Annotated in this window: 141 protein-coding genes, 4 tRNA genes and 1 riboswitch (1 of these 146 only partly in view); of the genes, 84 read left to right on the forward strand and 61 right to left on the reverse strand. The window is 66.0% G+C overall.

Going from position 1 to position 165,626, the window contains the following annotated elements; genetic code table 11:
- Together LK542_RS05465 and LK542_RS05470 are read right to left on the reverse strand one after the other, a co-directional pair.
- On the reverse strand, positions 1 to 709 hold the 5' portion of the coding sequence (locus tag LK542_RS05465; RefSeq protein WP_227811112.1) for an XrtA-associated tyrosine autokinase. It extends 242 nt beyond the left edge of the window; 709 of the gene's 951 nt are visible here — the first part of the coding sequence; the start codon lies at positions 707 to 709; the stop codon falls past the left edge of the window.
- Between the two features lie 18 nt (positions 710 to 727).
- The gene (locus LK542_RS05470) at positions 728 to 2,260 is read right to left on the reverse strand and encodes an XrtA system polysaccharide chain length determinant (RefSeq protein WP_227811113.1); all 1,533 of its coding nucleotides are present in this window, start codon (positions 2,258 to 2,260) and stop codon (positions 728 to 730) included.
- 465 nt (positions 2,261 to 2,725) lie between these two features.
- Here LK542_RS05470 and LK542_RS05475 point away from each other — a divergent pair, with 465 nt between their 5' ends.
- The 7 genes from LK542_RS05475 (at position 2,726) to LK542_RS05505 (ending at position 8,006) form a co-directional block, all read left to right on the forward strand.
- On the forward strand, positions 2,726 to 3,421 hold the full coding sequence (locus LK542_RS05475; protein ID WP_227811114.1) for a serine protease: 696 nt from the start codon (positions 2,726 to 2,728) through the stop codon (positions 3,419 to 3,421).
- Between the two features lie 136 nt (positions 3,422 to 3,557).
- A complete protein-coding gene (locus tag LK542_RS05480; RefSeq protein ID WP_227801639.1) occupies positions 3,558 to 4,172 on the forward strand; it encodes an XrtA/PEP-CTERM system exopolysaccharide export protein in 615 nt (204 codons plus the stop codon).
- A gap of 183 nt (positions 4,173 to 4,355) precedes the next feature.
- Positions 4,356 to 4,922 carry a hypothetical protein gene (locus LK542_RS05485; RefSeq protein ID WP_227811115.1) on the forward strand — a complete coding sequence of 189 codons (567 nt, stop codon included), beginning with the start codon at positions 4,356 to 4,358 and terminating at the stop codon, positions 4,920 to 4,922.
- 14 nt (positions 4,923 to 4,936) lie between these two features.
- Positions 4,937 to 5,203 carry an HPr-rel-A system PqqD family peptide chaperone gene (locus LK542_RS05490; protein WP_227811116.1) on the forward strand — a complete coding sequence of 89 codons (267 nt, stop codon included), beginning with the start codon at positions 4,937 to 4,939 and terminating at the stop codon, positions 5,201 to 5,203.
- Positions 5,197 to 6,108 (forward strand): HprK-related kinase A, encoded by a 912-nt coding sequence (locus LK542_RS05495; protein ID WP_227811117.1) that lies wholly within the window; start codon positions 5,197 to 5,199, stop codon positions 6,106 to 6,108. Before LK542_RS05490 ends, LK542_RS05495 begins: the two co-directional genes overlap by 7 nt.
- The gene (locus LK542_RS05500) at positions 6,105 to 7,205 is read left to right on the forward strand and encodes a nucleotidyltransferase family protein (protein ID WP_227811118.1); all 1,101 of its coding nucleotides are present in this window, start codon (positions 6,105 to 6,107) and stop codon (positions 7,203 to 7,205) included. Before LK542_RS05495 ends, LK542_RS05500 begins: the two co-directional genes overlap by 4 nt.
- 78 nt (positions 7,206 to 7,283) lie before the next feature.
- On the forward strand, positions 7,284 to 8,006 hold the full coding sequence (locus LK542_RS05505) for a GAF domain-containing protein (RefSeq protein WP_227801600.1): 723 nt from the start codon (positions 7,284 to 7,286) through the stop codon (positions 8,004 to 8,006).
- Between the two features lie 92 nt (positions 8,007 to 8,098).
- On the opposite strand, the gene LK542_RS05510 is transcribed toward LK542_RS05505, so the two are convergent.
- Positions 8,099 to 8,980: a PEP-CTERM sorting domain-containing protein gene (locus tag LK542_RS05510; protein ID WP_227811119.1), complete on the reverse strand. Its 882-nt coding sequence runs from the start codon at positions 8,978 to 8,980 to the stop codon at positions 8,099 to 8,101.
- Positions 8,981 to 9,414: 434 nt separating this feature from the next.
- Between LK542_RS05510 and LK542_RS05515 the strand changes: the two genes are divergently transcribed.
- The gene (locus LK542_RS05515; RefSeq protein ID WP_227801602.1) at positions 9,415 to 10,245 is read left to right on the forward strand and encodes a ThiF family adenylyltransferase; all 831 of its coding nucleotides are present in this window, start codon (positions 9,415 to 9,417) and stop codon (positions 10,243 to 10,245) included.
- Here LK542_RS05515 and LK542_RS05520 read toward each other — a convergent pair.
- The 7 genes from LK542_RS05520 to LK542_RS05550 all read right to left on the reverse strand — a co-directional run bounded on the left by LK542_RS05520 (position 10,225) and on the right by LK542_RS05550 (position 23,615).
- Positions 10,225 to 11,082 (reverse strand): PEP-CTERM/exosortase system-associated acyltransferase, encoded by an 858-nt coding sequence (locus LK542_RS05520; RefSeq protein ID WP_227801603.1) that lies wholly within the window; start codon positions 11,080 to 11,082, stop codon positions 10,225 to 10,227. The genes LK542_RS05515 and LK542_RS05520 overlap by 21 nt on opposite strands.
- A 31-nt stretch (positions 11,083 to 11,113) precedes the next feature.
- Positions 11,114 to 11,989: a PEP-CTERM/exosortase system-associated acyltransferase gene (locus LK542_RS05525; protein ID WP_227801605.1), complete on the reverse strand. Its 876-nt coding sequence runs from the start codon at positions 11,987 to 11,989 to the stop codon at positions 11,114 to 11,116.
- A 60-nt stretch (positions 11,990 to 12,049) separates the two neighbouring features.
- A complete protein-coding gene (gene prsT, locus LK542_RS05530; RefSeq protein ID WP_227811120.1) occupies positions 12,050 to 14,830 on the reverse strand; it encodes an XrtA/PEP-CTERM system TPR-repeat protein PrsT in 2,781 nt (926 codons plus the stop codon).
- A gap of 272 nt (positions 14,831 to 15,102) precedes the next feature.
- Positions 15,103 to 15,405 carry a hypothetical protein gene (locus LK542_RS05535; RefSeq protein ID WP_227801607.1) on the reverse strand — a complete coding sequence of 101 codons (303 nt, stop codon included), beginning with the start codon at positions 15,403 to 15,405 and terminating at the stop codon, positions 15,103 to 15,105.
- A gap of 135 nt (positions 15,406 to 15,540) precedes the next feature.
- On the reverse strand, positions 15,541 to 18,828 hold the full coding sequence (gene icmF, locus LK542_RS05540; protein ID WP_227811121.1) for a fused isobutyryl-CoA mutase/GTPase IcmF: 3,288 nt from the start codon (positions 18,826 to 18,828) through the stop codon (positions 15,541 to 15,543).
- A 121-nt stretch (positions 18,829 to 18,949) separates the two neighbouring features.
- Positions 18,950 to 22,531, reverse strand: coding sequence for an indolepyruvate ferredoxin oxidoreductase family protein (locus LK542_RS05545; protein ID WP_227811122.1), 3,582 nt, complete (start codon positions 22,529 to 22,531; stop codon positions 18,950 to 18,952).
- Between the two features lie 148 nt (positions 22,532 to 22,679).
- Positions 22,680 to 23,615 (reverse strand): LysR substrate-binding domain-containing protein, encoded by a 936-nt coding sequence (locus tag LK542_RS05550; protein WP_227801611.1) that lies wholly within the window; start codon positions 23,613 to 23,615, stop codon positions 22,680 to 22,682.
- Positions 23,616 to 23,724: 109 nt separating this feature from the next.
- Between LK542_RS05550 and LK542_RS05555 the strand changes: the two genes are divergently transcribed.
- Positions 23,725 to 24,945, forward strand: coding sequence for an HD-GYP domain-containing protein (locus LK542_RS05555; protein ID WP_227811123.1), 1,221 nt, complete (start codon positions 23,725 to 23,727; stop codon positions 24,943 to 24,945).
- A gap of 4 nt (positions 24,946 to 24,949) precedes the next feature.
- On the opposite strand, the gene LK542_RS05560 is transcribed toward LK542_RS05555, so the two are convergent.
- Positions 24,950 to 25,690: an SDR family oxidoreductase gene (locus LK542_RS05560; protein WP_227801614.1), complete on the reverse strand. Its 741-nt coding sequence runs from the start codon at positions 25,688 to 25,690 to the stop codon at positions 24,950 to 24,952.
- Between the two features lie 51 nt (positions 25,691 to 25,741).
- Between LK542_RS05560 and LK542_RS05565 the strand changes: the two genes are divergently transcribed.
- Positions 25,742 to 26,341, forward strand: a complete 600-nt coding sequence (locus LK542_RS05565) for a 2-hydroxychromene-2-carboxylate isomerase (protein WP_227811124.1) — start codon at positions 25,742 to 25,744, stop codon at positions 26,339 to 26,341.
- Here LK542_RS05565 and LK542_RS05570 read toward each other — a convergent pair.
- Positions 26,338 to 27,372 carry a GGDEF domain-containing protein gene (locus LK542_RS05570; RefSeq protein WP_227801617.1) on the reverse strand — a complete coding sequence of 345 codons (1,035 nt, stop codon included), beginning with the start codon at positions 27,370 to 27,372 and terminating at the stop codon, positions 26,338 to 26,340. The two genes, LK542_RS05565 and LK542_RS05570, sit on opposite strands and share 4 nt — an antisense overlap.
- A 354-nt stretch (positions 27,373 to 27,726) precedes the next feature.
- Between LK542_RS05570 and LK542_RS05575 the strand changes: the two genes are divergently transcribed.
- The 13 genes from LK542_RS05575 (at position 27,727) to LK542_RS05635 (ending at position 39,016) form a co-directional block, all read left to right on the forward strand.
- On the forward strand, positions 27,727 to 27,915 hold the full coding sequence (locus tag LK542_RS05575) for a Flp family type IVb pilin (protein ID WP_227801618.1): 189 nt from the start codon (positions 27,727 to 27,729) through the stop codon (positions 27,913 to 27,915).
- Between the two features lie 152 nt (positions 27,916 to 28,067).
- Positions 28,068 to 28,250 (forward strand): Flp family type IVb pilin, encoded by a 183-nt coding sequence (locus tag LK542_RS05580; RefSeq protein ID WP_227801620.1) that lies wholly within the window; start codon positions 28,068 to 28,070, stop codon positions 28,248 to 28,250.
- A gap of 60 nt (positions 28,251 to 28,310) precedes the next feature.
- Entirely contained in the window at positions 28,311 to 28,829 is a 519-nt protein-coding gene (locus LK542_RS05585; RefSeq protein ID WP_227811125.1) for a prepilin peptidase, read from the forward strand.
- A gap of 113 nt (positions 28,830 to 28,942) precedes the next feature.
- A complete protein-coding gene (locus LK542_RS05590) occupies positions 28,943 to 30,325 on the forward strand; it encodes an ATP-binding protein (protein WP_227811126.1) in 1,383 nt (460 codons plus the stop codon).
- The gene (gene cpaB, locus LK542_RS05595) at positions 30,322 to 31,182 is read left to right on the forward strand and encodes a Flp pilus assembly protein CpaB (protein WP_227801624.1); all 861 of its coding nucleotides are present in this window, start codon (positions 30,322 to 30,324) and stop codon (positions 31,180 to 31,182) included. Before LK542_RS05590 ends, cpaB begins: the two co-directional genes overlap by 4 nt.
- 25 nt (positions 31,183 to 31,207) lie before the next feature.
- Entirely contained in the window at positions 31,208 to 32,662 is a 1,455-nt protein-coding gene (locus LK542_RS05600; RefSeq protein WP_227811127.1) for a type II and III secretion system protein family protein, read from the forward strand.
- Positions 32,663 to 32,671: 9 nt separating this feature from the next.
- On the forward strand, positions 32,672 to 32,959 hold the full coding sequence (locus LK542_RS05605; RefSeq protein ID WP_227811128.1) for a hypothetical protein: 288 nt from the start codon (positions 32,672 to 32,674) through the stop codon (positions 32,957 to 32,959).
- A gap of 48 nt (positions 32,960 to 33,007) precedes the next feature.
- On the forward strand, positions 33,008 to 34,183 hold the full coding sequence (locus tag LK542_RS05610; RefSeq protein ID WP_227803297.1) for an AAA family ATPase: 1,176 nt from the start codon (positions 33,008 to 33,010) through the stop codon (positions 34,181 to 34,183).
- Between the two features lie 45 nt (positions 34,184 to 34,228).
- Positions 34,229 to 35,572, forward strand: coding sequence for a CpaF family protein (locus LK542_RS05615; RefSeq protein ID WP_227811129.1), 1,344 nt, complete (start codon positions 34,229 to 34,231; stop codon positions 35,570 to 35,572).
- 13 nt (positions 35,573 to 35,585) lie between these two features.
- A complete protein-coding gene (locus tag LK542_RS05620) occupies positions 35,586 to 36,563 on the forward strand; it encodes a type II secretion system F family protein (RefSeq protein ID WP_227811130.1) in 978 nt (325 codons plus the stop codon).
- A gap of 7 nt (positions 36,564 to 36,570) precedes the next feature.
- A complete protein-coding gene (locus tag LK542_RS05625; RefSeq protein WP_227803294.1) occupies positions 36,571 to 37,509 on the forward strand; it encodes a type II secretion system F family protein in 939 nt (312 codons plus the stop codon).
- Positions 37,510 to 37,526: 17 nt separating this feature from the next.
- Complete coding sequence (locus LK542_RS05630; protein WP_227811131.1) at positions 37,527 to 38,609, forward strand: LytR C-terminal domain-containing protein; 1,083 nt, start codon at positions 37,527 to 37,529, stop codon at positions 38,607 to 38,609.
- 92 nt (positions 38,610 to 38,701) lie between these two features.
- A complete protein-coding gene (locus LK542_RS05635; protein WP_227803292.1) occupies positions 38,702 to 39,016 on the forward strand; it encodes a BON domain-containing protein in 315 nt (104 codons plus the stop codon).
- Between the two features lie 57 nt (positions 39,017 to 39,073).
- Here LK542_RS05635 and LK542_RS05640 read toward each other — a convergent pair whose 3' ends face one another.
- From LK542_RS05640 to LK542_RS05650, 3 genes are all read right to left on the reverse strand, one after another.
- Complete coding sequence (locus tag LK542_RS05640) at positions 39,074 to 39,841, reverse strand: GIN domain-containing protein (RefSeq protein ID WP_227811132.1); 768 nt, start codon at positions 39,839 to 39,841, stop codon at positions 39,074 to 39,076.
- A 151-nt stretch (positions 39,842 to 39,992) separates the two neighbouring features.
- On the reverse strand, positions 39,993 to 40,829 hold the full coding sequence (locus tag LK542_RS05645; protein WP_227811133.1) for a family 16 glycosylhydrolase: 837 nt from the start codon (positions 40,827 to 40,829) through the stop codon (positions 39,993 to 39,995).
- Positions 40,830 to 40,843: 14 nt separating this feature from the next.
- Complete coding sequence (locus tag LK542_RS05650) at positions 40,844 to 41,767, reverse strand: polysaccharide deacetylase family protein (RefSeq protein ID WP_227811134.1); 924 nt, start codon at positions 41,765 to 41,767, stop codon at positions 40,844 to 40,846.
- 629 nt (positions 41,768 to 42,396) lie between these two features.
- On the opposite strand from LK542_RS05650, the gene LK542_RS05655 reads away from it, so the two are divergent.
- The 5 genes from LK542_RS05655 (at position 42,397) to LK542_RS05675 (ending at position 50,368) form a co-directional block, all read left to right on the forward strand.
- Positions 42,397 to 45,372, forward strand: a complete 2,976-nt coding sequence (locus tag LK542_RS05655; RefSeq protein ID WP_227811135.1) for a TonB-dependent receptor — start codon at positions 42,397 to 42,399, stop codon at positions 45,370 to 45,372.
- Between the two features lie 127 nt (positions 45,373 to 45,499).
- Positions 45,500 to 47,071, forward strand: a complete 1,572-nt coding sequence (locus LK542_RS05660; protein ID WP_227811136.1) for an FAD-dependent oxidoreductase — start codon at positions 45,500 to 45,502, stop codon at positions 47,069 to 47,071.
- 71 nt (positions 47,072 to 47,142) lie between these two features.
- On the forward strand, positions 47,143 to 47,856 hold the full coding sequence (locus LK542_RS05665; protein WP_227803286.1) for a SapC family protein: 714 nt from the start codon (positions 47,143 to 47,145) through the stop codon (positions 47,854 to 47,856).
- Positions 47,828 to 48,853 carry a cupin-like domain-containing protein gene (locus LK542_RS05670; RefSeq protein ID WP_227811137.1) on the forward strand — a complete coding sequence of 342 codons (1,026 nt, stop codon included), beginning with the start codon at positions 47,828 to 47,830 and terminating at the stop codon, positions 48,851 to 48,853. The genes LK542_RS05665 and LK542_RS05670 overlap by 29 nt, the downstream gene beginning before the upstream one ends.
- Before the next feature lie 9 nt (positions 48,854 to 48,862).
- The gene (locus tag LK542_RS05675) at positions 48,863 to 50,368 is read left to right on the forward strand and encodes a tryptophan halogenase family protein (RefSeq protein WP_227811138.1); all 1,506 of its coding nucleotides are present in this window, start codon (positions 48,863 to 48,865) and stop codon (positions 50,366 to 50,368) included.
- Here the strand turns inward: LK542_RS05675 and LK542_RS05680 are convergent.
- On the reverse strand, positions 50,347 to 50,958 hold the full coding sequence (locus tag LK542_RS05680) for a TetR/AcrR family transcriptional regulator (protein WP_227811139.1): 612 nt from the start codon (positions 50,956 to 50,958) through the stop codon (positions 50,347 to 50,349). The two genes, LK542_RS05675 and LK542_RS05680, sit on opposite strands and share 22 nt — an antisense overlap.
- Before the next feature lie 82 nt (positions 50,959 to 51,040).
- On the opposite strand from LK542_RS05680, the gene LK542_RS05685 reads away from it, so the two are divergent.
- On the forward strand, positions 51,041 to 52,111 hold the full coding sequence (locus tag LK542_RS05685) for an MBL fold metallo-hydrolase (protein WP_227811140.1): 1,071 nt from the start codon (positions 51,041 to 51,043) through the stop codon (positions 52,109 to 52,111).
- A gap of 46 nt (positions 52,112 to 52,157) precedes the next feature.
- Here LK542_RS05685 and LK542_RS05690 read toward each other — a convergent pair whose 3' ends face one another.
- The 9 genes from LK542_RS05690 to LK542_RS05730 all read right to left on the reverse strand — a co-directional run bounded on the left by LK542_RS05690 (position 52,158) and on the right by LK542_RS05730 (position 63,633).
- Positions 52,158 to 53,462, reverse strand: a complete 1,305-nt coding sequence (locus LK542_RS05690) for a sugar MFS transporter (RefSeq protein WP_227811141.1) — start codon at positions 53,460 to 53,462, stop codon at positions 52,158 to 52,160.
- A gap of 15 nt (positions 53,463 to 53,477) precedes the next feature.
- Positions 53,478 to 54,431 carry a glucokinase gene (locus LK542_RS05695; RefSeq protein ID WP_227811142.1) on the reverse strand — a complete coding sequence of 318 codons (954 nt, stop codon included), beginning with the start codon at positions 54,429 to 54,431 and terminating at the stop codon, positions 53,478 to 53,480.
- Positions 54,428 to 56,938 (reverse strand): glycoside hydrolase family 3 protein, encoded by a 2,511-nt coding sequence (locus LK542_RS05700; RefSeq protein ID WP_227811143.1) that lies wholly within the window; start codon positions 56,936 to 56,938, stop codon positions 54,428 to 54,430. Before LK542_RS05700 ends, LK542_RS05695 begins: the two co-directional genes overlap by 4 nt.
- 35 nt (positions 56,939 to 56,973) lie before the next feature.
- Positions 56,974 to 58,341, reverse strand: a complete 1,368-nt coding sequence (locus tag LK542_RS05705) for a GH1 family beta-glucosidase (protein WP_227811144.1) — start codon at positions 58,339 to 58,341, stop codon at positions 56,974 to 56,976.
- Between the two features lie 87 nt (positions 58,342 to 58,428).
- Positions 58,429 to 59,460 carry a substrate-binding domain-containing protein gene (locus LK542_RS05710; RefSeq protein ID WP_227811145.1) on the reverse strand — a complete coding sequence of 344 codons (1,032 nt, stop codon included), beginning with the start codon at positions 59,458 to 59,460 and terminating at the stop codon, positions 58,429 to 58,431.
- 74 nt (positions 59,461 to 59,534) lie between these two features.
- A complete protein-coding gene (locus LK542_RS05715) occupies positions 59,535 to 60,599 on the reverse strand; it encodes an ABC transporter ATP-binding protein (RefSeq protein ID WP_227811146.1) in 1,065 nt (354 codons plus the stop codon).
- A 10-nt stretch (positions 60,600 to 60,609) separates the two neighbouring features.
- Complete coding sequence (locus LK542_RS05720) at positions 60,610 to 61,500, reverse strand: carbohydrate ABC transporter permease (RefSeq protein ID WP_374040118.1); 891 nt, start codon at positions 61,498 to 61,500, stop codon at positions 60,610 to 60,612.
- Positions 61,497 to 62,372 (reverse strand): carbohydrate ABC transporter permease, encoded by an 876-nt coding sequence (locus tag LK542_RS05725; RefSeq protein ID WP_227811147.1) that lies wholly within the window; start codon positions 62,370 to 62,372, stop codon positions 61,497 to 61,499. The genes LK542_RS05720 and LK542_RS05725 overlap by 4 nt, the downstream gene beginning before the upstream one ends.
- A 1-nt stretch (position 62,373) precedes the next feature.
- On the reverse strand, positions 62,374 to 63,633 hold the full coding sequence (locus LK542_RS05730; protein ID WP_227811148.1) for an ABC transporter substrate-binding protein: 1,260 nt from the start codon (positions 63,631 to 63,633) through the stop codon (positions 62,374 to 62,376).
- Positions 63,634 to 63,886: 253 nt separating this feature from the next.
- Here LK542_RS05730 and LK542_RS05735 point away from each other — a divergent pair, with 253 nt between their 5' ends.
- Together LK542_RS05735 and LK542_RS05740 are read left to right on the forward strand one after the other, a co-directional pair.
- Entirely contained in the window at positions 63,887 to 65,095 is a 1,209-nt protein-coding gene (locus tag LK542_RS05735; protein ID WP_227811149.1) for a cation:proton antiporter, read from the forward strand.
- 171 nt (positions 65,096 to 65,266) lie between these two features.
- Positions 65,267 to 65,815, forward strand: a complete 549-nt coding sequence (locus tag LK542_RS05740) for a glycoside hydrolase family 104 protein (RefSeq protein ID WP_227811150.1) — start codon at positions 65,267 to 65,269, stop codon at positions 65,813 to 65,815.
- Positions 65,816 to 65,870: 55 nt separating this feature from the next.
- Here LK542_RS05740 and LK542_RS05745 read toward each other — a convergent pair.
- From LK542_RS05745 to petA, 6 genes are all read right to left on the reverse strand, one after another.
- Positions 65,871 to 65,946, reverse strand: a tRNA-Thr gene (locus tag LK542_RS05745).
- A 25-nt stretch (positions 65,947 to 65,971) separates the two neighbouring features.
- Positions 65,972 to 66,451, reverse strand: coding sequence for a ClpXP protease specificity-enhancing factor (locus LK542_RS05750; protein WP_227811151.1), 480 nt, complete (start codon positions 66,449 to 66,451; stop codon positions 65,972 to 65,974).
- A 128-nt stretch (positions 66,452 to 66,579) separates the two neighbouring features.
- Entirely contained in the window at positions 66,580 to 67,191 is a 612-nt protein-coding gene (locus LK542_RS05755; RefSeq protein ID WP_036252914.1) for a glutathione S-transferase N-terminal domain-containing protein, read from the reverse strand.
- 99 nt (positions 67,192 to 67,290) lie between these two features.
- Complete coding sequence (locus LK542_RS05760; RefSeq protein ID WP_227803270.1) at positions 67,291 to 68,052, reverse strand: cytochrome c1; 762 nt, start codon at positions 68,050 to 68,052, stop codon at positions 67,291 to 67,293.
- A 28-nt stretch (positions 68,053 to 68,080) separates the two neighbouring features.
- Positions 68,081 to 69,496: a cytochrome b N-terminal domain-containing protein gene (locus LK542_RS05765; RefSeq protein WP_227803269.1), complete on the reverse strand. Its 1,416-nt coding sequence runs from the start codon at positions 69,494 to 69,496 to the stop codon at positions 68,081 to 68,083.
- Between the two features lies 1 nt (position 69,497).
- Entirely contained in the window at positions 69,498 to 70,112 is a 615-nt protein-coding gene (gene petA, locus LK542_RS05770; protein WP_227803268.1) for a ubiquinol-cytochrome c reductase iron-sulfur subunit, read from the reverse strand.
- A gap of 226 nt (positions 70,113 to 70,338) precedes the next feature.
- On the opposite strand from petA, the gene mscL reads away from it, so the two are divergent.
- From mscL to LK542_RS05790, 4 genes are read left to right on the forward strand one after another with little or no spacing between them, the layout of a single operon-like run.
- The gene (gene mscL / locus LK542_RS05775; RefSeq protein ID WP_307728917.1) at positions 70,339 to 70,749 is read left to right on the forward strand and encodes a large conductance mechanosensitive channel protein MscL; all 411 of its coding nucleotides are present in this window, start codon (positions 70,339 to 70,341) and stop codon (positions 70,747 to 70,749) included.
- A 3-nt stretch (positions 70,750 to 70,752) separates the two neighbouring features.
- Positions 70,753 to 71,958, forward strand: coding sequence for a Do family serine endopeptidase (locus tag LK542_RS05780; RefSeq protein WP_227811152.1), 1,206 nt, complete (start codon positions 70,753 to 70,755; stop codon positions 71,956 to 71,958).
- 21 nt (positions 71,959 to 71,979) lie between these two features.
- Positions 71,980 to 72,681, forward strand: a complete 702-nt coding sequence (locus tag LK542_RS05785; RefSeq protein ID WP_227811153.1) for a DUF2461 domain-containing protein — start codon at positions 71,980 to 71,982, stop codon at positions 72,679 to 72,681.
- 10 nt (positions 72,682 to 72,691) lie between these two features.
- Positions 72,692 to 73,066, forward strand: a complete 375-nt coding sequence (locus LK542_RS05790; RefSeq protein ID WP_227803265.1) for a cupin domain-containing protein — start codon at positions 72,692 to 72,694, stop codon at positions 73,064 to 73,066.
- A gap of 139 nt (positions 73,067 to 73,205) precedes the next feature.
- Here LK542_RS05790 and LK542_RS05795 read toward each other — a convergent pair whose 3' ends face one another.
- The 5 genes from LK542_RS05795 to LK542_RS05815 form a co-directional block, all read right to left on the reverse strand.
- The gene (locus LK542_RS05795; protein WP_227811154.1) at positions 73,206 to 74,237 is read right to left on the reverse strand and encodes an NAD(P)H-dependent glycerol-3-phosphate dehydrogenase; all 1,032 of its coding nucleotides are present in this window, start codon (positions 74,235 to 74,237) and stop codon (positions 73,206 to 73,208) included.
- A 26-nt stretch (positions 74,238 to 74,263) separates the two neighbouring features.
- A complete protein-coding gene (locus LK542_RS05800; protein WP_227803263.1) occupies positions 74,264 to 74,704 on the reverse strand; it encodes an SH3 domain-containing protein in 441 nt (146 codons plus the stop codon).
- Positions 74,705 to 74,785: 81 nt separating this feature from the next.
- Entirely contained in the window at positions 74,786 to 75,244 is a 459-nt protein-coding gene (gene secB / locus LK542_RS05805) for a protein-export chaperone SecB (protein WP_227811155.1), read from the reverse strand.
- Positions 75,245 to 75,378: 134 nt separating this feature from the next.
- Positions 75,379 to 75,642 carry a glutaredoxin 3 gene (grxC, locus tag LK542_RS05810; RefSeq protein WP_227803261.1) on the reverse strand — a complete coding sequence of 88 codons (264 nt, stop codon included), beginning with the start codon at positions 75,640 to 75,642 and terminating at the stop codon, positions 75,379 to 75,381.
- A gap of 20 nt (positions 75,643 to 75,662) precedes the next feature.
- Positions 75,663 to 76,064, reverse strand: coding sequence for a rhodanese-like domain-containing protein (locus tag LK542_RS05815; RefSeq protein ID WP_227803260.1), 402 nt, complete (start codon positions 76,062 to 76,064; stop codon positions 75,663 to 75,665).
- Positions 76,065 to 76,159: 95 nt separating this feature from the next.
- Between LK542_RS05815 and gpmA the strand changes: the two genes are divergently transcribed.
- The 23 genes from gpmA (at position 76,160) to LK542_RS05930 (ending at position 98,508) form a co-directional block, all read left to right on the forward strand.
- Positions 76,160 to 76,906, forward strand: coding sequence for a 2,3-diphosphoglycerate-dependent phosphoglycerate mutase (gene gpmA, locus LK542_RS05820; protein ID WP_227811156.1), 747 nt, complete (start codon positions 76,160 to 76,162; stop codon positions 76,904 to 76,906).
- A gap of 9 nt (positions 76,907 to 76,915) precedes the next feature.
- Complete coding sequence (locus LK542_RS05825) at positions 76,916 to 78,337, forward strand: murein hydrolase activator EnvC (RefSeq protein ID WP_227811207.1); 1,422 nt, start codon at positions 76,916 to 76,918, stop codon at positions 78,335 to 78,337.
- Between the two features lie 11 nt (positions 78,338 to 78,348).
- Positions 78,349 to 79,821 (forward strand): S41 family peptidase, encoded by a 1,473-nt coding sequence (locus LK542_RS05830; protein WP_227811157.1) that lies wholly within the window; start codon positions 78,349 to 78,351, stop codon positions 79,819 to 79,821.
- A gap of 122 nt (positions 79,822 to 79,943) precedes the next feature.
- Positions 79,944 to 80,744, forward strand: a complete 801-nt coding sequence (locus tag LK542_RS05835; RefSeq protein ID WP_227811158.1) for a molybdopterin-synthase adenylyltransferase MoeB — start codon at positions 79,944 to 79,946, stop codon at positions 80,742 to 80,744.
- Between the two features lie 103 nt (positions 80,745 to 80,847).
- The gene (gspG, locus tag LK542_RS05840) at positions 80,848 to 81,291 is read left to right on the forward strand and encodes a type II secretion system major pseudopilin GspG (RefSeq protein ID WP_227811159.1); all 444 of its coding nucleotides are present in this window, start codon (positions 80,848 to 80,850) and stop codon (positions 81,289 to 81,291) included.
- A 5-nt stretch (positions 81,292 to 81,296) separates the two neighbouring features.
- Positions 81,297 to 81,776, forward strand: coding sequence for a type II secretion system minor pseudopilin GspH (gspH, locus tag LK542_RS05845; protein ID WP_227811160.1), 480 nt, complete (start codon positions 81,297 to 81,299; stop codon positions 81,774 to 81,776).
- A 10-nt stretch (positions 81,777 to 81,786) separates the two neighbouring features.
- Positions 81,787 to 82,167 carry a type II secretion system minor pseudopilin GspI gene (gene gspI / locus LK542_RS05850; RefSeq protein WP_227811161.1) on the forward strand — a complete coding sequence of 127 codons (381 nt, stop codon included), beginning with the start codon at positions 81,787 to 81,789 and terminating at the stop codon, positions 82,165 to 82,167.
- A complete protein-coding gene (locus LK542_RS05855; RefSeq protein WP_374040119.1) occupies positions 82,164 to 82,799 on the forward strand; it encodes a type II secretion system protein J in 636 nt (211 codons plus the stop codon). The genes gspI and LK542_RS05855 overlap by 4 nt, the downstream gene beginning before the upstream one ends.
- A complete protein-coding gene (gspK, locus tag LK542_RS05860) occupies positions 82,799 to 83,812 on the forward strand; it encodes a type II secretion system minor pseudopilin GspK (protein ID WP_227811162.1) in 1,014 nt (337 codons plus the stop codon). Before LK542_RS05855 ends, gspK begins: the two co-directional genes overlap by 1 nt.
- Before the next feature lie 16 nt (positions 83,813 to 83,828).
- Positions 83,829 to 85,079, forward strand: a complete 1,251-nt coding sequence (gspL, locus tag LK542_RS05865) for a type II secretion system protein GspL (protein WP_227811163.1) — start codon at positions 83,829 to 83,831, stop codon at positions 85,077 to 85,079.
- Positions 85,076 to 85,606: a type II secretion system protein GspM gene (gene gspM, locus LK542_RS05870; protein ID WP_227803249.1), complete on the forward strand. Its 531-nt coding sequence runs from the start codon at positions 85,076 to 85,078 to the stop codon at positions 85,604 to 85,606. The genes gspL and gspM overlap by 4 nt, the downstream gene beginning before the upstream one ends.
- A complete protein-coding gene (gene gspN / locus LK542_RS05875; protein WP_227803248.1) occupies positions 85,603 to 86,376 on the forward strand; it encodes a type II secretion system protein N in 774 nt (257 codons plus the stop codon). Before gspM ends, gspN begins: the two co-directional genes overlap by 4 nt.
- Positions 86,376 to 88,703, forward strand: coding sequence for a type II secretion system secretin GspD (gene gspD / locus LK542_RS05880; RefSeq protein WP_227811164.1), 2,328 nt, complete (start codon positions 86,376 to 86,378; stop codon positions 88,701 to 88,703). Before gspN ends, gspD begins: the two co-directional genes overlap by 1 nt.
- 7 nt (positions 88,704 to 88,710) lie before the next feature.
- Positions 88,711 to 90,132, forward strand: a complete 1,422-nt coding sequence (gspE, locus tag LK542_RS05885; protein WP_227811165.1) for a type II secretion system ATPase GspE — start codon at positions 88,711 to 88,713, stop codon at positions 90,130 to 90,132.
- Positions 90,133 to 90,141: 9 nt separating this feature from the next.
- Positions 90,142 to 91,362, forward strand: coding sequence for a type II secretion system inner membrane protein GspF (gene gspF, locus LK542_RS05890; protein WP_227803245.1), 1,221 nt, complete (start codon positions 90,142 to 90,144; stop codon positions 91,360 to 91,362).
- 21 nt (positions 91,363 to 91,383) lie between these two features.
- Positions 91,384 to 92,127, forward strand: a complete 744-nt coding sequence (locus LK542_RS05895) for a hypothetical protein (RefSeq protein ID WP_227811166.1) — start codon at positions 91,384 to 91,386, stop codon at positions 92,125 to 92,127.
- Positions 92,128 to 92,238: 111 nt separating this feature from the next.
- Positions 92,239 to 93,528: an amidohydrolase family protein gene (locus LK542_RS05900; RefSeq protein WP_307728921.1), complete on the forward strand. Its 1,290-nt coding sequence runs from the start codon at positions 92,239 to 92,241 to the stop codon at positions 93,526 to 93,528.
- Between the two features lie 330 nt (positions 93,529 to 93,858).
- A complete protein-coding gene (locus LK542_RS05905; protein ID WP_373889587.1) occupies positions 93,859 to 94,104 on the forward strand; it encodes a XapX domain-containing protein in 246 nt (81 codons plus the stop codon).
- Positions 94,105 to 94,143: 39 nt separating this feature from the next.
- A complete protein-coding gene (locus tag LK542_RS05910; protein ID WP_227811167.1) occupies positions 94,144 to 94,836 on the forward strand; it encodes a hydrolase in 693 nt (230 codons plus the stop codon).
- A gap of 61 nt (positions 94,837 to 94,897) precedes the next feature.
- The gene (locus LK542_RS05915) at positions 94,898 to 96,775 is read left to right on the forward strand and encodes an amidohydrolase (RefSeq protein WP_227811168.1); all 1,878 of its coding nucleotides are present in this window, start codon (positions 94,898 to 94,900) and stop codon (positions 96,773 to 96,775) included.
- Positions 96,776 to 96,777: 2 nt separating this feature from the next.
- Positions 96,778 to 97,458 (forward strand): YoaK family protein, encoded by a 681-nt coding sequence (locus LK542_RS05920; RefSeq protein ID WP_227811169.1) that lies wholly within the window; start codon positions 96,778 to 96,780, stop codon positions 97,456 to 97,458.
- A gap of 8 nt (positions 97,459 to 97,466) precedes the next feature.
- On the forward strand, positions 97,467 to 98,015 hold the full coding sequence (locus LK542_RS05925) for a TMEM175 family protein (RefSeq protein ID WP_227803304.1): 549 nt from the start codon (positions 97,467 to 97,469) through the stop codon (positions 98,013 to 98,015).
- Between the two features lie 52 nt (positions 98,016 to 98,067).
- Positions 98,068 to 98,508 carry an FKBP-type peptidyl-prolyl cis-trans isomerase gene (locus LK542_RS05930; RefSeq protein WP_227803240.1) on the forward strand — a complete coding sequence of 147 codons (441 nt, stop codon included), beginning with the start codon at positions 98,068 to 98,070 and terminating at the stop codon, positions 98,506 to 98,508.
- A gap of 7 nt (positions 98,509 to 98,515) precedes the next feature.
- Here the strand turns inward: LK542_RS05930 and LK542_RS05935 are convergent, their stop codons facing one another.
- The 11 genes from LK542_RS05935 to LK542_RS05985 form a co-directional block, all read right to left on the reverse strand.
- Entirely contained in the window at positions 98,516 to 99,250 is a 735-nt protein-coding gene (locus LK542_RS05935; protein ID WP_227803239.1) for a helix-turn-helix transcriptional regulator, read from the reverse strand.
- A gap of 137 nt (positions 99,251 to 99,387) precedes the next feature.
- Positions 99,388 to 99,591: a hypothetical protein gene (locus LK542_RS05940; RefSeq protein ID WP_227803238.1), complete on the reverse strand. Its 204-nt coding sequence runs from the start codon at positions 99,589 to 99,591 to the stop codon at positions 99,388 to 99,390.
- 23 nt (positions 99,592 to 99,614) lie between these two features.
- The gene (hslU, locus tag LK542_RS05945) at positions 99,615 to 100,949 is read right to left on the reverse strand and encodes an ATP-dependent protease ATPase subunit HslU (RefSeq protein WP_227803303.1); all 1,335 of its coding nucleotides are present in this window, start codon (positions 100,947 to 100,949) and stop codon (positions 99,615 to 99,617) included.
- Positions 100,950 to 100,963: 14 nt separating this feature from the next.
- Positions 100,964 to 101,500 carry an ATP-dependent protease subunit HslV gene (gene hslV / locus LK542_RS05950; RefSeq protein WP_227803237.1) on the reverse strand — a complete coding sequence of 179 codons (537 nt, stop codon included), beginning with the start codon at positions 101,498 to 101,500 and terminating at the stop codon, positions 100,964 to 100,966.
- 102 nt (positions 101,501 to 101,602) lie between these two features.
- Positions 101,603 to 102,886: an STAS domain-containing protein gene (locus LK542_RS05955; protein WP_227811170.1), complete on the reverse strand. Its 1,284-nt coding sequence runs from the start codon at positions 102,884 to 102,886 to the stop codon at positions 101,603 to 101,605.
- 213 nt (positions 102,887 to 103,099) lie between these two features.
- Positions 103,100 to 103,552, reverse strand: a complete 453-nt coding sequence (dksA, locus tag LK542_RS05960) for an RNA polymerase-binding protein DksA (RefSeq protein WP_227803235.1) — start codon at positions 103,550 to 103,552, stop codon at positions 103,100 to 103,102.
- A 225-nt stretch (positions 103,553 to 103,777) separates the two neighbouring features.
- Positions 103,778 to 104,845, reverse strand: a complete 1,068-nt coding sequence (locus LK542_RS05965; protein WP_227811171.1) for a GTP-binding protein — start codon at positions 104,843 to 104,845, stop codon at positions 103,778 to 103,780.
- Between the two features lie 138 nt (positions 104,846 to 104,983).
- On the reverse strand, positions 104,984 to 105,919 hold the full coding sequence (gene xerC / locus LK542_RS05970; RefSeq protein WP_227811172.1) for a tyrosine recombinase XerC: 936 nt from the start codon (positions 105,917 to 105,919) through the stop codon (positions 104,984 to 104,986).
- Between the two features lie 4 nt (positions 105,920 to 105,923).
- Positions 105,924 to 106,589 carry a DUF484 family protein gene (locus tag LK542_RS05975; RefSeq protein ID WP_227803232.1) on the reverse strand — a complete coding sequence of 222 codons (666 nt, stop codon included), beginning with the start codon at positions 106,587 to 106,589 and terminating at the stop codon, positions 105,924 to 105,926.
- A 109-nt stretch (positions 106,590 to 106,698) separates the two neighbouring features.
- Positions 106,699 to 107,979, reverse strand: coding sequence for a porin (locus LK542_RS05980; protein WP_227811173.1), 1,281 nt, complete (start codon positions 107,977 to 107,979; stop codon positions 106,699 to 106,701).
- Between the two features lie 220 nt (positions 107,980 to 108,199).
- Positions 108,200 to 109,252 carry a porin gene (locus LK542_RS05985; protein ID WP_227803230.1) on the reverse strand — a complete coding sequence of 351 codons (1,053 nt, stop codon included), beginning with the start codon at positions 109,250 to 109,252 and terminating at the stop codon, positions 108,200 to 108,202.
- Between the two features lie 472 nt (positions 109,253 to 109,724).
- On the opposite strand from LK542_RS05985, the gene LK542_RS05990 reads away from it, so the two are divergent.
- The gene (locus LK542_RS05990) at positions 109,725 to 111,308 is read left to right on the forward strand and encodes a hypothetical protein (RefSeq protein ID WP_227811174.1); all 1,584 of its coding nucleotides are present in this window, start codon (positions 109,725 to 109,727) and stop codon (positions 111,306 to 111,308) included.
- 4 nt (positions 111,309 to 111,312) lie between these two features.
- Here LK542_RS05990 and LK542_RS05995 read toward each other — a convergent pair whose 3' ends face one another.
- Positions 111,313 to 111,753: a hypothetical protein gene (locus LK542_RS05995; protein ID WP_227811175.1), complete on the reverse strand. Its 441-nt coding sequence runs from the start codon at positions 111,751 to 111,753 to the stop codon at positions 111,313 to 111,315.
- Between the two features lie 6 nt (positions 111,754 to 111,759).
- Positions 111,760 to 112,674 carry a LysR family transcriptional regulator gene (locus LK542_RS06000; protein WP_227811176.1) on the reverse strand — a complete coding sequence of 305 codons (915 nt, stop codon included), beginning with the start codon at positions 112,672 to 112,674 and terminating at the stop codon, positions 111,760 to 111,762.
- Between the two features lie 72 nt (positions 112,675 to 112,746).
- Here LK542_RS06000 and LK542_RS06005 point away from each other — a divergent pair, with 72 nt between their 5' ends.
- Together LK542_RS06005 and LK542_RS06010 are read left to right on the forward strand one after the other, a co-directional pair.
- Complete coding sequence (locus tag LK542_RS06005) at positions 112,747 to 113,118, forward strand: cupin domain-containing protein (RefSeq protein WP_227811177.1); 372 nt, start codon at positions 112,747 to 112,749, stop codon at positions 113,116 to 113,118.
- 271 nt (positions 113,119 to 113,389) lie between these two features.
- The gene (locus LK542_RS06010; protein WP_227811178.1) at positions 113,390 to 114,241 is read left to right on the forward strand and encodes an oxygenase MpaB family protein; all 852 of its coding nucleotides are present in this window, start codon (positions 113,390 to 113,392) and stop codon (positions 114,239 to 114,241) included.
- Here LK542_RS06010 and lpxD read toward each other — a convergent pair.
- The 4 genes from lpxD to LK542_RS06030 all read right to left on the reverse strand — a co-directional run bounded on the left by lpxD (position 114,238) and on the right by LK542_RS06030 (position 118,008).
- Entirely contained in the window at positions 114,238 to 115,296 is a 1,059-nt protein-coding gene (lpxD, locus tag LK542_RS06015) for a UDP-3-O-(3-hydroxymyristoyl)glucosamine N-acyltransferase (RefSeq protein WP_227811179.1), read from the reverse strand. The two genes, LK542_RS06010 and lpxD, sit on opposite strands and share 4 nt — an antisense overlap.
- A gap of 101 nt (positions 115,297 to 115,397) precedes the next feature.
- The gene (dapF, locus tag LK542_RS06020) at positions 115,398 to 116,249 is read right to left on the reverse strand and encodes a diaminopimelate epimerase (protein ID WP_227811180.1); all 852 of its coding nucleotides are present in this window, start codon (positions 116,247 to 116,249) and stop codon (positions 115,398 to 115,400) included.
- 47 nt (positions 116,250 to 116,296) lie between these two features.
- A complete protein-coding gene (locus tag LK542_RS06025) occupies positions 116,297 to 117,160 on the reverse strand; it encodes a lipid A biosynthesis acyltransferase (RefSeq protein WP_227811181.1) in 864 nt (287 codons plus the stop codon).
- Complete coding sequence (locus LK542_RS06030) at positions 117,157 to 118,008, reverse strand: lysophospholipid acyltransferase family protein (RefSeq protein ID WP_227811182.1); 852 nt, start codon at positions 118,006 to 118,008, stop codon at positions 117,157 to 117,159. Before LK542_RS06030 ends, LK542_RS06025 begins: the two co-directional genes overlap by 4 nt.
- Positions 118,009 to 118,197: 189 nt before the next feature.
- Here LK542_RS06030 and metK point away from each other — a divergent pair, with 189 nt between their 5' ends.
- From metK to metF, 4 genes are all read left to right on the forward strand, one after another.
- Positions 118,198 to 119,364, forward strand: a complete 1,167-nt coding sequence (metK, locus tag LK542_RS06035) for a methionine adenosyltransferase (RefSeq protein ID WP_227803219.1) — start codon at positions 118,198 to 118,200, stop codon at positions 119,362 to 119,364.
- 176 nt (positions 119,365 to 119,540) lie between these two features.
- A riboswitch (S-adenosyl-L-homocysteine riboswitch) is annotated at positions 119,541 to 119,613 on the forward strand.
- Positions 119,614 to 119,641: 28 nt separating this feature from the next.
- Complete coding sequence (gene ahcY / locus LK542_RS06040; RefSeq protein WP_227811183.1) at positions 119,642 to 121,057, forward strand: adenosylhomocysteinase; 1,416 nt, start codon at positions 119,642 to 119,644, stop codon at positions 121,055 to 121,057.
- 118 nt (positions 121,058 to 121,175) lie between these two features.
- Positions 121,176 to 121,532 (forward strand): phage holin family protein, encoded by a 357-nt coding sequence (locus tag LK542_RS06045; protein ID WP_227803217.1) that lies wholly within the window; start codon positions 121,176 to 121,178, stop codon positions 121,530 to 121,532.
- Positions 121,519 to 122,349 (forward strand): methylenetetrahydrofolate reductase [NAD(P)H], encoded by an 831-nt coding sequence (gene metF / locus LK542_RS06050; protein ID WP_227811184.1) that lies wholly within the window; start codon positions 121,519 to 121,521, stop codon positions 122,347 to 122,349. The genes LK542_RS06045 and metF overlap by 14 nt, the downstream gene beginning before the upstream one ends.
- 104 nt (positions 122,350 to 122,453) lie before the next feature.
- Here metF and LK542_RS06055 read toward each other — a convergent pair whose 3' ends face one another.
- The gene (locus tag LK542_RS06055) at positions 122,454 to 122,990 is read right to left on the reverse strand and encodes a 5-formyltetrahydrofolate cyclo-ligase (protein WP_227811185.1); all 537 of its coding nucleotides are present in this window, start codon (positions 122,988 to 122,990) and stop codon (positions 122,454 to 122,456) included.
- 95 nt (positions 122,991 to 123,085) lie between these two features.
- Between LK542_RS06055 and LK542_RS06060 the strand changes: the two genes are divergently transcribed.
- From LK542_RS06060 to LK542_RS06085, 6 genes are all read left to right on the forward strand, one after another.
- Positions 123,086 to 125,122, forward strand: a complete 2,037-nt coding sequence (locus LK542_RS06060; protein WP_227811186.1) for a lytic transglycosylase domain-containing protein — start codon at positions 123,086 to 123,088, stop codon at positions 125,120 to 125,122.
- A gap of 30 nt (positions 125,123 to 125,152) precedes the next feature.
- Complete coding sequence (locus LK542_RS06065) at positions 125,153 to 126,115, forward strand: complex I NDUFA9 subunit family protein (protein ID WP_227811187.1); 963 nt, start codon at positions 125,153 to 125,155, stop codon at positions 126,113 to 126,115.
- An 18-nt stretch (positions 126,116 to 126,133) separates the two neighbouring features.
- Entirely contained in the window at positions 126,134 to 126,853 is a 720-nt protein-coding gene (locus LK542_RS06070; protein WP_227803213.1) for a glutathione S-transferase family protein, read from the forward strand.
- A gap of 14 nt (positions 126,854 to 126,867) precedes the next feature.
- Entirely contained in the window at positions 126,868 to 128,100 is a 1,233-nt protein-coding gene (locus LK542_RS06075) for a multifunctional CCA addition/repair protein (RefSeq protein ID WP_227811209.1), read from the forward strand.
- A 135-nt stretch (positions 128,101 to 128,235) separates the two neighbouring features.
- On the forward strand, positions 128,236 to 129,783 hold the full coding sequence (locus LK542_RS06080; protein ID WP_227803212.1) for a diguanylate cyclase: 1,548 nt from the start codon (positions 128,236 to 128,238) through the stop codon (positions 129,781 to 129,783).
- A gap of 52 nt (positions 129,784 to 129,835) precedes the next feature.
- On the forward strand, positions 129,836 to 130,483 hold the full coding sequence (locus tag LK542_RS06085; protein WP_227803211.1) for a GNAT family N-acetyltransferase: 648 nt from the start codon (positions 129,836 to 129,838) through the stop codon (positions 130,481 to 130,483).
- A 186-nt stretch (positions 130,484 to 130,669) separates the two neighbouring features.
- Here LK542_RS06085 and LK542_RS06090 read toward each other — a convergent pair whose 3' ends face one another.
- Positions 130,670 to 131,185 (reverse strand): Lrp/AsnC family transcriptional regulator, encoded by a 516-nt coding sequence (locus LK542_RS06090; protein ID WP_227803210.1) that lies wholly within the window; start codon positions 131,183 to 131,185, stop codon positions 130,670 to 130,672.
- Between the two features lie 192 nt (positions 131,186 to 131,377).
- On the opposite strand from LK542_RS06090, the gene LK542_RS06095 reads away from it, so the two are divergent.
- The 5 genes from LK542_RS06095 (at position 131,378) to LK542_RS06115 (ending at position 153,902) form a co-directional block, all read left to right on the forward strand.
- The gene (locus LK542_RS06095; protein ID WP_227811188.1) at positions 131,378 to 134,941 is read left to right on the forward strand and encodes an indolepyruvate ferredoxin oxidoreductase family protein; all 3,564 of its coding nucleotides are present in this window, start codon (positions 131,378 to 131,380) and stop codon (positions 134,939 to 134,941) included.
- 122 nt (positions 134,942 to 135,063) lie between these two features.
- Positions 135,064 to 136,671 carry a S41 family peptidase gene (locus LK542_RS06100; protein WP_227811189.1) on the forward strand — a complete coding sequence of 536 codons (1,608 nt, stop codon included), beginning with the start codon at positions 135,064 to 135,066 and terminating at the stop codon, positions 136,669 to 136,671.
- A gap of 104 nt (positions 136,672 to 136,775) precedes the next feature.
- Entirely contained in the window at positions 136,776 to 138,536 is a 1,761-nt protein-coding gene (locus LK542_RS06105) for a M14 family metallopeptidase (RefSeq protein WP_227811190.1), read from the forward strand.
- A 330-nt stretch (positions 138,537 to 138,866) separates the two neighbouring features.
- Positions 138,867 to 140,471, forward strand: coding sequence for a hypothetical protein (locus LK542_RS24795; RefSeq protein ID WP_229521195.1), 1,605 nt, complete (start codon positions 138,867 to 138,869; stop codon positions 140,469 to 140,471).
- 150 nt (positions 140,472 to 140,621) lie between these two features.
- On the forward strand, positions 140,622 to 153,902 hold the full coding sequence (locus LK542_RS06115) for a hypothetical protein (protein WP_227811191.1): 13,281 nt from the start codon (positions 140,622 to 140,624) through the stop codon (positions 153,900 to 153,902).
- Between the two features lie 78 nt (positions 153,903 to 153,980).
- On the opposite strand, the gene LK542_RS06120 is transcribed toward LK542_RS06115, so the two are convergent.
- The 6 genes from LK542_RS06120 to LK542_RS06145 all read right to left on the reverse strand — a co-directional run bounded on the left by LK542_RS06120 (position 153,981) and on the right by LK542_RS06145 (position 159,007).
- Entirely contained in the window at positions 153,981 to 154,943 is a 963-nt protein-coding gene (locus LK542_RS06120; RefSeq protein WP_227811192.1) for a GlcNAc-transferase family protein, read from the reverse strand.
- A complete protein-coding gene (locus tag LK542_RS06125) occupies positions 154,943 to 156,157 on the reverse strand; it encodes a helix-turn-helix transcriptional regulator (RefSeq protein ID WP_227811193.1) in 1,215 nt (404 codons plus the stop codon). Before LK542_RS06125 ends, LK542_RS06120 begins: the two co-directional genes overlap by 1 nt.
- 124 nt (positions 156,158 to 156,281) lie before the next feature.
- Positions 156,282 to 156,791, reverse strand: coding sequence for a histidine phosphatase family protein (locus tag LK542_RS06130; RefSeq protein WP_227811194.1), 510 nt, complete (start codon positions 156,789 to 156,791; stop codon positions 156,282 to 156,284).
- A gap of 98 nt (positions 156,792 to 156,889) precedes the next feature.
- On the reverse strand, positions 156,890 to 157,813 hold the full coding sequence (gene ttcA / locus LK542_RS06135) for a tRNA 2-thiocytidine(32) synthetase TtcA (protein ID WP_227803201.1): 924 nt from the start codon (positions 157,811 to 157,813) through the stop codon (positions 156,890 to 156,892).
- Positions 157,810 to 158,208: a dihydroneopterin aldolase gene (locus LK542_RS06140; protein WP_227803200.1), complete on the reverse strand. Its 399-nt coding sequence runs from the start codon at positions 158,206 to 158,208 to the stop codon at positions 157,810 to 157,812. Before LK542_RS06140 ends, ttcA begins: the two co-directional genes overlap by 4 nt.
- Positions 158,209 to 158,218: 10 nt before the next feature.
- Complete coding sequence (locus tag LK542_RS06145) at positions 158,219 to 159,007, reverse strand: SDR family oxidoreductase (RefSeq protein WP_227811195.1); 789 nt, start codon at positions 159,005 to 159,007, stop codon at positions 158,219 to 158,221.
- Positions 159,008 to 159,053: 46 nt separating this feature from the next.
- On the opposite strand from LK542_RS06145, the gene LK542_RS06150 reads away from it, so the two are divergent.
- The 8 genes from LK542_RS06150 to LK542_RS06185 all read left to right on the forward strand — a co-directional run.
- A complete protein-coding gene (locus tag LK542_RS06150; RefSeq protein WP_227811196.1) occupies positions 159,054 to 160,202 on the forward strand; it encodes a class I SAM-dependent methyltransferase in 1,149 nt (382 codons plus the stop codon).
- A 90-nt stretch (positions 160,203 to 160,292) separates the two neighbouring features.
- The gene (locus LK542_RS06155) at positions 160,293 to 161,282 is read left to right on the forward strand and encodes a J domain-containing protein (protein WP_227811197.1); all 990 of its coding nucleotides are present in this window, start codon (positions 160,293 to 160,295) and stop codon (positions 161,280 to 161,282) included.
- A gap of 150 nt (positions 161,283 to 161,432) precedes the next feature.
- Positions 161,433 to 163,085 carry a response regulator gene (locus tag LK542_RS06160; RefSeq protein WP_227811198.1) on the forward strand — a complete coding sequence of 551 codons (1,653 nt, stop codon included), beginning with the start codon at positions 161,433 to 161,435 and terminating at the stop codon, positions 163,083 to 163,085.
- Between the two features lie 36 nt (positions 163,086 to 163,121).
- Positions 163,122 to 164,657, forward strand: coding sequence for an HDOD domain-containing protein (locus LK542_RS06165; protein WP_374040120.1), 1,536 nt, complete (start codon positions 163,122 to 163,124; stop codon positions 164,655 to 164,657).
- Between the two features lie 264 nt (positions 164,658 to 164,921).
- A tRNA-Tyr gene (locus tag LK542_RS06170) sits at positions 164,922 to 165,006 on the forward strand.
- 34 nt (positions 165,007 to 165,040) lie between these two features.
- Positions 165,041 to 165,114 (forward strand) — tRNA-Gly (locus LK542_RS06175).
- Between the two features lie 35 nt (positions 165,115 to 165,149).
- A tRNA-Thr gene (locus tag LK542_RS06180) sits at positions 165,150 to 165,224 on the forward strand.
- Positions 165,225 to 165,310: 86 nt separating this feature from the next.
- Positions 165,311 to 165,626 (forward strand): GTP-binding protein (locus LK542_RS06185; protein WP_227811199.1); only part of this gene is annotated, 316 nt, incomplete at its 3' end.

Raw genomic sequence — 165,626 nt, forward strand, 5'->3', positions numbered from 1 at the left:
TGGCGATCTCGTTGACCAGGTTGGCCATAGTCGAGCTGGCCAGCAGTTCGGTGGCGCGCGGCGTGCTGGTGCCGGCCGCCAGGATGCTCAGGGTGTCGACATTGGTGCGCAGCAGGACGTCGGAGACGTCGAGCTTGTCGTCCACCAGCAAGTCCATCAGGCCGCGCTCGGCCGGCAGGCCAAGGGTGCGCAGCACCGAAGGACGCGCCACGTCGGCATCCACCAGCAGCACGGTGTGGTCGAGTTCCATCGCGATGCTCATCGCCAGGTTGATCGCGCAATAGGTCTTGCCTTCGCCCGGCAGCGAGCTGGTCAGCATGATCAGGTTACCCGGATTGCCCTTGGCCGCCTGCTCCTCGAAAGCGCGCTTGAGCAGCGGACGCTTGATGATGCGGAAGTCTTCGAGCAGGCTGGTGCGGCCGCCGGCGGCGGTGACCATGCCCATCTCGCGCATCTTCGCCAGATCGAGCTCGACCTTGCGGGTGTTGTGGCGCACGGGCGCCGCGCGGGGGGCGTCGAGCGCCGGCAGGACCGGTGCCGCCGGGGCCGTATCCACGGCAGCGCTCGCCACGGGGGGCAGGGCCGGTGGGGTGCTCGGCGCAGGCTCCAGGATCTCGATGCCGCTGTCCAGTGCCGGCGCAGCCGTCGGGACCGGCGCCTGGCCGCGCTCGAGGTCGATGCGGCGCGCCGCTTTTTCGATAATGCTCACGTCTGCTCCTTGTATTCGTTACAGGCCGGTCGGGCGCACCAGGATGGCGGCGACGCCGGCGCCATACAGGCCGAACAGCACCAGCATCGCGGTGCCGAGTGCATACAGGCGGCGCTTGCGGCGGATGGTCTGTGCGCCCGTCCAGTTCATGCTGATCGAACCGAGGATCGGCAGGCCGGTGGCGTCGCGCAGGGTGGCCTGGCTGAGGAAGGTCGGGCGCAGCTGGCTCATCAGGAAAGCGGCAGCCAGGCCGGCGCCGAGGGCGAACACGAACACCAGCGAGAACAGGCGCAGACGGTTCGGGCCGGTTGGCGTGGTGGGCACAGTCGGCGGATCGATCACGCGGAAGCTCAGCACGTCGGTGACCGAGGACAGGTCGCCGGACAGCTTGGCCGACTCGCGGCGTTCGACCAGTTTCTGGTAGTTCTCGCGGTTGACTTGATAGTCGCGGTTGAGCTGGGCAAGCTGGGCCTCGACCTCCGGCGCCTGGCTGCTGCGCGAGCGCAGCTGGGCCACACGGTTCGAGAACTCGGCGACGCGCGCCTGCAGCGAGGCGACACGCGCCTCGGCGTCCGCCAGCGATACGTTCAGCTGCTGGTACATCGGGCTGTAGCCGGCGCCCGGGTCAGCGCTCGGCTTGCGGTTCTTCGCCTCATCCTTCTTGCGTGCGATCAACTGGTCGAGCAGGCGCGCATTGGCGACGATGTCGGGGTGGGCTTCGGTGTACTGGGTGCGCAGGCTGTCCAGGGTCTTGGTGACGGCGGCGATGCGCTCGTCCAGTTCCGGATTGGCAAGCGGCGCCACGGTCTCGCCCGGCGCAGTTTCGCCCGCGACGCGGCGGCGCAAGGCATTACGCGCCTGCTCGGCCTCGGCCAGCTCCAGGCGCGCACTGTTGAGCGCCTCGCTGGCAGCCACCATGCGTGCGCCGTAGTCGCCGCCGCCTTCCGACGGCAGCATGCCGACGTTGCGAATCTTGAATTCCTTCAGGCTGTTCTCGGCCGCGGCCAACTTTTCCTCATAGTTGCGGATCTGGTCATCGATGAACTGGACCGCCTTGTCGGAATCCTGTTTCTTGCCGGTCGAACCGCCTTCGACGAAGATCTGCAGGAAGGCCTGTACCACGTCCTTGCCCAGTTTCGGGTCAGGTCCGGTATAGGTAATGGTGTAGATGTCGTCGCGCTCGGTGCCGCCGAGCCTGATCCTCGACATCAGCTCATCGACCAGCTTGTCGTGCTGCTTGCTGTCGGTGGCCTTGACATCGAGGTCGACCATGCGCATGACTTTTTCGACGTTCGGGCGGCTGAACAGGGTGCCGCGCATGAACATCACCTGCTGCTCGACGGCAGGCAGTGTGGTCATGCCCGACAGCAGCGGCTTGAGGATGCTCTGGGTGTCCACGTAGACGCGGGCCGAGGCCTCGTACTGGTTAGGCAGTTTCAGTACCACTGCCCAGCCGACGACGGCAACGACCCAGGTAATGAAGACCGCATGCCAGCGGTATTTCCCAATTGCTTTCAGGAAGGTAAGGATTGCGGCTGTGATATCTGCCATGTCATGAATCTCGCCTTAACGACTTGCGCGCGCGCAGGTCTACCAATCAATAAACAAACTGCATGATCGCTTGTTGACTGAGCAATTGCAATTGCGGGCCGGAAAAATGTACAGATCAGGCGACGAAAAAGCCGTCACATGCAACACAAATTCCCAAGATCAACGATTTTGGCGCACAATTTGCTTCAATTATCAGGAATTCGTTCCAATATGGCAACGTTACAGCTGATAAAATGTTTTCTACAGTCAAGCTAAGCGTGCCGGGCAACGTGCCCGCATGCGGCCCTTAATAACAACAATTGCTCTGTATCAAATGCCTATTTTAATGTCGAGAATGCAAAAGTGGCCACACAATTGATTTCTATTAGGAAGTGTTTGCGGCGCTGCAGCAGCACGCTTCTACTGAGTTTCGCAGGGCTTGGCGCGGCGGCTCTGCCGGCTTCGGCCGCATCTGCGGCGGACGCATTGCCGGCGACCGTGGCCCGGATCAAGCCATCGGTAGTCGGTATCGGCACCCAGCTCAAGACGCGCCAGCCGGCGGTTATCTTTACGGGTACCGGCTTCGTCGTCGGAGATGGATTAAGCATCATCACCAACGCGCACGTGATTCCCGAGCGTATGGACTCGGCACGTATGGAAGAGCTCGGTATCGTTGTGGGGAATGGTGTGGAAACGATCGGCTTCCGGGCTGCGCGCCTGGTCGGCCTGGACCGCGAGCACGACCTCGCCCATCTGCGCTTGTCCGGCGCGGCGCTGCCGGCGATGGTGCTGGACGGCGACGATACCGTGTCCGAAGGTCAGTTGCTGGCGTTTACCGGCTATCCGCTGGGCATGCGCCTCGGCCTGCATGCGGCCACCCACCGCGCCACATTGGCGGCGATCACGCCGGCGGTGCGGCCTTCGCTCAATTCGCGCCAACTCGATGCGCGCGCTATTTCCCAGCTCCAGCGCAATCCTTTCGGGATCTTTCAGCTGGACGGCACTGCGTATCCTGGGAACAGCGGCAGTCCCCTCTATGATCCGGACAAGGGCGCAGTAGTCGGCGTCATCAACATGGTGTACCTGAAAGGTCTAAAGGAAAGCGCGGTGTCGGACCCGAGCGGGATCACCTATGCGATTCCGGTGCGTTATGTACGCGAACTGTTGCAAAGAAGCCCTTAGTATTTCAGGCGTGCACGAGGTTGCCTAAGTGCTATGGTATAAAATAGGGCTCGACATAAAGAGCGCCCGCCAGCGGCCCCGGAACGGATGGCTGCGGCCCACGCAAACCAGGGGATTTCTTGACGTGAGCACGAAAATGACGCACCAGATCAAGCGCGCAGCCCAGGCTGTTGCCATTACTTGCCTGTTGGTAGTGGGCGGCTGCACCAGTACGCCAACAGTCGTGGACAACACGCCGGCCATCAACCCGGAATACCTGATCGGCCCGGGTGACAATATCAACATCATCGTCTGGCGCAATCCGGAAGTCTCGATGTCGGTGCCGGTGCGTCCGGACGGCAAGATCACCACGCCGCTGGTGGAAGACCTGCCGGCGGCGGGCAAGACCTCGACCCAGCTGGCGCGCGACATCGAAGGCGCGCTTGCCAAGTTCATCCAGCAGCCGGTGGTGACCGTGGTCGTGACCAATTTCGTCGGCAACTACAACGACCAGATCCGCGTGATCGGCCAGGCGACCCGTCCCCAAGCGCTGCCATATCGCAAAGACATGTCGCTGATGGATGTCCTGATCGCCGTCGGCGGCGTCACTGAATTCGCCGCAGGCAACCGCGCCACGATCATCCGCACGATCGACGGCAAGCAGCAGAAAATGCAAGTCCGTCTCGATGACCTGATCAAGGACGGCGATATCTCGGCCAACATGACGATGCGTCCCGGCGACATTCTGGTCGTGCCCGAAAGCTTTTTCTGATAACTGTCGAAACTTTTTACACAGTAGCTGCGCGAGTCGTTAGACTGCCGGAATAGGCTTGCTGCTGATCGCCGTAGGTCCCTGTTTTTGAAAGGCTTTTCAAACAGCGATAGCGGGAAGGCATATTTCTTGCTTAAGTGAAATGCAGCTATCCCTGCGTAACCAACCAAGAGGATCGAACCCGTGTCGACCGAAGACCAACAAACGCGTGCTTCCGAGGCGCCGACCCTGACTTCGCGTGGCAGCGCGCGGCGCCGCTTGACCAAGGCCGGCCTGGGCGCGGCCAGCGTCTTGTGGTCCGTGGACAGCCGGGCCACTATGAAAACCATGGTGTGCGTCTCGCCTTCCGGTGCGCTTTCCGGCGGCCTCAACAGCAATTACGCCAAGTCGCCGCCCAAGTGCGTCGGCAAGTCGCCAGGTTTCTGGAAGAATCACACCGGCGCCTGGCCCTGCTCGATCGGCAAGGATTTCGATGACGTATTCGGCTGCAGCTCGAAGTACGCCAAGACCTACGCGACCAAGACCCTGTACGAAATCGTGCGCGGCTGCGACTTCGACAAGTACAACTTCGGCATGCAACTGGTCGCTACTTACCTGAACGTGCTGTCGGGTCGCATCGGCTTCCTGTCGGTACCGACCCTGCAGCAGATGTGGAACCAGATCCAGAACCAGGGCTACTACCAGCCGGCCAAGGGCGTGTTCTGGAGCGCCGAGCAGACCAAGCGCTACCTGGAAGCCACGCACGATTGAGACGGCCCTGGCCGATGTGGCGTGTCATTCCGGGACAGTCCCTGCGCTGGCGCGAGTGGGACGACGAAGCGGTCCTGTTCAATGAGCTGTCCGGCGCCACCCATCACCTGGGAACGGCGGCGCTGTGCGTGCTGGAGGTCCTGCGCGATGGACCCGCGGGCCAGGATGCGCTGGCCGACAGCCTGCGCGCCGCCTTCGATGTCGACGAGACTGAACTGCCCGACCAGCTGGCCGAACTGCTCGACAGCCTGGTGCGCCTCGACCTGGTCGAAGCATGCTGAGCCTTTCCTCGCTGTCGCCAGGCGAGCTGCGCCGGCGCTTTGACGGCCCCGGCCTGGTGTTGCGCACCGGCCCGTTTCGCAGCCGCATCCGCACCGACATCCACGCGCTGGTCGACACCATCTCCCTCTTGTATGCCGACTATCCGGTCGACGAGGAGGGCTTCGCCGACTTTCAGCTGCATTTCGCGTCTACCCACGGCTGGCGCCGCTGGCTGCGGCCCCAGGTGCGCTTCGACCAGGACGGCCTGCGGCCCTTCAAGCCGCTGCCCCTTAGCCAGGCCCATCCAATGTTCGAATGGGTGATGAACTGGTGCGTGTCGAACAAGGCGCACAGCTACCTGGTCATCCACGCCGCCGTGCTCGAGCGCAACGGACGCGCCTTCATCCTCCCGGCGCCGCCCGGCTCCGGCAAGAGTACCCTGTGCGCTGCGCTGGTGTGCCGCGGCTGGCGCCTGTTGTCCGACGAACTGACCCTGGTACGCCCGCATGACCTGGCCCTGGTGCCGCTGCCGCGCCCGGTCAGCCTGAAGAATGCCTCGATCGGCGTGATCCAGGCCTGGGATCCGCAAGCCGTGTTCGGTCCAGCGGTGCCGGAAACCAGCAAGGGCACCATCGCCCACATGCGCGCGCCGCGGGCCAGCGTCGCCGCGGCGGAGACGACGGCGCAGGCCAGCCATATCGTGTTTCCGCGCTACGAGGCCGGCGCGCCGGTCCGGATCGAGGGGGTAGCGAAGGCGCGGCTGTTCACCCGGGTGGCGGACAATGCCTTCAACTACACGGTGCTGGGCGCGACCGGCTTCGACGCGCTGGCGCGCCTGGTCGACGCCTGCGCCGGCTTCGATTTCTGCTACAGCGAGCTGGACGAGGCGATCGCCTTGTTCGAGCGCCTGGCGGGGGAGTCATGAGCGCTCTGCCGGTGCTGGTCGAGGTGCTGCGCGCGCCGCAACGGGTGCGCAGCCTGGATGCCGGCGGCTGGGACCTGCTGCTGCGCCAGGCCGGGCACGGCGACCTGGTCGCGACCCTGGGCCTGCTGCTCGAGGACGCCGGCCTGGCACAGGCGGTGCCGGCGGCGGCGCGCGAACACTTCGCCTGGGGCCGGGTGCTGCTGGAGCGCCACCGGCGTGCGCTGCGTTTCGAGGTCGACCGGATCGGACACGCCCTCGACGGCCTCGCCTTGCCGCTGCTGCTGCTCAAGGGGAGCGCCTATGTCATGGCCGGCTTGCCGCCCGCAGCAGGGCGCATGTTTTCCGACGTCGACATCCTGGTGCCGAAGGAGCGCCTGGCCGAGGTAGAAGCGGCGCTCCTGATGCACGGCTGGGCCGGCACCCACCAGGATGCCTACGACCAGCGCTACTACCGCGAATGGATGCATGAACTGCCGCCGATGGAGCATATCCGGCGCGGCAATACCATCGACGTGCACCATGCGATCCTGCCGGAGACGGCGCGGGTGCGCCCGGATCCGGCGCTGCTGCGCGCGGCCGCGCTGCCGATCCCGGGCCGCCCGGGACTGCACACGCTGGCCCCGCACGACATGCTGCTGCACAGCGCCACCCACCTGTTCTCGGAAGGCGAGTGGCACCACGGCCTGCGCGACCTGCTCGACCTGCACCGGCTGCTGCTGCATTTCGGCGCCGCGCCCGGCTTCTGGGATGGCCTGGTGGCGCGCGCCGTGCAGCTGCAGCTGGCGCGCCCGCTGTTCTACGCGCTGCGCTATTGCGGCCGCCTGCTCGGCACCCCGGTGCCGGCCGGGGTGCTGGCCGATGCGGCTGCGGCCGGCCGCCCCACGGCGCCGCTGCTGGCCCTGATGGACGCGCTGTTCCTGCGCGCCCTGTTGCCGCCCCATCCCAGCTGCGCCGACCGTTTGAGCCCGCTTGCCCTGGGCGTGCTCTACCTGCGCGGCAACTGGCTGCGCATGCCACCGCTGATGCTGGCGCGCCACCTGTTCCACAAGGCCGTCCTGTCACCGCGCACGCAGGATGAGCCGGCGCAGGCGATCTGACTTGTTGCAAGGATTGAATTAACCTATCATCAACAGGCGGCTTCTGCCGGCAGCGCGTTGACCCTGGAAAGGCGATCCATGAACAATGATGCGAAGCACCTGTTGCGCTTGCAGGATGTGCAGGACTTGCTGGCCAGCGGCTCCCTCGACGACAACCTCGTCAGCCATGCCGAGCTGGCGCGGCGCCTGGTCGGCGCGACCAGCTGCTCGGTCATGCTGCTCAGCAGCGACGCGCCGGACGACCTGCGCATGCGGGTCTGCGCCAGCGCCGGCGACATGCCGCCGGATGCCGCCGACGCCCTGGTCGGCAGCGGCGAGGGGATCTGCGGCCGGGTACTGGCCAGCGGCCGCGCGCTGCTGGTGGAAGACATCGCCCGCTCCGAATTCGCCAGCCTGGCCCGGCGCCGGCGCGCCGCGGTGCCGGCCCTGATGTCGGCGCCGGTGCGCATCGACGGGCGCATCGTGGGCGTACTGAACGTCACCGGGGTTGCCTTCAGCGAGACCGAACTCCAGCTGCTCGAGGTGACCGCGCTGTTCATCGGCAAATCGGTGCAGACCATCCAGCTGCAGGGCCTGCTGGCCTCGCGCTTTGCCCAGATGGCGCTGGTGCGCGAAGCGCAGCAAAGCGGCGCCGACGCCACCGCCTACCAGAATCCGGAAGACGTGGCGCGTATCCTGGCGCGTTCCTTCTATAAAGAGATGACCCGCGCCGGCTTTGCCGCGCCGCAGATCGTCAGTGCCGCGACCGAGCTGATCGGCCAGCTGGGCGGCGCCATCCAGGAATCCGGGCGCACCGCCTGAATCATGATGCGACAAAGGGCGGAACCCATGCGGGTTCCGCCCTTTGTCTTTGCTTTGGCATCCCGCCGCGAGGCGGGAATGCTGCAGCTGAATTACTTGGCTGCCTTGCGGCGGCGCAGGCCAGCCAGACCGGCGAAGCCCAGGCCCAGCAGAGCCAGCGAACCTGGTTCCGGAACCTTGTTGGCGCGGATCGGGTCGTTGATCAGGCCGGTGAAGCAGGTGTTGTTGGCCACTTCTGCCGGCGAGCAGGTGCCCGAACCAAAGTTCGCGCCGTTGGTGCTCAGGGTGAACTTGCCGTCCAGGTCGTGACCGAACTGGCCGTTGGTATCCCATTGGGCTGCAGCGGTGCCGCCCACGACGTCGCCGAAGAACTGGCCTTCGCCGGCTGCCGGCAGGGTTGCCGAGGTAGCGGTCTGGGTCAGGGTAGCCAGGCGTTCGTCGGCGTTCGGGTTGGTGCCGCCTTCGACGTCAACCAGCTGCTTGCCGGTGCCGAACACGACTTCCAGGTATTTTTCCATGCCGGCGAACAGCGAGAAGCTGTCGAAACCGGTACGCTGGCTCGGCGAAGCGTTGTAGTTCGAGGTCAGTTCCAGCAGGTTGACGTTCGAACGGTAGATGTCCAGGTGGATCTGGCCGTCAGCTGCACCACCGGTCGCGCCGATGTTGTAAATGCTGAACTTGCCGGTGGTCGAATCGAACACGATGTTCTGGTCGGAGATACCGTAGATCATGTAGTACAGGTAGGAACCATCCGATGCGCCTGCGTACCACTGCTGGCCGCCGGTACCGCTGATCGAGGTGATGTTACCGACGCCCCAGGTGCTTTCGTTGCTGCCGGCGCTACGGTTCGATTCGGTGGTCAGGCCGGTCAGTTTGATGTTCAGGTTGCCGGTCAGTGCGTCCAGCGGAGTTGCCGATGCCGAGATTGCAGCGAAACCCAGGGCCAGCGACGTAATCAGGTGTTTCAGTTTCATTCTAATCTCCAGAGTGTTGGTGTATTGCTTCGGGGAGCGACAATGGATATTAAGCAAGGGGTGTGCCAGCCATCAAAAATCATCGGTAAGTACTTGATTCTTAAGGATATCTACCGGATCAGCTAAATATGCATGTCCCCACGTGAAGCGCGCTGTAAAGTAAACCGACAGGCTCAAGAGGGTTAGTTAACAAAAGGAAACGATATAGTAAAAAAAGATTGCCTTGGAAGAAATATTCGGCCCTGCTTCCGGTCTTTTGTTTATTTGCTGTGCATATTCCGCGGCCGCCTCGCATGCCGTTGTAAGTAATGCCGACAGAACGGCCGGGAGCGCCGGAAAAGCTGGCTGCTGTGCCCGAAAAATGGCAAGATGCCTAGCGTTAATAGCAAACCGGCGGCGCGCGTAGCACCCCGGCATTCTCTACAGGGGCTTCCATGACCAATGCTTTCGACTACGATACTTTTACCACCCGTAACAATGGCTATGTCTCGAGCGAGACCCAGGCAAAGATCCGCAGCACGCGCCTTCTGATTGCCGGTTGCGGCCTGGGTGCATCGACCGCCATCTGCGCGGCGCGCATGGGTTTTTCCGAGTTCATCCTGATCGATGGCGATACCGTCGACGCGCATAACCTGAACCGCCAGTTCTATGACTTCGACGATATCGGCAGCCCGAAGGTACAGGCGCTGAAGAAGCACATCCTGCGCATCAATCCGGAAGCGAAAGTGGAAGCGGTGCAGGCCAACCTCGACGCCACCAACGCCCAGCAGCTGGTCGGCAGCGTCGACATCATCTTCGACACCATCGACTTCCTCGACCTGGAAGCCATCCTGGCCCTGCATACCAATGCGCGCGAGCAGAAGAAGGCGGTGTTCACCGCGCTGTCGATTGGCTTCGGCGCCGGCGTGCTGTATTTCCCGGCCGGCACCAGCGCTTCGCTGGCCGACGTCATCGCGCACGACGTCCAGCACGCCCAGGGCGAGGGCGATGCCAGCTATGCGAACGTGTTCGGCAAGATCATGGGCCGCATCGGCGCCCACCTCGACCGCCAGGTGGTGGAGCAGGTGGCCAAGGCCCTGACCATCATGGAAGACGGCCGTCCCTGCCCGGCATCGCAGATCGCGGTGGGCAGCTTCACGGTAGCGGCGCTGGCGGTGGCGATGATGCACGACATGCTGGCGGGAATGGATGTGCCGGCCTCGCCGAACATGGTGGTGCACAGCTTCCGCAACCACACCACCAAGCTAGTTAATATCGCTGCCTAATTCCGCTTTGCGCACCACGTGCACGCGCGTCGGGTGCGCGTGTTCGACCACGGGCGGCTTCTCGCTGAACCAGGCCGCCAGCGTGGGATTGGTCATGACCAGCTTGCGGCGCAGGTCGTGCAGGTCGAGCACATAAGGCGTGACCGAGCCGTAATAATTCGCTTCGGGGCCGATGGCCATGAAGCGGAATCCCATCTTCTTCAGCGCATGGGCGAGCGAACGCTCCATTGCCGCGAACCAGTAGCGGATGCCGGCTTCCTCGCTGTGGCGGAACATTTCGCGGTACATCCCCAGGAGTAACATCGGCGAGGTGCGGTCGCGCCGGTCGACCGCCGGATCGAATTCGATGGCCGGCTCGTTGCTTGGCATGAAACCCGGTACCCCCAGCACGCTGTCGGCGCGACGCCGCCGGTGGCTTTTCTTGACGACCAGGCGCGAGATCTCGGCCGCCTGCTCGCGGTCCGGCATCTCGAAATCGGTAAACACCTCGCAGTGCAGCTCGAAAGGATAGGGTTTCGGCTCCTGCGGCTGGACCAGGCGCACGGCGCCGACCAGCTTTTCGTCCATCGTATAGGCGGCAAAATGGGTCGAGGAATCGTCGTAGTCGTCGAGTTCCATGCCGTCGACATACTGGTCGGGCTGGAGGAAGGCGCATTCCAGGCAGTACACCTGGTGCCGCAACCGGAAAATATCGCCCGGGACGTTGTTGGCGCTATGGCCGGGCCGGAAGGCGCGGAAAATCTTGCGATTGTCGTGGTCGATTGTTTCTTGATGTGCCCCGAATTCAACACGGGACAGGAAGGCGTCTGGATCGACGCGGGCTTTTCCGTTGTCCATCTTTTGGTAATCGTCCAGTCTTGGACCCTAGTTATTTTTTCTTGGCTCGTTCCTCCCAGAAATTTCCGATCAAGGTTTTCACCAGGATCCATAGGGGGATCGGTTCATCGTTGAACCACGCTGCCAGGAATTTGTTTTCCCTCTTCAAGCGCTCGTTCAGGTCATTCAAGTCGACCATGTGAGGGGTGACCGGGCCGTAATAATCGACCTGCGGACCAATCGGCACAAACTTGAACCCCATTTTTTCCAGCGAGCGCGCCAGTGACCTTTCCATCGCCGCATACCAGTAACGAATGCCGTTCTGGCGGCTATGGCGGTACATCTCTCGGTACATTCCGAGCAATAATAGCGGACTATTGCCACGCTTGTCGCGCCGCACGGTTGACTTCGGCTTAATCGTCTTCGTGCTGCCTTTTTCCATGAAATCCTGCGAAATACCCTCCATCGAGTCGCCACGGCGCCGGCGGTGCGTCTTCTTGACGACCAGGCGCGAGATCTCGGCTGCATTTTCGCGTGGCGGATAGGAAAATTCCGGAAACGGGCTGCAATGCGTCTCGAAGGGGTAGGGCTGGCCATCATGTGGCTGGACCAGTCGCACCGTGCCGACAATGTCCTGGTTCAGCGTGTACGCCGCGAAGTGGGTCGAGCAGTCGTCGTACTCGTCAGTTTCCTGGCCGTTATCGAAATCGCCCGCTTCGAGGTAATGCCGTTCCAGGCAATAGACCTCGTAGCGGAGCTTGTAGATCTCCTTGAGCACATAGGATTCCATATTCCCTTTCATGACCCTCTGAAAAGAAAAGTAGGGAATCAGGATGTCACGCTTGCCGACCAGATGGTCGACGAGGCGGCTGACAAAGCCGCTCCGGACTGGTTCGCACTCTTCTTGTTCTTGGGTAATGGAAGTCATGGTCAGGCTTCAGGATTGAGACGGAACGGGAGGGCGGCGGCCTTGGCCGCCGCCCCGGGCTTACAGTTGGCGCATCAGGGTCTTGGCGTCGTCCATCGATGCGAACGGCTTGCCGGATGCGAGAGTCTTTTCGAGTTCCTTGCGGGCGCCGGCCTTGTCGCCGGCCTTGGCCAGGCCGGCCGCCAGGTGGTAGCGCAGGTCCGGTGCGTCCGGCACCGCGGCGACCGCCTTGCGCAGCAGGTCGACACCGCGCGCCGTATCGCCTTTTTCAACCAGGATCCAGCCCAGCGTATCCATGATTGCCGGGTTCTGGCCTGCCAGCTTGTAGGCCTGTTCGGCGGTCGGCAGGGCGCGCGCATCCTTTTCCTGCTGATAGGCATAGGCCAGGTTGTTGAGCGCGGCGGCGTTCGACGGATTGGCCTTCAGTACGCTCTCGAGGCTGGCGATCGCCTGCTTGTACTCGCGCTTGGCCAGGTAGCTGTCGGCCACCACCAGCCCGACAATCTGGTCCTTCGGATTGGCGGCGTGGTATTTCACCAGGCGGGCCTGGGCTTCGCCCTCCTTGCCGCTGCGCTTGAGCATTTCGCTGATCTTGATCAGGTCGGCCGGCGCCTTGCTCAAGGCGTAGGCCTTTTCATAGGCCGCCAGGGCCGGGGCCAGCTTCTGCTGTGCCAACAGCAGGTCGCCTTCCAGCTGGAAACCAAGTGCGGCCTTCGGCTCATCCTTCTGGACCTGGCGGGCGACCGCCAGCGCCTCTTCCGGTTTGTTGTTACGCATGGCCAGTTCCACCTGGGCCACGCGTGCCTGCATGAACTTCGGCTCCAGCGACAGCGCGCGCTTGAGGTTGTCGGAAGCCGCCGTATCGTTTTTCATCAGCATGTTCACCGCAGCCAGGCGCATCTGCGCCGCCGGCGACTTCGGCGTGGCTGCCGCCAGCTTGCTGAAGGTCTCGAGCGCTGCCGGATAGTCCTTGGTCGCGATCTGCGCCTGGCCCAGCAGGTCCAGCAGTTCCGGATTGGACGGCTCTACTGCTAGCATCTTACGTGCCAGCGCCAGCGCCTTGTCGGCCTGCTTGTTGCGCAGGTAGTGGGCGCCAAGGTTGACTGCCGGCGCGATCGCCTGCGGATTTTCCGACTGCGCCTTCTCGAGCCAGGTGCCGGCTTCCGCGCTACGGCCCTGCTGCAGTTCCATTGCGGCCAGGGCGCTCAGCGCATCGATGTTCTTCTTGTCCTTGACCAGCATGGCTTCGAAGCGCTTGCGGGCGCCGGCCGGGTTGTTCTCGGCGATGTCGAGGCGCGCCAGGTTGGACACGGCCGGGAAATAGGTCGGGTTCAGCGCTACCGCTTTTTCAAAGGCGGCGCGGGCGCTCTTCATGTCCTGCTTGCCCAGGTAGACGCCGCCCTTCATGTTGTGGACCAGCGGGTTGTCCGGCTGGGCCTTTTCCAGCGCCTGCACGGCCGCCAGGGCCTTGTCGTACTGGCCGCGGCGCAGCTCGGCCTGGACCAGGGCGACGCCGGCATCGGTGGATTTCGGGTCGAGGGTGGCGGCGCGTTCCAGCTCTCCAATCGCCTTGTCCCAGTCGCCCTGGCCCAGCTTGGACAGGCCGAGCGAAGTACGGATGCTGGCCGCGCCCGGGGCCAGCGCGCTGGCCTGCTCCAGGTAGGCCGAGGCCTTGGCGAAATCGCGCGACTGCAGGTAGGACTGGCCGGTCAGCGCCAGCAGCTGGGCATCCTGGCCGCCTTCCTTCAAGGCTGGCGAGAGCACCGCGGCGGCTTCGGTCGGCTGGTTCGATTTCAGCAGGACCTGGGCCAGCAGCTTGCGGGCGTAGACATTGTTCGAATTCGATTCCAGGTATTTGCGCAGGTGCTGTTCGGCCAGCTGGTTGCCGCCCAGGTTCAGCTCGACGGCGCCGGACAGCAGAATGCTTGGCATGTGCTCGGGGGCGACTTTCAGGATCTTTTGCAGGGAATCTTTTGCTTCGGCATTCTTGCCGCCCGTGTAGTCGAGCAGGGCCTGGGCATAGGTGATGTTCAGGTCGCTGCCAATCTCCTTGCGGGCAGCGTCGAGGTCGGCCTTGGCCGCGGCCAGGTCGTTGGTGCCGATGTGGACATAGGCTTTCTCGACGTAGGCGCTGCGATGCACCGGGTTGATCTCCAGCACCTTGTCATATGCGGCCAGGGCTTCCTTGGACTTGCCGGTGCTGCGCAGCAGGTTGCCCTTCATCATCCAGGCTTCGGCATTGCGCGCGTCGCGGGTGGTGGCTTCGTCGACCAGGCGCTCGGTAGTCTGCAGGTCATTGTTCATCACCGCCAGGCGCGCCATGCCGATCAGGGCGTCGCCCGAATTCGGGTTGACGGCCAGGGCGGCGTCATAGGCTTCCTTGGCCTTGTCGCGCTCGCCCAGCCCGAGGTGGGCGTCGCCGCGGCGGGCCAGCAGCTCGGCCGAGCCCTTGGCCTTCTCCGGCGTCACTTCGTCGAGGATGTCCTTGTATTTGCCCTGGAAGAAGAGAATGCGCGCCAGTTGCGGCAGGGTCTTCTCGGGCGCAGCACCCAGGCTGGCCGCCTTGCGGAATTCTTTTTCTGCCGACGCCATGTCGCCGGTTTCCAGCGACAGGTTGCCGAGGCGCAGGCGCGCTTCGACGTTTTCCGGGCTCTGCGCCACTGCGTTCTTAAGCTGGATCAGCGCCGCCTTGCGGTCGCCTTTCTGGACATAATTCTGTGCTTCCGTCAGCAGCTCTTCCGTCGTCTGCGTACGGCTGCAGCCGACCATGCCTGCGCTCAGCAGGATGGCGCCAGAAACGACGGCAACGGCAAGTTGTTTCTTGGAGAGAGTACCCGGCATTGTGTTTCCCTTTGATGAAGGCGCTTGCGTAAACATTGGATTGGGGGCAAGCGAAGTTTCCCGACTGTTAATAATACCCCAAGGAATACGCCAGAAACGCCGTCAACTCATCCGTACGCGCAAATAGCCTTCGTCTGTTGCTATTGTGCGAGCTTGAGCGGGGATGACTGTTGATTTGCAGAAAGATAGCAGCAGTTCGCTGCGATTTGCAGCCCCACGCGAGGGGGTAAGGCCCTACACGAAGGGCCTTACGGCTCTAGCCGAGGAGGGCTTCAGGGCTTGCGCAGGCGACTCAGCAGGGCTTCGACATTCTCGCCCACCGGCAGGCCGTGGCGGCGCAACAACTGTACGTGCAGGACCAGGTTTTCGAGCACCAGCTTGGCCGATACGGCGAGCAGCGTCATCAGGCGGTCTTCGGTGGAGAAGTTCTCCATCGCGCCGGCCATTTCGCACAGGTGATTCGCCACCAGCTCGCGCAGTTCGTCTTCGGGAAAGGGGAGATCGGCGAAATCGATCGGGTCTTCCTGTTCGACTTCGCGCATCAGGGCTGCGAGCTGCTCGGGCTGGATCGGCATGCGTGGACTCCGCTGTTGGTGGCAAGTCCATTCTAGGCCAGCGGCGCGGTCGGCGGCCACGGAATTGGACAAAACGACAGCGGCAGCGTGGTGGCGCTGGCCACGACGCTGCCGCGGGAGGATGCCGCTAGAAACTTACATATTGCGGCGGTACTGGCCGCCAACCTCGAACAGCGCGGTCGTGATCTGGCCCAGCGAGCAGACGCGCACCGCGTCCATCAGCCTGGCAAACACGTTCTCGTTGTCGATCGCGGCCTGCTGCAGCGCGGCCAGGGCGGCCGGGGCCTTGTCTGCGTTACGCGTATGGAAGGCTTCCAGGCGGGTCAGCTGCGACTGCTTCTCGTCGTCCGTGGAACGGGCCAGTTCGATGGTCGCAGGGGCGCCCGCGCCGTTCGGATTGCGGAAGGTGTTCACGCCGATGATCGGCAGGGTGCCGTCGTGCTTCTGGTGCTCGTAGAGCATCGACTCTTCCTGGATCTTGCCGCGCTGGTAGCCGGTCTCCATCGCGCCGAGCACGCCGCCGCGTTCGGCGATGCGCTCGAATTCCTGCATCACCTGTTCTTCGACCAGGTCGGTCAGTTCGTCGATGATGAAGGCGCCCTGGTTCGGGTTCTCGTTCTTCGCCAGGCCCCATTCGCGGTTGATGATCAGCTGGATCGCCAAAGCGCGGCGCACCGATTCGTCGGTCGGCGTGGTGATCGCTTCGTCGTAGGCGTTGGTGTGCAGCGAGTTGCAGTTGTCGTAGATCGCGATCAGCGCCTGCAGCGTGGTGCGGATGTCGTTGAAGTCGATCTCCTGCGCGTGCAGCGAGCGGCCCGAGGTCTGGATGTGGTACTTCAGCTTCTGGCTGCGCTCGTTGGCGCCGTACTTGTCGCGCATCGCCACTGCCCAGATGCGGCGCGCCACGCGGCCCAGCACCGTGTATTCCGGGTCCATCCCGTTCGAGAAGAAGAAGGACAGGTTCGGGGCGAAGTCGTCGATGTGCATGCCGCGCGCCAGGTAGGCTTCGACAAAGGTGAAACCGTTCGACAGCGTGAAGGCGAGCTGCGAGATCGGGTTCGCGCCCGCTTCGGCGATGTGGTAGCCCGAGATCGACACCGAGTAGAAGTTGCGCACCTGGTGATGGACAAAGTATTCCTGGATGTCGCCCATCACCTTGAGCGAGAACTCGGTCGAGAAGATGCAGGTGTTCTGGCCCTGGTCTTCCTTCAGGATGTCGGCCTGCACGGTGCCGCGCACGTTCATCAGGACCCAATCCTTGATCTTGGCCGCTTCGTCGTCGGTCGGCTGGCGATGGTTGTCCGCCACGAACTTGTCGATCTGCTGGTCGATGGCAGTGTTCATGAACATCGCCAGGATGGTCGGGGCCGGGCCATTGATGGTCATCGAGACGGACGTACTCGGGCTGCACAGGTCGAAGCCGTCGTACAGCACCTTCATGTCGTCGAGCGTTGCGATCGACACGCCGGAGTTGCCGACCTTGCCGTAGATGTCCGGACGCAGGGCCGGGTCGGCGCCGTACAGGGTCACCGAATCGAAGGCGGTGGACAGGCGCTTGGCGTCCATGCCGGTCGACACCAGCTTGAACCGGCGGTTGGTGCGGAAAGCATCGCCTTCGCCCGCGAACATGCGGGTTGGGTCTTCGCCTTCGCGCTTGAAGGCGAACACGCCGGCCGTGTAAGGGAAGGAGCCCGGCACGTTTTCCAGCATCAGGAAGCGCAGGACTTCGCCATGGTCTTCGAACTTCGGCAGGGCGACCTTGCGGATCGGGTTGCCCGACAGGGTCTTCTGGACCAGGCGGGTACGGATTTCCTTGTCGCGGATCTTCACCACGTAATCGTCGCCGGCATAGGCGGCCTGCATGTCCGGCCACATGGCCAGCAGCTTCTTGGCGCCGCCTTCCATGGCGTTGTCACGCTCGGTAATCAGGTCGTCCAGCACCACGTCGCGATTGGCGGCGGCCAGCATGCGCTTGGTTTCGCTCAGCTGCTGGCGCTCGCGCGCCAGTTGTACCTGCTTCTTGACGTTGCGGTGGTAGCCGCGCACGGTGTCGGCGATCTCGGCGAGGTAGCGCGCGCGTGCGGGCGGCACGATCACGTTCTTGCCGCTCGAGTACTTCTGGGTCGGCGGCGCCAGCTTGCTCGCTTCCACCTTCAGGCCCAGTTCCGCCAGCTTCGGCAGCAGGCCGTGGTAGAGGGCGGTCACGCCGTCGTCGTTGAAGCGCGAGGCCTGGGTGCCGAACACCGGCATCTCGTCCGGCTGGCGGCTCCACAGTTCGCGGTTGCGCTGGTACTGCTTGGCGACGTCGCGCAGTGCGTCCTGGGCGCCCTTGCGGTCGAATTTGTTGATCGCGATGAAGTCGGCGAAGTCCAGCATGTCGATCTTCTCGAGCTGGGAAGCGGCGCCGAATTCCGGGGTCATCACGTACATCGAGGTGTCGACGTGCGGCACGATGGCGGCGTCGCCCTGGCCGATGCCCGAGGTCTCGACGATGACGAGGTCGAAGCCCGCCACCTTGCAGGCGGCGATCACATCCGGCAGCGCCTGCGAGATCTCAGACCCGGCTTCGCGGGTCGCGAGCGAGCGCATGAACACGCGCGCCTGCCCGTTCCAGGGATTGATCGCGTTCATGCGGATGCGGTCGCCCAGCAGGGCGCCGCCCGACTTGCGGCGTGACGGGTCGATCGAGATGACGGCGATGTTGAGGCGGTCGCCCTGGTCCAGGCGAATGCGGCGGATCAGTTCATCGGTCAGCGAGGACTTGCCGGCGCCGCCGGTGCCGGTGATGCCCAGCACGGGCGCCTTGATGGTGTCGGCCGCTCCCACGATCTGCTTGCGCAGGCCGGCGTCCGCCTTGCCGTTTTCCAGTGCAGTGATCAGCTGGGCCAGCGGGCGGTGACGCTCGGCGATGTCGCCCTGTTTCAGCGCCTCGATCGAGCTCGGGGCGTAGGACGAAAGGTCGACGTCGCAGCTTTCCAGCATCGAGCGGATCATGCCGACCAGGCCCATGCGCTGGCCGTCTTCCGGGCTGAAGATGCGGGTGACGCCGTAGGCGTGCAGTTCTTCGATCTCGCTCGGGACGATGACACCGCCGCCGCCGCCGAACACCTTGATGTGGGCGCCGCCGCGCTGGCGCAGCAGGTCGATCATGTACTTGAAGTATTCGACGTGGCCGCCCTGGTAGCTCGAGATGGCGATGCCCTGCACGTCTTCGCTGAGTGCCGCAGTGACGACTTCGTCGACCGAGCGGTTGTGGCCGAGGTGGATCACTTCGGCGCCGTTCGACTGCAGGATGCGGCGCATGATGTTGATCGAGGCGTCATGGCCGTCGAACAGGGAGGCGGCGGTGACGAAGCGCACCTTGTTGGCCAGCTTCGGCTGCTCCGGCAGGTCGAGTTTCGCGGCGGGAGTGATGTCGTTCATGGGTGTGGGTCCTTGGGAATCGGGAGGACAGGAGTAGCTTGCTACGGTATATGACGTTAACGTTAACGTCAAGCCGAGTACGGGATGTGCCGGGGTGGGTCATAACCCACCCCGGCAGGAATTACGCGGCGCGGCGCTTGATGTTTCCGGACAGCAGCTCAGCCTTGCGTGCTCGGAATTCAGCCACGGCCTTTTCCTTCACGTGGCCGAAGCCGCGGATCTGTTCCGGCAGCGACGCCAGCTCGACCGCGTCGGCATGGTTGGCCGCATCCAGCCTGGAGATCAGGCTTTCCACCATCTCGCGGTACTCCGTGATCAGGGCGCGCTCCATCTTGCGCTCGGCGGTCTTGCCGAAGATGTCGAAGGCGCCGCCGCGCAGACCTTTCATCCTGGCCAGCAGCCTGAAGGCGCCGAACATCCAGGAGCCGTACTGCGCCTTGACCATGTGTCCCTTGGCGTCCTTCTTTGCGAACAGCGGCGGCGCCAGGTTGAATTTCAGGGAGAAGTCGCCTTCGAACTGGGTCTTGAGCTGCTCGACGAAGCGGCCGTCGGTGTACAGGCGCGCCACTTCGTATTCGTCCTTGTAGGCCATCAGCTTGGCGTAGTTCTTCGCCACGGCCATCGACAGCTTGTTGCCCAGGCCTTTGCGCGATTCGGCAGCGCGCACGCGCGAGACCAGGTCTTCATACACGGCCGCATAGGCGGCGTCCTGGTAGCCGGTCAGGTGCTCGACGCGCTTCCTGATCACGCTGTCCAGGCTTTGCGGCATCTGCACGACCACGGTTTGCGCCGGGATGGCCTGCTTCTCGACGCGCTGGAAGTCCACGGCGGCGCGGCGGCCCCACAGGAAGCTCATCTTGTTGGAGGCAACGGCCACGCCATTGAGTTCGATCGCGCGCAGCAGGGCGGCTTCCGACAGCGGGATGCGGCCCTTCTGCCAGGCGTAACCCATCAGGAACAGGTTGGTGGCGATCGAGTCGCCCATCAGCGCGGTCGCCAGCTTGGTCGCATCGACGAAGTCGACACCGGACTCGCCGCCCACCGCTTCCAGGATCAGGGAGCGCACATCGCCAGACGGGAATTCCCAGTCGCGCTGCTGGGCAAAGGTGCCGGTCGGCTGCTCGTGCAGGTTGACGATGGCGAGCGTGCGGCCCGGACGCATCTTGGAGACCGCGTCGGCGGCGCCGGTGGTGAGGATGTCGCAGCCGAGGATCAGGTCCGCTTCGCCGGTGGCGATGCGCTGGGCGCGCAGGCGATCAGGCGTCGCGGCGATCTTCACGTGCGAGGTGACGGAACCGTTCTTCTGGCTCATGCCGGTCATGTCCAGCACCGACGCACCCTTGCCTTCGAGGTGGGCGGCCATGCCCATCAGCGCGCCGACGGTGATCACGCCGGTGCCGCCGATACCGTTGATCAGGATGTTGTAGGGATGCTCGACGCTCGGCAGGCTCGGTTCCGGAAGCAGGCCCCAGCCGTCATCCGCGCCGTTCTTCGACACGCCCGACTTGCTCTTCTTCAGCGCGCCGCCTTCGACGGTGACGAAACTCGGGCAGAAGCCCTTCGCGCAGGAGTAGTCCTTGTTGCAGGAAGACTGGTCGATCTGGCGCTTGCGGCCGAATTCCGTCTCCTTCGGCAGGATCGAGACGCAGTTCGACTGGATCCCGCAGTCGCCGCAGCCTTCGCACACGGCTTCGTTGATCACCATGCGCTGGTTCGGGTCCGGGAATTCCTTTTCGGCACGGGCTCCGTGCGCCCCTGCCTTGCGGCGGCGGCGCTTTTCGGCGGCGCAGGTCTGGTCATAGATGATGACGGTGACGCCCGGCAGTTCGCGCAGCTCGCGCTGGATGTCGTCCATGTGCTTGCGGTCGTGCAGGGTGACGATCGCCGGCAGGTTCGAGCGGTCCGCGTAGCGCGACAGGTCTTCGGTCACCAGCGCGATGCGCTTGACGCCTTCGGCCGCCATCTGCTGGGCGATCATCGGCACCGAGGTCTGGCCGTCGACCGGCTGGCCGCCGGTCATCGCGACCGCATCGTTGTACAGGATCTTGTAGGTGATGTTGACCTTGGCCGAGACGGCCGCGCGGATCGCCAGGTAGCCCGAGTGGAAGTAGGTGCCGTCGCCCAGGTTCTGGAACACGTGCGGCACTTGCGAGAACGCGGCCTGGCCGATCCAGGGCGCGCCTTCGCCGCCCATGTGGGTGGTCAGCTTGTTCATCTCCGGGTAGATCGAGGTCGCCATCACGTGGCAGCCGATGCCGGCCAGCGCGAAGGAACCGTCCGGCACCTTGGTCGAGGTGTTGTGCGGGCAGCCGGAGCAATAGAAGGCGGGGCGGAAGGGCGTGGTGATCGCCTTCTGCAGGACCGCGTCCTTCGCTTCCAGGAAGGCCAGGCGTGCGCGGATCAGGTCGCGGGTGCTATCGTCGGTGATGAGGCGCGCGATGCGGCCCGCGATCACGCGCGCCACTTGCGCCACCGAGAAGTCTGCCTTCGGGGGCAGCAGCCAGTCGCCGCGCGGGGCGACCCATTCGCCCTTGTCGTCGAACTTGCCGACGATGTGCGGGCGCACGTCGTCGCGCCAGTTGTACAGCTGTTCCTTGAGCTGGTACTCGACCACCTGGCGCTTTTCTTCGACCACCAGGATTTCTTCCAGGCCTTGTGCGAATTCGCGCACGCCTTCCGGTTCCAGCGGCCAGATCATCGCGACCTTGTACAGGCGCAGGCCGACCTTCGCCGCCATGGCTTCGTCGATGCCCAGTTCTTCCAGCGCTTCCAGCACGTCGAGGTAGGACTTGCCGGAGGCGATGATGCCCAGCTTCGCGTCCGGGCTGTCGATGGTGGTGCGATTCAGCTTGTTTTCACGCGCATAGGCCAGGGCCGCGTAGATCTTATAGTCCTGCATCAGCGCTTCCTGGGCGCGCGCCTGCTGGCCCAGCGGCACCGAGGACAGCTTGGTATTCAGCCCGCCTTCCGGCATCGCGAAGTCCTTCGGGTACTTCACTTCGACGCGGAAGGGATTGGCGTCCACCGAGGCGCTCGACTCGACGGTATCGGCCAGGGCCTTGAAGGCCACCGCGCAGCCCGAGTAGCGCGACATGGCCCAGCCATGCACGCCCAGGTCCAGGTATTCCTGGACGTTGCAGGGGTAGAGCACCGGGATCATGCAGGCCGAGAAGATATGGTCGGACTGGTGCGGCAGGGTCGAGGAATAGGCGCCGTGGTCGTCGCCGGCCACCAGCAGCACGCCACCGTGTTGCGCGGTGCCGGCGTGGTTCATGTGCTTGAAGACGTCGCCGCAGCGGTCCACGCCCGGGCCTTTCCCGTACCACATGGCGAACACGCCGTCGTATTTGGCCGGGCCGATCAGGTCCACGGTCTGGGTGCCCCAGACGGCGGTGGCGGCCAGGTCTTCGTTCACGCCCGGGACGAACTGCACGTGGTTCGCTTCCAGGTGGCCCTTCGCCTTCCACAGGGTCTCGTCCAGGCCGCCCAGCGGCGAGCCGCGGTAGCCGGATACGAAGCCGGCCGTGCTCAGGCCGGCGGCAGCGTCGCGCTCGCGCTGGATCATCGGCAGGCGCACCAGGGCCTGGATACCGGACAGGAAGATGTTGCCGGTGCGTGCGGTGTATTTGTCGTCGAGGGTGACAGTGTTCAGGCGGGACGAATAGTCCGGCGTCGCCGCTTGTGGCGTGACGGTATCAGGCATGGGGTGTCTCCATTGTGTGGTTCGGTGCTGCACCTGGCGCCGGGTAGGCGGGGGCATTTTGACCGCGTGGAGTGTAGGGACTTCGCCCGCCCAGGGCCAATAGGGAATGCGGATGGGGGTATAAGAAAATCTGATGACCGTTATGCGCTCAAGCGGAGATCAGGCGGGCGCCGGGCCAAGCGCCGCGTGCACACAGGTCTTCGGTCACTTCGCGCACCAGCTTCGCGATCGCCGCGGAAGCATTCGTCAGCGGGATGTTACGCGAGGCGCACAGGGTCACGTGGCGGGTCAGCGCCGGCTCGGCGACCGGCCAGGCCGTCATCGCGCCGCGCTCGATGTCGGCCAGCAGCGGTGCGACCGGGAGCAGGGTGGCGCCCAGGTCGGCCAGCAGGGCCGAGCGCAGGATTGCCAGCGAATTGATCTCGAGGATGGTGCCGGGCGCCAGGCCCGCGCTGGCCGCCGCCCCTTCGACCAGGGGACGCACGCCGTGCTGACGCGCCGGCAGGATCAGGGTACTGGCCAGCGCCTGTTCCAGCGTGAGGCTGTCCGCACCCGGTGCGAAGCCGGAGCCGCTGCGGCAGATGAACATCAGGTCTTCCTGCACCAGCGGGGTAGCGGTGAAGTGACCGGCCGGGACCTCGTCGAACAGCACGGCCAGGTTCAGGCGCCCGGATTTCAGCTGCTCGGTGAGGCTGCCCGTGATCTCTTCGGTCAGCTGCAGCGTGATTTCCGGGTAGCGGGTGCGGGTGGCGGTGAGCAGCGGCAGCGCCAGCGCCCCCGATATGCTGTGCGGCAGGCCGAGCGAGACGCTGCCCGAGGGCCGTGTGGTCGACTGCACCACCGCCGAGCGCGCATCGGCCACCTGCTTCAGGATCGCCTGCGCATGCTCGTAGAAAATCTTGCCGGCGTCGGTGCTGAGCACGCCGTGCGCCGAACGGTGCAGCAGCTGCGCGCCCAGCTCTTCCTCCAGCTGGCGCAGCTGCTGCGTCAATGCCGGCTGCGCCACGTGCAGGACCAGCGCGGCGCGCGACAGCGAGCCGTGGTCGACGATGGCGACAAAATACCGGAGTTGACGAAATTCCATCTTTTGGAGGTGTATCTGGTAAGCAACAAAAGATGAGTACGTGTAACAAAATTGTTATACTGCATCTTGGCCGACGGGCGCCGACATTATTACAGAGCAGAGTAGCGACATGTTGAAAAAGGTGGATGCATCACAGTTGAAGATCGGGATGTATATCCACGACCTCGATTGCAGCTGGATGGATCATCCGTTCGTGCGTGCGCGCTTCCTGCTGACGACCGACGAAGAGATTCACAAGATCCGCACCGCCAAGATCCGCGCCGTGGTCATCGACTGCAGCAAGGGCATGGACGTGGACGACGCGCCGACCCTGGCGCAGGCCGAAGCCGCCACCGAGGCGGAAGTGACGGCGATCGCGGCCAAGCCGATCGTGATCACCCGCGTCTCGCTGGGCGAAGAGCTAGCGCGTGCCGCCAACATCCGCAAGCAGGCCGCCGGCCTGGTGCGCACCGTGATGGCCGACGCGCGCCTGGGCAAGGCGGTCGAGCTGGAGAAGGTGGGACCGGTGGTCGAGAGCGTGACCGAATCGATCCTGCGCAATTCCGGCGCCCTGCTGGGCCTCCTGCGCATCAAGAACAAGGACGACTACACCTTCCTGCATTCGGTCAGCGTGTGCGCGCTGCTGGTGGCCTTCTGCCGCTCGCGCAACATGGACGAGGACACGATCTACCAGGCCGGCCTGGGCGGCCTGCTGCACGACACCGGCAAGGCGCTGGTGCCGGACGCCATCCTGAACAAGCAGGGGCGCCTGACCGACGAAGAATTCGACATCATCAAGCGCCATCCGAAGGACGGCTACGACATCCTGGTCAAGACCCCCGAGATCGGCCCGATCCCGCTCGACATCACGCTGCACCACCACGAGCGGCGCGACGGCAGCGGCTATCCGGACAAGCAGGGCGAGAGCACGATCAGCGAACTGGCGCAGATGGCGGCGATCGTCGACGTCTACGACGCCATCACCTCGGACCGCTGCTACCACAAGGGCATGCCGGCGGCCGAAGCGCTACGCAAGATCTACGAGTGGAGCAAGTTCCACTTCAATCCGACCCTGGCCCAGGAATTCATGCGCTGCGTCGGCATCTACCCGGTCGGCACTCTGGTGCTGCTCGAATCCGGCCGCCTGGGCGTGGTGGTCGAGCCGCACGAGACCAGCCTGCTCACGCCGAAGGTCAACGTCTTCTTCAGCACCAAGAACCAGACCTACATCAAGCCGCAGACCCTGGACCTGTCCAAGGCGCTCGGCTTTGGCGGCGGCGACAAGATCCTGCGCCACGAGTCGGCCGAGAAGTGGAACGTCAACCCGCTGCAGTTCATGCACATCGCCTGATTGTCTAGAGACCGCCGGCGCAGCGCAGCGTCGTGCCGGTCACGTAGGAAGCCGCGGGCGACAGCATCCACATGACGGCTTCGGCGATCTCGTCGGGCGTGGCCAGGCGTCCCATGGGAATGGCCGGCGCCACCCGTGCCGGCCGGCCAGGCTCTCCCGCCGCTGCATGGATGCCGGTCAGCGTCGATCCCGGCGCCACCGCGCATACCCGGATGCCCTCCGGCGCCAGCTCGCGCGCCAGCCCCAGTGTGAACGTCTCGACAGCCGCCTTGCTGGCGGCGTAATGCACGTATTCGCGCGGGCTGCCGGTGGCAGCTGCGACCGAGGACAGGTTCACGATCACGCCGCGCGCACCGCTCCTGCGGAAGGCGTCGATGGCGGCGCGGCAGCAGTGCATGGTGCCGTACACATTGGTGCGAAACACCGCCTCGATGGTAGCCGGGTCGGTCTCCGTGAAGCGCGCGATGCGGCCGGTGATGCCGGCATTGTTGACGAGGGCCGTCACCGGGCCCAGTTCCTCCTCGGCGCGGGCGAACAGCTGCGCGACCTCCGCTTCCAGCGCGACGTCGGCCTGGATCGCGGCCGCCCGTCCGCCACTGCCGCGGATTGCCGCGACCAGCGCCTCGGCCGCCGCTTCGTCGCTGCGGTAGTTGACCGCCACCGCATACCCGCCCGCCGCCGCCTGCCTGGCGATGGCGGCGCCGATGCCGCGCCCGGCGCCCGTCACGATCACGACCTTCTCCATACGATCCTCCTGTCATACTGCGTCACACTATACCCAAGGAGCGGGGCCAGCATGCATCCACCCATCGATTTCTGGTTCGAGTTCGGCAGCAACTACAGCTATCTCTCGGTCATGCGCATCGAGGCCCTTGCGAGTCGGGCGCAGGTGGCGCTGCGCTGGAAGCCCTTTTTGCTCGGGCCGATCTTCCGCGAACTGGGCTGGCAAAACTCGCCTTTCAACGAGCAGAAAGAAAAGGGCGAGTACGTGTGGCGCGACATGGCGCGGCGCGCGGCGAAATACGGCGTCCCCTTCACCCGGCCATCGAATTTCCCGCGCCGCGCCCTGCTGCCGCTGCGGGTCGCGCTGTTCGGCGCCGAACAGCCCTGGATGGGGGAGTACTGCCGCCGCATCATGCTGCGCAACTGGTCGCAGGATGCCGAGATCGACAACGATGAAACGGTGCTGGCGGCCCTGGGCGGGCTGGTGCTTGATCCGGCCGCCGTCCTGCATGCGGCGCAGGGAGAGGACAACAAGGCGGCCCTGCGCGCGCAGACCGAGGAGGCGCGCCGCCTGGGAATCTTCGGAGCGCCCAGCTTCATGGTGCAGGGCGAACTGTTCTGGGGCGACGACCGCCTGGAAGACGCGCTGGAATACGCGCAGTCCCTCGCTTAGAAGAACTCGGCGGTGTCGTTGGTGGCGATGGTCTGGAGCAGGCCGTTCGCCACCAGTTCCTCGTAATGGCAGGCGCGGTTGCGGCCATTGGCCTTGGCAAAATACAGCGCCTGGTCGGCATGGCCCAAGGTCACCACCGGCGAATCGGCGGCGCTGATGCTGGTGAAGCCGACGCTCACCGTGACCTGTCCGACCTGCGGGAACACGTGGCTTTCCACATTGGTGCGGAAGCGGTCGATGATCTTGCGCGCATTCTCCAGCGTGGTCGAGCGCAGCAGCACCACGAATTCCTCGCCGCCGAAGCGGAACACCCGGTCCTGCGAGCGGAACGAGGTCTGCAGCAGGTTGGCGACCAGGATCAGCACTTCGTCGCCGTACAGGTGGCCGAAGCGGTCGTTCACCGTCTTGAAATGGTCGACGTCGACCACCGCCAGCCACTGCTTTTCCTCGGCCACGTGCTGGCGCCGCTCGAGCCGTCCCGGCAGCAGGGTCTCGGCGTCGGCGCCATGCAGCATGCGCGCCAGCTGGTCGTCGAAGGTCTTGCGGTTGAGCAGGCCCGTGAGCGAGTCGCGCTCGCTGTAGTCCAGCAAATTCTGGAAGTTGCGGTAGACGCTGACGATGCCGCTGATCGTGTGCACCGAGTCGGCCGTGAAGCCATGCTCGTGGGTGATCTCGAGGCAGGTGTCGGCCTTGTCGCCGAACCAGATCGGCAGCCATAGTCGGCGCAGGCCGTCCGGGCCCATGCCTTGTGCACGCGAATCGTGGTTTTCCAGGCAGTGCGCCAGTTCCGGAAAGGACGTGATCGGCTCGCCGGGGCCGGCGCCGTCCTGCTCTTCCGGACAGGCCACGCCGCCGGCACGAATGCAGGCGCGCGAACGCACGAACTTCTGGCCCGCGACCGTGGCAATGGCCAGCACCCGGGTCTGGACCGCACCAGCCAGCTCCTGCACCGCCGAAATCACGGAGATGTCGAGCATCGTGTGATCGCGGTGGCCAGTCATGTCCACCATGTGTCGCAGCAGGGAATCCATGTCGTCTACAGGAACAGTGTCAGGAAATGCACAGCGTGTCGGTGCCGCACAGGTGCGGGCGGAGTGGCGGCCAAGGAAACAGGATAAGGCTTTTTTGTATTCCAGGCAACTATTCTTAACAAGATTTATCGATGTTTGCGCGTCGTTCGGCAGAAGCTTGGCGAAGACAAAGACGTCATGCCCATCAGCCGTTCTTTTTAATTTCCACATGGAAAACTTGCCCAACGTCAACTTGCCACGCGGCACCATTCGTTACAGTGAACTCACTGACTGACGCAGCAAAGGCAGCACAAGACGGGGCCCCGTCCGTCAGTGAGTCTTCAACCTGTTTATCAACTATTACAAGGAGTTGTCATGAGCACGATTACCTCCGCCGCCAAGGCCTTTCTCGCCGACGAAGGCGGCGTGACGGCCATCGAGTACGGCCTGATCGCTGCACTGGTCGGGGTCGCCATCGCCGCTGCGGCGACCGCGATGAGTACGGACCTCAAGGCCCTGTTCACCTACGTCGGTACCAAGCTTGCGGAGCGGCCCGCTCCATGATGGGCGCCGCTGCCCTGGCGCCAGCCGGGACCAGGGCAGCGGCCCTGCCGGGAATGCCGTGAAGTGTGTTGTGCAGTACGTCGTGTAGTACGTCGTGAAGCAAGTCCAGTAGTTCCAGCAGTACGTCTTTCAACCACCATAAGGAGTTTTTCATGAACACCATTACCTCTGCCATCAAAGCTTTTGTCGCTGATGAAGGCGGTGTGACGGCCATCGAATACGGCCTGATCGCTGCACTGGTCGGCGTCGCGATTGCAGGCGCAGCCACTGCGATGAGCACCGAGCTCAAAGGTATCTTCAACTACATCGGCACCGAGCTCAAGAAACGTCCTTGATCGTTGCGCAAGCCCCCGGAGCCGTCCGGCCCCGGGGGCTTTTTTTTTGGGGAGCGAACCATGCTTGTCGCACCTTATCTCGATACGCTGCTGTTGCTGCTGGTCGCCGCTGCGGCGATCAATGACCTGGTCAGCCGGCGCATCCCGAATCTGCTTCTACTGGCCGGCCTGGTCGGCGCACTGGTCCTGCACGCGATCTCGCCGGATCCTGCCGGCGCCCTGCTGGCCTGTCTCGGCGGCGCCCTGCTGGGTTTGCTGTTGTTCCTGCCCTTCTACCTGCTGCGCAGCATGGCCGCCGGCGACGTCAAGATGATGGCCACGGTGGGCGCATTCACGGGCCCGGCCGTCGCCTTCCACATTGCAATCATCGCCTGGTGCGCCGGCGGCGTCATGGCCCTCGCCATCATCGTTTTCCGGGGGCGGCTGCGGCTGGCGCTGGCGAACCTGGGGGGCATCGTGCGGCGCGCCGTCTGGCGCTTGCCTAGAGGCGACGCGGCGGCGGAAAGCGTCGGGTCGATGCCGTATGGCGTGGCGATCGCGGCCGGCACGATCTACGTTTTGCTGAGCAGCCAGGCTTGACATTTTCTCCATGTCTTCTTCCTTGCTGACCGTCAAATGGCGCAAGGAAGCTGATGGCTAGAATCAATTTAACAAGTGTAAGAAATATCCGCACCCCCGCAGGAGGTTTCCCTATGGAAGTGTTATCAGCGTGCTCGCCGCCGGCCGTCCCCGAAGGACGGCTTGCGAACGGCGGCGGGCCCGACAGCGAGCCGGGGCCCATCCTGCCGCGCCAGCCGCGCACCGTGCGCGACACCGGCCTCGAACCCCGTTTCGTCATCGCCCTGGTGGTCAAGACTTTGCACGCAAGCGGCAAGACCCCGCTCTCGCTGCTGACCGGCCGCCTGCGCCTGTCGATCAGCGTAGTGCGCGAAGTGCTGCAGCAGCTGGTCGCGGAGCAGCAGGCCGAAGTGGCCTGGTGCGGCGATTCCGACATCGACGTGCATTACCAGCTGACCGCCTTCGGCCAGCGCGCCGCCGCCGAGTACCTGGCCGAATCGCGCTACGTCGGTCCGGCGCCGGTGGCGCTGACAATCTACCGCACGATGGTCGAACGCCAGTCGCTGCGCCATCCGGATGCCCCGCGCGTCACGCCCGCCGGCCTGAAGGCCGTGCTGGCGGAGGACGGGATCGAACCCGCGGTGCGCGAGCTGATCGGCGCGGCGCTGCATTCGAACCGTCCGCTGATGCTGTATGGCCCGTCCGGCAGCGGCAAGACCACCCTGGCCCACCGCTTCGCGCGGCTGCGCCCGGACCCGGTCGCGGTTCCCTATGCGGTGCTGGTCAATCACGAGATCGTGCAGGTGTATGACCCGACCCTGCATGCGGCGCCGCTGCAGCCGCGCCTGGCGGAAGAGCGGCGCAGCTGCGACGCGCGCTGGGCCCTGTGCCAGCGTCCGCTGGTGCACGTCGGCGCCGAGCTGGCGCGCGACATGCTCGAGCTGCGCAGCGACGCCCCCAGCGGCGTGCTGTGCGCACCGCCGCACCTGCTGGCCAACAACGGCCTGCTGGTGCTCGACGACCTCGGCCGCCAGCGCGTGCCGGCCGCGGAGGTGGTGCAGCGCTGGCTGGGAGCGCTCGAGCGCGGCGTCGACCATGTCGCGGTTCCCGGCGGCGCCAGCCACGCGCTGCCGTTCGACGTCGCGCTGGTGCTGGCCACCAGCCTGGCGCCCGAATCGGTCCTCGACGAATCCTGCCTGCGCCGCATCGGCTACCGGATCGCGCTCGGTCCGTTGTCGGAAGCGGCCTACCGCGCCCTGGTGTGGCGCCAGTGCCGGCTGCGCGGCATCGAGCCCGACGAACACACGATCGACTACCTGATCAACGAACTGCACCGCCGCACCCGGCGTCCACTGCTCGCAGCCTGGCCTCATGAGCTGCTGTCGCGGATCGCCGATTTCGCCGGCTTTGCCGGCCGCGAGCCGCGTTTCGACGCGGACAGCGTGGCCCAGGCCTGGAGCAGCCTGTTCGGCCCCAGGGCGGCACTGGAGCCAAGCAACCTGGGAGAGATGCGATGAAAAACAAGCGTGCCGTGATCGTGATGACTCTCGCGATCCTGTTCGGACTGGCAGCCGTGGTGATGGCCTCGAAATGGCTGCTGACGCAACCCGCGGCCACTGCCAGCAAGATCGTGGTGGCGGCTTCCGACATCAGCCTCGGGCAGCGCCTGACGCCCGAGATGCTCAAGCTGGTCGAGTGGCCGGCCCACAGCGTGCCGAAAGGCGCGTTCGACGATCCGCAGAAGCTGAGCGGCCGGGTGATCAAGACCAGCATCCTGATGGGCGACCCCGTGAGCGAAGCCAAGCTGGCGCCGGCCGGCACCCTGGGCGGGCTGTCGGCCCTGATCACCGAAGGCAAGCGGGCCATCACGGTCCGCGTCAACGATGTGATCGGCGTGGCCGGCTTCGCACTGCCGGGCAACTACGTGGACATCATCGTCAGCACCGAGACCGAGCCGCCGCCCCAGGCCCAGGGCCAGGCCGCCGGCCCGCGCCAGCAGAGCATCTCGAAGATCGTGCTGGAACGGATCCTGGTGCTGGCCGTGGCGCAGGAAGTCAACCGCGACGATTCCAAGCCGAAGGTGGTGAACGCCGTCACGCTCGAGGTCACGCCCGAGCAGGCCGAGCAGCTCGACCTGGCCCGCAGCGTCGGCACCCTGTCGCTGGCGCTGCGCAACCAGGTCGACCCGGCCGCGGCGCAGACCGCCGGCGCCACCAAGCAGAACCTGCTGCCGGCCGCCACGCCGCTGCGGCCGGTGGCGATGCCGGTGCCGGCTCCGCGGCCGCGCCTGCAGACCCCGCGTCCGGCGCCGGCGCCGCAACGCGAGTGCGTCAAGGTCATCAATGGCCTGCACGCTTCCCAGGAATGCTTCTGACCCCTCTTGAACCGGGATGGACGCCATGAACAGTCGCTTCAATTTCGCACAGCTCGCCGCTGGCCTGGCGCTGGCCGCCAGTACGCCCGCCCACGCCGCCCCTGCCGCTCCCGCCGCCATGACGCTCAACCTGGGTAAATCGACCATGCTGCGCCTGCCCGAGAAGGTCGCCCACCGCAGCGTCGGCAATCCCGACATCGTGCAGGCGATGCTCGTGGCGCCGGACACGCTCTACATCGCCGGCATCGACGTCGGCAGCACCAACATGATCGTGCAGGGCAGGAGCGGCTTGTGCAGCGTGATCGACATCGTCGTCGCGATGGATCCGGCCGGCCTCCAGGCCACCCTGGCCGCCGTCATGCCCGACGAGAAGAACATCCGAGTGTCCGCCGCCGCCGATTCGCTGGTGCTGAGCGGTAGCGTCAGCGACAGCGCGGTGATTGCCCGCGCCGTGGAACTGGCCGGCGCCTACGTGCAGCGCCCGCTGCGCCAGCTGACGGCGGCCGGAGGCAAGGACAACGAGGGGGTGCTCGCTCCCGGCGGCAATGCCGGCGGCGGGGCTTCCGCCGCCACTGCCCGCGTGATCAACCTGCTGAGCGTGAGCGCGCCGCAGCAGGTGCAGCTCGAAGTCAAGATCGCCGAGGTGTCCAAGACCCTGCTCGAGCGCTTGGAGGCGAAGACCCGCTTCAGCTTCGGCGGCGGCAGCTGGACCACCACGCTGGTGTCGAACTTCCTGAGCGGCCGCACGCTGCCGGGCGAGGAGACGCTGTCGACCAGGGGCGGGCGGCTGGTGGGCGACGCCAACAAGCAGGACAGCGTGGTGCGCGTGCTGGCCGAGCCGAACGTGCTGGCGATCAGCGGCCAGGAAGGCACCTTCCTGGCGGGCGGCAAGTTCTACATCCCGGTGGCCCAGGACGACAGGAAGATCACGCTCGAGGAAAAGGAATTTGGCGTCGGCCTGCGCTTCACCCCGACCGTGCTGGCGGGCGGGCGCATCAACCTGAAAGTGGCGCCCGAGGTGTCGGAGCTGTCGCGCGAAGGGATCGGCATCTCGGCCGGCGGCCTCACCGGCAGCGCCATCCTGCCGGTCGTGACCACGCGCCGCGCCAGCACCACCGTGCAGCTGTACGACGGCCAGAGCTTCGCCATCGGGGGACTGGTCAGGAACAACCTGGTGGCCAACCTGGAAGGCCTGCCGATGCTGGGCGAAGTGCCGATCCTGGGCGCGCTGTTCCGCAGCACCGACTACCAGCAGGACCGCACCGAACTGGTGTTCGTGATCACGGCGCGCCTGGTCAAGCCGATCCCGGGCGCCGGCTACTCGCTGCCGACCGACAAGATGGGTGTCCCCACGCGGGCCGAGATGCTGCTCGGCGGCCGGCTCGAAGGGACGGCGCCCGCCGCCACCACAGCGGCGGCGTCCACCCCGCAGCCGGCGGCGCCTGTCGCGCAGACTAGCGCCGGCTTCGAACTCAAATAGGAGACTACCGTGAAGACGATCCGCTTGATGTCGCTGGCGCTCACGCTGGCCTCCCTTGGCGCCGGGCTGCAGGGCTGCGCGCAGACGACGCCGCAGTGGGACCGGCAGTTCGGCACGGCCACCCGCGACAACCTGGCCGCCCAGGTGCTCGACCCCGCCGCCGCGGCCAACAGGAATCCGGCCACCGGCATCGACGGCCGCGCGGCGAAGGGTGCGCACGACCGCTACCAGCAGAGTTTCGCACAGCCGGAAAGCGCGCCGCCGGCACTCATCATCAGCTCCAGCAGCGCGCGCTGAACGCGCCGCTGTCCTTCCGAACCGTCGGAGTTCCCACGAGGCTCGCCCATGAAAGCGCTACTCATCAGCCGTGACAGCCAGCTCTACGCGGAAATCGCGTCGCAGGGCGCTGCGCGCGTCCCGCCGCTGAACCTTGGCGCCGTCCGCGCCAGCCTGCGCGAAGCGCTCGACCGGCCGGAATCCGACAGTCCGCAACTGGTCATCGTCGACGCCACCGACACCGGTCCTTCCGAGGTGGCGCTGCTCGAGCGCCTCGGGCGCCAGTATCCCGAAGCCCACCTGATGCTGCTGACCGACCAGCACCAGCCGGATCTCCTGATCCACGCCATGCGCGCCGGGGTGCGCGAAGTGCTGCAGCTGCCGCTGGTGCACCGGGCCTTCCACGAGTCGATGGACCGGATCTCGGCCGCGGCCGGGGTGTCGGGCATGCGCGACGGGAAGATCCTGGCCTTCATCGCCTGCAAGGGCGGCAGCGGGGCCACCTTCATCTCGACCAACTTCGGCTATGCGCTGGCGACGCTGGCCGCCAAGAAGGTCCTCTTGATCGACCTGCACGGGCAGTTCGGCGACGCGGCGCTGTACGTGTCCGACCAGAAGCCGACCATGACCCTGTCGGACGTCTGCGCCCAGATCTCGCGCGTGGACGGCCCCTTTCTCGAATCCTGCCTGGTGCACGTCACCCCGGGTTTCGGGGTGCTGGCGGCGGCCGACGACGCCGGCCACGCCAGGGAGGCCAAGCCGGAGCACATCGACACCATCCTGCGTGTCGCGCGCCAGCACTACGACTACGTGCTGCTCGACGTCGGCCGCCAGATCGACGCGGTGTCGCTGCGTGCGCTGGACATCACCGACACCATCTATCCGGTACTGCAGCTGGCCTTGCCCGACATCCGCGACGCGCGCCGCCTGCTCGACATCTTCCGCTCGCTCGGCTACGTGCTCGACCACATCCGCCTGATCGTGAACCGCTACGAGAAGGGCGGCAAGCTGCGCCTGCAGGACCTGCATGCGGCGCTCGGCTGCGAGGTGATGCATACCTTCCCCAATGATTATGTCGCCGTCACCGACTCGGTCAACCAGGGCGTGCCGGTGCTGCAGCTGTCGCGCTCGAGCGCGGCCGCGCGCAGCCTGGCCGACATGGTCGAACTGGTGACCACCCGCCGCGTCCAGGAGAGCAGGGGACTGCTCGACCGCCTGTTCGGACGCGGCGAATCCGAGGCCTGAGCCGGCGGCCAACCACACGATCGAATGCACTAGCGGGAGCCAACCATGTCACTACGCGAACGCCTTGTCAGCTCCGGCCAGGAGCGCGAACCGAGCGTGCTGCCGGTCGAAGCCGGCAACCAGGCCTACCAGGAACTGAAGAAACTGATGCACCAGATGATCCTGGACCGCATCGACCTGGAGCGCCTGAAACGCCTCACCGCGGAGCAGTTCAAGCACGAACTGGCGCTGCTGATCCAGCGCATCATCGAGGAAGAGCGCATCGTCCTGAACCAGCACGAGCGCCACCACCTGGTGCTCGACATCCAGCACGAGATGCTCGGCTTCGGCCCGCTCGAACCGCTGCTGAACGACCCGAGCGTGTCCGACATCCTGGTCAATACTGCCAGCAAGGTCTATGTCGAACGGCGCGGCAAGCTCGAGCTCACCGACATCACCTTCCACGACAATGCCCACCTGATGAAGATCATCGAGAAGATCGTCTCGCGCGTGGGCCGCCGCGTGGACGAGTCGAGCCCGATGGTCGACGCGCGCCTGCCGGACGGCTCGCGCGTGAATGCGATCATCCCGCCGCTGGCGGTGGACGGGCCGCTGCTGTCGATCCGGCGCTTCGGCACCAGCCCGCTGACGGTGCAGAACCTGCTCGACTACAAGAGCCTGACGCCGCCGATGGTGCGGGTGCTGGAAAGCCTGGGCGTGGCCAAGGTGAACATCCTGATTTCCGGCGGCACCGGCAGCGGCAAGACCACGCTGCTCAACCTGATTTCCGGCTTCATCCCGTCCAACGAGCGGGTGGTGACGATCGAGGACGCGGCCGAGCTGCAGCTGCGCCAGCCGCACGTGGTGCGCCTCGAGACCCGGCCGCCCAACATCGAAGGCAAGGGCGAGGTGACCCAGCGCGCCCTGGTGCGCAATGCGCTGCGCATGCGCCCCGACCGCATCATCCTGGGCGAGGTGCGCGGCGCCGAAGCGCTCGACATGCTGCAGGCGATGAACACCGGCCACGAAGGCTCGCTCGCGACGATCCACTCGAACACCCCGCGCGATGCGCTGGCGCGGCTGGAGAACATGGTCAGCATGGCCGGCGTGAGCCTGACCGCGCGCGCGATCCGCCAGCAGATCGTGTCGGCGGTGACGGTGGTGGTGCAGGCCACGCGCCTGACCGACGGCACCCGCAAGCTGGTCAGCCTGCAGGAAATCACCGGCATGGAAGGCGACGTCATCTCGATGCAGGAGATCTTCCGCTTCGAGCAGAGCGGCGTCGATACGGACGGCAAGGTGCAGGGCCGCTTCAGCGCCACCGGGGTGCGCCCGCGCTTTGCCGACCGCCTGAAGATGTATGGCGTGCCGGTGCCCGAAGACACCTTCGATCCCGACCGGGTCTTCTAGGACAGGAGGGAGCATGGACGCACTGTTCTACGCTTTTGTCGTGTTTCTGTTTGCGGCGGTGATCCTCGCGATCGAGGGCACCTATCTGTGGTGGGTCGGAACCCACGGCAAGGCGGCGCGGCGGGTGGCGCGGCGCCTGCAGACCATGTCCGGTTCGCCCGGCCGCAGCGGCGAACGGATCTCGATCCTCAAGCAGCGGCCCTACAGCCGCAACGCGGTGTTCGACCGGCTGCTGCACCGGCTGGGACTGGCGAACCGGATCGATGCGCTGCTGGTGCAGGCCGGGGTCGCGATCTCGGTGGCGCAGTTCCTGGCCTGGTCGGTCGGCTGCATGGCGGCGGTCTCGCTGCTGGCGCTGTCCTGGCCGCTGCCGCTGGCGGCGCGGGTGCTGCTGGCCGTCCTCGGACTGGCGGCCCCGTGGATGCTGGTGCGGCGGGCACGCACGCGCCGCCTGATCCACATCGAACGCCAGCTGCCCGAAGCCGCCGACTTCATCGCGCGCGCCCTGCGCGCCGGCCATTCGTTCAGCAATGTGCTGCAAATCGTCGGCAACGAGCTGCCGGAGCCGCTCAGCGGCGAATTCCGCATCGCGCGCGAGGAGATCAACTACGGCGTGCCGATCAACGAGGCCCTGCATGCCATGGCCGCGCGCATCCCGCTGACCGACCTGCGCTACCTGATCATCGCGGTGCTGATCCAGCGCGACTCCGGCGGCAACCTGGCCGAAATCCTGGGCAACATCAGCCAGATCATCCGCGCGCGCCTGAAGCTGGTCGCGCACGTGCGCGTGCTGTCGGCGGAAGGGCGGATGTCGGCCTGGATCCTCGGGCTGCTGCCGTTCGCCGTGGCCGGCATGATGCTGCTGACGAACCCGCAGTACCTCAGCCTGCTCTGGACCGACCCGCTCGGCGTGCGCATGCTGTGGTACGCGGCCGCCATGCTGGTGTTCGGCTTCGTCTGGCTGCGCAAGATCATCCGTATCCGGATCTGAGGCCATCATGACTTCTTCCCAACTCCTGTTCCTGCTCGTCGTCCTGTGCGTCGTCTTCGCCATCGCGGGGCTCGGCCTGGCGCTGTTCGCACCGCTGGCGCTGCGCGGTCGCCTGCGCCACTTCCTCGGCAGCGCCGAACCGAGCCAGCTCGAGGCCGGCGGCTGGACCGAGCGCGTGGCGGCCATCGCCAAGCCCCTGAGCAAACTCTCGGTTCCCGAAGAGGGCTGGGAAAAGTCGAACCTGCGCACGCGCTTCATGAACGCCGGCTGGCGCAACCCGTCCGCCCCCACGCTCTACTTCGCATCGAAGACCGGGCTGGCGCTGCTGCTGCCGGCGCTGGTGGCGCCAGTGTCCCTGGTCTATCCCGCCGCGCTCGGCGGCACCCGCCTGATGGCGCTGCTGCTGTTCACGGCGGCGTTCGGCTACTACCTGCCGAACATCGTCCTCGAGCGCCTCGTGCAGCGGCGCCGGCGCGAGATCTTCGAGACCATCCCCGATGCCCTCGACCTGCTGACGGTCTGCGTCGAAGCGGGCCTGAGCCTGGAGCGCGCGATGGTCAAGGTGGCCGCCGAAATCCATATCAAGAGCCTGGCGCTGGCGCAGGAACTGCAGATCGTGCTGATGGAGATGCGCGCCGGCTTCACCAAGGAAAAAGCGCTGCGCAATTTCGCGCTGCGTTCCGGGGTCGAGGACGTGGACACCCTGGTGGCGATGCTGATCCAGTCCGAGCGCTTCGGCACCAGCGTCGGCGATTCCCTGCGCGTGCATTCCGAAAACCTGCGCTACAAGCGGCGCATGATGGCCGAGGAATGCGCCGCCAAGATCGGACTGAAACTGCTGTTCCCCCTGATCTTCTGCATTTTCCCGACGCTGATGATGGTGCTGCTCGGCCCCGCGGCCATCCAGCTGATGCAGACCCTGCCCAACCTGCCCGGCATGCAATGAAGCCGATGGAGCCTGTCATGCGAACCACGACCCTGTTCACCCGCCTGGCGCTGCTGTGCGCCGGCGCCGGCCTGCTGGCCTGCGCCCCGATCGGCGGGCAGGCCACCTTCGAGGCCGCGATGCCGAGCGCGGACGACGCCTACTTCGCCGGCCGCAACCACCACCTGGCGCGCCGCTACGACGAAGCGCGCGCCGCCTATGAGCTGGCCCTGCAGGCGGCGCCCGGCCACGTGAACGCCCGCAACGGCATGGCCACCCTGTACGCGGAACAGCGCCAGTTCGGCGCCGCGATCGCACTCTGGCGTGGGCTGACCGAATCGCTGACGCTCGCTTCCGGTCCCGGCAAGGCCTACCTGTTCAGCAACCTCGGGCATGCCTATTTCCTCAGCGAGGACTACGGCCAGGCCCTGGTGGCCCTGGAAAAGGCCTGCCTGCTCGATCCGCTCAGCCCCCGTTCCTGGCAACTGCTGGGCGAAACCCTGCGCATGCTGGGACAGGAGGGGCGCGCGCAGCAGATGCTGAGCCAGGCGGAGGCGCTGCGCAGGCATGACGTACGGGCCGATTATGCCGCCGCCGGCGGCCAGACCGCGGTCGCCGCGATCGACCGCGCGCTCAAGGCGCCGGCGGGCGCCGAACCCGGCTGGAGCCAGGTGCAGCTGCATGCCGGAGCCGACGGCATGCTCGAATTGCGGCGCGGCCCGGCGCCGGCAAGCCCATCCGCGCCGGCACCGGCCCCGGCGGCGCCGGGCGCCGCGCCGGTTCCCGTGCTGGTTGAACTGCGCAACGGCAACGGGGTGACGGGCATGGCGCGCATGCTGGCGCGCCAGGTCGGGGTCAAGGAGTGGAAGGTGATGCGCCTGTCGAACCAGCCAGGCTTCGGCGTGCGCCACACCCGGATCGAATTCGAGGCCGCCTACCGTGAGGCGGCCGAACGCCTGGCCGGCCGTTTCGGCGCGGTCCAGCTGCAGGAAGTGGCCAGCTGTGCGCCGGCCAGGCTGCGCGTGGTGATCGGGCGCGACATCGCGCAGCGCGGCTTCACGCTCAAGCCGGCGCTGCCGGCGGCCGATGCCCCGGTGCTGGCGGCGAACAACCCGGACTGAAAAAAGGTCCGTTTGCACGTTTGGCCGGCATCAAGCCTTGAACAAAGGCTGCCGGGAGAATGGGCTGGTCTGCCTTCTCTCGGGAGCCTCCCATGAACCTCTCCTATCGCATCCACCTGATCCTGCTCGGCCTGGTGCTGGCGATCCTCAGCGCCTGCGCGCCTTCGGGCGTCCACCGCGGCACCGGCCAGGTCATCGACGATGCCGCCATCACCACGCGCGTCAAGGCGGCCTTCGCGGCCGACCCGGAAGTCAAGGCCACCCAGGTCCAGGTGGAAACCTACAAGGGAACGGTCCAGCTCAGCGGCTTCGTCGATTCGCCCGACAGCGCCGCGCGTGCAGCCAGGCTGGCCCGCGAGGTGCCCGGGGTGAAGGAAGTGCGCAACAGCATGTCGGTGAAGCAGTGAGGCCGCCCCTGGGGCGCAAGCCCGTGGCGGCCTTGTCCTCGGGCGTTGCCTGGCAGTTTATCTCCAGGCGACCCTGCCCATGCCGTTGGCGCTGACATTGCGGGTGACCGGCTTGCCATACACGGTGGCCGAGCCCATGCCGTTCAGGTCGACGTCAGCCGCGCGGGTGGCGTGCACCGTGGCGCCGCCAAGTCCGCTCATGTCCAGGTCGACCGACTCGGCACGCAGGCCCTGGGCTTCCAGGCTGCCGACGCCGGCCAGCCTGGCGCGCAGCAGCTTGCTCTCGCCGTTGACGCTGATGCGGCCGGCACCGCGCAGGTTCAGGTCCACGCGCTCGGCCCTTACGCCGTTCAGGGCCATGCCGCCGACGCCGCCCAGGCGCGCGTCGATGTTGCGGTAGCTGCTATTCAGCGTGACCGAGCCGGCGCCGTCGAGGGCGACCTGGATCGACTCGCCCGAGAAGCCGGTGACGGTCGAGGCGCCCACGCCCTGCGAGGTGAATTCAGCCAGGTTGGGCACGGTCAGCTCGGCGCGCAGCTTCTCGTGCACGTCGCCGTTGCGCATGTTGAAGGATTCGGTACCGATTTCCAGCGTGTCGCCGCGCTGGGAGGTGGTGATTTTTTGCACGTAGCGGCGGTCGCCCGAAACCACGAGCGAAGGCGTGTTGCCTTGGCGCACGACCAGGTCGACGATGCCATCGAGCCTGACCTTGGTGACCTTGGCGTCGACGCTGCGGTTTTCGCGAACGAGCTCATCGGCAAACGATGGGCTGGCAACCAGTGCGAGCGTGGCCGCGACGGCAGCGGTACTCAACAGTTTTTTCATGCTTGTTCTCCGGTAGGTGGCGATGGAACCACTATAGAGAAGAGCCGCTACCTACCGGAGGCGATTGCGATGAACTGCGCAAACCGCGCTCTGGACTGCAGAAAAGCCCGACTGGCGGAGCCGGGCCCGCGCGGGTCTCGCCCTTGCCGCACTAGCCTGCAGACGGTGCGCGCTTGTACACGCGTACATAGTCCACCAGCATCTGCTGGGGCAGGACCGTCGTGCTGTCCGGATTGCCGGGCCACAAACCGCCGACGGCCAGGTTCAGCAGCACGAAGAAGGGATGCTCGAACACCCAGTCGCCCTTCACCATGTCCGGGCGTGCCGTGTGGAACAGGATGCCGTCGCGGTACCAGCGGATTTCGCCGCGCTCCCATTCCACCGCGAACACGTGGAAGTCGTCGGCAAAGATGCCGCTCGTCAAAGAGGTCGACTTGCTGAAGGCTTTGTCGCCCGAATAACCGGGTCCGTGCAGGGTGCCATACAGATTGCTCGGCTCCTTGCCGATGATTTCCATGATGTCGATCTCGCCGCTGCGCGGCCAGCCGACCTGCCCGATGTCCGCCCCCAGCATCCAGAACGCCGGCCAGATGCCCTGGCCCTTCGGCACCTTGATGCGCGCCTCGAAGCGCCCATGCATCTGCTCCATCAGGCCGGCCGTCTTGAGGCGTGCCGAAGTGTAGTCGCGCTCGCCATAGCGCTCGCGGCGTGCTTCGATGACCAGCATCCCGCCGGACACGCGCACGTTTTCCGGCCGGCCGGTGTAGAACTGCAGCTCCTGGTTGCCCCAGCCATTGCCGCCGGTTTCGGCGACCCATTTGCTGCGGTCGAGTTCCGTGCCCTCGAATTCGTCGCTCCAGGCCAGGGTCCAGCCGGCAGGAGTGCCGGCGGCGGTGGGTGTGGAGGCAGGGGAGGTGGCACAGCCGGCCAGCGCCAGCAGCGACAGGATCGGAGCCAGCAGGGCCGGCAGGAAGCGGATCGGTTTCATGGGTCTCCTTGTGGTCACGGCGTCGCGGGTTTACCCGCCTGCTGCCGCCGGACGTGTTTCATGATGGTGATGAAGCTGTCGGTCCAGACCAGCCGGCGGTTCGCCGCCAGGAAGCGCAGCAATTCCTCGTGGGCCTGGGCGGACACGCTGAGGTAGTCGCCGCCGATGCCGTGAAAGGTGAAGTTGACCATGGTCCCGCGTTCGATCGCCCGCTTGACGATGGCGATCAGTTCCGCGCCACTGGTGCCGCTGGGCGCCGCCACCGGCACCGCGAGCGGATCGAGGCTGTGCATCGCATCGATGACGCCGTTGCCGCCGGTGACCTTGATGGCGACAAACGCGTCGCGCACCGCGCCCAGGTAGTCGCCTCCAGCGGCCACGGTGTCGCCGCAGGGCACCGTGTAGGTACGCTCCTGGCGGCCGTCGAGCGCCGCCAGCATGGTGTTGGCCAGCAGGACCTGGTCGCGCATCTGTTCCACGCTGGTGGTGTCGAGGTTGCGGTGCGCCGCCACCCAGTCGCGTCCGGCCTCCTTGCGCGAGCACTGGTGGAACAGGCTGTGGTTGCCGAGCTCGTGCCCGCGCCGGGCCGCCGCACGCCAGTCTTCCATGCGCCGCGCCACCGATGGACTCGACAGCTGCAGGTAGAAGCTGCCCCGCAGGCCGTGCCGGTCGAGGGCAGGGATGGCATGGTCGAGCTGCGAATCGAGGGCGTCGTCGTAGGCCAGGCTGACCGCGGCGCGCGCACCCTGGGGCCAGGCGAAGGCCGGCGCCGGCGCGGACGCTGACTCCGCAGCGCCGGCCGCAGCCGCGCCAGGGGGCAGGGCCGCATGCAGTCCAAGGGCCAGCGCGAGCGCCAGCCAGCCTCGTCTCCCGACACGCGCGCCGCGTGCCCGCACCCCGCCGTGGTCCTTCGGACCTGCCTCTTTCGCCCGCGCCATCCGCCCCCCTTTTGCCCCGCAATTTGGAAACGTTACCAGAATGTCAACCCGACTATAGCACCCGGAATTTTTGAGTGTCAATCGCGTTCCGGTCTGCTCTGCAGGCGCGGTAACTGCCGGTTTCTCCTCTGGCACACCGGAGGTGTTGCAAATTCGCCGCATTTCGATTCATACCTGTATGGAATATTCCGTTGACAATTTTTTTTGCTAACCCTAATATTCAGACAACTGACGTGGAAACGTTTCCATGTTCGGATGAATTGCTTGAAAACGAAGCATCGCAAGATGCGAGCCTGAGCGATTACAGATGAACGAGCGCGACGCGCAAGCTTTTACCCGCACCCTGGCAGCGAGGACATCGGCACCGGCCGCATGTCCTCGCTGCGTCGCCTGCGGCCGGGCTGCGTCGCGCACTGGCCGGCGCCGGCCGGCTCCGCGGCGGGGAGGTGCGCAGGCGCATTGAGGCAGCGGGAGCAGCGAAAACAGCAGCAAACGACAGCAGCAGCGCCGGCAGCGTGCAGCCTGGGTTCAGCCGGCACAGGTAGTGGAGACACCGTTGGATTGGGTGACGGTCATATTTAAAAAAACAGGAGAGCACCATGTATTACCCCAAGGCTAAACAGACATTGATGAGCCTGGCAGTAGCCAGCGCATGCGCGGCGTTCATGCCAGCCCACGCCCAGGAAGTTGCTTCGACCCCGGGCGCCGCGGCGACCACCGACCAGGCCGCACAGGAAGCGACCAGCCCATCCTCGCCGGTTCAGACCGTCGTCGTGAGCGGTCTGCGCGCCAGCCTGGAATCGTCGATGAACCTCAAGCGCAACGCGCAGGGCTTTGTTGACGGCATCGTCGCCGAAGACATCGGCAAGTTCCCGGATACCAACCTGGCCGAATCGCTGCAGCGCATCAGCGGCGTCTCGATCGACCGCAGCATCGGCGAAGGCTCGAAAGTCACCGTGCGCGGCGTCGGCCCCGACTTCAACCTGGTGCTGCTGAACGGCCGCCAGATGCCGACCTCGAGCCTGAACGACCGTCCGGGCCGCGCCTACGACTTCGCCAATATCGCGTCCGAAGGCATCTCCCAGCTGCAGGTCTACAAGTCGGCGCGCGCCGAAACCCCGACCGGCGGCATCGGCGCCACCATCAACGTGATCACCGCGCGTCCGCTGTCGCGTCCGGGCCTGCAGGCCACCGTCGGCATCAAGGGCGTGCACGATGCATCGGCCGAGAACCTGCCGGGCGACGTCTCGCGCGGCGGCAAGATCACCCCGGAACTGTCCGGCCTCTACAGCAACACCTCGGCCGACGGCCGCTTCGGTATCGCCCTGTCGGCCAGCTACCAGGAACGCAACCTGGGCTACAACGTGGCCTCGGTCGGCAACGGCTGGAAGGGTCCGTTCCGCGGCGACGAGAACAACTGGGGCACCATCCCGCAGCCGGGCACCCCGGGTTCGGAAAACATCACCAACCGTCCGAAGCCGGGTGATATTTACCAGGTGCCGCAGAACATGAACTACGCCATGAACGGCATCCAGCGCCAGCGCACCAATGGCCAGCTGACCCTGCAGTACGCGCCGAGCAAGGCCCTGACCACGACCCTCGACTACACCTATTCGGAAAACAAGATCCAGACCCGCCGCCAGGACCTGTCAGCCTGGTTCAACTTCGGCCCGTCGTCGAGCACCTGGACCAACGGCCCGGTCGCCGCGCCGCTGGTGTACACCGAGATCATTAACCCGGCCAACAGCGACATCGCGATGGGCGGCGCCGACTTCGCCACCAAGACCGAGAACAACTCGCTCGGCTTCAATGCGGCATGGCGCGTCAACAGCGACATCCGCCTCGAGCTCGACGCGCACCACTCGACCGCCGAATCGCTGCCGGACAGCCCGTTCGGCTCGTCCAACACCCTGGGCACCGCCAGCTTCAGCCGCGGCACCACCAGCGTCGATTTCTCGAAAGACCTTCCGGTGCTGAGCATCCAGGGCGCCGACTTCCAGCGCGCCCCGCAGCAGGTGACCGGTTCGGTGTTCGAGAACGGCTACGTCAAGAGCGAAATCAACCAGGTGCAGACCCACGGCAGCTGGAAGATGCTGGAAGCATCCGAGCTGAAGTTCGGCCTGGCCACGACCGACGTCAAGAACCGCTCGGCATTCTCGGTGCAGCAGCGCGACGACACCTGGGGCGGCGCGACCAAGGCGTCGGACTACCCGGCCAGCATGTTCCACCAGGAGAGCCTGCGCCAGTACTTCGACAACATCGACGGCCACGAGAATCCGAACCTGTTCAACACCTTCTACACCTTCGACTTCGCCGCGCTGCGCGCGCTGGCCGCCAACGTGACCGGCAAGCCGGAGCTGTACATGCCGCGCAAGGACTACACCACCGACCAGCGCACCCGCGAAAAGTCGAAGAGCCTGTACCTGCAGTTCAACACCGACTGGGATTTTGCGATGCCGGTGCACACCTCGATCGGCGTGCGCTACGAAAAGACCGACGTCACCTCGACCGCGCTGGTGCCGATCGCCACCTCCTATACCTGGCTGTCGCAGAACGAGTTCGCGGTGGGCTTCGGCGCACCGTCCTTCACCACGCTCACCGGCAAGTACAGCCACGTGCTGCCGAGCTTCGACGTCGACGTCGACCTGCGTTCCGACATGAAGGCCCGCTTCAGCTATGGCGAAACCATCGGCCGCGCGCGCTATGACATGCTGACCGGCGGCCAGGTGCTCGAGACCCAGGGCCGTATCGAGGGCGGCCGCGGCAGCCAGGGCAACCCGGGCCTGCTGCCGGTCGAGTCGAAGAACTTCGACCTGGCCTGGGAGTGGTATTACAACAAGCAGAGCTTCGTCTCGATCGGCCACTTCCGCAAGAACCTGGAGAACTACGCCGGCCAGTCGCAGATCATCGCCCAGCCCTTCGGCCTGCGCACGCCGGTGGGCGGCGCCTACTGGAATGCCGCGATCGGCGCCGGTTGCGCCAGTACGGATACGACCTGCATCCGCAACTACATCTTCCGTAACTTCGCCGGCCGTCCGGGCGTGACCGTCGGCCCGAACGACGTCAACGGCAACGCCACCGGTTCCATCGCCGGCCAGCCGAACGATCCGATCGCCAACTTCCAGATCACGAGCTACTCGAACCAGAAGGAAGCACGCGTGCGCGGCCTCGAGTTCAACGTGCAGCACATGTTCGGCAACTCGGGCTTCGGCTTCCAGGCCAACTACACCAAGGTGGATTCCGGCCTGCAGTACGACAATGCCAGCGCCGCCGAGCAGTTTGCGATGGTGGGCCTGAGCGACTCGGCCAACCTGGTGGGTATCTTCGAGAACGAGAAGTGGAATGTGCGCGCGGCCTACAACTGGCGTGACAAGTTCCTGTCCGCGACCCGCGACGGCGCCGGCCCGAACCCGCAGTATGTCGAAGCCTACGGCCAGCTTGACCTGAGCATCGGCTACAACATCAACAAGAACCTGAGCATCCAGTTCGAAGGCATCAACCTGACGGACGAGATCCGCCGCCTGCACGGCCGTAACGAGCGCCAGGCCCTGTACGTGGAGCAGTCCGGTCCGCGCTATATGCTGGCAGCCCGCTACAAGTTCTGACCGACGCCACCCGCCGGGGTGCAAGCCCTGGCGGACGGCAGAAAAGCAGCGGGCCGCGGACTCCGTCACGGCCCGCTGCGGTTTTTTTTGGGTTAGACTTGTTGAGTCAGGTTTTTGGAATAGAACGGTGAATACCACCATCAGGCATGTCGTGATCGTGGGCGGAGGCTCGGCCGGCTGGCTGAGCGCCGCCGTCCTTGCGTCGAGCTACCAGCAGGAAGCTCACGGCGGCCTGCGCATTACCCTGGTCGAATCGCCCGACGTGCCGACCATCGGCGTGGGCGAGGGCACCTGGCCCACCATGCGCGACACCCTGCGCGCGGCCGGCCTGTCCGAAACCGCCTTCTTCCGCGAATGCGACGCCGCCTTCAAGCAGGGCTCGCGCTTCAACGGCTGGGTCACCGGCATGGAAGGCGACTACTACTTCCACCCCTTCGTGCTGCCCCAGGGCTGGGGCGACGCCGACCTGGCAGGACGCTGGCTGGAACGTCATTCCTCCGTCCCGTTCGCCGATCTCACCACCTACCAGCCGCACCTGTGCGTGCACGGGCGCGCACCGAAGCAGGCGATGACCCCCGAATTCGCGGCGGTGGCCAACTACGGCTACCACCTCGACGCCGGCAAGTTCGGCCTGTTCCTGAAGAAGCACTGCCTGGAAAACCTCGGCGTGCAATTCGTGCCGGACCACATCACCGGCATCCGCTCCCACGAGAATGGCGACATCGCCGCCCTGCAGACCAGGGAACACGGCGAGCTGGCGGGCGACCTGTTCGTGGACTGCAGCGGCATGCAGTCGCTCCTGCTCGGCAAGCACTACGGCGTGCCCTTCGTGCCGCAGCGCGGCGTCCTGTTCAACGACCGCGCGCTGGCGGTGCAGGTGCCGTACGCGAATGAAAACGACCCGATCGCCTCGCAGACCACCTCCACCGCGCAGGGGGCCGGCTGGATCTGGGACATCGGCCTGCCGACCCGGCGCGGCATCGGCCACGTGTATTCGAGCGCGCACACGAGCGACGAGGACGCGGAGAGTGCGCTGCGCGCCTATATTCGCGCCAGCGGCGGCCCGGACGACATCCCGGCGCCGCGCAAGCTGTCCTTCGAGCCCGGTTACCGCGAACGCTTCTGGCACCGCAACTGCGTCGCCATCGGACTGTCCGCCGGCTTCATCGAGCCGCTGGAAGCATCCGCCCTGGCGATGGTCGAACTGTCGGCCGAGATGCTGGCCGACGAGATGCCCGTCACGCGCGAACAGATGGACGTCTGCGCCCGGCGTTTCAACGAGACCTTCACTTACCGCTGGGAGCGGGTGATCGACTTCCTCAAGCTGCACTATGTCCTGAGCCGCCGCGAGGGCGCGCAGGACCCGTTCGGCTACTGGCGCGACAACCGCCGCAGCGAGACCATTCCGGAACGCCTTGCCGGCATGCTGTCGCTGTGGCGCCACCGTCCGCCCTCGCGCTACGACTTCAATCGCATCCAGGAGGTGTTCCCGGCGGCGAGTTACCAGTATATTTTGTACGGGATGGGCTTTTGCCCCGAACCCGGCCTCGCCCGGCGCCAGCGCGTCGGCGAGGGTGATGGCGAGACGGCGGACGGATTCTTCCGCCAGGCCGCCGACCTGACGCGCAGGATGCTGCCTGCGCTGCCGGACAACCGCACGCTCATCGCGCACATCGTGCGCCATGGCTTGCCCAAATAGCAGCACCACAGCAGCACCACGTGAACGCAAGACGCGCACACCATACCAACGAAAACTGAAAGAGACACACGATGGCCAACCCCGTACTGCTGAATAACGTCGAACACAAGGACCTGCGCATCATCACCCGCCACGGCAGCGACATGGACGAGAGCCATCCCTTCGTGCCGACCTTCGCCGACGAATTCCGCCTGCTGCAGGCCCATTACCCGATCATCTTCCGCAAGGAGAGCGAAGCCCACCCGTTCGAGCCGATCGTCCTGTTCGGCTTCGAGGCCGACGAAAACCTGTTCCTGAACGAGAAGGGCTGGGACGCCTCCACCGTGCCGCTGCTGGTCGACCGCCTGCCCTTCCTGATCGGCCGCAATGGCGACGAGCTGATGATCCACATCGACCTGGACAGCCCGCGCATCAGCAAGACCGAGGGCGAGCCGATCTTCCTGGAGCACGGCGGCATGAGCCCCTACCTCGAGAACGTCAACTCGATGCTGGTCGCGGTCCACCAGGGCATGGACTCGAACTCCCACTTCATCGAGGCCCTGACCAAACACGACCTGATCGAAGGTTTCGCGCTCGACGTGACGCTCGACGACGGTTCCCAGAACCGCCTGTCCGGCTTCTACACCATCAACGAAGAGCGCCTGGCCGCGCTGGACGACGCGGCGATCGCCAGCCTGCACAAGGCCGGCTGGCTGAGCGCGATCTACTACCAGATGGCCTCGCTGTCGAACTTCCGCGCGCTGATCGACCGCAAGAATGCCCGCCGTGCCGCTGCCCGCGCCTGAACCCATCCGCGAGCTTGCCGGCCTGACGCCGCGCGACCTCGGCCCAGGCATTCTCGAGGCGACCGAGCCGGTGGTCCTGCGCGGGCTGGTGGCCGGGTGGCCGATGGTGCGCGCCGCGCGCGAATCCGGCGCGGCGGCGAGCAGCTACTTGCGCCGCTTCTACCGCGACGCCAGCGTCACCGCCATGCTGGGAGCGCCCGAGATCGAAGGGCGCTTCTTCTACAACGACGCGATGGACGGCTTCAATTTCGCACCGGTGCGGGTACGCCTCGACCAGGTGCTGGCCGAGCTCGACCGCTACCACGGCGTCGCCGTCCAGCCGGCGATCTACGTCGGCTCGACCACGATCGACACCTGCCTGCCGGGCTTCCACGAGGAGAACCAGATCGACCTGGGCGGACGCGACGCCCTGGGCTCGATCTGGATCGGCAACCGCACCCGCATCGCCGCCCACTACGACCTGCCGGACAACCTGGCCTGCGTGGTGGCCGGGCGCCGCCGCTTCACCCTGTTCCCGCCAGAGCAGGTCGAGAACCTGTATATCGGCCCGCTCGACCTGACGCCGGCCGGACAGGCCATCAGCCTGGTCGACTTCCTGAAGCCCGACCTGGCGCGCTTCCCGCGCTTCGCCCAGGCGATGGAACATGCGTTCAGCGTCGACATGGAGCCGGGTGACGCCCTGTTCATCCCGAGCATGTGGTGGCACCACATCGAGGCGCTGGAAGACTTCAACGTGCTGGTGAATTACTGGTGGCGCCAGTCGCCGGACTTCATGGACACGCCGATGAACGCCTTCATGCATGCCTTGATGAGCGTGCGCGACCTGCCGCTTGAACAGCGCAAGGCCTGGGCCAATCTGTTCCGCCATTACGTATTCGAGGCCGATGGGGAAACCGCGGCGCACATCCCTGCGGCCGCACGCGGCGCGCTGGCGCCGATGGACGCCGACGGCGTGCGCAGCATCCGCGCCCAACTACTGAAAAGAATGAACCGCTGAGGAGACAACATGGAAAAGGCAGCGAACGGAATCGGCAAACCCATACGCCGCGTCGTCATTGCGGGCGGCGGCACCGCCGGCTGGATGGCGGCGGCCTGCATCTCGAAGGTGCTGGGCAAGCGCCTCGACATCAAGCTGGTCGAGTCCGACGAGATCGGCACCGTCGGCGTGGGCGAGGCGACCATCCCGACTCTGCTGAACTTCCATAATCTCCTTGAGATCAACGAGCAGGAGTTCATGGCCGAGACCAAGGCCACTTTCAAGCTCGGCATCAGCTTCGAGAACTGGCGCAACGTGAACGAGGACTACATCCACTCGTTTGGGCTGACCGGCACCGACCACTGGACCGCCGGCTTCCAGCACTTCTGGCACAAGGGCCGCGAGCGCGGCCTGGCCGGCGAGTACGGCGACTACTGCCTGGAGCTGCGCGCTTCGCAGGAGAACAAGTTCGCCCACCTGCCGCGCCAGGGCATGAACTACGCCTACCACCTGGACGCCAGCGCCTATGCGCGCTACCTGCGCAAGTTCAGCGAGCGCTTCGGAGTACAGCGCATCGAGGGCAAGATCGTCGACGTCACCACCAGCGCGCTCACCGGCCAGGTGCGATCGATCACCCTCGATTCCGGCGCGGACATCGAGGGCGACCTGTTCATCGATTGCACGGGTTTCCGGGGCCTCTTGATCGGTCAGGCCATGGGCGTCGAGTACGAGAACTGGTCCGAGTGGCTGTTCAACGACAGCGCCGCCGCCCTGCAGACGGCGTCCGTCGGCGACGCCATACCGCTGACGCGCTCGATCGCCCATCCCTTCGGCTGGCAGTGGCGCATCCCGCTGCAGCACCGGGTCGGCAACGGCATCGTGTTCTCCAGCCGCTACGTGGAAGAGGGCGCGGCCATTGAAACGCTGCTCGGGAATATTCAAGGCGAAGCCCTGATGAAGCCGCGCGTGATCAAGTTCACGCCGGGCCAGCGCCGCCAGGTCTGGAAGGGCAACGTGGTCGCGGTGGGCCTGTCGAGCGGCTTCCTGGAGCCGATCGAATCGACCAGCATCCACCTGATCCAGCGCAGCATCATCCGCCTGATGCAGATCTTCCCGACGAGCGGCATCGTGCAGAGCGACGTGGACGAATTCAACCGCCAGGCCTGGAACGAGGTCGAGCACATCCGCGACTTCATCATCCTGCACTACAAGGTCAACAACCGGATCGACGCGCCCTACTGGACGGATGCGCGCAACATGGCGGTGCCGAAGTCACTGCAGCACCGTATCGACCTGTTCCGCGAAACCGGCCGCGTGTTCCGCGAGCCGACCGAACTGTTCGCCGAGAACTCCTGGATCCAGGTGATGCTGGGGCAGGGCATCATCCCTTATCGCCATCACCAGACGGCCGACCTGATGGGCGACGAAGAACTGTCGCAGTTCCTCGGCGGGATCAAGGGGCAGATCGACCGCACGGTCGCCGGCCTGCCTTCGCACCAGTCCTACGTCGAGCGCTACTGCTCGGCGCCGAAGTAAGCGAGGAACATCGACACCGCCGCCTCGATCACCAGCTCCTGCTGCGCGGGACCGAGCGGGGCGGCGCCCATCGCCACCTGGGGCCAGAAGGCGAAGGCTTTCACCTGGCCCTGCAGCATCGTCGCCGCGAACACCGGGTCGCCCGGCTTCAGGCGCCCATCCAGCTGGGCCGCGCGGATCCATGCCGTGACCCCTTCTTCGCGCTCGTTCAGGCGCGCAAACACCGGCAGCGCGCGCTCGGGCGCGTGGATTGCCTCCGAGATGGCCACCCGCGCCAGGTCGAGGAAATCACGGTCTTCCAGGCTGCGCATCTTCAGGCGCAGCAGTTCGCCGAGCTGCTCGCGCAAGCCCACATCGCTGCGGTAGGCCAGATCGTGCGCGGCCGCGCTGCGCTCGAACAGCTGCACGATGGTTTCCGCGAACAGCTCTTCCTTGCTGGGGAAATGGTTGTACACCGTGCGCTTGGAGACTTCCGCGGCGGCGGCGATCTTGTCCATGCTGGTCGCTTCGAAACCATGGGCGCGGAACTGGGCGGCGGCAGCTTCGATGATGGCGTTGCGTTTGCGGTCGGTCAGGCGGGGTGCGTTCATGCGATTAATTTTACACCGGGTAGTTTACTTTTCCAAAAAGTGAAACTACACTGTGTAGTGTACATTTTATCGATTGCTAACGATGCGCATCCTGTTCGCCACCCTCATCCTTGGAGTTGCCGCCATCATGACCTACTGCAGCCTTGCCAGCGCCGCCCCGGCGTATTCCCCGTCCGCCCACTACGCGGACGGAAAATTCCGCAACGCCATCAAGATGCGCGAATACAGCCTCGGCGAAATGGTGGGGCTGTGGTGGAACGCCATGCTCAACAAGCCGGCCGGCACCATGCCGCTAGGTGCCATCCCCGTGCGCCCCCTGAGCCGGGCCGCCCTGCTGGCCGCACCCGACCGCAGCCTGTTCCGCCTCGGGCACTCGACCATGCTGTTCAAGCTGGGCGGCGAGTTCTATCTCACCGATCCGGTGTTCTCCGAGCGCGCCTCGCCGGTGCAGTGGGCCGGCCCCAAGCGCTTCCACGCGCCGCCGATCGGCATCGCCGAACTTCCGCCGATCAAGGCCGTGATCCTGTCGCACGACCATTACGACCACCTCGACCATGCCGCCATCATGGCGCTGGCCGCCAAGACCGAGCACTTCCTGGCGCCGCTGGGCGTGGGTGACCGCCTCATCGACTGGGGCGTCGACGCCGGCAAGGTGCGCCAGCTCGACTGGTGGCAAGAGGCAAAGGTGGGCGGCGTGCGCTTCGTCGCCACCCCGGCCCAGCACTTCTCGGGCCGGTCGCTGCGCGACCGCGATACGACCCTATGGGCTTCCTGGGTGATCCTGCACGACGAGCTGCGCCTGTTCTTCAGCGGCGACAGCGGCTACTTCAAGGGTTTCAAAGAGATCGGCGAGCGCTTCGGACCGTTCGATGTGGCGATGGTGGAAACCGGCGCCTACGACAAGCAGTGGCCGGACGTGCACATGCAGCCGGAAGAGACGCTGCAGGCCTTCCTCGACCTGAAGGGCAAGTGGCTGCTGCCGGTGCATAACGGCACCTTCGACCTGGCGCTGCACCGCTGGCAGGATCCGCTCGAGCGCATCGCGGCGCTGGCCGCGGAGAAGGGCGTCCAGCTGACGACGCCGGAGATGGGCGAGCCGCTGGCGCTGGCGCAGCCGCACGCCGGCCAAGCCTGGTGGCGTACCGTGGAATGAAAATGGGCCTGCAGATGCAGGCCCATTTTTTACCGGATGGTCAAACTCAGGCAGCTGCCACCGGCTGCTTGTGCAGGTTCGCGTACTTCATGCCGAAGTACATGATGAACAGGTAGCACACGGCCGGCACCAGGAAGGACGGCTGCAGGCCGATGGTGTCGGCGAACATGCCCTGGATGAAGGGCACGATGGCGCCGCCGACGATGGCCATGCACAGGATGCCCGAGCCCTGGCCGGTGAACTTGCCCAGGCCGTGCAGCGCGAGGCTGAAGATGGTCGGGAACATGATCGAGTTGCACAGGCCGACCGCGATGATCGCCCACATCGCCAGCGAGCCCTCGCCGAAGGTCGCGGTGAGCACCAGCAGGATCGAGCCGAGCGCGGTGACGGCCAGCGACTTGCCCGGACTGACGTAGCGCATCACGGCGAAGCCCACGAAGCGGCCGACCAGGGCGCCGCCCCAGTACAGGCTGACGTACTGCGCCGCGTCCGCGTGGCTCAGGCCCGCGATATTGCCCTCGCCGAGAAAGTTGATGAGGAAGCTGCCGATGCTGACTTCCGCGCCCACGTACAGGAAAATCGCGACCGCGCCCAGCACCAGGTGGCGGTAGGCCATGGCGCCGCCCTTGCCGTCGACGGCCGGCTTGCCGTCAACGGCGTGGTTGATCTTCGGCAGCTTGGCCAGCGCGAACAGCACCGCCAGGATCGCCAGCGCCGCGGCCAGGCCCAGGTAAGGACCCTGCACCGCGGCCGCTTCCGCCGCTTTATGCGCGGCCTGTTCCGCCGCCGGCAGCGCCGCCAGCTGGTCGGCGCTCAGGGCCACCGTGGACAGGATCAGGATGCCGCCCAGCGAAGGCGCCACCGTGGTGCCGAGCGAGTTGAAGGCCTGGGTCAGGGTCAGGCGGCTGGACGCGGTGCGCGCCGGCCCCAGGACGGTGACGTAAGGGTTGGCCGCCACCTGCAGGATGGTGATGCCGCTTGCCAGCACGAAGAAGGCAAACAGGAACAGGCCATAGCCGCCTTTTGAAGCCGGATAGAACAGGGCGCAGCCGGCGGCCGCGATCATCAGGCCGGTGACGGCGCCGTTCTGGTAGCCGATGCGGCGGATCAGGGCGCCGGCCGGCAGCGACACGATGAAGTAGGCGCCGAAGAAGCAGAACTGCACCAGCATCGCCTGCAGGTAGGTGAGGGTGTAGATCGACTTCAGGTGCGGGATCAGGACGTCGTTGAGCGACGTGAGCAGGCCCCACATGAAGAACAGGATGGTGACGATGATCAGCGCGCCGGTGTGCGGGTTGTGTTCCGCTTCGGTGGCTGGCGCCAGTACAGGATTGGGTGCGGCGTTTTGCATGATGTCTCCGTATTGTTATGCCGTTGCTGCGATGTGATCCGAGAGCATGGCGGACACGCCGCGCAGCGCCGGGTACTGCTCGGTAATGAGGTAGGTCGGGATGCGCGCCAGGTAGGGACTGAGGCGCCCCTTGTCCTCGAAGCGCGCGCGGAACGCGGACTCGGTGAACAGTTTACCAAGACGCGGCACGATGCCGCCACCGATGTACATGCCGCCGGTCGCGCCCAGGGTCAGCGCGACGTTGCCCGCCACGCTGCCGAGCACTCCGCAGAAGACCTCGACGGTCTTCGCGCAGTCGGCGGAGCTGCCGTCGATCGCCGCGCCGGTGATGCCCGGTGCGTCGATGCGCTTGCCGGTCAAGGCCCAGTGGATCAGTTCCAGCCCCATGCCCGACAGCAGGCGCTCGGCCGACACGTGGCCGTATTCGCCCCACAGGGCTTCCAGGATCGCGACTTCCTCGCGTGTGGACGGAGCAAACGTCACGTGGCCGCCTTCGCCCGCCAGCGCGATCCAGCGCTTGCCGGCCGGGATCACGCCCGAGACACCGAGGCCGGTACCCGGGCCGATCAGGCCGATGGGACGATTCGGCAGTTCGAGCCCGCCGCCGATGCGCTCGCGGCCACTGGCTTCCAGGTGCGGCAGCGACATCGCCAGCGCGGCGAAGTCGTTCACCACCAGCAGCGTCTCCAGGCCTTGCTGCTTGCGCAGTTCCTCGATCGAGAAGCTCCAGTGGTGGTTGGTCATGCTGACCCGATCGTCCTCGACCGGATTGGCGATCGCAATGGCCGCGTGGCGCAGGCCGGCTACGTCGAAGCCGCGGCCGGCGGCCTTGCCGAGATAGGCCTGCATCGCTTCGCCCAGGGTGGCATGGTCGGCGCAGGCCAGCACCTCGATGTCGTCGAAACCATCGAGGCCGGACTGCAGGGCGAAGCGGGCGTTGGTGCCGCCGATGTCGGCCAACAGCTTCATTGCAGTTCCTCGCAGCGCACGGCATCCGGTTCGCCGGCGGCGCCGCCGGCGATCTCGATGTTGGCGAAGGCGGCGGCAAAGGCTGCATTGCTGGTGACGCTGAAGGGCGTGTCCACCTTGGCCAGGTCCGTGCCCTTGGCCTGGAAGCAGCTCAGCGGAATCTTGACGGTCTGCTTGCCCTTGCCGGCCAGGCGCTTGAACAGGGCCGTGGTGTCCAGCACGCCGTCACCCATGGCCATGCTCACCTTGCCGGCGGGTGCGCTCGAGACGATGGTATCGAAGCGCAGCGCCGCGTTGGCGCTGGCGGCGGCCGGCAGCACCATCGCACGGGCGCCGCGCGCCTCGACGGTGGCCGGACCGGTCCAGGTCACGAGTTTCGCGTCCTGCTGGGTGTTGACCTGCGAAGTCTGCACCGTCACGCCAGGCAGGGTGAAGGTGGAATTCAGGTCGGCGCCCAGCACCAGCTGCTGGCTGCCGCTGCGGATGGTGAGCGGGAAGCTGGCGCGGTCGGCCTGGCTGAACACCGGGAAGCTGTTGCTCATGCCGCAGCCCCCTAGCGGGTAGGTCGCATCCAGCTTGCCGACTTTCGAGCGGGTCGCGCTCTTCAAGCCGTAGCCGTAGGCGAACAGCGGCGCATAGTTCTTGTCGCCCACGTTCAAATCCGTCTGGCAGGCCGACTTCGGCCACGAGAAAGGCAGCTTGCCGGTGAAGTCGTAGCGTTTCGAGCCCGCGACCAGCAGGTCGGACACGCCCTTGCCCTCGGTGCCCGGCAGCCAGGCGGCCACGAATACGTCCGACAGGTTGAGCAGGTCGTTGACGTAGAGCGGGCGGCCGGACACGAACACGGTCACCACCGGCTTGCCCTTGCCTGCGACTGCCTGCAGCACGGCCAGGTCTTCCGGATAGCGGCTGGAGTGGCGCAGGGTGCCGTTGGGGCCGATGTCGCCGTCGCCTTCCGCATACGGGCGCTCGCCGATCACGGCCACCACCACGTCGAACTTCGACACATCCACGCCCTTGGCATCAAGGCTGAACGTCACATTGTCCTTGCCGGCGGCATCGCGAATGCCGGCCAGGATCGTGTCGGCGTTCGGGAAGTCGGCATTGGTATTGGCCGTGCCCTGCCAGGTGATCGACCAGCCACCGGTCTGGTTCGACAGGTCGTCGGCGGTCTTGCCGACTACGAGGATCTTCTTGCCGCGCGCGATCGGGAGCACCGGCTGCTCGTTCTTGATCAGCACCAGCGACTCGCGCACCGCACGGCGCGCCAGGTCGCGCGCCTGCATGGCGTCGTCCTTGCCGGCATGGGCGTTCTGCGCCGGGCTCTTGTCGAACAGGCCGGCGCGCAGCTTGACGCGGATGATGCGGCTGACCGCATCGTCGATGCGCGCCATCGGGATCTCGCCGCTCTCGACCTGTTTGATGGTGTTGGCGATAAAAGCTTTCCAGTCGTCCGGCACCATGATCATGTCGTTGCCGGCATTGATGGCCTGGGCGCAGCTGTCGTTGCGGCAGCCCGGCACTTCGCCGATGCCGTTCCAGTCGGTGACCACGAAGCCGTCGAAGCCCATTTTCGTCTTCAGCACGTCGGTCAGCATGGCGCGGCTGCCGTGCATCTTGCCGTAGTTGGTACCGCCCGCAACGTCGTTCCACGAGTTGAACGAAGACATGACGGTCTGGGCGCCCGCCTGCAGGGCAGGGTAGTAGCCGGCGCCGTGGATGTTGATCATCTGCGCGGTGGTCGACTTGTTGACGCCGCGGTCCTTGCCGTGTTCGGTGCCGCCGTCGCCGATGAAGTGCTTGGCGGTGGCGATCGTGTTGGCGTCATCCTTCAGCGAACCCTGCATGCCGCGCACGTAGGCGCCGGCATAGCTGCTCACCACTTCCGGGTTCTCGGCATAGCTCTCGTAGGTGCGGCCCCAGCGGTCGTCGCGCACCACGGCCAGGGTCGGGCCGAATACCCAGGCGATGCCGCTGGCGCGCGTGGCTTTGGCGGTGGCCGCGCCGATTTCTTCCAGCAGCTTCGGATTGCGCGCCGCGCCCAGGCCGATATTGTGCGGGAAGAGGGTGGCGCCAAACACGTTGTTGTGGCCGTGGACCGCGTCCGTGCCCCACACCACCGGCACCTTGATCGCCATGTCGGTGGCCATCGAGGCTTCGTGGTAGCGCTGCGCCAGCGCCAGCCATTCGGCCGCCTTGGCGTGCTTGTTCCCGTTCGGCCAACTGCCGCCGCCATTCAGGACCGAGCCGAGGTAGTAGCGTTTTACATCTTCCGGGCTGGCGCTCTTGATCTCCGGCTGGGTCATCTGGCCGACCTTCTGCGCCAGCGTCATCTTACCGACGATCTCGCGCACGCGCTGCTCGAGCGCGGCGTCCTTGGCGATGGCGCTGCGGACCTGGGGCCAGTCGGTCAGGGGAGCAGTGGGCGCCACGGTGGCCGGCAGGGCCGGCGCGATGGCCAGCGCCATGGCCAGCGCAAGTACGGGGTTGCGAAGCTTGGGTGTCATGGTTTGTCTCGCTGTATGGTTATTGTGTGTTGTCGTTATTCGCCGTGCAGGAAGGCACGGTACCACTTGCCGCTGCCCTTCAGGCGGCGCTGCTGGGTGGTGTAGTCGATGTGGGTGAGCCCGAAGCGCTTCAGGTAACCCTCGGCCCATTCGAAGTTGTCGAGCAGGCTCCAGGCGAAATAGCCTTTCACCGGCACGCCGTCCTTGATGGCGGCGCGCAAGGAAGCCAGGTGGCGCATCAGGTAGTGGCGACGTTCCACGTCGTCGATCTCGCCGTCGCCATTTACTTCGTCCGCAAAGCAGGAGCCGTTCTCAGTGATGTACATCGGGCCCGGGTGGTAATCCTTCTCGATGCGCAGCAGCAGTTCGGCCAGGCCCTGCGGTGCGACTTCCCAGCCCATGTAGGTGGTCTCGGCGCCGTCGGCGGGCGGAAGCACGCGCGCATCCAGGGGCGCGTGGCCGGGGGCATGCTGGACGGTTTCGGGGAAGTAGTAGTTCACGCCGAGGAAGTCGGTCGGCACCGCGATCGCTTCCATGTCGCCCGGATGCACCACCGGGGCTGCGTCGCCGAAGGCTTTCAGGGTCGCCTTCGGGTAGCCGCGGCCGTAGAGCGGGTCGAGGAACCAGCGGTAGCGCAGGCCGTCGTGACGTTCGGTAGCGGCGATGTCGTCCGGGTGGCTGGAAGCCGGGCGCACCGGATGCAGGCTGAGGGCGATGCCGGCCCTGGCGTTGCGGACGTTGGCGCGGATCAGCGGCACCGCCTTGCCGTGCGAGAGCAGCACGTGGTGGGCCACCTGCAGCGCTGTCTTGATGTCGGTATTGCCCGGCGCATGCCAGCCTTCGAAGTTGCCGATGATGGCGGTGCACCAGGGTTCGTTGTGGGTGATCCAGTGCTGCACGCGGTCGCCCAGGCGGCGCGTCATCGCATCCACGAAGGCCAGGTAGGCGTCGACGGTGGCGCGGTTGTTCCAGCCGCCGCGGTCTTCCAGGTACTGCGGCAGGTCCCAGTGATAGAGCGTGGCCCAGGGCTGCATGCCGCGCTCCAGCATGCCGTCCACCAGGCGCGAGTAGAAGTCCAGGCCCTTTTCGTTCGGCTTGCCGCCGACTTCCGAGAAGATGCGCGGCCAGGCGATCGAGAAGCGGTAGGCGTTCAGGCCCATGTCGCGGCCGATGTCGAAGTCTTCCGGCCAGCGGTGGTAGTGGTCGCAGGCGACCGAGCCGTTGGAGCCGTCCTTGATCTTGCCGGGCGTGGCGGCGAAGCGGTCCCAGATCGATTCGACCCGGCCGTCTTCCTGACCGGCGCCTTCGATCTGGTACGAGGAGGTGGCGCAGCCCCACAAGAAGTCGGGGGCGAAATCGGCGCGCGATGGGGCGCTCGGCTCGGGACGCTTGGTTGTTGTCATGGTCGGGTCTGTATAAATCGTTACGCTAGGATATTTGGAAAGCTTTCCAATTGCAATCTAAAAAAAAGGCCGGCGAGCGGCCAGCCCTTATTTTTTCTTCCCTTTCGCTGCAGCCGGCACTTTGGCCAGGGAGGCGCGCAGGGTCACGCTGACCGGGAAGGTACGGGTGACCGGGCGGTGCAGGTCGTAGCAGCGGTTGAGCAGGGCATTCAGTCCGTTGAGCGTCATTTCGCGCCACGGCATGTGGACCGAGGTGAGGCGCGGCGCCGAGAAGGCTGCGCTGGGCGTGTCGTCGTAGCCGATCACCGACAGGTCACGCGGCACGCTGATGCCGGCTTCCTGGAAGTAGGCCAGGGCGCCGACCGCCATCTCGTCGTTGGCGCAGAACAGGGCGCTGCACTTCGTGCCCGAGTCGATCAGCGCCTTGGCCGCCGACCAGCCACCCTGGGGCGAGAAATCGCTCTCCGCCATCCAGACCTTGCTGGCGTCGATGCCGTCGGCCTGCAGCTCGCGCATGAAGCCGTCCACGCGCGCCACGTTGTCGGCCAGCGCCGCCGGACCGGAGATGACGGCGATGTCGCGGTGCTTGTAGTCGAGCAGGGTGCGCGCCGCCAGGCGTCCGCCCAGCGCATGGTCGACCGTGAAGCACTGATCCGGGATCTGGCTGAACTCGTGGTTCAGCGCCACGATCTGCTTCTGCTTGCCTTTCATCGCGGCCAGGTCGTCGTCGGTGAGGGCGCTGGTCATCATGACGATGCCGTCGCAACCGCGCTCGATCAGGAATTCGATGCCCTCGATGGCCTGGCGCCGTGCGTCGCCCAGGCCGACGCCGAAGGCCACCACCATGTGCAGGCCGGCGGCGCGCAGCTCGGTATCGATGATCTGCAGGATCGGGGTGTAGAAGGTGCCGGAGAGGACCGGGATGTAGACGCCCACCATCTGGCTGGTGCCCGACAGCAGGGCGCGCGCCGCGTGCGAGGGGCGGAATCCCAGCTCGTCGATCGCCTTGCGCACGCGTTCCAGCGTGGCCGGGGAGACCGAGCCCTTGCCGCTCACCACGCGCGATGCGGTGCCGAGGCCGACGCCGGCGAGACGCGCTACGTCCTTGATGGTTGCCACTGACGATCCCTGTCCTGTTTAGTTATCGATAAACACTGAAGCATACTGCATTCAACTGACACTGGCACCTGTCTTTATAGGCGCTTGCCGTCCTTCGGGTCGAACAGGGACACGCGCGCGGCGTCGATGTCGAAGCGCACCGCCTGGCCACTGGCCAGCGGGCGCGGGTCGTGCACGATGCTGGAAAGCTGGTGGCCGCCGCAGTCCAGCCAGACGACCTGGTGGTTGCCCATTGGTTCGACCAGGGTCACGGCCGCCTGCAAGGGACCATCCGGCGCGATGTGGATGTCTTCCGGCCGCACGGCCAGGGTCACCGCGCCCGGCGGCGCCACGCAGCTGGAGGCCAGGTCCAGCGCCAGCCCGCCCGCGCTGAAGCGCCTGCGCACATCGAGTTCGCCTTCCAGGTGGCCGTCGACGAAGTTCATCGAGGGCGAACCGAGGAAGCCGGCCACGAAGCGGTTGGCGGGACGCTCGTAGACTTCGGCCGGGGTGCCGATCTGCTGGATGCGGCCGCCCTGCATCACCACGATGCGGGTCGCCAGGGTCATTGCTTCAGCCTGGTCGTGGGTCACGTAGACCATGGTCGAACCGAGGTTCTGGTGCAGCAGCTTGAGTTCGCGCCGCAGCTCCGCGCGCAGCTTGGCGTCCAGGTTCGAGAGCGGCTCGTCGAACAGGTAGACCCCGGCTTCGCGCACCAGGGCGCGGCCGATCGCCACGCGCTGGCGCTGGCCGCCGGAGAGCTGGGCCGGCTTGCGATCCAGCAGCGCGTCGAGCTGCAGCATCTCGGCGGCGCGCTGCACGCGGCGCTGGATCTCGGCCTTGGGCGCGCCCGAGATGCGCAGGCCAAAGGACATGTTCTTTTCGACCGTCATGGTCGGGTACAGCGCATACGACTGGAACACCATGCCGATGCCCCGTTCGCTGGGGTCGGCATAGCTCATGTCGCGCCCGCCGATCTCGATCGAGCCGTCGGCCAGGTCGATCAGGCCGGCGATGCTGTGCAGCAGGGTCGACTTGCCGCAGCCCGAAGGCCCGAGCAGGACCAGGAATTCGCCCGGTTCGATGTACAGGTCGAGGTCGCGGATGACCTGGTTGCTGCCGCGGGTGATGCACAGTTTGCGCAGGTGGACGTTCGCCATGGTGAACCCATTAACCTTTCACGGCGCCGGCGGCGATACCACGCACGAACCAGCGTCCCGAGATGAAGTAGATCGCCAGCGGCACCGCGGCCGTCAGCATGGTCGCGGCCATGTTGACGTTGTACAGGCGGGTGCCGGTGGTGGTGTTGATCACGTTATTCAGCTGCACCGTCATCGGCGCATTGTCGCGGCCCGCGAACACGAGGCCGAGGATGTAGTCGTTCCACACGCCGGTGACCTGCATGATGGCCGCCACCACCACGATCGGCAGCGACATCGGCAGCATCACCTGCAGGAAGATGCGCCAGAAACCGCCGCCGTCGATGCGCGCGGCCTGGAACAGCTCGTGCGGCACCGAGGCATAGTAATTCCGGAACAGCAGGGTCATGATCGGCATGCCGAAGATGACGTGGACCAGCACGATGGCCGGGAGCGAACCGAACACGCCGGCGCGCGCCATCATCCACACCAGCGGATAGATCATCACCTGCACCGGGATGAAGGCGCCGGCCAGCAGCACGCCGAACAGCAGATTGGCGCCGCGCGGCTTCCAGAACGACAGCGCGTAGCCGTTGATGGCGCCCAACAGGATCGGGATGATGGTGCTCGGCACCGTGATCGCCACCGAGTTCCAGAAGCCGCCGCTGACCTGGTTCCAGGCATTCGTCCAGGGTTCGATCGTGGCCAGCAGGGGCAGGGCGAACACATTGCCGTTCCTGATCTCGTCCATCGACTTGAAGGACGTGATGATCATGACGTACAGCGGCAGCAGGAAGTACAGCGCAGCGCTGAACAGGAAGGCGTAGACGCCGATGCGGGCAGGGCTGAAGCGCTTGCGGCGCACGCTGGGGGCGGCAAAGCTCATCACGGGAACGGGGGCCTCAAGGACAGTGTCGCTCATGCGCGTTTCCTCCGGCTGCGAGCGTAGGCATAGGGCGCCAGCAGGGCCAGCACCGGGATCAAGAGGGTCACGGCGCCGGCCGAGGCCAGCCCGATGTTCGAACGCAGGAACAGGTGGTCCATGATGAACTTGGCCGGCACCTCGCTGGCCGTGCCTGGTCCGCCGCCGGTCATCGCGACCACCGCGTCATACAGTTTCACGACGGCGGTGCACAGCAGCAGGAACACGGTGGCGACCGTCGGGCCCAGCATCGGCAGCACGATCTGCAGGTAGACGCGCCAGGCCGGGATGCCGTCCAGGCGCGCCGCCTTGTAGATTTCCGGATCGACGCCGCGCAGGCCGGCCAGCATCATGGCCATCACCAGGCCCGAGGCCTGCCAGACGGCGGCGATGACGATGGTGTAGATGACCATCTCCTGGTCGATGATCCAGTCGAAGCTGAAGTTCGACAACCCGAGCTGGCGCACCGCGCCCTCGATGCCGGCGCCCGGCGCCAGCATCCATTGCCACACCAGGCCGGTGGCGATGAAGGACATCGCGTAGGGGTAGAGGAAGACGGTGCGGAGAAAGCCTTCGCCGTTGACGTTCTGGTCGATGAAGGCGGCCAGCAGGAAGCCCAGCACCATGCAGGCGAGGATGAACAGCGCGCCGTACATGGCCAGGTTGTTCAGCGAGATCAGCCAGCGCTCGTTGTCGAACAGGCGCACGTACTGGGCGGCGCCGATGAAGTTATCCGAGGCGAAGGTGCGCGAGGCGGTGAACGAGGTGCGGAAGGTCCACAGCGCGGCGCCGATGTAGGCGACGAGCACGGTCAGCGCCATCGGCAGCAGGGCGACGTGAGGAGAGAGCTTGTGGGCGCGTAGGGAGAGCATGTCAGTATTTGAGTGCGTTGGCGATGCTCTTCTGGGCGCGTTCGACCGGCATGCTGGTGTTCCAGTAGGCGGTCAGGACGTCCTGCATGGCGCCGTTCTGGTCCGGCGTCAGGTAGACCTCGGTCACGCCGGCCTGGCGCGCGCGGTCTTTCATGATCTCGATGCCCTTGCGGGCGCACAGGTCCAGGCTCGTCGCGTCGACGTCGGTGCGCACCGGGATCGAGCCTTTCAGCTTGCTGAAGTTTACCTGCAGGTTCGGCTGCGACACCACCTTGGCCAGCAGCTGCTGGGCGCGCACCGCTTGGGCCTTGTCGGTACGGGGGAAGACGAACACGTCGCCCTGGATCAGGTAGGGCGTCGATGCGGTAAAGCCGGCCATGCAGCCATAGTGCTGGCCGGCGGTTTGCCCCGCATTGGTGAATTCGCCCTTGGCCCAGTCGCCCATCACCTGGAAGCCCGCCCGGCCGCTGATGACGAGGGCGGTGGCGTCGTTCCAGTTGCGGCCCGGGGAGCCGGCATCGACATAGGACTTCAGGCGCTTGAAGGCCAGCAGCACCTTGCGGAATTCGGGCCCCAGCAGGGTGGCCTGGTCGCGGTCGCGCATCGCTTTCAGGTACAGCTCCTTGCCGCCCATGTTGGCCAGGATGGCCGAGAACAGCACGGTCTCCTGCCACGACTGGCCGCCGTGGGCGAGCGGGATGATGCCGGCCGCCTTGAGCTTGTCCAGCGCGGCGAAGAATTCGTCCATGCTGGCCGGTTCCCTGGCGATGCCGGCCTTCTGGAAGGCGGCCTTCGAATACCAGAACCAGGTCTGCATGTGGATGTTCAGCGGCACCGCGTAATAGTGGCCCTGCACCTTGATCACGTCGATGATCGGCGCGGGCAGCATCTGGTCCCAGTTCTGGGCGCGCGCCACGGCATCGACGTTGTTGAGCATCCCCGCTTCGATCACGTCGAGGAACTGCTTGGAGGTGTTGAACTGGGCCGCGGTGGGCGGGTTGCCGCCGACGATGCGGTTGATGGTGACGGCGCGCGACTGATCGCCGCCGGCGATCGCGGTGTCGATCCAGACGCCGCCCGCGCTGCGGTAGGCCTGGGCCACCTGCTTGACCGCGACCGATTCGCCGCCGGATGTCCACCAGTGGATGACTTCCGCTCGAGGGGCGGCGGACGTCGACGTGGCTGATGTCGACGCAGCCTGCGCCGACGCCACGGCGCACAGCCATGCGCAGGCCGTCGCCAGGGTGCGTACTGTGAACATCGTGTCTCCGTTCTGCGCCGTTATTCTTGGTAAGTTGGAAACGTTACCAGTGGCTTTGCCCGACTATAGCACCGGGTAAAATCAGGGTCAAACAAAATATTGCAATCAGGATTCTGGCACATTTTTCGTGTCCATAAGTCAAGTTTTCAATGGTGTGCGGCTGAAATAAAAAACTGTGCAACAGGCTGTGTACTGACGGTAAATACCTGTGGTATCGTTTCCAATCATAAAAATGACAGGACCGGGAGACGCCGTGAATACCACAGAGATTTTTCTCATCGCCATGTTGCTGATCTTCGTCGCACCTTATCTGGTGTGGCGGCTCTGCAAGACCGATTACTTTGCACCGTTGGTCGTGGTCCAGATCATCATGGGCATCCTGCTGGGGCCGGGCATCCTGGGCGCGGTCTATCCCGAGTACCACCGCTTCGTGTTCAACCCGGACGTCGTGAAGACCCTGAACGGCATCGCCTGGTGGGGCGTGATGCTGTTCGTGATGCTTGCCGGGATCGAGCTCGACCTCAAGAAGGTGTGGCAGTACCGGCGCGAGAGCGTGACCACGGCCGGCCTGTCGCTCGGCATGCCGCTGCTGTTCGGCTGCGGCGCGGCCCTGCTGCTGCTCGGTTACGATGGCTGGATCGGCGTCAAGGGGGCGGACTGGCAGTTCATGCTGGGCATCGGCATGGCTTGCGCGGTGACCGCGCTGCCGGTGCTGGTGCTGCTGCTGGAAAAGCTCGATATCCTGCGCCAGCCGATGGGGCAGCGCATCCTGCGCTACGCCAGCCTCGACGACGTCGCCATCTGGGGCGTGTTGGCGCTGATCATGCTGGACTGGGAACGCGTCGGTCGCCAGCTGGGTTTCCTCGTCGCCTTCGGCGTGCTGACCATCCTGTTCCGCCGCCTGATGGTGCGTCTGCCGCAGAAGGACCGCTGGTACGTGGCCCTGATCTGGCTGATCGCCTGCAGCTTCGGCGCCGACTGGGCCGGCCTGCACTACATGGTCGGCGCTTTCCTGGCCGGCGTGGTGATGGATGCGGACTGGTTCGATCAGGAACAGCTGGACGCGCTGTTCAAGAACGTGCTGCTGGTGCTGATGCCGGTGTTCTTCCTCAGCACCGGGCTGCGCACCAAGTGGGATGTGGGCAGCTATCCGGTGTTCTTCGTGGCGGGCTTGTTGCTGCTGGCGTCGGTGGGTGGCAAGCTGGTCGGTGCCCGTATCGCGGGCAGGGTGCTGGGCTGGAAAAAGGGCGAGGCCTCGATCATCGGTTGGCTGCTGCAGACCAAGGGGCTGATCGAGATCATCTTCGCCAACATCTTGCTGGACAAGCAGATCATCACCAGCGAGACCTTTACCGCGCTGCTGCTGATGGCGGTGGCCAGCACCATGCTGACGATCCCGATTGTGCATCCGAAGCTGAACCGGGCGCAGCACCGGCAACTGGTGGAGCAGGCGAGTTCCTGATTTCCTTCCAGACTTTTGTACTCGGCTGCAAGTTGTTTGCGCAAAGAATCTGAACGCAGCCGACATCCTCTCTGCGCCCGCGCAACCGCCGGGCGCGCTCCCTTCCTAAGATGAGTTCAGGAGCCGGTGCCATGGCGGCGCCGGCACCGGCCAGCATCGTTGGGAGGAATCATGTCCGACGCAACACGCACGGCTTCGCCGGAGCCTTCAGTCCGGCCATCATCGCGCAGCGCAGCGCTGCTGGAGGAAAACGCCAGGCACCTGGCCCATCCGAATGTTGCCGCTTTCCTGAAAGCGATCGCCGAAGCCGAGGGCGGCGGCTACGATTTCAAGTATGGTGCGCTGAAGGGACGCAGTAATGATCGTTGGCGCTTTCGCGATACCTCGACCCACCCGGGCCCCGGCATCGACGGCAAGACGACCGCGGCCGGGATGTACCAGATCACGCGGCCGACCTGGGAACACCATGGCGGCAAGTTAGGCTTGAAGGATTTTTCGCCGCGCACCCAGGACCTGATCGCGGTGGAGATCCTGCGCAGCCTTGGCGTCATCGACGCCATCAAGGACGGGCGGCTCGGCGAGGTCATGCCCAAGGTCGCGAGGATCTGGGCTGCGCTGCCCAAGGGGCCGGGGCAATCCAACCATTATCCGCCGCAACGCTATGTGAAGTTCGAGGACTTCCTGACTGCGTATCTCGCGGGCGGTGGGCAGACGGCATGAGGACAGCTACAAAAGAAAAAGCCCAGACACGGTGCTGGGCTTTTGCTGTGGAATCTGGTGCCGACTGCAGGACTCGAACCCGCCACCTGATGATTACAAATCAACTGCTCTACCTGATGAGCTAAGTCGGCTTAACTTTGAAGCAACGATTATACGCTATTTGATGCGGGTCAAGGTCGGACGTCCGCCCTTCTTCGGCGGCTCGTCATCGTCCTTGGGCGCCGCAACTGGCTCGGCAGCCGGCACCTCGTGCTTGCCAGGCACTGCCGACAGCGACGGCACCGATGCCTCTTCCGCAGCCGGCGGTGCCATCTCGGCCGCCGTCACATTGACCTCGAACGCCATCCCCTGGCCATTCTCATTGGCATAAATCGCCAGCACGTTCTGCACCGGAATGTACAGCTCGCGCGAAACGCCATTGAAACGCGCCCGGAAGTGGATCGCGTCGTTGTCCATCTTCAGGCCCGAGGTGGCGCCGTAGCTGATGTTCAGGATGATCTCGCCCTTGCGCACGTATTCCATCGGCACCGTCGTGGCGGCGTCGACCTTGACGGCAAGGTAGGGCGTGTAGCCGCTGTCTGTGCACCATTCGTAGATGGCGCGCAGCAGGTAGGGCTTGGTGGAGATCTCTGACATGGATGTGATTAAAAAAGCAAATCTGTACGCGCCAGTTTAACGGATTCGCCGGGACGGCGTCCGAAAACCGGCACATACCGAATCGTGAGACACAGCATGCGGGCGCAGGAACGCGCCCGCAAACGGCATCAGCGGCGCATCACCTTCTCGGACGGGGTCAGCGCTTCGATGTAGGCCGGACGCGAGAAGATGCGCTCGGCGTACTTCATCAGCGGGGCCGCGGTCTTCGACAGTTCGATGCCGTAGTGGTCCAGGCGCCAGAGCAGCGGGGCGATCGCCACGTCCAGCATCGAGAACTCGTCGCCCAGCATGTACTTGTTCTTCAGGAACAGCGGAGCCAGGGTGGTCAGGCGGTCGCGGATTTCCGAGCGGGCCTTGTCGTGGCTCTTGTCGTTCGTCTTGTTGCGCTCGCTTTCCAGCACGTGCACGTGGACGAACAGTTCTTTTTCGAAGTTGAACAGCATCAGGCGGGCACGGGCGCGCATCAGCGGGTCGGCCGGCATCAGCTGCGGGTGCGGGAAGCGCTCGTCGATGTACTCGTTGATGATGTTCGACTCGTACAGGATCAGTTCGCGCTCGACCAGGATCGGCACCTGGCCATACGGGTTCATGGTCGAGATGTCTTCCGGCTTGTTGAACAGGTCGACGTCGCGCACCTCGAAGTCCATGCCCTTTTCGAACAGGACGAGGCGGCAGCGTTGGGAGAACGGGCACGTGGTGCCGGAGTAGAGAACCATCATGGTTTGTAGTTCCTCAAGAAACAATGGGGTGAAGCGCCTAGCGATTCACCCCGAAAAATGATTGCCCGTATTATAGCCAACCGGGCAATGAAAGCGAATTTACTTCACTTCTTTCCAATACGCTTTGTTCAGAAGCCAAGCCAGGAAGGCAAAAGCAGTCATGAAGAGCAACACAATTACGCCCAATTTCCTGCGGGTATCTTGCGCTGGCTCAGCCATCCACACCATGTAGGCAACCAGGTCAGCGGTTGCGGTGTCGAATTCCTGCTGGCTCATGGTGCCCGGCGTTACCTGCTCGAAGCCGACGAACTTGTGGATCGTCTTGCCCTGCTCGTGCGGATCAGGCACGTTGCTGAACTTGGCCTGGCGCACGCCCTGCTGCTGCCACAGCACGTGCGGCATCGCCACGTTCGGCACCACCATGTTGTTCCAGCCGGTCGGGCGGGTATCGTCCTTGTAGAAGGTGCGCAGGTAGGTGTACAGGTAGTCCGCACCGGTGCCCGACGGGGTCGCCTTGGCGCGCGCGATCACCGACAGGTCCGGCGGCACGGCGCCGAACCACGCCTTGGCGTCGTCCGGGCGCATGGCCGTCGTCATCATGCCGCCAACCTTGTCTTGCGAAAACAACAGGTTGTTCTTGATCTGCTCTTCGGTCAGGCCGATGTCGCGCAGGCGGTTGTAGCGCATGCTCGAGGCCGAGTGGCAGTTCAGGCAGTGGTTGACGAACAGCTTGGCGCCGTTCTGCAGCGACGACAGGTCGGTGCGCTCCGGCGCGTTCTCGAGCGGGAAGCCGCCTTCCGCGGCGAATGCCAGTCCCGGCACCAGGGCCAGGACGGCGATCAGTTTCTTCGCAAATTTCATGTGGTTGTCCTTGTGCTCTGGTCCGCGATTAGTGTGGCGTGAAGGTCAGGCGCGTCGGGACCGGCTTGAACCGGCCCATCGTGCTCCACCACGGCATCAACAGGAAGAACGCAAAGTACAGCAGGGTCGCCACTTGCGAGATGATGGTGTAGGCCGGCGTCGGCAGCTGGGTGCCCAGGTAGCCCAGGGCCACGAAGCAGATCGCGAACAGGATGTACACGTACTTGTGCCAGTCCGGGCGGTAGCGGATCGAACGCGCCGGCGAGTGGTCGAGCCACGGCAGGAAGGCGATGATCACCACCGACGAACCGAACAGCACCACGCCCCAGAACTTCGCATCCAGCACCTGCGGCAGCATGCCGATGATCAGGACCAGGCCGATCACGGCCACGGCGATCTTGGCCTTGTGCGACAGGCGCGACTTGAGCCAGATGAACACGACGTAGGCGGCAACCGCAGCCATCAGCACGTACATGAAGTCGGCCGTGGTCGCGCGCAGCACCGAGTAGAACGGGGTGAAGTACCAGGTCGGCGCGATGTGCGGCGGGGTCTTCATCGAGTCGGCCGGCAGGAAGTTGTTGTACTCCAGGAAGTAGCCGCCCATCTCAGGCGCGAAGAACACGATCGCCGAGAAGATGGTCAGGAACACGGCCACGCCGAAGAAGTCCTTGGTCGAGTAGTAGGGGTGCGACGGGATGCCGTCGACCGGGTGGCCATCCGGACCCAGGTTGTCCTTGATCTCGATGCCGTCCGGGTTGTTCGAGCCGACTTCGTGCAGCGCGATCAGGTGCGCCGCCACCAGGCCCAGGATCACCAGCGGCAGGGCGATGACGTGGAAGGCGAAGAAGCGGTTCAGGGTCGCGTCCGAGACCACGTAGTCACCGCGGATCCACAGCGACAGGTCCGGGCCGATGACCGGGATCGCGCCGAACAGGTTGACGATCACCTGGGCGCCCCAGTAGGACATCTGGCCCCACGGCAGAAGGTAGCCGAAGAAGGCTTCGGCCATCAGGCACAGGAAGATCGCGAAGCCGAACAGCCAGATCAGCTCGCGCGGCTTGCGGTAGGAACCGTACATCAGGCCGCGCGCCATGTGCAGGTAGACCACGATGAAGAACATCGAGGCGCCGGTCGAGTGCATGTAGCGCACCAGCCAGCCCCACGGCACTTCGCGCATGATGTATTCGACCGAACCGAAGGCCAGGTTGGCGTCCGGCTTGTAGTGCATGGTCAGGAAGATGCCGGTGACGATCTGCAGCACCAGCACCAGCATGGCGAGCGAGCCGAACAGGTACCAGACGTTGAAGTTCTTGGGAGCGTAGTACTTGCCCCACTGGTCGTTCCACAGCTTCGACAGCGGGAAGCGGTCGTCGACCCAGGCCAGGGCCTTGGTGCCGGCGCCGGCATTGGCCGGAACCTGGGTTTCTTTGAATGGGCCGCCCATGTTATGCCTCGCCTTTCTCGTCTTTGCCGATCACCAGCTTGTTATCGGACAGGTACATGTAAGGGGGAACATCCATGTTGGTCGGCGCCGGCTTGTTCTTGAACACGCGCGCCGACAGGTCGAAAGTCGATCCGTGGCAAGGGCACAGGAAGCCGCCCGGCCAGTTGTCAGGCAGGTTCGGCTGCGGTCCCGACGCCAGGCGCGAGGACGGCGAGCAGCCGAGGTGGGAACAGATGCCGACCGCCACCAGCACGTCCTTGTGCTCCTGGCGGGCGCGGAAGGGGTTGCGGGCGTATTCCGGGGTGGGCAGCTGGTACTCTTTTTCGGAGTTCGGATCGGCCAGCTCGGCCGTGTCCTTCTCGAGGGTGGCCAGCATCTCGGGCGTGCGGCGCAGGATCCACACCGGCTTGCCGCGCCATTCGACCACTTTCATTTCGCCTGGCTTGACGTCGGAGATGTCGACCTCGACCGGGGCGCCGGCGGCTTTCGCGCGCTCCGACGGCTGGAAGGTACTGACAAGAACTCCCGCCGTGGATACCCCGACCACGCCGCCTGCAGCGCATGTCGCGACGAGCAGTCCGCGTCGGCCTGAATCGACCTGCTTTTCATTACTCATACCAACCCCACTCCGTGAAAATACGAATCTTAAGAATTAATAAAGAGCTTCCAGCAACACAAAATTATATGTGAAGGGCAATACCGATTGGAAAAAAATTATCAAGCGGACACATCCAGACGGAATATCTGTGCCACTTTGGACCACAAACGCGCGTGTGCATCCGCAGCATTCGGGCTTGCGGTATCATGAATCAGCTTGACTCAATAACAATGAAAGGATAGCCATGTCCATGCTGGGAGAGTTCAAAACGTTCGCAATGCGCGGCAACGTCGTCGATCTTGCGGTCGGCGTGATCATCGGCGGCGCTTTCGGGCGCATCGTCGATTCGCTGGTCAAGGACGTCATCATGCCACCCATCGGGATGTTGTTCGGCGGCCTCGATTTCGCCAATTACTACCTTCCCCTGAACGGCCAGAGCACCGGATTGCCGCTGGCGGAGGCCCAGAAAGCCGGCGCCGTGCTCGCCTACGGGAATTTTTTGACCATCCTGCTGAACTTCATCCTGCTGGCGTTTGTCATCTTCCAGATGGTGCGCCTGGTGAACCGCCTGCGCGGCCTGGTCGAGGCGCCGACCCCGGTCGAGAAGGAAGAAATCCTGCTGCTGCGCGAGATCCGCGACTCCTTGAGAAAGTAATCCGTGAACGACAGCGTCCATGAACTCAGGCCGCCGGGCACCCGTCCGCGGCGCCAGCCCGGCGGGTTTAGACGCCTGTGGCTGCTGTTCGCGCAGGCCGTCACGGTCCTGCTGGCGCTGTATTTCGTGATTTCCGCCATGCGCCCCGAGTGGCTGCAGCGCGCGCCGACCCAGGTCGCACTCGGCCCCAGCGCGGTGCCGGTGCTGCAGGCGCCCAGCCTGCCGGCGAGCGGCAGCTACCGCGATGCGGCCGGGCGTGCGATGCCGGCGGTGGTCAACATCCTCACCAGCAAGGCCTCGCGCGAAACCCACCCGCTGCTCAAGGACCCGTTCTTCCGCCGCTTTTTTGGGGACCGCATGCCGCCCGACGAGCAGCTGGCCAGCCTCGGCTCGGGCGTGATCGTCAGCGGCGACGGCTACATCCTGACCAACAACCACGTGGTCGAAGGCGCCGACATCATCGAAGTCGGCCTGGCCGACGGGCGCAAGACGGCGGCGCGCATCGTCGGCACCGACCCGGAAACCGACCTGGCCGTGATCCGCATCGCGGCGCGCAACCTGCCGGTGATGGTGTTGGGCGACCCCGACCGCGCGCGCGTGGGCGACGTGGTGCTGGCCATCGGCAACCCCTTCGGCGTGGGCCAGACCGTCACCCTCGGCATCATTTCCGCGCTGGGACGCAATAACCTGCACATCAACCACTTCGAGAATTTCATCCAGACCGATGCCGCGATCAACTTCGGCAACTCCGGCGGCGCGCTGGTCGACACCAATGGGCATCTGTTGGGGATCAACTCGGCCATCTATTCGCAGACCGGCGGCTCGGTCGGTATCGGCTTCGCCATCCCCGTCAGCACCGCCAAGACCGTGCTCGACTCGATCGTCAAGCACGGCCAGGTGGTGCGCGGCTGGATCGGCATCGAATCGCAGGACATCACGCCCGAGCTGGCGGAAAGCTTCGGCCTGGGCCGCTCCAGCGGCGCCATCATCGCCGGCGTGGTGCGCGGCGGCCCGGCCGACCGCGCCGGCATGCGCCCGGGCGATATCCTGGTCGCCGTCGGCGGCAAGACGGTCGCCAATACCAGCGAGATGCTCAAGCTGATCGCCGCGCTCGAGCCGGGCGCCAAGTCCCCGATGCGCATCCTGCGCAAGAACCGCGAGTCCACAGTCGACGTCACCGTCGGCAAGCGGCCGCGCCAGCCCCAGTAACCCTTTACCTCCGGACGATGCATGCACCTGCGTGACCTGACGCAATTTTTAAGCGAGCTCAGCGAGAACAACAACCGCCCCTGGTTCCTGTGGAACAAACCACGCTACGACATCCTGCGCGCCGAATTCCTGCAGGTCGTCACCGAACTCATCCAGGAGCTCGGCAGCTTCGACAAGCAGGTGGCGGGTTGCGATCCGAAGAAAGCCTTGTTCCGCATCCACCGCGACGTGCGCTTTGCGAAGGACAAGCGGCCCTACAAGACCCATTTCTCGGCGGGGATTGCGCCGCTGAATAAACGGCGCCCCAGTGCGGCGGGCGGGCCGACCTATTACTTCCACATCGAGGCCGACGGCAAGCTGCTGTTCGGCGCCGGTGAATACCTGCCGCCGGCGCACCGCCTCAAGGCGATCCGCCAGCACGTGGTCAACGATGCGACAGGCTTCAGCAAAATGTTGAAGAATAAGCATCTCCGCGCGACCTACGGCGACCTGCAGTTCGAAGACGTGCTGCAACGGCCGCCCAAGGGCGTCGACCCGAACCACCCGCTGGTGGAATACCTGAAGCTCAAAAGCTATTTCGTGTGGGTCGAGGTGCCGCTGCTGCTGAATGCACCGCAACTGCTGGTGCCGCAGCTGGCCAGTGGCATGAAGGATGCGTTCGCGCTGGTCACCTGGCTGCGCAGCGTGCCCGAGGTGCACGAAGAAAACGAATCAACCGAATAAGGAGGGCGACATGGCCTTGCAACACGCAGTTTCGGGCGAGCGCATCGCATTACAGCGCGGCGACGACGACATCGCCCATTTCACGTCGATTGCGCTCGTCAAGACCGAGCACATGGAATTGATCCGGCTGGTGGTCCCCAAGGAAAAGCCGATGCCCGAGCACCGGGTCGAGGGCGAGATGACCCTCGTGTGCCTGGAAGGGGAGATTGCGTTTGATGCGCACGGACGCACGACCGTGTTGCGGCCGAACGAGATGGTGTATCTGGCGGGTGGGGAGCCGCATGCGATCCGGGCCAACAAGGATGCGGTGGCGCTCATGACCATTCTGCTTGGACCGGTCAGGACGGGTGGGCCGACGAATGATCCGCGTGGGTCGGGGAACTAAAGCGAAGAGCGAACTTGGGTTCCGGCCTTCGCCGGAACGACGTTGTTTGAGTGTGTGATGACGACAGCGTCAACAAAACCTGTAGCTTAAAGACCGTCGTACCGGCGAAGGCCGGTACCCAATTTTGCCTGAACAGCCCTTAGGCCAACTCATCCCTCGGATCCCGCGCCAGCAACCTCTGCGCCATCTCCGTCGCCGCCACCCCATCGAACAGCACCGCCGCCACCGCCTCGGTGATCGGCATCTCCACGCCCAGCCTGCGCGCCAGCGCGCGCACCGATTTCGCACACGGTACGCCTTCCGCCACGTGCCCGAGTTCGGCCACGATGGTTTCCAGCTGCTTGCCCTGGGCCAGCGCCAGTCCCACGCGGCGGTTGCGCGACAGGTCGCCGGTGCAGGTCAGGATCAAATCGCCCATCCCAGTCAGGCCCATGAAAGTGCCGGCCTGCGCGCCCAGGTGCACACCGAGGCGGGTGATCTCGGCCAGACCGCGCGTGATCAGGGCCGCGCGTGCATTCAGGCCCAGGCCGAGGCCATCGGCCGCGCCGGTGGCGATCGCCATCACGTTCTTCACTGCGCCGCCCACTTCCACGCCGACCATGTCGTCGCAGGCATAGACGCGCAGGTTGTTGCCGTGCGCCGCGGCGACCACGCGTTCGCGCAGGAGCGCCGAGGTCGATGCCACGGTCAGCGCGCAGGGCAGGGCGCGCGCCACTTCCTGGGCAAAGGAAGGACCGGACAGGGCCGCGCCGGGGACGCTGTCGCCCAGCACCTCGGCCACCACCTGGTGCGGCAGCAGGCCGGTGCCGGCTTCAAAACCTTTGCACAGCCAGACCACGTTGGGAATCGCGCGGCCCTTGAGTTGTCCGAGCAGCGGGCGCAGGCCGGCCACCGGGCAGGCCAGGATCAGCAGCGGCGCTTCGTCGGCGTCCGCATCGATCACGTGCGCCAGGGCCGCCTCGAAGTCGGCGCTCACCTTCAGGGATGGCGGCAGCGGATGGCCCGGCAGGTAGTGCAGGTTCTCGCGCGCGTTCTGCGTGTCGGCCATCTGTTCGGGATTGCGGCCCCACAGCAGCACGTCGTGGCGATGGGCCAGGGCGATGGCCACGGCCGTGCCCCAGGCGCCGGCGCCCAGGACGGTGATCTTGGATGGTGTTTTTTGTTCTTGCATGGCGTTGAGCTGGGAGCGGCCTGGCATCAGAGGCCCCAGACGTCGTTGGCGCGCACGTAGCCGTCGATGCCGTCGCGGTGGCGCACGCGGATCCAGGTGAGCGCGGTCGGGTCGACCAGTTCCAGTATCACGCCCTTATCGGCCGTCATCAGGACCTGCGAACTCTCGTCGGGACCGGCGAAGACCTTGGCGCCGGGCGTGCGCACCACCAGGTTGCGGCGCGCGCTCAGGCCCTTGGCCGGGGTCCATGCCAGGTCGCCGTTGGCATCGCGCACCTTGACCCAGTCGGCGTAGCTGGACAGCACCTGCAGCGGCATGCCCTGGGGCGCGACGTACATGCGGGCGCCCTTGCTTGACGGCGTGTCGTACAGGATCGCGGGGGCGGCGCCGACGCTGCGGAAGTCGAAGGCGAACGCGGCCGGTGCTGCCAGCAGGAGCACACTTGCGAGGAGTCGGATTGGAAGCATGGCGGGCCGAAGGACAGGGTAAAACCGGGTCGCCGGGGGCACGAACGCCGCTTGCTTGCGGCGTTCGTGAATCGGTAAAGCTTACTGTGCCGGAGCAGTAGCAGCCTGGGCCATTGCCTGCTGGCGCTGCTGGTAGAAGGCTTCGAAGTTGATCTCGGCCAGGTGCACCGGCGGGAAGCCGGCACGGCTGATCACGTCAGCGATGTTGGCGCGCAGGTACGGGTAGACGATGTTCGGGCAGCCGATGCCCAGCAGCGGATCCATCTGTTCGGCCGGGATGTTGCGGGCTTCGAAGATGCCTGCCTGCTTGCCTTCGACCAGGAACGCAACCTTGTCCTTCAGCTTGGCGGTGACGGTGATGGTCACGGTCGACTCGTAGATGCCTTCGGCGATGCTTTCGGCGCCGACGTCCAGCGACACTTCGATGGTCGGGGCTTCCTGCTCGAGGAAGATGCCCGGCGAATTCGGTTGCTCCAGCGACATGTCTTTCAGGTAGACGCGTTGGATTTGGAATACTGGTTGCAGGTTTTCGTCAGACATGGAACGCTTTCTAAATTGTGGGTGGACGGGCGCGCCGTCCCGGAACTTTGGTCAAACGCGACGGCAATTGTATCAAAATCAACTGGCGCGCAATACCCCCGCCGGCGCGGACGCGAAGCCCGCCAAATGGGGCCTTATTGGCCGTTCAGCAGCGGGTCCAGGCGCCCGGCCTGGTCCAGCGCGTACAGGTCGTCGAAGCCGCCCACGTGGGTCTCGCCCACGTAGATCTGCGGCACGGTACGGCGGCCGGTGCGCTGCATCATGATCTGGCGCTGTTCCGGGTCGAGGTCGACGCGGATGCGTTCGATGTCGGTCACGCCCTTGGCTTCGAGCAGGCGCTCGGCGCGCACGCAATAGGGGCAGCTGGCGGTGTGGTAGAGAACGACGTGTGCAGACATGGGTACTTCCTCCTGAATATTTACTTGGTCACCGGCAGGCCGGCCGCGACCCAGGCAGCCTGGCCGCCGTCGAGCGCGTGGGCGTCCTCGAAGCCGGCGGCCTGGAGCTGGCGCACGGCCTTGTCGGCGCGGGCGCCGGTCTGGCAGACGACGATCACGCTGCGGTTCTTCGATTTTTCCAGCTCGCCGATTCGGTTGCCCAAGTCTGCCAGCGGGATGTTTTTCGCGTCGCGCAGGTGGCCGGCGTTGAATTCCTCGGCCGAACGCACGTCCAGCACGAGGGTCTTGCCGCGGTTGATCATCTGCGTGGCCTGCAGCGGGGTAGCGCGCTTGCCGCGCGGGGCCAGGGCCGGCCAGAGCAGGGCGCCGCCCGAAATTACGGCAATCGCCACCACGAAGATATTATCGAGAATGAAATTCACAAGGGTTCCGTTGGTTGTACTGAATCGGCGCATTATAAAATAAGATGCTGGACCGGATTTCAATCGCAGTTTTTCATCCTTTCTAAGAAGAGCTTATGTACAAAATCGTATTCATGCGCCATGGCGAATCCACCTGGAACCTGGAAAACCGCTTCACCGGCTGGACCGACGTCGACCTGACCGAGAAAGGCATCAACGAGGCGAAGACGGCCGGCCGCGTGCTCAAGGAAGCCGGTTTCACCTTCGACGTGGCCTATACCTCGATGCTCAAGCGTGCGATCCGCACCCTGTGGCTGGCGCTGGACGAGATGGACATGATGTACCTGCCGGTCAAGAATGACTGGCGCCTGAACGAGCGCCACTACGGCGCCCTGCAGGGCCTGGACAAGGGCGAGACCGCCGCCAAGTTCGGCGACGAGCAGGTGCTGGTCTGGCGCCGCAGCTACGACACTCCGCCACCGGCGCTGGAAGCGAACGACCCGCGCACCTCCTTCAACGACCCGCGCTACGCCAGCCTGGCAAAGGAACAGATCCCGCTGACCGAATGCCTGAAGGACACCGTGGCCCGCGTGATGCCGGCCTGGGACGAAGAAATCGCCCCGGCCATCCGCGCCGGCAAGAAGATCCTGATCTCGGCCCATGGCAACAGCCTGCGCGCCATCATCAAGATGCTGGACAACATCAGCGACAGCGACATCGTCGGCCTGAACATCCCGAACGGCCAGCCGCTCGTGTATGAACTGGACGCCGACCTGAAGCCGATCAAGCACTACTACCTGGGCGACCAGGAAGCGATCGCCGCCGCCATGGCGGCCGTGGCCAACCAAGGGAAGGCGAAGTAAGTCTTGCGTTTGCCATTCACGAAGTCGGCCGGCAGCCTGCTCCTGTGCACGCTGCTGGCCGCCGCGCTGTCCAATCCCGCCTTTGCCCAACGCCAGACCGACCGCAGCCGCCAGAAGGCGACCGTGGAGAAGCAGCGTGCCGGCATCCAGCAAAAGCTGGAGGCGATCAAGCGCGACATCGCCCGCACCGAGGATGCCCGGGACGACGCCGCCGACGAGCTGGCCGAGTCCGAGGCTGCCATTTCCGACGCCAACCGCGCGCTGCGCGACCTGGCCGAGGAACAGGACCAGACCAGCACCCGCCTGCACGCGCTGTCGACGGAAGGTGAAAGGCTGCAGGCGACAATTGTTTCTCAAAAGAAACAATTGTCGCAACTGCTGCGCGAACACTACGTGGCCGGCAACGAAGACCGCATCAAGCTCCTGCTGTCCGGCGACAATCCGAACCGCATCAACCGCGACCTGCAGATGATGGCCTATGTCTCGCAGGCCCAGGCGAAACTCCTGAGCTCGCTGCGCGCCAACCTGGCCGAGGTCGAGGCCAACCGCGACAAGGTCGAGAACGCCCAGCAGGAACTGCAGGAAATCGCCTCCGAGCAGCAGGAGCAGAAGAGCCTGCTGGAAAAGGAAAAGTCCAAGCGCAGCGCGCTGCTGCAGAACCTGTCGACCCGGCTGGCCGACCAGCGCAAGCAGGCCGACCGCCTGCAGCGCGACGAACAGCGCATGTCGGGCCTGGTGGACCGCCTGACGCGCCTGATCCGCGAGCAGGCCGAAGCCGAGCAGCGCCGCCAGGCCGCGCTGGCCGCCGCCAAGGCCAAAGCCGAGGCGGAAGAAAAGGCGCGCGCCCTGGCCCGCGCCAAGCTGGCCGCCGAAAAGGCCGAACGCGAGCGCATCGCGCGCCAGAACGCCAAGCCGGGCAGCAAACCGGTGCCGGAGCCGGAACCGCCGAAGGTGGCCGAGCAGCCGAAACCGGTCGAAAGCAAGCCGAGCGCACCGCCGCCACCGGAAGTGGCGCTGGCGCCGCCCGCGCCGGCCGGCGCCTTTGCCAGTCTCAAGGGCCGCATGAATGCCCCGGTGAACGGCACCATCGCGGCCCGCTTCGGCAGCCGCCGCGGCCAGGGGCCGACCTGGAAGGGCACCTTCATCAAGGCCCCCGAAGGAACCGAGGTGCGCGCGGTCGGACCGGGCCGCGTGGTGCACGCCGACTGGCTGCGCGGCTGGGGCAACCTGATCATCATCGACCACGGCGGCGAGTACCTGACGACCTACGGAAACAACTCGGCCCTGCTCAAGCGCGCGGGCGACATGGTCAAGGCGGGCGAGGTGATCGCGAGCGCGGGCAATACCGGCGGCAACGAGGAATCAGGGCTATACTTTGAGCTCAGGCATCGCGGCCAGCCCTTGGATCCGGCAGGCTGGATCAAATTCTAGGAACAGCACACATGGGCAAGGCAAAGAATATCGGACTGATCGGACTGGGCATGGTGGCCGGCGTGGCCTCTTCCTTCCAGTTCTCGGCGCACGCGCAGAAGGAAACCGGCGCGCCGCTGCCGCTGGACGAACTGCGCCAGCTGGCCGACGTCTATGGCCTGATCAAGACCGACTACGTCGAACCGGTCTCGGACAAGAAGCTGCTGTCCGAAGCGATCGGCGGCATGGTGGCCTCGCTCGACCCGCACTCCGTCTACCTGGACCAGAAGGCCTACAAGGAGATGAAGGAAGCGGTGCAGGGCAAGTTCGTCGGCGTCGGCATCGAAGTGGCCAGCGAAGACGGCTACGTCAAGATCGTCGCCCCGATCGAGGATTCGCCCGCGCACAAGGCCGGCATCAAGTCCGGCGACCTGATCACCCGCATCGACAACGTCCCTGTACGCAACATGTCGCTCGACGAAGCGATCAAGCGCATGCGCGGCAAGGCCGGCAGCAAGGTCACGCTCACCATCGCCCGCCGCGGCGAGGACCGTCCGTGGGTGCTGCCGGTGCAGCGCCAGGAAATCACGGTCGCCAGCGTCAAGGCCAAGATGATCGAGCCGGGCTATGCCTGGTTGCGCGTCAGCCAGTTCCAGGAAAACACGCTCGAAGAACTGGCCAAGAAGGCCAAGGCCCTGTATGCCGAAGACCCGCAGATCAAGGGCCTGGTGCTCGACCTGCGCAACGACCCGGGCGGCCTGCTGCCGGGTGCGGTCGGCGTCTCGGCCGCCTTCCTGCCGCAGCAGGACCAGCTGATCGTCTCGACCAAGGGCCAGCTGCCCGATTCGAACCACCAGTTTTACGGCCGCCGCGAGTTCTACGCCCAGCGCGGCGCCGATCCGCTGGCCGGCCTGCCCGCAGGCCTGAAGACGGTGCCGATGGTGGTGCTGGTCAACGGCGGCTCGGCCTCGGCCTCCGAGATCGTGGCCGGGGCCCTGCAGGACTACAAGCGCGCCATCATCATGGGCAGCCAGACTTTCGGCAAGGGCTCGGTGCAGACCCTGCGCCAGCTCTCGCCCGACACCGCGGTCAAGCTCACCACCGCGCGCTACTACACCCCGAAGGGCCGCCCGATCCAGGCCACCGGCATCGTGCCCGACATGCGCGTCGACGAAACGGCGGAAGGCGACGCCCTTGCCGTGCTGCGCGTGCGCGAAGCCGACCTGCAGCGCCACCTGGCGGGCGAGGGCGAAAAGACGCCGGCCGCCAAGGACCAGAAAGAAGCGCTCGAGGCCCAGCAGCGCGCGCTCGCCCAGCTGAAAGACCGCAAGCCGCTGGATTACGGCAGCAAGGACGACTTCCAGCTGGCGCAGGCGATCAATCACTTCAAGGGGCAGAAGGTCGAGCTGGCCAAGTCGGAGCCGGAAGCCTTGAAGCCGGCGGCGCCGAAGGCCTTGCCGGGGGCGGAGCAGAAGCCGGCGGAGATCAAGGCGCCTAAGAAGTAGGGTGGGCGGCTATGCCGCCCACGCGGTCAACCCACGGTGATGTTGCTCGTGCGGCTGTTCGTACCTCAACTATCACCGCGTGGGCGGGGAACCCGCCCACCCTACAAAAGCACGTCCGCGGCATGAACGACACCCAACTCCTGCGCTACTCCCGCCACATCCTCCTAGACGACATCGGCATCGACGGCCAACAGCGCCTGCTCGACGCCCACGCCCTGGTCATCGGCGCTGGCGGCCTCGGTTCGCCGGCGGCCCTGTACCTGGCCTCAGGCGGCATCGGCCACATCACCCTGGTCGACGACGACGAGGTCGACCTCACCAACCTGCAGCGCCAGGTCATGCACACCACGCAGCGCATCGGCCAGCCGAAAGTCGACTCCGGCCGCGAAGCCCTGCTCGCTATTAACCCCGACATCAAGGTCACGGCCTTGCAGGAACGCGCCGCCGGCGAACGCCTGCGCGAGCTGGTCCGCGCCGCGACGGTCGTGCTCGACTGCAGCGACAACTTCGCCACCCGCCACGCTGTCAACCGCGCCTGCGTGCAGGAAGGAAAACCGCTGGTCTCCGGCGCCGTGATCCGCTTCGACGGCCAGCTGTCCGTGTTCGACACGCGCAGCCCGGACGCTCCCTGCTATGCCTGCCTGTTCCCTGAAGACAGCAATTTTGAAGATGTTGCCTGCAGCACTATGGGCGTGTTCGCTCCCCTGGTCGGGGTAGTGGGCGCCATGCAGGCCGCGGAGGCCATGAAGCTGGTGGCCGGCATTGGCGAGCCGCTGGCCGGACGCCTGCTGCTGCTCGATGGCCGCGCCATGGAGTGGAGCGGCGTCAAAGTCGCGCGCAATCCCGCCTGTCCAGTGTGTGCGAAACGGGCCAACCCGGCGCACAATGAGTACAAAAACAAGACCTCTTTAAGACAGAATTAAACCGGGCCGCTGGGTAGAATTTCTCCGGTGCACGTGGTAGCCCGTGCAGACAGGGTGGCTTATACTGTCAGTCTCCCACCGACCTATTTTACGAAGAGCATCCATGCACATTGATTCGCAAAGCAAGCAGCGCCGCGCCGGCGGTTTCACCCTGGTCGAGATCATGGTCGTCGTGGTCATCATCGGCATCCTGGGCGCCCTGGTCGTGCCGAAACTGCTGGGTCGTACCGGTGAAGCGCGCGTGACCGCTGCCAAGACCGACATCGCCACCATGATGCAGGCGCTCAAGCTCTACAAGCTCGACAACCAGCGCTACCCGAGCACCGAGCAGGGCCTGCAGGCCCTGATCACCAAACCTACCGCGGGCCCGGCCGCCAACGGCTGGAAGGCCGGCGGCTACATGGAAAAGCTGCCGAAAGACCCATGGGGCAATGCCTACCAGTACCTGTCGCCAGGCATCCATGGCGAAGTGGACATCATGTCGCTGGGCGCCGACGGCCAGCCTGGCGGCACCGGCGAGGATGCCGACGTCGGTTCCTGGGAATAAACCTGATGCGGGCCCTGGGCGCCCCTGCACGCAGTGCCGGCTTCACCCTGGTGGAGCTGCTGGTCGTGATGGTCATCATCGGCATCACGCTGGGCCTCGCTTCGCTCAACGCCATCCCCTCGCCGCGCCAGGACCTGCAGCAGGAAGCCCAGCGCCTGGCCCTGCTGCTACAGCTGGCGCGCGACGAAGCCATCGTGCGCAACCGCCAGGTGGCCTTCGAGGCCAACGGCGAGCGCTACCGCTTCGTGGTGCGCAACGACACCGGCTGGGAGCCGGTCACGCGCGACGACCTGCTGCGCGAACGCACTTTCCGCGGCGCTCCGCTGCAGCTGGTGCTGCAGCCGACCGCCAGCAGCGATCCTAGTACCGTGCGCATCACCTTCGGACGCGAACCGGTCGACAAGCCCTTCGTGCTGACCCTGGCCACCGGCGGCAACGCGGTCGCGATCCGCGCCGACGGCGTCGGTCACTTCACGGTCGAATAGGAAGCCCACCATGCGCCCATGCCCCCAACGCGGATTCACCCTGCTCGAAGTGCTGGTCGCCCTCGTCATCGTCGGCACCGCGCTCGGCGCCGGCCTGCGCGCGGTCGGCAGCCTGACCGCCAACAGCGACGGCCTGCGCGCCTCCATGATGGCCACCTGGTCGGCCGAGAACCGCCTGGTGCAAATCCGCCTGGGCAAGGAATTCCCCGAAGTCGGCAAGCGCAGTTTTCCCTGTGCGCAGGGCGAGCTGAACCTGGTCTGCGAGGAGGAAGTGCTGACCAGCCCGAACCCGCAATTGCGCCGGATCGAAGTCTCGGTGTTCGACGCCGAACGTCCGGAGCGCCGCATCGTCAAACTGGTTCAGCTTGTGTTGAGGCCATCTCGCACATGAAGCACATGACCCCGTCCATTCATATCCGCCGCCGCGGCTTTACGCTGGTCGAGCTGCTGGTGGCGATCAGCATCCTCGCCATCCTGGCCGTGCTCGGCTGGCGCGGCCTGGACGGCATCGTGCGCGCCCGCATCGCCCTGACCGAACAGATGGAAGTCACGCGCGGCATGCAGCTGGCCTTTGCCCAGATGCAGAGCGACTGCGAACACCTGGCCGGACGCGAGATCATCGGCCGCCGGCCCAACCTGCAATGGGCTGACGACCGGCTGGTGCTGGTGCGCAAGACCTATAACGAAAACGAACCCTCGCAACTGGTGGTGGTGTCCTACCGCGTTGCCGGCGGCACCCTGGTGCGGCGCGAATCGCGCGGCACGCGCGACCTGACCCAGCTCGAAGGCCTGTGGCAGGCGGCCGCGAGCGATGCGCCGTCCGACGTTGCGCCGCCGGTGGCCTTGCAGACCGGCGTGGCCGCCATGCAGATCCAGGCCTGGCAGAACAATGCCTGGCGCAAGGAAGCCCAGGCCGTCACCGACGGCACCGCGGCGCCCGACCCCGAAGGCATCCAGGTCGGCCTGACCGCCGCCGGCCTGGCCCAGCCGATGGTCAAGTCCTTCCTGCTGGGAGGCACCTGATGCGCCGCTACAACCTGACTCGCCAGCGCGGCGTCGCGGTCGTCACCGCGCTGCTGCTCACCACGCTGGCCATCTCGATCGTCGCCAGCCTGTTCTGGCAGCAGCAGGTGCAGGTGCGCTCCATGGAAAACCAGCGCCTGCACCTGCAGACCAAGTGGATCCTGCGCGGCGCCCTCGACTGGGCCAGCCTGGTGCTGCGCCAGGACGCCTATACCTCGCAGTACACCTCGCTCGACCAGGTCTGGGCCACGCCCCTGGCCGAAACCCGCCTCGACCAGTACATCGAACGCGAACGGGTCCAAGGTGAAAATTTTGACGCGACATTGTCCGGTAACATTATTGACGCCACGTCGCGTTACAATCTGGCCAACCTCGCGCGCGACCGTGTCAAGGACGAGGCACAGGTGCGCATCTTCGAACGGCTGCTGGACAACCTGCGCCTGGACGCGCGCCTGGGCAACCGGGTCGCCAACTTCGTCGCCCAGGGGCAGCAGGTGGCGGCGCCGGCGGATCCGAACAACCCGGGAACGCCGCCTCCGCCGCCGCCGGCAACGACCCTGCCGCCGGTACCGCCCGTGAACGGCGTGCCGATCCCGCTGCTGCAGGTGGACGACCTGCTGGTGGTGCAGGGGGTGACGCCGCAGATCCTGGCGCAGCTGCGGCCCTTCCTGATCGTGCTGCCGTCGGGTGCAGAGGCGACGAGGCTGAACGTGAATACCGTGCCGGCCGAGCTGTTGGCGGCGATCGTGCCGGGGATGTCGCTGTCCCAGGCCAACAGCCTGGTGGCGCGGCGCAAGACGGCGGCATGGCGTACGCCGGCGGAATTTGCAAGCCAGGCCAACACGGGCCAGGACTTGCCCGAAACGACATGGGACATCAAGAGCAGTTGGTTTATCGTACAGAGCCGTATCCGGCTCGACCGCGCGGCGCTGAACGCGGAGTCGCTGATCCAGCGTACTCCCGTACCCACCGTCGGCGGCGGCACCCGAGTGATCTGGACCCGCCAGAACTAGAAGAAAGCGAGACAGTTTGACTACTCTTTATATTCGGCACCCGGCTCGCGCGGAAGGCGAGGGCGCGTTGTGCCGCTTTGCGGTGGTGCTCGACAACGGCAGCATCGCGCAGCAGGGCGAAGGCCTGCTGCGCAACCTGGGCGACGCGGTCGCCGCCAGCCGCCGCGTGGTGCTGCTGCTGGCCGGCGCCGACGTCACCTTGCTGCCGGTCCAGGCCCCGCCGCTCTCCGGCGCGCGCCTGCGCGCGGCGCTGCCGGCCCTGGTCGAAGAACATATCCTGGGCGACCCGCTCGACTGCGTGCTGGTGGCCGGTCCCGCCCTGCCGGACGGGCGCCGTCCGGTCGGCGTGGTCCAGCGCGACTGGCTCGAGCCGCTGGTGCGGGCACTGCTCGGCATGGGCGCGCGCGCTGTCGCGGCCATGCCTGCGCAGCTGTGCCTGCCATTGATGCCGGGCAGCGTCAGCGCCGCCATCGGCAGCAACGAACTGCTGCTGCGCCAGGGACAATACGAAGGCCTGGGCCTGGCCCTGGACGGCAACCCGACGCTCACGCTGCAGACAGCGCGCGCGCTGGCCGGCGACGCGCCCCTGATCCTGTTCGTGCCGCCGGAACAGCGGGGCGAATACCAGGTGCTGCTGGCGGAAGCCGGCCCCGGCATCACGCTGGAAAGCGATGCATGGGAACATTGGATCGCAGGTAGCAAGAGCAGCACCCTCGACCTGGTGCCGGGCCTGGGCACCGCCGGCGTGGCCCAGCGCGACTGGAGCCGCTGGCGCTGGCCGATCCGCCTGGCCATCGCCGCCATCGTGGTCAACATCATCGGCATCAACATCGAATGGCTGCGCCTGAAACGCGAAGCCGACGCGGTGCGCCAAAGCATGGACCAGACCTTCCGCAGCGCCTACCCGAACCAGCCGGTGATCGATCCGGTGGCCCAGATGCGCCAGAACATCGCGCGCGCCAAGGCCGCCAGCGGCCAGGTCGGCCAGGAGGAGTTCGGCTGGATCGCGGGCACCTTTGGCGAGACCGTGCGCAACCTCGGCCGCCCGCCGGCCATCGCCTCGATGGAGTTCCGCGACCGCGCCCTCACGGTGCGCGTGCGGCCCGAATCGGTCGATCCCGCTTCTACCGGCCAGCTGCGCGCCGCCCTCGGCGCACGCAACCTGAGTCTGGAAGAAACGCCACCCGCCACCTGGGTCATCCGCAGCACCGGCGCCGCGCCGGCGCCTGCGCCGGGATCGAATGCAGCAGCAGGAGCCGCACCATGAACGCCGTCACCAATTTCCGCGCCAAGACCGGCGCCCTGCGCGAGCGTGCGCTCGCCTGGTGGCTCGGGCGCACCGACCAGGAGCGCAAGTTCCTCACCGTCGGCGGGGCCGTGGTCCTGGTCGCGCTCGTCTACGGGCTGCTGCTGGCGCCCGCCCTCGAAGGGCGGGACAACCTGCGCCGCTCGCTGCCGGCGCTGCGCCAGCAGGCCGCCCAGCTGCAGAGCATGGCAGCCGAGGCGCAGTCCCTGGCCGCCAGCCCGGCGCCCCAGGTGCCGCCCATGACGGCCGAGCTTTTGAATGCCAGCATGGCCCAGCGCGGCCTGAAGGCGGGCTCGCTCACCATGACGGGCGAATACGCCAAGCTCCAGTTCAATGCGGTGTCCTTCGCCAACCTGGTGTCCTGGCTCGACGCCCAGCGGCGCGAGAACCGGGTGCAGGTGCAGGACGCCACCTTCACCGCCCTGGCTGCGGAAGGACAGGTCGACGCCACCCTGACGCTGCGCCAGGCCAGCGCGACGGCTCAATGAAGCGCCTGCTCCTGTGGCTGCTGCCGATCATCCTGGCCGTCCTCGTCACGGTACTGGCATTCCTGCCGGCTACCTGGCTCGGACCGATGGTCGAGAAGCAGACCGGCGGTCGTTTGACTCTGGGGGATGCGCAGGGTACGCTCTGGAACGGCTCAGCGTTCATCGGCGGCGCGCCGGGCGAGGGCGGCGCCGTGACGCCGCTGCTGCCGGGACGCTTTGCCTGGCGCCTGTCGCCACTGGTGCTCCTGGGCCAAGTCCACGTGGAATTGGAAAACCCGCAAGCGCTGGCGCGCCCGGTCCGTATCGACGGCAGCTGGTCGCAATGGCAGGTGAGCAGCGGCGAACTGCTGCTGCCGGCCGAAGGCCTGGCCGGCCTGGGCGCCCCGCTCAACACGCTCGCGCCGAGCGGCACCATCCGTCTGGTCTGGAATACGCTCGACCTGCTGCGCCAGCCCAATACGGTGACGGTGCAAGGCCGTACGGTATTGACCATGACCGACATGGGTTCGCGCATGTCGCCCGTGCGGCCGCTGGGCAGCTATGAAATGGCATTCGACTGGCGCGGCAGCCAGGCCGACCTCAATTTGCGTACCGTGCGCGGTGCGCTTGTATTGACGGGCTCGGGTATGCTGCAGAACGGACGCCTGCGCTTTTCCGGCCAGGCCTCGGCCGCCGAGGGATACGAACAGACGCTGGGCAACATGCTCAACCTGCTGGGCCAGCGCCGCATGGTGAACGGCAAAAACATAATCGCACTCGAGTTCAGATAATGACCAACAATTCCCGTACCACCGTCGTCCGCAACAACTCCCGCCTGCCGGCGCTGCGCCGCCTGGCCGCTGGCGCCATGCTGTGCTGCTTCGCCGCGACCACGGTGCCCGTGGCGCCCGTACTGGCGCAGGAAACGGCGAACGCCGCGGCGCTCAGCTTCGTCAACGCCGACATCGAATCGGTGATCAAGGCGATCGGCCACTACACCGGCATGACCTTCATCATCGATCCGCGCGTAAAGGGCACGATCACCCTGGTGTCGGAAAAATCGCTGAGCAAGACCCAGGCCTTCGCCCTGCTCACCTCGACCCTGCGCCTGCAGGGCTACGCGGTGGTCACCAGCGGCGACGGCTATGCCAAGGTGGTGCCGGAAGCCGAAGCCAAGGCCCAGTCCTCGCCGACCCAGGTCGGCGGCGTGCGCGCCAGCCGCGCCACCGGCGACCAGATCGCGACGCAGGTGTTCTACCTGTCGTATGAATCGGCGGCCAACCTCACCGCCGTGCTGCGTCCGCTGATTTCGCCGAACAATTCCATCATGGCGAACCCGGGCAACAACACCCTGGTCATCACCGACTACGCCGACAACCTGCGTCGCCTGGCCAAGATCATCGGAGCGCTCGATACGCCGGTGGCGGCCGACCTCGACGTGGTCCCGATCCGCAACGCGATCGCCTCCGACGTCGCCACCCTCGTCACCCGCCTGATGGAACCAGCGGCCGGCGGCGACTCCGGCCGCGTCACCGTGCTGGCCGACCCGCGCACCAATTCGGTGGTGATCCGCGCCCCCTCGCAGGCGCGCGCCAACCTGGCCAAGTCGCTGATCGCGCGTCTCGACCAGCAGACCTCGAGCCAGGGCAACATCCACGTCGTTTACCTGAAGAACGCCGACGCCAGCCGCGTGGCCCAGACCCTGCGCGCCGTGGTCTCGCAGGACGCCTCCGCCGTGCCGGTGCAGCAGCAGGGCACCTCGGGCGGCTCGATCCAGGCCGGCTCGACCGGAGGGCAGGGCGGCCAGGGCGGACTCGGCGGCCAGCAGGGCCAGCAGAGCAGCGTTGGCATGGCCGGCACCGGCAATACCTACGGCCAGCAGAGCCAGCTGACGGCCGGCGGCGCCGGCGGCGGCCAGGGTTCGGGCTTCATCCAGGCCGACGCCTCGACCAACAGCCTGATCATCACCGCACCGGACGCGGTCTACCGCAACCTGCGCAACGTCATCGACCAGCTCGACGTACGCCGCGCCCAGGTCTACATCGAGGCGCTCGTGGTCGAGGTGAATGCCAACAAGGCCTCCGAATTCGGGGTGCAATGGATTGGCGCCTCGGGCGACAGCGACAGCAAGTACCGCGTCGGCGGCGTCCAGTCCTTCACCGGCGGCGCCCAGGGCAGCAACATCGTCAACCTGGCCGCGGCCGCGCGCCAGGGTCTGTCGGGCACTTCCGTGCCGACCATACCGGGCGGCCTGACCTTCGGCCTGTTCCGCCAGGTGGGAGGCGAGCTCGGCCTCGGCGCGGTGGCGCGCGCCCTTGAAAACGACGGCAACAGCAACATCTTGTCGACACCGAATATGATCACGCTGGACAACGAGCTGGCGACGATCAAGGTCGGCCAGAACGTGCCGATCATTACCGGTTCGTACACGACCACGGCCGCGACCGGCGGCGGCAACCCCTTCCAGACCGTGGACCGCCGCGACGTCGGCCTGCTGCTCAAGGTGCGCCCGCAAATCTCGGAAGGCGGTACGATCAAGATGGCGATCTACCACGAAAATTCGAGCGTCGACCCGGCAACCCGGAATGCCCCCTCGGGCCTGACCACCAACGTGCGCGCGATCGAAAGCAATGTGCTGGCCGACGACGGCCAGATCATCGTCCTTGGCGGCCTCATCGAGGACACCGAAGGCGATGGCGAAGAGAAAGTACGCGGCCTGGGCGACATTCCGGTGCTGGGCAACCTGTTCAAGTACCGCAACCGCACCCGGACCAAGACCAACCTGATGGTGTTCCTGCGCCCCGTCGTGGTGCGCAGCAAGGAAGCCTCGAGTTCGCTCGCCATGGACCGCTACGAATACATGCGCGCCGCCGGCGCCGCGGGCCAGGCATCGCAGGACGAGACGATCCTGATGCGCAACCTCGGTGCTCCGTCGCTGCCGCCGCTGACCAATGGCCAGCCGCCCGTCGGCGGCACCATGGCGACCGCGCCGGCCCAGACCGCCCCGGCCGCCGGCAGTGCGCCGGGCGCCGCCAGCGGCCAGTCTGTTCCGCAGGGACAGCAGGGCAAACAGCCCGCGTCGCAATTTCGGCCAGTGACGCCATCGAACCAGAAATAAGCTGACCATGAACAATTTGTTGCCTTTCGCCTTTGCCCGTGACCACGGCGTGCTGGCGCGCGGTGGAGACGAACCGGGCCAGGCGATCGAAGTCCTCGTCTCCGGCGCCACGGCCCCGGCCGCGATCGCGGAAGTCTCGCGCCGTTTCGGCCGCATCACCCTGCGCCGCCTCGACCGCGGCGAGCTCGACGACGCCATCGCCAAGGCCTATGCCGGCACCGGCGGCGACGCTTCGCAGGTGGTCGACGAATTCGACGCCGACCTCGACCTTACGCGCCTGCTGCAGGACGTGCCGGCCATCGAAGACCTGCTGGAATCCTCGGACGACGCTCCGGTCATCCGCATGATCAACGCGCTGCTGACGCAATCGCTGCGCGAAGGCGCGTCCGATATCCACATCGAGCCTTTCGAACAGACCTCGGTGGTGCGCTTCCGCGTCGACGGCGCGCTGCGCGACATCGTGCGGCCCAAGAAGGCCATCCACGCTTCCCTGATCTCGCGTATCAAGATCATGTCGCAGCTCGACATCGCCGAGAAGCGCCTGCCGCAGGACGGCCGCATCACCCTGCGCATCGGCGGCAAGCCGGTCGACGTGCGCGTCTCGACCCTGCCGACCGGGCATGGCGAACGCGCCGTGCTGCGTCTGCTCGACAAGGAAGCGGGGCGCCTGGACTTGAGCCACCTGGGCATGAGCCCGGCGCTGCTGCCACAGTTCGACCGCCTGATCAACCAGCCGCACGGCATCGTGCTGGTCACGGGCCCGACCGGTTCCGGTAAGACGACCACGCTGTACGCGGCGCTGTCGCGCCTGAACGCGGCCACCACCAACATCATGACGGTGGAAGACCCGATCGAATACGACCTCAACGGCGTCGGCCAGACCCAGGTCAACGCCCGTATCGACATGACCTTCGCCAAGGCCCTGCGCGCCATCCTGCGCCAGGACCCGGACGTGATCATGATCGGCGAGATCCGCGACCTGGAAACGGCGCAGATCGCGGTGCAGGCCTCGCTCACCGGCCACCTGGTGCTGGCGACCCTGCACACCAATGACGCGGCCTCGGCCGTGACCCGCCTGCTGGACATGGGCATCGAACCGTTCCTGCTATCGTCATCTTTGCTGGGCGTGATGGCGCAGCGCCTGGTGCGCAAACTCTGCGTGCACTGCAAGGTCAGCGATGCCAGCGGCTGGCACGCGGTGGGCTGCGAACGCTGCGGCCACACCGGCTACCACGGCCGCGTCGGCGTCTACGAGCTGCTCGAGACCACCGAGGAAATCCGGGCCCAGATCCACAACCAGGCCTCGGAAGCCGAGATCCGCGACACGGCGCAACAAGCCGGCATGAAGACCATGCGCGAGGACGGCGAGCGCTGGCTGCAGGACGGCACCACCACGCGCGCCGAGCTGGTGCGTGTGACCAAGGATTAAGGGAAGCCCATGCCGGCATTTCGCTACGAAGCCGTCGACGCCGGCGGCGCGACCAAGAAGGGCGTGCTCAACGCCGACAGCCCGCGCTCGGCGCGCGCCGACCTGCGCGTGCAGGGCCTGACGCCGCTGTCGGTCGAACAGATCGCGGCCCAGGTCGACGAAGCGGGCGTGGCCCGTTCGCGCGGCCTGGGCGAGCGCCTGTCCCAGGTCGAGCTGGCCCTGTTCACGCGCCAGCTGGCCAGCCTGCTGGAAGCGGGCCTGCCGCTGGAGCAGGCGTTCACCGCCCTGCTGGAACAGGCCGAGCGTCCCTACGTGCGCGACCTGATCGCCTCGATCCGTTCCGAAGTGATGGGCGGCGTGTCGTTCTCGAGCGCGCTGTCGCGCCACCCGCGCGACTTCGCCGAGATCTACCGCGCCCTGGTCTCCTCGGGCGAGCAGATCGGCCAGCTGGCGCGCGTGCTGTCGCGCCTGGCCGACTACATCGAACGCCGCAACGCCCTGGTGCAGAAGGTGCGCCTGGCGTTTACCTATCCGGCCATCGTCACCGTGGTCGCCTTTGCCATCGTCATCTTCCTGCTCACCTACGTGGTGCCGCAGATCGTCTCGGTGTTCGCCAACACCAAGCAGAAGCTGCCTTTCCTCACCGTGATGATGCTGGCGATCTCCGACTTCGTGCGCGCCTACGGCATCTACGTCGCGATCCTGCTCATCGGCGCGTTCTGGCTGTGGCGGCGCGCGTTGCGCAACCCGGACCTGAAGCGCCGCTGGCATACCTGGCTGCTGAATGCCCCCGTGTACGGCAAGTTCGAGCGCAGCCTGAACACGGCGCGCTTTGCCAGCACGCTGGCGATCACCACCGGTTCCGGTGTGCCCATCCTGCGCGCGCTCGACACCAGCCGCGACACCCTGTCGAACGTGGCGATGCGCGAACTGGTCGAACAGGCCACCGCCAGCGTGCGCGAAGGCGTGAGCCTGGCGCGCGCGCTGTCGGCGCAGAAGCACTTCCCGCCGATGCTGGTGCACATGATCCGCGCCGGCGAGATCACCGGCGAACTGCCCGCCATGCTCGAGCGCGCCGCCAATTCGCAGCAGGCCGACCTCGAGCGCCGCACGCTGACCATCGCGGGCCTGCTCGAGCCGGTGCTGATCCTGGCCATGGGCCTGGTCGTGCTGCTGATCGTGCTGGCGGTGCTGATGCCGATCATCGAGATCAACCAGCTGGTGCGCTGAGAAAAAAATAACAAGGAAACCATGAACAAGCGTTTGCCTCTCCTCTTCACCCTGCTCGCGCTGGTCCTGCTGGTGGCCTCGATCGCCTACTGGTTCCTGCAGCTGTACAAGCCCGAGCAGCGCCCGCTGGCGCCACCGCCCGCCGTGGCCCAGGCCGAACCGAGTCCGGAAGCGGCTGCCTACCTGTTCGGCGGCCAGCCGACCGCGGTGGCGATCTCGAACTACCAGCTGACCGGCGTCATCGCGGCCGGCGCCAACAGCGCCGTGATCCTGGTAGCCGAGGGATCGCCGCCAAAGGCGGTGCGCATCGGCCGCGAGATCGTGCCGGGCGTGACCGTGGCAGAAGTGCACGCACGCTACGTGATGCTGTCCGAGGGCGGCGTCATGAAACGGGTCGATCTGGCGCCGGATACCGGCACGGCAGGTAGCCCGGGCGGCATGGCGGCTCCGCCGGTCGTGGGACCGGCGCCAGTGGCCGCGGCGCCGGCGCCCGGCGTCGAGCCGCAGACCTCGCCGGGCGTGGTGGCTGCGCCGCCGACCATGCAATCGGTGCCGCCGCCGGGCGGCGCGCCAAGCGGCACCCCGACTACCCCGGAAAATGCGGTACCGGCGGGCTACGTGCCGGAGCCAAACGCGGACGGGACCCTGCCTGCCCAGCCCAACCAGCAGCAGGGCCAGAACCCGCCGCCGCCGAACCAGGTGCAGATGCCGCCGCCAACGCGCTCGGTGGGCAGCCCGGTCGGCCCGCCGCCCCAAGTCCAGTAAGGCCGCAGCGATGCGGCATTTTTTTTATGGCGCATCGCGTGCTGGACGGTCCATGCATATCCCGGTATAAAGTTGCTAGCTGTTAAATCTACAACGCACCGGAGGTAGCTCTTGAATCGCACCCATGTCCTGTCCCGTCTTGCCCTCGCTTGCCTGGCCGCCCTGAGCTGGTCCGCCGCCCAGGCCGCCGAGGTCACCATCACCGCCGACCGCCTGCTCGACGTGCGCACCGGACGCCTGGTGCAGAACCCGGAAATCCTGGTGCGCGACGGCCGCATCGTCAGCGTCAAGCCGAACAGCAGTGCTCCCGCCGGTGGCGGCGCCGACCGCATCGCCCTGCCGGGCATGACCCTGGTGCCGGGACTGATCGACATGCACGTCCACCTGGATTCCGACCCCACCTACGGCGGCTACAGCAACCTCGAATACAACGACCGCTTCTGGTCGGCACTCGCCGTCACCCATGCCGGCAAGACCCTGGACGCAGGCTTCACCACAGTGCGCAACGTCGGCGCCTCGGACTGGAACGACGTCGGCCTGGGCCAGGCGATCGCCGCCGGCAAGGTGCGCGGCCCGCGCATCGTTCCGGCCGCCTGGTCCTTCGGGGCGACCGGCGGCCACTGCGACAGCACCTACTTCCCGCCCTCGATGCAAGAGAAGAACCCGTACAACGCCGACGGCCCCGAGGAAGTGCGCAAGTCGGTGCGCGCGCTGCGCAAGTATGGCGCCCAGGTGATCAAGGTCTGCGCCACCGGCGGCGTGTTCTCGCGTAACACCGAACCGGGCCAGCAGCAGATGAACCTGGCCGAGCTGCGCGCCGCGGTCGAGGAGGCTGCGCAATGGGGCCTGAAGGTGGCGGCCCATGCGCACGGCGCGGCCGGCATCAAGGACGCGATCCGCGCCGGCGTCACCACCATCGAGCATGCCAGCCTGATCGACGACGAAGGCATCGCCCTGGCGAAGAAGCACGGCGCCTGGCTGTCGATGGACATCTACAACGGCGACTACACGGCGGCGGAAGGCAAGAAGAACGGCGTGCTGGAAGACAACCTGCGCAAGGACCGCGAGGTGACGGAAATCCAGCGCCAGAATTTCAGGAAGGCGCACGCGGCCGGCGTCAAGATGGTGTTCGGCACCGACGCCGGCGTGCACCCGCACGGCGGCAACGGCAAGCAGTTCGCGGTGATGGTGAAGTACGGCATGACGCCGGTGCAGGCCATCCAGGCCGCGACCATCAATGCCTCCGAGGCGCTGGGCCGCAGCGATGTCGGCATCGTCGAGGCCGGCCGCTTCGCCGACATGGTGGCGGTGCAGGGCGACCCGACCGTGAATGTGCAGCTGCTGGAAGCTCCGGCGGTGGTGATCCTGGGCGGTAACGTGGTCAAGCGCAACGTCCCCTGATCCACGCAGATCGACTGAACTTACGGGCGCCTCTGGCGCCCGTTTTCTTTTCACGTTCGTTAACTTGTTTTAACTTGCTTCCCTTGCATCCCCGTCGCAGCATACGGCAAGGATGCAATCGCATCCCGAGCGGCCGTCCGGCCCGCGCCCCTGCACGAGAACATTCGAAAATTTCGATTGTATAGCTGCAAATTATCCGTTTTTCATTTCAGTTTTAGCCACGCATAATGACTCCATCGCATCGACAAAACGAGCGATAAGGAGCAGGGAATCACTGTTCCTGGAGCATCGAAACCTTCGATGGTATTCACATAGAACAAGGAGCTGATCATGTACCTGATTTCTCTCGGCGCCGGCATCCTCGCAGGAATCCTGTATGGACTGATCAACGTCCGCTCGCCGGCGCCACCGGCCATCGCCCTGGTCGGACTGCTCGGCATGCTGATCGGCGAACAGGTGGTCCCGGTCGCCAAGCGCGTGATCGAAGGCGTACCGATTACCAAAGCCTGGTTCGCCAGCGAATGCCAGCCCCGTATCACCGGCGTGTCGAACGCCAAAGACGATAGCAAGAACTGAAGTCCAACCGCAGTCCAACATTTACTGAAGGAGAACATCATGAGCAACGCTAAACTGGAAGTCCTGACCCCGGAAAACTCGCAGCTGATCATCATCGACCACCAGCCGCAAATGGCCTTCGGCGTGCAGTCGATCGACCGCCAGACCCTGAAGAACAACGTGGTCGGCCTGGCCAAGGCAGCCAAGGCCTTCAATATCCCGACCATCATCACCACCGTCGAGACCGAGTCCTTCTCCGGCAAGACCTACCCGGAAATCCTGGACGTGTTCCCGGACCACCCGATCCTCGAGCGCACCTCGATGAATTCCTGGGACGACCAGAAGGTGCGCGACGCGCTGGCCCGCAACGGCAAGAAGAAGGTCATCGTGGCCGGCCTGTGGACCGAAGTCTGCAACACCACCTTCGCCCTGTGCGCCATGCTGGAAGGCGAGTACGAGATCTACATGGTGGCCGACGCCTCGGGCGGCACCTCGAAGGACGCCCATGACTTCGCGATGCAGCGCATGGTGCAGGCCGGTGTGGTCCCGGTCACCTGGCAGCAGGTGCTGCTGGAGTGGCAGCGCGACTGGGCGCACCGCGACACCTACGACGCCGTCATCAAGATCGTCACCGAACACTCGGGCGCCTATGGCATGGGCGTGGACTATGCCTACACCATGGTCCACAAGGCAGCGGCACGCAACCAGGGCACAAACGAAGTGCTGGCGCCGGTGCCGGCCCCGGTCCGCTAAGTACAACGAGTTCCGGTCCGCCCCAGGGCGGACCGCCGCCATCCAGCCAGGAGCAGACAGCATGCAAGCACAGTCCACCCCGAGCGCCGCGCCGCTCATCCTCGTCAACGGCAAGTTCGCCACCCTCGACCGCGCCCGCCCGCAGGCCAGCGCCGTCGCCATCCAGGACGGCCGCTTCCTCGCCGTGGGCGACCGTGAACACGTGATGCGCTTCGCACAGGCGGGCAGCCAGGTGATCGACCTGAACGGCCGCACCGTCATCCCCGGCCTGAACGATTCGCACCTGCACCTGATCCGCGGTGGCCTGAACTACAACCTGGAACTGCGCTGGGAAGGCGTGCCCTCCCTGGCAGATGCGCTGCGCATGCTGAAGGACCAGGCTGACCGTACCCCGAACCCGCAGTGGGTGCGCGTGGTGGGCGGCTGGAACGAATTCCAGTTCGCGGAAAAGCGCATGCCGACCCTGGAAGAGATCAACGCCGCCGCGCCCGACACCCCGGTGTTCATCCTGCACCTGTACGACCGCGCGCTGCTCAACCGCGCCGCCCTGCGCGCCGTCGGCTACACCAGGGACACGCCGAACCCGCCCGGCGGCGAGATCCAGCGCGACGCCAGCGGTAACCCTACCGGCATGCTGATCGCCCGTCCCAACGCGATGATCCTGTACGCGACCCTGGCCAAGGGCCCCAAGCTGCCCTACGACCTGCAGGTGAACTCCACCCGCCAGTTCATGCGCGAGCTGAACCGCCTCGGCATCACCAGCGCGATCGATGCCGGTGGCGGCTTCCAGAACTACCCCGAAGACTACAACGTGATCGAGGAACTCGACCGCGCCGAGCAGCTCACCATCCGCATCGCCTACAACCTGTTCACCCAGAACAAGGGCCAGGAGCTGGAAGACTTCCAGCGCTGGACCGGCATGGTGACGCCGGGGCAGGGCAGTGACTACTACCGCCACAACGGCGCCGGCGAGATGCTGGTGTTCTCGGCCGCCGACTTCGAGGACTTCCTGGAGCCACGTCCGGAGCTGGCAGAAGGCATGGAAGGCGAACTGGAAAGGGTGGTGCGCCACCTGGTGAGCGAGCGCTGGCCGTTCCGCCTGCACGCCACCTACGACGAATCGATCAGCCGCATGCTCGACGTGTTCGAGAAGATCAACCGCGAGATCCCCTTCGACGGCCTGCACTGGATGTTCGACCACTGCGAAACCATCAGCCCGGCCAACATCGAGCGCGTGAAAGCGCTGGGCGGCGGCATCGCGATCCAGCACCGCATGGCCTTCCAGGGCGAATACTTCGTCGACCGCTACGGCGCCGAAGCTGCAAAAGCCACCCCACCAGTGAAGACCATGCTGGAGATGGGTGTGCCGGTGGGCGCCGGCACCGACGCCACCCGCGTGGCCAGCTACAACCCGTGGACCGCCTTGTACTGGCTGGTCACCGGCCGCACTGTCGGGGGCCTGCCGCTGTACGGCGAGAACGGCCTGCTCGACCGCGGCGTCGCACTCGAACTGTGGACCGCGGGCAGTGCCTGGTTCTCGAACGAACAGGGGCGCAAGGGCCGCATCCAGGAAGGCATGCTGGCCGACCTGGTGGCGTTATCAAGCGATTTCTTCACCGTGGATGCGGAGGACATCAAGGCGATCGAATCGGTCTTGACTATCGTGGGCGGCAAGGTGGTCTATGGCGCCGCCGAATTCAGCGACCTGGGGCCGGCGCCAATCCCGGTGCTGCCGGAATGGTCGCCGGTGCAGAAGGTGCCGGGCCACTGGCGCAAGACCGCCCCGCAAGCACAGTCGCACATGGCCCTGCCGCACCAGTGCAGCGGCCCCTGTGGCGTGCACGCCCACAGCCACGACCGCGCGCGCAAGTCGAACGTGCCCGTGTCGGACTTCGGCGGCTTCTGGGGCGCCTTCGGCTGCAGCTGCTTCGCGTTCTGAACATGAAGACCGCTTCCTTCCAACGCCTGCAGGGCATAGGCATGGGCTTCTTGGCCGGCTATGTCGACACCCTCGGCTTCATCGCCCTGTTCGGCCTGTTCACGGCCCACGTCACCGGCAACTTCGTGCTGATCGCGGTGTCCCTGGCCGACCCGGCGCAGACACCTTCGCTGCTCAAGCTGCTGGCCTTCCCGGCCTTTATCCTGGGCGTGGCGGCCGCGCGGCTGCTGGTGGCGCGCTGCGAGCGGCGCGGTAGCTCCGCGGTCAAGCCATCCTATGCGCTGCAGCTGGTGCTGCTGCTGGGCTTCATGGTGTGCGGCATGCTGGCCGAGCCGGTGGGTGATCACGTCGGCGCGCTGGCGATGGCTGCCGGCCTGCTGGGCGCCGCGGCAATGGGCGCGCACAGCGCGGCCAGCAAGCTGCTGCTCACCCACCTGGCGCCGACCTCGATGATGACGGGGAACGTGACCCAGCTCGTGATCGACACGGTCGACCGCCTGCGCGGCGCCGCCGACGCGGCGACAAAAGCCCGCTGCGCCAAGTTCTTCTGGCCAGTGCTGGCCTTCGCCCTCGGCTGCGCGCTGGCTGCCTTTGCCTACCTCGCCGTCGGTTTCGTGGCCTTGATCGTGCCGGTCGCGATCCTGTGCCTGCACCTGGTGCTGCCGGAACCGGAGGCGGCGTGAATCTCGCGATGAGCAAGAACCGCCTGGAGGCCTTCAGCGACGGCGTCATCGCCATCATCATCACGATCATGGTGCTGGAGCTGCAGCCGCCGCACGGCACCGAAGTCGCCGACCTGCTGGAGACGCTGCCAGGCTGGCTGCGCTATGCGCTCAGCTTCGTCTACGTCGGCATCTACTGGGTCAACCACCATGCGCTGCTGGACCGGGTGGCGAAGGTGGACGGCGCCGCCCTGTGGGCCAACCTGCACCTGCTGTTCTGGATGTCGCTGATTCCCTGGGTGACCGCCTGGGCCGGCGAGCACCCGATGGCGCCTGTGCCGGTGGCGCTGTACGGCGTGGTGCTGCTGCTGTGCTCGATCTCTTTCATGCTGCTGTCCTGGCGCCTGGACGTCGACGCCAGGCACGCGATGGCCTGGGGCAGCCGCAAGAACCGGATCTCGATCCTCCTATACGCCCTGGCCGTCGTGCTGTCGCTGTGGTATCCGCCGCTGGGCGCGCTGATCCACGTGCTGCTGGCAATCCTGTGGCTGATGCCGGAAGGGCGCGTATTGTCATGAAGGCATCCACGCTGTATGCTCCAGCGGCAATCACGCAACCACGAAAGAACCCATGAACAAGCTGATTTCCTCCTGCCTCCTCGGCCTGGCATTGACCATGAGCGTCACCGCCTGCAAGCGTAACGAAGCCCCGCAGGCACCGCAGGCGGGCGCCGCCGCCCTGCAGAAGATCGACACCGTCACCGGCACCGGCAAGGAAGCCGTGGCCGGCAGCACCGCCGTCGTGAACTACACCGGCTGGCTGTACGACCCGAAGGCCGAGGCCCAGCACGGCGCCCAGTTCGATTCCTCGGTGGGCCGCGAGCCCTTCAGCTTCCAGGTCGCCGGCGGCCAGGTGATCCCGGGCTGGGACGAAGGCGTGCAGGGCATGAAGGTGGGCGGCAAGCGCACCCTGATCGTGCCGGCCGACAAAGGCTACGGCGCCTCCGGCGTCGGTCCGATTCCGCCGAACGCCACCCTGATCTTCGATATCGAACTGCTGGACGTGCGCTAAGCGCTTCCTAGCTCCGCCGCAAGGCGGTGAAGGCGGCAAACTCCCAGGACCGGAAGCCCAGCAGCAGGGTATAGCCGTCGCGCTCCGGCGGTGGCAGCCGGCGGTCGTTGCGGTGCAGGCGCGCCAGTTCGCCGGCCAGACCCTCGATCTTCTGGGCCAGTTCCTGGGCGCTGGCGCTGGACAGGCGCGCGGGCAGGCACATCAGGGTCTCGCCCGGGCGGTCGAAGCCGCCCGCGAAATAGTCGGCCACCACGTGCTCGCGGAAGTAACGCTGCACCGGGCCGCCCGGCAGCCAGCGGAATGCGTTCGACACGCGCAGGCTGTAGCGGTTCAGGGGTTTGAGTTCGATCAGCCCCAGCCGGTCGAGTTCGGCCAGCAGGGTGATGCATTCCGGTTCCGTCAGACGATAGGTCTCGATCACCTGTTCCAGCGACCAGTGTCCGAGGCAGCAGATCGCCATGAGGAGCAGGCGCGGATTGGCCACCAGCGAGGTTTCCTGCGGCAGCGTCAGGGCGTCGGCCTGGGGCCGGGCGTCCGCGGCGCGGCGCAGCACGTCTTCCAGGGCGATGCCGGTCACCTGGCAGATCTGGGCCAGGCGCGACAGGGCCATGTCCTTCTGTCCAAACATGCGCTTCACGCTCGATTCGCTCACGCCGATGCGGTCCGCGAGGCTTTTGTAGGTGATGCCTGCCGCCCGCAGTTCGGCGCGCAGCACGTCGAGTACCAGCTCCGGTGAGCTCATGGTTTTCCTGAATGTGTAATGTCGAGTGAATTTACCTGTGAACAGTGCTCCAGGCAATATCCACGCTGAGTCAGACGCAAAAAAGGCGGGCACGCTTGCGCGGCCCGCCAAGGGGAAAATCTGGGGAGGTGAAAGGTTTACTCTTCGTCGTCCGCGACCAGCTTGACCTTCTTCAGCATGCGCTTGGCCTCCTGCCGCTCGTTCGAGAGCGGCTTGGCGTGTGCCCCGGCGGACCTGGCCTTGGCCAGGGCTGCGATCGGGTTGCGCGGCTTGCCGAAATTCTGGGACGGCTCCACCCGCAGCCGCATCTTTTGCCGCGTCGCCAGTGCCTTGTTTGCCATCGCCAGTCCTCCTTCAACAATGATTACAGCACGTACCTGGACAGGTCTTCGTTGACCGCCAGCGCATCCAGCCGTGCGTTGACATAGGCGCCGTCGATCGTGACCGTCTGGTCTTTTTCGGCGCCGGCCGTGAACGAGACTTCCTCGAGCAGCTTTTCCATCACCGTGTACAAGCGGCGCGCGCCGATGTTCTCGGTGCGCTCGTTGACGGAGAACGCGATCTCGGCCAGGCGGTGGATGCCTTCCTCCGTGAAGTCGACCTTCACGCCTTCGGTCGCGAGCAGCGCTTCATACTGCTTGGTCAGGCTGGCATCGGTCGAGGTCAGGATGCTCTTGAAGTCCTCGATCGACAGCGATTCCAGTTCGACGCGGATCGGGAAGCGGCCCTGCAGCTCCGGGATCAGGTCCGACGGTTTCGACAGGTGGAACGCGCCCGAGGCGATGAACAGGATGTGGTCGGTCTTGATCATGCCGTACTTGGTGTTCACCGTGGTGCCCTCGACCAGCGGCAGCAGGTCGCGCTGCACGCCGGCGCGCGAGACGTCGGCGCCGCCGTGTTCGGAGCGGGTCGCGATCTTGTCGATCTCGTCCAGGAACACGATGCCGTTCTGCTCGACGTTGGCGATCGCCTTCTGCTTGAGTTCGTCCTCGTTGACGAGCTTGGCGGCTTCCTCGTCGACCAGCAGCTTCATCGCGTCCTTGATCTTCAGCTTGCGCGGCTTCTTGCGCGCGTTGCCGACGCCGGCGAACATCGACTTGATCTGCTCGGTCATTTCTTCCATGCCCGGCGGCGCCATGATTTCCATCTGCGGGCTCGGCTCGGCCACGTCGATCTCGATCTCGCGCTCGTCCAGCGAGCCTTCGCGCAGGCGCTTCCTGAAGGTCTGGCGGGTGGCGTCGCCTTCCTTGCTGTCGCCGTTGCTCACGTTGAAGCCGAAGTCGCGCGCCGGCGGCACCAGGATGTCGATGATGCGGTCTTCGGCCGCGTCCTCGGCGCGCTGGCGCACCTTCTTCTGCTCACTGAGACGGGTCTGCTTGACGCCGATGTCGATCAGGTCGCGGATGATGGTGTCGACGTCGCGGCCGACATAGCCGACCTCGGTGAACTTGGTCGCTTCGATCTTGATGAAGGGCGCGTCGGCCAGCTTGGCCAGGCGGCGCGCGATTTCGGTCTTGCCGACGCCGGTCGGGCCGATCATCAGGATGTTCTTGGGGGTGATCTCGTGGCGCAGCGGTTCCTGTACCTGTTGGCGGCGCCAGCGGTTGCGCAGCGCGATCGCGACCGCGCGCTTGGCCTTGCCCTGGCCGACCACGTGCTTGTCCAGCTCCGAGACGATCTCGGGGGGCGTCATGTTCATGATGGGGGACTGGTTCATTCCAGGGTCTCGATGATGTGGTTCAGGTTGGTGTAGATGCACAGCTCGCCCGCGATGGTGAGCGATTTCTTGACGACCTCCGCGGGCGCCATGTCGGTGTTCTCGTACAGGGCCTTGGCAGCCGACTGCGCGTACACGCCGCCCGAGCCGATCGCGCCGATGCCGTCGGTCGGCTCGAGCACGTCGCCGTTGCCGGTGATGATCAGGGTCACTTCCTTGTCGGCGACCAGCAGCATGGCCTCGAGCTTGCTCAGCATGCGGTCGGTGCGCCAGTCCTTGGCCAGTTCGACCGAGGCGCGCATCAGGTTGCCCTGGTGCTTTTCCAGCTTGGCTTCAAAGCGGTCGAGCAGGGTGAAGGCATCGGCGGTGGCGCCGGCGAATCCGCACAGGACCTTGCCCTGGTACAGCTTGCGCACCTTGCGCGCCGAGCCCTTCATGACGACGTTGCCCAGCGTGACCTGGCCATCGCCGCCCAGCGCGACCTGACTGCCGCGCCTCACACTGACGATGGTGGTGCCGTGAAATTGTTCCATTTTTAGCCTCGTGGTTGTCTAGCCACCCGCAGATGGGGTGAGTGCATTAAATTGCAAGACAAGCGCGGCTAAAAACTGTCGCGCAGGAAAAACGGTCGATGTTCAGTAACGGTGCGGGTAGAGCCGCAGGCTGTCCCGCAGTTTCCCGGTCTCCTGTCCGTATCCGAGCAGGCGCAGCAGCGCTGCCGCCAGGTGGTTCAGCTCGCGCAGCTCGACGCGGCGTCCTTGCTCCGTATGCACGCGCAAGCGGCCCTGCAGGGCGGTGGCGCAGGCATAGTCCATGCGCGCCAGGCGCGAGCAGTCCAGCACCAGCAGATCGCGCCCGGCGGCATAGGCATCGATGGCGTCGAGCAGGGCCGCGCAGTCGCCGGTTGCCAGCGCCGGCAGCAGGAAGCGGTCGCCGCTGCCCGTCGCCGGCGCCGCGGTCGACACGCGCTTTGGCGCTTCGAAGGAGGGCGGCGAGACCTCGAAGGTGACGCAGTAATCCATCGCCGACTCTTCGAAATCCTTTTCGCGGTTCGACAGTAGCAGCAGCTCGAGCAGCAGCAGCCAGGGCGCCTCGCCGGAAGCGCGATCGCCCACCGCCAGCATGGGCCGCAGGGTCGTCATCAGGGTGTCGGCGCCGGCCAGCACCAGCTCGCGTCCTTCCTTGCGCAGCGTCTGCAGGGCCTGCAGCAGCTGGGCGCAGCCCGCGGCGTCGGCGCTGCGTACCGCGCCCAGCTCGATGCGCACCAGCGGCGCGTTCGATGCCAGCAGGCGCGCCAGGCGCGGGGCGATGGACTCGTCGAGCACGGGGCAGAGGCTTTCGGTGGCGGCCACGCCGGCCGATTGCGGCGTGCCGGGGCCGGGCAGGAGCGGCTGCCAGGCCGGCGGCGAGGTTTCGAAGTGGCTGGCGTAGTCGATCGCGATGCTCTCGAAGGCCGCTTCCTGGCCGGTGGCCTGGTACAGGTCGAACAGCATCCACCATGGCAGGCGTTCGTGGCGGCCGAAGTCCTGCAGGCTGTCGCGCAGCAGGCTTTCGGCGGCCGCGGCCTGGCCGTTGGCGTACAGGATGGCGCTTTCCTCGACGGCCGGCGCGCTGGCGGGCAGGGCGGCGGCGTCGGGCAGTTCCTCGGCGGGCACTGCCTGCGGGGCCGCAGGGGCAGCCGCGGCCGGGTGGCGCGCCGCGCTGCCCCAGGCCGGCTCGTCATCGAAAATGTCGGAGGCCATCGCCAGCTCGATCTCGTCGATCTTGGCGGCGGTGGCGCGGGCGATGGCGCGCTGGCGCTCCCGTTCAGCCTCGCTGTCCAGGCGCGAAGGCTCGCCCGCGCGCAGGCGCGTGTCCAGCACGACGAGCTCCGCGTCTGCCGGATCGCTTTTTTTCTTCAGGAAGGAGAACAGCCCCATGGTCCCCGCGAATCAATAGTTACCTACACACCTGCTCGGCACGAACAGGACGGTAGCACGGCTGCGCGCGGCACGTGCTGCGCACACGCGCTTCACGCACGCCGTCCGCTAGTGTATCCGATGGGAAACAAAAGATATGCACGCCAGGTATTGGCGCGCATAAAAAAAGCATGCGCCTTGCGGTGCATGCTTTTCTTGTGGAGGAGGGAAGAATCAGTCGCCGTACAGCTTCTGCTTCAGTTCGCGGCGCTGCTGGGCTTCCAGCGACAGGGTCGCGGTCGGGCGGGCGATCAGGCGCGCAACGCCGATCGGTTCGCCGGTTTCGTCGCACCAGCCGTACTCGCCGTTCTCGATGGCCTGCAGCGATTGCTGGACCTTCTTGAGCAGCTTGCGTTCACGGTCGCGGGTACGCAGTTCCAGCGCGTGTTCTTCTTCGATGGTCGCGCGGTCGGCCGGGTCCGGCACCAGCACGGTCTCGCGCAGGTGTTCCGTGGTCTCGCCGGCATTTTTCAGCAGCTCTTTCTCGAGCTCTTGCAGGCGGTTACGGAAGAACGCCAGCTGTGCCGGATTCATGTAGTCGTCGTCGCTCATCGCCCGAATTTCTTCTTCCGTCAGAAGGCGTTCTTCGAGCTGCGCGGCGGTATTCGGTTTCGTTGTTTTAGTCATGATGCCTTCGATACGACAGAGGTTTTCATTTTAGCAGCAACTCAGCATTAGCACATTTGCAACTCATGCATATGTGAGCGCTGCCCGGACGGCGACCGCCGTCCTTCACTGCCTGTCCCGACACGCCGGCTGGCGGCAGGACGATGTGCGCGGTAGCGCCGCTGCCCGCCAACCCTGTGGCAGGGCGTCAGGCGGGCCATGGCGCGCCCGCAAAACTGATGTAGTTTATACCAAACACTGTTCCAGTCCGCGGATAAATACGTCTTTTGGTAAATTTTTACCAATAAACACCATTTTACTGCCACGGGTTTCGTCTTCGCCCCACTTTGCTCCCAGGTCGCTGCCCATGATTTGATGCACGCCCTGGAACACGACCTTGCGGTCGGCGCCCGCCATCGAGAGCACGCCCTTGTAACGCAGCATCTGCGGGCCAAAGACCTGCACCATGCTGCCCAGGAACTGGTCGAGGCGCTCCGGATCGAAGGCGCGCTCGCTCTTGAAGACGAAGGCGGCGATGTCGTCGGTGTGGTGGCTGTGGTGGTGATCCTGGTGATTGCAGGCTTCGCCGTGGGCGTGGTCATGATCGTGGCCGCAATGCTCGCCGTGCTCATGCTCGTGATCGTGCGCATGCTCTTCGGCGCGCAGGAAGTCCGGATCCAGCTCCAGCTTGTCGTTCAGGTTGAAGCCGCGCAGGTCCAGCACTTCCGAGATCGGCGCACGGCCGAAGTCGCTGGTCGAGATCGGGGCGCGCGGGTTGATGCGGTGCAGACGCGATTTCAAGGCGTCGACCGCGGCCGCATCCACCAGGTCCGTTTTCGAGAGCAGGATCTTGTCGGCAAAGCCGACCTGGCGCTGGGCTTCTTCGTGCGTGTCCAGTTGCATCATGGCGTGGCGCGCGTCAACCACGGTCACCACGGCATCCAACATGTAGTTGGCGCCCACTTCTTCGTCGACGAAGAAGGTCTGGGCCACCGGACCCGGGTTGGCCAGGCCGGTGGTTTCGATGACCACGCGATCGAAACTGATTTCGCCGGCGGCGCGCTTCTGCGCCAGGCTGGTCAGGGCGACGATCAGGTCGCCGCGCACGGTGCAGCAGATGCAGCCATTGTTCATCTCGACGATCTGCTCGCCGGTGTCGCGCACCAGGATCTCGTTGTCGATGTTTTCCTGGCCAAATTCGTTCTCGATGACCGCGATGCGCAGGCCGTGCTCCTCGTGCAGGATGCGGTTGAGGAGGGTGGTCTTGCCTGCGCCGAGAAAGCCGGTCAGGATGGTGCTTGGGATTGGTTCCATGTTCGCCTTGCTGTCGCTTGGGCCCGCTGTCTGCGCGGGAGAATCGGGCGATTATGCCGGATTTCGTGTTACATCACCATGAACTGTGCAGCGTCTTGACGTTGCTCAAGCTTCACATTGCGTCCGCCTATGTCGCGCTTACTTCGTTTTTGCGCGCGGATGGGCCTTGTCGTACACCGCGGCCAGGTGCTGGAAATCGAGCGCCGTATAGATCTGGGTCGACGTGATGCTCGCATGTCCGAGCAGCTCTTGCACCGCGCGCAGGTCGCCCGAGGATTGCAGCACGTGCGACGCGAACGAATGCCGCAATACGTGTGGGTGGACGTGCACCGGCGTGCCGGCGCGCAGCGCGTGCGCCTTCAGCCGGGTCTGCACGACGCGCGGCGTCATGCGGGTGCCGCGGCTTGACAGGAACAGCGCGGCGCTGCCGTCGCGGGCCACGGGGCGCACGGCCAGCCAGGCGGACAAGGCGGCGCGCGCCGGTGCGCCGACGGGCACGCGGCGCATGCGCCGGCCCTTGCCAGTGACGACCACTTCGCCGGCCTGCAGGTCCAGCCAACCAAGCGAGGCAGGTAGGCCATTGCCGCCCTCGGTATAGACCATGTCGAGCGAAACGAGTTCCGACACGCGCAGGCCGCTCGAATACAGCAGCTCGAACATGGCGCGGTCGCACAGCTCGGCCGGTTCCGGGTGCCCGTGCGCATTCGCTTCCATCAGTTGCACCGCATCGTCCACCGACAGGGCTTTCGGCAGGGTTTTCGGACGGCGCGGCGCGCGTACGCCCTCGACCGGATTGGCGCTAAGCACAAGCTGGTGCGCCAGCCAGTCGAAGAAGCCGCGCCAGCCGGACAGCTTGCGCGCGATCGAGCGCGGCGACTGGCCGCCGGCGTGCAGTTTGGCGGCGAAGCGGCGGATGTCGTGGTGGCTCAGTTTCTGCCAGTCCTCGTGGCCGGCCAGGATAGAGAGTTCCTGCAGGTCGCGCCGGTAGGCCGCGATCGTATGGGGCGAGAGCTGGCGCTGGGTGGCCAGCTCGCCCAGGTAGCGTGCGGCAAGGTCCGTCGGCGCCGCCGTCATGGGTTCAGGCGCGCAGCGGAGCCAGCGCGGTGCTGGCGGTGGCCGCGATGTGGACCAGGAAGTCGGTCGCCATGGTGGCCGTGAAGCGGTCGTCGTTCGGCGCGCCCAGCACCAGCATGCCGAAGGTCTTGCCCTCCATGCTCAGCGGCATCAGGACGGTCGAGCGCACCGTGGCCGGGTCGTCGAGCCAGCGTACGGCTTCGAAGTCGTTGTTCAGGCCGCAGTAAGGCGCGCGCAGGCTGGCTGCGAACAGGCGGGCGTCGTCCGACACGCCGCTGGCGAACCAGGTGTCGGCATGTTCCGGCGCCAGGTTCCACAGGCGCAGCGTGACCTGCGGCACCATGAATTCGGTGCGCAGCGCATCGACCAGGTCGCGCGGCATGGCAGCGCCGCCCCTGGAGGCGAGCAGGGCCTGGTTCCAGGCATGGAAACGGTTGGCGATCGCGTGGTTTTCCTCGGCGCGGCGGGTCAGTTCGGCCAGGCGCAGTTCCAGCACGCGGTACTTGTCGCGCATGACTTCCATCTGGCGCTCCTGCAGCGACACGGCGCGGCCGGTCAGCGGGCTCGACAGCTTCACTTGGCCCAGCAGTCCGGCGTGCTCTTCGAAGAATTGCGGGTGGTCGATGAGGTATTGGGCAACGGCGTTGGCGTCGAGTGTCTCGATGGTCATGGGAGTAGGCAGGTGAAAAAATCTATCCGTCATTTTACCTGACGGGTCAGATATCGACGGACATAAAAAAAGACGCCCCGGTGGGGCGTCTCTTGGGGCCGGCAGCGCCTTAGAAGCGGTGGCGGATGCCGATCTGCAGCGAACGGCCGTCCGCGCCTGGGGTCTCGGTGAAGCCGCCCGGGTTGCCCGAGGTACCCGGCGAGTACTGCGCCAGGCCCTTGTTCTTGATGAAGGCTGCAACGGTGTAGACGTCGGTGCGCTTCGACAGGAAGTGGTCGTAGCCCAGCGCGTACAGGTTGGCGTCGCTGTTGGTGACGGTACGGTCGTTCTGGTGCGCGTACTGCGCCATGATGCGGCCGCTGCCCAGCTTGTAGTGTGCGCCGACCTGGTAGCTGTTGGCGTCCTGCTGGGTGTTGGCGGAGATCGCGCGGGTGAAGATGCCGCGCAGCTGAGCCTGGGTGGTCGCGGGGATGCCCTGCTGGGTCAGGACCGGGGTCACGCCCTGGTCCCAGCCGGCGGTGTAGTCGGCGATCAGGACCGAGTTGCTGTTGCGCTGGCTGTGGAAGCCGGCGAACAGTTTCCAGGTCTCGTTCAGCTGGTAGGAGCCGCCCACGGTGGTGGTGCGCAGGCTTGGACGGTTCTGCTGGTCGTAGCCGTGGTTGTAGCCGATGCCGACGTCGAAGCCATTGGCGGTGTAGGTGACGGCGCCGGCGCGGAACTTGTTGTAGCGGCCCAGGTAGCCCGAACCCTTCGGACCGTACATGAGCGAAGCGCCGATGCCGTTCGGCAGGGCGATGCGGTACTGGATGGCTTCCTGCGAGCGGATGTCCGCGCCCAGCGCGGTGAAGCCGGCGGTGCCGCCGGTCACGTGGCCCCAGGTGCCGCCGGTGCCCGATTCAAAGGTATCGGCCTTGTTGAACACTTCGTAGCCCGGGGTGTACATGCGGCCCAGCAGGACGGCGCCTACCGGCGTGATCAGGCCGACCATCGCGGTGCGGTCGAATAGCGCGCGTTCCTGGTTGACGGCCGGGCCGCCCGGCGGCTGGATCAGGGACTGCAGGCGCGACAGGATCGCAGGGGGGATGCCGGTCATGCCGCGCAGCAGGTAGGTGCCCGGATTGTCGTTCATCAGGGTCGGCTGCTGGGTGCCGGTGTCGAGCTCGACGCGCGCTTCCAGGTTGAAGATTGCCTTGTAGCCGTTGCCCAGGTCTTCGGTACCCTTGAAACCGATACGCGAGCCGTCGGCGCCGCCGCTGTAGATCTTGGTCGGGCCGCCCTTCTGCCACATCACGCCGGCATCGGCGATACCGTAGATCTGCACGCTGGTCTGCGCGAAGGCCGAAGTTGCGAAACAGGTGCCGAGCAGTGCGGCCAAGATACTTTTCTTCATTGCGTCTCCATGTAATTTGCGAACGAGCGTTTTCTTACTCGCATGCCAATATGCCATTGCTTCGGTGCACTGTACAGACTCCCAATGCAGGAGCGATAGCTGTGTGTAGTATCGTTGCTTAAATACTACAAAATGACTTGAAATGATAAGGGCGGGCATGGTTGCCCATGTCCGCCCTTGTTCGCGTAGGGCCCGCAGGCCCGTACCCGGCTGTATCAGCTTAGAACGAGTGGTTCACGCCGACGTCGTAGTGGTTCACGGTCGACGGCAGGGCGGTCATGCCCTTCTTGCGCGATGCGTCCACGTACAGGTAGGTACGCTTCGACAGGCTGTACTCGTAGCCCAGCGAGAACTGCTTGACCTTCTGCAGGCCGTCGGTGTCCTTCTGGCCGTAACCAGCCAGGAACTTGCCCGGGCCCATGGTGTAGTTCGCGCCCAGCACCCATGCGTTGGTGTTGGCGTTGGCGAAACGGTTTTCTTCCTGGTCCTGCTTCGAGTACAGGCCCATCAGCTTCAGTTCCGGGGTGGCGGCGAACGATGCGCCGATCGACCAGACTTTCGATTCGATGGCGTTGCGCTCGTAGCCGGCCATGAAGGCTGCCGGACCGTTGTTGTAGGTGCCGGTGATCGAGAACGGGTTCGACGAAGCTTGTGCGCCGACCGGGAACTGCGGGTTGGCTGCGGTGCCGCGGCCGATCACGGCCGGGCCGCCACCGTTTTCCTTGGTGGCGACAGCAGCGTTCAGCTGGAAGCCGCTGGTGGTCGGCGAGTTGTACCAGACCGCGTTCGAGAAGCGGTTGTTCGAGTAGCCAGCCACGTCCAGCGGCTGCGAGGTGTAGCCTGCGACGGCGAGGTCGGTCCAGAAGCCGGCCGGGCTCGGCGAAGCGTGGAAGGGCTCGAAGGCGCCGACGGTTTCGTGGTACGGGGTCAGGCCGCGACCGATGCGGACCATACCGAAGTCGCCCTGCAGGCCGACGCGGCTCTGGCCCTGGAACAGCGGACGCTGGGTGCCATTGCCGCCGATTTCATTGGTGCCGGTGTCCGGCTCGTAACGCATTTCCAGTTGGAACAGTGCCTTGAGGCCGTTGCCCAGTTCTTCGGTGCCCTTGAAACCCAGGGTGTTCGAAGCGCGCTTGCCGATGTTCAGGGTCTGGCCGCTGCGCTTGATGACGCCGGCGTCGATGGTGCCGTAGATCTGGACCGAGGTCTGTGCTTGCGCGGTGCCGGCAGCGAATGCGCCAAGCAGTGCGATAGCCATGAGGGATTGTTTCATTATTCGTGTTCCTTTTCTTAAGTGAATCTCAGCTATCCCTGGCATTGAGGGTCAACACCGAATGCCGGGATAGCTGCACCTTAAATGCTTGAGTCGTCAAGATTGTCGGTTTTGTCAATTATGACGGGCCGAGTTGGTCGAAAGCCAATAAATCGAATCGTGCTGTTGTATTTTTGAAACGCGTGTCAAAAAGCATGTAACAAATCCACCATGAATAAGGATGTGTCCGCCAGACGAAACCGTTTGCGCGGCCTCAAGGAAGAATGGGATTGAACCGGAGCGCCGGCGACGACGCCGTAGACTCAGCGTCAAACCAAGGTGCACGGCAACGGCATTCCGGGATTTCTTGTATATTGGCAACATTTTGACGGGCGATGCATCCTGTTGCCCGATGCGCTGCCATTAGGTCCGCTCGATGTCCGCCATATTCCGTCGCCGCTGCACCGGCCGATCCACACCATGACAAGCTCCAATGGCTAACCGCGAAGAACTGGCGATCATCCGCAACGCCCGCGCCGGGCAGGCCGCTGCCCAGCTCGAGCTGGGCAAGCTCTACCTGTTTGGCAGCGCCGGCTTGCCGCAGAGCCTGCCGACGGCCCTGCACTGGCTCGAGCGCGCCGCGCGCCAGGATTGCCGGCAGGCCTGGCAGCTGATCGGCAACCATATTCCCCTGGCGCTGGCCCAGCCCAGCGCCACGGCGCTCGCGCCCTGGTACGAGCGCGCCTGGGAGGACGGCAGCGTGCACGCCGGACTGGTGTTCGCCCAGCTGGTGCTGGGCGACGGCACCGCCCCGCCTGCCACGCCGCTGTCGGCCAAGGCCCTGCGCGCGCTCGACGATGCGGCCCGTGCCGGATTCCCCGAAGCCCAGTGGCTGCTGGCGCGCCGCCGCGACGCCGCGCCGGTGTCGCCGGCGGCCAGCGGTCCGGCCCCGGTGTCGGCCCAGGGCTGGCTGCGGCGTGCCGCCGACAACGGCGTGGCCGAGGCCCAGTCCGCCGTGCTCGACCAGGCCTGGAAAGACGGGCACTGGATCGATTACCTGATACGCGCGCTGCCCCTGGCGCGGGCGCTGGTGAGCACCACGGCCAGCCAGGAAGGCGTGCACCGGCTGGCCCCGGGCGACATCGCGCTGCTGTCGCGCGTGGCGCGCCTGCTCGACGGGGGCAGTCACGCCGACGAGCTCGCCAAGAACGGCCTGGCCGTCGCGCCGGACGAACCGCTGTGCTTCTGGGAACTCGCCTCAGCCGAACACGACCGCCACGCCCAGCTGGCCATGGGGCTGCGCTGCGCCCGCATGGGCGTCGACGGCCGCCGCATCGCCGGCGCGGGGGGCGCCGCCAACTTCAAGAAGGCGATCCGCTGGCTGACGCTGGCGGGCGAGCAGGGCCTGGCCCAGGCCTGGTATGCCCTGTCGCGCATCTATATCAAACCCGAGTTCTCGCAGCGCAACGTGGCGGACGCCCAGCGCTACCTCGAGCGCGCGGCCGAGATGGGCTACCGCGCCGCCCAGCTCGAATGCGGCCACAACGCCTGGCGCGCGCGCCGCGAGAACGAGAACAACGACGTCCGCGCCGTCTACTGGCTGCAGAAGGCTTCGGCGCAGGGCTGCGCCGAAGCGGTGGCGCTGCTGCGCAAGATCGCTCCGCGCCTGTCCGCGCCGGCCTATGTCGAGACCGGCGCCTTGCTGGCCGGGCACGAAGGGGCGCTGGCGCCGCATCCGCTGCTGCACGCCCGGCTCGAACTGGCTGCACTGTTCGGCCTGTCGCGCGCGGAAGCGCTGCTGCTCGACGTTCCCGCCGCCGACCACGGCCACTGCCTCGTGATCGACATCCGCGCCAGCTACGGACGCAGCAAGCGCCGCCTGGTGCTGGTCGACACGGCCCAGGAACGCCACGCGCTGGACCGCATCGCGCGGCTGTTCGAAGGGATCGATTGCGGGCCGTCGGGGCCGGAAGGGAATTACCGGCAGCGGCTGTACCGGCTGCGTACCTTGGTTGGCGCGGGCGCCAAGGGTGACGACGAAGGTGATGGGTCTACCGATATTGGTCTGGCGGCTTGACTGATCAATCCGAGCTGCCTGGAGAAGTGGAGTCCCCGGCTTTCGAAGATCCATTACTGTTTAACGAATTCGTCGGGAGAGCATAGGGCGCGAAGCCTTTGCCGGTCCAGCGTTCCAGGAATGGCTGCGCCGCGGCTTCTTCGCCTTCGATGTGCACATCGCTCTCGTGACACAAGGTAAGCTGCAGCCCGCCTGAATCGACAAAAACGTCGGACTTGCCGATAACGAGCGTTCCCGCTCGCTCTGCCGCAAGGACAAAGTCCACCACAGCGTCGAGCGACATGGGGATGTCCTGCCACATCTCCTCAATGTTCAAATTGCAGTCCCAGCCGAGCATCACGATGGCGGCCCCGTTTCCTTCAACGGCAGTGGCCTGGCAAAAGAAAGCCAACTCTTCCAGGAGCACAGCAGGCTCAAGCGCTTGAGTACGGTATTCGATCTTCATGACCGGCTAGCTCCGAAACATCTCTTTCGCCATATCGACAAAGGCCCGCGTCTGGGCCGGCAGCCACGGCGCGCCCGAAAACACCAGGTTCACCTCCATCGGCGCCGGCCGATGCGCGTACAGCACTTCCACCAGCTGGCCGGCATCGATCTCGGCCTGCACCAGCAGCAGCGGCGCCTGGATCAAGCCAAAGCCGGCCAGCGCTGCCTGGACCAGCGCCTGGCCGTCGTTGATGATCGCCCCGGCCTGCCATGAGGCGGACTCGGGCGCCAGCTCCACCGGGCGCGGCCGGCCGATGTCCGGCCGGCGAAAGAACACGCCTTGATGGTCCGCCAGGTCGGCCGGCACGCGCGGCGTCCCGGCCTGCGCCAGGTAGCCGGGCGACGCGCACACGACGAGCGGCGACTCGGTAAGCTTCAGCGCGCGCAAATTGCTGTCCTTGAGCTGGCCGAAGCGCAGCGCCAGGTCATTCCGGTCGCGCACCAGGTCGCTACGGCCGTCGGCGATGTTCAGACACAGCTGGACGCGCGGCCAGGCGGCACGGTAGCGGTGCAGCAGGGGTGCGAGCCAGGACAGGCAGCCGCTGGGGATCGACAGCGCCAGCTGGCCGGCCAGCCCGTCCGGCGCCGCCAGTTCCTGCTGCACCTGGTCCAGCCGCAGGATCAGTTCGCTCCACGCCTCGAAGGCCTGCTGGCCGCGCGCGGTCGGGGCGAGGTTGCGGTTGTCGCGGGAGAGCAGGCTGGTGCCGAGCTCCGCCTCCAGGCGCGCGATGTTCTTGCTCACGGCCGAAGGCGTCAGCCCGAGCAGGCGCGCGGCGCTGCTGATGCCGCCGGTGCGCACCACCTGGACGAAGCAGCGCTGCTTGACCAGTTCCTGCGCGCCTTCGCCGGCATTGACTTTGTGTCCATCTGGTTTGGACATGCTGTGCGGTTTTCCCTGTGGTTGGACGCGGCGATAATGCGCGCATCGAAGCCTGTCAATACGGAGCTCATCATGCTAGTGCGCCACCTGAACACCATCCCGGCCATCGAACTGCCGGGCCTGAAACACCAGACGCTTGCCTCGCGAGAGGGCCGGATCGGGTCCTTCGAGGTATGGCAGCAGTCGCTGGCGCCGGGCGCGGTCACGCCCCTGCATCGTCACGATTGCGAGGAAGCTATCATATTTACGGGCGGTAACGGCATCATGCGCCATGATGGGGTCGACACTCCCTGCCATGCCGGTACGGTGCTGCTGTGCCAGCCGAACGAGCTGCACCAGATCGTCAACAATGGCAGCGAAGACCTGCGCCTGTACGGCATCCTGGCGGTGTCGCCGGTCCCGGTCGTCGACGAGCACGGCGAAGCGATTCCGCTACCTTGGTGAACTGGATGAGGTCGCCGCACAGCGTTCCGGCCCGCCGCTTCCCCGCTTGAGCTCGATCACAGCGACCTGCGGCGCCGGGAGGAAGGCGACGCCATCGCCATCGGTCCTGGCGTCGAACGTGGCGACAGCAGGCGTGAAGTGCTCGTACCCTCAGGCGAACGAGCAGGCCTGCGCGAGCAAGGCGCAAGCGGAGGAGCTTCTTCATGAAGTAGAGCCTCGCCGCGAATGCGCCGGCAGTCAAGCACAGCAAGAGGGCGAAAGAAGAGGATCGATGCTGGGAACGATACGGGAACTGATGCAGCCGCCTCCGGGCATGGCCTTCGACTTCAGCCAGCCCGCGGGAGAGCCGGCGCTGGCGCCGCAGGGCGGCGTGGCCTGGGAAGTGTTCGCCAACCCGGTGGCCCTGTTCGTCGGCGGCGTGACGGCGGTGCTGCTGGAACTGGCCGAACCGGCGGTGCGCGCCGGCGTGTGGGAGCACAGCAGCTTCAGGCGCGACCCGGTGATGCGCCTGCGACGCACCGGCGCCGCCGCCATGATGACCGTCTACGGTCCGCGTACCGAAGCCGAGAAGCTGATCGCACGCGTGGTGCGCATGCACGGCAGGGTGGAAGGCAGCACCGCGGACGGTCTGGCCTACCGCGCCAACGATCCACAACTGCTCGACTGGGTGCACGCGACCGCCGGCTTCGGCTTCACCGAGGCCTATCACCGCTATGTCCGGCACCTGTCGGCGGCCGAGCGGGATGCCGCGTTCGCCGAAGGCCGGCCGGCCGCCCTGCTGTACGGTGCGACCGGCGCGCCCCGCAGCTGGCCGGAGTGGGAAGCGTTGCTGGCCGCGACCGCGCCGCGCCTGGAAGGATCGGACACGCTGGACGAGTTCCTGCAGACCATGACGGCAGCGCCGATCGCGCCGGCGCCGCTGCGGCGCCTGCAATCGCTGCTGGTGCGTGCGGCGGTGGAGATCGTGCCGGAACCGGTGCGCGCATTGCCGCAGTTGCGCAGCCGCGGACTGCGGCCCGGGGAGGCAGTACTGGTACGTGCGCTGGCACGGACGGCAACGCTGCTGCCCCTGGGCGATACGCCGCCAGTGCAGGCTGCGCGGCGGCTGGCGGCGCTGGGCTAACTCACTTGATTTGCTCCCGCCAGCGCTTTCACCGCTTTCTCCAGCGCACGGATTTGCTCGCGCATGCTGGACAGCTTGCGCACGAGTACAGCGACGCGTTCCCAGTCGGCATTCCTGGCGACGGGGAAGTAGCCCGTGTAGCGGCCAGGTTCGGTAATGGAGTTCGGCACCATCGTGGCGGCCGTGATGTGCACGTTGTCGACGATCTCGATGTGGCCGTTGATCATGGCCGCGCCGCCGAAGGTGCAATGGCGGCCGATCCTGGCGCTGCCGGCGACGCCGACGCAACCGGCCATGGCCGTGTGGGCGCCGATGTGGCAGTTGTGGCCGATCTGGATCTGGTTGTCGAGCTTGACCCCGTCTTCGATCACGGTATCGTCGAGCGCGCCGCGATCGACCGTCGTATTCGAACCGATGTCGACGTCGTCGCCGATGACGACGCGGCCGGTCTGCGGAATCTTGATGTACACGCCGTCTTCCACGGCGAAGCCGAAACCGTCGCCACCGATGACCGCCCCCGAATGGATGATGCCGCGCGCGCCGATGATGCAGCGGGCATGGAAGGTGACGTTGGCGAACAGGTGGGTGCCTTCACCGATGACCGCATCGACCCCGATGTAGCAGCCGGCATCGACGGCTGCCCCGGCCTTGATGGCAGCACCTGCCTCGACCGTGACGTGGGGGCCGATATGGGCCGTGGGATCGACCTGCGCGGTGGGGTGTACCGTCGCCGTCGGGTGGATGCCCGGTTCGGGCGGCGGCAAACGTGCAGAAACGAAGTGCTGGGCGGCCCGGGCGAACCAGGCATAGGGATTGGCGGTGACGATGCGCGCGCCTGCAAAGGTGGCGGCCACCTCGGCTTCGTCCGCAGGCGCGAGGATCAGCGCCGCGGCGTGGCTGTGCGCGGCCAGCGCGCGCAGCTTGCTGTTGCTGAGAAAACTGAGGTCCGAGGCGCCGGCGCGGTCGAGCGGGGTGATTGCCGTGACTTCGATGTCGGCATCGCCCTCCAGTCGTCCGCCGAAACGCTCAACCAGCTCGCCTAATCGGGTTCCCATGCTGTCCGCCTCACGTGGCACTGTTCGGGTTTTCGACAGGTTCCCGGATGGGCGGTTCCAGCGCTACCAAGGCTCCCTAAGCTGGATCAAGCAGCGAAGGATCAGATCTCGACTTCGCCTTCGAACACGGTCACCGCCGGACCGCTCAGGTAGACCGGCTGGCCGACGCCATCCCATGCGATGCTGAGCTCGCCACCACGGGCCGATACGCGCACCGGTGAATCGAGCAGGCCGCGGCGGATGCCGGCCACCACGGCGGCGCAGGAGCCGGTGCCGCAGGCCAGGGTCTCGCCGGCGCCGCGCTCGAACACGCGCAGCTTCACGTGGTGACGGTCCACCACCTGCATGAAGCCGGCATTCACTTTCTGCGGGAAGCGCGGATGGGTTTCGATCGCCGGGCCCATGCTTTCCACCGGCGCGGTATCGACATTCTCGACCACCTGCACCGCATGCGGATTGCCCATCGAGACCACCGACACCATGACCGTCTTGCCGCCCACCGTCAGCGGCCAGGTCGTGTCTTCGCCTTCCGGCAAGCCGTCCAGGCCGGCGGCGTCGAAGGGCACCTCGGCAGGATCGAGGCGCGGCGCACCCATGTCGACCGTCACGCTGCCGTCGTCCTCGAGGCGCGGGGCGATAACGCCCTTCATGGTTTCGACGCGGATGCTGCGTTCGCCCGATAAACCCTTGTCGCTGACGAAGCGGGCAAAGGCGCGCGCGCCATTGCCGCACTGCTCGACTTCGCCGCCGTCGCTGTTGAAGATGCGGTAGCGGAAGTCGACACCTTCCGTCACGGGGCGTTCGACCACCAGGATCTGGTCGGCGCCGATGCCGAAGCGGCGGTCGGCCAGCTGGCGCCATTGCTGCGGGCTCAGGTTCACGTCCTGGTTGATCGCATCGACAACGATGAAGTCGTTGCCGGCGCCGTGCATCTTGGTGAATGTCAGTTTCATGTTTCAGTCCAGCTTAATCAAATCCAGAAAGGATTAGCCTAGCTTAATTATTCGTAGAACGAAGGCTCGCCCGGCGGCCGCGTCTTGAAGCGTTTGTGGGTCCAGAAGTATTCCGCCGGTGCTTCGCGCACACGTTCTTCAATGAAGGCGTTCATGCGGCGGGTCGCCTCGACCATGTCGTCGCCCGGGTAATTCTCCCACGCCGGATAGAAACGCACACGCCAGCCCTGGTAGTTCGGCAGGTAGGTGGCGATCACCGGGATCACCTTGGCGCCGGTGGTGGCCGCGATGCGGCCCAGTGCCGTCAGGGTGGCGGCCGGGATGCCGAAGAAGGGCACGAATTCCGCGTCCTTTTCGCCGAAGTCCATATCCGGCAGCATGAAGTAGGGCAGGCCGTCGCGCAGCGCGCGCAGGATCGGCTTGATGCCTTCCTTGCGCGTCACCAGGCGCACCGGGCCGTAGCGCTCGCGGCCGTGGCGCAGCAGCTTGTCAAAGGCTTCGTTCTTCTGCGGCACATACATGCTGCACACCGGGATCACGCGCGAGGCGACGCCGGCCACGTCCAGGCACACGAAGTGCGGGCACAGCAGGATGGTCGGGCCGGCTTCCATCTCGGCCTTGGGCACGCCTGGCTCGACATGGATATAGCTGCGCACGCGTTCCTCAGGCGCCCACCACAGGATCGAACGCTCGAAGATGCTGCGCGCGTAGGCACGGAAGTGCTGCTTCGCGATCGCATGGCGTTCGGCATCAAGCTTTTCCGGCATGCACAGGCGCAGATTGGTCAGGGTGATGCGGCGGCGCTTGCCCATGATCAGGAACATCAGGCTGCCGATCGCTTCGCCGAGGCGGCCGAGGATGGGCAGCGGCAGGAAGTGCAGCAGCCACAGGATACCGAGCAGGAGCCTCATGCCGCCACCTGGCTTTCCGGCCCGGCCACGCCTTCCGGCTGCTTGTAGCGGTTGTAGCTCCAGAAGTACTGGGCCGGACAGCGCGCAATCAATTGCTCCATGGCGCGGTTGATGGACGCGGCCTGGTCGGCGGCGCTGCCCTCCAGGCTGCCCTCGAAGGGCACGAAGCGCACCACGTAGCCGCGGCCGCGCGCCAAGCGCTCGGCGTAGACCAGCAGGATGTCGGCCTTGCCCAGCTGGGCCAGCTTGGCGGGCAGGGTCATCGTATAGGCGGTGCGGCCGAACCACGGCGCCCACACGCCTTCGCCTTCCTGCGGCACCTGGTCGGGCAGCAGGCCGATCGGCTCGCCGCTCTTCAGGGTCTTGGCCAGGATGCGCACGCCGGACAGGGTGGCCGGGGCGAGTTTCAGGTTGTGGCGGGCGCGCGCGCCTTCGACCAGGGGTTTCAGGGCGTTCTTCTTCGGCGGGCGGTACATGACGGTCAGCGCCGTCTGCAGGGCGATCTGCTGGGCGGTCATCTCGAAGCAGCCCAGGTGTGGCGTCAGGAACACGATCCCGCGGCCGGTGTCCAGGCGCTGCTGCACCAGTTCCCAGTTCTCGACGCTGGCGTGGCGCGCCACGCGTTTGGGGTCGGCGCACCAGACGAAGGCGAGTTCGATGATGGCCTTGCCAGCTTCGGCCACGGCCGCGTTCAGGTGGGCTTCGTAACCGGCCTGGGCCAGGTTGGCGCGCAGGCGGCGGCGGTAGGAGTTGGATAGTAAATACACGAGCCAGCCGAGGGCCGCGCCAAGGGCATGCAAAAACGGCAATGGAAATACCGATAGTGCCCGGAATAAAGAAACTAACATGCGATTGACTAAGGTTGAAAGACGGAGGCGTGGTAGAGCAAAATTCTCGAAGGAAGCGTAAAATACCACTTTATGCAGGATCCGCCGAGTTAATAGACAACTTGCGAAGCGGAATATAAATGTCGCTAAAGCGTCGCAGGCAACCCTTGCTGCGGCATGTATACATAACACAGCAGTAATGGAGCCTCCATGTCCAACGACTACCTCTTTACGTCCGAATCCGTCTCCGAAGGCCATCCCGACAAGGTCGCCGACCAGATTTCCGACGCCATCCTCGACGCCATCCTGGAACAGGATCCGCGCGCGCGCGTCGCCGCCGAGACCCTGTGCAATACCGGCCTGGTAGTGCTGGCGGGTGAAATCACCACCCACGCCAACGTCGACTACATCGGCGTCGCACGCAACACCATCAAGCGCATCGGCTACGACAACACCGACTACGGCATCGACTACAAGGGTTGCGCCGTGCTGGTCGCCTACGACAAGCAGTCGCCGGACATCGCCCAGGGCGTGGACGAAGGCGCGGGCCTGGATCTCGACCAGGGCGCGGGGGACCAGGGCCTGATGTTCGGCTATGCCTGCGACGAGACCCCGGAACTGATGCCGGCCGCTATCTATTACTCGCACCGCCTGGTCGAGCGCCAGTCGCAGCTGCGCAAGGACGGCCGCCTGCCATGGCTGCGCCCGGACGCCAAGTCGCAGGTGACCCTGCGCTACGTCGACGGTCGCCCGGTCTCGGTCGACACCGTCGTGCTGTCCACCCAGCACCATCCGGACGTGTCGCACTCGCAGATCGAAGAAGCCGTCATCGAAGAGATCATCAAGCCGACCCTGCCGCGCGAGTGGCTGCAGAACACCAAGTTCCTGGTCAACCCGACCGGCCGCTTCGTCATCGGCGGCCCGCAGGGCGACTGCGGCCTGACCGGCCGCAAGATCATCGTCGACACCTACGGCGGCGCAGCTCCGCACGGCGGCGGCGCCTTCTCCGGCAAGGACCCGTCCAAGGTGGACCGCTCGGCTGCCTACGCCGCCCGCTACGTGGCCAAGAACATCGTCGCCGCCGGCCTGGCGCGCCAGTGCCAGGTGCAGGTCAGCTACGCCATCGGCGTGGCCCGCCCGATCAACATCACCGTGTACACCGAAGGCACCGGCGTGGTGTCGGATGAGAAGATCGCCCAGCTGGTGATGGAACACTTCGACCTGCGCCCGAAAGGCATCGTGCAGATGCTCGACCTGCTGCGCCCGATCTACGCCAAGACCGCCGCCTACGGCCACTTCGGCCGCGAAGAGCCGGAGTTCACCTGGGAGCGCACCGACAAGGCGGCGCTGCTGCGTGCTGAGGCGGGGCTGTCGTAATCGAAGGTGTTAACTTGGGTCCCGGCCTGCGCCGGGACGACGTGCTGAGAGTACCACTTAACGATGAGCCGTCATCCCGGCGAAGGCCGGGATCCAATTTCGTAGCGTACCAACACAACACCGTTGCACCACAACACCTGCGGTTTCCACACACCGCCCTTCGTGTTAAACTAGCCCATTCCGAGGAGCGTTGCGACGAAGATTCCCATCTTCGCCAGGCTCGGATAATCAACACCGCGCTCACGTTACTTTTTTCAACCATTGAAAGGAGGGCGTGATGAGCGCCGTACTCAAAGACACTTCCCCGGATTACCTCGTTGCCGACATCGGCCTTGCCTCGTGGGGCGAGAAGGAAATCCGCATTGCAGAAACCGAAATGCCGGGCCTGATGGCGATCCGCGAGGAATACGCCGCCGCCCAGCCCCTGAAGGGCGCGCGCATCGCCGGTTCGCTGCACATGACCATCCAGACCGCGGTCCTGATCCGCACCCTGGAAGCCCTCGGCGCCCAAGTGCGCTGGGCGTCGTGCAACATCTACTCGACCCAGGACCACGCTGCCGCCGCCATCGCTCAAGTCGGCACCCCGGTGTTCGCCGTCAAGGGCGAGACCCTGGACGAGTACTGGGAATACACCCACCGCATTTTCGAATGGCCGGGCGACAACCACGCCAACATGATCCTGGACGACGGCGGCGACGCCACGCTGCTGCTGCACCTGGGCGTGCGCGCGGAAAAGGACATCTCGGTGCTGGACAAGCCGGGCTCGGAAGAAGAAATCTGCCTGTTCAACTCGATCAAGGGCCGCCTGGCGCGTGATCCGTCGTGGTACTCCAAGCGCTTGCCTTGCATCAAGGGCGTGACCGAAGAAACCACCACCGGCGTGCACCGCCTGTACCAGATGCACCAGGAAGGCAAGCTGGCCTTCCCGGCAATCAACGTCAACGACTCCGTCACCAAGTCGAAGTTCGACAACCTGTACGGCTGCCGCGAATCGCTGGTGGACGGCATCAAGCGCGCGACCGACGTCATGGTCGCCGGCAAGATCGCCGTGATCGCCGGCTACGGCGACGTGGGCAAGGGCTCGGCCCAGGCCATGCGCGCGCTGTCGGCGCAAGTGTGGGTTACCGAGATCGATCCGATCTGCGCCCTGCAGGCCGCGATGGAAGGCTATCGCGTCGTGACCATGGACTACGCTGCCGAACACGGCGACATTTTTGTTACCTGCACCGGCAACTACCACGTCATCACCGAAGCGCACATGCAGCGCATGAAGGACCAGGCGATCGTCTGCAACATCGGCCACTTCGACAACGAGATCGAAGTCGCCGCGCTCAAGAAGTATGAGTGGGAAAACATCAAGCCGCAGGTCGATCACGTGATCTTCCCGGATGGCAAGCGCATCATCCTGCTGGCCGAAGGCCGCCTGGTGAACCTCGGCTGCGGTACCGGCCACCCGTCGTACGTGATGAGCTCGTCGTTCGCGAACCAGACCATCGCCCAGATCGAGCTGTACGCCAACACCGACAAGTACCCGGTCGGCGTCTACACGCTGCCGAAGCACCTGGACGAAAAGGTCGCCCGCCTGCAGCTCAAGAAGCTCAACGCCCAGCTGACCACGCTGACCGACGAGCAGGCCGCCTACATCTCGGTGCAGAAGGAAGGTCCGTACAAGCCGGACCACTACCGTTACTAATCCTTAGGTAGCTGATGCGGGCGCTGAGTTTAACCAAAACCAGCGCCCTTTTTTCAACAGCCGGGCGTCCTTTCACGATCCTGTGAAGGCACGCCCGCGTACCACGAAAGTCGATGCAATGCGCCTGCTGCTTACCTGGCTGATCAATGCCGTGGCCCTGATGGCCCTGCCGTTCCTGATGTCGTCCGTTCACGTCACCAATTTCACGACCGCGCTGATTGCCGCGCTCGTGCTGGGGCTGGTCAACACCCTGATCCGTCCCGTGCTGGTGATCCTGACCCTGCCGGTCACCGTCGTCTCGCTGGGCCTGTTCATCCTCGTCATCAACGCCCTCCTGTTCTGGATGGTGTCGCACTGGATCGAGGGCTTCGACGTCAGGGGATTCGGCTCCGCCTTCCTGGCAGCCATCCTGTACAGCATCATTTCGTGGGCGCTTTCTACCTTGCTCCTCAAAGACAACGATGGAAACTCCTAATTTCAGTATCGAGTTCTTCCCGCCGAAGACCGACGAAGGCGCGCAGAAACTGCGCGTCGTGCGCCAGAAGCTGGCCGAGTTGCAGCCGAAGTATTTCTCGGTGACTTTCGGCGCCGGCGGCACCACCCAGCAGGGCACGCTGCAGACCGTGCTCGAGATCAAATCCGAAGGCCACCAGGCCGCGCCGCACCTGTCCTGCGTGGGCGGCAGCCGCGAATCGATCCGCGCCATCCTGCAGCAGTTCCGGGACAACGGCATCCGCCGCCTGGTCGCGCTGCGCGGCGATCTGCCGAGCGGCTACGGCGCCGGCGGCGAATTCCGCTACGCCAACGAGCTGGTTGAATTCATCCGCAAGGAAACCGGCGACTGGTTCCACATCGAAGTGGCGGCCTATCCGGAAATGCATCCGCAAGCGCGTTCGCCCCAGGACGACCTGCAGGCCTTCGCGCGCAAGGTGCAGGCCGGCGCGAATGCCGCCATCACCCAGTATTTCTACAACGCCGATGCCTATTTCGACTTCGTCGACAATGCGCGCAGGCTGGGCGTGGACGTGCCGATCGTGGCAGGCATCATGCCGATCACCAATTACACCCAGCTGATGCGCTTCTCGGACATGTGCGGCGCCGAGATCCCGCGCTGGGTGCGCAACAAGCTGGCCAGCTTCGGCGACGATTCGGCCTCGATCAAGGCTTTTGGTCTCGACGTGGTCACCAGCCTGTGCGAACGCCTGCTCGCGGGCGGGGCGCCGGGGCTGCATTTCTACAGCATGAACCAGGCGGCGGCGACGACCGCGATCTGGCAACGTCTCGTCAAGTGATGTGTAGGGTGGGCGGGTTTCCGCCCACGCGGTGATCGCTGCAATAGGATCTGTCGCGCATGCGCTGGCGACCGTTGACCGCGTGGGCAGGAAACCTGCCCACCCTACAGTTCCGTAATGATCTGATCGAGGGGAATGTCATATTCCCCAATCTCGAACTCCGCCTGCTGGCACGCGTACGCAATCCCCAGCGTCCTGGGCCGTGGCTCGGTAGCCAGCGTCCTGTCATAAAACCCACCCCCATACCCCAGCCGGTAGCCGCGCGCATCGAATCCCAGGCAGGGGACCAGCAGCACATCCGGCCTGTCTACCATGCGCAGTTCCGCCGGCACCCCCACGCCCAGGCTATCCGCCACGGTCGGCTCTCCCGGCACCCATTCGGCAAAGCCGAGCGCTGCATCACGTTCCAGCACAACAGGCAGGGCCAGCCGTACGCCTGCCTCTGCCAATTCCGCGTAGGCTGGACGCAGGTCCGGTTCGCCGGCCAGTGGCCAGTACACGCCCAGCACGGCGCCGGGATGCTCGCGCCACCATGCCAGCACGCGGGCGCCGATGCGGTCGTCCCAGCTGCGCCGGGTGGCATGGTCGATGGCGCGGCGCCGTTCCTTCAGCATCCGGCGCAACTGTGGTTTCTCGACCATGGCGCTTGCGCCAGTGGCTGGCAGGAGCCCGGGGGCACATGGTATTCTTGATTCGCCGGTCATGGTATGAATGCAGCGTACATTGAGAGTTGTGGATGTTTCAATCGAGTTTGACAACCGGCTCCCTGCCGGCCGCCCTTGCCATTGTGTTTGCATCGTGGACGCTGTACCCAGGCACGGTCCACGCCGAGTCTGCGCCTGAGGCCCCGCCGGCCGCCCAGGCCGTGCCGCCGGTGCCTGCCGGCGCCCCCACCGTTCCCGGTGCGCCCGCAGTCGACAACCGCGCCGACGACGATACCTTCATGCTGCTGCGCGAGGCCGCGCGCCAGAACGATGCCGTGCGCGTCAACGCGCTCGCATCGCGCCTGCCGCCGTCCTATCCGCTGGCGTCCTACGTCGACTATTATCGTCTGAAAACCCGGATGCGCGACGCCACGGCCGACGAGATCCGCGAGGTCCTGCGCCGCCACGAGGGCACGGCGGTGGCCGAGCAGCTGCGTACCGAATGGCTGCTCGACCTGGGCCGGCGCCGCGACTTCGCCGGCTTCGAGCGCGAAGCGGGCCAGCTGGCGCGCGGCGACAACCTGCAGATCCGCTGCTACGCCCTGCTGGCGCGCGCCAGCCGCGGCGAACAGGTGGGGCAGGAAGCGCGGGCCTTGCTCGTCAATCCGGCCGGCTACGGCGAAGCCTGCACGGCCCTGATGGCCCAGCTGATCCAGACCGGCCAGTTCAACGAGGACGACCTGGTGTGGCAGCTGCGCCTGGCCGGCGAAGCCGACGCCACCGGTCCGGCACGCCGTATCGCGCTGCTGCTGGGCGCATCCGACACCCGCGCCGCCCAGGCGGTCGACGTGCCGGCCGTGGCCATGGCGCGCGGCATCGGCAACACCCGCGCCGAACGCACCATCTACCTGGTCGCGGTCGGCCGCATGGCGCGCACCAGCCTGAAGCTGGCGACGGTGGCGCTGGACAAGAACAGCCCGAAACTGAGCAGCGAGGAACGCGCCATCGGCTGGGCCAGCATCGCGCATGCGGCCTCGATCGCGCTCTCGCCCGAGGCCTACAACTATTGGCAGCGCACAAATGGGGCGCGCCTGACCAACGAGCAGCTGCAGTGGAAGACCCGCATCGCCCTGCGCCGCGGCGACTGGAAAACCGTTCGTGCGACCATCGAGTCGATGCCGTCAAATTTGCGCGCCGAAAACGTCTGGGTCTACTGGCTGGCGCGCGCCGACCGGCAGGAGGGCAGGCAGGCCGAAGCGACGGCGGCACTCGAGCGCGTCGCCAGCCAGCACCATTTCTATGGCCAGCTGGCGCTGGACGACCTCGGCCGCCAGGTGGTGGCGCCGCCGCCCATCATGCCGCTCAGCACGGAAGAGCTGGCATCGGTGAACGCCAACCCGAGCCTGCAGCGCGCATTGAAGTTCTATGCCTTGCGCCTGCGCGCGGAAGGCAACCGCGAATGGAACTGGGCGCTGCGCGGCATGTCTGACCGTCAGTTGCTGGCTGCCGGCGAAATCGCTCGCCGCAACGACCTGCTCGACCGCACGGTCGAGACCTCGCTGCGCACCCGCACCGAACTCGACTACTCGCAGCGTTTCCCGGCGCCGCACCTGGACGTCCTGCACCCGACCGCGCAGGGCCTGGGCCTGGATAAAGCCTGGGTCTATGGCCTGATTCGCCAGGAGTCGCGCTTCATCAGCGATGCGCGCTCCGGCGTCGGCGCCTCCGGCCTGATGCAGGTGATGCCGGCCACCGGCAAGTGGGTGGCGGCCAAGATCGGGATGGATAACTTCGTGCACGGCATGCTGAACGATTTGCGGACCAATATCACGCTCGGCGCCAATTACATGAACATGGTGCTGGAAAACTTCGACGGCGACGAAATCCTCGCCACCGCCGCCTACAACGCCGGGCCTTCGCGTGCCCGCGCCTGGCGCGGCCTGCTCGACCAGCCGATGGAAGGCGCGGTCTTCGTCGAATCGATCCCGTTCTCGGAAACACGCAACTACGTGCGCAACGTGCTGGCCAACGCCACCAACTACGCCGCCGTGTTCGAGAACAAGCCGCAGTCGATCCGCACCCGGGTGCGCCCGGTACAGCCGCGCGAGCGTTCCGCCATGCTGCCCTGAGTGTTGTAACAGCACAGCAAGGAGAAGACCATGCGCGCACAGAACGTGGTGGTCATCGGAGGGACCGGTTTCATCGGCGGCCACCTGCTGGCGCGCCTGGCGGAGGAGGGCGTCGGCACCGTCGTCCCGGCGCGCCACTACGAAGCGGCCAAGGGCTTGACCACCTTGCCCTATCTCGACCTGGAAGTGGCCGACATCCACGACGACGCCACGCTGCGGCGCCTGGTGGCCGGGCGCGACGCCGTGATCAACCTGGTCGGGGTGCTGAACGGAGGCCATGGCGAGCCCTATGGTCCCGGCTTCCGGCGCCTGCACGTGGAGTTGCCGCGCCGCTTAGTGCAGGCCTGTGCGGAGCTGGGCGTGCCGCGCTACCTGCACATGAGCGCGCTCGGCGCCAGCCCCACGGGGGCGTCGATGTACCAGCGCTCGAAAGCCGACGGCGAACGCGCCGCGCGCAGCGACCCGCGCGTGGCCGCCACCATCTTCCGTCCCTCGATCGTGTTCGGGCCGGGCGACCACTTCCTGACCGTCTTCGCCAGGTTGCAGCGCCACCTCCCGGTGCTGCCGCTGGCCTGCGCGCAGGCGCGCATCCAGCCGGTGTACGTCGAGGACGTCGCCGCCGCCTTTGCCCTGGCCCTGCGTGAACCGCGCACGCGCGGCCTTGAGATCGAGCTGGGCGGGCCGCAGGTCTACACCCTGGCCGAGCTGGTGCAGCTGGCCGGCCGCTATGCCGGCCACGAACGCCACGTGCTGCCCTTGCCCGACTGGGCCGCGCGGCTGGAGGCCCGGCTGTTCGAGCTGCTGCCGGGCGACCCGCTCATCTCGCGCGACAACCTCGCCACCATGAAGACCGATAATGTGGTCGATCCGCAAACACAAGCCTTGACAGCCGAGGCGCTGGGAATCAAGCTCACAGCGCTCGAGGCCGCGGCGCCGCACTACCTGGCGACGCCCAAGGGCCTGGACGATTACCGTGAGCACGCCGGCCGCTAACCACTATTACAGGACACCATGCAGACCATCGAACTCGACCCGACCCTGTCTTCCACCCTCGAGGCGGCCCGCCAGCCGGGCCTGACCCTCGTCATCGGCAACAAGAATGTGTCGTCGTGGTCGATGCGGCCGTGGGTGGCCGCAGTCGCGTTCGGCATCCCCTTCACCGAGATCCGCGTCCTGCTGGACAAGCCCGATACCGCCGCCAACATCGCGCGCTATTCGCACGCGGGCAGGGTGCCGGTGCTGCTGGCCGGCGAGATGACGATCTGGGACAGCCTGGCCATCGTCGAATACCTGGCCGAGCAGTTCCCGGACAAGCACATGTGGCCGCAGGACGTCGCCGCACGCGCGCTGGCGCGCTCGGTGGTGGCCGAGATGCACTCGGGCTTTTCCGAACTGCGCAGCGCGATGTCGATGAACATCCAGGCGCGCCTGCCGGGACGCGGCCGCACGCCGGGCGCCCAGGCCGACATCGGCCGCATCTGCGAGATCTGGGAAGACTGCCTGTCGCGCTTCGGCCACCACAGCTTCCTGTTCGGCGACTTCTCGATCGCCGACGCCTTCTACGCCCCGGTGGTGTGCCGCTTCAAGACCTATGGCGTGGCGCTGGCGCCGGCGCTGCAGGCCTATTGCGAGCGCGTGCTGGCCCACCCGGCGGTGGCGCGCTGGGTCGATGAAGCGATGCGTGAGGACGACCCGACCCCGGCGCACGACCTCGACCTGCCGCAGGAGTAAGGATGAGTAACAGCGTGCGCAGCTACGTGGTCGGCGGCGCCGTGCGCGACGAGCTGCTGGGACGCCCGGTAACAGACCGCGACCACGTGGTGGTCGGCGCCACGCCAAGCGAGATGCTGGCGCAGGGCTTTCGCCCGGTCGGCAAGGATTTCCCGGTCTTCCTGCATCCCGACACGCAGGAGGAATACGCACTGGCCCGCACCGAGCGCAAGACCGCGCCCGGCTACCACGGCTTCGTGTTCCACACCTCGCCCGAGGTCACGCTCGAGGACGATCTGGTGCGGCGCGACCTCACCATCAACGCCATGGCGCGCGCGGAAGACGGCAGCATCGTCGACCCGTACCATGGCCAGGAAGACCTCAAGAACCGCATCTTCCGCCACGTCTCCAAGGCCTTCGCCGAAGACCCGGTGCGCATCCTGCGCCTGGCGCGGTTTGCCGCGCGCTTCCCGGATTTCCGGGTGCACGAGACCACCCTCGCGCTGATGCAGGGCATGGTGGCGGCAGGGGAAGTCGATGCGCTGGTGCCGGAGCGCGTGTGGCAGGAGCTGTCGCGTGGCCTGATGGAAGAACGGCCTTCGCGCATGTTCGCCGTGCTGCGCGACTGCGGCGCATTGGCCCGCATCCTGCCCGAACTCGACGCCCTGTGGGGCGTGCCGCAGCCGCCGCTGCACCACCCGGAAGTCGACACCGGCGTGCACATCATGCTGGTGATCGACTACGCCGCGTCACAGGGTCTGCCGCTCGAGGTGCGCTTTGCCGCCCTGGTGCACGACCTGGGCAAGGGCGCCACCCCGAGCGAGACCTGGCCGGCCCACCATGGCCACGAATTCCTCGGCATGAAGCTGGTGACAGCGGTATGCAAGCGCCTGAAGGTGCCCAACGAATGCCGCGACCTGGCCCAGATGACGGCGCGCGAGCACGGCAACGTCAGCCGCGCCCAGGAGATGCGGCCGAATACCATCGTCACCCTGTTCGAGCGCTGCGACGCCTTCCGCAAACCGGAGCGCTTCGCCCAGATGCTGCTGGCCTCCGAGTGCGACGCGCGCGGACGCGGGCACGAGGAACACCCGATGCGTCACCAGGACTATCCACAGCGGGCTTACCTACTGCGCGCCCTCGCGGCGGCGCGCGCCGTGAATGCCGGCGAGGTGGCGGCGCGCTATGCGGACGCCAAAGAAAAGATCCCGGAAGCCGTGCACGCGGCGCGCGTCTCGGCGGTCAAGGCGGCGCTAAGAGAACCGTAGGGTGGTCGGGTTTCCCGACCGCGCGTCCAGCAAGTGCGCGCGCATCGGCAAAGCATCCGTGAGCCGAACACCCAACAACGGCCGGGTTTTGCTATGCTTCTCCGGATAACAACGTAAAGATGTAACGGAGGTTGGATGGTTGCCGTGCTGGCGCAGCGCGTAGCGAGCTTGAAACCGCGTCGCCGCCTGCAACTCGCTGGCCTGGCGGTGCTGGTGCTGGCATTGCTGCTCGCCTTTTTCTATATTCGTTCGGAAGGAACCGATCCCGGCGTCCGCAACGACGTGATGCTCAACCTGCGCGAGCTGGAAAAGCTCGATGCCGAATGGGATGCCAACATCCTGCGCTCCCACATCGGCCGCGCTCCCGCCACCGCGCAGCTGACCACCCAGCTGCCGCGCATGCAAGACCTGATGGTGCGCATCGGCGAAGCGGTACCGGAAGCGTCCAGCCCGGCCGTGGAAAGCGCCTACAGCCAGCTGCGCGACGCCATGCAGCGCAAGGAGCTGCTCACCGCCCAGTTCGCGCGCCACAACCCGCCGCTGCGCGAGGCGCTGACCTACCTGCCGCCGGCCGTGGCCGACCTCAAGACCGAGCTGGGCGGCATCGAAGGCGCACTGGCGCCGGCACGCCTGGTGATCCGGCTGGACGCCTCGCTCAACGCCCTCCTGACCGAGATCCTGCGCTACAACGTCGTACCAGGCGCGCCGCTGGCGGCGCGCATCGACGAGATCCTGGGCGACATCGCGGCCCAGGAGATCGCCTTCTCGCCAGCCGTGATCGAGAAGATGGACGCCATCATCAAGTCCTCGCGCGTGATTCTGGAGAAGCGCCCGCTGGAAAACCGGCTGGAAGCGCAGATCGCCGCCACCGCCACCGGCGCCGCGCTCGACCGGCTGGGGCGCGAGTTCGACCGTTCATTCGACGCCGCACAGGCGGTGCGCGAGCGCTACCGCGGCTACCTGTTCGCCTACTCGGCCTTCCTGCTGCTCCTGCTGGCCTATGCCGGCATGCGGCTGCGGCGCAGCTACCGCATCATCGGGGTGGTCAACCAGCAGCTGACGGCGGCCAACGAAAACCTCGAGCACCGCGTTGCCGAGCGCACCGCCGAGCTGGAAGCGCAGTCGAAGCAGCTCGAACGCCTGGCCCAGCACGACAGCCTGACGGGCCTGATCAATTACCGCCAGCTGACCCGCCTGCTCGAGCGCGCGCTGGCCCGCGCCACCCGCCGCGATTCGGTGGTGGTGATCATGTTCATCGACCTGGACGGCTTCAAGGCCGTGAACGACACCTATGGCCACGCCACCGGCGACCTGGTGCTGCAGATGGTGGCGCGCCGGGTGCAGGAAAAGCTGCGCGCCGAAGATGCGCTGGCGCGCCTGGGCGGCGACGAGTTCGTGATCATGCTGGAAGACGTCGCCTCGCGCGAAGGCGCGTTGCGGGTGGCCCAGCTGGCGCTCGACCAGATCAAGTCGGTGACCGAGGCGGACGGCAATCCCGTCTCGATCTCGGCCAGTATCGGCATCTCCAGCGCCCGAGGCCACGCTGGCGCCGCGCGTGGCTCGGCGGCGCTGCTGGCCGAAGCCGACAAGGCCATGTACGAGGCCAAGCAGGCGGGCAAGGGCGTGTTCGTGGTCAGCCCGGAAGCGCAATGGACCGGGCCGGCAAAGGACGGCGCGCAATAGCGGAATCCGCTACAATGGGCGTTATGTTGCACTGCACAAAAGGATCGCACGCATGGACAATCCGCTGACACGGTGGCTGCAAGGCCTGCGTGGCAAACCCGGCCGTCCCACCGTGCTCGTCAAGGAACTGGGCGAGCGCGATCGCCGCCGCATCCTGCGCCACTTCCTGGCGCTGGACGATAGCGATCGCCTGCTGCGCTTCGGCAGCGTCATTCCCGATGACGCGATCGCCAACTACGTCGCCAAGATCGACTTCAGGCATGACATCGTGTTTGGCGTGGTGAACCGCGTGTTCCAGCTGGTCGGCGTGGGGCACCTGGCTTTTGCCAAGGCGGACAAGGGCAAGCCGACCGCGAAGGAGCGGGTGGCCGAGTTCGGGGTGTCGGTCTCGCAGTCCGCACGCGGGCAGGGCGTCGGCTCGCGCCTGTTCCAGCGCGCGGCGATTCACTGCCGCAATGCCGACGTCGACACGCTCTACATGCAGTGCCTGACCTCGAACCAGACCATGATGCATATCGCCAAGAAGGCGGGGATGGAGATCAAGCGCGAATATGGTGAGGCGGATGCCTACCTGCAACTGCCGCCACCGAGCCCGGCGAGCGTGATGGCGGAGGCGCTGGAGGAGCAGTGGGCGGTGATCGATTACACCGTCAAGGCGAATGCGCGGGCGGCGGTGAAGTGGCTGACGCCGAAGAAGTAATCCCGAATAAAACGCGGCCCTAATCAACGTCGTTCCGGCGAAGGCCGGAACCCAAGTTCGTAGGGTGGGCGGGGGAATTTAGTCCAGTGGACTAAATTCCTGCCCACGCGGTCAATGAACAGGATTTAAGCCTCGGCGCGTCAATTCACACGTGATTTGACCGCGTGGGCGGGATACCCGCCCACCCTACCCGGCTACCGGCAACGCTGTGGTCTCCTTAATCCTCTGCAAGGCAAAACTCGACTTCACATCCAGCACCGCCGGATGCTTGAGCAGCGTCCCCATCATGAAGCGCGAGAAGTGGTCCATGTCTTCCACGTGCACGCGCAGCAGGAAATCCATCTCTCCGGTCATCGCATAGCAGGCCACCACTTCCGGCCAGGTGCCGACCGACACTGCGAAGTCGTTGCGCGGAGAAGTTGCCGGCAAGCCCGGCGTGCCACGCGCGCCACCCGCCACTTCACTGTGCTTTTCCAGGCGCACGTTCACATAGGCAAGCAGCCCGAGCCCGATCTTGTCCGGGTCCACCAGCGCCACATACTGGCGGATCACGCCCGCTTCTTCCAGGCGCTTGATGCGGCGCAGGCAGGGGGAAGGGGACAGGTTGACGCGCTCGGCCACGTCCTGGTTCGACAGCCGGCCGTCCGTCTGCAGGACAGCCAGGATCTTGCGGTCGGTCTTGTCCAGCTCGATTTTTGACATGGTTTCCTCGGTAGATTCGCAAACACGGCAATTTTATTGCGCAAATTGACTGGGCGGGGGAATTGTTTGGAATTTAATGCTTTGGGGGCAGGACTATACTGTGCGGCTGATCGGATGGGCTGGCCAGCCCATCCTGCGCGCACCAAGAGCCATCAAGAGCCAGCGCCCTGCACAAGTTGACGGAGACACCGCATGAACGCACCCCTCGAGCGCGCCAATCTCGCGCTGCCCCAGCACGACATCACCCTCGACGACAAGTGGACGCTCGAACGCGGCCGCGCGTTCATGACCGGCACCCAGGCCCTGGTGCGCCTGCCCATGCTCCAGCGCGAGCGCGACCTCAAGGCTGGCCTGAACACCGCCGGCTACATCACCGGCTACCGCGGCTCGCCGGTCACCGCCGTCGACCAGACCGCGATGAAGGCGAAGAAGCACCTGGACGCCCACCACGTCAAGTTCCACCCGGGCATGAACGAAGACCTGGCGGCGACCGCCGTCTGGGGCACCCAGCAGACCAATCTGTACAAGGACGCCAAATACGACGGCGTGTTTGCCATGTGGTACGGCAAGGGCCCGGGCGTGGACCGCTGCGGCGACGTCTTCAAGCACGGTAACAATGCCGGCTCCTCGAAGCACGGCGGCGTGCTGGTGCTGGCCGGCGACGACCATGCGGCCAAGTCCTCCTCGACCGCGCACCAGTCCGACCACATCCTGACCCACTGCGGCATTCCGGTCCTGTACCCCTCGTCCGTGCAGGAATACCTGGACTTCGGCCTGCACGCCTGGGCCATGAGCCGCTATACCGGCCTGTGGGTGTCGATGAAGTGCGTTACCGACATCATCGAGTCGGGCGCCGTGGTCGACCTCGATCCGGACCGCGTGCAAATCGCCATGCCGAGCGACTTCGAACTGCCGCCGGGTGGCCTGAATATCCGCTGGCCAGACGCCGTGCTGGACCAGGAAGTCCGCATGAGCAACTTCAAGTGGTATGCCGCCCTGGCCTATGCCCGTGCCAACAAGCTCAATCGCATCATCTGGGACAGCAAGAAGCCAAAGATCGGCATCATCACCGCCGGCAAGAGCTATGTCGACACGCGCCAGGCCCTGGCCGACCTCGGCATCGACGAACAGGCGGCGGCGGACATCGGCCTGCGCCTGTACAAGGTCGGCATGACCTGGCCGCTCGAGTCGGAAGGCGTGCACGAGTTCGCGCGCGGCCTGGACGAGATCCTGGTGGTCGAAGAAAAACGCCAGGTGATGGAATACGCGCTCAAGGAAGCGCTGTACAACCTGCCGGACAGCGAGCGTCCGCGCGTGGTCGGCAAGTTCGACGACACCGGCGAATGGAGCAACAAGGACCGCATGGGCCACGGCGACTGGCTGCTGCCGGCCACCTATGAGCTGAACCCGGCCCAGATCGCGCGCGCCATCGCGTCGCGCATCTCGCACTACTGCGCCGGCCATCCGGTCGAGCAGCGCGTGAAACAGCGCATCGCCTACCTGGAGCAGAAAGAGCTGGTGCTGAAGTCGATCCCGGCGAAGGCGAATCCGGAAACCGACCGCATCCCGTACTTCTGCTCGGGCTGCCCACACAACAGCTCGACCAAGGTGCCGGAAGGCTCGCGCGCCATGGCCGGCATCGGTTGCCACTACATGGTCCTGTGGATGGACCGCGAGACCTCGACCTTCACCCACATGGGCGCGGAAGGCACCACCTGGATCGGCCAATCGCCGTTCACCGACGAGAAGCACGTGTTCGTGAACCTTGGCGACGGCACCTACTTCCACTCGGGCATCCTGGCGATCCGCGCCGCGGTGGCCGCGAAGGTCAACATCACCTACAAGATTCTCTATAACGATGCGGTCGCCATGACCGGCGGCCAGAACGTGGACGGTCCGCTCGATCCGGGCATGATCACGCGCCAGATCGCCGCCGAAGGCGTGCGCCCGATCATCGTCGTCACCGACGAACCGGAAAAATACCCGGACGATTACGCCTGGGCCGAAGGCGTCACCGTGCGCCACCGCTCCGAGCTGATGGACGTGCAGAAGGAACTGCGCGAAATGCCGGGCGTCTCCGCCGTGATCTACGACCAGACCTGCGCCTCCGAGAAGCGCCGCCGCCGCAAGAAGGGCGAGTTCCCCGACCCAGCCAAGCGCGCCGTCATCAACGAAGCCGTGTGCGAAGGCTGCGGCGACTGCTCGGTGCAGTCGAACTGCCTGTCGGTCGAGCCGCTGGAAACGGAACTGGGCCGCAAGCGCCAGATCAACCAGTCCTCGTGCAACAAGGACTTCTCTTGCGTCTCCGGCTTCTGCCCAAGCTTCGTCACCGTCGAAGGCGGTGGCCTGAAGAAGCCCAAGAAAGCGGCGACGGCGGATACCACGCCGCCAGAGCTGCCGATGCCAAGCATTCCGTCGGTCGCCGATCCGTTCGGCATCCTGATCGCCGGCGTCGGCGGCACCGGTGTCGTCACCGTCGGCCAGATCCTGGCAATGGCAGCCCACGTGGAAGGCAAGGGCGCGGTCGTGCTCGACCAGTCGGGCCTCGCGCAAAAGGGCGGCCCTGTGATGTCGCACGTGCGCCTGGCCGAGCACCAGGCCGACCTGCACTCGACCCGCGTCGGCACCGGCAGCGCCGACCTGGTGATCGGCTGCGACCAGATCGTCACCGCCAGCCGCGATGCCCTGAGCCGCATGGGCGAAGGCCGCACCTGGGCCGCCGTGAATTCGACCGGCGCCACTACCGCCGCTTTCGTGAAGAACCCGGACTGGCAGTTCCCGGCCGAAGGTTCGCGCGGCGCCATCCTGCAGGCCTGCGGTGCCGACAAGGTCGACTTCGTGGACGCCGGCAAGATTGCGACCGCCCTGATGGGCGACGCGATCGCGACCAATATGTTCATGCTCGGCTACGCCTTCCAGAAGGGCCACGTGCCCCTTACGGAAGCCTCGCTCCTGAAAGCGATCGAATTGAATGGCGTGTCGGTCGCCTTCAACAAGGCGGCCTTCCACTGGGGCCGCACGGCCGCCCACGACCTGGCTTCCGTGAAGAAGCTGGCCACGCCCGCCCAGGTGATCGAGTTCAAGCGCAGCGAGAGCCTGGACGACATCATCAACCGCCGCGTCGAACTGCTCACCGCCTACCAGAACGCCGCCTACGCCTCGCAGTACAAGGCCTTCGTGGACCGGGTGCGCGCCGAGGAAGCGAAGCTCGAGGGTGGCAAACGCGGCACCCGCCTGACCGAAGCCGTGGCGCGCTACTTCTACAAGCTGATGGCCTACAAGGACGAGTACGAAGTCGCCCGCCTGCACACCGACCCGATGTTCCGCGCCAAGATCGCCAACATGTTTGAAGGCGACATCAAGCTCAAGTTCCACCTGGCGCCGCCGCTGCTGGCCAAGCACGACAAGGAAGGCCGCGCGCTGAAGCAGGAATATGGTTCGTGGATGTTGAAAGCGTTTGGCGTGTTGGCGAAACTGAAAGGCCTGCGCGGCACACCGTTCGACGTGTTCGGCTACACCGCCGAGCGCCGCACCGAGCGTGCGCTGATTGGGGAATACCGCCAGACCGTGGAAGCGCTGCTGCCGAAGCTGACGCCTGAAAACGTGGCGCAGGCGGTGGCCATCGCCAGCATTCCCGAAGACATCCGCGGCTACGGCCACGTGAAGGAGCGCCACCTGAAGGCGGCCAAGCAGAAGGAAGCGGCGCTGGTGGCGGCCTTCCACCAGCCTTCCGCATCGGCTCCGCGCGCTGCTTGATTGACAGCTTGATATGGCCGGTTGCGCCGGCCATATCTTCCTAGCATTTCTTGTTGTTCCTCAGACCCAACTGTTACAGTTGGTTGCACTCCGGCCCGATGGCGACGTCTATAATCAGGCGCATGAGATCGTCATATGCACATGGTCGTTCGTCGACCGCTCCCCGCCTGATCGCTGCGCTGCTGGCCGCAGCTGCCATCCTCGCCGGTTGCGGCGGTGGCGGCGGTTCGCCAGGTATCGGCACCCGTCCGGACCAGACCGGCCAGCAGCCGGCTCCCCCGGTCAATCCGAATCCGCCGGCCAATCCGAATCCGCCGGTCGGCACGCCGTCCCCGGAAGACCTCAATCCGAACCTGCTGGCAGCGTCGACCACCTACGCCAACATGTGCGCCAAGCCGCGCACTGGCGTCGACCTGTTCGGCCGGCCCTTCCCGGACAGGCAGGGCACCCTGCTCGACGAGCTGAAGTTCCTGCGCGCCTGGGCCAACGAAAATTATCTCTGGTACAACGAGATCCCGAACACCTACCGGATGGCGGAGTTCACCAACGCCCTCGACTACTTCGAGGTGCTCAAGTCGCCGGCCCTGACCGAATCCGGCCAGCCGAAGGACAAGTACCACTTCACCTATACCACCGAAGAGTGGGACAAGCTGCAGAACTCGGGCATCGACCTGGGCTACGGCGTCACCTGGAAGCGCAACAGCGCCACCGCGCCGCGCACCTGGCTGGTGACGCTGGTGGAACCGGGCTCACCCGCGGCGGCGGCCGGCCTGCAGCGCGGCGATAAGCTGATCAAGGTGGACGGCGTCGATTTCATCAACGGCACCGATGCCGCCACGGTGGAGAAGATCAATGCCGGCCTGTTCCCGGAAACCGCGGGCACCCCGCACAGCTTCACCCTGCAGCGCGGCAGCACCACCTATGACGTGACGATGACCGGCGCCGACGTCGTGGTCGATCCGGTCAAGCTGGTGCAGGTGTTCGACACCCCGACCGGCAAGGTGGGCTACCTGAGCTTCGAGACCCACAATGCAGTCTCGGAAAAGGAACTGGTCGATGCCTTCGCCACCTTCCGCGCAGCCGGCGTGGTCGACCTGGTGCTCGACATGCGCTACAACGGTGGCGGCCTGCTGTATGTGGCCAGCGAACTGTCCTACATGATCGCCGGCCCGGCCCAGACCACCGGCAAGACCTTCGAGCGCCTCCAGTACAACGACAAGACGCCGCAACAGGCTCCAATTCCCTTCCTGAGCAGCGCCTACGGCTTCAGCTCACCGAACCCGGTACGTTCGGGCACGCCGCTGCCTTACCTGGGCCTGAAGCGTGTGAGCATCCTGACGACCCCGGGCACCTGCTCGGCCAGCGAAGCGGTGATCAACGGCCTGCGCGGCGCCGACGTCCAGGTCGACGTGATCGGCAGCCAGACCTGCGGCAAGCCCTATGGCTTCACGCCGACGGCGAACTGCGGCACCACCTACTTCTCGATCGAGTTCAAGGGCGTGAACCACAAGGGCTTCGGCGACTTCCCGGACGGCCTGGCCGCCACCTGCCAGGTGGCCGACGACCTGTCGAAGCCGCTGGGCGACCGCAGCGAAGGCCTGCTGGCCGCGGCCCTGAGCTACCGCGAGACCGGCACCTGCCCGCCGGCCACCCGCGCACGTCAGGTGCCGATGGAGCTCGTGCGCCATCCGGCCAAGGAAATCTCGATCTACACCAGGCCGCGTAATTAAGGTTCGCAGGATACAAAACGGCCCGCCAGTGCGGGCCGTTTTCATTCTGGAAACAGGTCTATAATCCTTCGCTTTGCCACCCGATCGATTGCTGGAGTTTTCCGATGATCCGTTCCGCCCTGCTGCTGGCCATGCTGGCCGCCGTTCCCCTGGCCCATGCGGCCCCTGAGCTCACCACCATTTCCGAACGCTCGGGCTTCCAGGCCACCGGCCGCTACGACGAAGTCATCAAGCTGTGCGCCGACTTCCAGAAAGCCTATCCGAAGCAGGTGAAGTGCATCGAGTTCGGCCGCACGCCGGAGAACCGTCCGATGATGGCGCTGGTCGTCTCGAACACCGGCGCCTTCACGCCGCAGGCGGCGCGCAAGCAGGGCCTGCCGGTGACCCTGATCCAGGGCGGCATCCACGCCGGCGAGATCGACGGCAAGGACGCCGGCTTCCTGGCCCTGCGCGAGACCCTGAACGGCAAGCTGGCCAAGGGCGCCCTCGACAAGCAGGTACTGCTGTTCGTCCCGGTGTTCAACGTCGACGGCCATGAGCGCTTCGGCAAGTGGAACCGCCCGAACCAGCGCGGCCCGGTCGAGATGGGCTGGCGCACCACCGCCCAGAACTTCAACCTGAACCGCGACTATGTGAAGGCCGATTCGCCCGAGATGGCGGCCATGCTGAAACTGGTGAACGCCTGGGATCCGCTGACCTACGTCGACCTGCATGTCACCGACGGCGCCAAGTTCCAGCACGACGTCTCGATCCAGGTCGAGCCGGTGTATTCGGGCGACCCGGAATTCCGCCAGGCCGGCCTGGCCCTGCGCACCAACGTCATCAAGGACATCGCGAAGCAGGGGTCGACCCCGCAGTCCTACTACATGTCCTTCGCCAAGACCGACGATCCGCAGTCGGGCTTCGTGGACAGCGTCTCCGACCCGCGCTTCTCGACCGGTTACTTCCCGCTGCGTAACCGCATGGCCCTGCTGGTCGAGACCCATTCTTGGAAGGACTATCCGACCCGCGTGCGCGTCACCCACAACACGGTGATCTCGATCCTCGAGCAGGTCGCCGCTAACGGCAAGGCCTGGCAGCAGGCCGCGCTGGCCGCCGATGCGCGCGCCAGCAAGCTGGCCGGCCAGGAGGTGGCGCTGAGCTACCGCACCACCGACAAGACCCAGATGGTCGACTTCCAGGGCTACGAATACACCCGCACTCCGTCCGATGTCTCCGGCATCCTGATGACCCGCTACGACGAAAGCAAGCCGCAGGTCTGGCGCGTGCCGCTGCGCGAAGAAGTCGTGGCGGAGCGCGTGGTTGCCGCACCGCGCGCCGGCTACATCGTGCCGGCCGCCTGGGCCGATATCGTGTCCAGTAAGCTCACGCTGCACGGCATCGCCTTCCGCAAGCTGGACAAGGCAATCGCCCAGGCCCGGGTCGAGACCTTCCGTGCCGACAAGGCGAGCTTCAGCGCCACCTCCTTCGAATCGCACCAGCGCCTGACGGTGGACGGGGCCTGGAAAGCGGAGGCGCGGCAGCTGGGCGCGGGCGCGCTGTTCGTGCCGGTCAACCAGCCCAAGGCGCGCCTGGTGGTGGCGATGCTGGAACCGCAGGCGCCGGACTCGCTGCTGGCCTGGGGATTCTTCAATAACGCCTACGAGCGCAAGGAGTACATGGAAGAATATGTGGCCGAGGACGTGGCGCGCGAGCAGATGGCCGCCGACCCGGCGCTGGCCGCGGAATTCAAGCGCCGCGTCGAGACGGATCCAGCCTTCGCCAGGAACCCGCATGCGCGCCTGGAGTTCTTCGCACGCCGCCACGCCTCCTGGGACGAGCGCTTCAACCTGTATCCGGTGTACCGCGCCAACGTCGCGCCCTGACCACATCCCGCCATACAAGCTACGGCGCATCCCATGGTGCGCCGTATTTTTTTCTTTCCCTCGCGATATTGTCATTACGTTCCCCAATTGGGGAATTGATGTTGTAAATAAATTCACTTAGTCTCGCAGCAACTGCGCACCGGTTACAAAAAAAGACATACCGCGCAGGTGAGAGGGAAAACACCGACCTGAAAGAGATCCATGCCGCCGTAGGGGCGGCATGGCGCCGTTCGCCATGCGTTCTGCATGGCGGCGCATGGTCGCGCGCGCCCTCGCACCTGGTCGGCATGTCGCCGGGGTGCCGATGAATTCGCGCCGAGAGACCAGACCATGTCCAAACCAAGCCTGCCCCAACGTTCCACCCTTGCCCTGACCATCGCCCTTGCCCTGAGCGGCTGCGGCGGGGGAGGCGGCGATTCCCCGCCGCCGTCCAACCCGGGCCCGATCGTCCAGCCGCCCCCACCCAGCACCGCGCTGACGGGCATCGTCATCGACGGCTACCTGAGCGGCGCCACCGTCTGGCTCGACCAGAACAGCAACGGACAGCGCGACACTGGCGAGCCGTCCGCCACCACCGACAGCGGCGGCAAGTTCAACCTGACAGTGGCTGCCAGCGTGGCCCAGATCAACGGCCAGCGCCTGCGCGTCACCGGCGGCACCGATACCTCGACCGGGCTGGGCTTCGGCTACACCATGAGCGCCATGGTCGAAGACGCGGCCAGCAAGCCGGCGCTCGTGGTCACGCCGCTCACCACCATCGCCGAAGCCATGGTCGCTTCCGGTGCGGCCACCTCGATCACACAGGCGCGCCAGACCGTGGTGCGGGTGGTCGGCCTGACCTCGGCCTTCGTGCTCGACGCCGACCCGCTCACCCTGGCCGTGACCGAGCCGGCCCTGGTGCAGAAGATGGTCGCGCTGCAGAAGGCCATGGAAGTGATGGCGCGCACCGAGAAGACCGCCCAGGAAGCCGACCCGAACGCCGCCTACGGCCGCGTGGCCCAGGCCATGGCCGCCGAATTCGCGCGTGTCGGCGCCACCGGCGGCGCGACCATGGTCAGCAGCCTGGTACAGGGCGCCGTCGCCAACCAGGACCGCTTCCTGACCAACCGTGCCGCCGCGCGTGGCACGGTGGCGCTGGCGGCCGACGTCGCCAACCTGGTCGAAGCCAGCCTGTCGATCGCCGTCGGCCGCGTGATGCAGGCCGCCCCGGGCGCCACCGGCGCCGCCCTGCAGCAGCCGCTGGCGCTGTACGTCGACCCGGTGATCAAGATCGTCGACGATGTCCAGAACCGCGCCGAGCAGGTGGCCGCCACCATCACCCAGGCCCCGACCGGCCAGCCGCTGCGCCTGGCCGCGGTGGCCCAGAGCGCCGGCCTGTCGCCCGCCGTGCTGGCGCTGGTGAACGCCACCAGTTCGCTGGCCAACGTGCCGCCGGCCAGCCCGGTGCCCTCGCCCCTGATGTCGGCCGTGCTGCAGGCGGTCCAGGGCCTGCCGGTGACGCAGCCGACGCCGGCGCCGACCCAGGCGCCGACCCAGGCGCCGACGCAGGCGCCAACACAGGCCCCGACGCAGGCACCGACAACGGCGCCGACCCAGGCGCCAACGCAGGCCCCGACGCAGGCGCCAACACAGGCTCCAACGCAGGCTCCAACGCAGGCGCCGACCCAGGCCCCGACGGCAGCGCCGACCCAGGCGCCGACTTCGGCCCCGACCCCAGCGCCGACCCAGCCGCCATCGCCGGCGCCGACCCAGGCGCCGACCGCGCCACCGACCGCGCCGCCGACCCTGGCGCCGACCCCCGCGCCGACCCAGGCGCCGACTGCCGCCCCGACGCAGGCCCCGACCCAGGCCCCGACGCCGGCGCCGACCCAGGCGCCGACGGCTGCGCCAACGTCCGCGCCGACTGTGCCGCCGACCACCTTCCCTGGCGGCTAAGAGCGCCTAACAATTCCCCCCATGGCTGCGTTGCATCGTCTCGCCGTACTGGCGTACTGCCTTCAACGATGCGCCTTGCCCTGGGGGTTTTGTTAGCCGCTTGAAGGCCCGCACCCGACAAACCGACACGGACGCATCAAGGACAACACAATGGCCACTTCCAACACCGTCAACAAGAATGAGATTCCGGTCGATTCGACCGACCCGACCAAGACCGCATGGGGCTCGCTCCTGGCGACCCAGTATTTCTTCGTGCTGGTGAACGGCACCGGCGCCGACGAAACCTTCGACGCCGCCGATATCAGCACCGCCACCCAGACCCGCATGGCGGCCTACGGGCGCGGCATCTCGGTCGTGATGGGCGGCGGTAACGACACCGTCATCGGCTCCGGCTTCGGCGACACCATCAATGCCGGCGCCGGCACCAACTTCATCGACGGCGGGGCGAACGCCGGCGCCACGCCCGACGGCAGCAAGGCGCGCGACGTGCTCAACGTCTTCGCTGCCGACGCCGCCGCGGCCGCCGCACTGCAGGTGATCGAGCTCACCGCCGCTGCAACCGGCGCCGACGGCGAGGCCTATGCCGCCGGCTACCGCATCAAGGTCAGCAACGGCGCCGAGACCGACTACCTGAAGAACGTCGAGCAGATCAACGTGTTCCGTGCCGACGACAACAACGCCTACGTGCGCACCATCCTGCTGGCGGTCGACGTGCGCGAGATCGCCTCCGCCGACGTGGCCGGCGCGATGCACTTCGCCTGGGCCCAGGGCACCGACCGCGCCGACAGCTTCGATGCGCAGGCCGACGTCACGAGCGCGACGCGCGACCTGATGGCGACGCATGGCCGGGGCGTCTACGTCGACATGGGCGCCGGCAACGACACCGTGGTCGGCTCCGGCTTCGGCGACGACATCACCCTGGGCAGCGGCACCAACTACGCGGACGGCGGCGCCAACGCAGGCACCACGCCCTGGGGCGGCAAGCCGCAGGACGTGCTGCACGTGATCGTCGCCAATGCGGGCGCTGCAGCGGCCGTACAGGTGGTCCAGCTGGGCACCGGGCTGACGGGTGTCGACGCCCAGGCTTTCGCCAACGGCTACACGCACAAGGTGGTCGCCGGCAGCGAGATCGACTACATCAAGGGCATCGAGCGCGTCACCGTGCAGGTGGCCGACGGCAGCGGCGGCAGCACCTGGGCGCGCGACATTGCGCTCGAGACGGTGGTGCACGAAGCCGACCTGGGCGACCCGAACCTGGCCGACTACATGCACCTGGCCTGGGTCAGCGGCACCGCGAACGATGACAGCATCAACGCCGCCGACCTGCTCTCGAACGGCGTGAAGGCCAAGATGGCCGAGGGCCAGCAGGGCGTGTGGATCGATGGCGGCAGCGGCAACGACACCATCACCGGCACCGCCTACGGCGACAATATCCGCAACGGCAGCGGCAACGCGAAGATCGACGGCGGCGCGAATGCCGGCGGCATGGACGTGTTCGAGATCTCGGTGGACTCGACCGCCGCCATGAACGCGGTGCAGGTGACGGCATCGGACGATCCGGCCTACACCTGGATGGTCAGCTACGGCGCCGGCACCCAGAAGGACTATTTGAAAAACATCGAAGCGATCGTGGTCAGCGTTGCTAGCGGCGGCGCCGGCAAGTGGATTCCGCTCGCCGTGCAGCTGCACGAGATCTCGGCCGACGGCGACCCGGCCACCTCGATGCACCATGCCTGGGCCCAGGGCACCGACCGTGACGACAGCTTCGACGCGGCCGCGGTCTCGAACGCGACCAAGGCATTGATGGGTACCCACGGCCGCGGCGTCTACGCCGATATGGGCGCGGGCAACGACACCGTGGTCGGTTCCGGCTACGGCGACGACATCACGCTCGGCAGCGGCACCAACTACGCGGACGGTGGCGCCAACGCCGGCACCACGCCCTGGGGCGGCAAGCCGCAGGACGTGCTGCACGTGATCGTCGCCAACGCGGGCGCGGCGGCAGCCGTGCAGGTGATCCAGCTGGATTCGGGAGCGAGCGGCGTCGACGCCCAGGCCTTCGCCAATGGCTACACGCACAAGGTGGTGGCCGGCAACGAGATCGACTACATCAAGGGCATCGAGCGCGTCAGCGTGCAGGTCGCCACCGGCAACGGCGGCAGCACCTGGGCGCGCGACATTCCGCTCGAAACCGCGGTGCACGAGGCCGACCTCTCCGGCAGCCTGAGCAACTACATGCACCTGGCCTGGGTCAACGGCACCGCCGGGGGCGACATCATCAACGCCACCGACCTGCTTTCAAACGGCGCGAAAGCCAAGATGGCCGAGCTGCAGAAGGGCGTCTGGATCGACGGCGGCAGCGGCAACGACACCATCACCGGCACCGCCTACGGCGACAACATCCGCAACGGCAGCGGCAATGCGAAGATCGATGGCGGCGCGAATGCCGGCGGCAAGGACGTGTTCGAGATCTCGGTCGACTCCATCGCCGCGATGGATGCGGTACAGGTGGTGGCGTCGGACGACCCGGCCTACAGCCTCATGGTCACCTATGGCAACGGCCAGAAGGACTACCTGAAGAATATCGAAGCGATCGCCATCAACGTCAGCGGCAGCAGCGCCGGCAAGTGGATCCCGCTGGTCGTGGAAACGAGCGAGATCTCCGCCGGCGCCAACCTCGCGAATGCCTCGCACTTCGCCTGGGCCCAGGGCACCGGCGGCGCCGACAGCTTCGACGCGGCCTCGGTCTCCAACGCGACCAAGGCGCTGATGGCCCAGCACGGCCGCGGCGTCTACGCCAACATGGGCGCGGGCGACGACAGCGTGACTGGCTCCGGCTACGGCGATCACGTCATCCTCGGCAGCGGCACCAACTACTTCGACGGCGGCGCGAACGCCGGCAGCACGACCTGGGGCGGCCAGCCCGCCGACGTGCTGCAGGTGAGCGTGGCCAGCCAGGCCGCGGCGAATGCCGTGCAGGTGACTTCGCTCACCGCCGGCATGGGCGGCGCGGACGCGCAGGCCTTCGCCGACGGTTATACCCACAAGGTGGTCGCCGGCAGCGAGATCGACTACCTCAAGAACGTCGAACGCGTCTCCATCGTGTTGAACGGCAGCACCTGGGTGCGCGACGTCGCGCTGGCGGTGCAGGTGCAGGAAGCGGCGGCCACCGACCCGAACATCGGCGGCTACCAGCACCTGGCCTGGGTGACCGGTACCGCCGGCGCCGACAGCATCGACCTCGGCGGCCTGCTGTCGACCGCGGTCACGCAGCAGATGGCGACACGCGGCAAGGGTGCGTGGATCGACGGCGGCGCCGGCAACGACACCATCGTCGCCAGCGCCTGGGGCGACAACATCGTCGGCGGCGGCGGGGTCAACTACATCGACGGCGGCGCCAACCTGGGCGCCACCGCAAGCGGCAGCGCGGCGCGCGACGTGCTCGAGATGTTCGTCGCCTCGCAGGCGGAAGCCGATGCGATCGCGGTCACGGTCCTGAGCGCGGCGTCGACCGGCGCCGACCTGGCCGCCTTCAACGCCGGCTACAAGTTCAGGGTGGCCAACGCCACGGCCGAGGTCAACTACCTGAAGAACGTCGAACACGTCAACGTGATGCTGTGGAACGACAAGGACGGCGACGGCCAGCGCGACGGCCTGCCGGCCAGCGATCCGGCCAACGAGCTCACGCTTGCGCGCGGCATCGCGCTGGAGGCCAACACGGCGCCCAGTTTCGCGGGCGCCCCGGCCGGCGTGGCGATCGAAGGCGTCGGCGCCCATTACATCCAGACGGGCGCCACCGTGCTGGCCAACGGCAAGCTGCTGTCGATGCGCCAGCTCGTGCAGGGCGACGGCAGCCCGTCGCAGACGATCCTGGCGCGCCACAATGCCGACGGCAGCGTCGACACCAGTTTCGGCGGCGGCACTGGCCGCGTGGTCCTGCCGACCAGCGGCGTCGTCTCGAACGTGGCGCCGGTCGAACTGGCCGGCGGCAAGGTCATGCTGGCGATCTCGACCCCGGGCAGCAACTTCGATTTCCGTGTCATGCGCGTGAATGCCGACGGCAGCCTGGACGCCAGCTTCGGCGACGGCGGTTCGACCACCGTGAATATCCATTCCGGCTCCGACCTGCCCACCGAGATCCTCGTCCAGCCGGACGGCAAGGTGGTCGTCGCCGGCTGGGGCAACGCCAGCGTCGCCCCCTTCTTCATGGTCGCGACCCGCCTGAATACCGACGGTTCGCTCGACACCAGCTTCGGCACCGGCGGCAAGCTGCAGTACGGTTTCGCGAACGTCGCCTCGACCATGGCGAGCATGGCCCTGCAGGGCGACAAGCTGCTCGTGTCGGGCTACGTGGGCGGTGCTGACGGCACGCTCGATGCGGCCGTGCTGCGCTTTAACAGCAACGGCAGCCTCGATACGAGTTTTGGCGACAACGGCGTATTCCTGCGCGCGATCGGCATCGGCACCGACAATGCGCGTTCGATGGTGGTGCTCCCGGACGGCAAGATCCTGCTGGGCGGCACCATGCGCTCGCCCGCCAACGACGTCGACGGCTTCCTGCTGCGCCTGAACGCCAACGGCAGCATCGATACCGGCTTCGGCAGCGGCGGCGTGGTCAAGGCCCACCTGACCGACGGCCACGACGTATTCGCCCATATCGCCGTGCAGCCGGATGGCAAGATCATCGCCTACGGCACCGTCGGCGCCACCCAGTCCAGCGCAGGCGTGGGCGGCGAACTGATGGTCATGCGCTACCTGGCGAACGGCCAGCTCGACACCAGCTTCGGCACCAATGGCACTACCCGCGTGCCGGGCCACGGGATCGGCGTCGGCGCCGACCCGGGCAGCCTGGTGCTCGTCGATGGCAAGATCGTCATCTTCGGCACCACCATGACCAATGCCGGGAGCAATGCCTACCAACCGCTGATCGCGCGCCTGAACGGCGACGGCAGCCTCGACACCAGTTTCTATCCGTCCCCGCTTCCTTCAATCGGCGGCAGCGTGCAGGCCAACGGCATTCTGCCGGTCGCGCTCGATACCAATGGCGCGATCTACGACGCCGAACTGCATGCCCGCGGTAACTACGGCGGCGCATCGCTCAAGCTGGCGCGCCAGGGTGGCGCATCCGGCGACGACCAGTTCTGGGCCGTGGGCGATCTCAGCTTCGCAGGTGGCATCCTCAGCGTCGGCGGAACCGCGATCGGTACCGTCACCCAGAACGGCGGCACCCTCACACTGTCCTTCAACACCGCCGCGACCCAGGGCCTGGTGAACCGCGCGCTGCACGGCATCGCCTACAGCAACGGCAACGCCAACCCGCCGGCCTCGGTGTCGATCGACTGGAGCTTCAGCGACGGCAACAGCGGCAGCCAGGGCTTCGGCGGCGCGCTGTCGGCCACCGCCACCAGCCAGGTGCTGATCGGCACCACGGTGCGCGAGATCGCGCGGAGCCTGAGTACGCCGGACAATTCGACCGACGGCGCTGCGCTGTCGAGCTACCCCTTCCTTGCCTACATCAGCGGCAGCGCGCGCAGCGAAAGCTTCGACAGCGGCACCCAGCTGTCGGCGTCGGTGCGGACCCTGATGGCCGAACTCGGACGTGGGGCCCGCTTCAACCTGGGCGCCGGCGACGATACGCTGATCGCGACCGCATTCAGCGACGATATCTTTGCCGGCAGCGGCATCAACCGTATCGACGGCGGCGACCACGCCGGCACCGACCCGTTCAGCAGTAGCCCGGGCCGCGACACCCTGCACGTGGTGGTGGCCGACCAGGCGGCTGCGAACGCGGTCAGCGTTACCCGGCTCACGGCCGGCATGAGCGGCGCCGATGCCGACGCCTTCGCCGCCGGCTACGAGGTGAAGGTGGTCGCTGGCAGCGAGATCGACTACGTCAAGAACGTGGAGATGATCAAGATCTTCCGCTGGACCGACACCAACGGCAACAACACGCAAGAGGGCAGTGAACTCACCTGGGTGCGCGAGATCCCCGTCGCCTTGCGCGTCTACGAAAGCGCGGTCAGCCCGACCGATCCGACCAAGGCCACCGACGGCCGCGCCCTGAAAGACATCTGGCACCTGGCGACGGCCGAGGGCTGGGAGCGCAATGACAGTTTCGACGCCCTGACCAACGTGTCGAGTGCAACCCAGCAGCTGATGGCCCAGCAGGGCCGCGGCATCTGGGTCGATGGCGGCGCCGGCGACGACACCCTGGCTGGTTCCGCCTATGGCGACAACTTCATCGGCGGTTCAGGCACCAACTACATCGACGGCCGCGCCAACGGCGGCAGCACCCCGAATGGCCAGCGTCCGGAAGATGTGCTCGAGATTTACGTCGACAGCCAGGCCCGCGCCAATGCGGTGCAGGCAACCGTGCTCGACGCTGCCTCCACCGGCGCCGATGCACAGGCATTCGCGAACGGCTACACCTGGAAGGTGGTCGACGGCGCCGCCGTCAATTACGTCAAGAACGTCGAGGCGGTCAACATCTTCATCTGGACGGACACCGACGGCGACCACATGCGGGATGCGGGCGAGGCGCCACATGCGCGTCACATCCGCCTGTCCGCCAGCGTCAACGAGATCGGCCGCCACCCGACCGACCCGACCAAGGACGCCGCCGGCAACCCGCTGTCCGGCGCGATGCACATGGCCTGGGTCAACGGCAGCGCCGGCGCCGACAGCTTCACTGCCGCCACCGACATTTCGAGCGCGACCCGCGGCCTGATGGACCAGTACCAGCGCGGCGTCTTCGTCGAGACGCATGCCGGCAACGACACCGTGACCGGCTCGGCCTACGGCGACAATTTCATCACCGGCGCCGGCATCAACCGCATCGATGGCGGCGACAACCGCGGCACCCACCCGGCCGGCGGCGGCGCCTTCGACATGCTGGAGATCTACGTTGCCAGTCAGGCCGAGGCAGAGGCAGTGGCCATCACCGCGCTGACCAGCAGCATGACGGGGGCCGATGCCGCCGCCTGGAACGACGGCTACCGCTACAAGGTGGTCAACGGCGCGGTGTCGACCGACTACATCAAGAACATCGAGCAGCTCAACGTCATGGTCTGGACCGACAAGGACGGCGACGGCCAGCGCGACTGGGGTTCGAGCGACACCGATCCGGCGCGTGAAATCAGCTACACGCGCAGCGTCGGCCTGGTGTCCAACACGGCCCCGAGCTTCGCCGGCGCGCCGCAAGGCGCCATGGTGCGCGACGGCGGCGCCGACTACGGCTATGTTGGCGGTGTGGTGCTGGGCGACGGCAAACTGATGGCGCTCGGCTACCTGGCCGACGCCAACAACAACTACCGCCTGGTGTTCGAGCGCAGCAATGCGGACGGCAGCATCGACACCAGCTTCGGCAACGGCAGCGGCCGCGTCTTCCTCGACACCGCCTATGGCCCGGCGATCCAGCCGGTGTTGCTGGCCAGCGGCAAGCTGCTAGTGGCCCACCAGACCGTACCCGGCAACGTGGTCGAAGTGCTGCGCGTAAACCAGGACGGCAGTATCGACACCAGCTTCGGCACCAACGGCGCGACCCTGATGAACTTCGGCAGCACGCGCGCCGCGGCCTACCAGGTGATCGAGGCGGGCGACAAGCTGTGGGTGGTCGGCTATGCCGGCAGCACCCTGCAGACCGTGGTCGGACGCCTGAACGCTGACGGCAGCCTCGACACCAGCTTCAGCGGCGACGGCATGCTGACGCTGACGGTCGGTACCGGCAATGCCGAGGTGCCGCGTGCCGCCGCCGTCCAGCCGGACGGCAAGCTGGTCATCGTCGGCTACGCCCAGGGCAGCTTCAACCAGGATGCGGTCGCGCTGCGGCTGAATCCGGACGGAAGCTACGACACCAGCTTCGGCACCGGCGGCAAGGTGTTCCTGCGCGCCGCGGTCGGCGTCGATGCGGTGGACACCGGCACCAGCATGGCGCTGCTGCCGAATGGGAAGATTCTGGTGGGCGGCTACGTCAACAGCACCGCCACCAGCCCGGGCAGCACCTACGACGGCATGCTGATGCGCCTGAATGCGAACGGCAGCCTGGACACCGGCTTCGGCACCAACGGCGTGGTGCGCGTGCCGGGCACGCCGAACCAGGACTACGTGTTCCGCGTCGTCGCCCAGGATGACGGCTCGGTGCTGACCCTCGGCATTACCGGCGGCGTCACCTCCACCAACGGCGACGTCACCATCACCCGCTTCCGTCCCGACGGCAGCCTCGATGCCGCCTTCGGCAACGGCGGCCAGGTGCGCTTCCTGGGCCGCGGCATGGGCTCGGACTACGCCTCGCTGGTGGTCAAGGATGGCAAGATCCTGGTGTTTGGCGCCGTCAACGACACGACGCAGGGGATGGCGAGCGCACTGGTGCTGCGCCTGAATGCCGACGGCAGCTTCGACACCAGCTTCGGCGCCGGCCACTCCTCGCTTGGCGGCGTGACCCGCCTGGACGGCAACAACTGGACCGCCCTCGACACCACTGCGGCCATCTACGACGCCGAGCTGGCCGCGCGCGGCAACTACGGCGGCGCGACGCTGACGATCGAGCGCAGCGGCGGCGCCAACGCCGACGACCTGTACGCGGGCGTTGGCGAAGTCAGCTTCGCCAACGGCCAGCTGGCGGTCGCCGGCACCGTGGTTGGAACGGTCGGCCAGCAGGGCGGCCGCCTGTCGATCGTGTTCAACAACAGCGCCACCCAGGAACTGGTCAACCGCGCACTGCACGGCATCGGTTATGCCAACGACAATCCGGCGGCCACTGGAGCGACCCTGAACTGGCAGTTCAGCGACGGCAATGCCGGTGGCCAGGGCCTGGGCGGTGTGCTCGGCGCCAGCGGCACGACGACCGTGGAAATCGGCCTGGTGACGTGGCAGGCATTGCCCTCGGCCGCCAATCCGGCCGTGACCACTCTCAACCAGCCCATCGCCCAGCTGGCCTACCTGGCCAACGTGGACGGTAGCGGCGCCGCCGAGACCTTCGATGGCGCGAGCGCCTTCCTGCCGCAGACCGCGGCCCTGATGGCGACCCAGCAGCGTGGCGCCTTCTTCGAGATGGGCGGCGGCGGCGACACCGTCACCGGCACCGCTTACAGCGATGAGTTCGTGATGGGTACGGGCGTCAACCGCATCGATGGCGGCGCCAATGCCGGCAACCACCCGCAAGGCGGCGCCGGCAAGGACCAGCTGCTGGTCTGGGTGGCGAACGAGGCGGAGGCGGCCGCCGTCAAGATGGTCAAGCTGGTTGCCGGCATGAGCGGGGACGATGCCACGGCCTTCACCGCTGGCTACGAAGCCAAGGTCGTCAACGGCGCCGAAATCGACTACATCAAGAATATCGAGCGGGTGGTCGTTTCGAAGTGGAACGACGCCGACGGCGATCGCATCCGCGACGTCAGCGAAACTGCCTACCAGCGCGACATTGCACTGCAGCCGCGAGTATTCACGATCGCTCCGAACCAGGCGCCGCTGCCCGGCTCTTACCACTTCGCATGGATCGACTCCTGGGCCCGCAATGACAGCGTTAACGTCGCCACCGATGTGCCGGAAGCGACCAGGGCCCTAATGGACCAGTACCAGCGTGGCGTGTTCATCGACACCGGCGCCGGCGACGACACCATCGTCGGTTCGGCCTACGGCGACAACATCACAGCCGGCCCCGGCGCCAACCGCGTCGACGGCGGCGCCAACCTCGGCACCCACCCGCAAGGCGGCAAGACCGAGGACATCCTCGACGTCTACGTGCGCACCAGCCAGGAGGCGGGCGCCGTGGTGGCCACCGCGCTCACCTCCGCCATGACCGGGGACGACGGCGCCGCCTATACTGCGGGCTACCGCTGGAAGCTGGTATCGGCGCAGGAAACCGACTACCTGAAGAACATCGAGGCGGTCAACATCACGGTGTGGAACGACGCCAACGGCAACGGCGTGCGCGACAGCGGCGAGACGGCGTATGCGCGTCAGATTGCGCTCGAGAGCCGCATCGACGAAGTCCGGGTCAATCCCGCCAACGCCGCGCAGGACATCGACGGCAGGCCGCTGGCGGATTCCTATCATTTCGCGTGGGCGCGCGGCACCGCCGGCGACGACGTGATCGACGCCGCCAGCATCTCTCAGCCGACCCGCAACCTGATGGACCAGTACGATCGCGGCATGTGGGGCCAGCTCGGCGACGGCAACGACCGCGTCACCGGCTCCGCCTACGGCGACAACATCGATCTCGGCAAAGGCGTCAACCGCTTCGACGGCGGCGCCGACATCGGCACCGGCCCCAATGGTTCGCCGAACTTCGACGTACTGGAGATTCACGTGCGCAGCCAGGCCGAGGCTGATGCGGTCGCGGTCGTCAAGCTGACTTCCGCCATGACCGGCGAGGACGGCGCCGCCTTCGGCCAGGGTTACCAGTACAAGGTGAACGGCCCGGACCAGGTGAACTACATCCGTAACGTCGAGCAGGTCTACGTCGGCATCTGGAACGACGCCGATGGCGACGGCAACATCGACCATGGCGCCGAGGTGACCCCTGCGCGCTTGATCGACGTGGAGCAGAACAGCGCGCCGCGCTTCGCCCCGCCGCAAGGCTTCTCCGTGGTCGACTACGGGTGGGATTTCACGCCGGCGGATATGGAGTTCGGTCCCGACGGCAAGCTGTATTTCATGGGTTCCTACGACCCGGAAGCGAACGACGATTACTACATCCCCTTCCTGGCGCGTCACAACGCCGACGGGACGGTCGACACCAGCTTCGGCAATGGCGCAGGCTTCGTGCCGCTGGCGGCCGACCCCAACGGCGGCTTCGGCCTCACGATGAAGGTGCTGCCGGACGGGAAGCTGATCGTCGTTACCGGCACGCAGGGACAAGGAAGCATGGGCCTCAAGGCGATGCGCTACCACGCGGACGGCAGCCTCGACACCAGCTTCGGCACCGGCGGCGCCAGCGTGGTCGGCTTCACCAGCATGTTCGTCCCGAACACTGTGCTGGTCGGACCGGACGGCGCGCTGATCATCGCCGGCAACACCGGGCTTGCCGGAAGTTCTCAGGATTTCGGGGTGGTGCGCATGAACGCGAACGGCAGCCTGGACACCGGTTTCAACGACAGCGGCAAGCTGGTCATCACACTGTCGCCCTACGCCGACTCGGTGCTCGGCGCCCAGCTGCAGGCGGACGGCAAGCTGGTGCTGGCCGGTGCCACCCGCAGCGGCAGCTCCAGCAGCACCAACGACTTTGCCGTGGTGCGGGTGAACGCGAATGGTTCGCTCGATACCAGCTTCGGCAACGGCGGCAAGGTCGTGGTTCCGCTGACCACCAGCGGCGATATCGTCACGGCAGTCAACCTCCTGCCGGGCGGCGCCATCCTGCTGACGGGGCATAGCAACAACGGAAACGCCGACGCCAACGGCATCCCGCACGTGGCCCTGGTCAAGCTCGATGCCAGCGGCAATCTGGCCAGCGGTTTCGGCAACAACGGCAAGGTGTTCGCGCCGGACACCATCCCCGACAGCGCGCGCGCAACGGTGATCCAGCCCGACGGGAAAATCGTGGTGGTCGGACAATCGGGACATGACCAACAGCTGGCGGTCACCCGCTACAATGCCGACGGCTCCCTGGATACCGGTTTCGCCGAGGGCGGCCGCTTCCACATGCCGATCCGGGGCATGCGCGACTACGCAACCGCGGTTGCGCTCGACGGCGACAAGATCGTCCTGATGATCCCGTCCTTCTTCAACACCAATGCCGACAGCAGCCTGATGCTGGCCCGCCTGAATGCGGACGGCAGCCTGGACACCAGCTTCGCGCCCGGCCAGTTCGACACCCTGGGCGGCACGCTCAAGGCCAACGGAACGATCCCGACAGTCCTCGACCACAACGCGATGATCTACGATGCCGAGCTGGCCGAGCGCGGCAACTACGGCGGCGCTTCCTTGACCGTCGAGCGCCAAGGTGGCCGCAACACCGACGACGTGTTCTCGCTGGTGGACGAAGTCAGCGCCAGCGGCGGCCAGCTGTCGGTTGGCGGCGTCGTGATCGGCACTGTGCTCGTCGAGCCCGGCAAGCTGCGCATGGAATTCAACGAGAGCGCCACACAGGGACTCGTCAACCGCGCCCTGCACGGCATCGCCTACGCCAACAAGGCCGCCAATCCGTCGTCGTCCGTAACGATCGGCTGGCGCTTCGAAGACGGCAACCAGCACAATGAACAGGGCGGCGGCGGCATCGGCGTCGTCAATGGCCACACCACGGTCCAGTTCGCAGCAGTTGCCAGCGAGGTCCAGCGCAGTTGGCAGGACCCGGCGCTCAGCAGCGACAACCGTCCGCTGTCGGGCATCGACTTCTTCGCCAGCGTGACCGGCTCCCGGACCGCCGACGATGTCGGCACCGGCGACCTGTCGTCGCGGGTGAAGGCGCTAATGGCGGAATTCAGCCGCGGCGCCACCTATCAGATGCTGGGCGGAGGCGACAAGGTGCTTGGTACCGGCTTCAGCGACGAGTTCATCATGGGCGACGGCGTCAACCACGTGGACGGCGGCCCGCATGCCGGCAGCTCGCCTTACGGCAGCGGTCCCGGCGAAGACACCCTGATCGTCTACGTGCCGAACCAGGCCGCGGCCGACGCGGTGACGGCGAACATGCTGACGCCGCTGTCTACCGGAGCCGATGCCGATGCGTATGCGGCCGGGTATGAAGCGAAGATCGTCAGCGGCAGCCAGGTCGACTACATCCGCAACGTCGAACAGGTATCGGTGCATCTGTGGACGGACACCAACGGCAACGGCATCGTGGATGGCGTCGAAGGGACTTACCTGCACAACATCCAGTTCCGCACCCACGTCTCGGGCAGGCAGGTCAGCGCTCCGGGGGCGCCAACGGACGTCAACGGCCAGGTGCTGGCGGACCAGTGGCACTTCGCCTGGGCCAGCGGCTTCAAGGGCGACGACTGGGTCATCGTCGAGCATCGCTTGAGCAGCAGCGAGCTGCAGCTGATGAACCAGTACGGGCGCGGCGCCTGGGTCAGCCTCGGCGACGGCAACGACGTGGTCGCCGCTACCATCTATGGCGACAACATCAATGTCGGCAAGGGGCTGAACTGGGTGGACGGCGGCACCAACCTCGGAACGACGCCGGACGGTTTTCCGGCCGGCGACGTCCTCGAGATCAATGTCGCCACCCTGGCCCAGCGCAATGCCGTTACCTACCAGGTGCTCACCGCCGGCATGAGCGGCGAGGATGCCCATGCCTATGCCGAGGGCTTCAAGTTCAAGGTGGTGGCCCAGGACCAGATCGACTACCTGGTCAATGTCGAGCAGCTGGCGCTCAACGTCTGGAACGACGCCAACGGCAACGGCCAGCGCGAAGCGAGCGAGATCACGGACCAGGTCTGGGTCACGCTGGATCCGAACGCCCAGGGCATCGTGGTGGTGGGCACACCGCAGGGTTGAGTCGGCGCGGCGCCATGCAAAACGGCGCTGCAGCGAAAGCTGCAGCGCCGTTTTTTCATGCGTGCGGCGGAGATGCGGTCAGCAGAGCTGTCCGCCGAAGGGGTCGCTGATGGTCTGGTTGGCGTAGTCGATCCCGCTCAGCTCGCGATACTGCGCCATGGTGCGCGCGCTGCCCAGGCCATAGGCGCCGGGCAGGCCGTCGCCCATCAGGAGCCGGTTCAGGCGCTGCTTGGCGCGCTCGGTCAGGTAGGCCGACTGGAAGGCGCGTTTCGCATCCGCCTCGCCGTGCCAATGGTGGCTCTCGTAGGGCGTGCCCTCGGTCTTGTACAGGTGGTAGACCGGGGTGGTGAGCGGATGGAAGATGTCCCAGCCGCGGGTAAAGGCGCGCACCGCCAGGCTCTGCTCCTCGCCGTGGAAGTACAGGTAGGGGTCGTAGGGCACTTCCTCGACAAAGCTGCCGGCCGCGAACAGAAAGCCGGCCGAGATGTGGCAGCCCATCACCGGCTCGGTGGTGAACAGGTGGCGCGCCATGAAGCGCAGCACGGCGTCATCAGGCGCCAGGTTCTTTTCCGGGTGCGGGCGCAGCACCAGCGCGGTGCGGCCCTCGCTTGGGGTGTACTGCGGGACGCCATCGACCATGTCGAAGCGGTAGGGATAGGTGCTGACGATCGGCTTGGCCGAGCGTTCCCGGAGTTGCGCATGCAGCTTTCGCAGCTGCTCGTCCCAGCCCGGCTCGAACAGGGTATGCGAATCGACCTGCAGCAGGAAGGCTTCGCCGTCGTACAGCGAGAAGGCGGTGCTGCGCGCCCAGCTCACGCCCAGCGTGTCCTGCGGGTGCAGGTGCACGTAGCGCACCTGGCGCGCGAAGGGCAGGGCGGCGATTGCGCCGCGCTGGTCCTCGACGTGCTGGTCGACCACGCCGAGCGAGATCAGCTCCGGCCGGGTGGCCTTGGCCACCGCGTCGTTCAGGGTGAAGAACAGCATCGGGTCCAGGTAGGAGGCGATGCTGAGGAAGATGGTCGGCGGCGCGGTAGGGGACATTATCGTGGTGGAGCGCTGAGGTTTCCGAAGGGGGTGCCGTCGGCCTTCAGCGCGCGCTGCACGGCCGATGCGGGGAGGTTCATCAACAGGCGCACCAGTTCCGGCTGGCGGTTGGTGGAGGTCTTCTGGTAGATCGACATCAGCTGCTTGCGCACCGTGTCGTACTGCACGCCCAGGGTGTCGGCGATGTTCTTGAGCGGCATGCCGTCGGCCAGCAGCGAAGCGACGCGGCCTTCGGCATGCGACAGGCCGAAGGCCGCCGTGAGCAGCGCCGAGTCGATTTCCTGGGCCGAGGTCGGGTGGTAGAAGAACAGCATGACCAGCGGGCGCAGGCCGAAGCTGCCCATGGTGCGCTCCGGTACCAGCATCGTGAAGAAGCCGTACAGCACGTCGGGCGCCGCGCCCGGGCTGCTCGCCATGTGCAGGGAGCGGAAGGCCTTGCCGTTGGCTTCGGCGGAACCGACGCCGCTGCGCACCTGGTGTTCGAGTTCTGCACATTGTTCGAGAAAGGCGCGCCGGTAGGCCTGGGGCAGCACGACGCGGTTGTCGACCACCTGCACCAGGCTGGTCGAGCCGAGCAGGCAGCGCGCCGCTTCGTTGGCCAGCACCAGCTCGCCGCCCGTGGTCAGCAGCATCACCGGCTGGCGCAGCCTGTCGACCAGCGCGTGACCGACCAGGGCCTGGGCCGAATACACGAACTGGGTCAGGCCCATGCGCGCCGCACGCTGGAGGTGCGGGCGCAGGCGGTCCAGGAAGGCCAGGGCGTCAGGCGGCATCGGCCCATCGTCGGGCCGGCGCAGGCAGGCCAGCAGAACGATCGCCTCCTTGTTCTCGACCAGCTTGCAGGCCGTCAGGTAGCGCGCGCCATGCGGGATCAGGAACTCCTGGTAGAACGGGTCGTTGGCGACGAAATCTTCGGCGAAGTGCTCGTGGCAATGCAGCCATTCGTCGTCCCATCGAGTGCGCAGCAGCCCGACGCGCGGATCGATGAACTGGAATTTCTGAATGTACTCCAGGTCGATCTGCGGCGCCATGTCGGCGCCTTCGCTGTACGACAACGCGCCATGCTCGCCGTCGTAGGCGAGCAGGTGGATGGCGCGTCCACCCACAGCTTCGTGCACGCATTCGAGCACGTTGCGCCATGCCGCCCGGTTGTCGAGCGTGTCGTAGATCAGGTTGACGGCGCGGTCGAACTGCGCTTGCGAGAGATTCAAAATGGACTCCGTTCAATAATTCCTATGCATCGTAACTGATGAGCAGTTGCATTGGAACTACTGGTTGTCGCCTCGCCACGACAATATTTCAACGTGGCAATACTGGCAAGTCCGAAGTAGCGTGTTACGGAGCCGAAGGCGTACTGAACAGGACCGTCCGTACCCCGCCGCCAGACATGGGGGTGAGCTGGTACAGGCGGTCGTATTCCTCGTCGCCGATGTCGCTGCCGGGCGCGCCGCCGAACAGGCGCACCAGTTCCGGCAGGGTGTTCGAGTGCCCGACCACTAGCACCGGCCCGGACAGGCCCTTCACCTTCTCGACCAGGGCCTTGGGCGCGCGCGGGTCGTACAGCTGCACGTCCAAGCCAAGGCGCTGGGCCAGCGGCTGGGCGGTCTGGCGGGTGCGCTGGGTCGGCGTGCTATGGATGCTCGTGATACCGGTGCGCGCCAGGATGGTGGCGATCGCCTGCGCCCGCGCCTGGCCCTGCGGAGTCAGTTCCGGATCCTGTCCCACGGCCGCCTTTTCGCCATGGCGCACCAGGTAGATGGCGCTGGGCTCGGCCAGGGCCACGCCGGGTGCAAGGATGGCCAGGCTGAGGGACAGGCAGCGGAACAGGCGGGCGGGCAGGCTCATGGGATCCTCTTTGGTAGGGACGAAAAAAAGGCAGGGTAGCATGCCCCTGCCTTTCTGTTAACGCTGCCGTTGTAAGGTGGTCGGCGAAGCCGAACACCCTACAGTTGGGTGAGCGAGATGGTATTCGCCGCCGGCGTCGAGCATGGCTCTTCATCGAAGGCGATGTCGCCCAGCGGGTTCGGCACGCCATCCGTCTTGAGGTCGACGAAGCCGAACAGATTCCGGTCCTGCAGGTGCGACGGCACCACGGTGGACAGCGAGGAGAACACGTTCTCCACGCGCCCCGGATGTTTCTTTTCCCAGTCGCGCAGCATGGCCTTGATCTGCTTGCGCTGCAGGTTTTCCTGCGAGCCGCACAGGTCGCACGGGATGATCGGGAAGCCCTTTACTTCCGCATAGCGCTCGGTATCGGCTTCCTTTACGTAGGCCAGCGGGCGGATCACCATGTGCTTGCCGTCGTCCGACACCAGCTTGGCCGGCATGCCCTTCAGCTTCCCGCCGAAGAACATATTCAGGAAGAAGGTCTCGAGGATGTCGTCGCGGTGGTGGCCGAGGGCGATCTTGTTGCAGCCCAGTTCATCGGCCACGCGGTACAGGATGCCGCGGCGCAGGCGCGAGCACAGCGAGCAGGTGGTTTTACCCTCCGGGACCAGGCGCTTGACGATGCTGTAGGTGTCCTGGTTCTCGATGTGGAAGGGCACGCCCAGCTTCTCGAGGTAGGCCGGGAGCACCTCGGCCGGGAAGTTCGGCTGCTTCTGGTCGAGGTTGACCGCGACGATGTCGAAGTGGATCGGCGCACGCTCGCGCAGGGTCATCAGGATGTCGAGCAGGGCGTAGCTGTCCTTGCCGCCGGACAGGCAGACCATCACCTTGTCGCCGTCCTCGATCATGTTGAAGTCGCCGATGGCCTGGCCCACCAGGCGGCACAGGCGCTTGTGCAGCTTGTTGTTCTCGTACGCGATTTTCTCGAGTTTCTTGGCGTTCGCGTCCGGGTTCAGTTGGTCGAGATCCGCTTCGCTCATGCTTCTTCCTTCACTTGGAACACTTCGACGCCCACGCCTTCGCAATCGGGGTAGACGTCCGGCTTCATGGTCGACACGCGCGCGGCGCGCACGCGCGGGTGGGTCAGCATCGCCTTGACCACGTCGTCGCACAGGGTTTCCTGCAGGTGGATGTGGCCCTTCGAGATGCGCTTGGCGATGGTCTCGCGCATGAAGTCGTAGTCGACCACTTCCGACAGCTGGTCGGCCTTCGGGGTGGACTGCTCGAGCGGGATGTACAAGTCGACGTTGATCAGGACACGCTGTTCCGCCTTCTTCTCGAAGTCATGCACGCCGATGTTGATCATCACTTCGTAATTGCGCAGGAACAGCCGGCGGCAGTCGCGCAAGCTCGGGTGAATCAGGGCGGATAACATGGGTAAGGCCTTATGAATGGTTAGTAGGTTCGGTCAGGAACATCACGTCGCGGTTGGATGGCGCCAAATGCTGGCCGCCATCGACCAGCAGGGTGGTGCCGGTCAGGGCGCGGGCGCCGGCGGCATACACCACCGCGTCGGCGATGTCCTGCGGGGTCGAGGAACGGCCCAGCGGCGTCATGCGGTGCGCCTGGGCGAAGCCTTCCTCGCTCTGCTCGCCCGACACCATCGTGATGCCGGGCGCCACGCCGACCACGCGGACCAGGGGCGCCAGCGCCTGGGCCAGCATCGTGGTGGCCGCGTGCAGCGCCGCTTTCGACAGCGTGTACGACAGAAAATCCGGGTTGAGATTGTACAGTTTCTGGTCCAGCAGGTTGATGACCACCGACTGCGATCCCGCCGGCGTGGCGGCATGCAGGGCTTGCGCCAGCAGCAGCGGCGCGGTCACATTGGCGCCCATGTGGGTGGCCAGCAGGTCCGGCGAAAACGTGGTCGCACTGTCGTATTCAAACAACGACGCATTGTTGACCACGCAGTTGATCAGGCCCAGTTCCGCCGCCACGCGACCTGGCAGGGCGCGCACCGCATCCTGGTCCAGCAGCTCGCACTGGAACAGCGCGGCGCGCCGGCCGAGGGCGTGGATGGCCTCGACGGTCTCTTGCGCTTCGCGCTCCGAATGGCGGTAATGCACGGCGACGTCCCAGCCGGTGGATGCCAGGCCGAGCGCGATCGCGCGGCCCAGGCGGCGGCCTGCGCCGGTGACCAGCGCCAGCCTGTGTACAGTCGTGGAAGCGGTCATATCGTTAAACACATTCGTGTTGGCTCCGTTTCGCTACAATGCGGGCATGTCACTGCCTCTACCTGCTCCCGACGCCCTTGCCGCGTCCCAATCCCTGCAACAACTGATCGCCACCGAGATCGAACAGCTCGGCGGAGCGATGGCGTTTTCACGGTTCATGGAACTGGCGCTGTATGCGCCGCGGCTCGGGTATTACAGCGGCGGCGCCTCCAAGCTCGGGGCGAGCGGCGATTTCACCACCGCGCCCGAAATCTCGCCCCTGTTCGGGGCCAGCGTGGCGCGCGCGGCAGCCGCTATTATCGCCCAAAGCGCGCCCGACATCATCGAATTCGGCGCCGGCACCGGCAAGCTGGCGCGCGACGTGCTCAGCGCGCTGGACGGGCTGGGCGTGGGGGTGAACTCGTACACCATCATCGAACTCTCGGGCGAGCTGCGCGCGCGCCAGCAGGAAGCGCTGAAGGATTTGCCGCAGGTCCGCTGGCTGGACGGCATGCCGGAGCGCTTCAGCGGCGTGGTGCTGGCCAACGAGGTGCTCGATGCGATGCCGGTCGAACTGGTGATCCGCAAGGACGGGCGCTGGATGCGCCAGATGGTCACCGTGGAGAACGGCGCCTTTGCTTTCGTGCAGCAGCCCTTGCCCGACGCGCTGGCGGCGCAGGTGACGCGCCAGATCCCGGACGCCGACTCCCTGCCGGACGGCTACCTCACCGAGATCCACCCGGTGGCCGAAGGCTTCATGGCCTCGCTCGCGCGCATGATGGAGGGCGGACGCGGCGCGGCTTTCCTGTTCGACTACGGTTTTCCGGCGCACGAGTACTACCTCGACCAGCGCATGGGCGGCACCCTGATGTGCCACTACCGCCACCACGCGCACCCGGATCCCTTCTACCTGCCGGGCCTGCAGGACATCACCGCCCACGTCGACTTCACCGCAATGGCGCTGGCTTCGCAGGAAGCGGGGCTGCCAGTGCTGGCGTACATGAACCAGTCCTCCTTCCTGCTGGCCTGCGGCATTGGCGAACTCCTGATGGAAACCGACCCCGAGGACACGCTGCGCTTCCTGCCGCAATCGAAGGCGGTGCAGAAGCTGGTATCGCCGGCCGAGATGGGCGAACTGTTCAAGGTGCTGGTGGTCGGCAGGGATGTAGACTTGCCGGAAGCAATCGTGCGGGCGGACAAGACCCACCGCCTGTAGAATTTTTGACATCTTGCGCTAGAGACACAAATCCGGCTAAGCTGTACCACCGGTTTGTTCCCATGGCGGAACAGGCGCATTCTCGAGAACATGGCCAGAATCCACACCCACTATGACAACCTGAAGGTCGCGCGCGGCGCGCCGGCGGAAGTCATTCGTGCGGCGTACAAGGCCCTCAGCCAGAAATACCATCCTGACAAAAACCCGGGCGATGAAAAGGCCGCCCGGATCATGGCGATCGTCAATACCGCGTACAACACCCTGTCCGACCCGGTGCGCCGCAAGGAGCACGACGAGTGGATCGCCTCGGAAGAGTGGGAAGTGGAGTGGCTGGAAAGCACCGGCGCCGAAGACAATCCGGCGGCGGGCAACCGTTCCCGCCCCGACAACTGGGAACCGCGCGTCCCGGAAACCACGGCCCGTCCCCGGCCGCGCCTGATGCGCGACCCGCGCTGGTGGCTGGGTCTGGCGACCTGCTTCGTGGCCGGCGCGGCTGCGGCCTGGTACCTGGGCGAGCAGCCGCGCGCGAAACTGCCGGCGGCGCTGGCCTGGGTCGGCAAGGCGGATCCGGCCCCGGCCCACGTGCCGGCAACCGACCGCCCCGACGAGCTGGGCGCCGACGCCAGCACCGAAGGCTGGGCGCGCCGCTCCGGCGGCGAGGGCAAGGAGCCTCCTCAGATCAAGGCCCTGGGCGTGACCCAGCTGGTCGTGCCGGCCTCCGCGCCCGACTGCGGCACCGACCTGCAGACCCTGGTCGCCCCCAGCGGCGACCCATGGCCGGAAAGCTCCGGCTACCTGCCGGGTTACCCGGTCGGCAATACCGGCAACGAGATGCAGGTCCTGGTCGACAACAGCGCCAATGCCTCGCCGGTATTCGTCAAGCTCTACGACCTCGACCGCCGCTCGAACGTGCGCCACGCCTACGTGCAGCCGCGCGCGAGTTTCCTGATCGATAAGCTCAGCGTTGGAAAATACGAGGTGCGCTACCAGAACATCGTCGTCAACGACGGCAAGACCGAGTGCCTGAACGGGCGCCGCGTCCCGCTGCGCCAGGCCGCCGCCTTCAGCTCCAGTCCTTGAATTGTGGTTTTTTCCGCGTAACGACCAATCTTTGCGCTGAGACTTTACCCAATTCAACTATTTTAGTTCCCTGCCGTAATATACTGGACCGTGCATACGGCCGCCCATGCAGCGGCCGCCCCCACGCCCAACGCAGGCTTACGGAACTTCATGAACGAACTGGAAGGCCTCACGGCCCTGATCATCGAGCCCCACGCGGGCATGCGCGCCAATGTCCACAGCATGCTCAACATGTGTGGCCTGACGCGTATCGAACACGCCAGTTCCTCCAACCTGGCGGTCAAGCACCTCGGCCTGCGCAGCTTCGACATGGTGCTGTGCGAATACGACCTCGAGGGTGGCCAGGATGGCCAGCAGCTGCTCGAGGACCTGCGCCACCACAAGCTGATGTCGCTGTCGACCATGTTCTTCATGGTCACCGCGGAGGGCAACCACAGCAAGGTGGTCAGCGCCGCCGAGCTGGCGCCTACCGACTACATCCTGAAACCCTTCACCGCCGACCGCCTGCTGGACCGCATCGCGCGCGCCCTCGACAAGCGCAGCGCCTTCATGCCGGTCTACACCCTGATGGAGGCGGGCGACCAGCGCGAAGCGGTCGACGCCTGCATCGAGGGCGAGCGCCTGCACCCGCGCTACGCGGTCGACTTCCTGCGCCTGCGCGCCGAGCTGCACGTGTTCCTGGGCGAGCCCGACCAGGCCGAACCGATCTACCGCCAGCTCATCGAGGCCAAGACCATCGCCTGGGCGCGCCTGGGCCTGGCCAAGACCCTGTTCCTGCGCAAGCAGTACGAGGATGCGAAAGGGATGCTGGAAGAGCTGGTCGACGACAACCGCAACTTCGTCGACGCCTACGACTGGCTGGCGCGCACCCATGCGGCGGTGGGCGACCTGGGAAAGTCGCAGGCGGTGCTCACGGAGGCGGTGGCGGTGTCGCCGCATGCCGTGCGGCGCCTGCGCACCCTGGGCGAGACCGCCTTCGAGGCGGGCGACACGGAAGCCGCCGAAAAGGCGCTCAAGCAGGTGGTGGCCAAGGCCAAGTATTCGGAATTCCGCGACCCCGAAGACCACGTCAAGCTGGTGCGCACCCTGGTCAAGAAGGGCGATCCGGTGGCGGCCGCGTCGGTCATCCGCGACCTCGACCGCTCGATGGGCGGGCGTCCCGCCACCGCCCTGTGCAGCGCGATCTCCTCGGCCCTGCTGCATGAATACACGGGCAACGAAACCCGGCTCAACGAATCGCTCGCCACTGCGCTGGAAGCCTGCCAGGACATGCCCTCGCTCTCGAGCGACCTGAAGCTCGAGCTGGCGCGCAGCTGCCTGGAAAACAACATGGAAGAGGGCGGTGCCGAGCTGGTGCGCGAGGTGATGCGCAACGTCTCGAACGACGCCGGCATGGCTAGGGCCATGGGTGTGCTGGAACAGGCGGGCTTCCCCGACCTGGCGCGCACGCTGGCGCAGGAAAGCCGCCAGCACGTGGTCGACCTGGTGGCCGACGGCGCCGCCCGCGCCAAGAGCGGCGACTACAAGGGCGCCGTCAGCCTGATGCAGGAAGCGGCGGTCAAGCTGCCGAACAACCCGTCGGTGGCCTTCAATGCCGCGCTGGCGACCCTGCGCTGCCTCGAGCACGACGGCTGGGACGACAAGCTCGGCCTGCAAGTGGTGGGCCTGATCGGCAATGTGCGCAAGCTCGATCCGGGCAACCCGAAGCTGGGCGCGCTGTCGGCGCTGCACCACCAGATCCTGAAGAAATACGAACGCAACGCGCAGGGGCGCCAGCTCAAGCCGGCCCGGAAGACCGCATAAGAAAGACACAAGGCCATGGCCGCAATGCTTGACGCAGTGACAAATTCGTTTCCGCCGGAAACCGCGACCCGCCGCGTGCGCGCGGCCCTGATGCACAAGGTCTGCGGCGACGAAGAGATGTTCGCCCTGGGCGCCTCGATTGCCCGCGTGGTCGAGATGGCCTCGAGCGACGACCAGGGCACCCACGACCTGGCCTATTACGTGGTCTCCGACCCCGCGCTCACCCAGCGCATCCTGCGCCTGTCGAACACCATCCAGTACCGCCCCGTGGCGAGCACGCCGGTGACCACGATCTCGCGCGCGATCTCGCTGCTCGGCTTCGACAACGTGAAGACCACCGCGCTGGCGATGCTGCTGGTCGACGCCCTCGCCAGCAGCGAGCATGCCGCCAGCGTGCGCGTCGAACTGGAAGCCTCCCTGTGCGCCAGCCTGGTCGGCCGCGAGATGGCGCGCCACAGCTTTTTCCAGGGCGCCGAGGAAGCCGCGATCTGCGCGCTGTTCAAGAACGTGGCGCCGCTGCTGGTGGCCAGCCACGAGCACGACCGCTACCGCGAGATCAGCGCCCTGGTCGCCGGCGGCAAGCACACGGTGGGGCAGGCCTCGCAGATGATCCTGGGCTGCAGCTATGACGCGCTGTCGCAGGCGGTGCTGGGCGAATGGAAGATCCCGGACCTGATCGTGCGCGCCCAGGCCGCGCTGCCGCCAGGCGGCGTGCGGGTGGCCGCCAACCGCGGCGAATGGATGCGCCAGGTGGCCTCCTTCGGCCTGGACGTGGCGCGCCTCCTGGGCCGGACCCACGAGCCCGCCAATTCGCTGGAAGCGCAGGCGCTGCTGGCGCGCTACGGCGAAGCGCTCGACCTCGACCGGGAGCGCATGCTGGACCTGATGTCCTCGGTGCAGGAAGGCATGCGCGGCCTGCTCGAGAGCATGAACATGCAGCCGACGCCCAAGAGTGAGCCGAAGGATGAGGGCAGCGGCCTGCCGAACGTCTTGCTGCTGGCCACCTTGGATGCCGGCGAGGAAGAGCAGGAGGGCAGCCACCCGAGCGGCAAGCCGAAGAACGCGCGCGACCTGCTGCTGGCCGGCGTGCAGGACGTGACCCTGCTGCGCGCCTCCGGCCAGGGCAAGGTCAACGACGTGGTGCTGGCCGTGCTCGAGACCCTGTACAGCGCGCTTGGGTTCCGCTTCGCGACCGTGTGCCTGAAGGACGCGAAGAGCGGTCAGTACCGGGCGCGCGTGGCGCTGGGCGAAGACAGCGCCCGCCTGCAGGCCGGCTTCGCCTTCCCGCTGGCCCCACACCGCGACCTGTTCCACCTGGCGATGGAGAACGACGCCGACCTGATGATCTCGGACGCCGGCAGCCCCAAGATCCGTGACCTGCTGCCCGAGTGGCACCGCAAGCTGCTGCCGGACGCGAAGAGCTTCATCGTGCTGCCGCTGGTGGTGGGGAAGGTGCAGCTGGGGCTGTTCTATGCGGACCGCAGCGCGACCGCGGAAGAGGGCGTCCCGCCAGATGAAACCGCCCTCATCAAGGCCCTCAAGGGTCAGGTATTGGCAGCGCTTGCCCCGTAGGGTGGGCGGGTTCCCCGCCCACGCGGTGATAGGCGAAATTTGAGTGTTCGTGGCATTGCCGGCAACCGTCGACCGCGTGGGCGGGCGACCCGCCCACCCTACGAAAAACAGATCTCCATAAATCCCAGCAAATCACCCTTGTGGTTTTGCATCCCGCCCGTTACAATCACGCCCCGAAGCAACGCTGCTATGCGAAGCGGACAAAGTCTGCCGAAACTTAGTTGACAGTACGTTGAGCTTGCTTCATACTCTGCGGTTCTTCGCGGTGGGGTGGCCGAGTGGTTAAAGGCAGCAGACTGTAAATCTGCCCTCTCTGAGTACGCTGGTTCGAATCCAGCCCCCACCACCAAAAAGAAGAGTCGAAGGAATTGAATTTGTACCTCGCGGGTGTAGCTCAATGGTAGAGCAGAAGCCTTCCAAGCTTACGACGAGGGTTCGATTCCCTTCACCCGCTCCAGTTAAGTGCGGTGTAGTTTTCAACCGCAAAAATAAGCCCTTGTAGCTCAGTGGTAGAGCACTCCCTTGGTAAGGGAGAGGCCACGTGTTCAATCCACGTCAAGGGCACCAGAATTTTGTACGGCAGTCGCGTAGCACTCGTCCGTCAGGTGTGCCTGGTAATTCTCAAAAAAATCGTTAGATCTTAGGAGTCTGAAATGGCAAAGGAAAAATTCGAACGGACCAAGCCGCACGTCAACGTCGGCACCATCGGTCACGTTGACCACGGCAAAACCACCCTGACGGCTGCAATCGCAACCGTTCTGTCGAAGAAGTTCGGCGGCGAAGCCAAGGCCTACGACCAGATCGACGCGGCTCCGGAAGAAAAAGCACGCGGCATCACCATCAACACCGCGCACGTCGAGTACGAAACCGCGAACCGTCACTACGCGCACGTTGACTGCCCAGGCCACGCCGACTACATCAAGAACATGATTACCGGTGCTGCGCAGATGGACGGCGCGATCCTGGTGT

Source organism: Massilia sp. IC2-477, assembly GCF_020707265.1.
In the GTDB taxonomy this organism is placed as follows: Bacteria; Pseudomonadota; Gammaproteobacteria; order Burkholderiales; family Burkholderiaceae_D; genus Telluria.

Excerpts from the sequence above, each read along its gene's own strand:
- LK542_RS05495 (WP_227811117.1), top strand. The coding sequence starts at position 5,197 with ATGCTGAGCCTTTCCTCGCTGTCGCCAGGCGAGCTGCGCCGGCGCTTT.
- LK542_RS24795 (WP_229521195.1), top strand. The coding sequence starts at position 138,867 with ATGTCCAAACCAAGCCTGCCCCAACGTTCCACCCTTGCCCTGACCATC.
- gspN (WP_227803248.1), top strand. The coding sequence starts at position 85,603 with ATGAAGCGCCTGCTCCTGTGGCTGCTGCCGATCATCCTGGCCGTCCTC.
- prsT (WP_227811120.1), bottom strand. The coding sequence starts at position 14,830 with ATGCCGGGTACTCTCTCCAAGAAACAACTTGCCGTTGCCGTCGTTTCT.
- LK542_RS05590 (WP_227811126.1), top strand. The coding sequence starts at position 28,943 with ATGGAAGTGTTATCAGCGTGCTCGCCGCCGGCCGTCCCCGAAGGACGG.
- LK542_RS06010 (WP_227811178.1), top strand. The coding sequence starts at position 113,390 with ATGCTGGGAACGATACGGGAACTGATGCAGCCGCCTCCGGGCATGGCC.
- LK542_RS05910 (WP_227811167.1), top strand. The coding sequence starts at position 94,144 with ATGAGCAACGCTAAACTGGAAGTCCTGACCCCGGAAAACTCGCAGCTG.
- LK542_RS05510 (WP_227811119.1), bottom strand. The coding sequence starts at position 8,980 with ATGAAACTGAAACACCTGATTACGTCGCTGGCCCTGGGTTTCGCTGCA.
- LK542_RS05645 (WP_227811133.1), bottom strand. The coding sequence starts at position 40,829 with ATGAAACCGATCCGCTTCCTGCCGGCCCTGCTGGCTCCGATCCTGTCG.
- ttcA (WP_227803201.1), bottom strand. The coding sequence starts at position 157,813 with ATGAGCGAAGCGGATCTCGACCAACTGAACCCGGACGCGAACGCCAAG.
- LK542_RS05680 (WP_227811139.1), bottom strand. The coding sequence starts at position 50,958 with ATGAACGCACCCCGCCTGACCGACCGCAAACGCAACGCCATCATCGAA.
- LK542_RS05925 (WP_227803304.1), top strand. The coding sequence starts at position 97,467 with ATGAGCAAGAACCGCCTGGAGGCCTTCAGCGACGGCGTCATCGCCATC.
- LK542_RS06055 (WP_227811185.1), bottom strand. The coding sequence starts at position 122,990 with ATGGTCGAGAAACCACAGTTGCGCCGGATGCTGAAGGAACGGCGCCGC.
- LK542_RS05785 (WP_227811153.1), top strand. The coding sequence starts at position 71,980 with ATGCACCTGCGTGACCTGACGCAATTTTTAAGCGAGCTCAGCGAGAAC.
- LK542_RS05715 (WP_227811146.1), bottom strand. The coding sequence starts at position 60,599 with ATGGCGAACGTCCACCTGCGCAAACTGTGCATCACCCGCGGCAGCAAC.
- hslV (WP_227803237.1), bottom strand. The coding sequence starts at position 101,500 with ATGGAACAATTTCACGGCACCACCATCGTCAGTGTGAGGCGCGGCAGT.
- mscL (WP_307728917.1), top strand. The coding sequence starts at position 70,339 with ATGTCCATGCTGGGAGAGTTCAAAACGTTCGCAATGCGCGGCAACGTC.
- xerC (WP_227811172.1), bottom strand. The coding sequence starts at position 105,919 with ATGACGGCGGCGCCGACGGACCTTGCCGCACGCTACCTGGGCGAGCTG.
- LK542_RS05610 (WP_227803297.1), top strand. The coding sequence starts at position 33,008 with ATGAAAGCGCTACTCATCAGCCGTGACAGCCAGCTCTACGCGGAAATC.
- LK542_RS06140 (WP_227803200.1), bottom strand. The coding sequence starts at position 158,208 with ATGTTATCCGCCCTGATTCACCCGAGCTTGCGCGACTGCCGCCGGCTG.
- LK542_RS05585 (WP_227811125.1), top strand. The coding sequence starts at position 28,311 with ATGCTTGTCGCACCTTATCTCGATACGCTGCTGTTGCTGCTGGTCGCC.
- icmF (WP_227811121.1), bottom strand. The coding sequence starts at position 18,828 with ATGAACGACATCACTCCCGCCGCGAAACTCGACCTGCCGGAGCAGCCG.
- LK542_RS06070 (WP_227803213.1), top strand. The coding sequence starts at position 126,134 with ATGCAGACCATCGAACTCGACCCGACCCTGTCTTCCACCCTCGAGGCG.
- LK542_RS05685 (WP_227811140.1), top strand. The coding sequence starts at position 51,041 with ATGCGCATCCTGTTCGCCACCCTCATCCTTGGAGTTGCCGCCATCATG.
- LK542_RS05520 (WP_227801603.1), bottom strand. The coding sequence starts at position 11,082 with ATGGACAACGGAAAAGCCCGCGTCGATCCAGACGCCTTCCTGTCCCGT.
- LK542_RS05915 (WP_227811168.1), top strand. The coding sequence starts at position 94,898 with ATGCAAGCACAGTCCACCCCGAGCGCCGCGCCGCTCATCCTCGTCAAC.
- gspI (WP_227811161.1), top strand. The coding sequence starts at position 81,787 with ATGCGCCCATGCCCCCAACGCGGATTCACCCTGCTCGAAGTGCTGGTC.
- dapF (WP_227811180.1), bottom strand. The coding sequence starts at position 116,249 with ATGAAACTGACATTCACCAAGATGCACGGCGCCGGCAACGACTTCATC.
- LK542_RS05835 (WP_227811158.1), top strand. The coding sequence starts at position 79,944 with ATGAACGACACCCAACTCCTGCGCTACTCCCGCCACATCCTCCTAGAC.
- LK542_RS06005 (WP_227811177.1), top strand. The coding sequence starts at position 112,747 with ATGCTAGTGCGCCACCTGAACACCATCCCGGCCATCGAACTGCCGGGC.
- LK542_RS06130 (WP_227811194.1), bottom strand. The coding sequence starts at position 156,791 with ATGAGCCTGCCCGCCCGCCTGTTCCGCTGCCTGTCCCTCAGCCTGGCC.
- LK542_RS06150 (WP_227811196.1), top strand. The coding sequence starts at position 159,054 with ATGTCACTGCCTCTACCTGCTCCCGACGCCCTTGCCGCGTCCCAATCC.
- LK542_RS05965 (WP_227811171.1), bottom strand. The coding sequence starts at position 104,845 with ATGGAACCAATCCCAAGCACCATCCTGACCGGCTTTCTCGGCGCAGGC.
- gspM (WP_227803249.1), top strand. The coding sequence starts at position 85,076 with ATGAACGCCGTCACCAATTTCCGCGCCAAGACCGGCGCCCTGCGCGAG.
- LK542_RS05655 (WP_227811135.1), top strand. The coding sequence starts at position 42,397 with ATGAGCCTGGCAGTAGCCAGCGCATGCGCGGCGTTCATGCCAGCCCAC.
- LK542_RS06065 (WP_227811187.1), top strand. The coding sequence starts at position 125,153 with ATGCGCGCACAGAACGTGGTGGTCATCGGAGGGACCGGTTTCATCGGC.
- cpaB (WP_227801624.1), top strand. The coding sequence starts at position 30,322 with ATGAAAAACAAGCGTGCCGTGATCGTGATGACTCTCGCGATCCTGTTC.
- LK542_RS05600 (WP_227811127.1), top strand. The coding sequence starts at position 31,208 with ATGAACAGTCGCTTCAATTTCGCACAGCTCGCCGCTGGCCTGGCGCTG.
- LK542_RS05505 (WP_227801600.1), top strand. The coding sequence starts at position 7,284 with ATGAACAATGATGCGAAGCACCTGTTGCGCTTGCAGGATGTGCAGGAC.
- LK542_RS06100 (WP_227811189.1), top strand. The coding sequence starts at position 135,064 with ATGAGATCGTCATATGCACATGGTCGTTCGTCGACCGCTCCCCGCCTG.
- LK542_RS06000 (WP_227811176.1), bottom strand. The coding sequence starts at position 112,674 with ATGTCCAAACCAGATGGACACAAAGTCAATGCCGGCGAAGGCGCGCAG.
- LK542_RS05470 (WP_227811113.1), bottom strand. The coding sequence starts at position 2,260 with ATGGCAGATATCACAGCCGCAATCCTTACCTTCCTGAAAGCAATTGGG.
- LK542_RS05650 (WP_227811134.1), bottom strand. The coding sequence starts at position 41,767 with ATGGCGCGGGCGAAAGAGGCAGGTCCGAAGGACCACGGCGGGGTGCGG.
- LK542_RS06105 (WP_227811190.1), top strand. The coding sequence starts at position 136,776 with ATGATCCGTTCCGCCCTGCTGCTGGCCATGCTGGCCGCCGTTCCCCTG.
- lpxD (WP_227811179.1), bottom strand. The coding sequence starts at position 115,296 with ATGGGAACCCGATTAGGCGAGCTGGTTGAGCGTTTCGGCGGACGACTG.
- LK542_RS05690 (WP_227811141.1), bottom strand. The coding sequence starts at position 53,462 with ATGCAAAACGCCGCACCCAATCCTGTACTGGCGCCAGCCACCGAAGCG.
- LK542_RS05700 (WP_227811143.1), bottom strand. The coding sequence starts at position 56,938 with ATGACACCCAAGCTTCGCAACCCCGTACTTGCGCTGGCCATGGCGCTG.
- LK542_RS05535 (WP_227801607.1), bottom strand. The coding sequence starts at position 15,405 with ATGCCGATCCAGCCCGAGCAGCTCGCAGCCCTGATGCGCGAAGTCGAA.
- dksA (WP_227803235.1), bottom strand. The coding sequence starts at position 103,552 with ATGACTAAAACAACGAAACCGAATACCGCCGCGCAGCTCGAAGAACGC.
- metF (WP_227811184.1), top strand. The coding sequence starts at position 121,519 with ATGGAAACTCCTAATTTCAGTATCGAGTTCTTCCCGCCGAAGACCGAC.
- LK542_RS05575 (WP_227801618.1), top strand. The coding sequence starts at position 27,727 with ATGAGCACGATTACCTCCGCCGCCAAGGCCTTTCTCGCCGACGAAGGC.
- LK542_RS05545 (WP_227811122.1), bottom strand. The coding sequence starts at position 22,531 with ATGCCTGATACCGTCACGCCACAAGCGGCGACGCCGGACTATTCGTCC.
- gpmA (WP_227811156.1), top strand. The coding sequence starts at position 76,160 with ATGTACAAAATCGTATTCATGCGCCATGGCGAATCCACCTGGAACCTG.
- LK542_RS05765 (WP_227803269.1), bottom strand. The coding sequence starts at position 69,496 with ATGGGCGGCCCATTCAAAGAAACCCAGGTTCCGGCCAATGCCGGCGCC.
- LK542_RS05830 (WP_227811157.1), top strand. The coding sequence starts at position 78,349 with ATGGGCAAGGCAAAGAATATCGGACTGATCGGACTGGGCATGGTGGCC.
- LK542_RS06085 (WP_227803211.1), top strand. The coding sequence starts at position 129,836 with ATGGACAATCCGCTGACACGGTGGCTGCAAGGCCTGCGTGGCAAACCC.
- LK542_RS05750 (WP_227811151.1), bottom strand. The coding sequence starts at position 66,451 with ATGTCAGAGATCTCCACCAAGCCCTACCTGCTGCGCGCCATCTACGAA.
- LK542_RS05760 (WP_227803270.1), bottom strand. The coding sequence starts at position 68,052 with ATGAAATTTGCGAAGAAACTGATCGCCGTCCTGGCCCTGGTGCCGGGA.
- gspF (WP_227803245.1), top strand. The coding sequence starts at position 90,142 with ATGCCGGCATTTCGCTACGAAGCCGTCGACGCCGGCGGCGCGACCAAG.
- LK542_RS06060 (WP_227811186.1), top strand. The coding sequence starts at position 123,086 with ATGTTTCAATCGAGTTTGACAACCGGCTCCCTGCCGGCCGCCCTTGCC.
- LK542_RS06120 (WP_227811192.1), bottom strand. The coding sequence starts at position 154,943 with ATGTCCCCTACCGCGCCGCCGACCATCTTCCTCAGCATCGCCTCCTAC.
- LK542_RS05570 (WP_227801617.1), bottom strand. The coding sequence starts at position 27,372 with ATGGATTCCCTGCTGCGACACATGGTGGACATGACTGGCCACCGCGAT.
- LK542_RS05905 (WP_373889587.1), top strand. The coding sequence starts at position 93,859 with ATGTACCTGATTTCTCTCGGCGCCGGCATCCTCGCAGGAATCCTGTAT.
- LK542_RS05565 (WP_227811124.1), top strand. The coding sequence starts at position 25,742 with ATGCATCCACCCATCGATTTCTGGTTCGAGTTCGGCAGCAACTACAGC.
- LK542_RS06045 (WP_227803217.1), top strand. The coding sequence starts at position 121,176 with ATGCGCCTGCTGCTTACCTGGCTGATCAATGCCGTGGCCCTGATGGCC.
- LK542_RS05985 (WP_227803230.1), bottom strand. The coding sequence starts at position 109,252 with ATGAAACAATCCCTCATGGCTATCGCACTGCTTGGCGCATTCGCTGCC.
- LK542_RS05975 (WP_227803232.1), bottom strand. The coding sequence starts at position 106,589 with ATGACCATCGAGACACTCGACGCCAACGCCGTTGCCCAATACCTCATC.
- LK542_RS05855 (WP_374040119.1), top strand. The coding sequence starts at position 82,164 with ATGAAGCACATGACCCCGTCCATTCATATCCGCCGCCGCGGCTTTACG.
- grxC (WP_227803261.1), bottom strand. The coding sequence starts at position 75,642 with ATGTCTGCACACGTCGTTCTCTACCACACCGCCAGCTGCCCCTATTGC.
- gspH (WP_227811160.1), top strand. The coding sequence starts at position 81,297 with ATGCGGGCCCTGGGCGCCCCTGCACGCAGTGCCGGCTTCACCCTGGTG.
- LK542_RS05515 (WP_227801602.1), top strand. The coding sequence starts at position 9,415 with ATGACCAATGCTTTCGACTACGATACTTTTACCACCCGTAACAATGGC.
- LK542_RS06025 (WP_227811181.1), bottom strand. The coding sequence starts at position 117,160 with ATGAGGCTCCTGCTCGGTATCCTGTGGCTGCTGCACTTCCTGCCGCTG.
- LK542_RS05695 (WP_227811142.1), bottom strand. The coding sequence starts at position 54,431 with ATGAAGCTGTTGGCCGACATCGGCGGCACCAACGCCCGCTTCGCCCTG.
- LK542_RS05990 (WP_227811174.1), top strand. The coding sequence starts at position 109,725 with ATGGCTAACCGCGAAGAACTGGCGATCATCCGCAACGCCCGCGCCGGG.
- LK542_RS05920 (WP_227811169.1), top strand. The coding sequence starts at position 96,778 with ATGAAGACCGCTTCCTTCCAACGCCTGCAGGGCATAGGCATGGGCTTC.
- LK542_RS05930 (WP_227803240.1), top strand. The coding sequence starts at position 98,068 with ATGAACAAGCTGATTTCCTCCTGCCTCCTCGGCCTGGCATTGACCATG.
- ahcY (WP_227811183.1), top strand. The coding sequence starts at position 119,642 with ATGAGCGCCGTACTCAAAGACACTTCCCCGGATTACCTCGTTGCCGAC.
- LK542_RS05940 (WP_227803238.1), bottom strand. The coding sequence starts at position 99,591 with ATGGCAAACAAGGCACTGGCGACGCGGCAAAAGATGCGGCTGCGGGTG.
- LK542_RS05790 (WP_227803265.1), top strand. The coding sequence starts at position 72,692 with ATGGCCTTGCAACACGCAGTTTCGGGCGAGCGCATCGCATTACAGCGC.
- LK542_RS05980 (WP_227811173.1), bottom strand. The coding sequence starts at position 107,979 with ATGAAGAAAAGTATCTTGGCCGCACTGCTCGGCACCTGTTTCGCAACT.
- secB (WP_227811155.1), bottom strand. The coding sequence starts at position 75,244 with ATGTCTGACGAAAACCTGCAACCAGTATTCCAAATCCAACGCGTCTAC.
- LK542_RS05500 (WP_227811118.1), top strand. The coding sequence starts at position 6,105 with ATGAGCGCTCTGCCGGTGCTGGTCGAGGTGCTGCGCGCGCCGCAACGG.
- metK (WP_227803219.1), top strand. The coding sequence starts at position 118,198 with ATGTCCAACGACTACCTCTTTACGTCCGAATCCGTCTCCGAAGGCCAT.
- LK542_RS05995 (WP_227811175.1), bottom strand. The coding sequence starts at position 111,753 with ATGAAGATCGAATACCGTACTCAAGCGCTTGAGCCTGCTGTGCTCCTG.
- LK542_RS05795 (WP_227811154.1), bottom strand. The coding sequence starts at position 74,237 with ATGCAAGAACAAAAAACACCATCCAAGATCACCGTCCTGGGCGCCGGC.
- LK542_RS05935 (WP_227803239.1), bottom strand. The coding sequence starts at position 99,250 with ATGAGCTCACCGGAGCTGGTACTCGACGTGCTGCGCGCCGAACTGCGG.
- LK542_RS05550 (WP_227801611.1), bottom strand. The coding sequence starts at position 23,615 with ATGGAATTTCGTCAACTCCGGTATTTTGTCGCCATCGTCGACCACGGC.
- gspE (WP_227811165.1), top strand. The coding sequence starts at position 88,711 with ATGAACAATTTGTTGCCTTTCGCCTTTGCCCGTGACCACGGCGTGCTG.
- LK542_RS05800 (WP_227803263.1), bottom strand. The coding sequence starts at position 74,704 with ATGCTTCCAATCCGACTCCTCGCAAGTGTGCTCCTGCTGGCAGCACCG.
- LK542_RS05635 (WP_227803292.1), top strand. The coding sequence starts at position 38,702 with ATGAACCTCTCCTATCGCATCCACCTGATCCTGCTCGGCCTGGTGCTG.
- LK542_RS05580 (WP_227801620.1), top strand. The coding sequence starts at position 28,068 with ATGAACACCATTACCTCTGCCATCAAAGCTTTTGTCGCTGATGAAGGC.
- LK542_RS05630 (WP_227811131.1), top strand. The coding sequence starts at position 37,527 with ATGCGAACCACGACCCTGTTCACCCGCCTGGCGCTGCTGTGCGCCGGC.
- LK542_RS06030 (WP_227811182.1), bottom strand. The coding sequence starts at position 118,008 with ATGTTAGTTTCTTTATTCCGGGCACTATCGGTATTTCCATTGCCGTTT.
- hslU (WP_227803303.1), bottom strand. The coding sequence starts at position 100,949 with ATGAACATGACGCCCCCCGAGATCGTCTCGGAGCTGGACAAGCACGTG.
- LK542_RS05955 (WP_227811170.1), bottom strand. The coding sequence starts at position 102,886 with ATGGGGCTGTTCTCCTTCCTGAAGAAAAAAAGCGATCCGGCAGACGCG.
- LK542_RS05705 (WP_227811144.1), bottom strand. The coding sequence starts at position 58,341 with ATGACAACAACCAAGCGTCCCGAGCCGAGCGCCCCATCGCGCGCCGAT.
- LK542_RS06145 (WP_227811195.1), bottom strand. The coding sequence starts at position 159,007 with ATGACCGCTTCCACGACTGTACACAGGCTGGCGCTGGTCACCGGCGCA.
- LK542_RS05675 (WP_227811138.1), top strand. The coding sequence starts at position 48,863 with ATGGAAAAGGCAGCGAACGGAATCGGCAAACCCATACGCCGCGTCGTC.
- LK542_RS05480 (WP_227801639.1), top strand. The coding sequence starts at position 3,558 with ATGACGCACCAGATCAAGCGCGCAGCCCAGGCTGTTGCCATTACTTGC.
- LK542_RS06115 (WP_227811191.1), top strand. The coding sequence starts at position 140,622 with ATGGCCACTTCCAACACCGTCAACAAGAATGAGATTCCGGTCGATTCG.
- gspG (WP_227811159.1), top strand. The coding sequence starts at position 80,848 with ATGCACATTGATTCGCAAAGCAAGCAGCGCCGCGCCGGCGGTTTCACC.
- LK542_RS05525 (WP_227801605.1), bottom strand. The coding sequence starts at position 11,989 with ATGACTTCCATTACCCAAGAACAAGAAGAGTGCGAACCAGTCCGGAGC.
- LK542_RS06095 (WP_227811188.1), top strand. The coding sequence starts at position 131,378 with ATGAACGCACCCCTCGAGCGCGCCAATCTCGCGCTGCCCCAGCACGAC.
- LK542_RS06090 (WP_227803210.1), bottom strand. The coding sequence starts at position 131,185 with ATGTCAAAAATCGAGCTGGACAAGACCGACCGCAAGATCCTGGCTGTC.
- LK542_RS05725 (WP_227811147.1), bottom strand. The coding sequence starts at position 62,372 with ATGCTCTCCCTACGCGCCCACAAGCTCTCTCCTCACGTCGCCCTGCTG.
- LK542_RS05720 (WP_374040118.1), bottom strand. The coding sequence starts at position 61,500 with ATGAGCGACACTGTCCTTGAGGCCCCCGTTCCCGTGATGAGCTTTGCC.
- LK542_RS06155 (WP_227811197.1), top strand. The coding sequence starts at position 160,293 with ATGGCCAGAATCCACACCCACTATGACAACCTGAAGGTCGCGCGCGGC.
- LK542_RS05665 (WP_227803286.1), top strand. The coding sequence starts at position 47,143 with ATGGCCAACCCCGTACTGCTGAATAACGTCGAACACAAGGACCTGCGC.
- LK542_RS05615 (WP_227811129.1), top strand. The coding sequence starts at position 34,229 with ATGTCACTACGCGAACGCCTTGTCAGCTCCGGCCAGGAGCGCGAACCG.
- LK542_RS06080 (WP_227803212.1), top strand. The coding sequence starts at position 128,236 with ATGGTTGCCGTGCTGGCGCAGCGCGTAGCGAGCTTGAAACCGCGTCGC.
- LK542_RS05620 (WP_227811130.1), top strand. The coding sequence starts at position 35,586 with ATGGACGCACTGTTCTACGCTTTTGTCGTGTTTCTGTTTGCGGCGGTG.
- LK542_RS05625 (WP_227803294.1), top strand. The coding sequence starts at position 36,571 with ATGACTTCTTCCCAACTCCTGTTCCTGCTCGTCGTCCTGTGCGTCGTC.
- LK542_RS05895 (WP_227811166.1), top strand. The coding sequence starts at position 91,384 with ATGAACAAGCGTTTGCCTCTCCTCTTCACCCTGCTCGCGCTGGTCCTG.
- LK542_RS05670 (WP_227811137.1), top strand. The coding sequence starts at position 47,828 with ATGCCCGCCGTGCCGCTGCCCGCGCCTGAACCCATCCGCGAGCTTGCC.
- LK542_RS05740 (WP_227811150.1), top strand. The coding sequence starts at position 65,267 with ATGTCCGACGCAACACGCACGGCTTCGCCGGAGCCTTCAGTCCGGCCA.
- gspD (WP_227811164.1), top strand. The coding sequence starts at position 86,376 with ATGACCAACAATTCCCGTACCACCGTCGTCCGCAACAACTCCCGCCTG.
- LK542_RS05730 (WP_227811148.1), bottom strand. The coding sequence starts at position 63,633 with ATGTTCACAGTACGCACCCTGGCGACGGCCTGCGCATGGCTGTGCGCC.
- petA (WP_227803268.1), bottom strand. The coding sequence starts at position 70,112 with ATGAGTAATGAAAAGCAGGTCGATTCAGGCCGACGCGGACTGCTCGTC.
- LK542_RS05755 (WP_036252914.1), bottom strand. The coding sequence starts at position 67,191 with ATGATGGTTCTCTACTCCGGCACCACGTGCCCGTTCTCCCAACGCTGC.
- LK542_RS05555 (WP_227811123.1), top strand. The coding sequence starts at position 23,725 with ATGTTGAAAAAGGTGGATGCATCACAGTTGAAGATCGGGATGTATATC.
- LK542_RS05640 (WP_227811132.1), bottom strand. The coding sequence starts at position 39,841 with ATGAAAAAACTGTTGAGTACCGCTGCCGTCGCGGCCACGCTCGCACTG.
- LK542_RS05490 (WP_227811116.1), top strand. The coding sequence starts at position 4,937 with ATGTGGCGTGTCATTCCGGGACAGTCCCTGCGCTGGCGCGAGTGGGAC.
- LK542_RS05560 (WP_227801614.1), bottom strand. The coding sequence starts at position 25,690 with ATGGAGAAGGTCGTGATCGTGACGGGCGCCGGGCGCGGCATCGGCGCC.
- gspK (WP_227811162.1), top strand. The coding sequence starts at position 82,799 with ATGCGCCGCTACAACCTGACTCGCCAGCGCGGCGTCGCGGTCGTCACC.
- LK542_RS06160 (WP_227811198.1), top strand. The coding sequence starts at position 161,433 with ATGAACGAACTGGAAGGCCTCACGGCCCTGATCATCGAGCCCCACGCG.